This window comes from Streptomyces sp. NPDC001348 (assembly GCF_053597535.1).
Genome location: NZ_JBSFIK010000004.1, coordinates 55,976 through 273,449, shown reverse-complemented (window position 1 = coordinate 273,449; position 217,474 = coordinate 55,976). Strand labels below are relative to the sequence as shown.

General features: G+C 70.6%; 193 protein-coding genes, 9 tRNA genes, 1 other RNA gene and 3 pseudogenes (1 of these 206 only partly in view). 110 read left to right on the top strand and 96 right to left on the bottom strand.

Annotation, left to right across the window (positions count from 1 at the left end; translation table 11 throughout):
• The 5 genes and pseudogenes from ACWC21_RS06430 to ffs all read right to left on the bottom strand — a co-directional run.
• Positions 1 to 300: pseudogene (locus tag ACWC21_RS06430) on the bottom strand (N,N-dimethylformamidase beta subunit family domain-containing protein); the annotation flags it as partial.
• Positions 301 to 593: 293 nt separating this feature from the next.
• Complete coding sequence (locus ACWC21_RS06425; RefSeq protein ID WP_450878714.1) at positions 594 to 2,360, bottom strand: hypothetical protein; 1,767 nt, start codon at positions 2,358 to 2,360, stop codon at positions 594 to 596.
• A 275-nt stretch (positions 2,361 to 2,635) separates the two neighbouring features.
• Entirely contained in the window at positions 2,636 to 3,898 is a 1,263-nt protein-coding gene (purD, locus tag ACWC21_RS06420) for a phosphoribosylamine--glycine ligase (protein WP_450878713.1), read from the bottom strand.
• 87 nt (positions 3,899 to 3,985) lie between these two features.
• Positions 3,986 to 6,274 (bottom strand): DNA polymerase III subunit gamma and tau, encoded by a 2,289-nt coding sequence (locus ACWC21_RS06415; protein WP_450878711.1) that lies wholly within the window; start codon positions 6,272 to 6,274, stop codon positions 3,986 to 3,988.
• A gap of 72 nt (positions 6,275 to 6,346) precedes the next feature.
• An RNA gene (gene ffs, locus ACWC21_RS06410) (signal recognition particle sRNA small type) lies at positions 6,347 to 6,441 on the bottom strand.
• 73 nt (positions 6,442 to 6,514) lie between these two features.
• Between ffs and ACWC21_RS06405 the strand changes: the two genes are divergently transcribed.
• The 5 genes from ACWC21_RS06405 (at position 6,515) to ACWC21_RS06385 (ending at position 17,368) form a co-directional block, all read left to right on the top strand.
• Positions 6,515 to 6,602 (top strand) — tRNA-Ser (locus ACWC21_RS06405).
• A 326-nt stretch (positions 6,603 to 6,928) separates the two neighbouring features.
• Positions 6,929 to 11,086, top strand: a complete 4,158-nt coding sequence (locus ACWC21_RS06400; protein ID WP_450878709.1) for a trypsin-like peptidase domain-containing protein — start codon at positions 6,929 to 6,931, stop codon at positions 11,084 to 11,086.
• A 102-nt stretch (positions 11,087 to 11,188) separates the two neighbouring features.
• Positions 11,189 to 11,410, top strand: a complete 222-nt coding sequence (locus ACWC21_RS06395) for a hypothetical protein (protein WP_450878707.1) — start codon at positions 11,189 to 11,191, stop codon at positions 11,408 to 11,410.
• Positions 11,411 to 12,102: 692 nt separating this feature from the next.
• Entirely contained in the window at positions 12,103 to 14,565 is a 2,463-nt protein-coding gene (locus ACWC21_RS06390; protein ID WP_450878705.1) for a SpoIIE family protein phosphatase, read from the top strand.
• 115 nt (positions 14,566 to 14,680) lie between these two features.
• The gene (locus ACWC21_RS06385) at positions 14,681 to 17,368 is read left to right on the top strand and encodes a SpoIIE family protein phosphatase (RefSeq protein ID WP_450878827.1); all 2,688 of its coding nucleotides are present in this window, start codon (positions 14,681 to 14,683) and stop codon (positions 17,366 to 17,368) included.
• A 25-nt stretch (positions 17,369 to 17,393) separates the two neighbouring features.
• Here the strand turns inward: ACWC21_RS06385 and ACWC21_RS06380 are convergent, their stop codons facing one another.
• The gene (locus ACWC21_RS06380; protein ID WP_450878825.1) at positions 17,394 to 19,220 is read right to left on the bottom strand and encodes a copper resistance CopC/CopD family protein; all 1,827 of its coding nucleotides are present in this window, start codon (positions 19,218 to 19,220) and stop codon (positions 17,394 to 17,396) included.
• 149 nt (positions 19,221 to 19,369) lie between these two features.
• On the bottom strand, positions 19,370 to 19,885 hold the full coding sequence (locus ACWC21_RS06375) for a cupin domain-containing protein (protein WP_450878703.1): 516 nt from the start codon (positions 19,883 to 19,885) through the stop codon (positions 19,370 to 19,372).
• 98 nt (positions 19,886 to 19,983) lie between these two features.
• Here ACWC21_RS06375 and ACWC21_RS06370 point away from each other — a divergent pair.
• From ACWC21_RS06370 to ACWC21_RS06360, 3 genes and pseudogenes are all read left to right on the top strand, one after another.
• Positions 19,984 to 20,610 (top strand): annotated as a pseudogene (locus ACWC21_RS06370) (HhH-GPD-type base excision DNA repair protein); the annotation flags it as partial.
• A gap of 257 nt (positions 20,611 to 20,867) precedes the next feature.
• The gene (locus tag ACWC21_RS06365) at positions 20,868 to 21,164 is read left to right on the top strand and encodes a type II toxin-antitoxin system VapB family antitoxin (protein WP_003999914.1); all 297 of its coding nucleotides are present in this window, start codon (positions 20,868 to 20,870) and stop codon (positions 21,162 to 21,164) included.
• A gap of 124 nt (positions 21,165 to 21,288) precedes the next feature.
• The gene (locus ACWC21_RS06360) at positions 21,289 to 21,900 is read left to right on the top strand and encodes a LytR C-terminal domain-containing protein (protein ID WP_450878823.1); all 612 of its coding nucleotides are present in this window, start codon (positions 21,289 to 21,291) and stop codon (positions 21,898 to 21,900) included.
• Between the two features lie 4 nt (positions 21,901 to 21,904).
• Here the strand turns inward: ACWC21_RS06360 and upp are convergent, their stop codons facing one another.
• Positions 21,905 to 22,540, bottom strand: a complete 636-nt coding sequence (upp, locus tag ACWC21_RS06355) for a uracil phosphoribosyltransferase (protein WP_450878701.1) — start codon at positions 22,538 to 22,540, stop codon at positions 21,905 to 21,907.
• A gap of 124 nt (positions 22,541 to 22,664) precedes the next feature.
• Here upp and ACWC21_RS06350 point away from each other — a divergent pair, with 124 nt between their 5' ends.
• From ACWC21_RS06350 to ACWC21_RS06310, 9 genes are all read left to right on the top strand, one after another.
• Positions 22,665 to 22,856 (top strand): hypothetical protein, encoded by a 192-nt coding sequence (locus ACWC21_RS06350; RefSeq protein ID WP_450878821.1) that lies wholly within the window; start codon positions 22,665 to 22,667, stop codon positions 22,854 to 22,856.
• 301 nt (positions 22,857 to 23,157) lie between these two features.
• Entirely contained in the window at positions 23,158 to 23,685 is a 528-nt protein-coding gene (locus tag ACWC21_RS06345) for a tRNA adenosine deaminase-associated protein (protein WP_450878819.1), read from the top strand.
• Between the two features lie 41 nt (positions 23,686 to 23,726).
• Positions 23,727 to 24,158 carry a tRNA adenosine(34) deaminase TadA gene (gene tadA, locus ACWC21_RS06340; protein WP_450878699.1) on the top strand — a complete coding sequence of 144 codons (432 nt, stop codon included), beginning with the start codon at positions 23,727 to 23,729 and terminating at the stop codon, positions 24,156 to 24,158.
• A 67-nt stretch (positions 24,159 to 24,225) separates the two neighbouring features.
• A tRNA-Ser gene (locus ACWC21_RS06335) sits at positions 24,226 to 24,310 on the top strand.
• Between the two features lie 104 nt (positions 24,311 to 24,414).
• The gene (locus tag ACWC21_RS06330) at positions 24,415 to 24,594 is read left to right on the top strand and encodes a hypothetical protein (protein WP_388802864.1); all 180 of its coding nucleotides are present in this window, start codon (positions 24,415 to 24,417) and stop codon (positions 24,592 to 24,594) included.
• Between the two features lie 207 nt (positions 24,595 to 24,801).
• Positions 24,802 to 25,095, top strand: a complete 294-nt coding sequence (locus tag ACWC21_RS06325; protein ID WP_450878697.1) for a Dabb family protein — start codon at positions 24,802 to 24,804, stop codon at positions 25,093 to 25,095.
• A gap of 193 nt (positions 25,096 to 25,288) precedes the next feature.
• Positions 25,289 to 26,110 carry an RNA polymerase sigma factor SigF gene (locus ACWC21_RS06320; protein ID WP_450878818.1) on the top strand — a complete coding sequence of 274 codons (822 nt, stop codon included), beginning with the start codon at positions 25,289 to 25,291 and terminating at the stop codon, positions 26,108 to 26,110.
• Positions 26,111 to 26,456: 346 nt separating this feature from the next.
• Positions 26,457 to 27,383: an RNA polymerase sigma factor SigF gene (locus ACWC21_RS06315; protein WP_450878695.1), complete on the top strand. Its 927-nt coding sequence runs from the start codon at positions 26,457 to 26,459 to the stop codon at positions 27,381 to 27,383.
• Between the two features lie 206 nt (positions 27,384 to 27,589).
• A complete protein-coding gene (locus tag ACWC21_RS06310; protein ID WP_450878693.1) occupies positions 27,590 to 28,345 on the top strand; it encodes a hypothetical protein in 756 nt (251 codons plus the stop codon).
• 10 nt (positions 28,346 to 28,355) lie between these two features.
• On the opposite strand, the gene ACWC21_RS06305 is transcribed toward ACWC21_RS06310, so the two are convergent.
• Positions 28,356 to 28,553 carry a hypothetical protein gene (locus ACWC21_RS06305; RefSeq protein WP_450878691.1) on the bottom strand — a complete coding sequence of 66 codons (198 nt, stop codon included), beginning with the start codon at positions 28,551 to 28,553 and terminating at the stop codon, positions 28,356 to 28,358.
• Between the two features lie 205 nt (positions 28,554 to 28,758).
• Between ACWC21_RS06305 and ACWC21_RS06300 the strand changes: the two genes are divergently transcribed.
• From ACWC21_RS06300 to ACWC21_RS06290, 3 genes are all read left to right on the top strand, one after another.
• Positions 28,759 to 29,250: a MarR family winged helix-turn-helix transcriptional regulator gene (locus ACWC21_RS06300; RefSeq protein WP_450878689.1), complete on the top strand. Its 492-nt coding sequence runs from the start codon at positions 28,759 to 28,761 to the stop codon at positions 29,248 to 29,250.
• 20 nt (positions 29,251 to 29,270) lie between these two features.
• Entirely contained in the window at positions 29,271 to 31,826 is a 2,556-nt protein-coding gene (locus ACWC21_RS06295; RefSeq protein ID WP_450878687.1) for an MFS transporter, read from the top strand.
• A 95-nt stretch (positions 31,827 to 31,921) separates the two neighbouring features.
• Positions 31,922 to 32,743, top strand: coding sequence for a YceI family protein (locus ACWC21_RS06290; RefSeq protein ID WP_450878685.1), 822 nt, complete (start codon positions 31,922 to 31,924; stop codon positions 32,741 to 32,743).
• Positions 32,744 to 32,768: 25 nt separating this feature from the next.
• Here ACWC21_RS06290 and ACWC21_RS06285 read toward each other — a convergent pair whose 3' ends face one another.
• Both ACWC21_RS06285 and ACWC21_RS06280 read right to left on the bottom strand, forming a co-directional pair.
• A complete protein-coding gene (locus ACWC21_RS06285) occupies positions 32,769 to 33,467 on the bottom strand; it encodes a GAF and ANTAR domain-containing protein (protein ID WP_450878683.1) in 699 nt (232 codons plus the stop codon).
• 85 nt (positions 33,468 to 33,552) lie between these two features.
• A complete protein-coding gene (locus tag ACWC21_RS06280) occupies positions 33,553 to 34,272 on the bottom strand; it encodes an ANTAR domain-containing protein (RefSeq protein ID WP_450878681.1) in 720 nt (239 codons plus the stop codon).
• A 233-nt stretch (positions 34,273 to 34,505) separates the two neighbouring features.
• On the opposite strand from ACWC21_RS06280, the gene ACWC21_RS06275 reads away from it, so the two are divergent.
• On the top strand, positions 34,506 to 34,859 hold the full coding sequence (locus ACWC21_RS06275) for an STAS domain-containing protein (protein WP_450878679.1): 354 nt from the start codon (positions 34,506 to 34,508) through the stop codon (positions 34,857 to 34,859).
• A 40-nt stretch (positions 34,860 to 34,899) separates the two neighbouring features.
• A complete protein-coding gene (locus ACWC21_RS06270; protein ID WP_450878677.1) occupies positions 34,900 to 35,370 on the top strand; it encodes a PPOX class F420-dependent oxidoreductase in 471 nt (156 codons plus the stop codon).
• 13 nt (positions 35,371 to 35,383) lie between these two features.
• On the opposite strand, the gene ACWC21_RS06265 is transcribed toward ACWC21_RS06270, so the two are convergent.
• The 8 genes from ACWC21_RS06265 to ACWC21_RS06230 all read right to left on the bottom strand — a co-directional run bounded on the left by ACWC21_RS06265 (position 35,384) and on the right by ACWC21_RS06230 (position 45,161).
• Positions 35,384 to 36,142, bottom strand: coding sequence for a TetR/AcrR family transcriptional regulator C-terminal domain-containing protein (locus ACWC21_RS06265; protein WP_450878675.1), 759 nt, complete (start codon positions 36,140 to 36,142; stop codon positions 35,384 to 35,386).
• A gap of 155 nt (positions 36,143 to 36,297) precedes the next feature.
• The gene (locus tag ACWC21_RS06260; protein ID WP_450878673.1) at positions 36,298 to 38,550 is read right to left on the bottom strand and encodes an ArnT family glycosyltransferase; all 2,253 of its coding nucleotides are present in this window, start codon (positions 38,548 to 38,550) and stop codon (positions 36,298 to 36,300) included.
• The gene (locus tag ACWC21_RS06255; protein WP_450878671.1) at positions 38,547 to 40,094 is read right to left on the bottom strand and encodes a glycosyltransferase; all 1,548 of its coding nucleotides are present in this window, start codon (positions 40,092 to 40,094) and stop codon (positions 38,547 to 38,549) included. Before ACWC21_RS06255 ends, ACWC21_RS06260 begins: the two co-directional genes overlap by 4 nt.
• 14 nt (positions 40,095 to 40,108) lie before the next feature.
• Positions 40,109 to 41,761, bottom strand: a complete 1,653-nt coding sequence (locus tag ACWC21_RS06250) for an ATP-binding protein (protein ID WP_450878670.1) — start codon at positions 41,759 to 41,761, stop codon at positions 40,109 to 40,111.
• The gene (locus tag ACWC21_RS06245) at positions 41,758 to 42,498 is read right to left on the bottom strand and encodes a response regulator transcription factor (protein WP_450878668.1); all 741 of its coding nucleotides are present in this window, start codon (positions 42,496 to 42,498) and stop codon (positions 41,758 to 41,760) included. The genes ACWC21_RS06250 and ACWC21_RS06245 overlap by 4 nt, the downstream gene beginning before the upstream one ends.
• Positions 42,499 to 42,728: 230 nt before the next feature.
• Positions 42,729 to 43,601, bottom strand: coding sequence for a DUF2797 domain-containing protein (locus ACWC21_RS06240; protein WP_450878666.1), 873 nt, complete (start codon positions 43,599 to 43,601; stop codon positions 42,729 to 42,731).
• Positions 43,602 to 43,730: 129 nt separating this feature from the next.
• A complete protein-coding gene (locus ACWC21_RS06235; RefSeq protein ID WP_450878664.1) occupies positions 43,731 to 44,705 on the bottom strand; it encodes a BRO-N domain-containing protein in 975 nt (324 codons plus the stop codon).
• A gap of 66 nt (positions 44,706 to 44,771) precedes the next feature.
• Positions 44,772 to 45,161, bottom strand: coding sequence for an HGxxPAAW family protein (locus tag ACWC21_RS06230; protein WP_450878662.1), 390 nt, complete (start codon positions 45,159 to 45,161; stop codon positions 44,772 to 44,774).
• A 133-nt stretch (positions 45,162 to 45,294) separates the two neighbouring features.
• On the opposite strand from ACWC21_RS06230, the gene ACWC21_RS06225 reads away from it, so the two are divergent.
• On the top strand, positions 45,295 to 45,789 hold the full coding sequence (locus tag ACWC21_RS06225; RefSeq protein WP_450878660.1) for a MarR family winged helix-turn-helix transcriptional regulator: 495 nt from the start codon (positions 45,295 to 45,297) through the stop codon (positions 45,787 to 45,789).
• Between the two features lie 9 nt (positions 45,790 to 45,798).
• Here the strand turns inward: ACWC21_RS06225 and ACWC21_RS06220 are convergent, their stop codons facing one another.
• From ACWC21_RS06220 to ACWC21_RS06210, 3 genes are all read right to left on the bottom strand, one after another.
• Positions 45,799 to 46,329 carry a hypothetical protein gene (locus ACWC21_RS06220; protein ID WP_450878658.1) on the bottom strand — a complete coding sequence of 177 codons (531 nt, stop codon included), beginning with the start codon at positions 46,327 to 46,329 and terminating at the stop codon, positions 45,799 to 45,801.
• A 165-nt stretch (positions 46,330 to 46,494) separates the two neighbouring features.
• The gene (locus ACWC21_RS06215; protein ID WP_450878656.1) at positions 46,495 to 47,226 is read right to left on the bottom strand and encodes a PA14 domain-containing protein; all 732 of its coding nucleotides are present in this window, start codon (positions 47,224 to 47,226) and stop codon (positions 46,495 to 46,497) included.
• A gap of 76 nt (positions 47,227 to 47,302) precedes the next feature.
• Positions 47,303 to 47,797 (bottom strand): hypothetical protein, encoded by a 495-nt coding sequence (locus ACWC21_RS06210; RefSeq protein WP_450878654.1) that lies wholly within the window; start codon positions 47,795 to 47,797, stop codon positions 47,303 to 47,305.
• 177 nt (positions 47,798 to 47,974) lie between these two features.
• Between ACWC21_RS06210 and ACWC21_RS06205 the strand changes: the two genes are divergently transcribed.
• From ACWC21_RS06205 to ACWC21_RS06195, 3 genes are all read left to right on the top strand, one after another.
• On the top strand, positions 47,975 to 49,189 hold the full coding sequence (locus tag ACWC21_RS06205) for a histidine kinase (RefSeq protein WP_450878652.1): 1,215 nt from the start codon (positions 47,975 to 47,977) through the stop codon (positions 49,187 to 49,189).
• A 50-nt stretch (positions 49,190 to 49,239) separates the two neighbouring features.
• Positions 49,240 to 49,878, top strand: a complete 639-nt coding sequence (locus ACWC21_RS06200; RefSeq protein WP_450878816.1) for a response regulator transcription factor — start codon at positions 49,240 to 49,242, stop codon at positions 49,876 to 49,878.
• A 97-nt stretch (positions 49,879 to 49,975) separates the two neighbouring features.
• Positions 49,976 to 50,209 (top strand): hypothetical protein, encoded by a 234-nt coding sequence (locus ACWC21_RS06195; RefSeq protein ID WP_450878650.1) that lies wholly within the window; start codon positions 49,976 to 49,978, stop codon positions 50,207 to 50,209.
• Between the two features lie 122 nt (positions 50,210 to 50,331).
• Here ACWC21_RS06195 and ACWC21_RS06190 read toward each other — a convergent pair.
• Positions 50,332 to 50,404: transfer RNA gene (locus tag ACWC21_RS06190), tRNA-Arg, on the bottom strand.
• A gap of 173 nt (positions 50,405 to 50,577) precedes the next feature.
• Positions 50,578 to 50,668: transfer RNA gene (locus ACWC21_RS06185), tRNA-Ser, on the bottom strand.
• Positions 50,669 to 50,849: 181 nt separating this feature from the next.
• On the opposite strand from ACWC21_RS06185, the gene ACWC21_RS06180 reads away from it, so the two are divergent.
• Together ACWC21_RS06180 and ACWC21_RS06175 are read left to right on the top strand one after the other, a co-directional pair.
• Positions 50,850 to 51,389, top strand: a complete 540-nt coding sequence (locus tag ACWC21_RS06180) for an SSI family serine proteinase inhibitor (RefSeq protein ID WP_450878648.1) — start codon at positions 50,850 to 50,852, stop codon at positions 51,387 to 51,389.
• 266 nt (positions 51,390 to 51,655) lie between these two features.
• Positions 51,656 to 56,206 (top strand): PAS domain-containing protein, encoded by a 4,551-nt coding sequence (locus ACWC21_RS06175; protein WP_450878646.1) that lies wholly within the window; start codon positions 51,656 to 51,658, stop codon positions 56,204 to 56,206.
• A 52-nt stretch (positions 56,207 to 56,258) separates the two neighbouring features.
• Here the strand turns inward: ACWC21_RS06175 and ACWC21_RS06170 are convergent, their stop codons facing one another.
• The gene (locus ACWC21_RS06170; RefSeq protein WP_450878644.1) at positions 56,259 to 56,837 is read right to left on the bottom strand and encodes a TetR family transcriptional regulator; all 579 of its coding nucleotides are present in this window, start codon (positions 56,835 to 56,837) and stop codon (positions 56,259 to 56,261) included.
• A 126-nt stretch (positions 56,838 to 56,963) separates the two neighbouring features.
• Between ACWC21_RS06170 and ACWC21_RS06165 the strand changes: the two genes are divergently transcribed.
• Positions 56,964 to 58,169: an MFS transporter gene (locus tag ACWC21_RS06165; protein ID WP_450878642.1), complete on the top strand. Its 1,206-nt coding sequence runs from the start codon at positions 56,964 to 56,966 to the stop codon at positions 58,167 to 58,169.
• A gap of 126 nt (positions 58,170 to 58,295) precedes the next feature.
• On the opposite strand, the gene ACWC21_RS06160 is transcribed toward ACWC21_RS06165, so the two are convergent.
• The 6 genes from ACWC21_RS06160 to ACWC21_RS06135 form a co-directional block, all read right to left on the bottom strand.
• The gene (locus ACWC21_RS06160) at positions 58,296 to 59,972 is read right to left on the bottom strand and encodes a long-chain fatty acid--CoA ligase (protein WP_450878814.1); all 1,677 of its coding nucleotides are present in this window, start codon (positions 59,970 to 59,972) and stop codon (positions 58,296 to 58,298) included.
• Between the two features lie 218 nt (positions 59,973 to 60,190).
• Positions 60,191 to 60,748: a SigE family RNA polymerase sigma factor gene (locus ACWC21_RS06155; RefSeq protein WP_450878640.1), complete on the bottom strand. Its 558-nt coding sequence runs from the start codon at positions 60,746 to 60,748 to the stop codon at positions 60,191 to 60,193.
• Between the two features lie 147 nt (positions 60,749 to 60,895).
• Positions 60,896 to 62,062 carry a lipid-transfer protein gene (locus ACWC21_RS06150; RefSeq protein WP_450878638.1) on the bottom strand — a complete coding sequence of 389 codons (1,167 nt, stop codon included), beginning with the start codon at positions 62,060 to 62,062 and terminating at the stop codon, positions 60,896 to 60,898.
• Positions 62,059 to 62,535 (bottom strand): MaoC family dehydratase, encoded by a 477-nt coding sequence (locus ACWC21_RS06145; RefSeq protein ID WP_450878636.1) that lies wholly within the window; start codon positions 62,533 to 62,535, stop codon positions 62,059 to 62,061. Before ACWC21_RS06145 ends, ACWC21_RS06150 begins: the two co-directional genes overlap by 4 nt.
• 120 nt (positions 62,536 to 62,655) lie before the next feature.
• On the bottom strand, positions 62,656 to 63,618 hold the full coding sequence (locus ACWC21_RS06140; protein ID WP_450878634.1) for a bifunctional MaoC family dehydratase N-terminal/OB-fold nucleic acid binding domain-containing protein: 963 nt from the start codon (positions 63,616 to 63,618) through the stop codon (positions 62,656 to 62,658).
• Positions 63,615 to 63,836, bottom strand: a complete 222-nt coding sequence (locus tag ACWC21_RS06135; protein WP_450878632.1) for a hypothetical protein — start codon at positions 63,834 to 63,836, stop codon at positions 63,615 to 63,617. The genes ACWC21_RS06140 and ACWC21_RS06135 overlap by 4 nt, the downstream gene beginning before the upstream one ends.
• Before the next feature lie 651 nt (positions 63,837 to 64,487).
• Here ACWC21_RS06135 and ACWC21_RS06130 point away from each other — a divergent pair.
• The gene (locus ACWC21_RS06130) at positions 64,488 to 65,354 is read left to right on the top strand and encodes a bifunctional DNA primase/polymerase (protein WP_450878630.1); all 867 of its coding nucleotides are present in this window, start codon (positions 64,488 to 64,490) and stop codon (positions 65,352 to 65,354) included.
• Between the two features lie 72 nt (positions 65,355 to 65,426).
• Here the strand turns inward: ACWC21_RS06130 and ACWC21_RS06125 are convergent, their stop codons facing one another.
• Together ACWC21_RS06125 and arsM are read right to left on the bottom strand one after the other, a co-directional pair.
• The gene (locus tag ACWC21_RS06125; RefSeq protein WP_450878628.1) at positions 65,427 to 66,299 is read right to left on the bottom strand and encodes a ribosome-inactivating family protein; all 873 of its coding nucleotides are present in this window, start codon (positions 66,297 to 66,299) and stop codon (positions 65,427 to 65,429) included.
• A 229-nt stretch (positions 66,300 to 66,528) separates the two neighbouring features.
• A complete protein-coding gene (gene arsM / locus ACWC21_RS06120; protein WP_450878626.1) occupies positions 66,529 to 67,425 on the bottom strand; it encodes an arsenite methyltransferase in 897 nt (298 codons plus the stop codon).
• Between the two features lie 104 nt (positions 67,426 to 67,529).
• Between arsM and ACWC21_RS06115 the strand changes: the two genes are divergently transcribed.
• Genes ACWC21_RS06115 through ACWC21_RS06105 form a run of 3 tightly spaced genes read left to right on the top strand, consistent with a single transcriptional unit; the run spans position 67,530 to position 69,085 of the window.
• Positions 67,530 to 67,901 carry an ArsR/SmtB family transcription factor gene (locus ACWC21_RS06115; protein WP_450878624.1) on the top strand — a complete coding sequence of 124 codons (372 nt, stop codon included), beginning with the start codon at positions 67,530 to 67,532 and terminating at the stop codon, positions 67,899 to 67,901.
• Positions 67,898 to 68,632 (top strand): aquaporin, encoded by a 735-nt coding sequence (locus ACWC21_RS06110; protein WP_450878622.1) that lies wholly within the window; start codon positions 67,898 to 67,900, stop codon positions 68,630 to 68,632. Before ACWC21_RS06115 ends, ACWC21_RS06110 begins: the two co-directional genes overlap by 4 nt.
• 30 nt (positions 68,633 to 68,662) lie before the next feature.
• A complete protein-coding gene (locus ACWC21_RS06105; protein ID WP_450878621.1) occupies positions 68,663 to 69,085 on the top strand; it encodes an arsenate reductase ArsC in 423 nt (140 codons plus the stop codon).
• 128 nt (positions 69,086 to 69,213) lie between these two features.
• Here the strand turns inward: ACWC21_RS06105 and ACWC21_RS06100 are convergent, their stop codons facing one another.
• From ACWC21_RS06100 to ACWC21_RS06090, 3 genes are all read right to left on the bottom strand, one after another.
• Complete coding sequence (locus tag ACWC21_RS06100) at positions 69,214 to 69,978, bottom strand: hypothetical protein (protein ID WP_450878619.1); 765 nt, start codon at positions 69,976 to 69,978, stop codon at positions 69,214 to 69,216.
• 308 nt (positions 69,979 to 70,286) lie between these two features.
• Positions 70,287 to 70,373, bottom strand: a tRNA-Ser gene (locus ACWC21_RS06095).
• Between the two features lie 63 nt (positions 70,374 to 70,436).
• On the bottom strand, positions 70,437 to 71,960 hold the full coding sequence (locus ACWC21_RS06090; protein WP_450878617.1) for a S1C family serine protease: 1,524 nt from the start codon (positions 71,958 to 71,960) through the stop codon (positions 70,437 to 70,439).
• A 270-nt stretch (positions 71,961 to 72,230) separates the two neighbouring features.
• Here ACWC21_RS06090 and ACWC21_RS06085 point away from each other — a divergent pair, with 270 nt between their 5' ends.
• The 3 genes from ACWC21_RS06085 to ACWC21_RS06075 all read left to right on the top strand — a co-directional run bounded on the left by ACWC21_RS06085 (position 72,231) and on the right by ACWC21_RS06075 (position 74,907).
• Complete coding sequence (locus ACWC21_RS06085) at positions 72,231 to 73,064, top strand: glycerophosphodiester phosphodiesterase (protein WP_450878615.1); 834 nt, start codon at positions 72,231 to 72,233, stop codon at positions 73,062 to 73,064.
• 110 nt (positions 73,065 to 73,174) lie between these two features.
• The gene (locus ACWC21_RS06080; protein WP_450878613.1) at positions 73,175 to 73,816 is read left to right on the top strand and encodes an ATP-binding protein; all 642 of its coding nucleotides are present in this window, start codon (positions 73,175 to 73,177) and stop codon (positions 73,814 to 73,816) included.
• A gap of 125 nt (positions 73,817 to 73,941) precedes the next feature.
• Positions 73,942 to 74,907: a DUF5926 family protein gene (locus tag ACWC21_RS06075; protein WP_450878612.1), complete on the top strand. Its 966-nt coding sequence runs from the start codon at positions 73,942 to 73,944 to the stop codon at positions 74,905 to 74,907.
• 244 nt (positions 74,908 to 75,151) lie between these two features.
• On the opposite strand, the gene ACWC21_RS06070 is transcribed toward ACWC21_RS06075, so the two are convergent.
• Positions 75,152 to 75,712: a hypothetical protein gene (locus tag ACWC21_RS06070; RefSeq protein WP_450878610.1), complete on the bottom strand. Its 561-nt coding sequence runs from the start codon at positions 75,710 to 75,712 to the stop codon at positions 75,152 to 75,154.
• 56 nt (positions 75,713 to 75,768) lie between these two features.
• A complete protein-coding gene (locus ACWC21_RS06065) occupies positions 75,769 to 76,434 on the bottom strand; it encodes a bifunctional DNA primase/polymerase (RefSeq protein ID WP_450878608.1) in 666 nt (221 codons plus the stop codon).
• Positions 76,435 to 77,043: 609 nt separating this feature from the next.
• Here ACWC21_RS06065 and ACWC21_RS06060 point away from each other — a divergent pair.
• Together ACWC21_RS06060 and ACWC21_RS06055 are read left to right on the top strand one after the other, a co-directional pair.
• Positions 77,044 to 78,480: a PP2C family protein-serine/threonine phosphatase gene (locus tag ACWC21_RS06060; RefSeq protein ID WP_450878606.1), complete on the top strand. Its 1,437-nt coding sequence runs from the start codon at positions 77,044 to 77,046 to the stop codon at positions 78,478 to 78,480.
• A gap of 104 nt (positions 78,481 to 78,584) precedes the next feature.
• Positions 78,585 to 80,072: an aminopeptidase P family protein gene (locus ACWC21_RS06055; protein ID WP_450878604.1), complete on the top strand. Its 1,488-nt coding sequence runs from the start codon at positions 78,585 to 78,587 to the stop codon at positions 80,070 to 80,072.
• 113 nt (positions 80,073 to 80,185) lie between these two features.
• Here ACWC21_RS06055 and ACWC21_RS06050 read toward each other — a convergent pair whose 3' ends face one another.
• The gene (locus tag ACWC21_RS06050) at positions 80,186 to 80,749 is read right to left on the bottom strand and encodes a GNAT family N-acetyltransferase (RefSeq protein WP_450878602.1); all 564 of its coding nucleotides are present in this window, start codon (positions 80,747 to 80,749) and stop codon (positions 80,186 to 80,188) included.
• A gap of 73 nt (positions 80,750 to 80,822) precedes the next feature.
• Positions 80,823 to 81,269, bottom strand: coding sequence for an ATP-binding protein (locus ACWC21_RS06045; protein ID WP_450878600.1), 447 nt, complete (start codon positions 81,267 to 81,269; stop codon positions 80,823 to 80,825).
• 200 nt (positions 81,270 to 81,469) lie between these two features.
• Here ACWC21_RS06045 and ACWC21_RS06040 point away from each other — a divergent pair, with 200 nt between their 5' ends.
• The 9 genes from ACWC21_RS06040 to ACWC21_RS06000 all read left to right on the top strand — a co-directional run bounded on the left by ACWC21_RS06040 (position 81,470) and on the right by ACWC21_RS06000 (position 91,361).
• Positions 81,470 to 82,339: a hypothetical protein gene (locus ACWC21_RS06040; RefSeq protein WP_450878598.1), complete on the top strand. Its 870-nt coding sequence runs from the start codon at positions 81,470 to 81,472 to the stop codon at positions 82,337 to 82,339.
• A 131-nt stretch (positions 82,340 to 82,470) separates the two neighbouring features.
• Entirely contained in the window at positions 82,471 to 83,211 is a 741-nt protein-coding gene (locus ACWC21_RS06035; protein ID WP_450878813.1) for a YcnI family copper-binding membrane protein, read from the top strand.
• Between the two features lie 93 nt (positions 83,212 to 83,304).
• Positions 83,305 to 83,955, top strand: coding sequence for an SCO family protein (locus ACWC21_RS06030; RefSeq protein ID WP_450878596.1), 651 nt, complete (start codon positions 83,305 to 83,307; stop codon positions 83,953 to 83,955).
• Positions 83,952 to 84,404 carry a copper chaperone PCu(A)C gene (locus tag ACWC21_RS06025; protein ID WP_450878594.1) on the top strand — a complete coding sequence of 151 codons (453 nt, stop codon included), beginning with the start codon at positions 83,952 to 83,954 and terminating at the stop codon, positions 84,402 to 84,404. The genes ACWC21_RS06030 and ACWC21_RS06025 overlap by 4 nt, the downstream gene beginning before the upstream one ends.
• Positions 84,405 to 84,417: 13 nt before the next feature.
• The gene (locus ACWC21_RS06020) at positions 84,418 to 86,430 is read left to right on the top strand and encodes a copper resistance protein CopC (protein WP_450878592.1); all 2,013 of its coding nucleotides are present in this window, start codon (positions 84,418 to 84,420) and stop codon (positions 86,428 to 86,430) included.
• An 8-nt stretch (positions 86,431 to 86,438) separates the two neighbouring features.
• A complete protein-coding gene (gene efeB / locus ACWC21_RS06015; protein ID WP_450878590.1) occupies positions 86,439 to 87,737 on the top strand; it encodes an iron uptake transporter deferrochelatase/peroxidase subunit in 1,299 nt (432 codons plus the stop codon).
• Between the two features lie 79 nt (positions 87,738 to 87,816).
• Positions 87,817 to 88,749, top strand: coding sequence for a prephenate dehydratase (pheA, locus tag ACWC21_RS06010; RefSeq protein ID WP_450878588.1), 933 nt, complete (start codon positions 87,817 to 87,819; stop codon positions 88,747 to 88,749).
• Positions 88,750 to 89,268: 519 nt separating this feature from the next.
• The gene (gene serS / locus ACWC21_RS06005; protein WP_450878586.1) at positions 89,269 to 90,546 is read left to right on the top strand and encodes a serine--tRNA ligase; all 1,278 of its coding nucleotides are present in this window, start codon (positions 89,269 to 89,271) and stop codon (positions 90,544 to 90,546) included.
• Complete coding sequence (locus ACWC21_RS06000) at positions 90,543 to 91,361, top strand: HAD family hydrolase (protein WP_450878584.1); 819 nt, start codon at positions 90,543 to 90,545, stop codon at positions 91,359 to 91,361. Before serS ends, ACWC21_RS06000 begins: the two co-directional genes overlap by 4 nt.
• Positions 91,362 to 91,399: 38 nt before the next feature.
• Here the strand turns inward: ACWC21_RS06000 and ACWC21_RS05995 are convergent.
• The 6 genes from ACWC21_RS05995 to ACWC21_RS05970 form a co-directional block, all read right to left on the bottom strand.
• Positions 91,400 to 91,505 (bottom strand) — tRNA-OTHER (locus tag ACWC21_RS05995).
• A 267-nt stretch (positions 91,506 to 91,772) separates the two neighbouring features.
• Positions 91,773 to 91,991 (bottom strand): SGM_3592 family protein, encoded by a 219-nt coding sequence (locus ACWC21_RS05990; RefSeq protein WP_450878582.1) that lies wholly within the window; start codon positions 91,989 to 91,991, stop codon positions 91,773 to 91,775.
• 80 nt (positions 91,992 to 92,071) lie between these two features.
• A complete protein-coding gene (locus ACWC21_RS05985) occupies positions 92,072 to 92,791 on the bottom strand; it encodes an ABC transporter permease subunit (protein ID WP_450878581.1) in 720 nt (239 codons plus the stop codon).
• A 10-nt stretch (positions 92,792 to 92,801) separates the two neighbouring features.
• Positions 92,802 to 93,713 (bottom strand): ABC transporter ATP-binding protein, encoded by a 912-nt coding sequence (locus tag ACWC21_RS05980; RefSeq protein WP_450878579.1) that lies wholly within the window; start codon positions 93,711 to 93,713, stop codon positions 92,802 to 92,804.
• Positions 93,713 to 94,618 carry an ABC transporter permease gene (locus ACWC21_RS05975; RefSeq protein WP_450878577.1) on the bottom strand — a complete coding sequence of 302 codons (906 nt, stop codon included), beginning with the start codon at positions 94,616 to 94,618 and terminating at the stop codon, positions 93,713 to 93,715. The genes ACWC21_RS05980 and ACWC21_RS05975 overlap by 1 nt, the downstream gene beginning before the upstream one ends.
• Positions 94,608 to 95,573, bottom strand: a complete 966-nt coding sequence (locus ACWC21_RS05970; RefSeq protein WP_450878811.1) for an ABC transporter ATP-binding protein — start codon at positions 95,571 to 95,573, stop codon at positions 94,608 to 94,610. The genes ACWC21_RS05975 and ACWC21_RS05970 overlap by 11 nt, the downstream gene beginning before the upstream one ends.
• Positions 95,574 to 95,788: 215 nt before the next feature.
• Here ACWC21_RS05970 and ACWC21_RS05965 point away from each other — a divergent pair, with 215 nt between their 5' ends.
• The 4 genes from ACWC21_RS05965 to ACWC21_RS05950 all read left to right on the top strand — a co-directional run bounded on the left by ACWC21_RS05965 (position 95,789) and on the right by ACWC21_RS05950 (position 100,176).
• Positions 95,789 to 97,552, top strand: coding sequence for an SDR family oxidoreductase (locus ACWC21_RS05965; RefSeq protein WP_450878575.1), 1,764 nt, complete (start codon positions 95,789 to 95,791; stop codon positions 97,550 to 97,552).
• 141 nt (positions 97,553 to 97,693) lie between these two features.
• Complete coding sequence (locus ACWC21_RS05960) at positions 97,694 to 98,248, top strand: RNA 2'-phosphotransferase (protein WP_450878573.1); 555 nt, start codon at positions 97,694 to 97,696, stop codon at positions 98,246 to 98,248.
• A gap of 59 nt (positions 98,249 to 98,307) precedes the next feature.
• Positions 98,308 to 99,219, top strand: coding sequence for an LLM class flavin-dependent oxidoreductase (locus tag ACWC21_RS05955; protein WP_450878571.1), 912 nt, complete (start codon positions 98,308 to 98,310; stop codon positions 99,217 to 99,219).
• 69 nt (positions 99,220 to 99,288) lie between these two features.
• A complete protein-coding gene (locus ACWC21_RS05950) occupies positions 99,289 to 100,176 on the top strand; it encodes an HAD-IIB family hydrolase (protein WP_450878569.1) in 888 nt (295 codons plus the stop codon).
• A gap of 18 nt (positions 100,177 to 100,194) precedes the next feature.
• Here the strand turns inward: ACWC21_RS05950 and cydD are convergent, their stop codons facing one another.
• The 4 genes from cydD to hisC form a co-directional block, all read right to left on the bottom strand.
• Positions 100,195 to 103,776 (bottom strand): thiol reductant ABC exporter subunit CydD, encoded by a 3,582-nt coding sequence (gene cydD / locus ACWC21_RS05945; RefSeq protein WP_450878567.1) that lies wholly within the window; start codon positions 103,774 to 103,776, stop codon positions 100,195 to 100,197.
• Between the two features lie 12 nt (positions 103,777 to 103,788).
• Complete coding sequence (gene cydB / locus ACWC21_RS05940; RefSeq protein WP_450878565.1) at positions 103,789 to 104,793, bottom strand: cytochrome d ubiquinol oxidase subunit II; 1,005 nt, start codon at positions 104,791 to 104,793, stop codon at positions 103,789 to 103,791.
• A 26-nt stretch (positions 104,794 to 104,819) separates the two neighbouring features.
• On the bottom strand, positions 104,820 to 106,328 hold the full coding sequence (locus ACWC21_RS05935) for a cytochrome ubiquinol oxidase subunit I (protein WP_450878563.1): 1,509 nt from the start codon (positions 106,326 to 106,328) through the stop codon (positions 104,820 to 104,822).
• Positions 106,329 to 106,525: 197 nt separating this feature from the next.
• The gene (gene hisC / locus ACWC21_RS05930) at positions 106,526 to 107,605 is read right to left on the bottom strand and encodes a histidinol-phosphate transaminase (RefSeq protein ID WP_450878561.1); all 1,080 of its coding nucleotides are present in this window, start codon (positions 107,603 to 107,605) and stop codon (positions 106,526 to 106,528) included.
• Positions 107,606 to 108,055: 450 nt separating this feature from the next.
• Between hisC and ACWC21_RS05925 the strand changes: the two genes are divergently transcribed.
• The 3 genes from ACWC21_RS05925 to ACWC21_RS05915 all read left to right on the top strand — a co-directional run bounded on the left by ACWC21_RS05925 (position 108,056) and on the right by ACWC21_RS05915 (position 111,567).
• Positions 108,056 to 109,168 (top strand): LacI family DNA-binding transcriptional regulator, encoded by a 1,113-nt coding sequence (locus ACWC21_RS05925; protein ID WP_450878559.1) that lies wholly within the window; start codon positions 108,056 to 108,058, stop codon positions 109,166 to 109,168.
• 276 nt (positions 109,169 to 109,444) lie between these two features.
• Positions 109,445 to 110,518: a metallophosphoesterase family protein gene (locus ACWC21_RS05920; protein WP_450878557.1), complete on the top strand. Its 1,074-nt coding sequence runs from the start codon at positions 109,445 to 109,447 to the stop codon at positions 110,516 to 110,518.
• 182 nt (positions 110,519 to 110,700) lie between these two features.
• Positions 110,701 to 111,567, top strand: a complete 867-nt coding sequence (locus tag ACWC21_RS05915; protein WP_450878555.1) for a hypothetical protein — start codon at positions 110,701 to 110,703, stop codon at positions 111,565 to 111,567.
• Between the two features lie 51 nt (positions 111,568 to 111,618).
• Here ACWC21_RS05915 and ACWC21_RS05910 read toward each other — a convergent pair whose 3' ends face one another.
• The 4 genes from ACWC21_RS05910 to thiC all read right to left on the bottom strand — a co-directional run bounded on the left by ACWC21_RS05910 (position 111,619) and on the right by thiC (position 115,368).
• Positions 111,619 to 111,747 (bottom strand): hypothetical protein, encoded by a 129-nt coding sequence (locus ACWC21_RS05910; protein ID WP_450878553.1) that lies wholly within the window; start codon positions 111,745 to 111,747, stop codon positions 111,619 to 111,621.
• Positions 111,744 to 112,775, bottom strand: a complete 1,032-nt coding sequence (locus tag ACWC21_RS05905) for a hypothetical protein (RefSeq protein WP_450878551.1) — start codon at positions 112,773 to 112,775, stop codon at positions 111,744 to 111,746. The genes ACWC21_RS05910 and ACWC21_RS05905 overlap by 4 nt, the downstream gene beginning before the upstream one ends.
• A gap of 217 nt (positions 112,776 to 112,992) precedes the next feature.
• Positions 112,993 to 113,430 (bottom strand): GNAT family N-acetyltransferase, encoded by a 438-nt coding sequence (locus ACWC21_RS05900; protein WP_450878549.1) that lies wholly within the window; start codon positions 113,428 to 113,430, stop codon positions 112,993 to 112,995.
• Between the two features lie 135 nt (positions 113,431 to 113,565).
• Complete coding sequence (gene thiC, locus ACWC21_RS05895) at positions 113,566 to 115,368, bottom strand: phosphomethylpyrimidine synthase ThiC (RefSeq protein ID WP_450878547.1); 1,803 nt, start codon at positions 115,366 to 115,368, stop codon at positions 113,566 to 113,568.
• A 253-nt stretch (positions 115,369 to 115,621) separates the two neighbouring features.
• Here thiC and ACWC21_RS05890 point away from each other — a divergent pair, with 253 nt between their 5' ends.
• Complete coding sequence (locus ACWC21_RS05890) at positions 115,622 to 116,989, top strand: YibE/F family protein (RefSeq protein ID WP_450878545.1); 1,368 nt, start codon at positions 115,622 to 115,624, stop codon at positions 116,987 to 116,989.
• Between the two features lie 88 nt (positions 116,990 to 117,077).
• On the opposite strand, the gene ACWC21_RS05885 is transcribed toward ACWC21_RS05890, so the two are convergent.
• The 4 genes from ACWC21_RS05885 to ACWC21_RS05870 form a co-directional block, all read right to left on the bottom strand.
• Positions 117,078 to 117,515, bottom strand: a complete 438-nt coding sequence (locus ACWC21_RS05885; RefSeq protein WP_388792461.1) for an SsgA family sporulation/cell division regulator — start codon at positions 117,513 to 117,515, stop codon at positions 117,078 to 117,080.
• Positions 117,516 to 117,614: 99 nt separating this feature from the next.
• The gene (locus ACWC21_RS05880; RefSeq protein ID WP_450878543.1) at positions 117,615 to 118,457 is read right to left on the bottom strand and encodes an IclR family transcriptional regulator; all 843 of its coding nucleotides are present in this window, start codon (positions 118,455 to 118,457) and stop codon (positions 117,615 to 117,617) included.
• A 197-nt stretch (positions 118,458 to 118,654) separates the two neighbouring features.
• Positions 118,655 to 118,867, bottom strand: a complete 213-nt coding sequence (locus ACWC21_RS05875) for a DUF5326 family protein (protein ID WP_450878541.1) — start codon at positions 118,865 to 118,867, stop codon at positions 118,655 to 118,657.
• Positions 118,868 to 118,999: 132 nt separating this feature from the next.
• Positions 119,000 to 119,317, bottom strand: a complete 318-nt coding sequence (locus ACWC21_RS05870; RefSeq protein WP_450878539.1) for a cupin domain-containing protein — start codon at positions 119,315 to 119,317, stop codon at positions 119,000 to 119,002.
• 59 nt (positions 119,318 to 119,376) lie between these two features.
• Here ACWC21_RS05870 and ACWC21_RS05865 point away from each other — a divergent pair, with 59 nt between their 5' ends.
• From ACWC21_RS05865 to ACWC21_RS05845, 5 genes are all read left to right on the top strand, one after another.
• A complete protein-coding gene (locus ACWC21_RS05865) occupies positions 119,377 to 119,754 on the top strand; it encodes a phage holin family protein (protein WP_388792469.1) in 378 nt (125 codons plus the stop codon).
• 7 nt (positions 119,755 to 119,761) lie between these two features.
• Positions 119,762 to 120,253: a low molecular weight protein-tyrosine-phosphatase gene (locus ACWC21_RS05860; RefSeq protein ID WP_450878536.1), complete on the top strand. Its 492-nt coding sequence runs from the start codon at positions 119,762 to 119,764 to the stop codon at positions 120,251 to 120,253.
• Positions 120,250 to 121,446 carry a cystathionine gamma-lyase gene (locus ACWC21_RS05855; RefSeq protein ID WP_450878534.1) on the top strand — a complete coding sequence of 399 codons (1,197 nt, stop codon included), beginning with the start codon at positions 120,250 to 120,252 and terminating at the stop codon, positions 121,444 to 121,446. The genes ACWC21_RS05860 and ACWC21_RS05855 overlap by 4 nt, the downstream gene beginning before the upstream one ends.
• Before the next feature lie 226 nt (positions 121,447 to 121,672).
• Positions 121,673 to 122,578, top strand: coding sequence for a LysR family transcriptional regulator (locus tag ACWC21_RS05850; protein ID WP_450878532.1), 906 nt, complete (start codon positions 121,673 to 121,675; stop codon positions 122,576 to 122,578).
• A gap of 87 nt (positions 122,579 to 122,665) precedes the next feature.
• Positions 122,666 to 123,148 carry an NUDIX domain-containing protein gene (locus tag ACWC21_RS05845; protein ID WP_450878530.1) on the top strand — a complete coding sequence of 161 codons (483 nt, stop codon included), beginning with the start codon at positions 122,666 to 122,668 and terminating at the stop codon, positions 123,146 to 123,148.
• 4 nt (positions 123,149 to 123,152) lie between these two features.
• Here the strand turns inward: ACWC21_RS05845 and ACWC21_RS05840 are convergent, their stop codons facing one another.
• On the bottom strand, positions 123,153 to 124,460 hold the full coding sequence (locus tag ACWC21_RS05840; protein ID WP_450878528.1) for a globin domain-containing protein: 1,308 nt from the start codon (positions 124,458 to 124,460) through the stop codon (positions 123,153 to 123,155).
• 495 nt (positions 124,461 to 124,955) lie between these two features.
• On the opposite strand from ACWC21_RS05840, the gene ACWC21_RS05835 reads away from it, so the two are divergent.
• Positions 124,956 to 125,822 carry a GNAT family N-acetyltransferase gene (locus tag ACWC21_RS05835; protein WP_450878526.1) on the top strand — a complete coding sequence of 289 codons (867 nt, stop codon included), beginning with the start codon at positions 124,956 to 124,958 and terminating at the stop codon, positions 125,820 to 125,822.
• A gap of 71 nt (positions 125,823 to 125,893) precedes the next feature.
• Positions 125,894 to 126,349: a GNAT family N-acetyltransferase gene (locus ACWC21_RS05830; RefSeq protein ID WP_450878524.1), complete on the top strand. Its 456-nt coding sequence runs from the start codon at positions 125,894 to 125,896 to the stop codon at positions 126,347 to 126,349.
• A 51-nt stretch (positions 126,350 to 126,400) separates the two neighbouring features.
• On the opposite strand, the gene ACWC21_RS05825 is transcribed toward ACWC21_RS05830, so the two are convergent.
• Positions 126,401 to 127,786 carry a serine hydrolase domain-containing protein gene (locus ACWC21_RS05825; protein ID WP_450878522.1) on the bottom strand — a complete coding sequence of 462 codons (1,386 nt, stop codon included), beginning with the start codon at positions 127,784 to 127,786 and terminating at the stop codon, positions 126,401 to 126,403.
• Positions 127,787 to 127,845: 59 nt separating this feature from the next.
• Entirely contained in the window at positions 127,846 to 129,321 is a 1,476-nt protein-coding gene (dnaB, locus tag ACWC21_RS05820; RefSeq protein ID WP_450878520.1) for a replicative DNA helicase, read from the bottom strand.
• 460 nt (positions 129,322 to 129,781) lie between these two features.
• Between dnaB and ACWC21_RS05815 the strand changes: the two genes are divergently transcribed.
• Positions 129,782 to 131,119, top strand: a complete 1,338-nt coding sequence (locus ACWC21_RS05815) for an MATE family efflux transporter (RefSeq protein ID WP_450878518.1) — start codon at positions 129,782 to 129,784, stop codon at positions 131,117 to 131,119.
• 135 nt (positions 131,120 to 131,254) lie between these two features.
• Here the strand turns inward: ACWC21_RS05815 and rplI are convergent, their stop codons facing one another.
• The 4 genes from rplI to rpsF all read right to left on the bottom strand — a co-directional run bounded on the left by rplI (position 131,255) and on the right by rpsF (position 132,964).
• Positions 131,255 to 131,701, bottom strand: a complete 447-nt coding sequence (rplI, locus tag ACWC21_RS05810; RefSeq protein WP_388792490.1) for a 50S ribosomal protein L9 — start codon at positions 131,699 to 131,701, stop codon at positions 131,255 to 131,257.
• Positions 131,702 to 131,719: 18 nt separating this feature from the next.
• Entirely contained in the window at positions 131,720 to 131,956 is a 237-nt protein-coding gene (rpsR, locus tag ACWC21_RS05805; RefSeq protein ID WP_003949403.1) for a 30S ribosomal protein S18, read from the bottom strand.
• A gap of 57 nt (positions 131,957 to 132,013) precedes the next feature.
• Positions 132,014 to 132,598, bottom strand: a complete 585-nt coding sequence (locus tag ACWC21_RS05800) for a single-stranded DNA-binding protein (protein WP_450878516.1) — start codon at positions 132,596 to 132,598, stop codon at positions 132,014 to 132,016.
• A gap of 75 nt (positions 132,599 to 132,673) precedes the next feature.
• Entirely contained in the window at positions 132,674 to 132,964 is a 291-nt protein-coding gene (gene rpsF / locus ACWC21_RS05795; RefSeq protein WP_006604399.1) for a 30S ribosomal protein S6, read from the bottom strand.
• A 288-nt stretch (positions 132,965 to 133,252) separates the two neighbouring features.
• Here rpsF and ACWC21_RS05790 point away from each other — a divergent pair, with 288 nt between their 5' ends.
• The 3 genes from ACWC21_RS05790 (at position 133,253) to ACWC21_RS05780 (ending at position 135,986) form a co-directional block, all read left to right on the top strand.
• Positions 133,253 to 133,570 carry a hypothetical protein gene (locus ACWC21_RS05790; RefSeq protein WP_450878514.1) on the top strand — a complete coding sequence of 106 codons (318 nt, stop codon included), beginning with the start codon at positions 133,253 to 133,255 and terminating at the stop codon, positions 133,568 to 133,570.
• Positions 133,571 to 133,749: 179 nt separating this feature from the next.
• Positions 133,750 to 134,871: a peptidoglycan bridge formation glycyltransferase FemX gene (femX, locus tag ACWC21_RS05785; RefSeq protein WP_450878512.1), complete on the top strand. Its 1,122-nt coding sequence runs from the start codon at positions 133,750 to 133,752 to the stop codon at positions 134,869 to 134,871.
• Positions 134,872 to 134,954: 83 nt separating this feature from the next.
• A complete protein-coding gene (locus tag ACWC21_RS05780) occupies positions 134,955 to 135,986 on the top strand; it encodes an alanine racemase (protein WP_388792498.1) in 1,032 nt (343 codons plus the stop codon).
• Between the two features lie 99 nt (positions 135,987 to 136,085).
• On the opposite strand, the gene ACWC21_RS05775 is transcribed toward ACWC21_RS05780, so the two are convergent.
• Positions 136,086 to 137,627, bottom strand: coding sequence for a glycosyltransferase family 87 protein (locus ACWC21_RS05775; protein ID WP_450878510.1), 1,542 nt, complete (start codon positions 137,625 to 137,627; stop codon positions 136,086 to 136,088).
• Positions 137,628 to 137,943: 316 nt separating this feature from the next.
• A complete protein-coding gene (locus tag ACWC21_RS05770; RefSeq protein WP_450878508.1) occupies positions 137,944 to 140,580 on the bottom strand; it encodes a transglycosylase domain-containing protein in 2,637 nt (878 codons plus the stop codon).
• A 374-nt stretch (positions 140,581 to 140,954) separates the two neighbouring features.
• On the opposite strand from ACWC21_RS05770, the gene ACWC21_RS05765 reads away from it, so the two are divergent.
• The 4 genes from ACWC21_RS05765 to ACWC21_RS05750 all read left to right on the top strand — a co-directional run bounded on the left by ACWC21_RS05765 (position 140,955) and on the right by ACWC21_RS05750 (position 144,718).
• Positions 140,955 to 141,638 (top strand): helix-turn-helix transcriptional regulator, encoded by a 684-nt coding sequence (locus ACWC21_RS05765; RefSeq protein ID WP_450878506.1) that lies wholly within the window; start codon positions 140,955 to 140,957, stop codon positions 141,636 to 141,638.
• Positions 141,639 to 141,681: 43 nt separating this feature from the next.
• Positions 141,682 to 142,764, top strand: coding sequence for an inositol-3-phosphate synthase (locus ACWC21_RS05760; protein WP_450878504.1), 1,083 nt, complete (start codon positions 141,682 to 141,684; stop codon positions 142,762 to 142,764).
• Between the two features lie 94 nt (positions 142,765 to 142,858).
• Complete coding sequence (locus ACWC21_RS05755) at positions 142,859 to 144,121, top strand: MFS transporter (RefSeq protein WP_450878503.1); 1,263 nt, start codon at positions 142,859 to 142,861, stop codon at positions 144,119 to 144,121.
• Between the two features lie 114 nt (positions 144,122 to 144,235).
• Complete coding sequence (locus ACWC21_RS05750) at positions 144,236 to 144,718, top strand: LppU/SCO3897 family protein (RefSeq protein ID WP_450878501.1); 483 nt, start codon at positions 144,236 to 144,238, stop codon at positions 144,716 to 144,718.
• Positions 144,719 to 144,826: 108 nt separating this feature from the next.
• Here ACWC21_RS05750 and ACWC21_RS05745 read toward each other — a convergent pair whose 3' ends face one another.
• Positions 144,827 to 146,293, bottom strand: a complete 1,467-nt coding sequence (locus ACWC21_RS05745) for a CCA tRNA nucleotidyltransferase (RefSeq protein ID WP_450878499.1) — start codon at positions 146,291 to 146,293, stop codon at positions 144,827 to 144,829.
• A 268-nt stretch (positions 146,294 to 146,561) separates the two neighbouring features.
• Here ACWC21_RS05745 and ACWC21_RS05740 point away from each other — a divergent pair, with 268 nt between their 5' ends.
• From ACWC21_RS05740 to trxA, 7 genes are all read left to right on the top strand, one after another.
• Positions 146,562 to 148,925: a DUF6049 family protein gene (locus tag ACWC21_RS05740; protein ID WP_450878497.1), complete on the top strand. Its 2,364-nt coding sequence runs from the start codon at positions 146,562 to 146,564 to the stop codon at positions 148,923 to 148,925.
• Positions 148,926 to 148,971: 46 nt separating this feature from the next.
• Positions 148,972 to 151,320 carry a murein biosynthesis integral membrane protein MurJ gene (gene murJ / locus ACWC21_RS05735; RefSeq protein ID WP_450878495.1) on the top strand — a complete coding sequence of 783 codons (2,349 nt, stop codon included), beginning with the start codon at positions 148,972 to 148,974 and terminating at the stop codon, positions 151,318 to 151,320.
• A 118-nt stretch (positions 151,321 to 151,438) separates the two neighbouring features.
• Positions 151,439 to 153,163, top strand: a complete 1,725-nt coding sequence (locus tag ACWC21_RS05730; protein ID WP_450878493.1) for a protein kinase family protein — start codon at positions 151,439 to 151,441, stop codon at positions 153,161 to 153,163.
• A 26-nt stretch (positions 153,164 to 153,189) separates the two neighbouring features.
• Positions 153,190 to 153,879, top strand: a complete 690-nt coding sequence (gene sigM, locus ACWC21_RS05725; RefSeq protein WP_450878491.1) for an RNA polymerase sigma factor SigM — start codon at positions 153,190 to 153,192, stop codon at positions 153,877 to 153,879.
• Entirely contained in the window at positions 153,876 to 154,709 is an 834-nt protein-coding gene (locus tag ACWC21_RS05720) for an anti-sigma factor family protein (RefSeq protein ID WP_450878489.1), read from the top strand. Before sigM ends, ACWC21_RS05720 begins: the two co-directional genes overlap by 4 nt.
• 169 nt (positions 154,710 to 154,878) lie before the next feature.
• Positions 154,879 to 155,847, top strand: coding sequence for a thioredoxin-disulfide reductase (gene trxB / locus ACWC21_RS05715; protein ID WP_450878487.1), 969 nt, complete (start codon positions 154,879 to 154,881; stop codon positions 155,845 to 155,847).
• A 37-nt stretch (positions 155,848 to 155,884) separates the two neighbouring features.
• On the top strand, positions 155,885 to 156,214 hold the full coding sequence (gene trxA / locus ACWC21_RS05710) for a thioredoxin (protein ID WP_450878485.1): 330 nt from the start codon (positions 155,885 to 155,887) through the stop codon (positions 156,212 to 156,214).
• 52 nt (positions 156,215 to 156,266) lie between these two features.
• On the opposite strand, the gene ACWC21_RS05705 is transcribed toward trxA, so the two are convergent.
• The 9 genes from ACWC21_RS05705 to rpmH form a co-directional block, all read right to left on the bottom strand.
• Positions 156,267 to 156,884 carry a GNAT family N-acetyltransferase gene (locus ACWC21_RS05705; protein WP_450878483.1) on the bottom strand — a complete coding sequence of 206 codons (618 nt, stop codon included), beginning with the start codon at positions 156,882 to 156,884 and terminating at the stop codon, positions 156,267 to 156,269.
• A gap of 327 nt (positions 156,885 to 157,211) precedes the next feature.
• Positions 157,212 to 158,312: a ParB/RepB/Spo0J family partition protein gene (locus ACWC21_RS05700; RefSeq protein ID WP_450878481.1), complete on the bottom strand. Its 1,101-nt coding sequence runs from the start codon at positions 158,310 to 158,312 to the stop codon at positions 157,212 to 157,214.
• Positions 158,309 to 159,382 carry a ParA family protein gene (locus tag ACWC21_RS05695; protein ID WP_450878809.1) on the bottom strand — a complete coding sequence of 358 codons (1,074 nt, stop codon included), beginning with the start codon at positions 159,380 to 159,382 and terminating at the stop codon, positions 158,309 to 158,311. The genes ACWC21_RS05700 and ACWC21_RS05695 overlap by 4 nt, the downstream gene beginning before the upstream one ends.
• 249 nt (positions 159,383 to 159,631) lie before the next feature.
• Positions 159,632 to 160,348 (bottom strand): 16S rRNA (guanine(527)-N(7))-methyltransferase RsmG, encoded by a 717-nt coding sequence (gene rsmG / locus ACWC21_RS05690; protein ID WP_450878479.1) that lies wholly within the window; start codon positions 160,346 to 160,348, stop codon positions 159,632 to 159,634.
• A 118-nt stretch (positions 160,349 to 160,466) separates the two neighbouring features.
• Entirely contained in the window at positions 160,467 to 160,979 is a 513-nt protein-coding gene (locus tag ACWC21_RS05685; protein ID WP_388792535.1) for a Jag family protein, read from the bottom strand.
• A 15-nt stretch (positions 160,980 to 160,994) separates the two neighbouring features.
• The gene (gene yidC / locus ACWC21_RS05680; RefSeq protein ID WP_450878476.1) at positions 160,995 to 162,305 is read right to left on the bottom strand and encodes a membrane protein insertase YidC; all 1,311 of its coding nucleotides are present in this window, start codon (positions 162,303 to 162,305) and stop codon (positions 160,995 to 160,997) included.
• Between the two features lie 3 nt (positions 162,306 to 162,308).
• Positions 162,309 to 162,674, bottom strand: a complete 366-nt coding sequence (gene yidD, locus ACWC21_RS05675) for a membrane protein insertion efficiency factor YidD (protein ID WP_450878474.1) — start codon at positions 162,672 to 162,674, stop codon at positions 162,309 to 162,311.
• Entirely contained in the window at positions 162,671 to 163,042 is a 372-nt protein-coding gene (gene rnpA, locus ACWC21_RS05670; protein WP_388792541.1) for a ribonuclease P protein component, read from the bottom strand. The genes yidD and rnpA overlap by 4 nt, the downstream gene beginning before the upstream one ends.
• A gap of 21 nt (positions 163,043 to 163,063) precedes the next feature.
• Entirely contained in the window at positions 163,064 to 163,201 is a 138-nt protein-coding gene (gene rpmH / locus ACWC21_RS05665; protein ID WP_003956500.1) for a 50S ribosomal protein L34, read from the bottom strand.
• Positions 163,202 to 163,576: 375 nt separating this feature from the next.
• Between rpmH and dnaA the strand changes: the two genes are divergently transcribed.
• The 9 genes from dnaA (at position 163,577) to ACWC21_RS05620 (ending at position 176,515) form a co-directional block, all read left to right on the top strand.
• Positions 163,577 to 165,511 carry a chromosomal replication initiator protein DnaA gene (dnaA, locus tag ACWC21_RS05660; RefSeq protein ID WP_450878472.1) on the top strand — a complete coding sequence of 645 codons (1,935 nt, stop codon included), beginning with the start codon at positions 163,577 to 163,579 and terminating at the stop codon, positions 165,509 to 165,511.
• 841 nt (positions 165,512 to 166,352) lie between these two features.
• Complete coding sequence (gene dnaN, locus ACWC21_RS05655) at positions 166,353 to 167,483, top strand: DNA polymerase III subunit beta (RefSeq protein ID WP_450878470.1); 1,131 nt, start codon at positions 166,353 to 166,355, stop codon at positions 167,481 to 167,483.
• Positions 167,484 to 167,739: 256 nt separating this feature from the next.
• Positions 167,740 to 168,618 carry a phosphogluconate dehydrogenase (NAD(+)-dependent, decarboxylating) gene (gene gnd / locus ACWC21_RS05650; protein WP_450878468.1) on the top strand — a complete coding sequence of 293 codons (879 nt, stop codon included), beginning with the start codon at positions 167,740 to 167,742 and terminating at the stop codon, positions 168,616 to 168,618.
• Positions 168,619 to 168,718: 100 nt separating this feature from the next.
• A complete protein-coding gene (gene recF / locus ACWC21_RS05645; RefSeq protein WP_450878466.1) occupies positions 168,719 to 169,840 on the top strand; it encodes a DNA replication/repair protein RecF in 1,122 nt (373 codons plus the stop codon).
• A complete protein-coding gene (locus tag ACWC21_RS05640; protein WP_450878464.1) occupies positions 169,837 to 170,418 on the top strand; it encodes a DUF721 domain-containing protein in 582 nt (193 codons plus the stop codon). The genes recF and ACWC21_RS05640 overlap by 4 nt, the downstream gene beginning before the upstream one ends.
• Positions 170,419 to 170,848: 430 nt before the next feature.
• Entirely contained in the window at positions 170,849 to 172,909 is a 2,061-nt protein-coding gene (gene gyrB / locus ACWC21_RS05635; protein ID WP_450878462.1) for a DNA topoisomerase (ATP-hydrolyzing) subunit B, read from the top strand.
• Between the two features lie 42 nt (positions 172,910 to 172,951).
• On the top strand, positions 172,952 to 175,546 hold the full coding sequence (gyrA, locus tag ACWC21_RS05630) for a DNA gyrase subunit A (RefSeq protein WP_450878460.1): 2,595 nt from the start codon (positions 172,952 to 172,954) through the stop codon (positions 175,544 to 175,546).
• Between the two features lie 18 nt (positions 175,547 to 175,564).
• On the top strand, positions 175,565 to 176,314 hold the full coding sequence (locus ACWC21_RS05625) for a DUF3566 domain-containing protein (protein WP_450878458.1): 750 nt from the start codon (positions 175,565 to 175,567) through the stop codon (positions 176,312 to 176,314).
• Positions 176,315 to 176,438: 124 nt separating this feature from the next.
• A tRNA-Ile gene (locus tag ACWC21_RS05620) sits at positions 176,439 to 176,515 on the top strand.
• Between the two features lie 342 nt (positions 176,516 to 176,857).
• Here the strand turns inward: ACWC21_RS05620 and ACWC21_RS05615 are convergent.
• Positions 176,858 to 177,178, bottom strand: coding sequence for a DUF6344 domain-containing protein (locus ACWC21_RS05615; protein WP_450878456.1), 321 nt, complete (start codon positions 177,176 to 177,178; stop codon positions 176,858 to 176,860).
• 252 nt (positions 177,179 to 177,430) lie between these two features.
• On the opposite strand from ACWC21_RS05615, the gene ACWC21_RS05610 reads away from it, so the two are divergent.
• Together ACWC21_RS05610 and ACWC21_RS05605 are read left to right on the top strand one after the other, a co-directional pair.
• On the top strand, positions 177,431 to 177,559 hold the full coding sequence (locus tag ACWC21_RS05610; RefSeq protein ID WP_003999697.1) for a DLW-39 family protein: 129 nt from the start codon (positions 177,431 to 177,433) through the stop codon (positions 177,557 to 177,559).
• A gap of 103 nt (positions 177,560 to 177,662) precedes the next feature.
• The gene (locus tag ACWC21_RS05605) at positions 177,663 to 179,015 is read left to right on the top strand and encodes a hypothetical protein (protein WP_450878454.1); all 1,353 of its coding nucleotides are present in this window, start codon (positions 177,663 to 177,665) and stop codon (positions 179,013 to 179,015) included.
• Here the strand turns inward: ACWC21_RS05605 and ACWC21_RS05600 are convergent.
• Complete coding sequence (locus ACWC21_RS05600; protein ID WP_450878452.1) at positions 178,979 to 180,385, bottom strand: serine/threonine-protein kinase; 1,407 nt, start codon at positions 180,383 to 180,385, stop codon at positions 178,979 to 178,981. The two genes, ACWC21_RS05605 and ACWC21_RS05600, sit on opposite strands and share 37 nt — an antisense overlap.
• A 113-nt stretch (positions 180,386 to 180,498) precedes the next feature.
• On the bottom strand, positions 180,499 to 181,047 hold the full coding sequence (locus ACWC21_RS05595) for a helix-turn-helix domain-containing protein (protein ID WP_450878450.1): 549 nt from the start codon (positions 181,045 to 181,047) through the stop codon (positions 180,499 to 180,501).
• A 178-nt stretch (positions 181,048 to 181,225) separates the two neighbouring features.
• Here ACWC21_RS05595 and ACWC21_RS05590 point away from each other — a divergent pair.
• Positions 181,226 to 181,298 (top strand) — tRNA-Ala (locus tag ACWC21_RS05590).
• A 355-nt stretch (positions 181,299 to 181,653) separates the two neighbouring features.
• Here the strand turns inward: ACWC21_RS05590 and ACWC21_RS05585 are convergent.
• Positions 181,654 to 182,367, bottom strand: coding sequence for a DUF5324 family protein (locus tag ACWC21_RS05585; protein WP_450878448.1), 714 nt, complete (start codon positions 182,365 to 182,367; stop codon positions 181,654 to 181,656).
• Between the two features lie 315 nt (positions 182,368 to 182,682).
• On the opposite strand from ACWC21_RS05585, the gene ACWC21_RS05580 reads away from it, so the two are divergent.
• Both ACWC21_RS05580 and ACWC21_RS05575 read left to right on the top strand, forming a co-directional pair.
• The gene (locus ACWC21_RS05580; RefSeq protein ID WP_450878446.1) at positions 182,683 to 183,216 is read left to right on the top strand and encodes a peptidylprolyl isomerase; all 534 of its coding nucleotides are present in this window, start codon (positions 182,683 to 182,685) and stop codon (positions 183,214 to 183,216) included.
• A gap of 85 nt (positions 183,217 to 183,301) precedes the next feature.
• Positions 183,302 to 184,189, top strand: a complete 888-nt coding sequence (locus ACWC21_RS05575) for a rhomboid family intramembrane serine protease (protein ID WP_450878444.1) — start codon at positions 183,302 to 183,304, stop codon at positions 184,187 to 184,189.
• A gap of 261 nt (positions 184,190 to 184,450) precedes the next feature.
• On the opposite strand, the gene crgA is transcribed toward ACWC21_RS05575, so the two are convergent.
• Positions 184,451 to 184,705, bottom strand: coding sequence for a cell division protein CrgA (gene crgA / locus ACWC21_RS05570; protein ID WP_450878442.1), 255 nt, complete (start codon positions 184,703 to 184,705; stop codon positions 184,451 to 184,453).
• A gap of 142 nt (positions 184,706 to 184,847) precedes the next feature.
• Here crgA and ACWC21_RS05565 point away from each other — a divergent pair, with 142 nt between their 5' ends.
• The 6 genes and pseudogenes from ACWC21_RS05565 to ACWC21_RS05540 all read left to right on the top strand — a co-directional run bounded on the left by ACWC21_RS05565 (position 184,848) and on the right by ACWC21_RS05540 (position 189,100).
• Positions 184,848 to 185,711 carry a DUF881 domain-containing protein gene (locus tag ACWC21_RS05565; RefSeq protein ID WP_450878440.1) on the top strand — a complete coding sequence of 288 codons (864 nt, stop codon included), beginning with the start codon at positions 184,848 to 184,850 and terminating at the stop codon, positions 185,709 to 185,711.
• A 22-nt stretch (positions 185,712 to 185,733) separates the two neighbouring features.
• Positions 185,734 to 186,441 (top strand): class E sortase, encoded by a 708-nt coding sequence (locus tag ACWC21_RS05560; RefSeq protein ID WP_450878438.1) that lies wholly within the window; start codon positions 185,734 to 185,736, stop codon positions 186,439 to 186,441.
• Between the two features lie 4 nt (positions 186,442 to 186,445).
• A pseudogene (locus tag ACWC21_RS05555) lies at positions 186,446 to 186,656 on the top strand (hypothetical protein).
• Positions 186,653 to 187,291, top strand: coding sequence for an aminodeoxychorismate/anthranilate synthase component II (locus ACWC21_RS05550; RefSeq protein ID WP_450878436.1), 639 nt, complete (start codon positions 186,653 to 186,655; stop codon positions 187,289 to 187,291). Before ACWC21_RS05555 ends, ACWC21_RS05550 begins: the two are co-directional and overlap by 4 nt.
• Positions 187,288 to 188,328, top strand: a complete 1,041-nt coding sequence (locus ACWC21_RS05545) for a class E sortase (protein ID WP_450878434.1) — start codon at positions 187,288 to 187,290, stop codon at positions 188,326 to 188,328. Before ACWC21_RS05550 ends, ACWC21_RS05545 begins: the two co-directional genes overlap by 4 nt.
• Before the next feature lie 13 nt (positions 188,329 to 188,341).
• Positions 188,342 to 189,100 carry a class E sortase gene (locus ACWC21_RS05540; protein ID WP_450878432.1) on the top strand — a complete coding sequence of 253 codons (759 nt, stop codon included), beginning with the start codon at positions 188,342 to 188,344 and terminating at the stop codon, positions 189,098 to 189,100.
• Positions 189,101 to 189,167: 67 nt separating this feature from the next.
• Here ACWC21_RS05540 and pknB read toward each other — a convergent pair whose 3' ends face one another.
• The 6 genes from pknB to ACWC21_RS05510 form a co-directional block, all read right to left on the bottom strand.
• A complete protein-coding gene (gene pknB / locus ACWC21_RS05535; RefSeq protein WP_450878430.1) occupies positions 189,168 to 191,168 on the bottom strand; it encodes a Stk1 family PASTA domain-containing Ser/Thr kinase in 2,001 nt (666 codons plus the stop codon).
• Positions 191,169 to 191,339: 171 nt separating this feature from the next.
• Positions 191,340 to 192,815: a peptidoglycan D,D-transpeptidase FtsI family protein gene (locus ACWC21_RS05530; RefSeq protein WP_450878428.1), complete on the bottom strand. Its 1,476-nt coding sequence runs from the start codon at positions 192,813 to 192,815 to the stop codon at positions 191,340 to 191,342.
• Positions 192,812 to 194,248, bottom strand: coding sequence for an FtsW/RodA/SpoVE family cell cycle protein (locus tag ACWC21_RS05525; RefSeq protein ID WP_450878426.1), 1,437 nt, complete (start codon positions 194,246 to 194,248; stop codon positions 192,812 to 192,814). Before ACWC21_RS05525 ends, ACWC21_RS05530 begins: the two co-directional genes overlap by 4 nt.
• Positions 194,249 to 194,275: 27 nt before the next feature.
• The gene (locus ACWC21_RS05520; RefSeq protein WP_450878424.1) at positions 194,276 to 195,820 is read right to left on the bottom strand and encodes a Stp1/IreP family PP2C-type Ser/Thr phosphatase; all 1,545 of its coding nucleotides are present in this window, start codon (positions 195,818 to 195,820) and stop codon (positions 194,276 to 194,278) included.
• A gap of 140 nt (positions 195,821 to 195,960) precedes the next feature.
• Complete coding sequence (locus ACWC21_RS05515; RefSeq protein ID WP_388792592.1) at positions 195,961 to 196,479, bottom strand: FHA domain-containing protein FhaB/FipA; 519 nt, start codon at positions 196,477 to 196,479, stop codon at positions 195,961 to 195,963.
• Positions 196,480 to 196,489: 10 nt separating this feature from the next.
• On the bottom strand, positions 196,490 to 197,341 hold the full coding sequence (locus ACWC21_RS05510) for an FhaA domain-containing protein (protein ID WP_450878422.1): 852 nt from the start codon (positions 197,339 to 197,341) through the stop codon (positions 196,490 to 196,492).
• A 435-nt stretch (positions 197,342 to 197,776) separates the two neighbouring features.
• Here ACWC21_RS05510 and ACWC21_RS05505 point away from each other — a divergent pair.
• The 4 genes from ACWC21_RS05505 (at position 197,777) to ACWC21_RS05490 (ending at position 201,092) form a co-directional block, all read left to right on the top strand.
• Positions 197,777 to 197,860 (top strand) — tRNA-Leu (locus ACWC21_RS05505).
• Between the two features lie 432 nt (positions 197,861 to 198,292).
• Positions 198,293 to 199,741: a DUF2252 domain-containing protein gene (locus ACWC21_RS05500; protein WP_450878420.1), complete on the top strand. Its 1,449-nt coding sequence runs from the start codon at positions 198,293 to 198,295 to the stop codon at positions 199,739 to 199,741.
• A gap of 150 nt (positions 199,742 to 199,891) precedes the next feature.
• A complete protein-coding gene (locus ACWC21_RS05495; RefSeq protein WP_450878419.1) occupies positions 199,892 to 200,704 on the top strand; it encodes a hypothetical protein in 813 nt (270 codons plus the stop codon).
• A gap of 58 nt (positions 200,705 to 200,762) precedes the next feature.
• Complete coding sequence (locus ACWC21_RS05490) at positions 200,763 to 201,092, top strand: rhodanese-like domain-containing protein (RefSeq protein WP_450878807.1); 330 nt, start codon at positions 200,763 to 200,765, stop codon at positions 201,090 to 201,092.
• A 24-nt stretch (positions 201,093 to 201,116) separates the two neighbouring features.
• Here the strand turns inward: ACWC21_RS05490 and ACWC21_RS05485 are convergent, their stop codons facing one another.
• The 6 genes from ACWC21_RS05485 to paaA form a co-directional block, all read right to left on the bottom strand.
• Entirely contained in the window at positions 201,117 to 202,250 is a 1,134-nt protein-coding gene (locus tag ACWC21_RS05485) for an acyl-CoA dehydrogenase family protein (protein ID WP_450878417.1), read from the bottom strand.
• 135 nt (positions 202,251 to 202,385) lie between these two features.
• Positions 202,386 to 203,450: a 2Fe-2S iron-sulfur cluster-binding protein gene (locus ACWC21_RS05480; protein WP_450878415.1), complete on the bottom strand. Its 1,065-nt coding sequence runs from the start codon at positions 203,448 to 203,450 to the stop codon at positions 202,386 to 202,388.
• Positions 203,450 to 203,989 (bottom strand): 1,2-phenylacetyl-CoA epoxidase subunit PaaD, encoded by a 540-nt coding sequence (gene paaD, locus ACWC21_RS05475; protein WP_450878413.1) that lies wholly within the window; start codon positions 203,987 to 203,989, stop codon positions 203,450 to 203,452. Before paaD ends, ACWC21_RS05480 begins: the two co-directional genes overlap by 1 nt.
• Positions 203,986 to 204,687, bottom strand: coding sequence for a 1,2-phenylacetyl-CoA epoxidase subunit PaaC (paaC, locus tag ACWC21_RS05470; protein WP_450878805.1), 702 nt, complete (start codon positions 204,685 to 204,687; stop codon positions 203,986 to 203,988). Before paaC ends, paaD begins: the two co-directional genes overlap by 4 nt.
• 17 nt (positions 204,688 to 204,704) lie before the next feature.
• A complete protein-coding gene (gene paaB, locus ACWC21_RS05465; RefSeq protein ID WP_389144353.1) occupies positions 204,705 to 204,992 on the bottom strand; it encodes a 1,2-phenylacetyl-CoA epoxidase subunit PaaB in 288 nt (95 codons plus the stop codon).
• The gene (paaA, locus tag ACWC21_RS05460; RefSeq protein ID WP_450878411.1) at positions 204,989 to 206,005 is read right to left on the bottom strand and encodes a 1,2-phenylacetyl-CoA epoxidase subunit PaaA; all 1,017 of its coding nucleotides are present in this window, start codon (positions 206,003 to 206,005) and stop codon (positions 204,989 to 204,991) included. The genes paaB and paaA overlap by 4 nt, the downstream gene beginning before the upstream one ends.
• Positions 206,006 to 206,354: 349 nt before the next feature.
• Here paaA and ACWC21_RS05455 point away from each other — a divergent pair, with 349 nt between their 5' ends.
• Genes ACWC21_RS05455 through ACWC21_RS05445 form a run of 3 tightly spaced genes read left to right on the top strand, consistent with a single transcriptional unit; the run spans position 206,355 to position 209,181 of the window.
• On the top strand, positions 206,355 to 207,230 hold the full coding sequence (locus ACWC21_RS05455) for a DUF5819 family protein (protein ID WP_450878409.1): 876 nt from the start codon (positions 206,355 to 206,357) through the stop codon (positions 207,228 to 207,230).
• Entirely contained in the window at positions 207,227 to 208,435 is a 1,209-nt protein-coding gene (locus ACWC21_RS05450) for an HTTM domain-containing protein (RefSeq protein ID WP_450878407.1), read from the top strand. The genes ACWC21_RS05455 and ACWC21_RS05450 overlap by 4 nt, the downstream gene beginning before the upstream one ends.
• The gene (locus tag ACWC21_RS05445; RefSeq protein WP_450878405.1) at positions 208,432 to 209,181 is read left to right on the top strand and encodes a TrmH family RNA methyltransferase; all 750 of its coding nucleotides are present in this window, start codon (positions 208,432 to 208,434) and stop codon (positions 209,179 to 209,181) included. The genes ACWC21_RS05450 and ACWC21_RS05445 overlap by 4 nt, the downstream gene beginning before the upstream one ends.
• Positions 209,182 to 209,199: 18 nt before the next feature.
• Here ACWC21_RS05445 and paaN read toward each other — a convergent pair whose 3' ends face one another.
• On the bottom strand, positions 209,200 to 210,906 hold the full coding sequence (gene paaN, locus ACWC21_RS05440) for a phenylacetic acid degradation protein PaaN (RefSeq protein WP_450878403.1): 1,707 nt from the start codon (positions 210,904 to 210,906) through the stop codon (positions 209,200 to 209,202).
• Positions 210,907 to 211,075: 169 nt separating this feature from the next.
• Here paaN and ACWC21_RS05435 point away from each other — a divergent pair, with 169 nt between their 5' ends.
• On the top strand, positions 211,076 to 212,587 hold the full coding sequence (locus tag ACWC21_RS05435; RefSeq protein WP_450878401.1) for a 3-hydroxyacyl-CoA dehydrogenase: 1,512 nt from the start codon (positions 211,076 to 211,078) through the stop codon (positions 212,585 to 212,587).
• A complete protein-coding gene (locus ACWC21_RS05430) occupies positions 212,587 to 213,177 on the top strand; it encodes a TetR/AcrR family transcriptional regulator (RefSeq protein WP_450878399.1) in 591 nt (196 codons plus the stop codon). The genes ACWC21_RS05435 and ACWC21_RS05430 overlap by 1 nt, the downstream gene beginning before the upstream one ends.
• 17 nt (positions 213,178 to 213,194) lie before the next feature.
• Here the strand turns inward: ACWC21_RS05430 and ACWC21_RS05425 are convergent, their stop codons facing one another.
• Positions 213,195 to 213,695, bottom strand: a complete 501-nt coding sequence (locus ACWC21_RS05425; protein WP_450878397.1) for an Lrp/AsnC family transcriptional regulator — start codon at positions 213,693 to 213,695, stop codon at positions 213,195 to 213,197.
• A 171-nt stretch (positions 213,696 to 213,866) separates the two neighbouring features.
• Between ACWC21_RS05425 and pdhA the strand changes: the two genes are divergently transcribed.
• The 4 genes from pdhA to ACWC21_RS05405 all read left to right on the top strand — a co-directional run.
• Complete coding sequence (gene pdhA, locus ACWC21_RS05420) at positions 213,867 to 215,003, top strand: pyruvate dehydrogenase (acetyl-transferring) E1 component subunit alpha (RefSeq protein ID WP_450878395.1); 1,137 nt, start codon at positions 213,867 to 213,869, stop codon at positions 215,001 to 215,003.
• Entirely contained in the window at positions 215,000 to 216,004 is a 1,005-nt protein-coding gene (locus ACWC21_RS05415) for an alpha-ketoacid dehydrogenase subunit beta (RefSeq protein WP_450878393.1), read from the top strand. The genes pdhA and ACWC21_RS05415 overlap by 4 nt, the downstream gene beginning before the upstream one ends.
• Complete coding sequence (locus tag ACWC21_RS05410; RefSeq protein WP_450878391.1) at positions 216,004 to 217,302, top strand: dihydrolipoamide acetyltransferase family protein; 1,299 nt, start codon at positions 216,004 to 216,006, stop codon at positions 217,300 to 217,302. Before ACWC21_RS05415 ends, ACWC21_RS05410 begins: the two co-directional genes overlap by 1 nt.
• 67 nt (positions 217,303 to 217,369) lie before the next feature.
• Positions 217,370 to 217,474: the start of an NTP transferase domain-containing protein gene (locus tag ACWC21_RS05405; protein ID WP_450878389.1), read on the top strand. It continues 798 nt past the right edge of the window; only the first 105 of its 903 coding nucleotides appear in the window; its start codon is at positions 217,370 to 217,372; the stop codon falls past the right edge of the window.

Sequence of the window (217,474 nt, the reverse complement as noted above, 5' to 3'; positions counted from 1 at the left end):
CTCGCCGGGCGCGACCGCGCCGGCGGAGGTGAAGCCCTTGATCTGGCGGTGCACGTCGTCGGCGGAGCGAGGACCGCCGCCGGAGGCCCGGGGGGCCGGGACCCGTGCGGTGCCCCGGCCGGCGCGGGTCGTCGGCGGGTGCTGCCGGGTGGTGTCCACGTACCAGGGGACGACGTGCCCGGTGTCGTCGAAGTACATCTCGCTGCCGCGCAGCCAGGGGACCGGGCCCTGCCCGAAGGGGTCCGTGACGGCGTGCGCGAGTGCTCCCGACTCCCAGCGGCGGATGTGGTCCGAGGCCATGGCCGCTCCCCTCCCTCGTGCCCCCGTGGTCTCGTCTGTGCGACTTGTGGTCTCGTCTGTTCGACCTGGCCCGTGCGTCGTGGTCCGTGCGTCGTGGTCCGTGCGTCGTGGGCCGTGCGAACTGGTGTGCGTGGCTTGCCGATTGGTCTGTGTGTCTGTCGTATGTCGTACGCCCTTGCCATGTGCGCGTTCGGTCCCAGCACAGCACATTCGACACGCGTATGGTCACTATTCGTTGCGAATTGACCTGAACTGGAAGAGCCGATTCCGGTACGTCCGGTCCAGTCGGCTCGTCAGACCAGCCGTACCGGCTTCTCCGGGCGTATCCCCGACTCCACCAGCCAGGCGCGCAGCGGCAGCGGGTCTCCCTCCTCGATCAGGCTGAGCACCCGGGCGGAGAGGTCGGCGGCCCGCTCGCCGTGGACGAGCAACGAGGGTCCGTCGAGCCAGTCCAGCCCCGGGCTCGCCCCCGCCGTGTCGATCGCGGCGCAGCACACCATCGCCGTGACGTGCTCGGCGAGCAGGTCGCGGGCGGTGCGCGGGGGCTGGAGCGGGAACAGGGGCAGCGCACCGTCGTCCCACAGGGCGGTGTCCGGCCCCTGGCCTGCGCCCGCACCGGACGTCGGCGCCGGGTCCGGCCCGGCGGCCTCCTCACGGGCCACCTCGGCGCTGAGCCGGGCGGCGAGCGAGGCGCTGCGTTCGTTCAGCGGCTCGCCGTCCGCGGCCGCGCAGCGCGGGTCGTCGGCCCGCCGGCAGCCCTCCGGATCGGTGACGGGGGGCGGCGGGAACGACAGGTGGTCCAGCACCCGGGACAGCGTCGGGGCGGGGGAGGCGGTGGCGGCGGGGGTGGAGCGGACCCCCAGGGCGTCCAGGACCCGGTGGAGGCGGGCCGCGTCGGTGCGCCAGGTGCGGTCGACCACCTCCTCCGGATAGTCCTGCCAGTCCACCGGCGCCCAGTCCGGGCCCGACTCGGCGGGGCCGCCGTGGAAGAGACGGGCGGCGAGCAGCGAGGCTGCCTCGTCCACCAGGCCGGGCTCCTCGAGCAGGTCGCACGCGGGGCGCTCGCCCAGCCGGGAGGCGAAGCCCTCGGCCAGCCGGTCCCGCCGGGACAGCTCGGTGAGCGCCGCGACGACACCCGCGTCCAGCCGTGAGGGCCAGCGGCCCATCCGCCAGGCGGGCAGCGCCACCCGGGTCAGCAGCCGGTCCCAGCCCGCGTACGCCAGCCCCACCTGCTCCTGGGCGACGATCCGCAGCCCGTAGTCCACAGCCTGTGCACGCTCGGCGGCGGCTGCCGCGACCGCGCGCTCCATCAGGACCGCGTGCTCCCGGCAGCCGCGCAGCAGCAGCCGGGCCACCCAGCCGAGCCCCGCGCACACTCCCCGGGCCGGCGGGCAGCGACCGGGCGCCGACGCCACCGCCACCGCCGCGTCCAGCCCCCGTACGAACCGGCGGGCGGCCGCTATGTCGGGATGCGCCGAGGGTCCCGTACCGGCGACGACCGGGGCGAGGACCGCCCGCAGTTCACCGACCCGCATCCACCACAGGAACGGAGAGCCGATCACGAGGACGGGAGCCACCGCCGTACGCCGGTGGTGGCGCCGTCCCGGTCCGGCTATCTCGTCGCCGGACTCGGGCGGGGGCGGGCCGTGGGCCGGATGGGTGCGGTCCTCCAGCCAGCTGTCGCAGTCCGGCGTGATCGCTATCGCGGACGGCGCGGGCACGTCGAGGCGGTCGGCGAGGTCGCGGACCATGCGGTACAGGTCCGGCGCGGACTGCTCGGGAATGGACACCGTGGGGCTCACCGCGGGCCGGGCGCGGACGACCACCGTGGCCATGCCCGCGGCGACGAGCAGCACCACCAGGGCCAGCGCGCCCACGACCCAGCGGGTGACGTCCCAGCCATGGCCCACCAGATGGCCGCTGGAGCCTCCCGCCAGCAGGATCACGGCGGCCGCCGCGGGCAGCACGGCGACGGCGAGCCCCCGGCCGCGCACCCGCAGCACGGCGAGGGCCCGGGACCGCGCGGCCTGCGCGCCTGCCTCCATACCCAAACCGGTCACGACCGGACCTCACCCCCTCCGTGCTGTCCTGGCGTTGTCCTGGCGTTGCTCACTCCCCCACTGTGGCACCCCCCGGTGACATCGCAATGCCGGTGGGCCAAGTGCCGGAACACTTGCGCCGCACCCTAGTTGGGGCCTGGGCCCCCGTCAGCCGGATAGGGCATCGGTCACTCGATGGAATGGCTTTGGTCAGAGGTGGATGACGCACAGCAATGACCTGGCCCCGGATTCGCATCCGGGGCCAGGTCATCGTGAAGGGCTCTTGACCGGCGGCTTTACGCCCCGGCCGCCTCCGCCGCGGCGTTCGCCGCGATGTCCGAACGGTGCTGGGAGCCGTCGAGGCGAATACGGGCCACGGCGGTGTAGGCCCGGCCCCGCGCCTCGGCCAGGTCCTTGCCCGCGGCCGTCACCGACAGCACGCGTCCGCCCGCGCTGAGGACGGCGTCCCCGTCGCGCCTGGTGCCGGCGTGCAGGACGTAGGCGTGCGGGGCATCCAGGGCCGTCACCTCGTCGAGGCCGGTGATCGGGTCGCCGGTGCGCGGGGTGCCGGGGTAGTTGTGCGAGGCGACGACCACGGTGACCGCCGCCTCCTCGCTCCAGCGCAGGGGAGCCAGGTCGGAAAGGGTGCCGTTCGCGGCGGCGAGCAGCACGCCGGCCAGCGGGGTCTTCAGACGGGCCAGGACGACCTGTGTCTCGGGGTCGCCGAATCGGGCGTTGAACTCGATGACCCGCACGCCCCGGCCGGTGATCGCGAGACCGGCGTAGAGAAGGCCGGAAAACGGCGTACCCCGGCGGCGCATCTCGTCGACGGTCGGCTGGAGGACGGTCTCCAGCACCTCGTCCACCAGCTTCGGGTCGGCCCAGGGCAGCGGCGAGTACGCACCCATGCCGCCGGTGTTCGGGCCCTCGTCGCCGTCCAGCGCCCGCTTGAAGTCCTGGGCGGGCTGGAGCGGGACGACGGTCTCGCCGTCGGTGATCGCGAAGAGCGAGACCTCCGGGCCGTCGAGGAACTCCTCGATGACCACCTGTTCGCAGCCGGCGGCGTGGGCCTTGGCGGCCTCCAGGTCGGAGGTGACCACGACCCCCTTGCCGGCGGCCAGCCCGTCGTCCTTGACGACGTACGGGGCACCGAAGGCGTCGAGCGCCTCGGCGATCTCGTCGGCGGTCGTGCACACGTACGAGCGGGCGGTCGGCACACCGGCCGCCGCCATCACTTCCTTGGCGAACGCCTTGGACCCCTCGAGCTGCGCGGCCTCCCGCGAGGGGCCGAAGACCGGGATGCCCGCCTCGCGGACGGCATCGGCGACACCGGCGACCAGCGGGGCCTCCGGGCCGATCACCACGAGACCGGCGCCCAGCTCGGTGGCCAGCGCGGACACCGCGGCGCCGTCGAGCGGGTCGACCCGGTGCAGCTCGGCGACCTCGGCGATGCCGGCGTTGCCTGGGGCGCAGTGCAGCGCGGTGACGTCGGGGTCGAGGGACAGGGAGCGGCACAGGGCGTGTTCGCGGGCGCCGCTGCCGATGACGAGGACCTTCACGGGGGTCAGCCTAGCTGGCGTTCCCCATGAGAGCCGGGGGGTGGGGAGGTTGTACGTTCCTACGAACCCCCGGCCGAACCCCCGGGGTCACTCGTTGGAGAACTCCTCCACCACCGTGGCCCCCAGCTCCCGCACGATGAGCTCGTGTCCGGACAGGGCGGACTCGTCGAGGTCGGGGTCGTCGTCCTCGGGGATGTCGTCCTCCGGGGAGACGGGGGACGGCTCGGATGCGGGCGTCGGCCGGGGGGCGGGCGCCGGAGAGGCCGCCGGGGCCGAGGGCCGGCCCTGCGGGGCGGCCTGGCTCGGCTGCGGGGCGGGCGGGCGCTGCGGGTTCGCGGCGCCGGAGCCGCCGTAGCCGCCGCCTCCGCCGTACCCGGAGGGGCCGGAGGAACCGAAGCCCCCGGGTCCGCCCGCGGGCGAGGGTGCGGAACCGCCGGCTCCGCCGGAGGGGTCGACGAGGGCCTCGATCTTCCACTGCACGTTGAACTGCTCGGCCAGCGCCTGCCGCAGCACGTCCTCGCTGCCGCTGCTCGCGAAGTTGTCGCGGGCACCGGCGTTGACGAAGCCGAGCTGCAGGGTGGTGCCGTCGAAGCCCACGACCTGGGCGTTCTGGCTGAGCAGGATCCAGGTGAAACGGCGGCGGTTCTTGACGGCCTCCAGGATGTTCGGCCAGAGCATGCGCGGGTCGAGGCCGTCGGCGGGGGCGGAGGCCGAGGACGCGGGGGCGGCCTGAGCGGGCGCCGGGGCCCGGGCGGGGGTGGGCGCCGGGGCGGGGGTGGGTGCCGGCGCACCTGCCGCCGCCGGCTGTCCGCCGCCCGCCGGGGTGGCCGTGGGCCAGCCGCCGGGCCGTCGGCCGCCGCCCGCCGGAGCCGCGGTGGGCCAGGCGCCGGGCGCCGGAGGGCCGGCCGGTGCGGGCGGCGGGGTGTGCTCGCCGGGCGGGGGTCCCGCCGGAGCCTGCTGGGACGACGGCGCGGGCGTGGGCGGCGGCGCGAGTGCGGGCGAGGGGGACGGTGAGGGCGCGGGCGACGACGGGGGCGAAGCCGGGGGCGCGGACGAGGGGGCCCCGGCGGCACCGGAGCCTGCCTGCCCCCGCACGGCCGCCCGGGCCGCCGCGGCACCGCCACCCGGCGGCACCTGCGTCCCGCCGCCGCCCGCGTGGGCGTCGGGCGCGGGCACGTACCCCGCGGCAGGCGCACCGGCGGGCGCGGCGGAGAAGTTCACCCCGCGCTCCAGCCGGTCCAGCCGGGCCATGACGGAGCGTTCGTCGCCGTACGCGGCGGGCAGCAGCACGCGCGCGCAGATCAGCTCGAGCTGCAGGCGGGGCGAGTTGGCGCCGCGCATCTCGGTCAGCCCCTCGTTGACGAGGTCGGCGGCACGGCTGAGCTCGGCGGCGCCGAACGTGCCGGCCTGGGCCTGCATGCGCTCGAGGACGTCGGCGGGGGCGTCGATGAGTCCCTTGTCGAGGGCGTCCGGAACGGCGGCGAGGATCACCAGGTCCCGCAGCCGCTCCAGCAGGTCGGCGACGAACCGCCGGGGATCGTTGCCCCCCTCGATGACCCGGTCGACGACCTCGAAGGCGGCGGCCCCGTCCCCGGTGGCGAAGGCCTCGACGACGGAGTCGAGCAGGGACCCGTCGGTGTACCCGAGCAGCGAGGTGGCCATGGCGTACGTCACGCCGTCCTCGCCCGCGCCGGCGAGCAGCTGGTCCATGACGGACATGGAGTCACGCACGGATCCCGCGCCGGCCCGTACGACGAGCGGCAGCACACCCTCCTCGACGGGGATGTCCTCCCTCCGGCACACGTCCGCGAGGTAGTCCCGGAGGGTCCCCGGCGGCACGAGCCGGAACGGGTAGTGATGGGTCCGCGACCGGATCGTCCCGATGACCTTCTCGGGCTCGGTGGTGGCGAAGATGAACTTCAGGTGCTCCGGAGGCTCCTCGACGACCTTCAGCAGCGCGTTGAACCCGGCCGACGTGACCATGTGGGCCTCGTCGATGATGTAGATCTTGTACCGGCTGCTCGCGGGCCCGAAGAAGGCCTTCTCCCGCAGCTCACGAGCGTCGTCGACACCACCGTGCGAAGCGGCGTCGATCTCGATGACGTCGATGGAACCCGGCCCGTTGCGCGCCAGGTCCTGACAGGACTGGCACTCCCCGCACGGCGTCGGCGTCGGCCCCTTCTCGCAGTTCAGGCACCGGGCCAGGATCCGGGCGCTGGTCGTCTTGCCACACCCGCGCGGCCCGCTGAACAGGTACGCGTGATTGACCCGGTTGTTCCGCAGCGCCTGCTGCAGCGGGTCCGTGACATGCTCCTGCCCGATGACCTCGGCAAAGGACTCCGGGCGGTAGCGGCGGTACAGAGCGAGAGACGACACGCTTACGAGGTTATAGGCGTCCACTGACAACGGTCCCCGCCCGAGCGATCCGCGGCCCACCCCCACCACAACGCAGACGCCCCCCACGCACCCGCCAGAGCCAACCTACCCTTGCTGCCTTCCGGCCCTGGGGGAGTTCAGTCAGATAGCGCCGCGTGAGGGGCTGCGCACAGAGTACCCGATCCCGGCCTGCGCGAACGAGTTCGCGAGCACTCCCCTCGGTCATGTAATGTTTCCGGCGGAGGATTCGCCTAGAGGCCTAGGGCGCACGCTTGGAAAGCGTGTTGGGGGCAACCCCTCACGAGTTCGAATCTCGTATCCTCCGCCAGTGCCTCACCGGGCACGATGTCGAAGGGCCCCACCGTTCGCGGTGGGGCCCTTCGACGTTGTCCGTCTCGGTCGACGGGGAGAAGAGCGGCCGAGCCCCACAAGGTGCGCGGGAGCGCGGTACGAGGGACCGGACCGCACAGTGGTTCGGGCCCTTCGGTTTCTGCAGCCGGGGAGCAGTAGGCTTTTCGCCCACGCGAGCGAGGGGGGCGGGGTGGCGACGCGGATTTCGTCGTATGCGCTGGGCTACGGGGCAGTGGTTGCCCTCACCTGGGATGTGGTCACCAAGGGCCCGCGGTCTGCGACGGCTGTCATCGCCCCCACCCGATGAGCACGGCTTCGCGGGGGGCCAGACCGGAGCGCGATACGTGGGTGGCGGCGCTCTACGGCACGGAACAGGACATGCGGCCGCTCGGCTCCGGTGTCCTGATCGACCAGCGGCGCGTGCTCACCTGCGCGCACGTGGTGCAGACGGTCTGGAACAGGACCGGGGCCCTCTGGGTCGCTCTCCCCAAGGCGGAGGAGGTCGTCGACCGTCGCGTCCAGGTCGCCGCCGTCACCCTGCCGTCCGGCGGTGCCCATGAGGTCAGGGACGTGGCGGTGCTGCACTTGGCCGAGGAGTTGCCCGCAGGCCTGGCGGCGAGGCTGCGGCGAGCGGCTCCCGGTGATCTGGTCGATACGCGGTGGTGGTCGTTCGGCTTCCCCGACGGAGTGCTCGGCAACTCCGCGAGCGGGGTGGTGGGAGAGGCGCTCGGTCACGGCTGGATGCGACTCGACGCGCACGAGTCCCGCTATCCGGTCAAGGGCGGCTTCAGCGGAGCGGCGGTGTGGTCGTCGGCGTACCAGGCGGTCGTCGGTGTGGTGGGACAGGCGCACAGCGGCACGGGGGACGCACTGGCCCTCAGCGTGCGGGAGATCTCCCGGCTGCTGCCGGACGAAGGGCTGCGCGAACTGACGGAATGGTCACTCGAAGCCGTTGACGAGACGTCCCTGACCTCGTGGGGGTGGTCCCTGGACAGCGATCCGGAGGCCGGGAGGCACTGGCGACCGCGGGCTCGGGGCGTGAGCACCGACGCGGAACAGGGCTTCCGTTTCCGGGGCCGGACCGCCGCGCTGCGCGAGATCAGCGAATGGATCACCGCTGCCCAGCCCCAGCGCCGGGTACTGGTGATCACGGGCGCGCCGGGCTCGGGGAAGTCCGCGGTGCTGGGCCGGATCATCACGACCGCGGATCCGGAGGTCGCCGCGTCGTTGCCGCCCGGTGACACCGCCGTGCGCGCCCCGCTGGGATCCGTCGCCTGCGCGGTGCACGCCAAGGGCAAGACGGCCCTGGAGGTGGCGCAGGAGATCGCTCGCGCCGCTTCCGCGCCTTTGCCCGTCCAGGTCGTCGATCTGCCGCGGTCCCTGCGCGACACGCTGCGGGACCGGTCCGACCGTCACTTCACGCTGGTCATCGACGCCCTCGACGAAGCGGCTTCGCCCGTCGACGCACGGGCCATCATCAGCCACATCGTGGTGCCGCTGGCGGAGACCTGCGCGGCCGTGGGAGCACGCCTGGTGGTCGGGGCCCGGCGCCGGGACGACGCCGGCGACCTGCTGGGCAGACTCGGGCAGTCGGCACTGGTCCTCGATCTCGACGCGCCGGAGCTCTCCGACCGCTCGGACCTGATCGCGTACGCACTGGCCACCCTGCAGCTGCAGGGCGACGAGCGCTCCGGAAACCCGTACGCGGACACCGCGCCGGCCCTCCCGGTCGCCGAACGCATCGCAGAGCTCGCCGACGGCAACTTCCTGGTGGCCGGGCTGGTCGCCCGGGCCCACGGAATGCACGATCCGCGGGCCGTCGATCCGGACACCGTGTCGTTCCCGGTGACGGTGGAGACCTCACTGCGCGAGTATCTGCGGCATCTGCCCGATGTCGGCGGGCTGCCCGCCGAGAGGCTGCTCGTTCCGCTGGCTCACGCCGAGAGTCCCGGCCTCCCCGCGGCTCTGTGGCGTACGGCTCTCACCGCCCTGTTCGGTACAGCCCCTTCGGAGGGTGAGCTGCTGGCGTTCGCGCGTTCCTCCGCGGCGAACTTCCTCATCGAGACCAGCGGTGGCGAACCGTCCGACATCACCTTCCGCCTCTTCCACCAGGCCCTGAACGACACGTTGCGCGCCGCCCGTGCCGATCTCGCGCTTCTCGCCTCCGACGAACGGGCCGTCACACTCGCCTTCGTCGAGGAAGGGGTGAGGCACGGATGGGCGCAGGCGCACCCCTACCTCCTGCGCTCCCTGCCCACGCACGCGGCACGGGGAGGCGTCATCGACCGGCTGCTGCGGGAGGACCACTACCTGCTCCACGCCGACCTGCGCCGGCTCATCCCGCAGGCGCGTTCCGCGACCACGGAGGAAGGGCGACGGCGTGCGGAGTTGCTGCGCCGGACCCCGCGTGCCATCGCCGCCGCGGCACCCGAGCGGGCGGCCATGTTCAGCGTGACCGAGGTTCAGGAAGGCCTCGGAACGGCATTCCGGCACGGTGATGCCGCGGCGCCGTACCAGGCCCTTTGGTCCACCGTGCCGCCGTCGTTGGAGGTCGCCGTCTTCGAGGGGCACACCACACAGGTGGAGGCCCTCTGTTTTCTCCGCACCGCGGAGCGCGGCCTGCTCGCCAGCGCCGATGAGGACTGCATTCGGCTCTGGGACGTGGCGACGGGCGAAGCCGTCCGCACGCTGGCCGGGTATGCCGGCTGGGTCGGGGCGCTGTGCGGGCTGGTCGTGGACGGTCGCACGCTGCTGGCCGGGGCCGGAAGCGACGCCACGGTGCGCCTGTGGGACCCGGAGACCGGTGGCGTGGTCCGTGAGCTGGCAGGGCATGACGGACCGGTCGAGCGCTTGTGCACCGTCGACATCGAGGGCCGCACCTGTCTGGTCAGCGCCGGACGGGACCGCCGGTTGACGGTCTGGGACCCAGGGACCGGCGAGGCCCTGCGGACCTTGCGCACCCGGACCCGTCGCATCGGCGGCGCGTGCGCCTTCGAGTGGGACGGGCGCCCGCTGCTGGCCGTCGGCGTCGGGCGCTCGGAAGGCTACGACCAACTGCGCCTCTGGGACCCCGCGACCGGTGACACCGTCCGGACGTTCTCCGCGCGCAGCCGCAGCCTCGTCAGTCGCCACCTGATCGCCGTGCCCGGCCCGGACGGACCGCTGCTGGCCACGGACCACGGAGAAGACGTCCTGCTCCTCGACCCGCGCGACGGAAAGCCCGTACGAGTGCTCGCCGGTGCGGAAGGCGAGATGTTGTTCACCCTTTCCACGGTGCGGAGCCCGCACGGTCCACTCGTGGCAGCCGGCTACGGCCAGGACGAGGACGGCAGCATCGTGGTCTGGGACCCGGTCACGGGTGTGCGAACCCACTACCTGGAAGGGCACGACGGCTGGGTCGGCGATGTGTGCGAGGTGGTGTCGGAAGGCGAGTGGCTTCTGGCCAGCACCGGCCAGGACCGCACCGTGCGGCTCTGGGACCTCGACCGGCGGTCGGTTCCGGAGCCCGACGACAGCGTGGGCCGATGGGTCGGTTCACTGTGCGCGTTCAGTGTCGGCGGCCGGACGGTCGTCGCCGACAACGGGCTGAGCGGCACCGTGCGGATCCACGACGTGGCGACAGGCGAACTCGTCGAACGGATGGACACCCCGCATGCCCGGGTCTGGGACCTCTGCACTCTGCGGGTGGACGACCGCACCTGTCTGGCCATCGCCTGCGGCACCCACGAGGAGGGCGTGGTCCAGGTCTGGGATCCCGTGTCACGTGCCGTGCTGCGGACCTGGACCGGGGGCGGGGCCACCAGGATGTCCCCGGTCGACCTGGGCGGCCGGGAATGCCTCGTGGTGTCCTGCTGGGAGGAGAAGAGCGACCGGCTCCTCGTGTGGGACCCGTCGTCCGGAGGGACGTTCCGGTGCGGCGACACCGGTGGGAGACGACGCACGGACGACCTCTGCGGTCTGCGTGTCGGCGGTCGCACCGCGCTCGCGGTGCTCCGCGGTGACTGGATGGACCATTCGAGCACGGTCACCGTGTGGGACCTCGCCGCGTCGGAAGTGATCGCTTCCTGGGAGATCCCGGACGCCGACATGGGACGCCTGTGCCCGCTGGTGACCGACAGCGGCACCCTCCTGGCGGTCAAGCGGCAGGCGAGCGACAGCGAGGACGACAGCTGGGGGAACGGTTCCGTGTGGGTCCTCGACCCCGCCACGGGGCGCAGGGTGCTCGCGCGCGAACTCCACAACGGATGGGTCAACACGGTCGGCCACGTGGAGTTCGGTGCTCGCAGGCTGCTGGCGAGCGCCGGCCAGACGGCACGGTGCGTGGGACTGTGGACGGCCGACGGCCTGCGGCCGGTGATGAGCATCCCCGTGCGTCGCGAGGTCTTCTCCGTCGCCGAGGCCGACGGTCATCTCGTCGTCGGCCTCGATCGGGGCCTCATGGCGATCAGACTCACCGCTTGATCAAGCACCTGGAGGACGGAGCGCGGCGGTCGATTTACTTTGCCGTCCGGATCTGTGCCGACGGCCACAGCGAACGGGACGCCCGTAGGCTCATACTGAACCATGACAAAGCCCGCTGGACCGAAGCGTCATCTGCCCACCAGCCCCTTCAAGGCCCCGGTCGTACCGGCTCCCAAGCACTTCGCCATGGGCGACCAGGTCACCCATGACGTGTACGGCCTCGGCCGCGTGGTCGGCGTCGAGGAGGGAATCGCGGCGCTCGTGGACTTCGGCTCGACGCAGATGCGGATCCTGAGCCCGTACGCCAAGATGACCAAGCTGTAGACGCTGTGTCCGGTCACGGCACACCAGGCCCCTTCGGGGACCTGTACCGAAAGAGGAACCTCTCATCGATCTGACCTCACTGTTCTCCGCCCCGGACGGGCAACCCCGCCGCTCCGCCGCGGCATCGCCGCCTCCGGCGACGAACCCCTTCCAGGCCCCTGACTTCGGGGAGGACGAGACCTTGCCGCTCGAGGGCGCACAGGAAGCCGCCCCGGGCACGCGTGCGGCGCGGCCCCAGGGCACTTAGGGCCTGTCCTGGCTGCTCCTGAGGAGTACGGCCGTCCCGGCACCTCGGCAGCACCCCTCGGCCACCCGGCACGAACGCGTCGCGCCCCGGAGAGGTCTCCGGGGCGCTGTTCCGCGGCAGCCGCTCGCTTATGCCGCGGCGATGCCCTCCCTGCCTGATGCGGCGAAGGGGGCAGTCCACAGTGCGCCACCACCACATGATCGGCGGGCGTGGGACCAGGGTGGCCCAGAGGGGGGACCGGCAGGTGGATTTGGTTCACCCTTCAAGGTCTCGTAAGAACTCCATGACCACCGGAAGAACTCCATGACCACCGGACGAGCCGCACGGGACGCCCGCCGGGCCCGCGGTCTCCTGCCCGACGTCCGCCGGCGAGCGGTGGGGCAGTGCGCCGGATTGGGTACCCGGGTGTCCGCACAACGGCAGGAGCATCCCATCCGGAGGCACAGTGGAGGTCCGCGCAGCCGAGGACCCGGCGGTCGTCGTCGACGCCGGCGGGGCGGTTCTGGCGTGGAGCGCCGCGGCCGAGCGGCTGCTCGGATACGAGGCCGCCGAGATCGTGGGCCGGCCCGCCGGGGAGCTGCTCGCCGACGAGCTGCCCGGTCCGGCGCGGCGCCATGTGGCCGACGGGCAGCCGTGGGCCGGTGACGTGGCGCTGCGCCGCCGGGACGGAGACCGTGTCGTGGTGCGGCTGCGGGGGACGCCGCTGGTCGACGCGGGCCATGGCCGGCCCTGGCTCGTGACCGGTACCGCCCCGGCGGACCCCGCCGCACCGCCGGAGCCGGAGGGCGCGGAGCTGTGGGACCTGACGTTGTCGCAGCTCCCCGTGCCGGTGGCCGTCTATGACCGGGAGGCCCGGCTGGTGGCCGCCAACGAGGTCATGACCCGGCTGATGGGCAGGTCCATGGCGGACATGCGGGGCCTGACGCTGTGGGAGATCGAGCCCAGACCGCCGTTCGACGAGTACGACCGCCTCCAGCGAGAGGTCCTGCGCACCGGGAGGACGGTCTTCCACGAGGGGCGCGGCCAGTCCCCCGGTGACACCCGGGAGCGTGCCTGGTCGATGTTCCTCTCGCCGTTGAAGGACGAGACCGGCGCTGTCCGAGGGCTGTCCGCGGCGGTCTTCGACACCACGGAGCAGTACTGGGCCCGCCGCCGTCTGGCGGTCCTCAACGACGCGAGCCTGCGCATCGGCAGCACCCTGGACGTGACCCGGACCGCCGAGGAACTGGCCGACGTGGCCGTGGCCGGCTTCGCGGACTTCGTCACCGTGGACCTGCTGGAGTCCGTCGCGCTGGGCGACGAGCCGGAACCGGTGCTGCCGGGCGAGCCGGTCACCGTGCGCCGCACCGCGCAGCGGTCGGTCCTGAAGGGCTGCCCGGAGTCGGTGGTGCCCACGGGCGGGGCGTTCCTCTACCCGGTCGGGACGCCGCCGGCGCAGACGCTGGCCGGCGGCCGGGGCACCCGCCGGCGCATGGAGGATCCGGGGATGCGGGAGTGGATCAGCTCCTCCCGGGCACGCGCCGAGACCGTGTCCAAGCACATGATCCACTCGGTGATGCTGGTGCCGCTCAGAGCCCGGGGGGTGACCCTCGGCCTGGTGCACTTCCTGCGGCACCGCACGCCGGATTCCTTCAGCGCGGACGACCTGCTGCTCGCGGAGGAGATCGTCGCGAGAGCCGCCGTGAGCGTGGACAACGCCCGCCGCTACACCCGTGAACGCCGCACCGCGCTGGCGCTGCAGCGCAGCCTGCTGCCCGAGCGGCCTCCGGGTCTGGCGGCGATGGAGGTGGCCTACCGCTATCTGCCGGCCGGGGCCGGCGCGGACGTCGGCGGGGACTGGTTCGACGTGATCCCGCTGTCCGGCGCCCGGGTCGCCCTGGTGGTGGGCGACGTGGTGGGTCACGGCATCCACGCGTCGGCCACGATGGGCCGCCTGCGGACGGCCGTACGGACCCTCGCGGACGTCGACCTCGCCCCGGACGAGCTGCTCACCCAGCTGGACGACCTCGTCATCCGGCTCGACCGCGAGGAGGGCCCCGAGGTACGCGGACGGACCGAGGACGCCTCGGGCGAGGTCGGCGCCACCTGCGTGTACGCCGTGTACGACCCGGTGTCCCGGCGCTGCACCATGGCCCGCGCCGGTCATCCGCCGCCCGCCCTGGTCACCCCCCAGGGCGGCGTACGGTTCCTGGACCTCCCCGCCGGGCCGCCGCTCGGCCTCGGCGGCCTGCCCTTCGAATCCGTCGAACTCGAACTGGAGGAGGGCAGCCTGCTCGCCCTCTACACGGACGGCCTGGTCGAGGCCGCCGACCGTGACATCGAGGTCGGGCTCGCCCTGCTCCGTCAGGCGCTCGGCGGTCCGGACGGTCCGCTGGAGGAGACCTGCGACCAGGTGCTGCGCACCGTGCTGGCCGACCGCTCCGCCGACGACATCGTGCTGATGCTGGCCCGGACGTCCGCGCTCGACAACGCGAAGGTGCGCACCTGGCAGCTGCCGCAGGATCCGGCGGCCGTGGCCGGGGCCCGCAAGGTGGCGGGCGCGCAACTGGCCGCCTGGGGGCTGACGGACACGGCGTTCGCGACCGAACTGATCGTGAGCGAGCTGGTGACGAACGCGGTCCGGTACGGCGAACCCCCGATCGTGCTGCGCCTCATCCGCGACGCGGCGCTCATCTGCGAGGTGTCCGACGGCAGCAGTACCGCGCCGCATCTGCGCCGGGCCCGTGTCTTCGACGAGGGCGGGCGGGGACTGCTGCTCGTCGCCCAGATCTCCGAACGCTGGGGCAGCCGCCAGACCGCGACCGGCAAGACCATCTGGGCCGAACAGCCACTGCCCGCCGATTCGTCCCCCGATTCGTCCCCCGGCTCGTCCGGCCCGCCCGGTACGGCTCGCTCCCCGGTGTTATGAAGGGTGCATGAGGGTGTTTTCCGGGCGATCCCGGAACCCGACGGCGCGGGTGGACGCCGGACGCTCGGGTGAGCGCCGCGTTTCCCTGCTGAACCCGCGCAGTACGGCCGGGCAGATGTTCCTGCTGCAGGTCGTGATCGTGGTGCTGCTGGTGCTGGCCGCGGTGGTGGCCGTGGTGCTGCAGGCGGCACGGGACGCGGTGCAGCAGGGGCGGCGGGAGTCGGTCGTCGCCGCCGAGTCGTTCGCCAACGCGCCCGGGACGGCGCGGGCGCTGCGCGGCCCGGATCCGTCCGCGGTGCTGCAGCCGCGGGCCGAGCAGGCGCGGAAGCGGGCGGGCGTGGACTTCGTGGTCGTCACGGACACCCGGGGCATCCGGTACACGTACCCCTATCCGTCGGAGATCGGGAAGAAGTTCGTCGGTGACATCGGCTCCGCGCTGCGGGGCCGTACCGTCGTGGAGCAGGCCGGGGGGCCGCCGCTGCCGGCCGGCAAGGGGACGGCCGTGCAGGCGGTGGTGCCGCTCACCGACGCGCGGGGCACGGTCGTCGGCGCGGTCTCCGCCGGGATCACGGTCAGGAACGTGGCCCGGCTGTGGATACCCCAGGTGCCGATCGCCTTCGGCACCGGCGCGGTCGCGCTGCTGCTGGCGGGCATGGGGACGACGCTCGCGTCCCGGCGGCTGCTGCGGCAGACGCGCGGGCTGACCCCCGCGGAGCTCGCGGGGATGTACGAGCACCATGACGCGGTGCTGCACGCGGTACGGGAAGGCGTGCTGATCAGCGACGCCGAAGGGCGTCTGGTGCTGGCCAACGACGAGGCGGCGCGGCTGCTCGGGCTCGGGGCGGACGCAAAGGGACGCCGGGTGGACGAGCTGGGACTGCCGGAGCGGCTCACGCGCCTGTCGGCGTCGCCGGAGTCGGTCACCGACCAGGTGTGTCTCGTGGGGGACCGGTTGCTGGCGGTGAACAAGCGGCCCACGTTCCCGCGGGGCGGCCGCGGCGGCAGCGTGCTGACCCTGCGGGACACCACGGAGCTGGCGGCGGTGTCCGGGCGGGCCGAGGTCGCGCGGGAACGGCTGCGGCTGCTGTACGAGGCGGGGACGGAGATCGGGACCACGCTGGACGTGGAGCGTACGGCCAGGGAGCTGGCCGAGGTGGCGGTGCCGAGGTTCGCCGACCTCGTCACGGTGGACCTGCTGGACGCGGTGCTGCGCGGATGGGAGCCGACGGCGGAGGGCTGGCGGCATCTGCGGCGGGTGGCGATCGGCGGCGATCAGCGGCTGGTGCCGGTGTATCCGCTGGGCGAGGTGATCACCTTCTCGACCGCGACCCCGCAGATGCGGACCCTGCAGAAGGGCCGGGGCGTGCTGGAGACGGACCTGCGGGAGGCGCGCGGCTGGCAGGAGCAGGACCCGGACCGCGCCCGGAAGGCGCTCCAGGGGGGCTTGCGTTCCCTGCTGACCGTGCCGCTGCGGGCGAGGGGCGTGCCGTTGGGCGTGGCGAACTTCTACCGGACCGAGGACTCCCCGGTGTTCGGGCCGGACGACCTGTCCTTCGCGGAGGAGCTGGCCACCCGGGCGGCGGTGGCCATCGACAACGCCCGCAGGTTCGCCCGGGAGCACGCGATGGCGGTGACGCTGCAACGCAGCCTGCTGCCCCGCGGGCAGCCGGAGCAGGAGGCGCTGGACGTGGCCTGGCGGTATCTGCCCGCCGAGGCGGGGGTGGGCGGGGACTGGTTCGACGTCATTCCGCTGCCGGGTGCGCGGGTGGCCCTGGTGATGGGCGACGTCGTCGGGCGCGGGCTGCGCGCGGCGGCGACGATGGGCCGGCTGCGTACGGCGGTGCACAACTTCGCCGCGCTGGACCTGCCGGTGGACGAGGTCCTCGGGAACCTGGACGAGCTGGTCGTCCGCATGGACGACGAGGAGGGCGACGGCGCGGACGGCCACGAGGGCGAGGGGGTGTCGGGGGCGACCTGCCTGTACGCCGTCTACGACCCGGTGGCGGGGGTGTGCACGGTGGCCCGGGCGGGTCACCCCGACCCGGTGGTGGTGCGCCCGGACGGCACGGTCGACTGCCCCGGGGTGCCGGCGTCGGCGCCGCTCGGCCTGTGCGGCCACCCCTTCGAGACCGCCGAGCTGCGGCTGCCGGAGGGCTCCCAGCTGGTGCTGTACACCAACGGGCTGGTGGAGGACCGTACCCGGGACATCGACGTCGGACTGGAGAGGCTGCGCGTGACGCTGGGCGGGGCCGGTGGGCGCGCTCCGGAGGAGACCTGCCGGGCGGTGATCGACGCGCTGAAGCCGGCGCACCGCGACGACGACATCGCGCTGCTGGCGGCACGCACCCGGCTGTTCCCGCCCTCGCGTGTGGCCGAGTGGGACGTGCCGCCGGACCCGGCGGTGGTGCACTCGGTGCGGGCGCGCTGCAGCCGGCAGCTGCGGGAGTGGGGGCTGGAGGAGGTCGCGTTCACCGCGGAGCTGATCCTCAGTGAGCTGGTCACGAACGCGATCCGGTACGGCTCCGCGCCCATCGGGGTGCGGCTGCTGTGCGGCCGGTCCCTGATCTGCGAGGTGTCGGACGGCAGCAGCACCTCGCCGCGCCTGCGGCGGGCGGCGGCCACGGACGAGGGCGGGCGGGGGCTGTTCCTCGTGGCCCGGCTGGCGCAGCGGTGGGGGACGCGGTACACCGCGCGCGGCAAGGTCATCTGGACGGAGCAGACCGTCCACGACGGCGCGTCCGCCGCCCTGGCCCACACACCGGCCGACGTTCTCCTCGAACAGTTCGGCGATCCCGGCATGTGAGCCGGCGTCCCCTTCCGTGGGTCGGCTACCGCGTGATCCGTACGGTCCTGGACGCGCTCACCTGGTCCACCTCCGACACCCGCACTGTGGCCTTCATCGTCCAGGTGCCCGGGATGGGGAGGTTGAGGGAGTCGCTGCCCCAGTAGCCGCCCCGGTTGGTGACCTTGGCGTCGATCGGGCCGATCTTCTGGGCGGGGAGGGTGAAGGAGAGACGCAGTTCGGGGACGGTGGAGAGGCCGCCGTCGGGGCCGTAGACCACGGCCTCGACGGAGCGCCGGCCCACCCGCCCGGAGTCCAGGGTGACCTGGACGTTGCCGCGGGCGCCGGGCTTGCCGAGGTCGAAGGGGATCATCGTGACGGACGCGGTCGGCAGGCCGCTCGTCGCCGCCGTACCGTCCGCCGCCGCCTCGGCCTCCGCCCGGGCGGGCAGGGTGCCCGTGAGGACCGTGGTGACCCCCAGCACGACGACGGCGACGGCCACTTCGGCCAGGGCCGAGCGGCGCAGGGCCCGGTGGACGCCGAGCGGCGAGGGCGAGGACGCCTGGGGGGATTTCCGGTCCGGCTCCTGGACGGGCTCCGGGGTGGACTCCCGGCCCGATTCCTGTGTCTCCGCCTCGGGCGGCGCGGACGGTCCTCCGACCGGCTCCGGCACCCGTTCCCGCACGTTCTCGCTCACCTCGACCGCCGCCAGCCGTGCCGTCCACTGCCGGGAGAAGTTCGCCATCAGCAACAGCACCAGCACCGCGGCGAGTTTGACGACCAGGAGGCGGCCGTACGTGGTGTCGCCGAGCGCCCGCAAGGAGCCGAGGCCCCGCCAGGACTGGTAGACCCCGGTGACGGCCAGGACGGTCACCGAGGCGAAGGCGAGGCGGGAGAAGCGGGTCACCGTGGCGGGCGGCACGGTGACCGACCCGGGCCCGGCCGCCCCGCGCAGGGTGGTGAGCAGTGCGGTCAGCCCGCCGAGCCACGCCGCCATCGCCAGCAGGTGCAGGACCGACGAGGTGATGGCCACCGGTACCTGGATGCCCGCCGAGGCGTGTTCGGCGGCCGCCCAGGTCAGGGCGAGCCCGACGGCGAGCACGGCGCCGGCCGCGAGGACGGGCCGGCCGGGCGGGGTGGTCCTGCGGCGCAGGAGCAGCAGGAGGGCGCCGGTGACGAGCAGCAGGGCGAGGCGGGTCAGCAGGAGCAGGCCCGGGCGGCCGGTCGCGGTGCGGGTCAGCGCGGACAGGTCGAAGGCGGCCGCCGGTGCGGCGCCCTCCTCGTACGGGGCGCGCAGCACGAAGAGCACGACGGTGGCCGCGACCAGCGCCCACCAGCCGCCTGCGACCGCCTTGCGCAGCGGGGTGAGGTCGGGCGGGCGGCAGACCGCGGCGAACGTCAGGGTGCCGATCAGCAGCGCCGCCGCCAGGTACGCCACGTAGCGCCCGATGTTCCAGAGGCTGCCGGTGGCGGGGTCCTCCGTCTGGCCCGTGTCCAGCGGCGCGGTCGTCGCGGAGCGCTTGCCGATGGAGAAGGTGAAGGCGCCGGAGACCGGGTGGCTGTCGGCCGAGACCACCCGCCAGGCGACGGTGAAGGTGCCCTTGCCGAGCCCCCGGGGCAGCGTGATCCGGGCGGCGTCGGACCGGCCCGGGACGTGCTGGGCCGCGCCCGTGGAGACCCGGTGGTTGGACGGGTCGTACACCCGGAAGGAGTCGTCGAGCAGGCTCACGGACTCGGTGAAGGTCAGGGTGACCTGTCGGGGCGCGGACTTGAGGACGGAGCCGTCGGCGGGGTCGGTGCTGCGGACCGCGGCGTGCGCCGAGGCGGGGCCGGCTCCGCCGAAGAGGAGGACCAGCATGGTGCCGAGCAGCACCAGTCCTCGAAGTCGCCTTCCGTCCTGCCTGCCACCGCCGCGTGCGTCTGGCACTCGTACTTCGCCCACGTCACCGCTCCGTCTCCGGACTCGCGTACCTCCCGGTATGTACGCGGCGGAGGGCGGCCGTGCTCACCGCCCCGCGGAGTTCATGGACGGCAGAGTTCCGCGATCCGGGCGGCCTCGGCGGGATGACGCGCCGCCAGGTCCGCGGCGGCGCCGTGTTCGTAGCCCTCGAAAGTGAACCCGGGGGCCATCGTGCAGCCGAAGAAGGTCCAGGCGCCGCCCGCCGCCACCCGCGCGCCCATCCAGGTGCCCGCGGGCACGGTGAGCTGCGGCTGCTGTCCGGCGAGGACGTCCGGACCCAGCACGGGGTGGGCGGACGTCCCGTCGGGGGCGAGGAGCAGCAGGTGGAGCGGGTCACCGAGGTAGAAGTGCCAGATCTCGTCGGTGGGCAGGCGGTGCAGGGCCGAGTAGTCGTCCGCGGTGAGCAGGGCGACGATCGCCGTGCCCTCCGGGCGGCCGTCGGCTCTCCCGGGACCCGCCCAGGTCTGCCGGAACAGCCCGCCCTCGCGGGGGATCGGCTCCAGACCGTAGTGGGCGACCAGGAACTCGGCCGTGACCGGGCCGTCGGGCCTCTCGGGCCCGTCGTGCGTCACCGTCATCCCGGCAGGCTACCCCCCGGGGCGGGCGGGCCGGATGCGAGACCGTACGCGACGGGCGGAGAAGCGCGTGGGCCCGGCCCGGGGGATGATCGGGGTCATTGGACGTCACCCTGCACCTCGCCCAGGACCCCGAGGCCGACGAGCTCCTCGGGCGGTCCCCGCTCGCCGCGCTGATCGGCATGCTGTTGGACCAGCAGGTCCCGATGGAGTGGGCGTTCAAGGGACCCTCGACCATCGCCCGGCGGATGGGCGCCGAGGACCTGGACGCGCACGACATCGCGGCCCGGGACCCGGAGTCCTTCGCCGCCCTGCTGTCGGAGAAGCCGGCCGTGCACCGCTACCCCGGGTCCATGGCCGTGGGGGTCCCCCCGCTCGAGCGAAGCCGAGAGTGGGGGAGGATCCAGCAGCTGTGCCAGTACCTCGTCGAGCACTACGACGGCGACGCCGAGCTCGTCTGGAAGGGCGTCGGCGACGGACGGGAACTGCTCCGGCGGCTCCAGGACCTGCCCGGGTTCGGCAGACAGAAGGCCCAGATCTTCCTCGCCCTGCTCGGCAAACAGCTCGGCGTGCGGCCCACGGGCTGGCGCGAGGCCGCCGGCGCCTACGGCGAGCCGAAGTCCTTCCGCTCCGTCGCCGACATCACCGGCCCGGTGTCACTGGCCAAGGTGCGCGCGCACAAACAGGAGATGAAGGCGGCGAAGGCCGCCGGCAAGCAGCCGGGACGGCGGGCCCCCGACACCCCCCACCACCCGTCACCCGGCCCCTCGGCCATGCCCCGCGGCCCCCGTCCGCTGCCGGCCACCGCCCCGGAGGCCCCGGCAGGCCCTCGCCGACCGGCGGCCTCGGACGTCCCGTCCACAGCCTGTGCACAACGATTCGCGGCCCGCCCACGACGGGTATGACCCGTATACGGTGTCTTTTCCAATGCCGCGCTGTGTCGCCTGGGCTGCGCCCGGAACGTCAGGACCGGTAGGCTTTCCGTGTGATCTTCAAGCGCATCGGAAACGGCCGGCCGTACCCCGACCACGGCCGGGAAAGCACCCGGCAGTGGGCGGACGTCGCGCCGCGCCCGGTCCGCCTCGATCAGCTCGTGACGACCAAGGGCCAGCTCGACCTGGAGACCCTCCTCGCCGAGGACTCGACCTTCTACGGCGATCTCTTCGCACACGTCGTGAAGTGGCAGGGCGACCTGTACCTGGAGGACGGCCTGCACCGCGCGGTCCGCGCGGCGCTCCAGCAGCGTCAGGTCCTGCACGCGCGCGTGCTCGAGCTCGACTGAATCAGCCGGCGTACCGCGAATTGCCCCTTTCGGGTTCTGGTGACCGGCGCCGAATGATCATCTAGTAGGAATCGTCGCCCGGGCGCACTACGCTGCGCTCATGAGCATGCTGACTCCCCCCGGCATGGGCGGCCAGTACCGGATCACGGGGGGCAAGTACCCGCGGATGCGTCCTCCCCGCAGACGCGGCAGGCTCGCCTTCATGGCCGTGGCCGGCGTCGCCGCACTGGGAGTCGCCGGCTGGGGCACGATGCAGCTCATCGACGTGTTCACCGGCGGCGGGAGGTCCGAGACGGTCGGCTCCAAGAAGGACTGCACGACCAAGGCGAGCCCCGCCGCGCGCCCCAAGGCGCTGCCCGCGCCCGGGAAGATCACCGTCAACGTCTACAACGCCACGGACCGCACCGGCCTCGCCAAGGCCACCGCGGACCAGCTGAAGAAGCGCGGGTTCCGCATCGGTGACGTGGGCAACGCGACCAAGCAGTACGACAAGAAGGTGAAGGGCACCGGAGTGCTCCTCGGCCCCGCGTCGGCCCTGAACACCTCGCTGCCCGTCGTCGCCGCGCAGCTCACCGGCACCGAGCAGCACGCCGACGCCGCCCGCAAGGGCGACGCCGTCGACCTGATCATCGGCGACGGGTTCAAGAACCTCAGCAAGCAGGCGGACGCCGACAAGGCCGTCGCCGAGCTGTCCGCGCCCGCGCCGGCGTCCACCGTGAAGAAGAAGGACTGCTGACGGCCTACTCGGCCGCCCCGTACAGCCGGTCGCCCGCGTCACCGAGGCCCGGGACGATGTAGCCGTGCTCGTTGAGGCGCTCGTCGACGGCCGCCGTGACGACGGTCACCGGGGTCCCCGCCAGCTCGCGCTCCATCACCTCGACGCCCTCCGGCGCGGCGAGCAGCACCACGGCCGTCACGTCGTCGGCGCCGCGCCTGATCAGCTCCTGGATCGCCGCGACCAGCGTGCCGCCGGTGGCCAGCATCGGGTCCAGGACGTACACCTGGCGGCCGGAGAGGTCCTCCGGCATCCGGGTGGCGTAGGTGGACGCCTGGAGCGTCTCCTCGTTGCGGATCATGCCCAGGAAGCCGACCTCGGCGGTCGGCAGCAGCCGCATCATGCCGTCCAGCATGCCGAGACCGGCCCGCAGGATGGGCACGACGAGCGGGCGCGGACGGGCCAGTTTGACGCCGGTGGTCACGGCGACCGGGGTCTCGATGTCGACCGCTTCGGTGCGCACGTCCCGCGTGGCCTCGTAGGCGAGCAGGGTGACCAGTTCGTCGGCCAGCCGGCGGAAGGTCGGGGAGTCGGTGCGCCGGTCGCGCAGGGTGGTGAGCTTGTGGGCGACCAGGGGGTGGTCGACGACGTGGAGACGCATGCCCATAACAGTAACCGCGCCGCCCCACCGCTCGCTCTGGCATCAAACCACCCGTCCGGGGGAAAGTGGAGGGACGGACTGGGGTGGTGTGACTGTGCCTGACCTGCCAGAGAACCGATCCGACATACCCGAGGACGCCTCCGTGGACGACACGCACACGGCGCGGCCGGAGACGGACGCCGAGCGCCGGCGCCGCCGGGCGCGGTTCCTGCGCGAGCTCGCCGAGGCCCGGGAGCTGCGCGACCGGGTCCAGCCCCGCCGGGCGAAGGTGGCCAGACTCCGCCACGCCATGCGCATGCGAACGTTCCGCTGGTAGGAAGATCCGCCTTTCCCGGGGTGTTCCCGGTAATGCCGTGCGTGGACCGCGGGAAAAGCCGCGTACGATCCGCAGGTGGCGGCAACGAGTGCGCTGGTGACTCCGTCATGGACGCGCGGGTGCCCGTATGCGTCCATGCGATCAAAACTGCCGGACACAGGGAGCGGAAGACGTCCCCTGAACGCCTTGTTTCTGCCACGATTCCGAGTGGGTGGGGCTCGGAGCCAGAGCTCTCTCCGCCCAAGAACCTCCGCCGGGGGGACCCCCAACCGGCACGCCTATGACCAGTGGGAGAGTCACGGTGTACTTCGCCGCACTGCTCGCGCGCACCGAAGACGGGTGGGAAGCGAGCGACACAGAGCTCGACGATGTGGAAACCCTGGCGGATCTGGCCGACCTGGCCAGGGAAGCCAACCCCGACGACGACACGGTGCTCGTGCTGATCGAGCAGGAGGACGCCTGGTTCGGCGTCGTCCGCGTGGACGGCGAGGACGACCCTCGTATCTACGTCTCGGATGCCGCCGCCGCCGCACGCAGTGCGTACGGCGAACTGCTGCTCACCGACGAGCTGCTCGGCCGGGAGCCCGGCTCCGACGGCCCCGACCTGGACGCGCTGGACCTCGACGGCACCGAGGACGGCGAGTCCGACGACGATGACGAGGACGGCTCCTCCGCCGACTCGGTGCCGCACAGCCCGGTGGGCGACAGCGAGATCCTCGACGACCTGGGCATCGGCGAGAAGGAGCTGCGCGCCCTGGACGCGGACGACGCGCTCGGGACCATCGCCGAGGCCCTGGGCGCCTCGGAGGTGCTGGAGACCGTCCGCTGACCGCCCCGCACGACCCGGTTCGCGACCGCTGGCGGGCCGCCATGCGGCTCGCCCTGGACGAGGCTCGGACGGCCGTCCGGGGCGGGGACGTTCCCGTCGGCGCCGTCGTGCTGTCCAGGGACGGTACGACGGTGCTCGCGGCCGGGCACAACGAGCGCGAGGCCACCGGCGACCCGACGGCCCACGCCGAGGTGCTCGCGCTGCGGCGGGCCGCGGCGAGACTCGGGGAATGGCGGCTGGCCGGCTGCACGCTCGTGGTCACGCTGGAGCCCTGCACCATGTGCGCGGGCGCGCTGGTGCAGGCCCGCGTGGAGCGGGTGGTGTACGGCGCCCGCGACGAGAAGGCGGGCGCGGCCGGTTCGCTCTGGGACCTGGTCCGCGACCGGCGGCTCAACCACCGCCCCGAGGTCGTCGAGGGCGTACTGGCCGAGGACTGCGCCCGGCTCCTCACCGACTTCTTCCGCGAGCGCTGAAGCCCGGCGGTTCGGGGCCCCGGAAAGGATTTCGGAGCACGGCCCACCTTGCTGTAAGGTCTCCCTCGGTAGCGTGTCCGAGCGGCCGAAGGAGCTCGCCTCGAAAGCGAGTGTGGCGCAAGTCACCGAGGGTTCAAATCCCTCCGCTACCGCTGTGAAAGGGCCCCGTCCGCTGGACGGGGCCCTTTGTGCGATTATCAACAGCGCTCGGCGCGGTCAGCAGCGCACGGCACAGTCAGCGACAGGGGAGGCCGCGGTGGCGGTGAACGCCAAGAAGATCACCGTGTACGTGCTCGTGGTCTTCGCTCTGTACGTGATCATCACAGACCCGGCGAAGGCCGCCGACTACGTCCAGATAGGCTTCCAGGGCATATCGGACGCCGCGAAGGCCATCGGGGACTTCATGACCTGGGTCGCCGACGGAGCGAAGAACTAGCCGGCTGGGGCCTGTTCGGCGGATCATGCCGCAGACGCGGGGCTTGGCACGCCCTCCGCCGCCTTGCGGCCGGACGCTCCCCCACGCTCGAACCGAGCTCACGCGGGGGCGCCCCCATTCGCCCCGTTCACCAGCGCCGATGAGGCATCACCCGTTTCCTGTGACCTGATCCGCCGGACAGGCCCTAGCCGGAAAGAGCCGAAACCCATGATCCGCCACCTGGTCCTGTTCAAGCTCGACGAGGGCGTCGGCCGCGACGATCCGCGGGTCGCCGCGGGCGAGGCGGCCTTCCGCGCCCTGGACGGCAGGATCCCCGAGATCCGCCACTGGGAGCTGGGCTGGAACACCAGCGACCGGCCCATCGCCTACGACTTCGCCATCAACTCCGCCTTCGATGACGCGGAGGCGCTGCGCCGCTACGTGGAGCACCCGGAGCACCAGGCCGGCGTCGGCCTGTGGCGGGAGTTCGCCACTTGGGTGATCGCCGACTACGAGTTCTGAGCCCGCGACCTCCGTCTCTTCAGCCCTCCGCCGCAACGGCGGGGGGCTGCGCTGCTTCTCGCCGCACTCCTTCTTGCGGGTGGTTTTTGCCCCAAGTTGTCCTCAACACGGGGTTATGCGGTGCTTGCACACAGTGCACATGTCTTGTGATGCTATGACCGCCTTTTGACGGAGGACCGATGAAGAGGTGGCGTTGACCGTGTCGGCCAGTACTGCGCCGCCCCAGGAGGAGGCACCCGCTCCGGAGAAGCGCCGCGGCGCCGACACCCGCGCGCTCACCCAGGTGCTCTTCGCCCAGCTCAAGGAGCTGACGCCGGGGAGCCCGGAGCACACCCGGATCCGCGGGGCGCTGATCGAGGCGAACCTGCCCCTCGTGCGGTACGCGGCCGCCCGCTTCCGCTCCCGCAACGAGCCCATGGAGGACGTCGTCCAGGTCGGCACCATCGGCCTGATCAACGCCATCGACCGCTTCGACCCGGACCGGGGCGTGCAGTTCCCGACCTTCGCGATGCCGACGGTGGTCGGCGAGATCAAGCGGTACTTCCGGGACAACGTCCGCACCGTCCACGTACCGCGCCGGCTGCACGAGCTGTGGGTGCAGGTCAACAGCGCCACCGAGGACCTGACCACCGCCCTGGGCCGCACCCCCACCACCGCCGAGATCGCCGAGCGGCTGCGCATCAGCGAGGAGGAGGTGCTGTCCTGCATCGAGGCCGGCCGCTCCTACCACGCCACCTCGCTGGAGGCCGCACAGGAGGGCGACGGACTGCCGGGACTGCTCGACCGGATCGGTTACGAGGACCCGGCCCTGGACGGGGTCGAGCACCGCGACCTCGTACGCCATCTACTGGTCCAACTCCCCGAAAGAGAACAGCGAATTCTGCTGCTGCGCTACTACAGCAATCTCACCCAGTCACAGATCAGCGCGGAACTCGGCGTCTCCCAGATGCACGTGTCCCGCCTCCTCGCACGCAGCTTCCAGCGACTGCGTTCCGCAAACCGGATCGAGGCATAGGCAACCTGGGAATACGCACGAGGGGCGCAGGGGGCGCACCGGAGTGCGCACGGGATCACGCGGGGTATCACGGATAAGACTCGCAAGCAGGATCGAGTCATAACCGGCGCGAGCGAATCACTCAGCGGGGAACTTCCCGACAGTTGTGCCTCGAAATACCGTCAGACCCCTTCTTTCCAGGGCCGATTCGCTTCCTGTGTGTCGACATGTCACTACAGCGTGTTGCCGACATGTGACATTCTGCGGGAAGCGCGTTTGCCGTGGCTTCGGCTCCGGTATTCAGGTGAGGGCTGCGTTCCTTCGTCCGAGCGCAGCCGCGACCGTCCCGCGACCCAAAGGGGGTGGCATGTCCGCAGAACAGGGCAGCTCGAAGGTGCTCACGCCCACCATGAGCGAGGCAGCACCCAAGGAACTCGATGCGCTCGACGTGATCGACGACGTCACGCCCCTCGAGTCCGCGCAGGCCCCGGCCATCCCGGCCGCCGACACCCCGGCCCTGCCGGCCTCGGCGGACATCGACACCCGCACGCTGTCCCGCTCCCTGTTCCTGCGGCTCGCCGCGCTCGACGAGAACAGCCCCGAGCGCGCCTACGTCCGGGACACGCTGATCGAGCTCAACCTCCCCCTCGTCCGGTACGCGGCGGCCCGCTTCCGCAGCCGCAACGAACCGATGGAGGACATCGTCCAGGTTGGCACCATCGGCCTGATCAAGGCGATCGACCGCTTCGACTGCGAGCGGGGCGTGGAGTTCCCGACCTTCGCGATGCCCACGGTCGTGGGCGAGATCAAGCGGTTCTTCCGCGACACCTCCTGGTCGGTCCGCGTCCCGCGCCGCCTCCAGGAGCTGCGGCTGGCCCTCACCAAGGCCAGCGACGAGCTCTCCCAGAAGCTGGACCGCTCCCCGACGGTGACCGAACTCGCCGCCGTCCTGGGCGTCTCCGAGGAAGACGTGGTGGACGGCCTGGCGGTCGGCAACGCCTACACGGCGTCCTCGCTGGACTCCCCCGCCCCCGAGGACGACGGCGGCGAGGGCTCCCTGGCCGACCGGCTCGGCTACGAGGACACCGCCCTGGAGGGCGTGGAGTACCGGGAGTCCCTGAAGCCGCTGCTGGCCAAGCTCCCGCCCCGGGAGCGGCGGATCATCATGCTGCGCTTCTTCGCCAACATGACCCAGTCCCAGATCGGCGAGGAGGTCGGCATCTCCCAGATGCACGTCTCCCGGCTGCTGACCCGGACCCTGGCACAGCTGCGGGACGGCCTGATCTCGGACTGACCGCCCCCCTTCCCGTCTGACGGATCGTCAGCCAGTATGGCGTGATGCTTCGAGTGACGGGAGCGACGGGTCCGACAGGGCCCACGGGTCCGACAGGGCCCACGGGTCCGACAGGGCCCACGGGTCCGACAGGGCCGACAGGGCCGACAGGATCGACAGGGCCGACAGGATCGACTCATGGCCGCCGGTGCGCCGTCGTCACGGCAGTGTCGGCGGCCGTCGTCTGTCTCGGCGCGGCCCTGACCGCATGCGGAAGCGGCGGTGGCGAGGGTTACGCCGCGGTCGGTCCGGTGGGCGGCACGCCGGGCGCGCTGCCCACCGCGGCCCTCACGGACGCGGTGACACTGGTGCCGCTCGACAGCCCTGCGAAAGGCGGTGGCAGGACCCCCGGCCGGGACGGCGGCGCTCCTTCGGCGAGCGACGCCCCCTCGGCGGGCGGCGGCGCTCCTTCGGCGAGCGACGCCCCCTCGGCGGGCGGCGCCGCACCGGGGCGCCACACCGAACGGTCCGGCTCCGGCGGGAGTCCCGGCCCCGCTTCACCCGGTACGGAGGGAGTCCCCGGGGCCGGTCGGAGTACGGCCCCGAAGCCGTCCGTTCCCCCGTCGGGACCACCCCCTTCGGCGCCGAAGCCGCCGCCCTCCACGCCCGCTCCCGGCCCCGCCGCCCTGAACTGGAGCGAGCCCACCCGCGAGCCCACGGACAAGCGCTGGTGCGAGGACGTGACCGTGGACTTCCACAACTCGGGCGGCCAGGCCGTGCGTTCGGGCACGGTGAGCTTCGGGACGCACATCGTCGACGCGCTCGGCACCGACTGGGCGACCGTGGGGTCGGCCGGGGACCTGCCGGCGCCGATCGCCGCCGGGGCACGGAAGGAGCACACCTGGACGGTGTGCGTCGACGCCTGGAGGGTGCCTCTCGGCATGCACGTCGAGACGCGCGACGTGCACGTGGAATGGAAGTAGCCGACAGCGGCTACGCGAGCGCGAGCCAGGCCACCGCCGCCACGACGACGATCGCCGCGACGACGCCGACGATCAGACCGACGCGGGGACCGGACGAGGTGGCCGCCTGCTGCTGCCGCCCCTGAGGGGCCTCGTCGACGAACGCGCGGAACATCTGGGTGCTGCCGGCGGGGTCGTAGTTGCCCTGGGGGCCCTGGGTGTTAGCCATGGCCCGAGACATTAGCGAATCGCGGGGGACGGCCCAAGTGGGGGGCCGGGTACGGGGCCATGCACTCGGCCGCCCCACCCACCTGCGTGTTTACGGACGCCATACTTGCCTTTGCCAATTTTTTGTCTCGCCGACCCCGATTATGTTTGCCTGCGGCAACCAACCAGTTCTATGGTTGCCACAAGCAACGAATACGGGAGGTGTGATGGCGCAGCAGACGCAGTTCGAAGAGCTGGCGCGTCAGCTCAGCGCCTTCGGCGCCGTGAAACGGGACCTGGGACGGATCCTGCCGCCCGACTGCCCGGCCGGTTCCGCCGGCGTGCTGACGCTGCTCGGCCGGCACGGGGACATGCGCATGAGCAAGCTCGCCGAGCTGCTGGCCGTGGACATGTCGGTGACCAGCCGGCACGTGACGCATGTCGCCGAGCGGGGCTGGATCGAGCGGGCACCCGACCCGGCGGACAAGCGCTCGCGCATCCTGCGCCTCACCCCGGCGGGCGAGGACAAGGTCTGCGAGCTGTCCCGGCGCAGCAGCGAGCTGCTGGCCGAGCGGCTGAGCGACTGGACCGACGAGGAGGTGGGCCAGCTGATCCGCCTCATGACCCGGCTCAGGGCGAGCTTCGGCGACTGCCGGACCCCCCACAGACCACCGGCCGCCACACCCGTACTCGAGACGACCACCCGTACACCCGCATAAGACGTAGGAAAAGGAAGCCCATGGCAACGACCACACCAGCCGGTGTGCGGGCTCACGCCAAGCACGGGGGAGGCGCAGGCGCCGACGCCCCGATGACGCACCGGCAGATCATGGAGGCGATCTCCGGGCTGCTGCTCGGTATGTTCGTGGCGATCCTGTCGTCCACGATCGTCACCAACGCCCTGCCGCACATCATCAGCGACCTCGGCGGCGGCCAGTCCGCCTACACCTGGGTCGTCACCGCCGCCCTGCTGTCGATGACCGCGGCCACTCCCCTGTGGGGCAAGCTCGCCGACCTGTACAGCAAGAAGGCGCTCGTCCAGATAGCCCTGGTCATCTACGTGCTGGGCTCGGCGGCCGCCGGCCTGTCGCAGAACCCCGGCATGCTGATCGCCTGCCGTGTCGTGCAGGGCATCGGCGTCGGCGGTCTGTCCGCCCTGGCCCAGATCGTCATGGCGGCGATGATCTCCCCGCGTGAGCGCGGCCGTTACTCCGGCTACCTGGGTGCCACCTTCGCCATCGCCACCGTGGGCGGCCCGCTGCTCGGCGGTGTCATCACCGACACCTCGTGGCTGGGCTGGCGCTGGTGCTTCTACGTCGGCGTGCCCTTCGCCGTCATCGCGCTGATCGTGCTGCAGAAGACCCTGCACCTGCCCGTGGTGAAGCGGGACGTGAAGGTCGACTGGGGCGGGGCGTTCTTCATCTCCGCCGCCGTCTCCCTGCTGCTGGTCTGGGTCACCTTCGCCGGTGACAAGTACGACTGGGTGTCGTGGCAGACGTACGCGATGGTCGGCGGCTCGATCGTCCTCGGCGCGCTGTTCGTGCTCGTCGAGTCCAAGGCGAGCGAGCCCATCATCCCGCTGCGCCTGTTCAGGAACAGCACCATCACGCTGGCGTCGCTCGCCTCGCTGTTCGTCGGTGTCGCGATGTTCACCGGCACGGTGTTCTTCAGCCAGTACTTCCAGCTCGCCCGCGACAAGTCCCCGACGATGTCCGGCGTCATGACCATCCCGATGATCGGCGGTCTGTTCGTCTCCTCGACCGTCTCGGGTCAGTTCATCACCCGCACCGGCCGCTGGAAGGCCTGGCTGGTCAGCGGTGGCGTCCTGGTGACGGCCGGCCTGTGCCTGCTGGGCGGCATCCGCTACGACACCGACTACCGGAAGATGGCCATCTTCATGGCGCTGCTGGGTCTCGGCATCGGCATGATGATGCAGAACCTGGTGCTCGCCACGCAGAACCAGGTGGCCCCGTCCGACCTCGGCTCGGCCAGCTCCACGGTCACCTTCTTCCGCTCCCTCGGCGGTGCGGTCGGCGTCTCCGCCCTCGGCGCGGTGATGTCGCACCGGATCACGCACTACGTCCAGGACGGCATCTCCGCCCTGAGCCCCAAGTACCAGGCCGCACTGGCCGGTTCGGGCTCCACGGACAGCATCCCGGACATGGACAGGCTGCCCGCGCCGCTGCGCACGCTCCTGGAGAGCGCCTACGGCCACGGCATCGCCGACGTCTTCTACATCGCGGGTGGCCTCGCGGCCATCGCCTTCCTGATCACCCTGTTCATCAAGGAGGTCCCGCTGCGGACGAAGGGCGCGCTGGCGCAGGCCGCCGAGACCGAGGCCGCGCCGGTCGACCCCGCCGCCGCCCCGGCCGTCGCCGAGGCCCAGGCCCCGGCCGCCGAGGTGTCCGAGCCCGCCGGAGAGGAGCGGGTGCCCAGCTGGGCCGCCGCGACCGCCGGCACCGAGACCGGCCCCGAGGGCACGCGGCGCCTCGCGGCCGTCGCCACGGTGGCCGCGCCCGAGCAGTCCGCGTCCGGCGGCACCCCCCTGCACGGCTTCGTCCGCGGCGCCGAGAGCGCCCCGGTCCCGCAGGCCGCGGTCACCCTGATCTCGCTCTCCGGCCGCCAGCTGGGCCGCTCGGTCGCGCAGGCCGACGGCTCCTACACGCTGAGCGCCCCTGGTGCGGGCTCCTACGTCCTGATCGCCTCCGCCGACGGCTACCAGCCGCAGGCGTCCACCGTGCTGGTGGGCGAGGAGCCGGTGTCGTACGACATCCTGCTCAGCGGTACCAGCGGGCTGAGCGGTGTGGTCCGGGCGGCCGGGAGCGCGCTGCCGGTCAAGGACGCCATGGTGATCGTCACCGATGTGCGCGGCGATCTGCTGGCCACCGGCAACACCGGTGAGCAGGGCGACTTCGCCTTCACCGAACTGGTGCCGGGCGTGGTGACCGTCGCGGTCAACGCCGCCGGTTTCCGGCCGCGTGCCCTGCCCGTCGAGATCGGCGCCACCGGCGTCACCCGGCTCGAGGTCGACCTGGACGCCGGCGCCCAGCTCCAGGGCGTCGTACGGGCCCCGCACGGTCCGCTGGCCGACGCCCGCGTGACCCTGGTGGACGCGGCGGGCAACGTGGTCGGCACGGCCACCACCGGGGCGGACGGGGCGTACGCCTTCGCCGACCTGGACAGCGGCGAGTACACCGTCATCGCGACGGGCTACCCGCCGGCCGCCACGGCGCTGACGCTGTCCGGCACCGGAGTCGACGACCACGACATCGAACTCGCCCACCCCGGCGAGTAGTCCACGGCCGGCCCGGGGCAGCCCGCGCTGCCCCGGGCCGGCTTCCATGTGCGCGATTTATAGCGCTATTCAGAGCTTTTCAGGGAGTTGACGGGATGGGACTGACCGCGAGGATCCGTACCCGCGACGGTTGGGCCGTGTCGCACGCGGTCGTCACGGTGACCGACATGACGGGCACCCAGGTACTGCGCGCCGAGGCGGACGCCGAGGGCGCGGTGCGGGACACCACCGAACTGGCGCCGGGAGCGTACACGGTGATCGTCACGGCCGTCGGGTACGCGCCCGCAGCCGCCAGCGCGCTCGTCACCGCCAGTGGGCGGGCCGAGGTCGGGACGGTGACGCTGGCCCGGCAGGGCGGCACCGAACTGCCCCCGCCCGGACCGTGGACCATCGACCCGGCGCACTCCTCGGTGGCCGCCGTCGCCCAGCACCTGGGGATCTCCAGCGTGCACGGCCGGTTCAGGGACTTCTCGGGCTCGATCGAGATCGCCCCCGACGACGTCACCAAGTCCCGCGTCCAGGCGGTCATCAGGGCCGCCTCCGTCGACACGGGCAACGACACCCGTGACACCCACCTGCGCTCGGCCGACTTCCTGGACGTCGAGCGGCACCCCGAGATCACGTATCACTCGACGGGACTGAAGGCCACCGGCTCCGACCGCTGGACCGTGCACGGCGAGCTGGCGATGCACGGTGTCGTCCGCCCCGTCGACCTCGACCTGGCCTACCTCGGCACCGGCGCCGACCCGTGGGGCGGCACCCGCGCGGCCTTCCGGGCGACGGCCCAGCTGCACCGCGAGGACTTCGCGATGAACTACAACCAGGTCCTGCAGGCCGGCATCGCGGCCATCGGCACGACGCTGAAGGTGGAGCTGGACATCCAGGCCGTACAGGGCGAGTCGCTGCCGCTCGGCTGAGCCGCCACCGCTCGGCCGGGGAGCGCTACGCCGAGGGCGGCGGGGTGCCGCCGACCCGGGTCACCAGATCGGTGCACAGGTCGCGGAGCTTGACGTTGCGGTCCTGGGAGGCGCGGCGCAGCCGCTCCAGGGCGATCCGGGCGTCGACCCGTTCGCGGGCCATCAGGATGCCGATCGCCTGGTCGATGACGCTGCGGGAGAGCAGGGCCACGCGCACGTCGGCGGTGGACTGCTGCTCACGCTCGATGTGCAGGGCGACGTTCACCGTGTCCGCGGCCCGCTGCGCGAAGTTCCTGGCCTGCTCGAGGCCGGACTCCAGCGCGCCCGGCCCGGCGGCGTAGAAGTTGAGGGCCGCGCCCGTCTCCCCCTCGACGTCCAGCGGCAGCGCCAGCACACTGCGGACACCGACGGAGAGCGCGTACGCCCGGTACGCCGGCCAGCGGGTCTCCCGGGCCAGGTCCGGCGCGTACTGCTCCTGCCCGGTGCCGGCGGCGTCGACGCACGGGCCCGAGCCGTTCTCGTACTGCCGCTGGTCCAGTCCGCCGGGCATGCCGCCGCTGCCCGCCAGGGTGAGCAGCCGGTCGGCGCGGCGCACGGTGACGCTGCACGCCACCACGCCGGGCACCTCGTGCACGGCACGGTCGGCCAGATCGCGCAGCAGCGTGTCGAGACCGCCGCTGCGCGCCATCGCCCGGTCCAGCGTGTCGGGGGTCTCAGGTCTCATGGCCTATCGGATATCCCGTCATCGCCCGCCGAAGCAGAGTGTGGGCCCCTTCACGCCTCCCCGTGCCGGGCCGGGCCCGTCCCCCTCAGGCCCCTTCCTTGTTGCCCACGATGCGACGGGCCAGGTCACGCAGCTTGACGTTCTCCCGCTGGGAGGTGCGGACCAGGCTGTCGAAGGCCTCCGCCGCGTCGATGTCCAGGCGTTCCATCAGGATGCCGGTGGCCTGCCCGATCAGGTCCCGGGTGCGCATCGCCTCGGTGAGCTGCTCGCGGACGGTCACCGACTGCAGGGCCAGGCTGACGTGGGCGGTGAACAGCCGGCCCACCCGGGTGCTGGCCTCGTCGAAGGCGCGCGGCTTGCGGGAGTAGGCGGTCAGCACGGTGAGCCGGCGTCGGTCGGCACGCAGCCGCAGGGAGAGGACCGAACGCAGCCCCAGGTCCGACAGCAGGCCACCGCCGCCGTCGGTCCCGATGTCCTCTATCCGCGCCACCGGCGCGTGCCACAACTGCTCCCAGTGCGGTGCGCCTTCGGTGCCGCCCGGTGACTCGGCGGTCCGTACCACCTCGTCGGTCCAGGCGATCGTACGGCGCAGGTCGCCGCGCTCGATCTCGGAGATCCCGGCGTGCTCGGCTCCGGGCAGCAGGTCGACCGCCAGATTGACCGCTGTGCGCAGGGTGCCGTCCGGGGTGGTGGTCTCGTGCAGTTGCCGAGCCGCCACGGTGAGCGCCTCGGCCAGCTCGAAGCCAACCGGCAAACCGGGCACATCGGAAAAGTCAGACGCAGTCACCACGAACCTCTTCGGCATGCAAGGCCTCACGGCCATGCGCAGGAGAGCTCCGCAGCACATTCCCGACTGCGAGCACAGGACGAACAGCACTCTAGCTGCTCTGTTGCCGGAAGGTGACCTTCGCCCGACGACCCGTCGGCGCGCTTCCGTGACCGCACGACGCGTGGTGGAATGGGCCGCGGGTCAGGAAGCGGCCTCGTTCCGTTCCGTCAGGAATCCGGACGACGACCGTCTGCCCTCAGGTGAGTGCCGTGACCTTCCTCCCGACTCCCCGCGACCCGAGTGGCCTGCCCGGCCGCACCCTGCTCACGCTCCCCCCGGAAATCGACTTCTGCAACGCCGACGACCTGCTCGCCCACGTGCTGTCCGTCTCCCGCGCCCGCGCCGGCCGGCTGCACGTGCTCGTGCTGGACCTCACGGACACCGGCTTCCTCGACTCCCAGGGCGCCCGCCTGATCCACGAAGTACGCCGCCTTCTGCCCCCGCACACCCAGGTACGCGTGGTGGCCCACCCGGGAGAGCTGCCCGGCCGCGTCCTGGAGCTGACCGGCGTACGCCGCGACGTCCCGGTGTACGACGACCTGACGGAGGCCCTGACGGCGTAGTGGACTCGGGATCCGGGCGGCGGCGGCCTACGCTGGCCGTATGGCACCGAACATCGCGACCAACACCGCCGTGTCCCTCGACGAGTTGCTGGACTTCGTACGCCCACGCCACCACGCGATCCTGCTGACCCGGCGGACCGACGGCGGACCCCAGGGGTCGCCGCTGACCTGCGGGGTCGACGACTCGGGCCGGATCGTCGTCTCCACCTACCCCGAACGAGCCAAGACCCGCAACGCCAAGCGGGACCCGCGGGTCAGCCTGATCGTCCTGAGCGACGACTGGAACGGCCCCTGGGTCCAGATCGACGGCACCGCCGAGGTCATCGACACCCCCGACTCCGTCGAGCCCCTGGTCGAGTACTACCGCAACATCGCCGGCGAGCACCCGGACTGGGACGAGTACCGGCAGGCCATGGTCAAGCAGGGCAAGTCCATCATCCGCATCACCCCCGAACGCTGGGGCCCCGTCGCCACCGGCGGCTTCCCGGCACGACTGGTGAGCGGGGAGTAGCCGCGGGGCCCGGTCAGCCGTGTTCCACCATCGCCTCGATGCCTGCCACCAGCAGGTCCAGGGCGAAGGTGAAGTCCCGCTCCAGCATCTCCTTGACCGTGTCGCCGCCGCGGGCCGCCATGATCTCCTCGGACTCGGCCAGGAACACGGCGGCCTCGCCCGGCGTCCCGGTCACCGCGCTCATGGCCTGCTGGAAGTAGTCGTCGGGGCTCAGTCCGGTGTCCGCGGCCCGCTCGGAGAAATGCCCCTCGACGGTGCCGTAGCCGTACACGAACTGGAACACGGCCGAGATCGCACCGGTCACCCCGTGCGCGGGCAGCCCCGCCCGGCGCATGACCCGCTGCAGCACTCGCGAGAAGGCCAGCGAGTTCGGCCCGATGTTCAGGAACCGGCCCACCAGCGGCGACAGCCAGGGATGCCGCACCAGCAGCCCCCGGTACTCCCTGGCCAGCGCCCGCACCTGGTCCCGCCAGTCCTCGTCCGCGGCCTCCGGGTCGGGCAGCCGCAGCTCGCCGAGGGCCGCGTCCAGCGCCAGCTCGAGCAGGTCGTCCTTGGTGTCGACGTACCAGTACAGGGACATCGCGGTGACGTTCAGCCCGGCGGCCAGCCGCCGCATGGAGAGTTTCGCCAGTCCCTCCGCGTCCAGCAGCCGCACGGTGGCCTCGGTGATCCGGTCACGGTCCAGCCCTGAGGGCTGCCCTCGTCCGCCCCGGCGCGGTTTGCCCTCCAGCCAGACACTGGACCGCGCAGACCGCTCGCCAGCCTTCGCCATCGGCGCACCTTCCTCGACCTGTGGGGCCACTCTCCACGATGCCAGAGCCGTACCCCGTCCGCGGCCGCGTGCCCCGGTCGACACGAGGGAGGCGGTGGCCCCTCGGCCACCGCCTCCCCCCGCGAACCTCCGCGAACCGGCCTCCGCGACAGCCGTCAGCTACCGGTCTTCCGCGTGAGGTCGTAGAAGGTGGCCGAACCGACCGTCACCTTCTTGAAGTTGCTCTGGACCCACGAGGTGATCTGCGACGACGTGCCGCTGTTGCCGCCACCGCCCATGCCGCCGCCCGAGATGAAGTAGTGGATCCTGCCGTCCTCCACGTACTTCTTGAACTGGGCGAGCGTCGGCGACGGGTCGGTGCCGTTGAAGCCGCCGATCGCCATCACCGGGTCACCGGTGGCCAACTGGTAGCTCGCGGCGTTCTGGGAGCCGATGGACGCGGCGACCCAGGTGTACCTGCCGGCGTCCGCCGCGAGCAGCTTCCTGGCCTCGGAGCCGACGCCGGCCCCGTTCAGCAGACCGCCGACGCCACCGGCGCCGCCCATACGGCCGCCCTCACCCATCCGGCCGGCGCCGGGGAAGCCCCCGCCGTTCTGCTGGTTCTGGGTGGTGCCCCCGCCGTTCTGCTGGTTCCGGCCCGGCATACCGCCGCCGGGGAACCCGCCCGTGCCGTTGCCCTGCGGGCCCTGGCCCTGGGTGTTGCCGTTGCCGTTCCGCTGTCCCTGCGGGCCCTGGCCCGGCATGCCGCCGCCGGGACCGCCACGGCCGCCGCCCATCATGCTCGCGCCGGCCGGACCCGCCGTGACGATGGAACCGGTGTGGCCCTCCCGCAGCGTGCTGAGGGTGTACGCGGTCGGACCGGCCAGCGCCGCCACCAGGCCGACCGCCGCCGCACCGAGCGCCAGTCGGCGGGTCACCCGGCCGGCGAAGACCAGGCCGAGCGCGGCGGCCAGACCGCCGACCAGCACCAGCCACTTCAGCCAGGGCAGGTAGTCGGAGGTGCGGTTGAGCAGGACGTACCCCCAGGCCGCGGCCGCCACTACGGAGGCGGCGAGGGTGATCGACGCCCACGTCTCCTGCCGCTTCTCCCAGAGCAGCCCGGCGCCCATGCCGATCACGGCCGCGAGGTAGGGGGCGAGGGCCACCGTGTAGTACTGGTGGAAGATGCCCGCCATGTAGCTGAAGACCACCATGGTGATCAGCAGCGAACCGCCCCACACCAGGAACGAGGCGCGGGTGACGGAGGTCCGCCCCAGCCTCCGGGTGGCCACCAGGCCCGCGACGAGCAGCACCAGCGCGGCCGGCAGCAGCCAGGAGATCTGGCCGCCGACCTCGGAGTTGAACATCCGGTTCCAGCCGGTCTCGCCCCACATGCCGGTACCGCCGCGCGCGCCACCACCGCCACCGCCCACGCTGCCGGTCTCGTCGCCGCTCAGCCGGCCGAGGCCGTTGTAGCCGAAGGTCAGCTCCAGGAAGGAGTTGTTCTGCGAACCGCCGACGTACGGACGGGACGAGGCGGGCCACAGCTCGACGATCGCGACCCACCAGCCGCCCGAGACGACCAGCGCGGCCGTCGCCGCGGCCAGCTGCCCGAACCGCTTCCTCAGCGACACCGGCGCGCACACCGCGTACACGATCGCCAGCGGCGGCAGGATCAGGAAGGCCTGCAGGGTCTTGGCGAGGAACGCGAAGCCGATCGCCACCCCCGCCCAGACCAGCCACCTCGTACGGCCGTCCTCCACGGCCCGCACCACCAGGTAGCAGGCGAGGGCCATGAGCAGCGCCAGCATCGCGTCCGGGTTGTTGAACCGGAACATCAGCGCCGCGACGGGGGTGAGCGCGAGCACCGCACCCGCGATCAGACCGGCCGCGGGACTGAACCGGCGGCGCACCGCCGCGTACACCACGGCGACCGTGGCGACGCCCATGACGACCTCGGGCACCAGGATCGCCCACGAATCGAGGCCGAAGATCCGCACCGACAGCGCCATCGGCCACAGTGAGGCCGGGGGCTTGTCGACGGTGATGGCGTTGCCCGCGTCCAGCGAACCGAAGAAGAACGCCTTCCACGACTTGCTGCCCGCCTGCACGGCCGCCGAGTAGAAGGAGTTGGCGTAGCCGGAGGCGCTCAGGTTGTACAGGTACAGCAGGAAGGTGGCGGCCAGCAGGCCGAGGAAGGCCGGGCGCACCCAGCGCGGGTCCTCGGGCCGGCCCCGCCACAGTCTGCGGACGAAGGGCTGCTCGGGCTCACCCGCACCGGGCGCCGGGGCCGCGGACGGCCGCTGTGCCTGGGGCCGGCCCGGGGAGGCGGCCGGGGAAGCGGCCGGGGAAGCGGCGGCCTCGGCCGGACCCCAGCCGGAGGGACCTGTGCCCCCCGGGTGGGTGGGGTGGTCGGTGTCGGTGCTCATCGGGCGTCCCTCGGGTCGGTGTCGTGGGGACGGGCCGGCTGCAGCCGCATCGTCGCGTCCCTCCAGGAGCGGTCCGCGGCTTCACCGGCGCGGAACCGGGTCGTGTCGTACGTCGCGTCGTACTTCGTGTCATGAGTCGTGTCGTACGACGTGCCATGAGTCGTGTCGTACGTGGCCCGGGGCTCGCGGACCGCCGGACGCTGCGGCAGCGGGGCGTACGGACCCTGCTGCCGCGGAACCACCGTGCTGCGGCTCGCCGAGGACGGGTGGTGCCCGGTCACGGCCGTCGAGGCCGGGGCGGTCTCACCGCGGTCGGGGAACACCCACGCACGGAACAGCAGGAAGCGCAGCACCGTCGCCGCGAGGTTGGCGGCGATCAGCACCGCCAGTTCGGTGGAGTGCGCGGGGTCGGAGGTGGCCGCGTTCAGCGCGGCGAGCGAACCGCTGGTCAGGGCGAGGCCGATACCGAAGACCACCAGGCCCTGTGCCTGGTGCCGGACGGCCCCGCCCGGGCCGCGCACCCCGAAGGTGAGCCGCCGGTTGGCCGCCGTGTTCGCCACGGCCGAGACCAGCAGGGCCAGCGCGTTCGCGACCTGAGAGCCGGAGAACTGCCGGAAGACGCTGTACAGCGCCAGGTAGAACAGGGTGGACAGACCGCCGACGACACAGAATCCGACCAGCTGGCGGGCCAGCCCGTTCGGTACGTCCTTGATCTCCCGGTCGCGCGGGTCGTCGCCGAACGGCCGGGTGAGCCGGTCCAGCGGCAGCGAACCGGTGGTCAGGGCCCTGCCGATCCGCCACACGCCCTTGAGGTCGTCGGTCGCCGTCCGCACGATGTGCACCGTCGAGTCGGGGTCGTCGACCCAGTCGACCGGCACCTCGTGGATCCGCAGGCCCGCGCGCTCGGCGAGCACCAGCATCTCGGTGTCGAAGAACCAGCCGGTGTCCTCGACCAGCGGCAGCAGCACCTGGGCGACGTCACGCCGGATCGCCTTGAAGCCGCACTGCGCGTCCGAGAAGCGGGCCTGCAGCGAGCCGCGCAGGATGAGGTTGTAGACGCGGCTGATGAACTCCCGCTTGGGACCCCGGACCACCCGCGAGGAGCGGGCCAGCCGGGACCCGATCGCCAGGTCGGAGTGGCCCGAGATCAACGGCGCCACCAGCGGCAGCAGCGCGTTCAGGTCGGTGGACAGGTCGACGTCCATGTAGGCGAGGACCGGGGCGTCCGATGCGGACCACACGGTCCGCAGGGCACGGCCCCGGCCCTTCTGCTCCAGGCGGAAGTTGGTGACTTCCGGGACCTCCGCCTCCAGCCGCGCCGCCACCTGGGCGGTGGTGTCCGTGGACGCGTTGTCCGCGATCGTGATGCGGAACGCGTACGGGAAGGTGCGCGTGAGGTGCTCGTGCAGTCCGAGCACACAGGGCCGGAGGTCCTTCTCCTCGTTGTAGACGGGGATCACTACGTCCAGGACAGGCGTACCGGCGTCGCCGGCCGGGAGGTGCTCCCGCGCCGGCAGGGTGCCGGGAGAAGAGTCGGTTCGCATGGCGAAGACTCTGGTCAAGTGCCCTGTCGCACCCATGTGGTGGTGCTGTGGTGTGCCTGTGAGTGCGACTGCCGGTTCGTCTCGGGGGCCGGCCGCGGAGCGGCGGGACCGAGCGCGGGCAGGTGCATGGTGAACACCGTCCGCCCCGGCACGCTGTCCACGGTCACCGCGCCACCGTGCGCGGTGGCGACCGCCTCCACGATGGCGAGGCCCAGGCCGGTCGAACCGGTCGCCCTCGACCGCGCGGAGTCGCCGCGCGCGAACCGCTCGAAGACGTGCGGCAGCAGATCCGGCGGGATGCCCTGGCCGTTGTCCTCGACGTCCACGCACATCCAGGGACCGCGCCGCTGCACGCGCGCGGTGATGGTCGTCCCGGGCGGGGTGTGCTTGCGGGCGTTGCCCAGCAGGTTGACCAGCACCTGCTGGATCCGCGCCGCGTCCGCCGACACCAGGGCGGGTTCGTCGGGCAGGTCGAGCCGCCAGTTGTGGTCCATGCCGGCCGCCCGGGAGTCGCTGATCGTGTCCACGACCAGCGGGACGAGGTCGGTCTGCTCGAACTGCAGCGGGCGTCCGGCATCGAGCCGTGCGAGGAGCAGCAGGTCCTCGACGAGCAGGGTCATCCGCCCGGCCTCGGACTCGATACGCCCGAGGGCGTGCCGGGTGTCGGGCCCGACCTGCTCGCGTCCGCGCCGCGTCAGCTCGGCGTACCCGCGGATGGAGGCGAGCGGCGTCCGCAGCTCGTGACTGGCGTCGGCCACGAACTGCCGTACCCGCATCTCGCTCTGCTGGCGGGCGTGCAGCGCACCGTGCACATGGTTCAGCATCCGGTTGAGCGCCGCGCCGACCTGCCCGACCTCGGTGTGCGGATCCGTCTCCGACTCCGGGACCCGCTCGCTGAGGTTCACCTCGCCGGTGTGCAGGGGGAGTTCGGAGACCCGGGTGGCGGTGGCGGCGACCTTGCGGAGGGGGCGGGTGGCCACGCCGACGAGGACGTAACCGGCGATGACGGCGGCACCGAGGCCGGCGGCGGTGACGCTGACCTCCACGAGGATGAGGGTGTTGATGTTGGCGTCGACCTCGGCGGTGGGGAGGGCGACGTAGTACGCCTCCTTCTGGTCCTCGCTCGTCACGTACTTGACGCGGTACTCGCCGATGCCCGGGATGTTCACCGAGTGCTCGCGCTGGTCCTTCGCCACCGATGCCAGGGCCGCCTTCTGCGCGGTGTCGAGGCCGTCGGCGCTCATTCCCAGGAAGACGTCGTTGTCGTCGCTCCGCTGCCGGGAGACGGCGGCACTGGCGATCTTGCCCTTCTCCACATAGGCGGCGATGGTCCTGGGCGGATTCGGCGGCTGCGTGACGAACCTCGCGGCCTTGGCACTCGCCGGGGCATTGGCGCGCGACTCCGCAGGAGGCTTCTGTCCCCCTGCTGCGTCGCCGGGGGGCCGCTTGCCGCCCATGCGGCCGCCCACCGCGTGCATGCCGACCTCGTCCACCTTGCCGTCCAGTTGCTCGTACAGGTGGGACTTCAGCGCAAGGGTCGTCACGGTGCCGATCACCGCACAGACCACGGCGATCAGCACCACGGACGCGACGACGAGCCGCGACCGAAGGGTGCGCGGCTTTCCCGCACGTCGCTTCTGCGCACGCGGCCGTCGTCGCCCGCTCATGACGCGGCAGGCTTGATCAGATAACCGGCCCCACGCCGGGTGTGGATCATCGGCTCACGGCCCGCGTCGATCTTGCGCCGGAGATACGAGATGTAGAGCTCGACGACGTTGGCCTGACCGCCGAAGTCGTACGACCACACGCGGTCCAGGATCTGCGCCTTGCTGAGCACACGCCGCGGATTGCGCATGAGGAAGCGCAGGAGTTCGAACTCGGTGGCGGTGAGGTGGATGGAATCCCCCGCCCGCGACACCTCGTGGCTGTCCTCGTCCAGGGTCAGGTCACCGACCACCAGCACCGAGTCGGACCGCCGGTCGGCCGCGCCGGAGCGCCGGATGAGCCCGCGCAGCCTGGCCACGACCTCCTCCAGGCTGAACGGCTTGGTGACGTAGTCGTCGCCGCCGGCGGTGAGACCGGCGATACGGTCCTCGACCGCGTCCTTGGCGGTGAGGAACAGCACCGGCACGTCGGGCAGTTCCCGTCGCAGCCGCCCGAGGACGGTGAGCCCGTCCATGTCGGGCAGCATCATGTCCAGGACGACGGCGTCGGGCCGGAACTCGCGGGCCGCCTGGACGGCCCCCTGCCCGTCCCCCGCACTCCTGATCTGCCAGCCCTCGTAACGAAGAGCCATGCTCAGCAGTTCGGTGATCGACAGTTCGTCGTCCACCACAAGCACTCGGACGGGGCTCCCGTCCGGCCTCAGCAGTTCGGTGCGCCCCTGGGGCGAGGTCGTGGTCATGGTGGAAACCATGTCGGGAGCCTCTGAGAGGACGCTTTCCGTTATCTGTGATTTCCCTGAGAAACCCACAGGGATCTCTCAGGCAAGCGCCAACTGGCGGGTCTTTGCCAGCGGTTACGGCCCATTTGGCCCGCAGGCACCTGGGCACGTGCTCTGCGTCGCCTGTGCACACGCTGTACGGGAGCTGTCGGACACCTGCGTGCCCCAGAGTGCGTCGCCGCCCGGCGCCGTCAGAACAGGCCGTCCTGCACGCTGCTCGTACCGCTGACCCGCCGTGTGGGCACGGTCAGTTCACCGGTATCCGCCCGGACCAGCTCCCACCCGGTAACCAGCCTCGTATCGAGTACGACGACGCCGCCCCCGCCCGCCAGGTGCAGGTCCGGCCCGGCCGCCGCGACGAGCTCGCCGTGCACCGCACCACCCGGCACCAGCTCGGTCACCTCCCCGACGGCGGGTGGCAGCCCGGCCAGCCCGAACACCGCCCAGTGATCGACGGGTCGGTACGGCGCACGGGTCAGCGAGTCAGGCCAGCCGCCCAGCGCCACGGCCCGCGCGTGCAGCCCCCCGATCTCGGCCGCCCGCTCCTCCGCGGACCCGGGCAACGCGGAACGCACCGCCCGCTTCTCGGCGTACGGAATCCGGTCCGGTACGCCGAGCGCGGCGCGCAGCAACTCCTCGGTGCGCCGCGCCGCCATCAGCGGGCCGGTGCCCAGCCAGCTGAAGCAGACGGCGCCCTGCTCGAGCAGCCGTGCCGAGCCGCGCTCCACGGCGGTGATGCCGACCTTGACCATGCCGGGCCCGAACCACGCCAGATATACGCGGTAGGGCCGGGGATCGTCGGCGATCGTGTCCGCCGCCACCGAGTGCGCCCGATCCAGACGGGCGCACTCCTCGCACCGCGCGCCCCTGCTCCGCCCCGGCACCACCGCCCGCACCGGACAGGAATGCCCCCGCGCTCCCACACACGTCCTCGCTCCCCCTTCCGCGACCCCGAAGGCCACCCGCTTCCCCCACGGCAGCGCACTGCTCCGGCCGCCGTCCCAAACCAGCACCGGACCGTCCGCCGACCACCGCAGCCCCGAGCACTTCCATGCCTGTGCCATCACTCATCAGAGTAGGACGCCCCACTGACAACGCCCCGCGACGACCGCGAGGCGCTACGGTAGGCAGAGGCCCGAAGCCGCAACCTCGTTTTGCGACTTCGGGCCTGCTGCGTCGACCGCCATGGACCGCTAGGGCAGGACGTACACCGGTGCCCCGTCCGGCGAGCATCCCGTCTGCCGGATACACCCGCGCTTGATCAGCATGCGCACACAGTCACGCACCCGCTCCAGCGTCAGCCCCGTGCGCGCGGCGACGTCCTCCAGCTGGCACCGGGCCGGCCCCCGCACGAGCATCGGCGCCAGGTACGCCGCCACCGCGTGCACGTCCTCCGTCACGACCAGGTTCTTCGCCCGCCACCTGGCCAGCAGCGCCTGGGGCGTGAGTGAGGGGGCCTGTGTCGCGGGCGCGACCGACGACGGGAACCGGTGGGCGAGAAGGTCGAGCGTGTCCGCGATGCGGTGAAGCGCCTCTGCCACGGTCCGCTCGGTGGACCGGGACCGTTCCTCCATCCCGGCCAGATGCTCGTTGATCCGGCACAGCTCCTCGTTCCGCTTCCCCTGCGCCACCGCCAGCGCCTCGTCCGCCCGGATGTTCCTCTCCTCCAGCCGGACGATGGCGTCGGCCACCTGCTCGGGCATGAGGTACGCCGTGCCGCCGCCGGGAGCGGGTTGTACGGGAGCGGGGTCGAGGCTGTAGGTACCGTCGCGCTGGACGGTGGCGATGACCTCGGAGACCCACGCCTTGAACGGCAGGGACTCCCGTTTGGTGCATGCGTTGACCAACCTGATCAGTCCTTGGAGATTGACCAGATTCATGTCTCGCCGCCACTCTCGACCTGCGGGAACGCTGAGACCGTGCTTCTGGAGCACACTCTCGGCACTTCCGAAGTTGACCGTGTCGGCGATGTTCCGCAGAGCCGAGCCCACGTGTGCGTACCCCAGGTGCTTGCACAGGTCGACGGCGGGAAACCAATGTGTCCCGTCCGGCAGGGTCAGCCTGCGTACCCGTGCTCCAGTCGCCGCGTAGACGAAATCACTGATCTCGATCGCGTCGGACGTCGGTCCCGACGACTGCGCCGCCGGCATGTCGTTCTGCTCGTACATCGAGCATCACCTCCACACCGGAAGCTAGGAGCGCATACAGCCAACTCCCGTTCGTACGAGGTACATTCACTCGAAAGATGACAGAGGTACCGATTCCGCCAACTCGCCCCCCGCCCCGCCCAAGCCGACCGGCACCGCGGCCGCCGCACGCCGCGCGCGCCCCCGCCCCGCCAGCCGGCACCCCACGCACCCGGTGTGCCCCTCCCGCGCCAGCGGATCGCGCACCCGCATCCCCCACTGTTCCCGGGGCCGTACCCCAGGCGGCTTGCCCCAGCCGGAGAGGTGCAGTCCCCAGGTGGCGAGGACGCCGAGGACGACGACGGCGAGCCCGCCGCCCACGAAGGCGATCGATCCCGTACACACCCCCAGCCCCACGACCCCGGTCCCGACGACCGCGATGCCGAAGCCGGTCCAGCCGGCGATCGTGTGTCCCTCGTCGTACAGATGCGTGCTCATGTACCCGCCTCCCTCTCCCAGGGCATGCGTAGGCAGCAGAATCAAGCCGACGCGGGAGACAGTACGGTTCAGTTCCCTCACGTCGTAAGAAACTTAGCAGCTAAATCCCTCACGAACTAAGGGAATTCGAAGGATGCACGGCACGCCCCGCACGCCCGCCACCCCCGCCCAGGCGCTGGCCGCGATGGACGACCTCATCGCGGCGCACCTGATCGGACAGCAGGAACTGGCCCGGCGACTGGGCCTGAACGTCACGGACCTGACCTGTTTCGGCTTCGTCCTCGAGGCCGGCGACGACCTCCTCACGGCCGGTGACCTGGCGGCCCGCGCCCACGTCACCACCGGAGCGGTCACCGGGATCCTCAACCGCCTGCAACGCGCCGGATACGTCACCCGGCGCCCCGACCCCACCGACCGCCGCCGGGTCCGCGTGGCCGCCCTCCCCAAGGCGGTCGAGCGGGTCACCGCCGTGTACGCGGGGCACTACGCCCGCCTGAACGCCCTCTTCGCCGACTACTCGCCCGACGAACTCGCCGTCGTCACCGACTGGTTCACCCGCGCCACCGCACTCGCCCACGAGTACCTCGAGAAGCTGAACAAGGGCGAGTCCGGCGGCGGGGAGTGCTGAGCGGCCCCGTCAGCCGGCCTGCCTGGTCACGGCACGGATCTCGCTGGACGGCGAGTAGTTCCCGGCCGCGTCATAGGTACGGGCCCGGTACTCGTAGGTGCGCCCGTCGGCGGGCAGCGCGTCGCAGACGGTGACGAAGGCCGGGTCGCGGCGCGGGTCGTAGCCCTGGTGCGCCACGACGGACCAGGTGCCCGTACCCGCCTCGCGGCGCTCGATCTCGAAGCCGGTGAAGTCGCGGATCGGGGCCGGCGTGTAGTCGTTGGCGGTCGCCCGGATGCCGCCCTCGCAGGAGCCGACGAGGAGCTCCGGGGCTGCGGTGGGGGCTGTGCCGTCGGGAATCTCGAGCCAGAGCTCGTTGGTGGCGTAGGCGTCGAGGCCGCCCGGGTTGTAGGTGGTGGTGCCGTTGTCGTTGGTGACGAGGACGCGGTAGTGGCGCCACTCGCCGTCGGCCACGACCGGAGCGGTGGTCCAGGTGTTGCCCTTGGTGGTGCCGAGCGGCACCCACTTCCAGTCGCCGTCCACGTTGTCGTTGCTCAGCACCGTGTAATGGTCGAACTGCGGCTCGGTGTTGAGGGTCCACTTGAGGCCGACCTTGTGAGTCGCCTTGTCGTAGGCGCCGGTCAGGCCGGTGACGACCGGCAGGGGCCGGACGATGGTGTCCTTGCTGCCCGACGAGGTGTTGCCCGCCTTGTCCTTGGCGCGGACCTAGTAGTAGGGCGTGCGGTCGTCCGGATTCACCAGCGGGTCCGTGTAGCCGCGGGCGGTGGTCGTGGTGACCTTCGTCCAGGTGCCGCAGCCGACGGGCCGCCGGTAGAGGGAGTAACTCGCGAGATCCATCTCCTTGTTGGCGGACCAGGAGACGGTGGTCCTGCGGGTCTTGGTGTCGTAGGCGGTCTTGACGCCGGTCGGGGCGAGTGGCGCCGTCGGGTCGTCCTTGGCCGAGGTCAGTGGCGAGTAGGTGAACTTGGCCTTCGCGGCACCGGACCAGTTGACGTAGTCGACGCGGACGGTGTGCTTCCCGGAGGGGATGCCGAAACCGATGCTCGTGCAGCGGGCGGTGTCCCCCGTGCCCGTCCACATGTCGATCTGGCGGACGCCGTCCAGATAGGCACGGACACCGTCGGTGGCGGAGACGGCGAACGTGAACGGCCCGCCGGAACCGAAGTTCCGGGTCACCGACCAGCGGACACCGAAGTTGTTCGACGGCACACCGGAGGCCGGGCTGCCCGCCCAGTTCTGGTCGATGGCGCTGTCGCAGTCGGTCTTCACCGGGGAGCCGGAGAACGAGGTGTTCTTGTAGAACGTCCGCTGGTAGACGTTCGCCGAGCAGGTGACGTCGGCGGCTGCCGCCCGCGGGGCGCCGGACAGGAGGCTGCCGAGGACGACGGCGGACACGACACCACCGGCCTGAGCGGCGAGGAGTCTCTTGTGGTGCACGGAAACCTTTCGCGCTGTGCGGTCCGGGAATACAGCGGGGAGACCCGTGCGCCGGGAGGAAGGTTGTAGTGGCCGGTCACCGCAAGTGCTCCGACCATGAGGTGGGCGACGACCCGGGCGTCAAGGACTGCGGACCACTCCGCGGCGGGCGGACGGCGAGTACCGCGCACAGGGCCGCGAGGGGGAGTTCCGCGGCCACGGCCATGGCGACGGCGACGGCCAGTTCCGGCCCGGCCGCGGAGGTGGCGAGGTCGATGCAGGCGTCGGCGAGGAGGAGCACCGCCGCGGCGGCTGCGGGCGCCCGGTGACGGGCGTCGGCGCGTAACAGACGGCTGCCCGCGGTGAGCAGCGCGGCGGCCTCCAGGGCGTCGAGGGCGACCCAGGCGGCGGCCTCGGCGGGCGGCAGGGTGCCGGCGAGGTAGCCGAGCCAGGGCAGCAGGGCGAGGCCCGCGCCCATGAGGATGCGTCCCTGCCGGCGGCGGGCGCGGCTGAGGTGAGCGAAGCCGTGGGCAGTGCCGGTCGTGGGGCGGCTGCCCGTGTGAAGGGCGGAGCCGAAGGCGATGAGGGGCACTTCAGGGGTCTCTTCCCGGTGTCGTGAACCCGGCCGTCGGGCTCGTGATCAACCCTCCGATGTCCGTCGTCCGGAGTCAGTAACACCGCTGTCCGTCTTGGGGTGGCACCAGCTACACCCCCACTACGGACGGCAGGTTCATGGCAACCCTGCGCAACCAGCGCCTACGGTGGGGCCATGGAGATCCCTCCCCGGCTGCGGCGAGCGCTCACCCGCCTGACCCGCGACACCGCCTTCCTCGCCGTGGGGGCACCGCTGCACCTCCTCACGGGGTTCCTGCTGCTCATGGCCTACGGCCTCGGGTGGGAGATCGTCTGGGGGCAGGACAGCAGCGCGCCGCCGGTCCTGGCTCTCACGCTGGTCCTGACGGCGGTGTGCGTGCCGGCGCTGACCGCGGCCCAATGCCGGCGCTTCCGGCGGCTGCTTGGGATCGACATCCCCCGCCCGGGGTGGCGGCGGCTGTGGCGTCAATTCGGCTACCACTCCCTGGCCGGGACGCTGTTCGGCACGCTGGAGACGCTGGTGGTGGGGCTGCTGGCGGCCGGAGTGACCGCGGCACTGGCCCCGGTGTGGGTCTACGCGCTCCCCTGGCGGTGGCGGACCGAGCACCTCGGCTACGCCACGGAGGCGGCCTACATCTCCGTGGCCGGTCTGCTCGCGCTGGCCACCGTCCCGGGCCTGGCCGCCGCCCTCGTACGCCTGGAGAGCCATGCGGTGCCCGGCCTGCTCGGCCGCAGCAGGGAGGAGGACCTGGCGCGGCGGGTCGAGGACCTCACCGAGAGCCGGGCGGGCGCGGTGGACGCCGCGGACGCGGAACGACGGCGGATCGAACGGGACCTGCACGACGGCGCGCAGCAGCGGCTGGTGTCGCTGGCGCTGAATCTGGGCCTGGCCAAGGCCACGCTCGTGGATCTGCCGCCGGAGGCGCGGGAGGTGATCGACACGGCGCACCGGGAGGCGAAGGAGGCGATCGAGGAGCTGAGCAGCCTGGTCCGCGGGCTGCACCCCGCCGTCCTGGACGAACTCGGTCTGGACGCGGCCCTGTCCGGCCTCGCGGCCCGCGCGCCGCTGCCCGTACGGCTGAGGGTGGACCTGCCGCGACGACTGGTGCCGGCGGTGGAGGCGGTCGCCTACTTCGTGGTCTCCGAGGCACTGACGAATGTCGCCAAGCACGCACGGGAGGCGACCCGGGCGGACGTGACGGTCACCCTGCTGGGCGGGATACTGCGGGTCGTGATCGCAGACGACGGTCCGGGCGGGGCCGACCCCTTGAAGGGCAGCGGCCTCACGGGGCTCGCCCAGCGCGTGCGGTCGGTGGACGGAACATTCCGGATGACCAGTCCCGTGGGGGGACCGACCATGATGAGCGTGGAGCTGCCGTGCCAGAGCTGAGGAACGCCGTCCCCGGCAGGGGAGACGAGGCGCCCGCCGCGCGGCGTGCCGTGATCGCCGAGGATTCCGTGCTGTTGCGGATGGGACTGGTCAAGGTCGTGGAGATGGCCGGCTTCGAGGTGGCCGCCGAGGTGGGCGACGCACAGGGGCTGCTGGCCGCCGTCGAGGAGCACCGGCCCGACCTGGCGGTGGTGGACGTCCGGATGCCGCCCGGCTTCACGGACGAGGGGGTACGTGCCGCGCTGTCGATCCGTCGCAGCCGGCCGTCGACCGCCCTGCTGCTGCTCTCCCAGTACGTCGAGGAGCGCTACGCGGCCGACCTGCTCGCCGCCAACACCAGCGGGGTGGGCTATCTGCTCAAGCAACGGGTCGCGGACGTCGAGGAGTTCATCGAGGCGCTGCGGCGGGTGGCGGACGGCGGTACCGCGCTCGATCCGCAGGTCGTCGCCCAGCTCCTGGTACGACGGCAGAGCGACCCGCTGGAACGGCTGACGGCCCGCGAACGCGAGGTGCTCACCCTCATGGCCGAGGGCCGCTCCAACGCGGGCATCGCCGCCCAGCTCGTGGTCGGCGAGAGCGCGGTCGCCAAGCACATCAACAGCATTCTCGCCAAACTCGATCTCCCCAGGACGGACGCCGACCACCGCCGGGTACTGGCCGTACTGCAGTTCCTGGGAGCGGATGCCTAGCGCTCCCGCCGGTGCAAGGGATTCGGACGGCCGGCTGTGAGCGGACCCGCGGTGGCCCGTAGTCTCGTTCTCTCCGCAGGGGAGCAAGGACGGGGGCATGTCCGCGATGGCGAAGCCGGTACGTGCGGCGGTGGGGGAGATCTGGCTCAAGTGCCAGGTCTGCGGGAGTGACGTGTTCCGGGAGCGGGGCGTCCTGCTCAACAGCGCCGGGATGGAGTTCATGAAGCTGGCCTGGGCCGACGAGAAAGCCACGGGCCTGATCTGCTGGCGGTGCGGCTATGTGCACCTCTTCGCCAACAAGGACATCAAGCTCTACCGGGCGGACAAGTAACGAACCGTCCCGTCGCCGTCAGGCGCTGCCGCCGCGCCGGGCGCTGCCATTGCCGTACTTCGCCGCCGCACGCCCCTGAAAACGCAAGGGGCCCCGGATCTCTCCGGGGCCCCTCATCCGTGTGCACTCGGCAGGATTCGAACCTGCAACCTTCTGATCCGTAGTCAGATGCTCTATCCGTTAAGCTACGAGTGCTTGTTTTGTTTTCTTCTCCGCTCCCGGCTTCCTGCCCGCTCGCGGCGACAGGAAGAACATTACATGACTGCCGCCGTCATGTGAAATCCGTTCCCCGCACCCCTTGTGACCTGCGAAAACGCCAAAACACCGAAGCCCCGGTCCGTGTGGACCGGGGCTTCGGTGATCAGGTGCGGAGGCGGAGGGATTTGAACCCTCGATGGGCTGTAAGGCCCAAACCGCATTAGCAGTGCGGCGCCATAGACCGGACTAGGCGACGCCTCCAGCACAACCCCACGCGAGCGCGTGAGTGGTGCGTGCAGATGATGACACAGTCGAGCGTCATGTCACCAACCGGCTCCCACGGTACTAGGCAGGCGGGCCGCAGGGCAAAGCCGTTCGTGTCGGCGCGGCGGTCGCCCGGTCGGCGGCGCAACGTCCTGGCGGGAGCGGCGTTGGGCAGGGCATGTTGCCGGTCATCCCCCGAGTGGGCACGGCGGGTGCGGCCGGGCGGGCGTCCGTGGCCGCCGTCGCCGTCACCGCCGCTGCCGTCGCCCTTTTCCCGCCGGTCGCCGCGCCCGCCCTCGCCTCCGCGTCCGGGTCCGCCGCCGTGTCGATGCCCCCGCCCGTGCGTCCCGAGGACCGGGCCGCCGCCGACGGGGACCGGGGCGACGCCGACGGGGATCACCTCACCGTGACCGTCCTGAACGCGGGTGGCGGCCGTGACGGGAGGTACGAGCTGTTCTGCCATCCGGGGGCCGGCAGCCATCCGGACGTCGGCGGTGCCTGCCGGACGCTGGACCGGAACACGCGGTGGGGCCGGGACGTCTTCGCGCCGGTCGCGCCGGGCAGCGTCTGCGCCATGCGGTACGGGGGGCCGGCGACCGCCCACGTCACGGGGACCTGGGCCGGGCGGCCCGTCGACGCCGCGTACGACCGGAGCAACGGGTGCGAGGTGGAGCGGTGGGACCGGCTCGTGCCCCTGCTGCCCGACCTGCGCGGGTAGCGCCCCGGCCTCGCACAGGCGTTTCATGGCGGAATCCCCGGTCCCGTAAATGTCCTGCGAAGGTCTCGCCGCCCGAAAACCCGAGGCAGGACGGAGTCCGGGGCAGGCGGTCACACGTTCCCCCCACTTCGTCGTGCGACCTCCCTCTCATCCGGCGTCGCGAGCGCAACCGGTGCCCTTAGACTCCCTCGCGTGACACGCGGCGGGCCGGTTGGCAAGATGGCCCGAGCGGTCGGCAAGGTGCGGTAACAGGGAGGAAGCGTTTCGTGAGCAGCAGGCCATCCCGAGGCGCTGCTCGCCTCGCAGCCATACTCGACGCTCTTCCCGACGCGTTGGTGCTGGTCAACGCCAATGGGACCGTCGTCAACGCCAACACCATCGCGCTGGAGGCCTTCGAGACCCCGGGGACGGCTCTGGTGGGGCGCGGGCTGCTCGATCTGCTGCCCGACTTCGACTCCAGGCTCATCCCGGGCTCCATGCGGCGGCCCGACCACATGGACCCGCGCGGGCGGACCAAGCCGACGCGGATGGTCGCCCGGCGCACCGACGGCACCGAGTTCCCGGTCGAGGTCACCAGCGCGAACCTGGAGAACGGGCAGCAGGCCTACGACGGTTACGGCTACACCGGCGACGAGCTGCTGATGCTCGTCGTGCGGGACCTGTCGGGGACCGTCGACACCGAGGCCGAGCTGGCCCGCTCGCAGCGGCAGACCGAGATGATCCTCCGGGCCGCCTCCGAGGGCGTCGTGGGGACGGACACCGACGGGCGGATCGTCCTCGTCAATCCGGCCGCCGCGCAGATACTGGGCTACCGGGCCAGCGAACTCGGCGGCAAGGAGCTGCACACCCTCGTGCTGCACTCCCGTGCCGACGGCGCCCCCTTCCCGTACGACGAGTCGCCGCTCGCCGACACCCTGCGCTCCGGGCGCAAGCACCGGGTGCGCGGGCAGGTGCTGTGGTCCAAGGCGGGGGACAAGGTGGCGGTCGACCTGACCACCGCGCCCGTACGCGACGGCGACCAGCTGGTCGGCGCCGTGATGACCTTCAACGACCGGCGGCAGTACGACGCGCTCGCCGAGGAGAAGGCCGCCCTGGAGAAGGCGCACGCCGACGAGCTGGAGAAGCTCTCCGAGGAGCACGCCTCCGACCTGACCGCGCTGCGCCAGCAGCACGTCACCGAGCTCGAGGAGCTGCGCGAGCGGCACGCCGAGGAGCTGGCGGCCGGCGAGGACCGGTACGCCGCGCTCGGGGAGCGGGAGAAGGACCGTTACGAGGCGCTGGCCGGGCGGCACGAGCAGCTGCTCACCCTGCTCGGACGTTCGCTGCGCGGGCCGCTGGACGAGTTGCGCCGGGAGCTGGCGGCGCTCGCCGCGGACGACGCCGGGCAGCTGTGGCCCGAGGCCAACCAGGTGCTCCACCATCTGTCGGCGGGTTACTCCCGTATCACCCAGTTGATCGACAACGTCCTCGGCTACCAGCGGCTCGACACGGGCGCGGAGGACGTCGTACGCACGAAGGTGATGCTGGACTCGGTGGTCGCCGCCGGTGTCGACGGGGCCGTCGAGCTGATCGGGCCGGGGCGGGTGCAGTTCGCCGTGCACGCGCCGCCGATCGAGGCGGAGGTCGACCCGCAGCGGCTCGCGACCGCGCTGGCGCATCTCGTCGCGGACGTCGCCGGCGTCGACGCGACCGGCAACTCGCCCGTCTCGGCGGGCGGTTACATGGACAACACGGTCGTCGTGGCGGCCGCGCAGCGCGGTGAGGTCGTACGCATCGAGGTGCGCGGGCCGTACTCCGGGGGAGACCCGGTGCACGAGCCGATCGTCCGCGGGATCGTGCGGGCGCACGGTGGTGTGCTTCAGACGCACGACGTGCCGGGGATGAGCGGCAGCGCGTACGTGCTCGAGGTGCCGATCGGAGGCGGGGCGGGGGCCGTCCCGGCACTGGACCAGGCGCATGTCCCCGGTGCCCAGCTGGCGCTGGCGGGCGGTTCCGCCGACCACGACGAGGTCGCCGTCGAGGCCCCCGTCGAGTCCGGCTCCGGCGACGGGCAGCCCGGCTCCGGCGGTCGGCGACGGGCCCGGCGGGGCTCCACGGACGCCTTCCTGGAGATCGAGGTTCCGGGCGAGTCCGGCGGTGACGGTGCCCAGGCGCCCGCGCCGACCGGGCGGCGCCGCAGGCGTGCCGTCGAGGCAGCGGCGCAGCCGGCGCCCGAGGGCGCGGACGTCACCGGCGGCACCGGGCGGCGGCGGGGACGGCCCGCCGAGGACGCCGGTGCCGGTACCGGTGGCGACCAGGGGGTCGCCGAGGGTGCCGTCATGACGGCGGCCGAACACGCCGCGGGGACCGCCGCCTCCGGTACGGGACTCGGCGGGACCGTGCCGCCGCAGGGCGTTCCCTCGCCCGGCGGGCGGCAGCTCCCGCGTGACGCCGGGGAGCGGCAGGCCCTGCCGCCCGCCCTGCCCGCGGCAGGCACCGGTGCCGAGACCGCGCAGCCGACCGGGCGTCGGCGGCGTGCGCTGGCCGCCGCGGCGGAGCGCGCCGCCGCGCAGGAGGCGGGCACCCGTACGGTCTTCGCCCTGCCGCCCGCGGAAGCGGACCGCCCGGCCGAGGGGCAGGCACAGGCCGTGGGGCCGGTGCAGGCGCAGGTCCCGGGGCAGGCACAGGCCGTGGGACCGGTACAGGCGCAGGTACAGGCCGTGGGGCCGGTGCAGGCGCAGGTCCCGGGGCAGGCGCAGGCCGTGGGGCAGCCCCAGGTTCCGTCGCAGGTGCCGGGCGTGGACGTGCCGGGGCCGGTCGCGAACGGTGCGGCTGCCGTGCCGGGTGGCCCGGCTGCCGTACCGGCCGGTGCGCCGGTCGACGAAGGCCGGCACGACGCCGTCGCCCACGACCAGTCGGAGGACCACACCCCGCCCCAACCGCATCCCACCAGCGCGCCGACCGGCCGCCGGCGGCGCGTCGTGGCCCCGCCGCAGCAGCCGGCGGAGACCGCGGGGCCCGCGGCGCAGATCCCGGCCCAGGCCGTGCCCGTTCAGCAGGCGCAGCCCGGTGTCGCCGTGCCCGCGCAGGGCGGCGTCGGCCAGAGCGTGCAGGCGGCGCCCGCGCCGGGGAGTTCGGTCCAGATGGCTCCCGGCCGGCCGGTCGCGGTCCCGGCGGCCCTGAGCCAGACGGTCCCCGCACAGGGCACCCCCGGTCAGCTCCCGGCCGCGGCACAGCCCGCTCCGGTCCAGACACCGGCGGCCCAGCCGGTTCCGCCGCAGACCGCCCCGGGGCCGGCGCCGCAGTCCGTGCCCGCCGCCGCGTCGGTTCCGGTGCAGAACGCGGGGCAGTTGCCCGCCGCCCAGCCGCTGCCCGCGGAGGCGACTCCCGGGCAGGCCGCCGCCGGCCAGGTTCCCGCCGGCCAGGTTCCGCCGGCTCCGGCCGCGCCTGTCCCCGCGCAGGCACCCGCCGTCCCGGCACCCGCGCCCGCGGGCGTCGCCGGACCGGCGAACGGAACGCCCGCAGCGGCCCCGAACGCAGCGGCCCCGAACGCAGTAGCCCCGAACGCCGCGGCCACCCCGGCGTCCGGCACGCCCCTCCCCCCGGAGCACGCCGCCGTGCAGTCCCGCCCGGCCCAGCCGTTGCCCGAGCAGACGGCCGGGGTGCCGGCCGACGTGACCTCGACGCAGGGGCAGGGCTTCAGCGTGCGGACGCTGGGGCAGGGCGTGCCGTTCAGCAGGCAGGCCGCCCAGGTGCAGCAGCCGACGGCGACGCCGGCCCCGCACCAGCCGGGCGGTTCCGGACGGCGCCGCAAGCTGGGCACGCCGCCCGACCCGGCCGCGCGCCCGGAGCAGCGTCCCGAGCAGGGAGCCCGCCCGCATCCGCCCGCCGAGCAGCCGCCGGCCCAGCCGCAGGCGCAGCCGGTCGCGCCGCCCGTCCCCCAGCCGTCCCTGGCCGGACAGTCGAGGCTCGCCCCGGCCACCGAGGGCGCCGGACGGTCGTACGCGATAGGCGCCCCGGACGAGAACGCCGCCGAGGGGCCCGAGCCGCTGGACGGCCCGGGCGGGGCGGTCGAGGTCGCGGACACCCCGCGTCCGCAGCCGATGGACGACGAGCTGCCGCCGGAGCCGCTGGACAATCCACGCCGGCTGCTGGTGTGGCCCGCGCCGGACGTCACCACGCAGCAGGCGCTCAGTGACCGCGGCTACCGCCCGGTGATCGTGCACTCGCGCGAGGAGGTCGACGCGCAGATCGCGGCCTTCCCCGCCGCGCTGTTCGTCGATCCGCTGACCGGGCCGATCACCCGTACCGCTCTGCAGTCGCTGCGGCAGGCGGCGGTCGCGGCGGAGGTGCCGGTGCTGGTCACGGCCGGGCTCGGGCAGGCGACCCGGGAGGCCGCGTACGGTGCCGATCCCGCCGTCCTGCTGAAGGCGCTCGCGCCGCGGGACAGCGAGCAGCACCCGCCGCGGGTGCTGCTGATCGAGGAGCACGCGGAGATCGCGCTGGCCCTGACGGCGACGCTGGAACGGCGCGGGATGCAGGTCGCGCGGGCCGCGAGCGACACGGACGCGGTGACGCTGGCCGGTCAGCTCAGGCCGAACCTGGTCGTGATGGACCTGATGCAGGTGCACCGGCGCCGGGCCGGAATCGTGGACTGGCTGCGCACGAACGGCCAGCTCAACCGCACCCCGCTGGTCGTCTACACCGCCGCGGTCGACCAGGCCGACCTGCCGCGGCTGGCCTCGGGGGAGACGGTGCTGTTCCTGGCGGAGCGGTCCACCAGTGGCGAGGTACAGAGCCGGATCGTGGACCTGCTGGCCCGCATCGGCGTCAACTAGGGCCTGTCCCAGGTGCATCGATCACAAGTGTCGTCGACGCCGGCCCGGGTGCTCAGCGGGCCGTGAGTCTGCGGGCCGCCTCCTTGACGGAGGCCCGCAGGCGTTCGCGGTCGCCGGCCCCGTCGCCCGCCAGGATGCGGCGCATCTGCGGGACGACGACGCTCCAGTTGGCCAGTGCGGTCAGCAGGACCAGCAGGTCGCCGGCCGGAATGGCGTCGGTGATGACGCCCCGCGCCTGGCCGTCCTCGAGCGCGGCGACCTTGCGGGCGTAGTGGTCCTGGCGTGCGGCCTCGTCGGGCAGCTCGGCGGTGCCGTACTCGATGCCCTCCCAGAGGAGCAGGCGCAGCAGCTCGGGGTGGGCGGCGTGGTAGTCGAGGAGACGGTCGATCCAGCCCTCGATGTCGTCCGCGTCGATGGGCACCGCGGCGGCGAGGTCGACCATGCAGGTGCCGAGGACCTGGGTGAACAGCTCCGCCTTGTTGCCGAAGTAGGCGTAGATCAGCTGCTTGTTGGCCTTGGCCGCGGAGGCGATGCGGTCGATGCGGGCCCCGGCGATGCCGTGCCGGGCGAACTCGGCGACCGCCGCCTGGAAGATCCGGGCCCTGGTGGCCTCGGGGTCCCTTGTTCCCATGCCGCAAGGGTAGCGACTGTGTAACCAACTATTTGGTTGACGGGGAACAGCCTGCGGGGGAACGCTGTTGACGCTTCCAACCAACCAGTTAGTTATGAGAGTCGGCTCTAAAGGAGTACTCCGGTCATGCCGTCAGCGACCACCCCCCGAGAGGCACACGAGATCCGGGTCCCCGCCCGCGAGCAGGCCGTCTCCGGACGGCTCCTTCTCGTTCTCATCGCCGTCTGCACCGCCGTCACGGCCGCCAACATCTACCTCGCGGCTCCGCTGCTCCCCCTGATCGCCCACGACTTCGGCACGGTTCCCACGGCCGTGACCTGGATCGCCTCGGTCGCGCAACTCGGCTACGCGGCCGGTCTGCTCTTCTTCGCCCCGCTGGGCGACCGCGTCGACCGGCGTTCGCTGGTTGCCGTCCTGTCGGTGGCCACGACGGCCGCGCTGTGGGTCGGGGCGGCGGCGTCCGGCACCACCCCGCTCGCCGTGGCCGTGTTCGTGGCCTCCGCCGCGACCGTGGTCCCGCAACTGCTGGTCCCGCTGGTCGCCGAACGCGCCCCCGCCCACCACCGGGCCCGTCATGTCGCCGCCGTCATCGCGGGCCTGTTCACCGGCATCGTCGCGGCCCGGGTCGTCGGGGGTCTCGCCGGGCAGTCCTTCGGCTGGCGGTGGGTCTTCGCCGGCGCGGGCGCGCTGACCCTCGTGCTGGGACTCGCCACCGCCCTGGCCCTGCCACGGGAGAGCCGCCGCCGTACCGGCCCGCTGTTCGCCGGCCTGAGCGCCCTGCCCGGACTGGTGCGCCGCTCGCCCGACCTGTGGCGGGCGTGCGTCAGGCAGGCCGGGATGTTCGGCGCCTGGAGCGCCCTGTGGACATCACTCGCCCTGCTGCTGACCGGCCCGGCGTACGGCCTGTCCACCGCGACCGCCGGTCTGTTCGGCCTCTTCGGCCTGACGGCCAGTGCGGTGGCCCCGCTCGCGGGCGGGCTGGTCGACCGCTTCGGCGCCGCGAAGGTCGTACGGTCGGCGTACGCCCTCGCCGCCGTCTCCGTCCCGCTGTTCTGGCTCGGCGGCCAGGCGCTCGCCGCGCTGTTCGTGGCCGCGATCGCCGTCCACGCGGCCCTGGTCGCCTCCCATGTCGCCAACCAGACCCTCGCCCTGACCACGACCTCCGCACCCGCGACCGCCAACACCGCCTATGTCGTGGCCGGTTTCACCGGCGGCGCGCTCGCCTCCGTCCTCGCGGGCGTCGCCTTCGGCCAGTGGGGATGGAACGGCGTCAGCGCGGTGGCCGGCCTGTGGCTGGTGCTCGGGTGGTCCACGACGGCCGTACGACGGTGAGGGCGGCGCCCGGTCCCGGCCCGAGCGAGCCGCCCGGGCCCGCGCCCCGGCGGGCCGCCCAGGGTCCGCGCCAGGCACCAGGACACCGGGCCGGGGGCCTTCGCCCCCGCCCGGCGCGGGCGCGGTTCAGAGCCGGGTGACGTCCAGCTCGCCCTCCGCGTACTTCCTGCGCAGCACCTTCTTGTCGAACTTGCCCACGCTCGTCTTCGGCACCGACTCGATGACCGTCCAGCGCTCCGGGAGCTGCCACTTGGCGATGTGGGCCTCCTCGGCGAGGAAGACGCGCAGGGCCTCGAAGCCGGTGGTGGCGCCCTCCCGCAGCACGACGGTGGCCAGCGGGCGCTCGCCCCACTTGTCGTCGGGGACCGCGACCACGGCGGCCTCGGCGACGTCCGGGTGGGACATCAGGGCGTTCTCCAGCTCGACGGAGGAGATCCACTCGCCGCCGGACTTGATGACGTCCTTGGCGCGGTCGGTGAGGGTGAGGAAGCCGTCGGGGGAGATGGTGCCCACGTCTCCCGTCTTCAGCCAGCCGTCCTCGCTGAACTTGTCGGCGGGGCGCAGGGCTTCGGCGTCCGGGCCGTTGTAGTAGGCGCCGGCGATCCAGGGACCGCGCACCTCCAGCTCACCGGCGGACTCGCCGTCCCAGGGCAGCCGCTCACCGCCGGGGCCGGTGAGGCGGGCCTCGACGCCGGCCGGGAAACGGCCCTGGGTGAGCCGGTAGGCGAACTCCTCCGCCGTACCCATGGCGTGGGCCGGCGGGCGGGCGACCGTGCCCAGGGGGGAGGTCTCCGTCATGCCCCAGGCGTGGCAGACCCGCATGCCGAGGTTGTCGAAGGCCTCCATGAGGGAGGGCGGGCAGGCGGAACCGCCGATGGTGACCTGGGTGAGGGTGGAGACGTCGCGGGGGCGGGCGGTGAGCTCGGCGAGCAGGCCCTGCCAGATGGTGGGGACGGCGGCGGCGTGCGTCGGCCGCTCGTGCTCGATCATCTCGGCGAGCGGGGCGGGCTGCAGGAAGCGGTCCGGCATCAGCAGGTTGACGCCGGTCATGAAGGTGGCGTGGGGCAGGCCCCAGGCGTTGACGTGGAACTGGGGGACCACGACCAGAGAGGTGTCCTGGTCGGTCAGGCCCATCGACTGGGTCATGTTGACCTGCATGGAGTGCAGGTAGATCGAACGGTGGCTGTACACCACGCCCTTGGGGTCTCCGGTGGTGCCGGAGGTGTAGCACATGGCGGCGGCCTGGCGTTCGTCCAGCTCCGGCCAGTCGTACGTGGCCGGCTTCCCGGCGATCAGCTCCTCGTACTCGTGCACCGGCACCGCGGCGTCCGCCAGCAGGGTACGGTCGCCGGGCCCCGTGACCACGATGTGCTCGACGGTCTTGAGGTGCGGCAGCAGGGGGGCGAGCAGCGGCAGCAGGGAGCCGTTGGCGATCACCACCCGGTCGGCGGCGTGGTTGACGATCCAGGCCAGCTGCTCGGCGGGCAGGCGCAGGTTGAGCGTGTGCAGCACGGCACCCATGGAGGGGATGGCGAAGTACGCCTCGGTGTGCTCCGCGTTGTTCCACATCAGGGTCGCGACCCGGTCGTCGTCCCGGACGCCGAGGTCCTCGCGCAGGGCGTGCGCCAGCCGGGCGGCGCGGGCACCGATCTCGGCGTAGCTGCGGCGGTGCGGCTCGCCCTCGCCCGTCCACGTGGTCACCTGCGACGTGCCGTGGATCGTCGACCCGTGGGTCAGGATCCTCGAGATCAGCAGCGGTACGTCCTGCATCGTGCTCAGCACGGCGTCCTCCCAAGGCGACATCGCCTGCGCGGCGGTAGGGGCTGCGCTGATTCTGCTCACATACCGCGCGGTATGTCACTAGGAGGCCGAAAACTTTCGAGCCCAGGGGGGACGGACGGGGGGCGGGAATCCCGGGCCGGGCGGAAACCCCGAGGACACGCACGACGGTCCCGAGGACACGCACGACGGCCCCGGGGACCGTCCGGCGCGGTTCCGGGGCCCCTCCGGAGGACCATCCCCTAGCGGACGAGCCCGAGCTCCGGGTCCTCGCGCAGTTTGCCCAGCGCCCGGGACACGGCCGACTTCACCGTGCCGACGGACACCCCGAGCACCTCGGCCGTCTGGGCCTCGCTCAGGTCCTCGTAGTACCTGAGGACCACCATCGCCCGCTGCCGGGTGGGCAGCTTCCCTATCGCCCGCCACATCGCGTCGTGCAGCGCCTGCCGCTCGGCCGGGTCGTCCCCGCCGGGCACCGGCTCCGGCTCCGGCAGCTCCTCGCACACGAACTCGTCCACCTTGCGCTTGCGCCACTGCGAGGTGCGCGTGTTCAGCAGCGCCCGGCGGACGTAGCCGTCCAGTGCGCGCTGGTCCTCGATCCGCTCCCACGCCACGTACGTCTTGGTGAGCGCGGTCTGCAGCAGGTCCTCGGCGTCGCTCGGGTTCGCGGTGAGCGACCGGGCGGTGCGCAGCAGCACCGGCTGGCGAGCCCTGACGTACGACGCGAACGACGGGTAGGGCCGGGTCTGCCTCGCTGGTGCAGCGACGGCCGACGCGCTGGTGCAGACGGGTGTGGTCATGGCTCCACGCTATGAGCGGTCCCGTTGCCGCGGATCGGCCCCAGGTCCATAAGCGGGGTCCGCCTCAGGTTGTAGGGGTGGTGCCCGCCCCACCTCCTGAGGGTGGACGGGTGGTTCCCTCGTACTACGGGTTCACCCGTCCGGGGTTCAGTCGTCCGCCGCCAGGACCAGTCCCGACGTCGGCACCCCCGTCCCCGCGGTCACCAGGACCCGGGCCGCCCCCGGTATCCGGTTGACCGCCGTACCCCGCAGCTGGCGCACCCCCTCCGCCACCCCGTTCATCCCGTGCAGATACGCCTCCCCCAGCTGGCCCCCGTGGGTGTTCAGCGGCAGCTCCCGCCCGGCCACGAAGTCCGCCGCCTCCCCTCTCCCGCAGAACCCGAACTCCTCCAGCTGCATCAGCACGAAGGGCGTGAAGTGGTCGTACAGGATCCCCACGTCGATGTCCGCCGGAGCGAGCCCCGAGGTCCGCCACAGCTGCCGGGCCACCACACCCATCTCCGGCAGCCCGGTGAGGTCGTCCCGGTAGAAGCTGGTCATCTGCTCCTGCGCCCGGCCCGCGCCCTGGGCGGCCGCCGCGATCACGGCGGGCGGCCGCCGCAGGTCGCGGGCCCGCTCCACGGACGTCACCACCAGCGCCTGCCCGCCGTCCGTCTCCTGGCAGCAGTCCAGCAGCCGCAACGGCTCCGCGATCCAGCGCGAGGCGGCATGGTCGGCGAGCGTGATCGGGCGGCCGTGGAAGTACGCCGCCGGGTTGGTCGCCGCCCACCGGCGGTCGACGACGGCGACCTGCCCGAAGGCCTCGGTCGTCAGCCCGTAGGCGTGCAGATAGCGCTGGGCCGCCATCGCCACCCAGGAGGCCGGGGTGAGCAGCCCGAACGGCAGCATCCAGCCGAGCGCCGCACCCTCCGCCGACGGCTCCCGGTGCTGCACCCCCGAGCCGAAGCGGCGGCCCGAGCGCTCGTTGAAGGCCCGGTAGCAGACCACGACCTCGGCCACACCGGTGGCGACGGCGAGCGCCGCCTGCTGGACGGTCGCGCAGGCCGCCCCGCCGCCGTAGTGGACGCGGGAGAAGAAGGACAGCTCGCCCATGCCGCAGGCCTGGGCCACGGTGATCTCCGGGCTGGTGTCCATCGTGAACGTCACCATCCCGTCCACGTCGCCCGGCGTCAGCCCCGCGTCGTCCAGCGCGGCCCGCACCGCCTCCACCGCCAGCCTGAGCTCGCTGCGCCCCGAGTCCTTGGAGAACTCCGTCGCCCCGATCCCGACGATCGCCGCCCGCCCGCCGAGGCCGTCCCGCGCACGCGCGCTCACGCCGTACGCTCCTGCGCTCCGGCGGCCGTACGCTCCGGCGCTCCGGCGCTTGTGTGTTCCGGCGGCCCGCCGATCACACGCTCCGCCGGCACCGTGACCGTGACCGTGCCGGTGACATGGCGTCCCCTGCCGTTCTCGCCGACGACCCCGACCGTGACCATGGCGCCGTCGACCTCCTCGACCGTGCCGGACAGCACCATCGTGTCTCCGGGGTGGTTGGGCGCCCCGAGCCGGATGGCCACCTTGCGGAGCACGGCCGTGGGGCCGAAGTGGTCCGTGATGTACCTGCCGACCAGGCCGTTGGTCGTCAGGATGTTCATGAAGACGTCCGGGGATCCCCTGCGCCGCGCCAGCTCGGGATCGTGGTGGACGTCCTGGTAGTCCCGCGACGCGATCGCGCCCGCCACGATCAGCGTCCTGGTGATCGGGATCTCCAGTGGCGGCAGCTTCACGCCGGGCCTCACCTCCGTCATGCCCCGCTCCCCACTCGCGATCGGCTCCCCCGGTTCCTGTCATGTGCGGCCGGGTCTCCGAAGATCCGCGCAGCCGGTTCCCGGGCCGCGGACCGCGTCCCCGTGGGCGTGAAGTCCATGTCAGGCCTCGCTCTCGCCGGCCCGGAACACCGGCAGGACCAGCGCTCCGCCGTCGTCCTCGTACCGCCGGAACTCGACCCGGACCGGGAGCCCGATGCGCACCTTGTCGTGCGGCACCCCGACCACACCGGCCACCATCCGCACACCCTCCGCCAGCTCGATCAGGCCGACCGCGTACGGACCCGCCGCGTCAGCGCCATGATCGGGTTCCGTGAACGCGGGGAAAGGGGGGTGGTGCATCACGACGTGGGAATAGACCGTGCCCCGACCGCTCGCCTCGACCGTGTCCCAGTCCAGGCAGCCGCAGGCGTTGCAGCCCGGCAGCCAGGGGTGGCGCAGGGTGCCGCACCCGGTGCAGCGCTGGATGAGCAGCCGGTGTTCGGCGACGCCCTCCCAGAAGCCGGCGTTGTCGCGGTTCACCACCGGACGGGGGCGGCGGACCCCCGGTTTCCCGGTTTTCCGCCGGGTGGGCGCGTACTTGAGGATGCGGAAGCGGTGCGTGCCCACGAGATCACCGGCCACGCGCACGTTCGTACGGGTCGTGACGAAGTACCCGGTGCCCAGCTTCGTCGTCTTCCGCGCCGACACCGACTCGATCACCGTGTCGAAGGTGACCTCGTCCCCCGGCCGCAGGGGCCTGAGGTACTCCTGCTCGCAGTCGGTGGCGACCACCGACGTACAGCCCGCCCGGTCGAGCAGGCCGAGCAGCTCGTCGTACGCGTCGGTACGTCCCTCGTGACCCGAGAGCCCGCCCATGGTCCACGCCTGGAGCATGGTGGGCGGGGCGACGGCGTCCGGTCCGGTGTACGCCGGGTTGGTGTCGCCCATCGCCTCGCACCAGTGCCTGATCATCGGCGCGTTGACCGGGTCCTTGCCCACCGTGGCCACGGCGGCCGCGCGTCCCTCGTACGTCCGGAGCCGCTGCTCCAGCCCGGCGCCCGGCTCCCCGGCCGGCGCGCTCACCGCAGCCCCCTGGTCGTCCCGGGCCGCATGGTCGCGACGCTCTCCCGCCGCACCTCGCTCACCCCGCCCCCGAACGTGCCGGTCCACGCCGACCTGTTCAGCCGTCCTGGCTCGCCGGGGCCCGAGTCGCCGGGCGGCCCCTGGGGCAGCAAGGCGCGGGAGCAGGCGCGGAGTTCGGCGCACAGCCGCTGCCGGCGCTCGGTGGGGGCGAGGTGCACGGCGGGCCTCCCGACCTCGGACGAGCCTCGTGACGACGGCTTCTGACTGTCCGTCAGATAGGGTCGGCTGTCAAGGTCGTCGGGACGAGGACAGACGTCTGCGCGGCGGCACCGAGGTACCGCCGCGCAGATGTGTCAGTGATCCATCGAGCGCCCACCACGGGGGACTTCAGCCCCGTGTCGACACCCCGGGCTCACTCCAGCCGGGCGAAACGGACGGCCGCGTTCTCCTTGCTCCCCGTCGGCGGGCAGTGGAGGCGGAGCCCCGGCCCCGGACGGTGCCGCTCTGGCGCCGGGCGCCGGAGCCGTCCGCCTTCCGTTGCGTGGCGGACGAGTTGGACACGGGCGGTGCGGATGATCGCCATGCGACTCCTCCAGAACGAGTGCGTGAACTGCGCTGCGCGATGCTCGAACCAGAGTTGCCCACGGAATCCCCTCGAACCACCTCGGAAGACGCTGTTCCCACGCAAGCGTGACGACAGGCCGATAAACCCCTTTCGCCGCCCTCAGTCGACCACAACAACCGGCGACGAAGACCCGGCAACGTCCCGAGCCGGGCGCCGCAGAGGACGAATCGTTCCGGCGGCTTTCCGCGCCCGGGCCGCACCCGGCCCTCTTCCCTTTTTCGAACATACGTACGAACATGGAAGCATGGCCACCACCGACCGGCAGGCCACGACGCTGGCCCTCGCACACGCCCTGTCAGCCGCCGAACGCGGCCTGGCCGTCATCCCCCTGTCCCGGACGAAACTCCCGGCCCTGCGCTCCCCCCACCGCGACGATCCCGCCACCCCCGCCTGCCACGGCGAGTGCGGTCGCTTCGGCCACGGCGTGTACGACGCCTCCACCGATCCGGCACGCATCCGCGAACTGTTCACGGCCGCCCCCTGGGCCACCGGCTACGGCATCGCCTGCGGCCTGCCCCCGCACCACCTGATCGGCGTCGACCTCGACACCAAGTCCGGCACGGACTCCTCGGCGGCCCTGCGCGAACTGGCCCTGCGCCACCTGTTCACGATCCCCGAGACGGTCGTCGTCCTCACCCCCAGCGGCGGCCGCCACCTCTGGCTGACCGGCCCGCCCGACGTGGTCGTCCCCAACTCCGCCGGGCGCCTGGCCCCCGGCATCGACATCCGCGGTGCCGGCGGCTACCTCGTCGGCCCCGGCTCCCGCACCGACCACGGCCACTACTCCGCCGCCCCGGGCACCGCCCACCTCACGCCCGCCGCCTGCCCGCCCGCCCTGCTCCGCCTGCTGCTCCCACCGCCGCGGGCACCACACCCCACCGCGCCGGCCGGCGGGCAGCACGGCCAGGGCCTGGTCCAGTTCGTCCTCGCCGCCCACGAGGGCCAGCGCAACACCCGCCTGTTCTGGGCCGCCTGCCGCGCCTACGAGAACGGCATCGGCCCCGCCCTCGTCACCCCCCTGGTCGACGCGGCCCTCCACACCGGCCTGTCCGAACGCGAGGCCCGCGCGACGATCGCCTCAGCGGCCCGGATGACCGGCCACCACCCTTGAAATCCACGGGCGCCCCCGGCCGAAGCCGGCTCCCCGGGCCGCGAGCCGGGGGCCGCGAGCCCGGGGCCGGTGTCATGACTGGCCGTGCATGATGCCCCCGTTGGCCTCGACGAAGCCGACGTAGTACAGCAGTGCCGCGATGGTGGTGACGGTGTGGCCCATGATGTAGATGCTCTGGCCGGACGGGTTGGCACGCGCGTTACGGATGAACCTGCTGATGGCCCCCCACTGGTTCTCCACGTTCGCGGCGAGGATGTTCCCGCGTTGCCCGTCGACGTAGTTCAGCGGCCGGTTGCGGTTGGGATCCTGGATGTTGCCCCGGACGACGTCGAAGACCACACCGAAGCGCGCGGCCTCCGAGAAGATCTGGGTCGCCATGAGCACCGCGCGTCCCGTCGCCTCGTTGTACGCGGCTGCGCGGCCAAGGGTGCGCATGGCGTTGTAGATGTTCTCGGGGTTGGGGGCGAGGGATCCCCGGTCGTTGCCGCCCGGGAGGTCGTTGTAGTTGCCGCTGGCGATCCGGCGGTTCGCGGGCACCGTCACGCCCAGCGCGGTCTGGAACTCGTCGATCCGATCCTGGAACGCCCAGTGGGTGTTGGTTTGCGGGGCGTAGAAGCCGGCGACGTAGAGGTCGTTCGCCCAGAGGTAGACGGAGGCGAGGTGGGTGTTGTTGGTGTCGAGGACCCGCACCTGAATCAGGCGGCCCCGTTCGGTGGTGGTCTCCGTGACGTTGTTGACGCCGGTCACCTCACCGTAGGTGTACCGGTGGATGGCGTCGATCAGGTTCCAGTAGTTCTGGTGGTGGGTGTTTCCACCGGCGGTGATGTTCGAGATGTGCCAGTCGATCACCTGGTAGTTGGTCGCGGACGCGGTGCCGCTCAGTGTCGTCACCAGGCCCATCGAGACGGCCAGGGTCAGCAGGGCGGAACAGATTCGTTTCAGCACGGTCTTCCCGTTATCTCCCGATCGAGGGTGGTCAGTCCTGTCACGGCCTGAGGCTAGGAGCCGTTGCGCCCGCGGAGTTGCCCTGCCGCGCATCGCCACCTGCCCGAGAACGCACAAGCGTCGCCGTCCTCCAGCGCTGTTACGCCGAGGTTCTGGACGGCGAGCAGACGAGGACGAACCCACCTCGCCGCTTCCCGCCTGGGCCGGAGCGGGCTACTGCCGGAGCGGGCTACTGCCGGCTCTGGCAGCCGCAGCCGCTCGCCGCCTTCGCCTCAGCGACGGTGGTCGATGGATCGGCGGCCTGCTCACCGGGCGTACAACAGGCGGTCACACCGCAGCAGGCGGCGGTCGCGAAGGAGCCGTTCGACTCCGGCACGCCGGCGGGCTTGACGGCGCGGACGATCGCGGAGTGCATGCCGTCGGCGACCGTGTGGGTGGGAGTGATCTCGACGTCGGTGAAGCCGGCCGCCTCCAGTCCTTGGCGGTATTCGGCGAAGGACAGGGCACCGGCGATGCAGCCCACGTAGTCGCCGCGCTCGGCTCGCTGCCCGGGTGTGAGGATGTCGTCAGCGACGACGTCGGAGACGCCGATGCGGCCGCCGGGCTTCAGGACGCGGAAGGTCTCGGCGAACACGGCGGGCTTGTCGACGGACAGGTTGATCACACAGTTCGAGATCACCACGTCGATGGTGTTCGCGGGCAGCGGGACGGACTCGATGGTGCCCTTCAGGAACTCGACGTTCGTCGCACCGGCCTTCTCGGCGTTGGCCAGGGCAAGGGCCAGCATCTCGTCGGTCATGTCCACCCCGTACGCCTTGCCGGCGGGGCCGACGCGTCGGGCCGAGAGCAGGACGTCGATGCCGCCGCCGGAGCCCAGGTCGAGGACGCGTTCGCCCTCTCGCAGTTCGGCGACGGCGGTCGGGTTGCCGCAGCCGAGTGACGCGGCCACCGCCTCGGCGGGCAGGGCGTCGCGCTCGTCGGCGGCGTACAGCGTCGAACCGAAGTTCTCGTCGACCTCGACCGGCTGCGGCCCGCAACAGGCTGCGCCACCCTCGGTCACCTTCACGGCCGCCGCGGCGTAGCGCTCGCGGACGGTTTCGCGCAGTGCGATGGACTGCTCGCTCATGGCTCACTCCCAGCTGACGGGGCATGGCGGTGCCCGGAACGGCCTGTATTGACGTTCGTTGATGCAACCTTGCGCCTTGAATCGAAAAACGTCAACATAGACGCATGTCGAAACAAGAGCTCGAGGTGATCGGGCAGGACGCCGCCTGCTGCGCGGGACTGTCCGCACCGCTGGAGGAGGACCAGGCGGCCGAGCTGGCGAAGGTGTTCAAGGCCCTGGGCGACCCGGTCCGGCTCCGGCTGATGTCGATGCTCGCCTCGCGTGGTGAGGGCGGCGAGGTCTGCGTGTGCGAGTTGACGCCGGCTTTCGAGCTGTCCCAGCCGACGATCTCCCACCACCTCAAGCTGCTCCGGCAGGCCGGGCTCATCGACTGCGAGCGGCGCGGGACCTGGGTGTACTACTGGGTACTGCCCGGCGTCCTGGACCGGCTCGCCGCGTTCCTGACCGCACCGCGGACCGCCGGAGCCACCGCGTGACCGCGCCCCTGGGCCGACGGCTCGCCGCTGAAGCCATCGGAACCGGCCTGTTGGTGGCGGTGGTGGTCGGCTCCGGCATCCAGGCCACCGAGCTCTCGCACGACGTGGGCGTGCAACTGCTCGCCAACTCCGTCGCCACCGTCTTCGGCCTGGGCGTGCTCATCGCCGTGCTCGGGCCGGTCTCCGGCGCGCACTTCAACCCGGCCGTCACGCTGGTCGCCTGGTTCACCGGCCGCCGCAAGGCCGACGGCCTCACTCTGCGGGACGTGGCCGCGTACGTGCCGGCGCAGATCGCCGGGGCCATCGGCGGGGCGATCCTCGCCGACGCGATGTTCGCCGAACCGCTGGTCGACTGGTCCACGCACGACCGGTCCGCCTCTCATCTGTGGCTCGGCGAGGTGGTCGCCACGGCCGGGCTGATCCTGCTGGTCCTCGGACTCGAACGCGTCGGCAGTGCCTCACTCGCACCGGTGGCCGTGGCCTCGTACATCGGGTCCGCCTACTGGTTCACCTCCTCCACCTCCTTCGCGAACCCGGCAGTGACCGTCGGCCGGGCCTTCACCGACACCTTCGCCGGAATCGCACCTGCCTCCGTCGCCCCGTTCATCGCCGCCCAGCTGGCCGGAGCCGTGCTCGGGCTGGGCGCCGTCATGGCGGTGTACGGCCGTTCCGCTCCCGCCGGGGACAAGGTCGTCGTACCGCACGGCGAACCAGAACTCGCCTCGTCCTGATCCGCTCCGCCCTCCCGAAAGACGCCCGCCATGAGCAACCCCGCCCCGCGCGCCTCGGTCCTGTTCGTCTGCGTCCACAACGCCGGCCGCTCCCAGATGGGCGCCGCCTTCCTCACCCACCTGGGCGGGGACCATGTCGAGGTCCGCTCGGCCGGCTCCGCCCCCGCCGACACGGTCAACCCCGCCGTGGTCGAGGCCATGGCGGAGATCGGCATCGACATCTCCACCGCGGTCCCCAAGGTCCTCACCACCGAGGCGGTGCGGTCTTCGGACGTGGTGATCACCATGGGCTGCGGGGACGCCTGCCCGGTCTTCCCCGGCAAGCGGTACCTGGACTGGCAGCTGGACGATCCCGCCGGGCAGGGCGTCGACGCGGTTCGGCCCATCCGGGACGAGATCGAGCAGCGCGTGCGAGGCCTGCTCGCCGAACTCGGTGTCCCGACGGCGGCATGACCGAACACGGTGCGCCTTCCAGAGCAGTCTCACCGGCTGAAGTCGCCCGTCGGGCTGGTCACGGCAGCGCTCGAACGAACAGATCGAACGGGCCCTTGACACTGCTGACTAGAGGAACCGAAGCGCCGTCAACAGGTATCGTCTCCGGTCCTTTGCACAGGGATCTTGGCAATCGGGTCCACACCAGCGATCGGAGCGTTCAGGCTCGGACGCCATTCCTCATCCTTGGTCGGCCTCCTGAGATTCTTGATGATGCTGCCTGCACTGTCAGGCAGGAGATACACATAGATCCAGAAGTTCTTACCCGCGTCGGAGTCCGCACCGACACCAAAGGGACTTACCTGCCACTCACCGGCACCCACTTGATCTGCCCCCCGAAGGTTGAACAGACCCCTCGTGTCGGCTTCTCCGCCCTTGTCGTTGAGGTTGGCGACCCAGATCTGAAAGCCCTCCGGGATCTTGCCGGTACCTACGACCGGCGTACACGTGCCGATACGCCCATGCTGCTGAGGCTTTTCCACCTTCAGGTCCCGAGCCGGGTTCTCCTGCTCTGCTCCAGCCGTCAACTGTTTCGCCCCGACCGTCGCGTCAGCTTTTTCGGGCTGCTTCCCGAGGGGGAAGGCGCCTGGCCAAGCAAGGTTGGAGGCCCAGTACGTAACGATCACTACGAGTGCCAACGTCATGGTCAGTACGGCCCGCCGCGTGGCGGCACCACTACCGGCCAGCAGGAAGCGATGTACCAGATAGAGACTGGTGCATCCGAAGATGCACGCTGCCGCTGGCAGGAGAGGTGCAGGTAACTTGTCGGCAGCACTGGCCACAACGCCGGCCACCGACAGGACGTTTGCCGTGATGCTGGAGATGACCAGCGCCCGCTCTGTTCCCGGTGTCATGGCAAGGTTGTAGCCAGTCGCACGGCTTGGTGATCCCTTGTTACGCGAATTGTGCTCTGCTGTGACAAGTCCGGAACTGATCCACTGGCCAGGCTGTACGGCATTTAAGGGATGCTCACTGCCACTCGGCACATCGCGGAGGCAGAGACGACACCCCGCCTATTGCGGTTGACCGTGGTCCACGCTTGGTCCACGCGCGGTGATCCACAGCGCGACAGAGCCGGATCAAGGTGAGACAGGGTGCATGCAGAAGGGGTGCCGCTCCGGAGAGGGGCACCCCTTCTGACCTGCAACATCTACGACCTGCGCGGAGGCGGTGGGATTTGAACCCACGGTGACATCGCTGCCACGACGGTTTTCAAGACCGTTCCCTTCGGCCGCTCGGGCACGCCTCCCCGCGCCGCGCGAGATCGGCGGCGCGGGGACAAGAGTAACGGGTGGGCACGCGCGCGTGGGTGTCAGTTGTCGCCCACGCGGGAGCCGAGGGTCAGATCGGCCGTGTGCTCCTTGCCGTCCCGCTTGTAGGTGATCGTGACCTTGTCGCCGGGCTTGTGGGTCCAGATCTCGCCGATGAGGGTCGGGCCGGAGTCGATCACCGTGTCGTCGAGCTTGGTGATGACGTCGCCCGGCTTGAGGCCGGCCTTGTCCGCGGGGCCGCCCGATTCGACCGCTGCGGCGCCGCCCGTGCCCTGATCGGTGATCTTCGCGCCGCCCGAGCTGTCCTCCAGGGAGACGGACGCGCCGATCTTGGCGTAGACCGGCTTGCCGTTCTTGATCAGCTGCTGGGCGACGTACTTGGCCTGGTTGATCGGGATGGCGAAGCCGAGGCCGATCGAGCCGGACTGGCCGGAACCGCCCAGACCGCCGCCGCTGCTGCTGGACTGGATCGCGGAGTTGATGCCGATCACCGCGCCGGAGGCGTCCAGAAGGGGGCCGCCGGAGTTGCCGGGGTTGATGGAGGCGTCCGTCTGCAGGGCGTTCATGTAGGACGCCTTGCTGGTGGAGCTGCCGTCGCTGGAGGCCACCGGGCGGTTCTTGGCGCTGATGATGCCCGTCGTGACCGTGTTGGACAGGCCGAAGGGGGCGCCGATCGCGATCGTCTCGTCGCCGACGGCCACCTTGTCGGAGTCGCCGAGGGCCAGCGGGTTGAGGCCGGAGGGGGCGTCCTTGAGCTTGATGACCGCCACGTCGTAGCCCTGGGCGTGGCCCACGACCTCCGCGTCGTACTTCTTGCCGTTCGGGAAGGTGGCGGTGAGCTTGCCGCCGTCCACCGCGTCGGCCACGACATGGTTGTTGGTGACGATGTGGCCCTGCTTGTCGAAGACGAAGCCGGTACCCGTGCCGCCCTCGCCGCTGGTGCTCTCCGCCTCGATGGTGACCGTGCTGGGCAGCGCCCTCGCGGCGACGTTCGCGACCGTGCCCGGGGCACGCTTGACCTGGGAGGCGCTGCTGGAGGCGGAGACGGTGGTGGAGCCGCTGTCGTCGTTGTTCTTGGCCAGGGTGTAGCCGAGGCCGCCGCCCAGGCCGCCCGCGACCAGCGCGGCCACCAGGACGGCGGCGACCAGGCCACCGCGTCCGCGGCCGGACTTCGGGGCGGGCTGCTGGTACGAGGAGCCCCAGCCGGAGCCGCCGCCTTCCCCTCCGTAGCCTTCACCGCCGTAGCCGGCCCCGCCGTAACCCGCGCCCGTGCCGCCGTCGGCGTAGGAGGGCGTCGCGGGGGGCGGGGGCGGCCAGGAGCCGGCGGGCGGCGTGGAGCCGGGCGCCGGGCCGGAGGCGTACGGTCCCTGCGCGGCGCCGTGGGGCGGCTGCGCGGGGCTCTGCTCGGGGGTGCCGGCGGCACCCTGGGGCATGGGCGGCAGCGGAGTCGTCGGCGCGCCCCCGGCGGGCGCGGCCGTCGGCTGGGGAGCACCGGGAGCCGCCGCCGGCACTGGAGGTGCGGACGGGGCAGGGGGTACCGCGGTGCCCTCGTTCTCGGTGCTCACAGCTTCTCTCCTCGATCCACGGCTGTTTTTCTCGGTCGCACTCGGTCACGCTCGTTCACGCTCGTCGTCGACCCGGCGCGCTGGCAGCTGTGCATGTGCTTTCCGTATGCCTCAGCTTTTCCCACGGGCCGTCAGAGCACCATAAGCGGTGACTGTGGGTCCACGGCTATTCCTTATATCCGACATTAGGAGCAGAACGGCCGCATCCCCGGAACATCTCAGGGGGTTCTCAGATACGTGCGTACCCCTCAGCGGTGGCACCATGACGCGGTGACCCACGCACGACAGCACCACATCCAGGTCGTCGCCCACCGGGGAGCCTCCGAGGACGCCCCCGAGCACACCCTCGCCGCCTACCGGAAGGCGATCGAGGACGGCGCGGACGCCCTCGAATGCGACGTCCGGCTGACCGCGGACGGCCACCTGGTGTGCGTCCACGACCGGCGCGTCAACCGTACGTCCAACGGCCGCGGTGCGGTGTCGGCCCTGGAGCTCGCCGACCTGGCCGCCCTGGACTTCGGCTCGCGGAAGACCCGTGACAGCTGGCGCGGCCGCGACGAGGAACCCGACTGGGAGCACCGCCCCGAGGACCGCGAGGAGACCTCCGTACTGACCCTGGAGCGGCTGCTGGAGCTGGTCGCGGACGCCGGACGGCGGGTGGAGCTGGCCATCGAGACCAAGCACCCCACCCGCTGGGCGGGGCAGGTCGAGGAGCGGCTGCTGCTGCTCCTGAAGCGGTTCGGCCTGGACGCCCCGGTCTCGGCGGCCGCGTCACCGGTGCGGATCATGAGTTTCTCGGCGCGTTCGCTGCACCGGGTGCGGGCGGCCTCGCCGATGCTGCCGACGGTGTACCTGATGCAGTTCGTCTCGCCGCGGCTGCGCGACGGGCGGCTGCCCGCGGGCGTCCGGATCGCGGGTCCCTCCATCCGGATCGTGCGCAACCACCCTGCGTACATCGAGCGGCTGAAGGCGGCCGGGTACCAGGTGCACGTGTGGACGGTGAACGACCCCGAGGACGTCGACCTCTGCGTCGAGCTGGGCGTCGACGCCATCATCACCAACCGCCCGCTCGCGGTGCTGCACCGGCTCGGTCGAAGGTCTTGACCAATGTCACACGGGTGAAGCATCCTCCCTTCTCGGCCACACCGAACAAATCCAGCCACACCCTTACAGGGAGTGCTCCGGCGCGTTCGATCCGTATTCGATCGTGACGAATGCGTCACCGGAAGAGGATTGGCCGGTTTCCGGTACAGGCCAATGGGGCATCCACACCGTGGCGTGGGGCGAAGGAGGTCTCGGGGGTGGCGTTGGTGGTGGCACAGGAGGTGCCCACGTCGTCGAGCATGGCCGTACCCCATGGCCCTGCGGGCGTGGGGAAGGCCAGGCACCGGATGCGCGCACAGCTGCGCAGTGGTGGGGTGTCGGAATCGGTCATCGATGATGCCGTGCTGATTCTTTCCGAACTTTTGAGCAACGCCTGCAAGCACGGCCGTCCGCTCGGTGACGCCGCCGTCGGTGACGGTGACGTACGGGCGGCGTGGCAGGTGGATCCACGCGGCCGGCTGATCGTGGAGGTCACGGACGGCGGCGGCCCGACCCGCCCGGCTCCGTCGACCCCGTCGGTGACCGCGCACGGCGGCCGCGGGCTGAACATCATCACCGCCCTGGCCGACGACTGGGGCGTACGCGACGACGCCCGGGGCGAGGTCACCGTCTGGGTGGTGGTCCACGAGGACGCGCACACCCCGGACCCCGGGCATCGCCGCGACGACTTCGCCTCAAGGGTGACGGCCCCTCCGGTCTCGGCGCTCGCCACCGAACTGGGCTTCCGGGACGCCTTCACCGACCTGGACTGAACCGCCCGCGGCCGTCCCACCCGGCTGCTTCGTGTCCGCGTCGTCCACAGGTTCCCGTCGGCGGCAGCGGCAGCGGCTAGGCTCGCGGCAGTACGAGACCGAGCCGTAACCGGGAGACACGCACGATGGCCAAGAAGCGACCCCAGACGAAGGCCAAGCGGCCGCAGCTCACGGACGGACAGATCCCGGTCGTCGGCGCCCGCGAGCCCTGCCCGTGCGGCAGCGGCCGCCGCTACAAGGCCTGCCACGGCCGGGCCGCTTCGCACGCCGCGACCGAACTGGTGCAGCGGCCCTTCGAGGGGCTGCCGGGCGAGTGCGACTGGGTGGCGCTGCGCGAGCTGGTGCCCGCCGCCACGGTCGGACTGACGCTGAAGGGCGGCCTGCCCGAGGACGTCCCGTCCGTCACGCTCGCCACGGTGCTGCCGATGGCCTGGCCTGCGCTGCGCCGTGACGACGGCTCGGTCCTGCTCGGTCTGCAGAACGACACGGCGTCCGGCGACATCAGCCGCGACCTCGCCGACACCCTCGGGCGCGCGCTCACCGCCGAACCGGGAACCCCGGTGCAGGGCCGGCGTGCCCCGGCCGACGGTCCGCGGCTGCAGGACCTGATCGATCCCGAAGGCGCGTTCGAGCCAGTGGTGCACAGCGGGTTCGAGTTCTGGGTGCCGGACTCGGAGAACGCCACGCCCGAGGTGACCGCCTCGCTGGAGCGGGCCAACGCCGCCGCCATCCCCACCGTGAAGCTGACCGGTGTGGACGCCGCGTACTGGTGCGAGACGCCGGAGAAGAACCATCTGCGCTGGGTCATGCCGCACCCGGAGGAGCAGCTTCTGGACGCTCTTGCCCGGCTGCACGCGGCGGGCCGCTCGAGCCTCGGGGAGGGCACCCGGCTGGTCGGTTCCTTCCGTGCTCACGGGCTCACCGTGCCGGTCTGGGACCTGCCGAGCGGGGTCACCGCGGAGGACGTGGAGAAGCCGGCCGCCGAGTTCGCCGAGCGCCTCGCCGCCGCCCTGGCCTCGGACGCGCCGCTCACCGTGGACGAGCGCCGGGCGCGCGGCGGACTCACCAACCGGCAGGTCACGCTCAGCTGACGCACGGGCGACGCGCGGGCTGCGGCCGATCGGCCGGACAGCCGCGGTCAGGTCGTCCGGACAGGTGACTCCTGTCACAACTCCCGGACGCGACAAGCAAATCCGTGTCCGAATAGCCGAGATCGAATTTGCGAACCGGCGATCTCTTGTTACCGTTCCAGTAGCCCGGTTGCTGGTGCATCCCCCGTCGCCAGCAACCGGGTCTTTCCATGTCCGCGTCCGGTGTACGGAACGCTTCGGTCCGTCAACTTCCCTTGGAAGCATCGGAGTTGCTCCCTGAGCGGAGCAGCAGCGGCCCGTCGCCGTCCCGTGCGGCGAACTCCGTGACCGCCGTGTAGGCGTCCGGTCCGCCGCGGCTGCGTTCCCTGGGTGTCTCGCAGGTACCGGGCTCGTCGTCGGCGCCCACGGCGCAGCGCATCTGCACCGTGCGCCCGCCCGGTCCCATGAAGCTCAGGACCGCGCCGAGCGCCCGACCGGTGGCGTTGCGGTAGTAGGTGCGCGCCCAGGTCTCCGGGCCCTGCGTCAGGACGCAGGTCTGGGCCTCGACCCCGTCGGGCGAGGTGAGTTCGGGACCGCAGCGGGCGGCGGTGGCCAGGCCCAGGCCGAGCAGCCGGGGCGAGCCGGAGGGGGCGGGCACGGCGGAGTGGTCCTTGGCGTCGGCGTGCGGAGCCGTGCCCCCACCGCGCGCGGGCGTACGTACGGCCGCGCGCCCCGCGTCGCCCACCTGCCCCGCGGACGCCACGGTCAGCGGCAGCGCGACCGCGCACACCACGACGCCCGCGAGGGCGAGCAGACGAACGTTCATGAACAGGAAAGATAAGACCAAAGGCACGCCACGGGCCCCGTGCGCGCCCGACACCCCTACAACTCGGGTGCGCTCACACCCGTACGAGTGAGGGCGTCGACCACGGCGTCCACCACGGCCTCCACGTCGGGCACCCACGGCGAGGCCGAGCCGGGCAACGGAGCACGTTCCCAGTGGATGTCGCCCTGGCCGGTCCCGGAGGGGGGCAGCGCGAGGTAACCGCCCTCGCCGTGGAAGCGGAGGGAGCCGGGGACGAAGTCCTTGGCGTACAGCAGTTCCCCCAACTGCTCCATGGAGTAGGGCTTCACCAGCAGCGACCAGCGGGTGGGCGCGGCGATCACCGGGCCCAGCCGCATGCCGGACCGGTCGAGGGCGTCGAGGGCGCGGGCCGCGGCGGCGGCCGGCAGGCTGACCGCACAGGGCGCCTTGCCCCCGGTGGCGAGGATGATGGGGGCGCTCGGCCGGTTGGTCCACCACCAGCGCACCATGCGCTCGTCGGTGGTGGCCGCGAGCAGTCCCGGGTCGAAGGGATGCGCGCCGGGCACCGTGCACTCCTGATCGGGGCAGGTGCAGCGAGGCCGTCCCTGTGGGTCCGGGGCCACGCCCGGGAGTACGGGCCACTGCCATTCCGTCGCGAAGGTCAGGGCCGCGCTGATCAGCTCGGGCCTCCCGTCGTCCCGCCCGGACAGGAGCCTGCGTCGCCTTCCGAGGATCTCGCGCATGAGCGCTCGTTCCTTTCCGTTGCACCGCTGGCAACACCGTGGATCACATCATGTGTCGATCACTTCACTGTGCGTACCTGTTGGCGCATCACACCCCTGCTGCGGCAAGGGGAACCCCAGGGGGTCGAGCGTTGGCCGCGTCCGCGTCCATACTGCGTCCATCAAAAGAGCACGGCCGCTGTGCGGGGGTGGCGAAGACTGGCGTTTTGCCGTCGCACGTATTTCTCTTCGCCTCCGCCACGGGAGGATGGGGCACGGTCGTCGGTGGTTAAGACGCCCGGGTGCGTCACCAGGTTCCGGACAGGTCTCCAACCACCCCTGGCCTTCTCCGAGTACGTACCCATCACGACCGCTGTGACGCTCCGTGGAGCAAGCCCAGTCGACCGCAATGAACCGTTACCTGAGGCAGTTTTAAGCCAACTTTGTCGTTATGCAAGATGTTGAGCAGGTACCCGCAAGAAGCCTTCGGACACCAGGAATCCCGGCAGGACAATGCTGGACATCCCCTCACGAGTGCGTGTACATGTGGAGCCACTGCTGGCAGCGCAGAAAGACATGGGGGTTCGCGATGCTTTTGAGCAATACGCACCGGTCTGAAGGCCGGACACCATGAGCGCCCCCCACCCTCCGAAAGTGGCCGGAATCGATTCAACGATTGCCACTCCCGCCCACACTGCCGCCCCAGCACCGACCGCCCCCGAGGCCCCGCCAGTCACCGCCGCCCCGGCCGCGAACTGCCCGCCCCCGCCGAACTCCCCCGCCCCCGGCGCCCTCCTCCAGGACCGGCTGGCCGGCTGGGTGTCGGACCTCACCACCCTGCACGAACTCACCGAACGCCTGGCCCGCAGGGACACCCTGGACACGGCGCTGACCGAACTGCTGCGCTCCGGCGCCGCCCTGGTGGGCGCCCGGCGCGGTCTCCTCGTCCTCGAACCCGGCGACGGCCTGGGCCCCCGCAAGACCATCGGCCTCGGGCTGGGCCGGGCCGACCTCGGCCACATCGAGACCGTGCCGCGCGTCGCCCAGCCCCACGGCGAACTCCTCGACACCACCGCCGGACCGCCCGGCGGCCGGGGCGAGAGCATCCGCCCCGACCTGTTCGCCGAGGACGGCCTCGATCCCCGGCACCGTGAGGTGGCCGCCCGCCTGGGCTACGCCGCCAGCTACGCCCTCCCCCTCACCACCCGGGCCGCCGGCCGCCTCGGCGCCGCCGTGTGGCTCTACGACGAGCCCGCCGAACCGGAGGAGCGCCGCCGCCACCTGGCCGGCCTGTACGTCCGCCACGCCACCGAGCACCTGGCCCGGCTGCTGGAACTGGAGCGCACGCGCGCGTGCATGGCGACGATCGCCGAGGAACTGCTCCCCTCCCGGCTGCCGCGGGTGCCCGGTGTGCAACTCGCCGCCCGGCACCGCACCGGTCCGCGCGGCGGCGGCGACTGGTACGACGCGCTGCCGCTGCCCGACGCCGCGCTCGGTCTCGCGGTCGGCTCGGTGACCGGCTCCGGGCCCAGCGCGGTCGCCGCCATGGGACGGCTGCGGGCCAGCCTGCGGGCGTACGCGGTGATGGAGGGGGAGGACCCCGTCGCCGTCCTGTCCGACCTCGAACTGCTGCTGCGCCTGACCGAGCCGGCCCGCTCGGCCACCGCCCTGTTCGCCTACTGCGAGCCCGCGCTGCGCAGGGTCACCCTGGCCGGCGCCGGACACAGCCCGCCCCTGCTGATCGGCGAGCGGCGCACCGAGTTCGCGGAGACCTCCGTGTCCGCGCCGCTGGGGATGCTCGCCTGCTGGGAGGCGCCGAGCGCGGAGATCCAGGCGGAGGCCGGGGACACCGTCCTGCTCTACACGGACGGGCTGCTGCACCGCACCGGCGATCCCATGGACCGCGCCTTCGCCCGGCTGCACTCGGCGGCCGCGAGCGCTCCCCGGGCACTGCGCCACGACCCCGGCGCCCTCGCCGACCACGTGCTGCGCACGGTCCTGCCGGACGGACTGGACGCCGCGGACAGCGAGGAGGACGTGGTGCTGCTGGCGGCCCGGTTCGACTGACCGGTCAGTCGGAAGACCGGTCCATGCGGTCATGAGCGTTCGCCTCTGTGGCCCTGTCCGGTACGACCGTACGATGGACGTCATCCAGCGCAGTGTCGAGGAGGATGACCGTGGCCGACGAGCTCACCCCGGCCGAGTCCATTGCTGCCACCGCAGCGGACCCGGAGGAGACGGAAGAGCCGATCAAGCAGCGCAAGAACGGCCTGTACCCGGGCTTGTCCGACGAACTCGCCGAGAACATGAAGTCCGGCTGGGCCGACACGGAGCTGCGCGACCTGAAGCCGATCGAGCAGGCCGGGCACACCGCGCGCCGCCGCGCCGCGCTGTCCGCCCGCTTCCCGGGCGAGCGCCTGGTGATCCCGGCGGGCAATCTGAAGACCCGCTCGAACGACACGGAGTACGCCTTCCGGTCGTCGGTCGAGTACACGTACCTCACCGGCAACCAGACCGAGGACGGCGTCCTGGTGCTGGAGCCGACGACGGACGGTCACAAGGAGACGATCTACCTCCTGCCGCGCTCCGACCGGGAGAACGGTGAGTTCTGGCTGTCCGGCCACGGCGAGCTGTGGGTCGGCCGCCGCCACTCGCTCACCGAGTCCGAGGCCCTGTACGGCATCCCGGCCGCCGACGTGCGCGAGCTGCCCCAGAAGCTGAAGGAGGCCACCGGCCCGGTCCGCGTGGTCCGCGGCCACGACGCGGCCGTCGAGGCGGCCCTGACCGACAAGGTCACCGCCGAACGCGACGAGGAGCTGCGCGTCTTCCTCTCCGAGGCGCGGCTGGTCAAGGACGAGTTCGAGATCGGCGAGCTGCAGAAGGCCGTCGACTCCACCGTGCGCGGCTTCGAGGACGTGGTGAAGGTCCTCGACAAGGCCGAGGCGACGAGCGAGCGCTACATCGAGGGCACGTTCTTCCTCCGCGCGCGGGTGGAGGGCAACGACATCGGCTACGGCACCATCGCCGCCGCCGGCCCGCACGCCTGCACGCTGCACTGGGTGCGCAACGACGGCCCGGTCCGCTCCGGCGACCTGCTCCTGCTGGACGCCGGCGTGGAGACGCACACGCTGTACACCGCCGACGTCACCCGCACGCTGCCGGTCAACGGCCGCTACAGCGAGATCCAGAAGAAAATCTACGACGCCGTGTACGACGCCCAGGAGGCCGGCATCGCGGCCGTCGCGCCGGGCGGCAAGTACCGGGACTTCCACGACGCCGCCCAGCGGGTGCTCGCCGAGCGGCTCGTCGAGTGGGGCCTGGTCGAGGGCCCGGTGGAGCGCGTCCTGGAGCTCGGCCTGCAGCGCCGCTGGACGCTGCACGGCACCGGTCACATGCTCGGCATGGACGTCCACGACTGTGCCGCCGCCCGCGTGGAGACCTACGTGGACGGCACGCTGGAGCCCGGCATGGTGCTCACCGTCGAGCCCGGCCTGTACTTCCAGGCCGACGACCTGACCGTGCCGGAGGAGTACCGGGGCATCGGGGTCCGGATCGAGGACGACATCCTCGTCACCGAGGACGGCAACCGGAACCTGTCGGCGGCCCTGCCGCGCCGCTCCGACGAGGTCGAGGCGTGGATGGCGTCGCTGAAGGGCTGAGCCGGATCGCTGAGCCGAAGCGCTGAGCCGAACCGCTGAGCCGAACCGCTGATACGAGACCGACGGCCGGGCACCGGGAGCGGTGCCCGGCCGTATCCATGCCCTCGCCGCGTTCACGGCCCCGGATCGTCGTCGTGCAGGATCCGCTGGAACAGCCGGTGGTCGCGCCAGGTGCCGTCGATGTGCAGATAGCGCGGGGCCGTACCGATGTGCTCGAAGCCGCACTTGGCCAGCACCCGCTGGGAGCGGGCGTTGTCCAGGACCGTGGTGGCCTCGATCCGGTGCAGCCCCACCCTCTCGCGGGCCGCCCGGCACACCGCCTCGACGGCGGCCGCCGCCAGCCCCTGCCCCTGGCGGTCGGCGGCGATCCAGTAACCGAGATGGGCGCTGCGGAACGGACCGAGGACGATCCCGGACAGCGTGATCGTCCCCGCGATGCGCCCGTCGGCGGCTTCCAGCACCCACGGGACGGCCCGCTTCTCGGCGAGCTGCCGCAACCGGTCGTCGAGCACGGCCTGCTGACCGGCGGCGGTGAAGAAGCCCTCCGGGCGGCGGGGCTCCCACGGAGCGAGGTGCTCCCGGTTCTCCAGGTACGCCGCAGCGAGCGCCCGCGCGTCCCCTCTCGCCGCGAGCCGCAGCCCCACGTCGTCCGTCAACTGCTCGGAGAGGATGTCCATGCACTCACCCTAGCCGGGCAACGCGCTGAGGAAACCGTGGAGTTGACCGGCGGCGAAGCCGGGAACAGCACACCTAGACGGTTATGAGCGGCGCGTCGTCGCGCCACTTGAGCATCTTGTCGAAACTGACCACCGTCCCGGCGCGGCCCGGCTCGGGCCCGATGTGCACATGGTCGGCGAGTGCCCGGATGAGACAGAGGCCGCGTCCGTGCTCGGCGTCCACGCGCGGCGGCCGGGTGCCGGTGCCGCGGGCGAGTCCCGGGCCGGAGTCGGTCACCTCGATACGGCACTTCTCACCGTCGAGGTAGGCCGTCACCCGGTACGCCTCCGAGGAGGCGTCGAGCGCCCCGCCCCCACCGTGTTCGACGGCGTTCGCACAGGCCTCGCTGAGGGCGACGGACAGGTCGTAGGAGATGTCGGGGTCCACGCCCGCGGTTTCCATGGTGCCCATGAGAAGGCGTCGGGCGAGCGGCACGCTCGCGGCGTCGCGCCGCAGATGGAGTGACCACCAGATGCTCATGCTCCAGCCTCCTGGCCGCGGCTCGACATACCGATACGTATTGCCGCCCGTGCCCGTGTGTAAGCACACCGTCGGCGTGACACCGCCCATACGGTGGATGCGGACGCAGACGAATCGGTGTATGAGGGGCACCCCGACAGGGCCCGTCAGCCGGACCTGCCGCACGGGCCAGGGGGGAGCAGTGCGATGATGAGCGCGCCATGACTGCCCCCCACCCCGGCACGACACGCTCCGGAGCGGAACTCCGGATTCTGCGGGCCACGGTTTTCGCCGCGGTCTGTGTCGCGCTGGCCGCCGCGGGGCACGCCCTGGCCGCCTGCGCCACCGTCCCGCTGTGGACGCTGGGCGCGGGATTCCTCGGCTCCCTGCTGCTGGTGGCCCCCCTCACCGGGCGGGACCGCTCGCTGCCGGGGATCGCGGCACTGCTCGCCTTCGGGCAGACCGCGCTGCACACCCTGTTCGGGCTGGCCGAGCGTGCGACGCCCTCCGGCGGGATGTCCGCGGCGTCCATGGGCGCGATGTCCACGTCCTCGGTGTCCCAGATGAGCGACCAGGCCCTGGTGGCCCGCGCCGCGCGGCTGCTCTGCGGGTCGGGCGCGGCCGGCCTCAGCCCCGCCCACGCCTACAAGATCCTCGCCGACGCGCATCTGGCCGGCGCGGCAACCGGGCGGCCCGGCACGGACATGGGCACCATGCGGTACGCGGCGGACGCGACCGGCTCCACCGCCTCCCTTCTCCCGTCCCTGCTGCCGTCGCTGCCGATGCTCCTCGGCCACCTGCTCGCGGCCGTGGCCGTCGGCTGGCTGCTGCGCCGCGGTGACCTGGCGGTGCTGCGGCTGCTGGACCTCTCGGTGCACGGGGTCGCCGAGGGGACGCTCGTACGTTCCCTGCGCGGGGCGCTCGCACTGGCGTGCGCCCTGTGCGCCGGTCTCCCCGGCGCTCCCGGCCCCCGCGCGCGTGTCCGTCGTACCGCTCCGCACGACTCACCCGCCCCGCACACCACCGCACTCCAGCACACGGTGATCCGGCGCGGCCCGCCGCCCGCCGCCGCACTCGAACTCGCCGCCTGACGCGACACAGAGCCACTCCCCACGGGATCCGTGCGGAGAGGGACCGCCGTCGCTTCACGCGCGCGTCCCTCTTCGCCACCGGAACCATCCCGGATCTCACTCAGAGTGGAGTGCTCTCTGCCATGAAGGCCATCAAGGCTTCCCGTCTCGCCGCCGCCGCTGCCGTCGCCGGCTCCATCGTGCTCGCCCTGTCCGCGCCCGCCTTCGCGCACGTCAGCGTGCAGCCGGAGACCACGCCCGCCAAGGGCGGCTACGCGGTCGTCGACTTCAAGGTGCCCAACGAGCGCGACAACGCCTCGACCACGAAGCTCGAGGTCAACCTCCCCACCGACCACCCGCTGGCGTCGGTGATGCCGCAGCCGATCGACGGCTGGACGGTGAAGGTCACCAAGGCCAAGCCGGCCAAGCCGATGGAGATGCACGGCAAGAAGATCGCCGAGGCGGTCACCAAGGTCACCTGGACCGCCGACGGCAAGGGCATCGAGCCCGGCTACTTCCAGAAGTTCCCCCTGTCCATCGGAGCCCTGCCGGACGACACCGACGAACTGGTCTTCAAGGCGATCCAGACGTACTCCGACAAGGAAGTCGTCCGCTGGATCGAGGCCCAGCAGGACGGCCAGGAGGAACCCGAGAACCCGGCCCCGGTGCTCGAACTGTCGGCCGCCTCCGACGGCGAGCACTCCCACGGCTCCTCCAACGCCGAGGACGCCTCCGACAAGACGGACGGCAGGACCGAGACCGCGGCCGCCTCCGGCGACTCCTCCTCCGGCGGCAGTGACACCACCGCGCGCGTGCTCGGCACCGTCGGCATCGCACTCGGCGTGGCAGGCGTGGCGTACGGCGTGCTCGCCGGACGCCGACGGTCCGCCTGACCCCATCCCATCCGCACCGCGCACAGGGGGCCGTGCCACTCTTGCGTACGGCCCCGGTGCGCGCCGGAGCTCTCACATCCGGGACACATCTCTATGCGCAACAAGACGTTCGCGGCGGCCGCACTGCTCGCCGCCGCCACCCTGACCCTCTCCGCCTGCGGCAGCGACGACGGCCAGTCGCCCGTCACCGTGGTCTCCGAGGAGTCCGGCTCCGACAAGGCCGGCACCGTCCTCGACCAGCCCTTCGAGAAGCCGGACCTCGTCCTCACCGACACCCACGGCAAGAAGTACGACCTCCGCGAGGAGACCAAGGGCAAGCCGACGCTCATCTACTTCGGCTACACCCACTGCCCCGACGTCTGCCCGCTGACCATGAACAACATCGCGGTCGCCAAGAAGGCACTGCCCAAGGCCGAGCAGGCGAAGCTGCGCGTGGTCTTCGTGACCACCGACCCCGCCCGCGACACCCCCGCCGAACTCGGCAAGTGGCTCAAGGGCATCGACCCCCAGTTCATAGGTCTGACCGGCGACTTCTCCACCATCCAGGCCGGGGCCCGCTCGCTGGGCATCTCCATCGAGCCGACGAAGAAGGAAAAGAACGGCAAGGTCGTCTCGGTCCACGGCACCCAGGTCATCGCCTTCTCCCCGAAGACCGACGGCGGGTACGTCGTCTACGGCGAGGACACCACGGTCGACGACTACACCAAGGACCTCCCCAAGATCGTCAAGGGGGCGAAGCCGTGAGGCGCCACGCCCTGCCCGCCGCTGCGATGGCCGGTGCCATGGCCCTCGCCGGCTGCGGCGGGTCCGGCGACACCAAGGCGGACATATCGGTCCGCTCGTCCTACATGCCGCAGCCCGTCTCCGCCGACATGGCGGCCGGCTTCCTGACGATCGTCAACGACGGCGGCACCAAGGACGAGCTGACCAAGGTCACCAGTGACGTGGCCGGTGACGTCACCATGCACGACACCGTCGGCGGCGCGATGGAGGAGGTCACCTCCTTCCCCGTGCCCGCCCACGGCCGGCTCGTCTTCAGGAGCGGCGGCAACCACCTGATGTTCGAAAAGCTGAAGCAGAGGCCGAAAACGGGCCAGACGATCACCCTGAAACTCACCTTTGCCAAGTCCGGGCCGCTCACCGTCGAGATGCCGGTGAAGTCCGCCACGTACAACCCGTCGACCGGACACTGAGGGAGGGACCACCTTGACGCGGACCATCACCCCCCGCCTGCGCACCCTGGTGCTGCTGTTCCTGGCCGTCACCGGCGCGCTGCTGGCCGGGGCGGGGTCTGCCTCCGCGCACGCCGCGCTGACCGGCAGCGACCCCGCCCAGGGGGTGGTGGTCAAGAAGGCGCCCGAACAGGTGTCGCTCACCTTCTCCGAGCAGGTGGCGATGAACGACGACTCGCTGCACGTCCTCGACCCCAAGGGCAAGAAGGTCGACGTCGGCAAGCCGTCCAACATCAGCGGAACGACGTACGCGGTACAGCTCAAGAGCGGCCTGAAGGACGGCACCTACACCGTCACCTACCAGGTCGTCTCGGCCGACAGCCATCCCGTCTCCGGCGCCTACACCTTCTCCGTGGGCAGTCCGTCCCAGACCACCGTCTCCGTCTCCGGACGGACCGCGAACGACAGCGCCGTGGGCTGGCTGTACGGGTTCGGCCGCTACATGTCGTACGCCGGTTACATCGTGCTCGTGGGCGGCGCCGCCTTCGTGCTCGCCTGCTGGCAGCGCGGCTCCGGGGTACGGGCCGTGCAGCGGCTCGTCGTCGGCGGCTGGCTCACGCTCACCGCGGCCACCCTCTGGCTGCTGCTCCTGCGCGGTTCCTACACCGGCTCCGGGAAGATCGGTGCCGTCTTCGACCTGGACCTGCTCGGCCAGGTGCTGCAGACCAAGACCGGCGCGGCACTCGTCTCCCGGCTGCTGCTGCTCGCCGCGGCGGCGCTGTTCATCGCCGTCCTCTTCGGCGCCTATGACAAGCGGGAGGACGAGGAGAAGCGGGACCTGACCTTCGGCCTCGCGATCGGCGGCACCGTGGTGGCCGCCGGACTCGCGGCGAGCTGGGCGATGGCCGAGCACGCCTCGACCGGGCTCCAGCCCGGCATCGCCATGCCGGTCGACGTGGTGCACCTGCTGGCCGTCGCCACCTGGCTGGGCGGTCTCACGGCCCTCCTGGTCTCCCTCTACCGGGCACCCGCCGAGACGCCGGTGGAGACCGCGGCCGTCCACCGCTTCTCCCGCCTCGCCATGGGATCCGTCGTCGTGCTCGTGGCGACCGGCGTCTACCAGTCCTGGCGCCAGCTCGGCTCCTGGTCGGCGTTCACCGACACCCGCTACGGACAACTGCTGCTGGTCAAGATCGGGCTCGTGGCACTGCTGGTCGGCATCGCGGTGATCTCCCGCCGGTGGACGGCACGGCTCGCCGGCACGGCGCCCGCGCCGGCGGAGGCGGAGGAGTCCGAGACCGCCGCAGCGGAGGCGGAGGCCGCGACGGATGCCGAGCTGAAGACCGAGGCGGCGGCCAAGGTGAGTGCCGAGGTGCAAGCCGCGGTGAAGGCTGAGACGGAGGCGAAGGTACAGGCCGAGGCAAAGGTGAAGGAGCACGTGACCACCCCCGCCTCCGCCTCGGACACCCAGCGCGCCACCCAGCTGGCCCGGCAGCGCGCCGCCCAGGACTCCGCCCGGCAGAAGCGGATGCGCGACGCCGACCCGAACCGCTTCGGCCTGCGCCGCTCGGTCCTCGCCGAGGCAGGCGTCGCCGTCGTCCTGCTCGCCGTCACCACCGTGCTGACCCAGACCGAACCGGGCCGCACCGAGCAGGAGGCCAAGGCGGCCACCTCCTCGTCCTCCACCACGTCGTCGTCCTCCTCCGGGGCACTCACCCTCGACATGTCGTTCGACACCGGCGGCCAGGACGGCAAGGGCGTCGTACGGCTCGACCTCGACCCGGCGCGCGTCGGCGGCAACGAGATGCACGTCTACGTCCAGCGGCCCAACGGCCGCGCCTTCGACATCCCCGAGGTGAAGGTCGCCTTCACCCTCGAGGCCAGGAAGATCGGGCCGCTGCCCGTGACCCCCGACCACGTCGCCACCGGACACTGGGCCGCGACCGGGGTGCAGATCCCCATGGCCGGCGAATGGAAGGTCGCCGTGACCGTGCGCACCTCCGACATCGACCAGGTGACCGTCTACAAGAACGCGCAGATCGGCTGAACCGCACCATGGCTGACCAGTCCATCCCGAAGGCCCGTCCTTCCGACACCGCCGTGGAGGAGGCCGTCCCCGCCGACAGCTCCTCGCGGGACGGCCTCTCCCGCAGGAAGCTGCTGGGCACCGCCGGCGCCACCGGCCTCGTGCTGGGTGCGGCCGGCGGGGCCGGCGGGTACGCCGCCGCACCCGCCGGAGCCACACCGCTGACCTCGGTCGGCACCGGCCGGGTGATGTTCCACGGGAAACATCAGCCCGGCATCACCGACGGGCTCCAGGCTCGCGGGCACCTCGTCGCCTTCGACCTGGCGGGGGGCGCGGGCCGCAAGGAGGCGGCCGCACTGCTGCGCCGCTGGTCGGTGACGGCCGAGCGGCTGATGGCCGGAGAGCCGGCCGCACACGACGACACCGACGTGGCCCGGGACGCCGGCCCGTCGTCACTGACGATCACCTTCGGGTTCGGGCACACCTTCTTCGGCAGGACCGGCCTGGAGGAGCAGCGCCCGGTCTCCCTCGACCCGCTGCCCGACTTCTCCTCCGACCACCTGGACAAAGCGCGCAGCAACGGCGACCTGTGGGTCCAGATCGGCGCCGACGACGCCCTCGTCGCCTTCCACGCCCTGCGCGCGATCCAGAAGGACGCCGGCAGCGCGGCCCGCGTCCGCTGGCAGATGAACGGCTTCAACCGCACCCCGGGCGCCACCGCCCACCCCATGACGGCCCGCAATCTCATGGGCCAGCTCGACGGCACCCGCAATCCGAAGCCGGCCGACGCCGACTTCGACGAACGGATCTTCGTGCCTGCCTCCGGATCGAACGACCCCGCCTGGATGGCGGGCGGCTCCTACGCCGTCGTACGCCGGATCCGCATGCTCCTCGACGACTGGGAGAAGCTGTCGACAGCGGCCCAGGAGGCGGTCATCGGGCGCCGCAAGTCCAATGGAGCGCCGCTGTCGGGCGGCGACGAGACGACCGCGATGGACCTGGAGAAGGCGGACGCCAAGGGCGACTACGTCGTCCCGCTCAATGCCCACGCCCGTATCACCCGGCCCGACCAGAACGGGGGCGCCGCCATGCTCCGGAGGCCGTTCTCCTACCACGACGGCATCGACGTCGACGGAACTCCCGACGCCGGCCTGCTGTTCGTCTGCTGGCAGGCGGACCCGCTGCGCGGCTTCGTACCGGTGCAGCGCAAACTCGACCGGGGCGACGCACTGTCCCAGTACATCCGGCACGAGGCCAGCGGGCTGTTCGCGGTGCCGGGCGGCGCCGCGAAGGGGGAGTACGTGGGGCAACGCCTGCTGGAGGGGTGAGGTCACGCCGGTTCACCCTCGGCGGGGGCAGTACCGAAACGGCTGCGCCGGCTTTCCGTGCGGCCATTAGGGTGAGGGCATGCCAGCGAGCTATGCGTATCTCGGCCCCGAGGGCACCTTCACCGAAGTCGCCCTGCGTACCCTCCCGGAGGCGGCCACCCGGGAGCTGATCCCGTACGTGTCGGTGCAGTCCGCACTGGACGCCGTGCGCGGCGGAGAGGCCGAAGCCGCGTTCGTGCCGATCGAGAACTCCGTCGAGGGCGGCATCACCACCACCCTGGACGAGCTGGTCGCGGGCTCACCCCTGATGATCTACCGCGAGGTGCTGCTCTCCATCACCTTCGCGCTGCTGGTCCGTCCGGGCACGAAACTGTCCGACATCAAGACCGTCACCGCTCACCCGGCCGCCCAGCCGCAGGTCCGCAACTGGCTCAAGGCCAACCTCCCGGAGGCCCTCTGGGAGTCCGCCGCCTCCAACGCGGACGGCGCCCGGCTGGTCCAGGAGGGCCGGTACGACGCCGCCTTCGCCGGCGAGTTCGCCGCCGCCCGGTACGGGCTGACGGCCCTGGAGACCGGGATCCACGACGCGGAGAACGCGCAGACACGGTTCGTCCTGGTGGGGCGTCCTGCCCGGCCCGCGGCCCCGACCGGCGCGGACAAGACGTCGGTGGTTCTCTGGCAGCGCGACGACCACCCTGGAGGCCTGCGCGACCTGCTCGGCGAGTTCGCGACCCGGGGTATCAACCTCATGCTGCTGCAGTCCCGCCCGACCGGCGCCGGCATCGGAAACTACTGCTTCTGCATCGACGCCGAGGGCCACATCTCCGACCGGCGGGTGGCCGAGGCGCTGATGGGGCTGAAGCGGATCTGTCTGCAGGTCCGCTTCCTCGGCTCGTACCCGCGTGCGGACATCACCCCGGACGGAGCCAGGCCCACGCTGCCCGGAACGTCGGACGAGGAGTTCGTGTCCGCGGCGGACTGGGTCGCGCGCTGCCAGGACGGGCGGTTCTAGAGTTATCCACAGGAGTTATCCACAGGTCAGCTTCTCGACCTGGGGACAAGTCGACACGGAAGCGCCACTTGGTCGACAAATCGCCTCGCCGACCACACCCCGAGGCGGCATCGAACATCTCGCCCTTCGTCCACCCGTTTCCTTTGGTTCATCTTTTGGGGCGACCCTTTTCCACCCGAAAGTGGGTGTCGAGTCGGTTTGAACCGGGAATTCTTCACTCCGATCACCACTTCTGGAGTGATCAATTCCGACATCCACAGGTGTTCCGCACAGCCTGTGGATAACTTTTCCGCGCGTGTGGATTCCTGTGGACAACAGAGGGCCCAAGTCCCCTCCGCCGCAAGGAAGTCGAGTCAACGGCGCACCCTTCACATGCTCCGTCCCAGGGAATGAGACAGGGTTTATTGACACGCTGGGCATTTGCCCCATAACGGCATGTAAGCCATGGTTGCGTACAGTTCGCCGCAGTTCGGGAAACCAGGTCGTGAGCCAGAACGTCTCACCGGTAGCCTTGACCGCGTGATTGACCTTCGCCTGCTCCGTGAGGACCCCGACCGTGTGCGCGCGTCCCAGCGCGCCCGTGGAGAGGACGTCGCACTCGTCGACTCCCTCCTGTCCGCCGACGAACGGCGCAGGTCGTCCGGCGTCCGCTTCGACGAGCTGCGCGCCGAGCAGAAACAGCTCGGCAAGCTCATCCCCAAGGCCACCGCCGACGAGAAGGCCGAGCTGCTCAAGCGCGCCGAACAGCTGAAGGCGGACGTCAAGGCCGCCGACGCCGAGCGCGACGCGGCCGACGCCGAGACCCAGCAGCTCCTCCAGCAGCTGGGCAACCTCGTCCACCCCGACGTGCCCGTGGGCGGCGAGGAGGACTTCGCCACGCTGGAGACGCTCGGCACGATCCGCGACTTCGCGGCCGAGGGCTTCGAGCCCAAGGACCACCTGGAGCTGGGCCAGCTCCTCGGCGCCATCGACGTCGAACGCGGCGCGAAGGTCTCCGGCTCGCGCTTCTACTTCCTGACCGGCGTCGGCGCCCTGCTGGAGCTCGCGCTGGTGAACGCGGCGATCGCCCAGGCCACGGCCGCGGGCTTCACCCCGATGCTGACCCCGGCGCTGGTCCGTCCGCAGTCCATGGCGGGCACCGGCTTCCTCGGCCAGGCGGCCCAGGACGTCTACCACCTCGACAAGGACGATCTGTACCTGGTCGGCACGTCCGAGGTCCCGCTGGCCGCGTACCACATGGACGAGATCATCGACGCGGACCGGCTGCCGCTGCGCTACGCCGGCTTTTCGCCGTGCTTCCGCCGTGAGGCCGGATCGCACGGCAAGGACACCAAGGGCATCTTCCGCGTCCACCAGTTCGACAAGGTCGAGATGTTCTCCTACGTCACTCCCGAGGACTCGCAGGCAGAGCACCAGCGTCTGCTGGAGTGGGAGAAGCAGTGGCTGACCTCGCTCGAGCTGCCCTTCCGCGTCATCGACGTCGCCACCGGTGACCTCGGCGCCTCGGCCTCCCGCAAGTTCGACTGCGAGGCGTGGATCCCGACCCAGGGCAAGTACCGCGAGCTGACCTCGACCTCGGACTGCACCGAGTTCCAGTCCCGCCGCCTGTCGATCCGCGTCCGCGAGGGCAAGCAGGTGCGCCCGCTGGCGACGCTCAACGGCACGCTGTGCGCCGTACCGCGCACCATCGTGGCGATCCTCGAGAACCACCAGCAGGCCGACGGCTCCGTCCGGGTTCCCGAGGTGCTGCGCCCGTACCTGGGCGGCCGGGAGGTCCTGGAGCCGGTGGCCAAGTGAGCGAGGTGTCGCCCTCCGGGGGATTCCCCTACCGGCTCATCGCCACCGATCTCGACGGAACGCTTCTGCGCTCCGACGAGTCGGTCTCACAGCGCACTCGTGACGCGCTCGCCGCGGCCACGGCGGCGGGCGCCGCGCACATCGTCGTAACGGGCCGGGGGGTCCCCTGGACCCGGCACATCCTCGACGACCTCGGCTACGACGGCCTCGCCGTCTGCGGCCAGGGGACGCAGGTCTACCACGCCGGTGAGCACCGCCTGCTCACGTCCGTCACCCTGGACCGGCAGCTGGCGGGTGTGGCCCTGGCCAAGATAGAGGCCGAGGTGGGCCCGCTGTACCTGGCGGCGAGCCGCGACGGACTGGACGGCGACGTGCTGGTGGGGCCGGGCTACGCGCTCACCGGCACGCTGCCCTCGGTCCCGTTCACGGACGCGTCGGACCTGTGGACCGCCCCGCTGAGCAAGATCTACATCCAGCATCCCGAGCTGTCCGACGACGAGCTGGCCGAGGCGGCCCAGCGGGCCGCGGGCGGCTTCGTCACCGTCGCCATGGCGGGCGCGGGCATCGTGGAACTGCTGCCGCTGGGACTGTCCAAGGCCACGGGCCTGTCCCTGGCGGCCCGCCGCCTGGGCGTGAAGGGCGCCGAAACCCTCGCGTTCGGCGACATGCCCAACGACATTCCGATGTTCGCCTGGTCCGCCCGGGGCGTGGCCATGGCCAACGCCCATGAGGAACTGAAGGCGGTCGCGGACGAGCTGACGTCCTCCAACGAGGAGGACGGCATCGCGGTGGTGCTGGAGCGGTTGCTGGGCTGAGCGGGGCCGGGTTGGTCTTTTGCTGGTTCCGGTCTCTGCGGAGGATGCACGGATCGAACGTGCGCGGGCTTTTCAGGCCCGACCTTGACCTGCTTCTGGTTGAACACAGCGCAAGCCAGTGCCTTACCACTCGGCCAATCCTCCGGGTGGGCGGTCCACGCGAGAGCGACATCGCGTGCTCGAAGCGACCGCCCCGGGCAGCACCCCGTGCGGGGCGGGCTCCACGGTGGGGCAACTACACCGGAGCCTGCCGCGGGCTGCCCTGTCGGGAGCCGGACGTACTGTCGTGCATGGACATCGCCCGGCTCCTCTCCCGGAATGTGGCGCCGGGACACTCCCGGCGGATGGGGCACAACCACTCTGCCCGTCCGCCGAGTCGGGCGCCACTGAATTAACCGGCGGCTCGAGCCGCTACCGGCGCCGCCACCTGCGCCGCCGCGCCTTGCTGAAGAACCACCCCGCCGGCGGCTCGTCCGACCGCCAGGGCTGCGGCTCCGGCGACTCGGCACGCCAGCGGGCGGCGAGCATCCGGGCACGGGCGGACGGCTCGGAGGTCTCGGCGGCGCCTATGAACTCCTCGTCCAGGACGACGCCGTCCCAGACGTCGCCCTGCGGTGTCTCCTCTGCCATCCCCGGCCTCCTAGCCGTACATCCGCTTTCACCCAGTCTGCGGGGACGGAGGTGAAGCCCCCGTCAAGACGACCCGGGACCTACTCCTCGCCCGCCAGCGTCAGGGACCGCAGCTTCTGTCCCGCGTACCAGGTGGCGAGCACGGTGACCGCCACCAGCAGCACGGTCCCCGTGGTCAGTGACACGTCCGAGGTGACCAGGTCCCCGCCGGCGACCTTGTGGGCCACGGCCAGCGCCCACTGCTGGACGCTCAGCGTGCGCGCGCCGGGCACCAGGGAGCCGAACAGGGCCTCCCAGACGAGGGCGTAGACCAGTCCGAACACCACCGCGTGCCGGGACACCGTGCCGAGCAGCAGGAAGAGCGCCGCGTAGGCGATCGAGGCGACCAGCGCGGCAACCGTGTAGGCGACGGCGACCTGCTGGCCGTTGCCGTTCAGGATCAGCCCCGCGATCATGGTCGGTACGGCGGAGAACACCATGGTCACCGCGATCGCCACGATCAGCTTGGTGAAGATGATCGTCGGCCGCTTCAGCGGCTTGGACAGCAGGTACACCACCGAACCGTCGTCGATCTCCGGTCCGATGGCGCCCGTGCCCGCGATGACGCCGATGATGGGCACCATGGTGGCCAGCGCGAAGCCGCCGAGGACGTCGGAGGCCGTCTGGTCGTCGGCTCCGGTCAGGGCGCGTACGGCCGCGGAGATCACGATCAGCAGCAGGGGCAGCGCGCCCAGGATGAGGGCCCGGCGACTGCCGAGCAGGGCCCGGTAGGTGAGCCGGGCGACTGTGGGGTCGTACATCATGGGCCTCCTACGCCGCGACCAGGTACGAGAAGACGGACTCGAGGGACTCGTCGGACGGCGAGACCGTGAGCAGCCGGATGCCGTGGTCCCTGGCGACCTTCGGCAGCAGGGTGGTGAAGCGGCCGAAGTCGACGGCCTGGATGCGCAGTGCGCCCTCGGTGAGGTCGACCTCGATGCCGGAGGTCGACGGATCGGCGATCAGCGCGGCCGCCAGCGTGCGGTCGTCGCTGGAGCGCACCAGGTAGCGGTGCGGGCGGTCCGTCATCAGACGGCGGATCTTGCGGAAGTCGCCACTGGCGGCGTGCCGTCCGGCGACCACGACCTCGATGTGCCAGGCGAGTTGCTCGACCTCTTCGAGGATGTGGGAGGAGAACAGGACCGTGCGGCCCTCGTCGCCCATCCGCCGCAGCAGGTCCATCAGCTGCATGCGCTGGCGCGGGTCCATGCCGTTGAAGGGTTCGTCCAGCAGGAGCAGGGACGGGTCGTGGACGAGCGCGGACGCCATCTTCACGCGCTGCCGCATGCCCTTGGAGTAGGTGGAGATCTTCCGGTCCTGGGCGTACTCCATCTCGACCGTGGCGAGGGCGCGCTGGGCGGCCTTGTCCCCCAGTCCGTGCAGCTCGGCGTTGGCGACCACGAACTCGCGTCCGGTGAGGAAGTCGTACATCGCCTCCCGCTCGGGCACGATGCCGATGTGCTTGTAGATCTCCTCGTTGCGCCACACCGGCTGCCCGTCGAGGGTGACGGTGCCGGTGGAGGGGGCGAGGAAGCCGCCCATCATGTTGATCAAGGTGGACTTGCCGGCGCCGTTGGGGCCGAGCAGGCCGGTGACGCCGGGGCCGATGGTCATGGTGATGTCGTTGACGGCGACCACGTTGCCGAACCAGCGGGATACGTGGTCGATGGACAGCGTGGTCATCAGAGGCCCACCTTCTTGTAGCGGCGCATGAGGAGGCCGTAGGCGGCGGCGATCAGGCCGAGGACGACGAGGACGTACACGGCGCCCTGCCCGTTGGACGGGCCGACGCCCCCGGGGAAGGCCGAGGTGCCGCCGAGGAAGGCGGACTGCACGCCGTCGATCAGGGTGACCGGCGAGAACAGGCCGATCCACGGGACCGCACTGCTGCTGCCCTGGGAGTCGGCGATGGCCTGGAGGGTGGAGACCGCGCCGTAGGAGATGGTCATCACGGCGATCACGGCGGCGATACCGAAGCCGCGGCGCGGGGTGACGGCGGCGATGACCAGGCCGATGCCGGCGAAGAGCAGCGAGAGCAGGGCCACGGCGACCAGTCCCTGGGCGAATTCCTTGGTCTGGTGGGCGAAGCCCATCTTGGCGAGCAGTGAGCCCACGTACATCACCAGCAGCGGGGCGCCGGTGAGGACGAACATCGCCGAGGCGAGCGCCGCGAACTTGGCCTGTACGTAGTCGGCGGTCTCGATGGGCCGCGAGAAGTACAGCGGTACGGTCTTGAAGCGCAGGTCGCGCGAGACGGACTGGGGTGCCTGCGAGGCGACGTACAGGCTGATCACGGCCTGCATGACGATCGCGTAGCGGGTGTAGGACAGGGGCAGTTCGTGCGCCTTGGTGGCGACGGCCACGGCGACCATGATGGCCGCGGGCACGCACATCACCGCGAACAGCAGCATCGGCAGCACCTTGGTCTTCGCCGACCGGCCGAGGCCGTAGGCGCCGCGCAGGGACTGCGAGTACAGGGAGCGGCGGGCGTAGGCGCGGCCCAGGCGGGGGCCGTCGTAGCTGCGGTAGCCGATGTTGTGGATACGGGTCTGGTCGCCCGGCGTCGCCGGGGGGTGCTCAACCGCCATGGCCGACGGCCTCCTTCCGCTGCTCGTCGCTGCTGGTGAACACCTCGGAGATGTGGTGCCGCCGCTGTTCCATGCGCACCAGGCCGAGTCCGAGGTCGGCGACGACGTCGCGCACGAGGTCGTACGTCTCCTCGCCGGAGGCGGTCAGCAGCAGGATGTGTCCGGCGCCGGGCAGTCCGGCGCCCTCGGCGTGGGTTTCCAGCCCGCGCGCGTGCAGCGCCTCGCGGACGGCGCGGGTGCCGTCGGGGTGGTCGTCGGTGTCGGTGACCTCGATCGCGAGGGTGGTCGTGGTCTGGGTGAAGTCGGTGGTGGAGCTGGAGCGCAGGAGTTTGCCGCCGTCGACGACGACGACGTGGTCGCAGGTGCGCTCCAGTTCTCCCAGGAGGTGGGAGGTGACCAGGACCGAGATGCCGAAGTCGGTGTGGATGCGGCGGATCAGGCCGAGCATCTCGTCGCGGCCGACCGGGTCGAGTCCGTTGGTCGGCTCGTCGAGGAAGACCAGCTGCGGGTCGTGCACCAGGGCCTGGGCGAGCTTCACACGCTGCTTCATGCCGGTGGAGTAGCCGCCGATGGGGCGGTAGCGCTCCTCGTACAGGCCGACGTGGCGCAGGGTGTCGGCGGTGCGCTCGCGGGCGGCGGCCGGGGGCAGGCCGGACATGCGGGCCATGTGCACGACGAACTCGGTGGCCGAGACGTCGGGCGGCAGGCAGTCGTGCTCCGGCATGTAGCCGACCCGCTCGCGGATGGTGGCGCCCTTGGTGGCGACATCGAGGCCGAGCACCTCGGCGCGGCCCTCGGTGGCGGGGGACAGACCCAGCAGGATCTTGATCAACGTTGACTTGCCGGCTCCGTTGGCACCGACGAGTCCCGTCACACCGGGTCCGACGTCCACGGAGAGCCGGTCAAGCGCGGTCACCCGGGGGAACCGCTTGCTCAGGCTTTCGGTCGCGATCACAGTCACGCCTTAGAAGGTAGTGACGCGGGCCACTCGGGGCGTCAGACCGCAGAGCCGTCTTTGCATCAGACTCCAGTCGTACGGGCGCCTAGGGGTAACCCTGAGGTCGCACCACCGGCCCCGCCTGTTGACGCTCGGTCTAACAGCTGGAACAGTCGCGTGCACCGGGCCGCGGGCACGCGGTCCGGCCGGGGCCGACGGCGGGCGGAGGCGAAGTGACGACGCTGGAGGGTGCGCGGGAGCGCCGGGTGCGCACGGGCGGGGTCGAACTGTGCGTGGCGGAACTCGGTGATCCCGACCTGCCGACGGTGGTGCTGGTGCACGGCTACCCGGACAGCAAGGAGGTCTGGTCGGAGGTGGCCGCCCGTCTCGCCGGCCGTCGCCGCTTCCATGTGGTGCTGTACGACGTCCGGGGCCATGGCCGCTCGACGGCGCCCCGGCCGCTGCGCGGCGGCTTCACCCTGGAGAAGCTCACGGACGACTTCCTCGCGGTCGTGGACGCGGTCAGTCCGGACCGGCCGGTGCACCTGGTGGGGCACGACTGGGGCTCGGTGCAGTCCTGGGAATTCGTCACCGTCAAGCGCACCGAGGGCCGTATCGCCTCCTTCACCTCGATGTCCGGGCCGTCCCTGGACCACTTCGGACACTGGATCAACGCGCGCGTGAAGCGCCCGACGCCCCGCCGTGCGGTCCAGGTCCTCGGCCAGGGCGCCAGGTCCTGGTACGTGTACCTGCTGCACGCCCCGGCCCTGCCCGAACTGGCCTGGCGCAGCCCGCTGGCCAAGCACTGGCCGAGGATCCTGCGGCGGGTGGAGAAGCTGCCCGGCGACGACTACCCCACCGCGTCGCTGCCCACGGACGCGGCGCACGGTGCCTGGCTGTACCGGGACAACGTACGGTTCCGGCTGCGCAGGCCGCGCCCGGACGCATACGCGCACGCACCCGTGCAGCTCATCACGCCCCTGGAGGACGTGTTCCTGTCGGAGCGGCTGTACGACGACCTGGAGCGGTGGGTTCCGCGGCTGACCCGCCGTACGCTCCCCGCCGGGCACTGGATCCCGCGTACCCGGCCCGACCAGCTGGCGGCCTGGATCGAGGAGTTCGTCACGGGCGTCGAGGACGGTCGGCCCCAGGCCCGGCCCACCGGCCCGCACAGCGACCGCTTCGCCAGCCGGCTGGTCCTGGTGACCGGCGCGGGCGGCGGCATCGGGCGGGCCACCGCCTGCGCGTTCGCGGAGGCGGGCGCGCGCGTGGTGGCCGTCGACCGGGACGCGGAGGCCGCCGCCCGCACCGCGGAGCTGTGCCGTCGGCTGGGTGCCCCGGGCGCCTGGGCGGAACGGGTGGACGTCTCCGACGAGCAGGCCATGGAGGGGCTGGCCGAGAAGGTCGCCGCCGAGCACGGGGTGGTCGACGTGCTGGTCAACAACGCGGGCATCGGCCTGTCCGGCTCGTTCTTCGCCACGACACCGGACGACTGGCGCAAGGTCCTGGACGTCAACCTGTGGGGGGTCATCCACGGTTGCCGCCTCTTCGGCGCGCGGATGGCCGAGCGCGGGCAGGGCGGCCATATCGTCAACATCGCCTCGGCGGCCGCGTACCAGCCGTCCAGGGCGCTGCCCGCCTACAGCACCTCCAAGGCGGCGGTGCTCATGCTGAGCGAGTGTCTGCGGGCCGAGCTGGCCGGACAGGGGATCGGTGTGACGGCGGTCTGCCCCGGCTTCGTCAACACGGGCATCACGTCGACGGCTGTCTTCGCGGGCGTGGACGCCGGGGAGCAGAGGAGGCGCCGCGAGAGGGCGGCCCGGCTGTACGGCCTGCGCAACTACCCACCGGAGAAGGTCGCCGGCGCCGTTCTGGACGCGGTCGCCCGCGACAAGGCCCTGGTCCCGGTGACCCCGGAGGCCCGCGGCATGCACCTGCTGTCCCGGTTCCTGCCCGGGGCGCTGCGGGCGCTGGCCCGGGTGGAGCCGCGGTGGTGATCTCGGCGAACTGCGCCTGCAGAGCGGCTAGTTGTCCACAGGATCGCCAACTTTCCTGTGGATAACCCGACTTGGCTGTGGATCAAACCTCGGCGGCAAAAGAATGTGCGTGATTCCCGTCTCTCCGTCCATGCTGAGGGAATGGACGAAAGACGCACCGTGAAGGTGTCGAAGTACCTCTCGAAGCATCTGCGTCACCAGCCCGGGAGGATCGGTCTGGCACTCGACGAGGGCGGATGGGCCGGGATCGACGCGCTGATCGCCGCGGCCGCCGCGCACGGGTTCCACTTCACCCGCGAGGAACTCGACCACGTGGTGGCCGTCAACGACAAGCAGCGGTTCGCCGTCGAGGGCACCAGGATCCGCGCCAGTCAGGGACACAGTGTCGACGTGGACCTCGGCCTGCCCCCGGCCACCCCGCCGGCGTACCTCTACCACGGGACCGTGGCCCGCAACCTGGACGCGATCCGGGCCGAGGGGCTGCGGCCGATGAACCGGCACGACGTCCACCTGTCGGCCGACCGCGAGACGGCCGAGCGGGTCGGCGCCCGGCGCGGCCGGCCCGTCGTCCTCCCGGTGGACGCGGCCGGCATGCACCGCGACGGGCACGTGTTCCACGTGAGCGCCAACGGGGTGTGGCTCACCAGGACCGTGCCTGCCCGCTACCTGCGTTTCGCGGCGCCGCACGGTGACTGAGCGACCACCCACGATGACCGTTTCGTCCGTTGTCGGGGCCGCGGCTTAGTCTCGGGGGCATGAGTCTGCGTCTGAGCACCGTGATCCTTCCGTACCGCCGCTGGAACGAGGGTGGCCGTTCGGCCTGGGTACGGGCCGAGCAGCTGGGCTTCCACACGGGTTACACCTACGACCACCTGTCCTGGCGCAGCTTCCGCGACGGCCCCTGGTTCGGTGCGATACCGACGCTGACCGCCGCCACGTCCGTCACCTCCCGGCTCCGCCTGGGCACGCTGGTCACCTCTCCGAACTTCCGGCACCCGGTGACACTGGCCAAGGAGCTGATCTCACTCGACGACATCTCCGGCGGCCGGGTCACCCTGGGCATCGGCGCGGGCGGCACCGGCTTCGACGCCACCGCTCTGGGCCTGGAGCCCTGGGCGCCGCGCGAACGGGCCGACCGGTTCGCCGAGTTCGTTCCCCTGCTCGACCGGCTGCTGACCGAGGACGGCCCGGAGGGGGTGTCGTACCAGGGCGAGCACTACTCGGCGCACGAGGCCCGCAACATACCCGGCTGTGTGCAGCGCCCCCGGCTGCCCTTCGCGGTGGCCGCGACCGGCCCCCGCGGCCTGCGGCTCGCCGCGCGGTACGGACAGGCGTGGGTGACGACCGGTGACCCCAAGCTGTACGAGAACGGCACTCCGGAGCAGTCGGTCGAGGCTCTGCGCGGGCAGGTCGCCCGGCTGACCGACGCCTGCGCCACGATCGGCCGGGACGTGACCGGGCTCGACAAGGTCATGCTCACCGGCTTCACCCCGGACCGCGGCCGCCCGCTGCAGTCCCTGGACGCCTTCGTGGACTTCGCGGGCCGCCACCGGGAGCTGGGCTTCACCGAGATCGTGCTCCACTGGCCCATCCCCGACTCGGACTTCGCCGCCGACGAGAAGGTGTTCGAGCAGATCGCCATGGAGGCTCCGGCGCAGCTGCGCTGAGCCGGCCGAGCGCGGTACGTGAGCCCCCGTGACTCATCCGTGCGAAGTCCCGCACGGCCGTGCTGGCATATGCGCGACAATGGCCGGGTGACCTCAGCGACTCGACAGCCCGAGACCCCGGCCCGCACCGTCCCGCCACGGCTGATCGCCACCGACCTCGACGGCACCCTGCTGCGCGACGACAAGTCGGTCTCGCCCCGCACCGTCGCCGCGCTGGCCGCCGCCGAAGAGGCGGGCATCGAGGTCTTCTTCGTCACCGGCCGCCCCGCCCGCTGGATGGACGTCGTCAGCGACCACGTCCACGGCCACGGCCTGGCGATCTGCGGCAACGGGGCCGCCGTGGTCGACCTGCACGGCGGCCCAGGCGCCCACCGGTTCGTGAAGGTGCGCGAGCTCGCCAGGCCCAACGCGCTCGACGCCGTACGGCTGCTGCGCGACGCGGCCCCCGGCACGGTGTACGCCGTCGAGCAGACGTACGGCTTCCACCAGGAGCCGGACTATCCGAAGCTGCACATGGAGATACCGGACGACCTCGCGCCCGCGGAGGACCTGCTGGCCCCGGACGGAGCCGCCCCCGACGAGCCGGTCCTGAAGATCCTCGCCTACCACGCGACGCTGAACCCGGACGCCTTCCTCACCGCTGCCCGCCTCGCCATCGGCGACCGGGCCACCGTCACCCGCTCCAGCCCCAGTGCCCTGCTGGAGATCAGCGGTCCCGGCGTCTCCAAGGCCAGCACCCTCGCCCTGTGCTGTGCCGAGCGCGGAATCTCGCACGAGGAGGTCGTCGCCTTCGGCGACATGCCCAACGACGTGGAGATGCTGACCTGGGCCGGTCAGTCCTACGCCATGGGCAACGCCCACCCGGACGTGGTGGCGGCCGCCTCGGGACAGACGGTCGCCAACAACGACGACGGCGTCGCGGTCGTCATCGAGCGCATGCTGGCGGAAAGGCTGTAGCGACCGGCGGCGGCCACGTCAGCGGGCGCCGGCCAGAGACTCCACCGCCGCCTCCCGTTCCACCATGACGCGCAGCGGCCCCTCCACGGCGGCCAGTTCCGCGTACGGCCCGCGCTGCACCACCCGGCCGTCGTCCAGCACGATCACCTCGTCCACCGCCTCCAGGCCGGCCAGCCGATGGGTGATGAGCAGTGTCGTACGGCCCTCGGTGGCGGCCAGCAGATCCGCGGTGAGCGCGTCGGCCGTAGGCAGGTCCAGGTGCTCCGCGGGCTCGTCGAGGACCAGCACCGGGAAGTCGGCCAGCAACGCGCGGGCCAGCGCCAGCCGCTGCCGTTGTCCACCGGACAGCCGCGCCCCGTGCTCACCGACCAGTGTGTCCAGCCCGTGCGGCAGTCCGTCCGCCCAGTCCAGCAGCCGCGCCCGTCCGAGCGCGTCCCGCAGTTCCTCCTCGGTGGCGTCCTTCTTCGCCAGCAGCAGGTTCTCGCGCACGGAACTGTCGAACAGGTGGGCGTCCTGCGCACAGAGCCCGATCAGCCGCCGCACGTCGTCGCCGTCGAGCGCGCGGGCGTCGACACCGGCCAGCGTGCAGGAGCCCGCCCGCGGGTCGAGGAACCGCAGCAGCACCTGGGCGAGGCTCGTCTTCCCGGACCCGGACGGTCCGACGACGGCCACCCGCCGCCCCTGGTCGAGGGTCAGGTCCAGCCCGGCGAACGCGTCCCGGTCCGCTCCCGGGTGACGGGCCGCAAGCCCCTCGAGGACGACGGGGAACGGTGACGCGGGCGCATGCCGGGGCCGCCCGGGTTCCCGTACGGGCTCGGGGGCGTCCAGGACCTCGTACACACGCTCCGCGCTCCGGCGCACCCGCTGCCGGTACCGCACGGCGAGCGGCATGCCCAGTACCGCCTCGAAGGCGGCCAGCGGAGTGAGGACGACCACGGCCATCGCCACACCGCTCAACCGGCCCCCGGCGACCGCCTGGGCGCCCAGCAGGGCGGTGGCGGTGACGGTCAGACCGGTGCACAGCGCGGTGAGCCCGTCGCCGAGCGCGGTGGCGGTGGCGGCCCGCCGGGCGATCCGGGTGAGCGTGCCGTCCGCCCGCCGCGCCTCGTCCGCCCGGGCGGGCAGGGCGCCCGCGACCGCCAGCTCGGCGGTGCCGGTCAGCAGGTCGGTCACCCGGATGGCGAGCAGTCCCCGGGCGGGCGCCAGCCGTCGCTCGGCACGCCGGGCCACGGCACCGGTCAGCAGCGGCACCCCGGCCCCGGCGGCCAGCAGTCCCGCCGCGAGGGCGGCCCCGGCCGCGGGCAGCAGCCACGCGGTGAAGCCGACGCAGGCGGCGGAGACGGCCACCGCGGTACCGGCGGGCAGCAGCCAGCGCAGCCAGTAGTCCTGGAGCGCGTCCACATCGGCGACCAGCCGGGTCAGCAGGTCGCCCCGGCGGGTCCGCCGCAACCCCGCGGGGGCCAGCCGCTCCAGCCGCCGGTACACGGCGACCCGGGTGTCGGCCAGCATCCGCAGCACCGCGTCGTGCGACACCAGCCGCTCCGCGTACCGGAACACCGCCCGTCCGATGCCGAAGGCCCGCGTCGCCGTGACGGCCACCATCAGATACAGCACGGGCGGCTGCTGCGAGGCCCGGGAGATGAGCCAGCCCGAGGTCGCCATCAGCCCGACGGCACTGCCCAGTGCCAGGCAGCCGAGCAGCAGCGCCAGCGCGAGCCGTGCGCGACGGGGACCGGCGAGGGCACGGACACGGGCCAGGACGCCGACGGGGGAGGCCACCCGGCCCCTCCCGGCCCGGGCGACGACCGGACCGGCGACCGACGCGTCCTCGACGACCGGTGCCCCGTTCGCCCCCGCGCCGGCCTCCTGTGCCCCGGTGCCCGCAGCGGTCGCCTCTCGCGCCCCGACGCCCACAGCGGTCAGCTCCGGCGCCCCGGGCGGCACGGCGTCCGGCGACTCGGGCTCAGCCAGCCGCACCACCCGGTCCGCCACCCCCAGCAACGCCGGCCGGTGCACCACCAGCAGCACGGTCCGGCCCTCTGCCAGCCGTCGCACCGCCGCCGCCACCTCGGCCTCGGTCGCCCCGTCCAGGGCGGCCGTCGGCTCGTCCAGCAGCAGCACCGGCCGGTCGGCGAGGAAGGCCCGGGCCAGCGCCAGCCGCTGGCGCTGGCCGGCGGACAGTCCGGCCCCGTCCTCGCCCAGCATCGTCGCGGCGCCCTCGGGCAACGCGTCCACGAACTCCAGCGCACCCGCGTCCCGCAGCGCACGCCGTACCGACTCGTCGTCCGCCTCGGGCCGTGCCAGCCGCACGTTCTCCGCGATCGTCCCGGCGTACAGGTGGGGCCGTTGCGGCACCCATGCGATCCGCGACCGCCACTGCACGGGATCGAGATCGGCCAGATCGACTCCCCCGATCCGTACCCGGCCCGCGTCCGGCCGCACGAACCCCAGCAGCACGTTCAGCAGCGTCGACTTGCCCGCACCGCTCGGCCCCACCAGGGCCACGCTCTCCCCTGGGCCGACCGTGAAGGACACGTTCGTCACGGCGTCCCCGGACCGCCCGGGATAGCGGACGGTCACCCCCTCGAAGGCCATCTCGGGGGCCGTGGCGTCGTCCGGGACCGCACGGGTTCCGGACACCGGAACCGGCGTCTGAAGGACGGCGAAGACGTCCTCGGCCGCCGCGAGCCCCTCCGCCGCCGCGTGGTACTGCGCCCCGACCTGGCGCAACGGCAGATAGGCCTCGGGGGCCAGCACCAGGACGAGCAGACCGGTGTACAGGTCCATGTCGCCGTGGACCAGCCGCATGCCGATGGTCACGGCGACCAGCGCGACGGAGAGCGTGGCGAGCAGTTCCAGCGCGAAGGAGGAGATGAAGGCGATCCGCAGGGTCCGCATGGTCGCCTGCCGGTACTCACCGGTGATGCGCCGGATGGACTCCGCCTGCGCCTTGGCCCGCCCGAACACCTTCAGTGTGGGCAGCCCGGCCACGACGTCCAGGAAGTGCCCCGACAGCCGGGACAGCAGTCGCCACTGCCGGTCCATACGGGACTGGGTGGCCCAGCCGATCAGCACCATGAAGAGCGGGATCAGCGGCAGCGTGCCGATGATGATCGCCGCCGACACCCAGTCCTCGGTGACGATCCGCGCCAGCACCGCCGCCGGGACGGCCACCGCGAGCCCCAACTGCGGCAGATAGCGGGAGAAGTAGTCGTCCAGAGCGTCGACACCGCGCGTCGCCAGCGTCACCAGTGAGCCGGTCCGCTGTTCGCTCAGCCACCCGGGACCGAGCGCCGACGCCTGCTCGAGGAGCCGCCCGCGCAACTCCGACTTCACCGCCGCGCCGGCCCGGTGCGCGGCCAGTTCGGTGAGCCAGGAGACCAGCGCGCGGCCTACCGCCACGGCCGCCAGCAGAAGCAGGGGAGTACGCAGTTCACCGGCCGACCGGCCGTGCTGGAAGGCGCCCACGACCACCTCGGCGATGAGCATGGCCTGGGCGATGACCAGTCCCGCCCCGACGGCGCCCAGGCCGACGACGGCCACCAGGAAGCGCCGGGTCGCTCGGGCATACCGCAGAAGACGCGGATCGATTGGTTTCACGTGAAACACACCTCAGTGCACTGCTTCAGCGATGTGCTGCGTCCCGATCCGCTTCCGGAACACCCAGTACGTCCACCCCTGGTACAGCAGCACGATCGGTGTGGCGATCGCCGCGCACCAGGTCATGATCTTCAGGGTGTAGGGGCTGGACGAGGCATTGGTGACGGTGAGGCTCCAGTCCGCGTTGAGCGTGGACGGCATGACGTTCGGGAAGAGCGACAGGAAGAGCATCGCCACCGCCGCCACGATGGTGATCCCGGACAGGGCGAACGACCAGCCCTCCCGTCCCTTCTGGTTGGCCACGAGCGCCGCGGCCAGCGCCGCCACGGCGACGACCAGGGCGACCAGGCTCTTTCCGTCACCCCTGTCGATCTGCGTCCAGAGGAGGAAGACCAGCGCCAGTACGGCCGTCACCGAACCGACTCGCAGCGCCATGTTCCGCGCCCGGACCCGGATGTCCCCGACGGTCTTGAGCGCCGTGAACACCGCCCCGTGGAAGGTGAAGAGGGTCAGGGTCACCAGTCCGCCGAGCAGCGCGTAAGGGTTCAGCAGGTCCAGCAGGTTCCCGGCGTACTCGAAGTGCTGGTCGATCTTCACGCCCCGCACGATGTTGCCGAAGGCCACGCCCCACAGGAAGGCCGGGATCAGCGAGGTCCAGAAGATCGCCGTCTCCCAGTTGCGCTGCCAGTTCTCCTCGGGCCGCTTCGCGCGGTACTCGAAGGCGACACCCCGGACGATCAGGCAGACCAGGATGACCAGCAGCGGCAGGTAGAAGCCGGAGAACAGGGTGGCGTACCACTCGGGGAAGGCGGCGAAGGTCGCGCCGCCCGCCGTGAGCAGCCACACCTCGTTTCCGTCCCAGACAGGACCGATGGTGTTGATCAGCACCCGCCGCTCGGGCCGGTCACGGGCGAGCAGCCTGGTGAGGATGCCGACCCCGAAATCGAAGCCCTCGAGGAAGAAGTAACCGGTCCACAGGACGGCGATGAGCACGAACCAGACGTCGTGAAGTTCCATGACTTGCAGCTCCCTTGACCCGATGCCTAGTAGGAGAAGGCCATCGGCTTGTCGGCGTCACGGGTGTCGCCGCCGATCTTCGTGGGCGGGTTGAGGTCGGCCTCGGTGAGCTCGGGCGGGCCGGCCTTCACGTACTTCACGAGCAGCCGGACCTCGACGACAGCGAGGATGGCGTACAGGGCGGCGAAGACGATCATCGAGGTGAGGACCTCGCCCTGGGAGACACCGGGGGAGACCGCCCGGCGGGTCTGCAGGACCCCGTAGACGGCCCAGGGCTGGCGGCCCGTCTCGGTGAAGATCCAGCCCCAGGAGTTGGCGATCAGCGGGAAGGCCAGCGTCCAGATCGCGATGCGCCAGTACCAGGTGGTGAGCTTGGGGCCGAGCGCCTTGCCCGGGAGCAGGACGAGATGCGGCACCTCGTCGTCACCCACCCGCAGGTGCTGCGGCAGCAGGAACTTCTTGCGGGTCAGCCACAGCCCGGCCGCCCCGATGGCGAAGGACGCCATGCCGAAGCCGATCATCCAGCGGAAGCCCCAGAAGGCGACGGGGATGTTGGGCCGATAGTCACCGGGGCCGAACTTCTGCTGCTCGGCCTTGTTGACGTCGTTGATGCCGGGCACGTACGAGGTGAAGTCGTCGTTGGCGAGGAAGGACAGCAGGCCGGGTATCTCGATGGCGACGGTGTTGTGGCCCTTGTCGACATCGCCGTAGGCGAAGATCGAGAACGGTGCCGGCTTCTGGCCGTCCCAGAGCGCCTCCGCGGCCGCCATCTTCATCGGCTGCTGCTTGAACATCACCTTGCCGAGGACGTCGCCGCTGACCGCGGTGAGCAGGCCGGCGATGACGACGGTGACCAGGCCGAGCCGCAGGGAGGTCTTCATCTCCCGGATGTGCTTCTTGCGGGACAGGTGGAAGGCGGCGATGCCGACCATGAAGGCGCCGCCGGTCAGGAAGGCCGCGGAGAGGGTGTGGAAGGCCTGGCTGAGCGCGGTGTTCTGGGTCAGCACCGCCCAGAAGTCGGTGAGTTCCGCGCGTCCCTTCGCCTTGTTGATCCGGTAGCCGACGGGGTGCTGCATCCATGAGTTGGCCGCGAGGATGAAGTACGCCGAGAGGATCGTGCCGATCGAGACCATCCAGATGCAGGCCAGGTGGATCTTCTTGGGCAGTTTGTCCCAGCCGAAGATCCACAGGCCTATGAAGGTGGACTCGAAGAAGAACGCGATCAGGGCCTCGAAGGCGAGCGGGGCCCCGAATATGTCGCCGACGAAGCGCGAGTAGTCCGACCAGTTCATGCCGAACTGGAACTCCTGCACGATGCCGGTGACGACTCCCATCGCGATGTTGATCAGGAACAGCTTGCCCCAGAACTTCGTCGCCCTGAGGTACTTCTCCTTCTCCGTACGCACCCATGCGGTCTGCAGCCCGGCCGTGAGGGCGGCCAGGGAGATGGTCAGGGGGACGAACAGGAAGTGGTAGACGGTGGTGATGCCGAACTGCCAGCGCGCCAGCGTCTCCGGCGCCAAAGCCAGGTCCACGTCGCCGGCCTCCTTACTCCACGGGCTTGAGAACGCGAGCTTGTGAATGCGTTCACATTCACAAGTATTATGCCGCATACGCGTCCGGCACCGCAGAGGCGGGGGTCCCTCGTCCGGGCCGACCGGCCCCATCAGGCAGGATCCGGTCGGCCCCTTGCCCGCGAGGAAGACGCCCCTCGCGGGCGGCGAACCCGCGGTCAGTACTCCTTGCGGAACTCTTCCGCCGCCTTCAGGAAGATGTCGTTCGCCTCGGTCTCCCCGACGGTCACCCGCACGCCCTCGCCGGGGAACGGCCGGATCACGACGCCGTGCTGCTCACAGGCCTCCGCGAACGGGACCGTACGCTCCCCCAGCCGCAGCCACACGAAGTTGGCCTGGGTCTCGGGCACGGTCCAGCCCTGGGCGCGCAGCGTGTCGACCACGCGTGTGCGCTCGCACACCAGCGAGCCGACCCGGCCCAGCAGCTCGTCCTCGGCACGCAGCGAGGCGATCGCCGCCTCCTGCGCGAGCTGGCTCACACCGAAGGGGACCGCCGTCTTGCGCAGGGCCGCCGCCACCGGCTCGTGGGCGATCGCGAAACCGACGCGCAGCCCGGCCAGGCCGTACGCCTTGGAGAAGGTCCGCAGGACACAGACGTTCGGCCGCTTCCGGTAGAACTCGACGCCGTCGGGCACCTCCGGGTCCCGCACGAACTCCCGGTACGCCTCGTCGAGCACCACCAGCACGTCCCGGGGCACCCGGTCGAGGAAGCGTTCCAGCTCGGCCCGCCGGACGACCGTGCCCGTGGGGTTGTTGGGGTTGCAGACGAAAACCAGACGGGTCCGGTCGGTGATCGCGTCCGCCATCGCGTCCAGGTCGTGCACGTCGCCCGGGGTGAGCGGCACCTGCACCGACCGCGCTCCGCTGATCTGCGTGATGATCGGGTACGCCTCGAAGGACCGCCAGGCGTAGACGACCTCGTCGCCCGGTCCGCTGGTGGCCTGGACCAGCTGCTGGGCCACGCCGACGGAACCGGTACCGGTGGCCAGGTGGGAGTGCGGCACGCCGAAGCGGTCCGACAGCTCGTCCATCAGGCCGCCGCACGCCATGTCCGGGTAGCGGTTGAAGGAGCAGGCCGCCGCCGTCACGGTCTCCATCACCCCGGGCAGCGGCGGGTAGGGGTTCTCGTTGGAGGACAGCTTGTAGGCGACCGGTCCGCCGGCCGCGGCAGGCTTGCCCGGCTTGTAGGTGGGGATACCCTCCAGCTCGGCGCGCAGCTTGGGGCTCGTCTCGCTCACCGCAGTCCTCCTCGCATCCACCGGCGGGCCGTCAGCGCCGCCGGCTTCCAATACTGCACACCTTATGAGGATTCGACGCCTCTGCGTACAGCTGAGCGAAGACCTGATACGGGCTGGTGACCGATGCCATCGACCCCGACGAACACCACGGGCATCAGGGGCATCACCACACGAAGGGGTACGTACCAGGGGGCGCGCTGTACATATATCTATGCGCCGGCAACTCACGCCCTGACGCGCGTCACCCATGAAGGTGAGTTGAGACCTCTTCGAAACATCGGACATTTGGCAGGCCTTTGCCCGCCGACAAGTCACGTCCTGCCCTTATAACGTTCAACTACCTTTTTTTCTAAGGAACTTGACCCGTTTTGGCCATGCAGAAACGTGCCTGTCAAGGAGTGCATATGCGTCCGCACTACCCCACCGCCTGAGCCCTACTATCGGCTCGCCATGACAGCAGCAGGGAAGCACCAGGTGAGCCGCGCGGAAACCTCACGGCGAGGCAGTCGGTCGGGCCGGGCGGGCATCAGAGACGTTGCCGCCGCCGCCGGAGTCTCCATCACGACCGTCTCCGACGCCCTCAACGGCAAGGGCCGGCTCCCGGACGCCACCCGGCGCCACGTCCGCGAGGTCGCCGACCGGCTGGGGTACCGCCCCTCGGCCGCCGCCCGCACACTCCGCACCGGCAAATCCGGTCTGATCGGCCTCACCGTGACGACCTACGGGGATGAACCTTTCACCTTCACCGAGTTCGCGTACTTCGCCGAGATGGCCCGCGCCGCCACCTCGGCCGCGCTCGCCCGCGGCTACGCCCTGGTGATCCTGCCCGCCACCTCCCGCCACGACGTGTGGTCCAACGTCGCCCTGGACGGCACGGTCGTCATCGACCCCTCCGACCAGGACCCCGTGGTCAGCGAGCTGGTCAGACAAGGCCTCCCGGTCGTCTCGGACGGCCGCCCGGCCGGGTCCCTGCCGGTCACCGCCTGGGTCGACAACGACCACGAGGCCGCGGTCCTCGACATCCTCGACCATCTCGCCGCCGCCGGCGCCCGCCGGATCGGTCTGCTCACCGGGACGACCACGGACACCTACACCCACCTGTCGACCACCGCCTACCTGCACTGGTGCGAGCGGGTCGGCCAGGACCCGGTGTACGAGGCGTACCCGGCCCACGACCCCTGTGCGGGCGCCGTCGCCGCCGACCGGCTGCTCGCCCGGCCCGACCGGCCGGACGCCGTCTACGGTCTGTTCGACCCCAACGGCACCGACTTACTGGCCGCCGCCCGCCGCTACGGCCTGCGCGTCCCGGACGACCTGCTGCTGGTCTGCTGCAGCGAATCGGCCGTGTACGCCAACACCGAGCCGCCCGTCACGACGCTCTCCCTCAAGCCCCGCCGCATCGGCACGGCGGTGGTCCAGCTGCTCATCGACGCCATCGAGGGTGTGGAGTCGGACCACCCGGTGGAGCAGGTGATACCCACGGAGCTGATCGTGCGCACGTCCTCCCAGCGCCGGCCGCCCCGCACGACCGTCAGCCCACCGCGTACCCCGGAGAGAAGCTGACGGACGACCCGGCAACGCGTGGGAGGAGAGTGCCCGCGGACACGTCCACGAGGCCCGAGGGGGACGGCAGACGGTCGGCACCGGAATCGGCAGGCGGCCTAACCCCTGCCCAAACGGGGCGAAAGCCGCGGTGAACTGGCGTCTTGCTCCGATTCACCACCCCTGGGTCATCACATGGCGCGATCCGCATTCCTATGATGGGCCCACGACACCGCGGGCCGCTGCGACCAGGCAGTCCGATGCGGTGCAGATGCGGCGCGATGGTGGAGGGGTCTGATGACTCAGGGGGCCGGTCAGGGACCCGAGGTGGAGCGCACGGCGACGTTGCGCGACTTCCGGGTGCCCGCGTACGTCCACGAGACCGGTCCGTACGCCCAGAGCCCTCACCCCGGCGACACCGTCCCGGCCGCCGAGGCGGCGTATCCCGACGGGTACACCCCCACCGAGCGCGACCTGCCCGTCATCAACCGTGGCGACACCCTCCAGGTCACCACGCAACCGGCACCCGCGCCGGCCGCACAGCCCACCACCGGGCCCGGCCCGCTGTACGTCGTCGGCGACGTGCACGGCTATCTCGACGAGCTGCTCGCCGCTCTCCGGGAGCAGGGGCTGATCGACGCCGCCGGCCAATGGTGCGCGGGCACCGCGCGGCTGTGGTTCCTCGGCGACTTCACCGACCGCGGCCCCGACGGCATCGGCGTCATCGACCTGGTGATGCGGCTGTCCGCCGAGGCCGCGGCGGCAGGCGGCTACTGCAAGGCGCTCATGGGCAACCACGAGCTGCTGCTGCTCGGCGCCAAGCGGTTCGGCGACACCCCCGTCAACTCCGGTGCCGGCACCGCCACCTTCCAGGCGGCCTGGCTGCTCAACGGCGGCCAGAAGACGGACATGGACCGCCTCCAGGACCACCATCTGCAGTGGATGGCCCGCCTGGACGCCGTCGAGGAGGTCGACGGCTATCTGCTCGTGCACTCCGACACCACCGCCTATCTCGACTACGGCGACTCCATCGAAGCGGTCAACGACACCGTCCGCGAGACCCTCACGCGCAACGACGCGGACGAAGTCTGGGACCTCTTCCGCAAGTTCACCAAGCGCTTCTCCTTCCGCGAGGGCGGCGCCGAAGCAGTGCGTTCCCTTCTGGATACGTACGGCGGCACCCGCATCGTTCACGGCCACAGCCCCATCCCCTACCTCCTGGGGGAGGTCGGATCCGAGGAGGAGGACGAGGACACCGGCCCCGTGGTCGAGGGTCCCCATGTCTACGCCGACGGACTGGCCATCGCGATGGACGGTGGAGTGACCATGGCCGGAAAGCTGCTGGTCCAGCAACTTCCCCTGCATTTCTGAGCATTCCACGGGCAGGCGTCCCACCGGCGGCGTAAGCGCAGGCAGACACCCAATTTCCGGCAACCCCCTGTCACCGCGCGCCGTCGCGGCTCTACCATCGGCTTATCCGTAGCAGGCTCCCCTCCGTTTCTGCCCGACGGCTCGTCGACGTGCGAGCCCCAAGCCCTACGGAGCATCGGGGGATGCAGATGAACAGCGTTCCGCAGCACCTGCTGAACGAGGACCGCCAGGAATACGAGCGGATCCTCGATGAGGCGCTGCGCTCCGCACCACACCGCCCGGAACTGGCCGCCGTCGGTCAGCGGCTCAACCCGGAACAACTTCGCACCATGGCGCTCAACGCCTCCGCACTCATCACGGCGGCCGCGGCGACCGAGTACCAGCACTACGTGAAGGTCCGCGAGGATCTGCGACGGCCGGCCCCGGCCGCCGCGGCCTCCGTCACCGTGCCCGAATCCGCGGAGCCGGGCACGGACTCGATGACACTCGCAGCCTCCCTCGGCGAGGTCGCGGAGACCAACGGCGCGGGCGCCGTCGCCGTCGTCGCGGTCCTCACGCCCGTCCTCGCCGGCACGGCCGCGGCGATCTTCCTGCTGGTCGGCTACATCCTGAGGATGCTCGACCCGGCACCGGCCTTCGCCCAGACGATGATCACCACTGGCTGGGTGTTCGGCGCCATGGCGGCCGCCGCGATTCTGGTCGCCGCCGTCGGGCTGCTCCTCACCGCCCTGCGCAACAGCCCCTCCCTCGAGAGCGGACCCCACACGGAGGCGACCGAGGCCGTGGACCGCGCCAGGGAGGTCTGGCGCGAGGCTCTGCTGGAGCGCGGCATCGTGCCCTTCCTGCAGGAGGCGCTCGCCGACCCCGGCACAGCCGCGCTGCACCGTATGACCCCGCCCGCGCCGACCGGACGCATGCCCCGGCTCGGTTATGACCGCCCGGGGTTCAGCAGCCCCGAGGACGGCAGCGCCCCGGGCTCGCGCCCGAGTTTCACCAGCCCGGACTACACGAGCCCGGACTTCGGCGGCCCGGAGCACCAGCCGGAATGACCCCCGGCTTGCGCCCCGCCGGGGCGCAAGCCGGACCTGCGGCCCCTCGGCTCAGTACGCGGCAGACAGATGGACCAGGCTGCCCGCCGCCGTGAACTCCCTCGACTTCTGCGCCATACCCTCCGCGATCGGGGACTGACCGGCCCAGTGTTCGCGACGGATGTCCTGCGAGATCTTCATGCTGAACAGGTTCGAGCAGGAGTCATGCGCGGTCGCGCGTTGTGCTCGGGCAATTCGATGAGCGCGATGCTCTCGGCCTGAGCAACTGCCAGGCGAGATCCGTCGGGGTGCAATGCCGCAACCGGGGTCGGGACATGAGTGACGCCGTAGGCCCCGTCTCGCCTCGATACTTCGAGCTCGGGCCATTCCGCCAGTACTGAAGCGGTCGCGATGTCGATCAGTCTGGGGTGCCCGTGCAAGGAGACGACTCGGCTGCCCTCTGCGATCAGGGTGCCGATCTCGAAATCGGCGCGGTTTCGGTGCAGCCACCGACGCTGGGAAAGGGACCACACACCGAGATGATGAGGCCCCAGAGTCGGCACCTCCTCGTCATCGAGGACGTAGTCACCGGTCGCCACCGCCAGGCGGTCATTATCGAGCCAGCACGCTGACGCAACTTCGGCATCCAGTCCCGGCTCCATGGGCATCACCCCTGGCCCGTCCAGGACGGTCGGGTCTGTCAGCGCACTGTCCAGGTCAAACACTTCCACGATCCCGTACGGATGCCACACCCATCCGGCCACCAGAAGGTGCCTGGCATCCGGGCTCACCGACAGCCGGGAGTGGAACACATCCCTGGCTTGACGTGTGCCTGCGGTGAGCTGTTGTCCCGATCGGACGTCCTCGACCTGGAGGACGGCGTACTCGTCCGGGCAGTGAACCAGGATCTCCCGACCGTCCCGCAGCGCTCCCAGCGCCAGGGGATAGTCGAAGTCCTCGGCGTGGTGAGCGCTGCGCGAGAGCTCCCGGACAACGCGTGTTCCTTCCAGCAGCAGGGCCGTCGTCCCGCGCTCGGCGTAGACAACGCTGTAACGGCCGGAGGGAGAGGTAACGCTTCTGTCGCACCCGGGACCGTGGCCGGTGGAGATCCGACGCTCCACACCGGCGGAATTCCAGGCTCGCCCTCCCACTAGATCGACAAGATCGTCGTCCTGCCAGACAAGTGACTGGGCCGGCGCCGACACCGTCCACAACACCACGGGATCCATCGCCCGCCCCCTGACCGCCGAACACTGATGACGCTGCTCCCGAGGCATTGCGTCCCGCGGAGCAGCGCCACTTCTGGAGCATCCCATCAGCGACCTCCTCCGCCGACGCCCCCTCAGCCGCCGCACCACCGAACCACTCTGTGATGTTTTGATGAATCTTCATGCTCAAGCGGTTGATGCGGCATAGCGCACTACAGCATGCGTATGCAGTGGTGCGCTACCGGCCGGCCTGGAAGCGGTAGACCGTCGACTCGCGGGCCTGGAAGCCGAGACGCTCGTAGAGCCGGTTCGCGGCCTCACGATCAGGCCGGGAGGTGAGATCGACTGTTCGTGCACCCGCTTCCTCCGCGATCCGCAAGGCCTCCTCGGTGAGCAGGCTTGCCACCCCTTGTCCTCGGGCGACACCGTCGACGACCACGTCTTCGATGCGAGCGCGCAGCCCGGACGGCAGGGGCAGCATCACAAGGGTCAGTGTGCCCACGATCGCATCGGAGGCCCGAGCGACGAGCAACGTGTTCGCGTCGGACGTCACCAACCGATCGACCGCTTCACAGTCGAGAGGCTCGGCCGTCGATGACAGCTGTGGCAGCAGCCGGCCGAAGGCGTCGACGAGTTCCTGACTCGTCTCCCTGGCGATCTCTACACGGACGTCCATGCCGGGAGCCTATCGATGCTCCAGGGCGGACCCGGCTCGCACGCGGCTGCCACCCTGCTCTCGTGAGAAGGCGCGGTGGTCCGCCCTCCGGCCCGGGTTGTGGACCACAGAGCACGGACCACCGGCGGGTGAGCCTCAGTCCGCGATCGGCAGATACACGCGGTTCCCGCTCGCCGCGAACTCCTTCGACTTCTGGAGCATCCCCTCGGCGACCTCCTCCGCCGACGCTCCCTCAGTCGCCGCACCACCGAACCGCTCTGTGATGCTTTGACTGATCTTCATGCTGCAGAACTTCGGCCCGCACATGGAGCAGAAGTGGGCCGTCTTGGCGGGCTCGGCCGGGAGTGTCTCGTCGTGGAACTCCCGTGCCGTGTCAGGGTCCAGGGCGAGGTTGAACTGGTCCTCCCACCGGAACTCGAAGCGGGCGTCGGACAGCGCGTCGTCCCACTGCTGCGCGTCCGGATGGCCCTTGGCGAGGTCGGCCGCATGGGCAGCGATCTTGTAGGTGATGACGCCGGTCTTGACGTCGTCACGGTTGGGCAGGCCCAGGTGCTCCTTGGGCGTCACGTAGCAGAGCATCGCCGTGCCCCACCAGGCGATCATCGCGGCACCGATGCCGGAGGTGATGTGGTCGTACGCCGGCGCGACGTCCGTGGTCAGCGGGCCGAGCGTATAGAACGGAGCTTCATCGCAGATCTCCTGCTGAAGGTCGATGTTCTCCTTGATCTTGTGCATCGGGACGTGACCCGGGCCCTCGATCATGGTCTGTACGTGGAAACGCTTGGCAACCCGGTTGAGTTCCCCGAGGGTTCGCAGTTCCGCGAACTGCGCCTCGTCGTTGGCGTCCGCGATCGATCCGGGCCGGAGGCCGTCGCCCAGCGAGTACGTGACGTCGTAGGCGGCGAGGATCTCGCAGAGCTCCTCGAAGTTCTCGTACAGGAACGACTCCTTGTGATGCGCCAGGCACCACGCCGCCATGATCGAGCCGCCGCGCGAGACGATGCCGGTCTTGCGGTTCGCGGTCAGCGGCACGTATGCCAGACGCACGCCCGCGTGGACGGTCATGTAGTCCACACCCTGCTCCGCCTGCTCGATGACCGTGTCCTTGTAGATCTCCCAGGTCAGCTCCTCGGCCCGGCCGTCGACCTTCTCCAGCGCCTGGTAGAGCGGCACCGTGCCGATCGGAACGGGGGAGTTGCGCAGGACCCACTCGCGCGTGGTGTGGATGTTGCGGCCGGTGGACAGGTCCATGACCGTGTCGGCGCCCCAACGGGTCGCCCAGGTCATCTTCTCGACCTCTTCCTCGATGGAGGAAGTCACCGCCGAATTGCCGATGTTGGCGTTGACCTTCACCAGGAACCGCTTGCCGATGATCATCGGCTCGATCTCCGGGTGGTTGACGTTGGCGGGCAGCACGGCGCGGCCCGCCGCGATCTCCTCCCGGACAACCTCTGGGGAAACGTTCTCCCTGAGGGCCACGAACTCCATCTCGGGTGTGATCTCGCCGCGACGGGCATAGGCGAGCTGAGTGACCGCTTCGCCGCTGCGGCCCCTGCGCGGCTGACGGGGCCGTCCGGGGAAGACCGCGTCGAGGTTGCGCAGGCCGCCCCGTGGCGAGGTGTGCTTGATCCCGTCGTCCTCGGGACGGGCCGGACGGCCCGCGTACTCCTCGGTGTCGCCACGAGCGATGATCCAGTTCTCCCGCAGCGGCGGCAGGCCCCTGCGGACGTCGGTTTCGACGAGGGGATCGGTGTACGGGCCGGAGGTGTCGTACAACGTGACCGACTGCCCGTTGGTGAGGTGCACCTGACGGACCGGCACGCGCAGGTCGGGGCGTGATCCCTCGACATACCCCTTGTGCCAGCCGATGGACTTCCCGGCCTCCTGGCCGTCGGAGAGCTGCGTGGAGGCAGGCGTGCGTACGTCCTTGTTGGTCATGAGACCTACTCCCTACGCCGGCATTACCCGGTAACAGGTTCGGCGGTCGACGCAGCGGTTTCCGTCGGTCGGTGTTTCTTGTGAGACATCACTCGACTAAGTGACGTTCCACGTGAAACAACGCGAAGACGGAGGTCAGCGCCCTCTCAGCCCGGTGCTCCGAGCTCCCGCGTGTGCAAAGGTGCCTCCACGCTAGCGTCATTTGTGGCGCGGTGAACAGTGCGCCTTGTGCCCTTCTTGCAATGATCGGACGGTGACCACGACACACGAGCCTCAGCGTCCGCCGGATTACCCGCACGGGGCCGGTGAGGGGCACGGGCACTCACACGGTCACAGCCATGGACCGGCCGCTCCCGTCTCGAAGCACCTGCGCAAGGTCATCGCCGCCGTCCTGATCCCCTTCACCCTGGCGGTAGCGGTCGGGCTCGTGGTTCTGTGGCCAGGGGGTGCCCCGCCCCACAAGCGGACCGGGGTCGGCTTCGACCGGCAGACCCAGCAGGCCACGGTCACCAGGGTCATCGAGGTCAGCTGCAAGTCGGTGAACGCGTCCGGCGGCACCGCGGCCGCGGACACCTCGACCACCGGAGGCGGTTCGGCGCAGCAGGGGGCGAGCGGCACCTGCAAGAAGGCGACGGTTCGGGTCGACACCGGCAAGGACAAGGGCCGCACGTTCACCGAGATCGTGCAGCCGGACCAGCCGCGGCAGTTGCACGAGGGCGAGAAGGTCGTGACCGCTTACGAGCCCTCGGCACCGAAGGACCTTCAGTACTCGGTCACCGACATCAACCGGCGCATGCCCATGGCGCTGCTGGCCGGGATCTTCGCACTCGCCGTCGTGGTCGTCGGGCGGATGCGCGGCCTCACGGCGCTGGTCGCGCTGGCCATCAGCTTCTTGGTCCTCAACCTGTTCATCGTGCCCGCGGTTCTGCAGGGGTCGGATCCGCTGACCGTGGCGGTGGTCGGCTCCAGCGCCATCATGCTGATCGCGCTGTACATGTGCCACGGCCTGTCGGCCCGCACGTCCGTGGCAGTGCTCGGCACGTTGATCTCGCTGTCGCTGATCGGCGTTCTCGGCAAGCTCTTCATCGGCTGGGCCGCGCTGACCGGCAACACCGATGACAGCACCGGCCTCATCCACGGCCTTTACCCGTCGATCGACATGAGCGGTCTGCTCCTCGCCGGTGTCATCATCGGCTCGCTCGGTGTGCTGGACGACGTGACGGTGACGCAGACCTCGGCCGTGTGGGAGCTGCACGAGGCGAATCCGTCGATGGGCTGGCGTGGGCTGTACCGCGCGGGCATACGGATCGGCCGCGATCACATCGCGTCCGTGGTCAACACGCTCGTGCTGGCCTACGCGGGTGCTGCGTTGCCGCTGCTGCTGCTGTTCTCCATCGCGCAGAGCAGCGTGGGCACGGTCGCCAACAGTGAGCTGGTGGCGGAGGAGATCGTGCGCACGCTGGTGGGCTCCATCGGCCTCGTGGCTTCCGTGCCGGTCACCACCGCCCTCGCGGCGCTGGTGGTGGCGGCGGACCGCCCGGCTCAGGGGACTGCGGCCGGCGCCGCGGCCCCCTCGGCTCCGGTGCGCGGCGGCCGGGGCCGACGACGTCGGAAGCGGTGAGCTCGAGTGGAATGCCTGGCGCGGAGAAGCGTTACTGCTTCGTCGCGACAGGGTGCACCGGAGGATCTGGCGCCTCGGCCGTAGCACTTCAGCCGGCGCTCTGCTCCTCGGCGAGGATGCGGTCCAGGGCCTCGTCGAGGTGGGCGTCGAAGTCGGCGAGCGCTCCCTCCTGGCCCAGCGGAACCAGTTTGTCCGTACGGTCCAGGAAGGCCACCAGTGGGGGTGTGGAGGAGCGGAACAGGGCCTGGTCGGCGCCGACCTGAAGCCGGATCAGGACCTCGCCCAGTGCTTCGGAGCCGGCGGGCGCGATACGCACATCGCCGTCGCCGCAGGGCCGGCCCACTCCGTCGATCAGCAGCTCACGCCCGAAGGCCCAGGTCACCGGGGCGTCACCGGGGAGGTGGAAGGTCAGCCGCACGGCATAGGGGTCACAAGTCTCGTACCGCAGTTCTACCGGGATGCGGAAGGAGAGCTCCTCGGACACGAGAAAGCTCATCATGACTTCTGCCTGTACGGACTCGCGCATCGCCCATCCCGTCATAGGACACCGACTGGCCGGTAATGACCCCTTTGACCCTGGTGAAATCTTGCTTAATGTGCACGGTAGATCACAAGGAGTGAGTTTTCAGATACTGATAGAGATCGCGATCGAGCCCAGATGCCGCCCGACCTCCCTCTGGAGCTGCTGGGCGGCGGGCAGCAGCCGGTCCGCCTGGTGGGACGGCAGTGAGATGGCCATCGTGGCCGCGGTGGTGCCGACGGTGATCGGGAGCGCGGCGCAGACCGTGCCCAGCACGTATTCCTGCCTCTCGGTCACCGGTTCCATGCGCCGGATCCGCTCGAGGCGCCGCAGCAGGGTGTGGTCGTCGCGGACCGTGTACGGCGTGAGGGACTGCACGGGGTAACGGTCCAGGTGGTCCCGGCGGGCGTCCTCGCTCAGCTGGGAGAGCAGACACTGGCCGATGGCGTGCGCGTGCCCGGTCTCCCGGAAGTCGGCCCACTCCTCGACCGCCGGGTTGCCAGGGGTGTCGGAGACGCACATGACCTCGACGTCCCCCTCGCGGTACATGGCGTAGTACACCGGGACACCGATGGCATCCCGGCAGTGCGCGAGCGCGTCGGCGACCGTGCTGCGACGTTTCTGCTTCGCTCCGCTGCTGCTCAGCCGTTCGGCCGCTTCACCAAGGAAGAACAGTCCTTTGTCACGGCGCAGATAGCCCTCGTGCACCAGGGTGCGCAGCAGGTGGTACGCCGTGGGCAGGGCAAGCCCGGTCTCGCGGGCCAGTTGCTTGGCGGGGGCGCCGTACTCGTGCTCGGCGACGGCCTCCAGCAGTCGCATCGCGCGCTGCACGGATCCGATGAGGGTCCCGGAGTGCCGGCGCTGCTCGGGGATCGCCGTGGCGGGACGCGGCTGGGGCGGGCCGGACGGTGCGTGAGGTTCAGCGGGTGCGGTGTCGACCGTGGCCAAGGGGTCACTCCCGAAGCGCGAGGGGCAGCCCGTGCAGGAGGAACACGGGGTGGGGGTACGCCGTCCCCGGGGCTGCGCCCCGCGGCGAATTCCGGACTCTAACCGCCCGCCACCGCCCGCGGACCGCCCGCCCGGAAAACTTCCCTCGCCCGAGGGAACCGGCGATTCCTGTTACCGTCACCGGCTCCCCTGGCGGCTCACCAGTCGCTGCGCGACGAGGAGCCCGCCATGAACTTCCGCACGATGTAGATCAGACCGCCGACCAGGGCGACGAAGACCAGCGCCTTGAAGAGCAGGCTGATCACGAACCCGACCACGCTGGCTATCACGCCCCCGAACACGACCAGGGCGATGACCGGCACCGCGACCCACTTCACCCACCACGGCAGGCCCGCGAACATCTCTCCCATTGCCCTTGTCCCTTGCTCTCGAAGTGCTCTTGAGGTCCTGCCATCGATGCTAGGTCCGCCAAGGGGCCGACGGGGGCCTCGCACCCCTTGTCCTCCCCTGACCGTTCCCCTAGGGAATCCTCGGGGACGGCTTCACGCCTCGGGTGGAGAGAACACGACCAGGACCCTGAGGTCCTCGCTGATGTGGTGGAACTTGTGGGCGACCCCGGCCGGCACGTACACCACGCTGCCGCGCGCCACCTGAGTGGTCTCCAGGCCGACCGTGATGGAGGCACGGCCGCTGACGACGAAGTACACCTCGTCCTGGTTGTGCGGCTTCTGCCGGTCGTGATCGCCCGCGTCGAGCGCGTACAGCCCGACCGACATGTTCCGTTCCCGCAGGAACTGGAGGTAGGCGCCCTCGTTCGCGGCGCGCTCCGCCTCCAGTTCGTCCAGCCGGAATGCCTTCATCGTTGTTGTCGCCCTCGCCCCACTGCTCGCAGCCGTTCCCGTCTGCCACGATCAGACACATGAAGAATTTCGTAGTCAAGACGATCGCCAACGCGGGCGCCCTGGCGGTCGCCGTGTGGCTGCTCGACAAGATCACCCTGACCGGTGACAGCACCGGCAAGAAGGCCGGCACACTGATCGCCGTAGCGCTGGTGTTCGGCGTGGTGAACTGGCTGGTCAAGCCGATCCTGACGGTCCTGACCTTCCCCCTGTTCATCCTCACCCTCGGCCTGTTCACCCTGGTGGTCAACGCGCTGATGCTGCTGCTGACCTCCTGGGTGTGTGACAAGCTCGACCTGAGCTTCCATGTCGAGGGCTTCTGGACCGCCGTGCTCGGCGGCCTGATCATCTCGATAGTCTCCTGGGCGCTGCACGTCGTACTGCCGGACGAGGACTGAGCCCGTCATGACCTACCGCGTCTGCTTCGTCTGCACCGGCAACATCTGCCGGTCCCCGATGGCCGAGTCCGTCTTCCGCGCGCGCGTGGCGGAGGCCGGGCTGGAGGACCTCGTAGCGGTCGACAGCGCCGGCACCGGCGGCTGGCACGAGGGCGACGGCGCCGACCCGCGCACCGTCTCGGTCCTGCAGGAACACGGCTACGACAGCGAGCACACCGCCCGCCAGTTCCAGACGTCCTGGTTCTCGCGCCTCGACCTCGTCATAGCCCTGGACACCGGCCATCTCAAGGCCCTGCGCCGCCTCGCGCCGACGGAGGAGGACGCACGGAAGGTACGGCTGCTGCGCTCCTACGACCCGGATCCGGGCGACGCCCTCGACGTACCGGACCCGTACTACGGAGGCATGGGCGGCTTCGAGGAGTGTCTTGAGATGGTGGAGGCGGCGAGCACCGGTCTGCTCGCCGCGGTACGCAACGACCTGGAGGGGCGGGCGGCATGAGCGAGTCGGCTGCGGACGACAGCGCAAGGAGGGCGGAGAACGGCACCGCGGACGCCGAGCACCGTCTCCCCAGCACCGGCGAGGGCACCCGCGTGGTACGTGCCGGTCTCCCCGAGCCGGTCAAGCACGAGCCGACCCTGCCCGGTCCCGTGTTCGCAGCCCACTACCACCTGCCGGGCGACCCCACCGGCCCCTACACCTACGGCCGCGACGAGAACCCCACGTGGACCCTGCTGGAGCGTGCCATCGGCGAGCTGGAGGCACCGGGGCGGGACGACGTGGAGACGCTGGTCTTCTCCTCCGGCATGGCCGCCATCTCCTCCGTGCTCTTCTCCCAGTTGCGCGCGGGGGAGGCGGTCGTGCTGCCCAGTGACGGCTACCAGGCGCTGCCGTTGGTCCGCGCCCAGCTGGAGGCGTACGGCATCGAGGTGCGCACCGCGCCCACCGGCGGTGACGCCCAGCTCGAGGCCCTCGACGGGGCGGCGCTGCTGTGGATCGAGTCACCGTCCAACCCCGGCCTCGACGTCTGTGACATCCGGCGCCTGGTGGACGCGGCACACGCGCGTGGCGCCCTGGTCGCCGTCGACAACACCCTCGCGACACCGCTGGGGCAGCGGCCGCTCGGACTGGGCGCCGACTTCTCCGTGGCCAGCGGCACCAAGCAGCTCACCGGCCACGGTGACCTGCTGCTCGGATACGTCACCGGCCCCGGCGGAGACGCCATGAGCGCGGTACGTCGCTGGCGCAAGATCGTCGGTGCGGTCGCCGGCCCCATGGAGGCCTGGCTCGCGCACCGTTCCCTGGCCACGCTCCAGCTGCGCGTGGACCGGCAGAACGCGACAGCCCTGAGCCTCGCCGAAGCCCTGCGGGAGCGGCCGGAGGTGACCGGCCTGCGGTACCCGGGGCTGCCCGACGACCCCGCACACAAGATCGCCACGCAGCAGATGCGCCGCTACGGGTGCGTGGTCTCCTTCACGCTGCCCACGCGCGCGCGTGCCGATCGTTTCCTCGGCGCCCTGCGCTTCGTGGACTCCGCCACGAGCTTCGGCGGTCTTCGCTCCACGGCGGAACGGCGCGGCCGGTGGGGCGGGGACGCGGTACCGGAGGGCTTCGTGCGGCTGTCCGTCGGCGCGGAGGACCCCCAGGACCTGGTGGCGGACGTGCTCCGCGCCCTGGACGAGTCGGCCGGCTGACCGCAGCGCGGGGCCCGAGAGGATCCGGCCGGGACGGACGGTCCGAACCTCCCCCCTCGTGGCTCGGACCGTCCCGGTTCCGCGCTAAGAACCGCCCGATCCAGGCTAGTTGACTCTCCGTCAGTGTCCAATCACGCTAGCGACAGAGACCTATCGACTTATTTATAGTTGGTCCTTGTCCGGGGGGACGGGAGAAAGGCAGGGAAGGGGAGGGGGAGCGCTTTCCATGGATCTGGCCTTGCTGCGCACCTTCGTGACCGTGCACCGGGCCGGTTCCTTCACCCGCGCCGCCGCACTCCTCGGCCTCTCCCAGCCGGCCGTCACCTCCCAGATCCGCACCCTGGAAAGACAGCTGGGACGGCCGCTGTTCCTGCGGCAGGCCCGCGGGGTGACCCCCACCACCATCGGTGACGAGCTGGCCCACAAGGCGGCTCCGCATCTCGACGCCCTGGTGGAGATAGCCGAGACCGGGCTGGACGACGAGTCCTCGTCACGCACCCTGCATCTCGCCGGCCCACCCGAGTTCACCGCCGAACGCGCGCTTCCCGCCCTCACCGGGCTGGCCCGGGGCGACGGCCAGGGTTTCGAGCTGCGCGCCTCCTTCGGGAACGCCGAGGCGATTCTGGAAGGACTCGCCGCCGGACATCATGATCTGGCCATCAGCACCGCCCGCCCGCGCGGGGCCCTGCTCACGGCGACTCCGCTGTGCGACGAGGAGCACGTCCTGATCGCCTCCCCGCGGTGGGCCGAGCTGATCAGCTCGGGAAAGCCGCGCCGCAAAGGTGCGGCCGCCCTGGAGAACCTGCCCGTCGTCGAGGTCCACGAGTCACTGCCCTTCGTCTCCCGGTACTGGGCCTCCGTCTTCGACTCCCACCCTTCGGCGGCGGGCACCGTCATCGTTCCCGACCTGCGCGCCGTCCTTGCCTGTGCGGTTGCGGGGGCGGGTCTGGCGGTACTGCCCCGTTATCTGTGCGCCGACGCCATCCGGCACGGTGACGTCATCGAGCTGCACGAGCCCGCCGTGCCGCCGCTGCGGACGTACTTCCTGGTGGTGCGTACCGGCACCCTGGCGATGCCGCACATCGCCCGGGCATACGAATGGCTTCAGCGGGCGGCCGTCGCCTGGGGCTGACCAGCGTCGCGTCAAGGTAACGGCATGCGCTCGCCCTGTGGCGCTTTGCGATGTTTCACGTGGAACCAACCGGGCCACATTTCTCCCATGACCGTCCGACCCGTGGTCAAGCGCACCGCCCGCGCCGTTCTCCTGGACGGTGACGACCTGATCCTGATCAAACGCACGAAGCCCGGTGTCGATCCCTACTGGGTTACTCCAGGTGGCGGGGTCGAACCGGGCGACACGACCGTCGTCCACGCCTTGCACCGCGAGGTGTACGAGGAGCTCGGCGCCAAGATCGCCGATGTGGTGCCCTGCTTCGTGGACACCGTGGAGCACATCGGTGAGGACGGCGGCGCAACCGGCGTGAAAGTGCAGCACTTCTTCGTCTGCCGGCTGGAGTCCATGGACCCCTCTCTTCGCCATGGCCCCGAGGTGGAGGAGCCGGCCGGCGAGTACGAGATCGTCCGCGTGCCCTTCACCCGCGTCGGCATCGCCTCCGTGCACCTGGTTCCGCTGTCCCTGCGGCACTATCTCGACGGCAATATCGAGGGCGTACGTGCCATGCACGCACCGGACCTGGGGTGACGGCTCAGGTACCGGCGCCCACGAGCTCCTCGACCGAGTCGTGGCGTATCCGGCCTGCCGGCATGCCCGTGCCCTTGAGCGCGTCGACACCGCTGCGGATCATCGCGGGCGGCCCCGACACATAGGCCTCGTACTCGTTCCACGGACCGTGCTCGCGCACCGCCTCCGGAAGCTGGAGACGAGCGGACTGGTCGACGACCGCGCGGACGGAGAGCCAGGTGTGGTTCTGCTCCAATCGGAGCATGGTGTCGATGTCGTACAGGTCGCGGTCGCTTCGGGCGCCGTAGAACACTTCGACCCGGCGGCGTACACCGTGCTCGGCGACATCCTCGACCAGCGCCTTGATGGGCGCTATGCCCGTGCCGCCGCCGAGACAGACCAGGCCTCTGTCAGTGCTGTGGTCGACGGTCATCGAGCCGGTCGACGGCCCGAGCCGGACGACGTCGCCGGGTCGGGCGCGGTGCACCAGGGCGGTGGAGACCCAGCCCGCGGGGACGGCTTTGACATGGAACGTCAGCAGCCCGTCGGAGCGCGGGGCAGAGGCAAACGAGTAGTGCCGCCAGATACGGGGCCACCAGGGTGTCTCCACGCTCGTGTACTGACCGGCGAGGAAGGGATACGGCTGGTCCGGGCGGAGTGTGAGGACCGCGACGTCCGGAGTCCTGAGGTGGTGTGCGACGACCTCGGCATGCCACCAGGGCGGCGCGCGCAGTTCGTCAGCCGCCGCCGCGTCGATCATGACCTGGGAGATGGTCGTGTACGCCCGCACCCAGGCCGCCTCTGTCTCTCCGTCCCAGACGGCGGAGGCGTACCTGCTCAGCGCGCCGATGAGACACTCACCGAGAGCGGGGTAGTGCTCGGGCCGGGTGCCGTACTTGCGGTGGCCGCGGCCGAGGTTCTGCAGGTAGTCGACGAGGACGGGAGTGTCGTCGAAGTGCTCGACGGCCGTGAGCAGCGCCTTGAACAGCCGGTCCCGCTGGGCGTCCATTGTCGGCGGGAACAGTGATCGCAGCTCGGGGTGGCGCACGAAGAGCAGCGCATAGAAGTACGAGGTGGCCTTGTCGGCCACGGGGGTGACCTCGGCCATGGTGCGGCGGATGAGGAGGGCGTCCGGGGAGGCCTGCTGGGCGACGGGCATGGAGCGCTGGGCGGAGGCGCCCGGTCCGCGGAGCGAGGCCGGGGACGAGGCCGGAGTGGTTTCCGGGGCGGGGGCCGGGGAGGTGCGCGGGGTGAACCAGCCGTCCCCGCCGGATGTGCCGTTGTCCGCCGACTTGGTGGTCGGAGCGTCCATGGTGTGCCTCGCCTCGAACATCTTTCGGTCGGTCTACGCACTTCCGGAATCGGAAGGTGCCTGCTTTCCCTCACGGTCGGATGCAGCATCCCCTGAGTGGCCCCCATGGCCGCATACCCAGAAATGCGGCTTAATGCGCCGCACTCGGACGCTAATCGGAGTCGACCCTACCGGCCCCGGCCCTCCGCGAACTCCCCCACGAATCCACCAGTGCCGAACCGGTTATTCCCCAATTACCTGAGGGAGTCCGCCAATTGCCCGCCCGCACCCCACGGAAGCGGGCCGGCCAGGACGTATTCCAGTCCACGGGTGCACAGGTACGTGCAGCAAAGGCCAATCGGACGACTTCCCCGCGCATCAGCGACCTGCCGTACGCTCACCGTTCGCCGATGTTTCACGTGAAACACCCGGACCCTGTCCATGAGCTGTGCGGATGACTACGACATGGCCAAAAGCATCCGCGTGTGACCCGAAACGGGTGGACGCCAGGGGCCATGGTCGGACAGCCTGACCTGCGTGCCGACTCCATCCCTCGACGCTCTGCCCATCCGTCGTCTGACGCTGCGTGATCTCACCGCCTGCGCCGACTTGTCCGAAGACCGGGGGTGGCCGCGGGAGGAGCACAAGTGGGGCTTCCTCCTCATCGCCGGACGAGGCTATGGCATCGACGATCCCGGCGGTGGTCTGATCGCCGCGTGCGTCGTCACTCAGTACGGTCCGCAGGATCGCCCTGATCTCGGAGCCATCGGCATGGTGCTGGTAGCCGAGCGGTACGCCCGCCGGGGCATCGGACGCCGTCTGATGCGCCATGTCATCGCGGCGACCGGGACGACGCCGCTCGCCCTGCACGCGACGCCTTACGGCCGCCCGCTGTACGAGGAGCTCGGTTTCAAGGTCATCGGACAGGCGGAGATGGTCATGGGACCCTTCACGCCACGTGGGCCGGAAAACGGGGTCGCGACGCGAGCGGCCACCGCCGAGGACCTGGCCGCCATCATCCGGCTCGACGAGGAGGTCTTCGGGGCAGACCGCACGCACATCATCACGCGACTGCCCGCCTTCACCGACCAACTGCGTATCGCAGAGGAGAACGGCCGGGTCACCGGGTACGCGGGAGCCTGGCCCAACATGGACACCCAGGTCATCGGACCGCTGATCGCCCGCGACACCGAGACGGCGCAGGCCCTCTTCGCCTCGCTCGCCGCCCGCACCGACCGCCCGCTGCGTACCGACATCGACGTGCGGCACGCTGCGCTGCTGGCCTGGGTGAAGGAGCGCGGCCTGGAGACCGTGGCCTGCAACTCCGTCATGGTGTACGGCATCACGGAGCTACCCGGTGACTGGACCCGCCGGTTCGCCCCCCTCACAGTGGCGGCGAGCTGAGCTGGCGCTGCACGGAGAAGAGCGGCCACCGCTGCACCGGGAACTCGAAGGTGCCCGCATAGGGTGCACCCATGGAAGATCATCTCGAGATACGGGCCGCCGTCGCCGACGACATTCCGGTCATCGTCGGCATGCTCGCCGACGACCCGCTCGGCGCAGAACGAGAGTCACCGGACGACCTGAGCCCGTACGTCACCGCTCTCAAGCGGATCGACGCAGACCCGAACCAAATTCTGGTCGTCGCGGAACGAGAGGGCCGAGTCGTCGGCACGCTCCAGCTCACGATCATTCCGGGGTTGTCGAGGCGTGGGGCCACCAGGTCGATCATCGAGGGAGTCCGCATTCACGCGGAAGAACGCGGCAGCGGTCTGGGCACACGGCTCATCGAATGGGCGATCGACGAATCCAGGCGTCTGGATTGCCGGCTGGTGCAGCTGACTTCCGACAACACACGGAGCGACGCCCACCGCTTCTACGAGCGGCTCGGCTTCACGGCCTCACACGTGGGCTTCAAACTCCAGCTGTGAGCGCGTCCCGGTGGCTTGTTTCACATGAAACGAGCCACCGGTCACCGGTGGCTAGCGAATCCCCCGCCAGCCCTCGGGGTCCACACCGCCGGGCACGGCAGCCGTCTCGTCGTACGGCTGACGGGTGAACACGAACGATCCGAGGTCCAGATGCCCGAGGGCTCCGTCCGGCCGCCGCACGGGCCGCAGAAGCTCTCCGGCGTAGTAGCCCTCCAACCCCGTCCAGGTGCCGTCACCGTTGGCCCGGAAACGCGAGCCGCGGCCGTTCCCGGACAGCGGCCCCAAGGAGACGAGCCCGTCGGCTGTCACCCGCAGTGCGAAGGCATGTGTACCCCAGTACCACTGCCCCGCCAGCTCCAGCACCGAGTGGTCGACCTCCGGCAGCGGTCGCCAGGGCTCGGGAATCCGTGGTTCGGCCTCGGCGACGATGCGTACGAGGTCGGCCCCCACCACGGACAGCAGCGGGCCGGAGGTGCAGTTGGCCAGCACCACCGCCGCGACATCGTCCGCCACACCGATGGTGAGGTTCGCCAGGAAGCCCGGCAACGAGCCGGAGTGCCCCACGAGCAACCTGCCGTCATGATGCTGAATCTGCAGGCCGAGTCCGTAGGTCGCACCGTCCATCACGTCCGCCGTCTCAGCCGGCGCCGCGGGCGTCCGCATCTCCCGCACCGACTCCGCGCTCAGCACACGGTCGTCCCCCTTGGCCAGAAAGGCCGCGAAGCGCGCCAAGTCGCCGGTGGTCGACCACAGTTGACCGGCAGGTGCCATACGGCCAAGATCCTCCACCGGCTCCGGCAGCAGCGCGTCGGCCCACGGATGCACCGCCCAGCCGCCCGCGTGGGGCGCCTGGGGCCGGGCGCTCGTACGGTGCAGGCCCAGGGGTACGAGCACCTCGCGCTCAAGTACCTCCTCCCAGAGGGCTTGGCGCAACTCCTCCACCAGCGCACCCAGCAAGGTGTAGCCGGGGTTCGAGTAGTGGAACCGGCGGCCGACCGGATGCACCAGCGGCTGCTCGCCCAGTACGTCACTTACTTCGGGGCGCAGCGATCCGGGAGTGCGCTCCCACCACGGTGCGGGCGACTCGGCCGCCAGCCCACCCGTGTGCGAGAGCAGTCCGGCGATGGTGGCCTCCCCGGCGCCGGTGCCGGGCAGATGCTTCTCCAGCCGGTCTCCTAGGTCGAGCAGGCCCTCGTCGCGCAGCCGCAGCACCAGGACGGCGGTGAACGTCTTGGTGATCGACCCGATCCGGTACTGGACGTTCTCGTCGGGCCCATGACCGTCCACGCAGGTCCGCGCACCGTGCCATACCGTCCGTCCGCCCCGCACCACTGCCGCGACCAGCGACGGTGCGCGGCCTTCGGTCTGGGCTACGGCGATCCGGTGCGACAGGGCACGCCGGGTGGCGGGCAGCAGCTCTTCGTGAGATGTCGTCATGGTGCCAGTCCATCTCGCCGGACCTACGGCCGTCGAGTCGGTTTGGCCGGGCCCGTGGATCAGGTCTGCGCCATGTCCACGAACCGCGAGTAGTGTCCCTGGAACGCGACAGTGATCGTGGCCGTCGGACCGTTTCGGTGCTTGGCGACGATCAGGTCGGCCTCGCCCGCGCGGGGCGACTCCTTCTCGTAGGCGTCCTCGCGGTGCAGCAGGATGACCATGTCGGCGTCCTGCTCGATGGACCCGGACTCACGCAGGTCGGAGACCATCGGCTTTTTGTCGGTGCGCTGCTCGGGGCCACGGTTGAGCTGGGACAGCGCGATGACCGGAATCTCCAGTTCCTTGGCCAGCAGCTTCAGGTTACGGGACATGTCCGAGACCTCCTGCTGACGGCTCTCGGCCCGCTTGGAACCGCCGGACTGCATCAGCTGGAGGTAGTCGATGACGACCAGACGGATGTCGTTGCGCTGCTTCAGACGACGGCACTTGGCGCGGATCTCCATCATCGACAGGTTCGGGGAGTCGTCGATGAAGAGCGGTGCGGCCGACACGTCCGGCATGCGGCGGGCCAGCCGCGTCCAGTCCTCGTCGGTCATCGTGCCCGAGCGCATGTGGTGCAGGGCGACCCGTGCCTCGGCGGACAGCAGGCGCATCGCGATCTCGTTGCGCCCCATCTCGAGCGAGAAGATGACGCTCGGCAGGTTGTTCTTGATGGAGGCGGCGCGCGCGAAGTCCAGGGCCAGCGTCGACTTACCCATGGCGGGACGCGCCGCGATGACGATCATCTGCCCGGGGTGCAGACCGTTCGTGAGCGAGTCGAAATCGGTGAACCCGGTGGGCACGCCCGTCATCTCGCCGCTGCGCGAGCCGATCGCCTCGATCTCGTCGAGAGCGCCCTCCATGATGTCGCCGAGCGGCAGGTAGTCCTCGCTGGTGCGCTGCTCGGTGACGGCATAGATCTCGGCCTGGGCCCGGTTGACGATCTCGTCGACGTCGTCGTCGGCCGCATATCCCATCTGTGTGATGCGCGTGCCGGCTTCGACCAGACGGCGCAGCACCGCGCGCTCGTGCACGATCTCCGCGTAGTACTCGGCGTTCGCCGCCGTCGGTACGGTCTGGACCAGGGTGTGCAGATACGCCGCTCCGCCGATCTTGTTGATCTCACCGCGTTTGGTGAGCTCGGCGGCGATGGTGATGGGGTCGGCGGGCTCCCCCTTGGCATAGACGTCGAGGATCGCCTGGTAGATCGTCTCGTGCGCGGGCTTGTAGAAGTCGTGTCCTTTGAGGACCTCGACGACGTCGGCGATGGCGTCCTTGGAGAGCAGCATGCCGCCGAGCACGGACTGCTCGGCATCGAGGTCCTGCGGCGGCACCCGCTCGAAGGAAGAACCGCCACCGTCCCAGGGACCGCCGTCGCCGCCCCGGTCGTGCTGCTCGTCACGGCCGCGGCCACCGCTGCTGCGGCGGGAGGCGGGCAGGCGATCGCTGGGACCGCTGTCGGCCCACGGATCGTCCAAGGGCTCGGAAATGCTCACCGAGCCACCTCCTCCCGTCCGCCCGGGGCGGACCTCGCCGTGCCCTCATTTCTACGGCACGACACTGACAACTGAGAGACCCAACTCCGGTTCCGTCGTGTCGGTTTTGCGAGGTTTCCGGGTCCGACGGAAGGAGCGGGCGCCGGACAACGGTAGGCCCGTCGGCACCGTCAGCCAATCTGGTTATCCACAGGCCATGTGGACGACGGGCCCGATGCTGTGGAGAACTCACCGAAACCTGTGCACGACCCGGTGGACAGCGCTGTGAACAAGCCCTCGCTTCCGCCACTCAAACCCATCTGACCTGCGGTTTCACCGTCCACGGGCTGTGCAGAAGAAAAACTTTCCCAGTCGGGCCAAGATCGCCCCCGATGGTGTGCACAAGCGCGCGACCTGCAACCTAACGTAATAGACGCGAGGTAATTGCACCTATTACCTGTGGACGATTAGATTGGTGCTCATGACACAGGCTTCCGTGGTCTCCAAGGTCGACCGGCGGCGGCACGACCGCGAGATCATCACGCTGGCCGTCCCCGCCTTCGGCGCACTCGTCGCCGAGCCCTTGTTCGTCATGGCCGACAGCGCGATCGTCGGGCATCTCGGCACAGCCCAGCTCGCCGGCCTAGGAGTGGCCTCGGCCCTCCTCACGACAGCCGTGAGTGTCTTCGTGTTCCTCGCCTACGCCACCACGGCGGCCGTCGCCCGACGCGTGGGCGCGGGTGACCTCCAGGCGGCCATCCGCCAGGGCATGGACGGGATCTGGCTCGCACTCATGCTGGGTGCGGTCGTCATCGCCCTCACCGTGCCCCTGGCACCCGCACTGGTCCACCTCTTCGGCGCCTCGCCCACAGCTGCCCCGTATGCGACAAGCTATCTACGGATCTCCGCACTGGGCATCCCGGCCATGCTGACCGTGCTCGCCGCCACCGGTGTTCTGCGGGGACTGCAGGACACCAGGACACCTCTGTACGTCGCCGTAGCGGGATTCGTCGCCAACGCTGCTCTCAACGCCGGGCTCGTCTACGGCGCCGGGCTCGGTATCGCCGGTTCCGCGTGGGGCACCGTGATCGCCCAGTGCGGGATGGCATTGGTGTATCTCGGCGTCGTCGTCCGAGGGGCCCGTCGCCATGGGGCGTCCCTGCGTCCCGACGCCTCCGGCATCCGTGCCTCGGCCCAGGCAGGTGTCCCCCTGTTGGTCCGGACACTGTCGCTGCGAGCGGTCCTCATGATCGCCACAGCAGTCGCGGCCCGCCTCGGTGACGCCGACATCGCGGCCCACCAGATCATCCTTTCCCTGTGGAGTCTGCTGGCCTTCGCCCTCGATGCCATCGCGATCGCCGGACAGGCCATCATCGGACGCTATCTGGGGGCGGACGACGCCCGGGGTGCCCGGGAGGCCTGCCGTCGGATGGTGCAGTGGGGCGTGGCGGTCGGGGTGCTTCTCGGACTGCTGGTGATCGTGACGCGACCTCTCTTCCTGCCACTGTTCACCAGCGACACCGTCGTGAAGGACGCCGCCCTGCCGGCACTGCTCATGGTGGCCGTCTCCCAGCCGGTCTGCGGCGTTGTCTTCGTACTCGACGGCGTCCTCATGGGCGCCGGAGACGGGCGGTATCTGGCCGGGGCCATGCTGGTGACGCTTGCGGTCTTCGCCCCGGTGGCGCTGCTGATCCCCGTCTTCGGCGGCGGGCTCACCGCGGTCTGGGCGGCCATGACACTGATGATGACCGTACGCATGCTGACCTTGTGGCTGCGCAGCCGCTCGGGCCGCTGGATCGTCACCGGCGCGACGCGCTGATGTTTCACGGGAAACCGGCGTTTCACGTGAAACACAGCGAAGAAGGGGCCGCACCCCAGCGGGTGCGGCCCCTTCTCTGAGCTATTGAAGCTCTCAGCTGTTCAAGCTCTCAGCTGTTCAAGCCGAACGCAGCGATCACGCGGCGATGACCTCGATGTTGACCTTGGCGGCAACCTCGGGGTGCAGACGCACGGACGTCTCGTGGGCGCCCAGGGTCTTGATCGGAGCGGACAGCTCGATGCGGCGCTTGTCGACCTCGGGGCCACCGGACGCCTTGATCGCGGACGCGATGTCGGCCGGGGTGACGGAACCGAAGAGACGACCGGCGTCGCCGGAGCGGACGGCCAGACGAACCTTGACACCCTCGAGCTGGGCCTTCACAGCGTTGGCCTGCTCGATGGTCTGGATCTCGTGGATCTTGCGAGCGCGACGGATCTGCTCGACGTCCTTCTCGCCACCCTTGGTCCAGCGGATCGCGAACTTCCGCGGGATCAGGTAGTTGCGAGCGTAACCGTCCTTGACGTCGACGACGTCGCCCGCGGCACCGAGGCCGGAGACCTCGTGGGTGAGGATGATCTTCATGTGTCGGTCACCCTTCCCTTATCGCGCGGTGGAGGTGTAGGGCAGCAGCGCCATCTCACGGCTGTTCTTCACGGCCGTGGCGACGTCACGCTGGTGCTGCGTGCAGTTGCCGGTCACGCGGCGGGCACGGATCTTGCCGCGGTCGGAAATGAACTTCCGCAGCATGTTCGTGTCCTTGTAGTCCACGTACGTGACCTTGTCCTTGCAGAAAGCGCAGACCTTCTTCTTCGGCTTGCGCACAGGCGGCTTCGCCATGGTGTTTCTCCTGTGTGATCAAGAAGTTTGGGTACGACCCGCCCTTGGCCCGAGGGCCTAGAAGGGGGGCTCGTCCGAGTAGCCGCCACCGCCGCCGGAGCCACCGCCCCAGCCACCGCCGCCACCCTGCTGGCCACCGGCGGGAGCGCCGGTCGCCCACGGGTCGTCGGCAGGAGCGCCGCCACCCTGCTGGCCGCCACCGGGGCCACCGCCCCAGCCGCCGCCACCCTGCTGGCCGCCACCGCCGCCGTAACCACCCTGGCCCTGGCCACCGCGGCCGGCGGTCTTGGTGACCTTGGCCGTGGCATTGCGCAGGCTGGCGCCGACTTCCTCGACGTCCAGCTCGTAGACCGTGCGCTTGACGCCCTCGCGGTCCTCGTAGGACCGCTGCTTCAGCCGGCCCTGCACGATGACGCGCATGCCTCGCTGAAGCGACTCGGCGACGTTCTCCGCCGCCTGACGCCAGACCGAGCAGGTCAGGAAGAGGCTCTCGCCGTCCTTCCACTCGTTGGTCTGACGATCGAAGGTGCGGGGGGTGGACGCGACACGGAACTTCGCGACCGCCGCACCGGACGGGGTGAAGCGCAGCTCGGGGTCGTCGACAAGATTGCCGACGACCGTGATGACGGTCTCGCCTGCCATGGGGGAACCTCTCGGCGGGTTTGCTGCTGGCTGCTTGGTGCTACTCGAATCCCGGGATCAGCTGAGCGGAAGAGCTCAGTGGGTCTCGGGACGAAGGACCTTGGTCCGGAGGACCGACTCGTTCAGGTTCATCTGGCGGTCGAGCTCCTTCACGACCGCAGGCTCGGCCTGCAGGTCGATGACCGAGTAGATGCCCTCAGGCTTCTTCTTGATCTCGTACGAGAGACGACGACGGCCCCAGGTGTCGACCTTCTCCACCTTGCCGTTGCCCTCGCGGACGACGGAGAGGAAGTTCTCGATCAGGGGGGAGACAGCGCGCTCCTCCAGATCGGGGTCGAGGATGACCATCACCTCGTAGTGACGCATGTGGAACCCACCTCCTTTGGACTCAGCGGCCACGGTCGTTCCGTGGCAGGAGGGTCGTGATGCGTACGCAACGGTATCGGCCACCACTGACAATCAGGGGCCGCTTCGGCAACTGCTGAATACGGCAGTCCCGACTACGGCATGGCAGGACTGGGCAGACACCGGTGCAGACGGTACAGAGTACCTGCACCCCGGCTTGCGGTTGAAATCCGCCCGGGGAGGCCGCCAATCTGTACACATCGGGTGTGGACGGCGCTACCGTGCGCCGCTTTACGCAGGAGGTGCCTCATGGCACAACAGGCATTGCGACCCAACACCGCCGGATCACTCTTCGCCACCGACGGCAAACCCCATCCCCTCCAGGACACCCTGATGGCGGTGACGCTGGTACTCGGCGTGACGGCCTTCATCACCTCGTTCTTCCCCGGCCTGCACCTGCTCAGCTCATGGGCCGGCCTGGTGGGGATCGTCGTCGGCGCGTGCGGTCAGTGGATCTCGGTGACCACCCGTGAGCGCTTCGGTCTGATCGTGGGTCTCGGTGCCTCCGGCGTCGGCTTCATGCTCGGCATGGCGAACGGCGGGCTGTTCGGCGGCCTCTTCAGCTGACCCTCCGGAACGCCCTTCGTCCGACATCATCGTGAACACCGCGGAACTCCCCGGCAGCCCAGGGCCGGGGCGAAGGTTCCGTACGCCCAGTCGGGGCGCTCGCAAGGCGCAGTAGGCTTCGGCGCTAGAGCCGGAGCCCCTGTACCCATGGGGACACACCAGCCCGAGGAGCGCCCCGAATGAGCCTGACCCTGAGGACCATCAGTCGAGAGCAGCATCTGGCCTACATCCAGAGCCTGCCGTCGGCGAGCCACATGCAGGTCCCGGCCTGGGCAGACGTAAAGGCGGAGTGGCGCTCCGAGAACCTGGGCTGGTTCGACCAGCGGACCGGCGAGCTGGTCGGCGCGGGCCTGGTCCTCTACCGTCAGCTGCCCAAGATCAAGCGCTACCTCGCGTACCTGCCCGAGGGGCCGGTCATCAACTGGTTCGCGCCGAATCTGGACGACTGGATCCAGCCGATGCTGGCCCACCTCAAGCAACAGGGCGCCTTCTCCGTGAAGATGGGGCCGCCGGTGATCATCCGGCGCTGGGAGGCCAACTCGATCAAGGCCGGTATCCAGAACCCGGACGTGAAGCGGCTGCGGGACATCGAGGCCGACTTCATCGAGCCCCGCGCCTTCGAGGTGGCCGACAAGCTGCGCCGCATGGGCTGGCAGCAGGGCGAGGACGGCGGCGCCGGCTTCGGCGACGTACAGCCCCGCTACGTCTACCAGGTGCCGCTCGCCAACCGCTCCCTGGAAGAGGTCCACAAGAACTTCAACCAGCTGTGGCGCCGCAACATCAAGAAGGCCGAGAAGGCCGGCGTCGAGGTCGTCCAGGGTGGCTACCAGGATCTCGCGGAATGGCAGCGGCTGTACGAGATCACGGCCGTGCGCGACCACTTCCGGCCCCGCCCGCTGTCGTACTTCCAGCGCATGTGGACGGCCCTCAACACCGAGGACCCCAACCGGATGCGGCTGTACTTCGCCCGGCACAACGGCGTGAACCTCTCCGCGGCGACGATGCTGATCGTCGGTGGGCACGTCTGGTACTCCTACGGCGCCTCCGACAACATCGGCCGCGAGGTGCGGCCCTCGAACGCGATGCAGTGGCGGATGCTGCGCGACGCCTACGCACTCGGCGCCACCGTCTACGACCTGCGCGGCATCTCCGACTCGCTCGACGAGACCGACCACCTCTTCGGCCTGATCCAGTTCAAGGTGGGCACCGGTGGACAGGCCGCGGAGTACCTCGGCGAGTGGGACTTCCCGCTCAACAAGCTGCTCCACAAGGCGCTCGACATCTACATGTCGCGCCGTTGAGCCGCGGCCGTTTGATTCCATAGCCCTCACACCGTCCACACCTCTGCCCCACCGCAGCCACGAGAAAGGTCCCAGGTCCGGCCATGGCGCTCACGCTCTACGTCGACACCGCGCGCTGGCGGGCGCACCACAAGCACGTGCAGGAGCAGTTCCCCGGGCTGGTCCCGGTCTGCAAGGGCAACGGCTACGGCTTCGGACACGAGCGCCTGGCGGAGGAGGCCACGCGGCTGGGCGCGGACGTCCTCGCCGTCGGCACCACGTACGAGGCCGCGCGCATAAAGGACTGGTTCGGCGGCGACCTCCTGGTGCTGACGCCGTACCGGCGCGGCGAGGAGCCGGTGCCGCTGCCCGACCGGGTCATCCGGTCGGTGTCGTCCATCGACGGCGTGTACGGGCTCGTGGGCGCCCGCGTGGTCATCGAGGTGATGTCCACGATGAAGCGGCACGGCATCAGCGAGCAGGACCTGCCGCAGCTGCACTCCGCCATAGAGAACGTCCGGCTGGAGGGCTTCGCGATCCACCTGCCGCTGGACCGCACCGACGGCTCGGACGCCGTCGAGGAGGTCATCGGCTGGATGGACCGGCTGCGCGCGGCCCGGCTGCCGCTGCACACGATGTTCGTCAGCCATCTCAAGGCCGAGGACCTCGCCCGGCTGCAGCAGCAGTTCCCGCAGACCCGTTTCCGCGCCCGGATCGGCACACGGCTGTGGCTGGGCGACCATGAGGCCACCGAGTACCGCGGCGCCGTCCTGGACGTCACACGCGTCGCCAAGGGGGACCGGTTCGGTTACCGCCAGCAGAAGGCGGCTTCGGACGGCTTCCTGGTGGTCGTGGCGGGCGGTACGTCGCACGGTGTGGGGCTGGAGGCCCCGAAGGCCCTGCACGGCGTCATGCCGCGCGCGAAGGGTGTCGCACGCGCCGGCCTCGCCACGGTGAACCGGAACCTCTCCCCGTTCGTCTGGGGCGGCAAGCAGCGCTGGTTCGCGGAGCCGCCGCACATGCAGGTGTCGATCCTGTTCGTGCCGACGGACGCGCCCGAGCCGAAGGTGGGCGAGGAGCTGGTGGCCCATCTGCGGCACACCACCACGCAGTTCGACCGGATCGTCGACCGCTGACCCTCTCTCAGGCAGCCGAAAGGCCGTACACGGGTCCTCCAGGGCCCCTTGTGTACGGCCTTTCGTGTAAGGCGTGCGCCTGGCTCGGGGCCTGTTCGCTCAGAGCGAACCAGCCCCGGGGGCGGCCGGTCCCTTGCTGCCCCACTCCACCTGGGGGCCGTAGGGCCCGTCGAGGTGAGCGGCGTGCCCCGGCATGTGGGCCGTCGGCCCGAGGACGAACACGTCCTCCGCGCCGTCGAGCACCCCGCCCGAGGGATCGTCGTCCCCGGAACGGCGCACCACGTCACGCTCCGGCATGAGGATGTCCCGCACGACGACGGCGCACAGGTACAGCGTGCCCAACAGGTGCAGGGCGATCGCCCACTGGTAGCCGTGGGTCGGCAGTCCCTTGTGGGCGTCCCCGCTGGTCGTGTACGCGAGGTACATCCAGATGCCCAGGAAGTACGCGACCTCGCACGCCTGCCAGACCAGGAAGTCCCGCCACTTCGGCCGGGCCAGCACGGCCAGCGGGACCAGCCACAGGACGTACTGCGGCGAGTACACCTTGTTGGTGACGATGAACGCCGCCACCATCAGGAAGGCGAGCTGCGCGAAGCGCGGCCGGCGCGGAGCCGTGAACGTGAGCACCGCGATCCCCACGAACGACAGCACCACCAGCAGCGTGGCGAAGAGGTTGACCGTGTCGATGGTGGGCGGGTCGGTGGAGTTCTGGGCCCAGATCAGCCAGAACGAACCGAAGTCGACGCCCCGGTCGTGGCTGAACGTGTAGAACTTCGACCAGCCGTCGAAGGCGAAGAGCATCACCGGCAGGTTCACGGCCAGCCACGCGACCACCGCGCCGCCCACGGCCGAGAAGAACTCCCGCCACTTTCCCGCGCGCCAGCACAGCACGAGCAGCGGCCCGAGGAGGAAGACGGGATAGAGCTTGGCGGCCGTGGCGAGTCCGAGCAGGACGCCGAAGGCCACCGTGCGGCCCCGGGACCACATCAGCATCGCCGCGGCCGTCAGGGCCACCGCCAGCAGGTCCCAGTTGATGGTGGCGGTCAGCGCGAAGGCGGGTGCCAGGGCGACCAGGAGGCCGTCCCAGGGACGCCGGGCGTGGGTACGGGTGACGCAGACGGCGATCACGGCGGCGCACACCATCAGCATCCCGGCATTGGCGAACCAGTACCACTGCTCCTGGTGCTGGATGCTGCCGCTGTGAGGTGTGAGCCAGGAGGCCACCTCCATGAACACGCCGGTCAGCACCGGGTACTCGAGATACTGCATGTCGCCCTGGAGCTTGTCGAAGTACGGCACCAGTCCGTCGGAGAAGCCCCGCCCCTGGTAGAGGTGCGGGATGTCCGAATAGCACGCGTGCGTGTACTGCGAACTCGCGCCGAAGAACCAGCCGCTGTCGTAGCAGGGGGCCTTCTGGACCAGACCGAGCGCGAACATGCCGATGGCCACCAGCGCCACGACCCGTACGGGCGTCCACCAGGACGTCCCGAGCAGGGCGCGCCGCCCGATGGGGCCGCCGATGAGCTCACTGCCGGCCGCGGCGACCTCGTCCTCCCTGGTCGGCCGGACCGGCTCCACCGGGGTGGGCCGGACCGGCTCGGGCTCGTATGCGCTCGCGGGCGCCGTTTCTGCACTGGGCATGGGGCACATCCTGCCGTAAGGACCTGAGTGCGGATCCCCCCATTGCACAGCCGGCCTCGCTTCCCCTCGCTGGGGACCAAGGGCCCACGTGGTGGTGGACCGCGGGATCGTCGACTTGCTCTGCTTGATCACTACAGGGCACGGCGAGCCGTGAAACCCCCATGAACGTCACGCAGCAAGATCAGTTCGCGACACCTTGCGTCCGACAGGTCGGGGCGGAGACGGAAAAGCGAACAGGGCCACCGGTCGGGAACCAGGGCCCTGTTCGCTTTCTCATGTCGGCGCCGCCATCACTGCGGCTGCGGCCGACTGCGGCTCAGCCGGTCGGTCCGGCGAAGAGGCCTCCGCCGTTGCCGTTGCCTCTCGTATTGCCTCCGTTGCCGGCGCTGTCCGTGGGCGTCGGTGAACCGGAGACCCCGCCGTCCGTGCCGCCGGTGTCGACGCCGCCCGTGTTGTCACAGTTGAAGCCGAACTGGCATGTGTCGGTCGGCGAGGGCGACTCCGGACTGGGCGTGTCGCTGGGCGTGGGGCTCGGGGACTCGCTCGGGCTCTCGCTCGGCTGCGTCAGCGTGGGTGACGGAGTCGGGGTGGGAGCGCCCGGCTCGTCCGCGACCTTGCCGATCTCCGTGGCGTCCGGGAAGCCTTGGTCGTTCTTGCCCTTGAGCGCGGCCCTCATGTACTCGGTCCACACGGAGGTCGGGATGTCACCACCGTGGATGGACGGGACACCTGCCGTGCCGTTCATCGAGAGCAGCCTGTGGTCCTTGGGGTTCTCCCGGAACATCGCGACCGACGTCGACAGCTGCTTGGTGTAGCCGACGAACCAGGCCGACTTGTTGCTGTCGGTGGTACCGGTCTTGCCGGCCGCCGTACGGCCCAGGGCCTTGGCGTTCTGACCCGTACCGTTCTGGATCACGTTCTCCAGCGTGTCCGTGACGTTGTTGGCCACGTTCGCGTCCATCGCCTGGGCGAGTTTCGTCGGCTTCGGCTTGTCGAAGCTGGGCTCGTCCTGGCCGTCGTGCTTGACGGAGACCACGGAGTACGGGTCCGCCTGCTTGCCGGAGGCGGCGAACGTGGCGTAGGCGTCGGCCATACGGATAGCGCTCGGAGTGGAGGTACCGATGGCGAAGGACGCGTTGAGGTTGGCGAAGCCGGTCCGGATGCCGGCCGCCTTGGCGACGTCCCGCACCTTCGACATGCCTACGTCCATGCCGAGCTGGACGTACGGCGTGTTGATGGACTGCTCCATGGCCTTGCGCAGAGTGATGTAGCCCCAGGCGTGATCGCTCTCGTTGCGCTGGAGGAAGGCCGAACCGTCCTTCTTGAGGACGGGAGTGCCGTCCTGGTTCATGATCTTGAGCTTGTCGTTGCCGTTGTACTTGCTCAGCGGTGACAGGCCCGTGGGCGTGGTCCTGTATGTGCCGTACTCCATCGCGGCGGCCAGGACGAACGGCTTCCATGTCGAGCCGACGGGGACACCGGACGTGTCCGCGTTGTTCGTGAAGTGGCCGTTCTCGTATCCCGGGCCGCCGTAGAGCGCGACGATGGCTCCGTCATTGGGCACCACCGACGCTGCGCCGAATTGAACGTATTTATCCTTCTCCCGCGTCTTCGGGTCGAGGCGATCCTTCTGTACCTTCTTCACGGCCGCACTCAGTTCGTTGACCTTGTCCTTGTCGAAGGTCGTGTAGATCTGGTAGCCGCCCTGGTCGAACTGCGCCTCCGTGATGTTGGAGTGCGCCAGCACGTACTTCTTCGCGGTGTCGGCCAGGTAGCTGATCTGGCCGGTCATACCCTTGTTGGCCTTGCGCCCCTGGGGCTTGGGGTAGTGGCTGATCGCCGTCTGGTACTCGGCGTCGGTGATGCGCTTGTCCTTGTGCATCTCGCCGAGGATCCAGCTCCAGCGTGCCTTGGAGCGCTTGAGGTTGGCCTGCGCACTCGCCGCCTTGTCGAGATCCGGATTACCGGCCGGGTCGTAGTACGTCGGGCCCTTGAGCAGCGCCGCGAGGAAGGCGCACTCGCTCGGGTTGAGCTTGTTGGCGTTCTTGCCGAAGTACGTCTGCGCCGCGGCCTGGATGCCGTAGGCACCGCGACCGTAGTACGAGGTGTTCAGGTAGCCCTGGAGGATCTGCGGCTTCTTGAGCTCCTTGCCCACCTTGATGGAGATGAACATCTCCTTGAACTTCCGGGAGATCGACTGCTCCTGGCTCAGGTAGGTGTTCTTGACGAACTGCTGGGTGATCGTCGAACCACCCTGCGTCTGGCCACCGCGCGCCATGTTGACCACGGCGCGCGCGATGCCCATGGGGTCGACGCCGGAGTCCTGGTAGAAGCTCTTGTTCTCGGCCGAGATCACGGCCCACTGCATGGCTTCGGGAATCTGGTCGATGGTGACGTTCTGCCGGTTCACACCGGTGCCCGAGGCCACCATCTGCTTGCCGTTGCCCCAGTAGTAGACGTTGTTCTGGGACTGGGCGGCTACGTTCTCGTTCGGGATCTGGACCATGGCGTAGCTGATGCCGACCAGGGCGACCAGGCTGCCGACGAAGCCGATGAACAGCCCCGAGACGAGTTTCCAGGAGGGCGTCCAGCGGCGCCAGCCCCACTTGCCCGCCCGGGGGTAGTCGATGAAGCGCCTTCTGGCGGGTTCGCTCGCCCGGCCTCTGCCGCGCCCGGGGCCGGTCGGCCCACCCGGGCCGCCGCGCCGGCCGCCCGGGCCGGTGTCGTCGGCGCCTCTGCGGCGGCCGCCGGTGTTTCTCTGGGCCGCGCGGCGGGCCTCGGCACGGCTGCCGTACTGATGGTCATCGCCTCCCGCGCCGTAGGCGTCGGAAGGAGACCCGGTGGCGCCACGCGGAGCCGCACGGCGGCCGGAGGACGAGCCGGACTGGCCGCGTCGGGCCGCGGCACGTCCGCCTCCCTGCGGCTGCGGCGGTTTGCGACGGTGCTCGCTCATCGAACGATTACTCCTCGGGCAGGCGCACCCATGCGCGCCTGGAAACGGCGGCTGGTTTCCGGTCCCCCCGAAGTACGGATGCGGTCGTTCCTGCATTCACCCGTACTGCACCGAGGACACGACGCCCCCCAGTCGTCACTTGGTTCCCGGTGGTGTGCATGCCGCACAGACTACGCATCGCCAAACCCCACCGAGCCCCGAGATTCACCGCAAACCGGGCAACTCATCTCCTACGAATCGGTGATGTGATCCCGTTCACCACCCCCCCTCTTGTCGCGTCCGGAAGGCCGTTCTATCGTCGAGATGTATCGAGTCGATACATCAGCGCGAGATAAGTAACCGGGTGCGCACTACGGGGGCGAGAGGAGGCGACGATGAGCCGACGGTCCGGGATCCTCGAGTTCGCCGTGCTCGGCCTGCTCCGCGAATCCCCGATGCACGGCTATGAGCTGCGCAAACGACTCAACACGTCCCTCGGGGTGTTCCGCGCGTTCAGCTACGGAACGCTGTATCCCTGCCTCAAGACACTGGTCGCGAACGGCTGGTTGATCGAGGAACCGGGGAGCACGACCGAGGACGCCCTCGCCGCTCCACTGACCGGACGCCGCGCCAAGATCGTCTATCGGTTGACGGCGGAAGGTAAGGAGCACTTCGAGGAGCTGCTCTCCCAGACCGGACCGGACGCCTACGAGGACGAGCACTTCGCGGCACGCTTCGCCTTCTTCGGACAGACGTCGCGTGATGTGCGCATGCGCGTTCTGGAGGGCCGTCGCAGTCGGCTGGAGGAGCGGCTGGAGAAGATGCGCGCCTCCCTGGCGCGCACCCGGGAGCGCCTCGACGACTACACACTCGAGCTCCAGCGCCACGGGATGGAGTCCGTGGAGCGCGAAGTGCGCTGGCTGAACGAGCTCATCGAGAGCGAGCGGGCCGGACGGGACCTGAAGGGTGCCACGTCCGGGGGGCCCGCTCAGCAGGACACGACATCTGGATCGCCGGGCGTCCTGCCCCGTCCCGGGGACACCCCTGGGACGGATACGCCCGACGACACCGCCACGTGAGTCCCACTCAGGGCCTCACTCGTACACACAGGGAGCAACCGGAATGGGTTCGGTTCGCGTAGCCATCGTCGGCGTCGGCAACTGCGCCGCGTCGCTGGTGCAGGGAGTCGAGTACTACAAGGACGCCGACCCGGCGTCCAAGGTCCCCGGCCTGATGCACGTGCAGTTCGGTGACTACCACGTGCGGGACATCGAGTTCGTCGCCGCCTTCGACGTCGACGCGAAGAAGGTCGGCCTCGACCTCGCGGACGCCATCGGCGCCTCCGAGAACAACACCATCAAGATCTGCGACGTACCCACCACCGGAGTCACCGTCCAGCGCGGCCACACCCTCGACGGCCTCGGCAAGTACTACCGCCAGACCATCGAGGAGTCCGACGCCGAGCCGGTCGACATCGCCCAGGTCCTGAGGGACAAGCAGGTCGACGTCCTGGTCTGCTACCTGCCGGTGGGCTCCGAGGACGCGGCGAAGTTCTACGCCCAGGCCGCCATCGACGCCAAGGTCGCCTTCGTCAACGCCCTGCCGGTCTTCATCGCCGGCACCAAGGAGTGGGCGGACAAGTTCACCGAGGCGGGCGTCCCGATCGTCGGCGACGACATCAAGTCGCAGGTCGGCGCCACCATCACGCACCGCGTCATGGCGAAGCTGTTCGAGGACCGGGGCGTCATCCTGGACCGTACGATGCAGCTGAACGTCGGCGGCAACATGGACTTCAAGAACATGCTCGAGCGTGACCGCCTTGAGTCCAAGAAGATCTCCAAGACGCAGGCCGTCACCTCCCAGATCCCCGACCGGGATCTCGGCGAGAAGAACGTCCACATCGGCCCCTCCGACTACGTCGCCTGGCTCGACGACCGCAAGTGGGCCTACGTCCGCCTCGAGGGCCGCGCGTTCGGCGACGTCCCGCTGAACCTGGAGTACAAGCTCGAGGTCTGGGACTCCCCGAACTCCGCCGGCGTCATCATCGACGCCCTGCGCGCCGCGAAGATCGCCAAGGACCGCGGCATCGGCGGCCCGATCCTGTCGGCCTCCTCGTACTTCATGAAGTCCCCGCCGGTGCAGTACTTCGACGACGAAGCCCGCGAGAACGTCGAGAAGTTCATCCGCGGCGACGTCGAGCGCTGACCGACCGGTCACACCGAAAAACGCTCCTGCCAGGGCTGAGAGGGTCCCCGGGTGTTACGCACCGGGGGCCCTCCCTCATGTGAGGCTGTGCCCCATGCCCGTCGTCCGTGACCTGCGCGTCCTGCTGCGCCTCCCCGACTTCCGGCGCCTGCTCGCCGTACGCCTGCTCTCCCAGGGTGCCGACGGCGTCTACCAGGTCGCGCTCGCCGCCTATGTCGTCTTCTCCCCGGAGAAGCAGACCTCGGCCGCCGCGATCGCCTCGGCGATGGCGGTGCTGCTGCTGCCGTACTCGCTGATCGGCCCCTTCGCCGGGGTCTTCCTGGACCGCTGGCGGCGCCGCCAGGTCCTCCTCTACGGCAACATGCTGCGCGCCCTGCTGGCGGCGGCCACCGCCCTGCTGATGTCCGACCACGTCCCGGACGCGCTGTTCTACGTTTCCGCGCTGTGCGTCACCGCCGTCAACCGCTTCGTCCTCTCGGGTCTCTCCGCCGCGCTGCCCCGCGTCGTCGACACCGATCGCCTGGTGATGGCCAACTCCGTCTCCCCGACCGCCGGAACGCTCGCCGCGACCGCGGGCGGCGGTCTCGCCCTCGCGGTACGACTGGTGGTGTCCGACTCCGACGCCGCGGTGGTCCTGCTGGGTGCCCTGCTGTACCTGTGCGCGGCTCTCATGTCGTTGACCATGGCTCGCGATCTGCTCGGTCCCGAGCGCCCGGTCGCGCCGCCACGGCTGCGCGCGGCCCTCGCCGGCACCGCACGCGATCTGGTGGCGGGAGTACGCCACCTCGCCGCCCCGGAGCGCCGTGCTGCGGCCTGGGCGCTGGTATCGATGACGCTGATGCGCTTCTGCTACGGCGCACTGCTCGTCATGCTGCTGATGCTGTGCCGGTACGCCCTCTCCCCGGCCCCCGAAGACGGTCTCCGGCTACTGGGGCTGGCGCTGGCGCTCTCCGGTGCGGGTTTCTTCTCGGCGGCCGTGGTGACCCCCTGGGCGGCCGGGAGGCTCGGCCCGGGACGCTGGATCGCCGTGTGCGCCGGATCCGCGGCGGTGCTGGAACCCGCACTGGGCCTCCCGTTCGCCACCCCGCCCCTGATGGCCGCCTCCTTCGTCCTGGGGCTGACCACCCAGGGCGCGAAGATCGCCACCGACACGGTCGTCCAGTCCTCCGTCGACGACGGTTTCCGCGGCCGGATCTTTTCCGTGTACGACGTGCTTTTCAACGTCGCCTTCGTGGGCGCCGCGGCCGTGGCGGCTCTGATGCTCCCACCGGACGGTCGCTCGACCGTTCTGGTGGTCCTTGTCGCAGGGCTCTACGGAGCGGTTGCGTTGGCTATGGTCCGCTTTGCCCATCGTTAAGTGTCACATCAAAGACACAGAACGCCTCTGAGTTACAGCGTTGTCAGCGGAAACCGCTAACTTACGGAGGTCTTATTTCGCGCCACGCGCATCCGTGTTCGAGGGGGACCCCGAGTGACTACTCCGCCGCCGCAGGGCCAGGCTCCGTACCCGCCGCAGCCCGGCTTCCCGCAGCAGGGCCAGGCTCCGTACCCGCCGCAGCCCGGCTTCCCGCAGCAGGCGACCGCCCCCTACGCTCCGGTGCCGCCGACTCCGAAGCGCAAGATGAGCTTCCGAACGATCAGGACCATCGTGGTGATCCTGCTCGCTGCCGGCGGAGCCCTCTACGGCTACATATCCAGCCAGGACGACGCCAACACGGCAAAGGTCGGCGACTGCATGCACCGCGGCAACAGCAGCGACACCAACCCGGACCTCGAGGTCGTCGACTGCGGCTCAGCGAAGGCGCAGTACGTGGTGCTCGCCAAGATCAAGGGTCTGTACGCCACGGACGTCATGGCGTCGAACAAGTGCAGGAGCGAAGCAAAAGACTTCAAGTACACGTACACCGAGAGCGGTGACGGCAAAGACTTCCTGCTCTGCCTGAAGGACAAGTAAGGCAGACACGAAGAGGGGCGGTGTTTCACGTGAAACACCGCCCCTCTTCATATCCTGAGCGCATCCAGGGGGCATGTTTCACGTGAAACATGCCCCTCCTTCACGACCTCAGCCCTCCTCGCTCCACCACTCCTTGAGTGCCGCCACGGCCGCGTCATGCTCCATCGGTCCGTGCTCCAGGCGAAGCTCCAGCATGTGCTGGTAGGCCTTGCCGATGACGGGACCGGGTCCCACCCCCAGGATCTCCATGATCTGGTTGCCGTCGAGGTCCGGGCGGATCGCGTCGAGCTCTTCCTGCTCCTGGAGCTGGGCGATGCGCTCCTCCAGGCCGTCGTATGCACGGGACAGCGCGGCTGCCTTGCGCTTGTTACGGGTGGTGCAGTCGGAACGGGTCAGCTTGTGGAGGCGGGTGAGGAGCGGGCCCGCGTCGCGGACATAGCGCCGTACGGCAGAGTCCGTCCACTCCCCGGTGCCGTAGCCATGGAAGCGCAGGTGGAGCTCGACCAGACGCGAGACGTCCTTCACCAGATCGTTGGAGTACTTCAGGGCCGTCATGCGCTTCTTGGTCATCTTCGCCCCGACCACCTCGTGGTGGTGGAACGAGACCCGGCCGTCCTTCTCGAAACGGCGCGTGCGCGGCTTGCCGATGTCGTGCAGCAAGGCGGCCAGGCGGAGGGTCAGGTCGGGGCCGTTCTCCTCCAGCGCGATCGCCTGCTCCAGAACGATCAGCGTGTGCTCGTAGACGTCCTTGTGCCGGTGATGCTCGTCGCTCTCCAGGCGCAGGGCGGGCAGCTCGGGGAGCACACGCTCCGCCAGACCGGTGTCGACCAGCAGCGCCAGTCCCTTGCGGGGATGCGCGGACAGGATCAGTTTGTTCAGCTCGTCCCGGATCCGCTCGGCCGAGACGATCTCGATACGCCCGGCCATCTCCTTCATCGCGGTGACGACCTCGTCGGCCACCTCGAAGTCGAGCTGGGCGGCGAACCGTGCGGCCCGCATCATCCGCAGCGGATCGTCCGAGAAGGACTCCTCGGGCGTCCCCGGAGTGCGCAGCGCCCCCGCCGCCAGGTCCTGCAGTCCGCCGTGGGGGTCGATGAACTCCTTCTCCGGCAGGGCGACGGCCATCGCGTTCACCGTGAAGTCACGCCTGACGAGGTCCTCCTCGATGGAGTCGCCGTACGACACCTCGGGCTTGCGCGAGGTGCGGTCGTACGCCTCCGAACGGTAGGTGGTCACCTCGATCTGGAAGCTTCGATCAACGTCTCCCACACGGGCGTCCTTCTGCGCCCCGACCGTGCCGAAGGCGATCCCGACCTCCCAGACCGCATCCGCCCAGGGACGCATGATCTTCAGTACGTCCTCGGGACGGGCGTCGGTGGTGAAGTCCAGATCGTTGCCGAGCCGGCCGAGGAGCGCGTCCCGGACCGAGCCGCCGACCAGCGCGAGTGAGAACCCTGCCTCCTGGAAACGGCGGGCAAGGTCGTCGGCGACGGGGGCCACCCGCAGCAGTTCGCTCACCGCGCGCTGCTGCGCCTGACTCAGGGCGTTCGGAGTGTCTTCGTTGGCGTTCGGCACAACAGAAGAGAGTACGTGGCCCGGGCACCGGGCAGCGCCTCCATTGAGCGCGGAGGGACAGGCACAGGAGCAGAGGGATGTGTTTGCTCACAAATCCAGCGTTAGGGGCGTACGCCGCTCCCCGTCGGATGCCGGAAATACGGGGCAGGACGGCGCCGTCTCCCGATCTTGCGGAGCAGACCGCGGCACTTCCCCTCACCGGGCATCGTTACCATGCGTGGACGCACATTCCGACGACCACTGACGACGACGAGGGACGGGCGAGCGCGTGGCCGAGGCGGCAGACTTCCAGGGGACGAGTCCCTCACCTGCCCGCCGCTGGCTGCGGCGCACCGGCGCACTGCTCGCCGGGGTGCCGCTGCTGGCCGGTCTGCTCCAGCTGCCCGCCGCCGCGCCCGCCCAGGCCGCCACGTCCGACACGGTGGACGTCTCCCTGGACTCCCTCAGTCCCAGCGCTCCCACCGACGGGGACACGGTGACCGTCTCCGGCACGGTGACCAACAACGGCAAGCAGGCAGTCGCCAACGCCCATGTGGGACTGCGCGTGGGCCCCCACCTGGACACCCGGTCGGCGATCGATGCCACTGCCCAGCGCTCGGACGATCTCCAGGCGTCCGTCGGCTCCGAGGTCGGCGGCAAGTACGTGGAAAAGTTCGCCCAGCTCACCCCGGGTGTCGCCGAGCACTTCAGTATCTCCGTGCCGGTCGACAAGCTCGACCTCGGCCAGGACGGCGTCTACGAGTTCGACGTCTCCCTCTCCGGCCGGACGTCCGCCCAGCCGTGGGATCAGGTTCTGGGCATCCAGCGCACCTTCCTGCCCTGGCAGCCTGCCGAGTCCGACACCAGGACGAAGACCACGTATCTGTGGCCGCTGATCTCCAGCGTCCATGTGATGGCGAAGACCGGCGCCGGCGAACGCCAGACTCCGGTCTTCCGCAACGACGACCTCGCCAAGGAGATCGCCCCCGGCGGCCGCCTCGCGCAGATGCTCGCGCTGGGCAAGGACCTCGACGTCACCTGGGTGATCGACCCGGATCTGCTGGCATCCGTCGACGCGATGGTCGGCAACTACAAGATCCAGGGCCCGGGCGACACCACCACGGCGGGAACCCACCAGGCGGTCGCCAAGCAGTGGCTCGCCGACCTGCAGGAAGCGGTCGCGGGCAAGGAGGTCGTCGCCCTGCCCTTCGCCGACCCGGACCTGGCCTCCCTCGCCCACAACGGCACGAGCGTCACCGGATCGCTGAGCCACCTCAAGGACGCCACAGACGTCGCCGCCACCACGGTGAAGACCGTGCTCCACGTCACCCCCGACACCGACTTCGCGTGGCCCGTGAACGGCGCCGTCGACCCCTCGATCATCAAGGTCGCCACCTCCGCCGGCGCGGACAAGGTGATCGCCCGCAGCGACAGCCTGCAGGAGACCGGCAGCCTGTCCTACACGCCCTCCGCGGCCCGTCCGATCGGCGGGGGCACCACAGCGGTGGTCGCGGACGCCCGGCTGTCCACGGCGTTCGAGGGCGATCTCACGAAGGCGGGCGCCACCACACTCGCGGTGCAACGCTTCCTGGCCCAGAGCCTGGAGCTCGGCCATCAGACGGACAAGCAACGCAGCATCGTCGTCGCCCCGCAGCGCATGCCCTCCATCGGCCAGGCCCAGGCCATGGCCCAGGCACTCACCGGTCTGCAGGACAGCAACTGGTCCGAGCCGCAGGGGCTCTCCGAGGCGGCCAAGGCCAAGCCCGACCCCGGAGCCACCACACGGATCCCGTCCACCTCCGCCTACCCCTCCTCGCTGCGCAAGCAGGAGTTGCCGCGGTGGGCCTTCGAGCAGATCGCACGGACCGAGGACAAGCTCGAGAACTTCAAGGTGATCCTCACCGACCAGTCCCGGGTGGTGACCCCCTTCGGGCGGGCCATGAACCGTGAGATGTCCGTGTCCTGGCGGGGCCAGAGCAGCAAGGCGGACGGTTTCCGGCAGGGCGTGGAGAACTACATCGACGACCTCGCCCAACAGGTGAAGCTGATCGACAAGTCGGAGACGAAGCTCTCCGGCCGCAGCGCCACCATCCCGGTGACGGTCCAGAACAACCTGGTGCAGGGCGTCGACCACCTCGTCCTGCGACTCACCTCCACCATGCCGACCCGCCTCAAGATCGGTGACAAGGCCTACATGGAGCAGCGGGTCAGCGTCTCCGGCGGACACAGCCAGTCCGTGAAGTTCACCACTTCCGCCAACGCCAACGGCCGGGTGACGGTGATCGCCCAGCTGTACACGCAGGACGGTCAGGAGTACGGCGCACCGGTCACGTTCGACGTGAAGGTCACCGAGGTCACGCCCACGGTGATGCTGGTCATCGGCGGCGGTGTCCTGCTGCTGGTCCTCGCCGGATTCCGTATGTACACCCAGCGCAAGCGTGCGGCCGCCCGGCAGGCCGAGGACGACGGCCCCGACGGGACGGGGGAGGAAGCCGACGGACCGGAGAACCCCGAAGGTCCCGAGGACCACCCCACGGAAGAGTCCGACGACCGCTCCAGGGCAGACGACCAGGGGCAGCCGAGTGACCCGACACCGGACACCGCACCGGAAAGCGCCGACCCGTCCGGGACGGGTGAGAGAGTGGACCGTTGAGCGATGTCGTGGCCGGTGGGCCCGGGGACGATGAGGTGGGGTAACCATGAATTCGCCGTACGACGGTGACCGCGGCCAGGCCGCGGCCGGCTCGGGCTACCCCGAGCCGCCCGAGCCCGGCCAGGTACCGCCGCAGCACGCGGCGGACATGTACCTCCAGGACGCCTACGACCAGGACCCCTACCGGGCACAGGACCTCTCCGCCCAGGACCCGGTCGCCGAGGCGCTCTACGACCGTGCCGCCCATCCCCCGCCACCACCGGGCACGTACCCGCAGCAGCAGCCGTACGCCCAGCCGGACCGGTCGCCGTACGCTCCCGACCCCCGCGTGTGGGCCCAGACGCCGGCACCGGAGCCGTCCGGGCCGACGCAGTACCTGCCGTACGGTGACGACCCCCGCACGACCCAGTTCGTGGGCGTCGACGACCTGGTCACCCACTCCGGCGAGGAGCAGCACCAGCCGGACGCCTTCGCGCACCTCTTCCGGGACCAGCAGCAGGGCGGCGGCCACGCGTCGACGGAGCCTCCGTCCGTGCCGGGTCCGTCCTCAGCGCCGGGCGGGCCCCAGGCGCCCGTGGGGCAGCACCCGGCGGCCTCGTACCCCTCCGCTCCTCCCTCCGGGCCCGGGAGCTACGGCGCCGACTCCACGATCGCTCTGGGCACCGCCGCTTCCGCCTCCGCAACTGCTCCGGCGGCCCCGGGCGGCCCCACGGGCCCCGCGGCCCCCGAGGCCGCCGCTCCCGTGGCTCCCGCCGGGAAGAAGGGCGGCAAGGCGGCAGGCCTGCTGAAGTCGAGCGCCGTCATGGCGGCCGGCACGATGGTCTCCCGGCTCACAGGATTCATTCGCTCCGCGCTGATCGCCGCAGCCCTGGGACTCGGCTTCCTCGCCGACTCCTTCCAGGTTGCCTACCAGCTGCCGACGATGATCTACATTCTCACCGTCGGCGGCGGTCTCAACTCCGTCTTCGTGCCCCAGCTCGTGCGCTCCATGAAGGAGGACGAGGACGGCGGCGAGGCCTTCGCCAACCGTCTGCTGACCCTCGTGATGGTGGCGCTGGCCACGCTGACCGGACTCGCCATGTTCGCGGCGCCGCTGCTGGTACGGATGCTGTCTCCCACCATCGCCGACAACCCGGCGGCCAACGAGGTCGCGGTCACCTTCACCCGGTACTTCCTGCCCTCGATCTTCTTCATGGGCATCCACGTGGTGATGGGTCAGATCCTCAACGCACGCGGAAAGTTCGGCGCGATGATGTGGACTCCGGTCCTGAACAACATCGTCATCATCGTGTCGCTCGGCATGTTCATCTGGGTCTACGGCACCGCCGCCAACTCCCACATGGACGTCACCAACATCCCTCCGGAGGGCCAGCGGCTGCTCGGCGTCGGTGTGCTGCTCGGCCTGGTCGTACAGGCGCTGGCGATGGTCCCCTACCTGCGCGAGACCGGCTTCCGGATCCGACTGCGGTTCGACTGGCGGGGCCACGGCCTGGGCAAGGCCGCGATGCTCGCCAAGTGGACGGTCCTGTTCGTTCTCGCCAACCAGGCGGGCGCCATGGTCGTGACCCAGCTGTCCACCGCCGCCGGCGACCACTCGGGCGTCAAGGGCACCGGTTTCGCCGCCTACGCCAACGCCCAGCTGATCTGGGGCCTGCCCCAGGCCATCATCACGGTCTCCCTCATGGCCGCCCTGCTGCCGCGTATCTCGCGCTCGGCCGCCGAGGACGACAGCGGCGCCGTCCGTGACGACATCTCCCAGGGACTGCGCACCACAGCGGTCGCCATCGTGCCCATCTCCTTCGGCTTCCTTGCACTCGGCATCCCCATGTGCACGCTGATCTTCGGTTCCGCGGGCACGAGCTCGGCCGTCAACATGGGATACATGCTGATGGCCTTCGGCCTCGGTCTGATTCCGTATTCCGTGCAGTACGTCGTCCTGCGTGCCTTCTACGCCTACGAGGACACCCGGACGCCCTTCTACAACACCGTCATTGTGGCCGCGGTCAACGCTGCTGTCTCAGTGATCTGTTACTTCGTGCTCCCCGCCCGCTGGGCCGTGGCCGGCATGGCCGCGGCGTACGGCCTCGCCTACGCCATCGGTGTAGGCGTCGCCTGGAAGCGACTGCGCAAGCGGCTCGGCGGCGACCTGGACGGCGCCCGGGTGCTGCGGACGTACGCCCGGCTGTGCATCGCCTCCGTACCCGCCGCGCTGCTCAGTGGTGCGGCCTGCTACGGAATCGGCCACACTCTCGGGCAGGGCGTTCTCGGTTCCTTCGCCGCGCTGCTGGCCGGCGGTGCCGTCCTGCTGGGCGTCTTCTTCGCCGCCGCCCGCCGCATGCGCATCGAGGAGCTCAACTCCCTCGTGGGCATGGTGCGCGGGCGTCTGGGGCGCTGAGGCAGGGTAAGCGCACAACCATCGTTCGCCGCCGCGTGTCGTGCATAGCGGCGGACTGTGGGCACAATTGGTTTCGGCGTCGGACAGGGTGCAACGGATGGGGAGGCAGGGAACGACGGTGGCGGAACGGAGCACGGCTGCCGTCGACGTGGCAGACAACAGCGGTGATGAGCCGCTGACCGCCAAGGCGGACCAGTCCACGGCCGACGGGGTGGCCCAGAACCCGGAGCGGGACACGGACAGCGACGAGGCGGAAGGGAGCAACGGGACGGACGGCCGCGAGAAGGCCTCACCTCCCGAACTGCACAGCGGTCACAAGCTGGCCAGACGCTATCGCCTCGAGGAGTGCGTCACCCGTCTGGACGGATTCAGCAGCTGGCGAGCGGTGGACGAGAAACTCCGCCGCGCCGTCGGCGTCCACGTACTGCCCGCGGAGCATGCACGAGCCCGCTCGGTGCTGGCCGCCGCCCGCTCCTCCGCGCTGCTCGGCGACCCCCGGTTCGTCCAGGTCCTGGACGCCGTCGACGAGAACGACCTCGTGTACGTCGTGCACGAGTGGCTGCCCGACGCCACCGAACTGTCCACGCTGCTGTCCGCCGGGCCACTGGAACCCCACGACGCCTACCAGCTGGTCAGCCAGGTCGCCTCCGCCATGGCCGCCGCCCACCGTGAGGGCCTCGCCCATCTGCGCCTCAACCCGAACGCCGTACTGCGCGCCTCCACCGGCCAGTGGCGCATCCGCGGCCTGGCCGTGAACGCGGCGCTGCGCGGCATCAGCTCCGACACCCCGCAACGCACCGACACCGAGGCGATCGGCGCCCTGCTGTACGCGGCACTCACCCAGCGCTGGCCGTACGAGAACGACGCCTACGGCCTGTCCGGCCTGCCCAAGGACATCGGGCTGATCCCGCCGGACCAGGTGCGGGCCGGCGTCCACCGGGGGCTGTCCGAGCTTGCCATGCGGGCGCTGGCCAACGACGGCGCCACGGCCTCCCGGCACGAGTCGCCGTGCACCACGCCGGAGGAGCTGGTGAAGGCGATCGGTGAGATGCCGCGTATCCGGCCGCCGGAGCCCGCCTTCACGGCACCGCCGGAGTACCAGCGCACCACGTACCAGCAGGGCACGTATGGCCGGTCCGCCACGCACCCGGGCATCACCCAGCCGCTCACGACCCCACCGCCCCCACTGCAGAGCCGCACCGGCAAGGCCCTGAAGTGGGCGGTCTCCGCTCTCCTCATCGCCGCCCTGGGCCTGGGCAGCTGGCAACTCGCGGACGCCCTGCTGAACCAGAGCGGCAAGTCCGACGACACGCCTTCGACGCAGACGACGGACGGAGGCGGTAAGAACAACAAGAAGGCCCGTCCGATCACCACGCTCAGGAAGATCCAGAACGCCCAGGAGTTCGTCGTCAAGGGCGACGCACAGCACCCCGGCGACGTCAAGAAGACGTACGACGGAAGCGCCTCGACGTACTGGAAGACCAGCACCTTCGTGCAAGGTCCCCCCCTCGCGCCGTACAAGCCGGGTGTGGGCATCGTGTACGACCTCGGCTCCTCGGGGAATCTCTCCGCCGCGACCATCGGACTCCGCTATGCGGGCAATCACACGACGGTCGATCTGTACGCCGCCGACTCACTGACACCGGCGTCGCTGGACTCGATGGACAAGATCGGTTCTGTCACGACGGCAGGGGACAGCGCCACGGTGAAGGTCTCCAAGTCGGTGAAGACGCAGTACGTCCTCGTGTGGATCACGGCCGTGCCCTACTCGGGCGCGGATCCTTCCGCCTACTCCGAGGCCGGCTTCAAGCAGGCGATCACCGAAGTGAAGTTCACGGGCTGACGTCTCACCGGAGGCGAGGGGGTCAGATGCCGGAGGGCACCGATTACGAGGCAGCGAGCGATCAGGAGCTCCTCGCCCGCCACGTCAAAGGTGACCTCGAAGCCTTCGGTGAGATCGTGCGGCGGCACCGCGACCGACTCTGGGCCGTGGCCCTCCGGACGCTGGGGGACCGTGAGGAGGCCGCTGACGCGGTTCAGGACGCCCTCGTGTCCGCCTACCGGGCCGCGCACACCTTCCGGGGCCAGTCGGCCGTCACCACCTGGCTGCATCGGATCACGGTGAACGCCTGCCTGGACCGTGCTCGCAAGGCGGCGTCCCGGAAGACCGCCCCCGTCGACGACACCGAGCGCCTGGAACAGCTGCTGGATCCGCACGAGGAGGCCTCCGCCCCGGCCGAGCGGAACGATCTGCACCGCCAGCTCCTGGAGGCGCTCGGTACTCTCCCCGCCGATCAGCGCGCCGCCCTCGTCCTCGTGGACATGCAGGGCTACCCCGTCGCGGAAGCCGCCCGTGTCCTGGACGTGCCGACGGGCACGGTGAAGAGCCGGTGTGCCCGGGGCAGAGCCAGACTCCTACCGCTGCTCTCCCATCTACGGCCCGGGAACCACAGCGACGGAAAAGAAGCGGACCCGGCACGGAACCGGACGCAGGGGACATCCGTCCCACCCGCAGCGGGGCCTCAGGACACAGTGAAGGGTGGAGGTGGGCGAGCGTGAGTTCCACGACAGACACGGCTGGGCACCCGGACGTCGCCGAAATCTCCGACCTCACTGAAGGTCTCCTGCCGGCCTCCCGGACCGAGGATCTACGTCGCCATCTGCAGGAGTGCGAGCTCTGCGCCGACGTCCATGCCTCGCTCGAAGAGATCAGGGGCCTCCTGGGCACCCTGCCGGGGCCGACCCACATGCCCGTCGACGTCGCCGACCGCATAGATGCCGCCCTCGCTGCCGAGGCACGGCAGACGGTCACGGACGTCGACGCTCACGTTTCACGTGAAACACCGATCGCTGCGGACCGTCCCGCCGGACACTCCCGCACAGCAACCGGTCCGGGCCGCCAGAGCCGCGGACGCGCCCGTCGACGCAGGTTCGTCGTACTGGGATCCGTTCTCACCGCTGCCGTCGTGGGCTCCGTCTCCCTCTTCCTGCACTCACACGGTGGATCGAACACCACCGCACAGGGTCACCGGACGACCTCCGTCGGCACCTTCTCCGGGCGCGACATCAAGAGCCAGGTGGACGGTCTCCTCTCCACGACCTCGACCAACTCGACGAAGAAGGACCCGCAGCACAGCGATGGTGCGAAGACCCTGATCCAGCCTTCCGTCCCCGTACCGCAGTGCATCCGAAAAGGCATCCAGGCCAACGGCGACATCCTCGGCACGAAGACCGGCACGTACGAAGGAAAGAACGCCTTCCTCGTCGTTCTCTCCAACCCCTCCCACAGCAGCCGGGTCACGGCTTATGTCATCGACGCTTCCTGTGTCAGCCGACAGCCCGCATCGGCGGGCAAGGTCCTGGTCAAGCAGTCGCTCGCACGCCACTGAGCAAAAGGCGCTTCGTCCCGGCCGAGCGCGGTTATCCGTACCGTGGGTGAACGCCGTGTGCCCGGACACACCGGGAATGCACGCCCCTTAGGATCCGTTGGGTGGGTGAGAGCTCCGAAAGGGACTCCCACCGGTCGACTGACGCAGACCAGAGACGAGGAATCAAGCCGTGAGCGACGTCCGTAACGTGATCATCATCGGCTCCGGGCCCGCCGGCTACACGGCGGCGCTCTACACCGCGCGAGCGTCGCTGAAGCCCCTGGTGTTCGAGGGAGCCGTCACCGCCGGCGGTGCACTGATGAACACCACCGAGGTGGAGAACTTCCCGGGCTTCCGCGACGGCATCATGGGACCCGACCTGATGGACAACATGCGCGCCCAGGCGGAGCGCTTCGGTGCCGAGCTGATCCCGGACGACGTCGTCTCGGTCGACCTGACCGGAGAGATCAAGACCGTCACGGACACCGCGGGCACGGTCCACCGGGCCAAGGCCGTCATCGTCACCACAGGCTCCCAGCACCGCAAGCTCGGTCTGCCGAACGAGGACGCGCTCTCCGGCCGGGGTGTCTCCTGGTGCGCCACCTGTGACGGGTTCTTCTTCAAGGACCAGGACATCGCCGTGATCGGTGGTGGTGACACCGCGATGGAGGAGGCCACCTTCCTCTCCCGCTTCGCCAAGTCCGTGACCATCGTCCACCGCCGGGACACCCTGCGGGCCTCCAAGGCCATGCAGGAGCGTGCCTTCGCCGACCCGAAGATCAAGTTCGTCTGGGACAGCGAGGTCGCCGAGATCCAGGGCGACCAGAAGCTCTCCGGCCTCAAGCTGCGCAACCTCAAGACCGGCGAACTCTCGGACCTGCCGGTGACCGGCCTGTTCATCGCGATCGGCCACGACCCGCGGACCGAGCTGTTCAAGGGCCAGCTGGACCTGGACGAGGAGGGCTACCTGAAGGTCGCCGCGCCCTCCACCCGGACCAACCTGACCGGTGTCTTCGGCGCCGGTGACGTGGTCGACCACACCTACCGACAGGCGATCACCGCGGCCGGCACGGGTTGTTCCGCCGCCCTGGACGCCGAGCGCTTCCTCTCCGCCCTCACGGACGAGGAGCCGGCCGAGCCCGAGAAGACCGCCGTCTGACCCCCTTCCACCCCACCGCACCAGTTAGGAGCCACTCGTGGCCGACCTGAAGAACGTGACCGACGACTCCTTCGAGCAGGACGTCCTCAAGAGCGACAAGCCCGTCCTCGTGGACTTCTGGGCCGCCTGGTGCGGTCCGTGCCGCCAGATCGCGCCCTCCCTCGAGGCGATCGCCGCCGAATACGGCGACAAGATCGAGATCGTCAAGCTCAACATCGACGAGAACCCGGGTACGGCTGCGAAGTACGGCGTCATGTCGATCCCGACCCTGAACGTGTACCAGCACGGCGAGGTCGCCAAGACCATCGTCGGCGCCAAGCCCAAGGCCGCGATCGTCCGCGACCTCGAGGACTTCATCGCCGGCTGACGTTTCACGTGAAACACGAATGGGCCAACCCCGTGGGGTTGGCCCATTCGTTTCAGAGGGGTCGCAGCGCCGGTTCCTTCTGTACGGCTCCCAGCAACCGGTCGATCGCCATCTCCACATCTTCCTTCCAGGAGAGCGTCGATCTCAGCTCCAGCCGCAATCGAGGATGGGCCGGGTGCTGCCGGACGGTCTTGAAGCCCACGGCCAGTAGATGGTCGGCCGGCAGCAGACACGCCGATTCCTTCCACCGGGCATCACCGAACGCTTCGATCGCTTTGAACCCCCGACGCAGAAGATCCTTGGCGACCGTCTGAACCATCACCCGGCCGAGGCCCTGTCCCTGATAGCCGGGCATGATGAACCCAGTAATCAACTGCACCGCGTCCGGGGAGACCGGGCTCGTGGGAAACGCCGTGGAACGCGGGACGTAGGCCGGGGGAGCGTAGAGCACGAAGCCGACAGGGATGTCGTCGACGTAGACGACCCGTCCGCAGGACCCCCAGTCCAACAGCACGGCGGAGATCCACGCCTCCTTCTCCAACGCGGCCGTGCCCGCCTTTATCGCTGCTTCACCGCTGACCGGGTCCAGTTCCCAGAAGACGCACGAGCGACAGCGCTTGGGAAGGTCCTGAAGGTTGTCCAGCGTGAGCGGTACGAGCCGACGCCCCATGAAGGCTGTTCCTCACTTCCTTCGCCCGCGGCCTCGCGAGCGGCTGTCAGTACACTCCGTTCCCTGAGCAGACCGCCGACGAACCCGCCGACCGCGCCGAGCCCCAGGCCCGTCCTCACCAGTCCGGACCGGCTCACCGATCGCATGGCCTCCGCCTCCCCCTCAGAGGTGCCGCCAGGTGAATGCGCCATACCTGATCGCATCGTATCCACGATGCGATTACCCCGATACCGGCTGAACGCAAAGAGCGGGTCGTGTCCCGGTACTTACCGGAACACGACCCGCTCCCTCGCCAGCCGGGCGCGACCCCCTGGTGCGGCCGCAGGCTCAGCCCTCCGAGTCCTCGGCATCCCCCTCCGAAAGACTCTTCTGGAGCTTCAGCTTCTCGCCCGGAGCAAGCGTGCTCAGAATCCGGTCGAGATCCTCCGGCGAGGCGAACTCGACGGTGATCTTGCCCTTCTGCTGACCCAGGTCCACCTTCACCCGGGTCTCGAAACGATCCGACAGACGCGTGGCGAGCTCGGTCAGAGCCGGGGAGAGCACGGAGCCGGCCCGCGGCCCCTTGGACCGCTGGGTCCGCTTCGGTCGTGAGCCCATCAGGGTCACGATCTCCTCAACGGACCGCACAGAGAGCCCCTCGGCCACGACCCGGTAGGCGAGGCGTTCCTGCTCCTCCGGGTCCTCGACGGACAGGAGCGCCCGCGCGTGCCCGGCGGAGAGCACACCGGCAGCCACTCGGTTCTGAACCTTCGGCGAGAGCCTCAACAGACGCAGCGTGTTGGAGACCTGCGGGCGGGAACGGCCGATCCGGTCCGCCAGCTGGTCGTGAGTGCAGTTGAAGTCCTTCAGCAGCTGATCGTAGGCCGCCGCCTCTTCGATCGGGTTCAGCTGAGCGCGGTGCAGGTTCTCCAGCAGCGCGTCCAGGAGGAGCTTCTCATCGTCCGTAGCCCGCACGATCGCCGGAATCGCCTCGAGCCCGGCCTCACGGCAGGCCCGCCAGCGCCGCTCACCCATGATGAGCTCGTACCGGTCAGAACCCAGCTGCCGCACGACGACGGGCTGGAGGAGGCCGACCTCCTTGATGGAGGTGACCAGTTCCTGCAGCGCGTCCTCGTCGAAGACCTCGCGTGGCTGGCGAGGGTTCGGCGAGATCGCGTCGAGAGGGATCTCCGCGAAGTGGGCCCCCACCGGAGCCCCGGGCGCCTCCGTGCCGCCGGACACCGACTGCTCCTCGGTCTCCTCAGCGACCGCCGGGAGCGTAGCGACCTTTGCGGCGGCCACTCCCCGGTCGGTCGTCAGCACCGGCATCGCTGCAGGGGACGTGGACGCCGTACCGCCCACCGCGGCCGAAGCCGGGTTCTTCTCCGTCGGGGCAGCAGGGATCAATGCGCCGAGACCACGGCCCAGCCCCCTCCGTCGCTCGCTCACTGGATACCCTCCACCATGCTCGGGTTGCTCTGTGCGCCGATGTGGGCACTGGTCGGGTCATAGCTGACACCGACGCCCTTCAGGGCGATTTCTCGTGCCGCCTCAAGATAGGAGAGGGCACCACTCGAGCCTGGATCGTACGTCAGCACCGTCTGCCCGTAGCTCGGCGCCTCGGAGATACGTACCGAGCGGGGAATGCTCGTCCGCAGCACCTCGTCACCGAAGTGCGTGCGCACCTCTTCCGCGACCTGGGACGCGAGCCGTGTCCGGCCGTCGTACATGGTGAGCAGGATCGTCGACACATGCAGCGCGGGGTTGAGGTGCCCCCTCACCAGGTCGACGTTGCGCAGCAGCTGCCCCAGCCCCTCCAGCGCGTAGTACTCGCACTGGATCGGGATCAGGACCTCCTGACCCGCCACCAGTGCATTGACCGTCAGCAGACCGAGCGACGGCGGGCAGTCGATGAGGATGTAGTCCAGCGGCTGCTCGTAGGCCCGGATCGCCCGGTCCAGCCGGCTCTCCCGTGCCACCAGGGACACCAGCTCGATCTCCGCACCGGCGAGATCGATCGTGGCGGGGGCGCAGAAAAGACCTTCCACATCGGGGACCGGCTGGACCACCTCTGCCAGGGGCTTGCTCTCGACCAACACGTCATAGATGGATGGGACTTCGGCGTGGTGGTCGATCCCCAGGGCGGTGGAAGCATTGCCCTGGGGATCGAGGTCGATCACCAGGACACGCCCACCGTGCAGAGCCAGCGAGGCGGCAAGATTGACGGTCGTCGTCGTCTTGCCGACACCGCCCTTCTGGTTGGCGACCACGATGACCCTGGTCTGTTCAGGCCGTGGCAGGCCTTCACCGGCACGACCCAGAGCCTCCACCGCCAGCTGGGCAGCGCGACCGATGGGAGTGTCGTCCATCGGAGGCGGTGTTTCACGTGAAACATCCGCCCCCATCGACTCGGTACGGGGACCGGGGACCGGATCGGTCATCGGTCCCGCGATGTTGGCGTCGGACCGCAAGGATTCACTCTCCTCGACTTCAGGCTCGCAATGAACAGAGCCTGCCATGCCTTCGGGGTCGTGAACCAGTGAGGCCTGGCGATCTGTGGAGAAATCCACCTCTGTGGACAACTCCGTTGCCTCTCCGAGTGAACCAAGAGGCTTCCGGTCACGCGGTTCGGCCGCGGCGCGGCCGCGACTGATGATGCCGTGCAGCAGTGAGCGACGTTTCACGTGAAACACGATGCACAGCCAGGCCGTCCGGACTGTCGCGACACTCCGTCATGAGCGGGTTTGGCAGCTTGTGTGGAGTACGCCTCACCGCCGCCTGCGCGTCCGTCCCGTACGGGCCGCCTTGGCCCGCTTGGCCGCGAAGCGCACACCGCCGGGACTTTCCCCCACCTCTACCCGCACCACGGTGGACAAGGGATCCACCACCCCCGCACCGACCTGGAGGATGGATGTCGACACCGCACCGAGCTTGCTCAGAGCCGTGGCCGCAGCCTTCAGCTCCTCCTCCGCGGTGTCCCCCTTGAGCGCCAGCATTTCGCCGTACGGCCGCAACAGCGGGATGCCCCAGGTGGCCAACCGGTCCAGCGGAGCGACCGCGCGGGCCGTCACCACATGCACCGGCGGCACCTTGCCCATGACCTCCTCGGCACGGCCACGCACAACGGTCACATGGTCCAGGCCCAGCAGCTCGACGACCTCGGTCAGGAAGTTCGTCCGCCGAAGCAGCGGCTCCAGCAAAGTGATCTTCAGGTCGCTTCTGACGAGCGCCAGCGGAATCCCCGGCAGGCCGGCACCCGAGCCGACGTCGCACACGGTCACACCCTCGGGGACCACCTCAGAGAGCACCGCGCAGTTGAGCAGATGCCGCTCCCAGAGGCGGGGCACTTCACGGGGGCCGATCAGCCCTCGCTGCACACCCGCCTCGGCGAGCAGCTCCGCGTAACGCACCGCATCGGCGAAGCGATCACCAAACACCTCCCGCGCCTGCTCGGGCACAGGGGGGAGCTCCGCTGCCTCCGTCACGGGGACCGTCCTTCCGTACCGCATCAGCGCACCCAGCGCCGATCACCAGAACTACCAGGCTGACAAAATTCGGCCCCGCCTGCGCAACAGACGGGGCCGAGGGAACGTACGAACCGAATCAGTTGGGCAGCACGACGACGAAGCGTTGCGGCTCCTCGCCCTCGGACTCGCTGCGCAGGCCCGCGGTCTTGACCGCGTCGTGCACGACCTTCCGCTCGAACGGGGTCATCGGCTTGAGCTTCACGGGCTCACCGCTGCTCTTGGCCTCCGCAGCGGCCTTGGCACCCAGCTCGGACAGCTCCGAGCGCTTCCTGGCCCGGTAGCCGGCGATGTCCAGCATCAGCCGGCTGCGGTCGCCGGTCTCCCGGTGCACAGCCAGCCGCGTCAGTTCCTGCAGCGCCTCCAGCACCTCGCCGTCCCGGCCGACCAGCTTTTGCAGGTCGCGGCTGCCCGTGTCGCTGATGATCGACACAGAGGCACGGTCGGCCTCGACATCCATGTCGATGTCGCCGTCGAGGTCGGCGATGTCCAGCAGACCCTCGAGGTAGTCCGCCGCGATCTCGCCTTCCTGCTCCAGGCGAGTGAGGGTGTCTGCACCCTCGGCAGCGGCGGAGGTGGTGCCTTCCGTCACGGGATGGGCTCCTTCTTACTTCTTGGACGGGGACTTGGGCCGCTGCGGGCCACCCTTGCGCTGCCCGGACTGGGCCCTGCTGCGGGTGCCGTTACCGGGCTTCTGAGCGGCCTTGCTGGCGGCGGCAGGCTTGGCGTCCTGCCTGGCGTCCGACTGGACGTCCTCGGGCTCGTCGGACTTCTCGAGCGACATGGACGACGTGGGCTCGCCGGCCTGCTTCGGCCCGCCGGACTGGCGCTGGGCCTTGGACTGGCGCTTGGGCTGCTGTCGCTTCGCAGCGGTGGCGGTGGCGGTCGCGGTGGTCGCACCGTCCTCGGTCTGCGCGACGGCCTGGCCCTCGCTCTTCACCACGGACCCGTCGGCCTGGGCCGCGAGACCGGCCTTGCTCAGGCCGTTGATGAACTTGCGCTCGAACTCGTTGCGGTCACGGCCCTTGGCGACGATCGCCTTGACGATCGCCTTCTCGCTGCGCCGGCTGATCTTGCCGTGGTGCGTGACGTGCTTGGTCAGACGCTCCAGGTAGGCGGCCTGAGCCTTGGAACCCGGGGTCGGGTTGTTGTGGATGACGTACATCTGCTGGCCCATGGTCCACACGTTGGTGGTCAGCCAGTAGACGAGGACGCCGACCGGGAAGTTGATACCGAAGACGGCGAACATCACGGGGAAGACGTACATCAGCATCTTCTGCTGCTGCATGAACGGCGTCTTCACCGTCGTGTCGACGTTCTTCGTCATCAGCTGGCGCTGCGTGTAGAACTGCGACGCCGACATGAGGATGATCATGACAGCGGTGACGACCCGCACATCGGTGACCGTGGCGCCCAGAGCCTGGACGGTGGCGGAGCCATCCTTGAACTTCGCGGCCAGCGGAGCTCCGAAGATGTGCGCCTTACGGGCACTGGCCAGCAGCGACTCGTTGATGACGCCGATGGTCGTGCCCGACGCGATCCCGTTGAGCACGTGGTACAGGGCGAAGAAGAACGGGGACTGCGCCAGGATGGGAAGGCACGAGGAGAGCGGGTTGGTACCCGACTCCTTGTACAGCTTCATCATCTCTTCGGACTGGCGCTGCTTGTCGTTCTTGTAGCGCTCCTGGATCTTCTTCATCTCGGGCTGGAGCGTCTGCATCGCCCGGGTCGCCTTGATCTGCTTCACGAAGAGCGGGATCAGGCAGATACGGATCAGGATCACCAAGGAGACGATGGACAAGCCCCAGGCCCACCCGGTGTCAGGGCCGAAAATGGCGCCGTACACCGTGTGGAACTGGACGATGACCCACGAAACGGGTGTCGTGATGAAGCTGAAGAGGCTGGCAATCGTGTCCACTAATCATGCTCCTTGGGCATGGGACGAGGTCTCTGCGGCCGGGCTCGAAGGAGGTTCCGGAGGAACAGTTCCTTCGAGGGCCGGTTCGGCGGCGGAGGGCCCGCCCCTGCGTGCCCGCCAGGCGTCACGCAGCATTTCGTGCCACCGCGGGCGCTTGCGCGGCGGAACATGGTCCACCCCGCCCAGCGACCACGGATTGCACCGCAGGATGCGCCAGGCGGTGAGTGCCGTGCCCTTGATCGCACCGTGCCGGTCGATGGCCGTGTAGCCGTAGTGGGAGCACGACGGGTAGTACTTGCACACCGGCCCGAGCAGTGGGCTGATCGTCCACTGGTACAGCTTGATCAGAGCCAGCAGCGGGTACTTCATCGCGCGCCCCCTCCCAGCAGCCGCTGAAGGGCGGCGTCCAGGTCTCGGGCCAGCTGTGCGTGGTCTGCGTCGCCCGCTCCGGGCAGCGCTCGTACGACTACCAGGCTACCGGGGGGAAACAGGGCGACTCGGTCACGCATCAGATGGCGAAGCCTGCGCTTCACTGAGTTCCTGACGACCGCTCCACCCACAGCCTTGCTCACGACGAAACCCGCACGCGTCGGGGGAGCGCTCTCCCCAGGCGCGTGCGGGTCCGTGGCACCGCTACGAAGGTGGACGACGAGGAGCGGGCGGCCGGCCCGGCGACCCCGTCGTACCGCGGTCGCGAAGTCCTCGCGCCGCCTCAGCCGGTTCTCGGTGGGCAGCACGACGTCATGACCTGATCGGAATCAGGCGGACAGACGGGCGCGACCCTTGCTACGGCGGGACGCGAGAATCGCGCGGCCGGCACGGGTGCGCATACGCAGCCGGAAGCCGTGGGTCTTCGCGCGACGACGGTTGTTCGGCTGGAAGGTGCGCTTGCTCACTCGGGGGCTCCAGAAATCAATCGGTAGTGGCGGGGTGCCGCCCTGGCTGTCACCGTGCGCCCACGAGTAGCTCGCGTCACGCCCGAGTGCACCGCTTCCCGATCACCTTCAGCGATCTGTGCCCATCGGAGGCAGGCGGCAGCAGCCATCGACAACTCGACCTGGTTACGGTACGCGGGGCTGAGCCATCCGGTCAAACCGGGGGTCACGCAGAGACACTGTCCACAGGCTGGGGACAACAACTTGAACCGTACCCGTCGCCCTGACTACCGTGACTGGACTCCGATTCGTTCCTTTGTCCCCCGCCCCGCCGATTGACATCCCGACCCGTCCCGCGCACCACACGTTCGTGGGACCTGTGAGAGAGCGTGCCCTGTGGCTGACGTACCTGCCGATCTTGCCGCAGTGTGGCCACGAGTACTCGAGCAACTCCTCGGAGAAGGTCGCGGCCAGGGGGTGGAGACCAAGGACGAGCACTGGATCAGGCGCTGCCAGCCGCTCGCGCTGGTCGCGGACACCGCTCTGCTGGCCGTACCGAACGAATTCGCGAAGGGCGTACTGGAGGGCCGGCTCGCCCCGATCGTCAGCGAGACCCTGAGCCGCGAGTGCGGCCGCCCGATCCGGATCGCGATCACCGTCGACGACTCCGCGGGCGAGCCCCCGGCCCCGCCCGCGCCCCCCGCCCAGTCGCAGCCACAGCCGCGCTACGAGGAGCCCGAGCTCCCCACCGGACAGTACGAGGGCTACGGCCGCCACCGGGCCGACGACCAGCTGCCCATGGCCCGGCCGGCCTACCCGTCCGAGTACCAGCGGCCCGAGCCCGGCGCCTGGCCACGTCCGTCCCACGACGAATACGGCTGGCAGCAGCAGCGCCTCGGCTTTCCCGAGCGCGACCCGTACGCGTCGCCGTCCCAGGATTCGTACGGGGAGTCACGACGTGACGCGTACGGCGAGCCGCACCGTGACGCGTACGGCGAGCCGCATCGTGACGCGTACGGCACCCCGCCGCAGGACTACCGACCGCAGGCGATGGACCGCCCGTCCTACGAGCCGCCGTACGACAAGCCGCGCTCCGACTACGAGCAGGCACGCCCGGACTACGACAAGCCGCGCTCCGACTACGACCAGCGCGACCCCGCCCGCCGTGAGCCGCCCGAGCCGCCGGCCGGCGCCGGCCATGTGCACCGCGGCGGCCCCGTGGGCCCGAACCTGCCCACGACCGGCGCCCCCGGCCCTCTGGCCGCGCAGCCCGCACCGGCGACCGGCCCCGGCGAGCCGACCGCGCGGCTGAACCCGAAGTACCTCTTCGACACCTTCGTCATCGGCGCCTCCAACCGCTTCGCGCACGCGGCCGCGGTGGCCGTCGCCGAGGCGCCGGCGAAGGCGTACAACCCCCTCTTCATCTACGGGGAGTCCGGGCTCGGCAAGACACACCTGCTGCACGCGATCGGGCACTACGCCCGCAGCCTCTACCCGGGCACACGCGTGCGGTACGTGAGCTCCGAGGAGTTCACCAACGAGTTCATCAACTCCATCCGCGACGGCAAGGGCGACAGCTTCCGCAAGCGCTACCGAGAGATGGACATCCTGCTCGTCGACGACATCCAGTTCCTGGCGGACAAGGAGTCGACGCAGGAGGAGTTCTTCCACACCTTCAACACGCTCCACAACGCCAACAAGCAGATCGTGCTGTCCAGCGACCGGCCGCCCAAGCAGCTGGTCACGCTGGAGGACCGGCTGCGGAACCGTTTCGAGTGGGGCCTGATCACCGACGTCCAGCCGCCCGAGCTGGAGACGCGCATCGCCATCCTGCGCAAGAAGGCGGTGCAGGAGCAGCTGAACGCCCCGCCGGAGGTGCTGGAGTTCATCGCCTCCCGGATCTCCCGCAACATCCGGGAGCTGGAGGGCGCGCTGATCCGGGTGACCGCGTTCGCCTCGCTCAACCGGCAGCCGGTGGACCTGGGCCTGACCGAGATCGTCCTGAAGGACCTGATCCCCGGCGGCGAGGACTCGGCCCCTGAGATCACCGCGACGGCGATCATGGCGGCGACCGCCGACTACTTCGGGCTGACGGTGGAGGACCTGTGCGGGACCTCGCGCGGCCGCGCGCTCGTCACCGCCCGCCAGATCGCCATGTACCTCTGCCGCGAGCTCACCGACCTGTCGCTGCCGAAGATCGGCGCTCAGTTCGGCGGCCGGGACCACACGACGGTCATGCACGCCGACCGCAAGATCCGCGCGCTGATGGCCGAGCGCCGCTCCATCTACAACCAGGTGACGGAGCTGACCAACCGCATCAAGAACGGCTGACACAGCCCCACGACGGCACCGAGGGCGCCCCCGGGACAGTTCCCGGGGGCGCCCTTCGTCATGGCGCGGCCACCCGCTGTTCGAATACCGGCCGCGTTACGGCCTCTCTCCACAGATTGGGCCACTTTCTTGCGTCCACATCCTGGGGACCGCGGAGTTGTCCCGAAACCGTCCACAGGCTGTGCGGTTGAAAGGGCATCAGCCCAGCTCATGCCCCTGTGGATCCGTGGACGAACGATCTCCACAGACTGTGGACGAAGCGAGGATCCACAGGCTGTGCATGAAGTTGTCCACCGACAACCCACAGACTGGGGGCCGTTGTCCCCAGTGATCGGCAGCTTCTCCACATCGCTGTCCACTGTTCGGCAACGCGACGCCCCCGATCACCTCCTCGAGTGAAAGCCGTCACACCAAGGTGCCGGATTGGGGTGTGGGAAACGTGGGTAAATCTGGGGACGCAGCTGGGGAGAACCGGCCTCGGGCTGTGGGTGCTGTGTGCAGAACTTTCTGTTCTCCACAGAACGCCTCGGTTGTCCACCGGCGTCACCCACAGGACCAGTGGACAAAATCTTGCCTCTGAGCTGGGAAAACGTGGTTATCCACGGTATCCACAGGCCCTACTACTACTCCCGACTAGAGAGAGCGGGAAATCCGTTTCGAAGCGGGGCCTGTGCACAACCCGCCGTCTCGAGCCCGGCTGCCCCTCGGAGCGACTTGACCCCGACAGGCACCTACTGTCAGTGCGGTGCGTCAGACTGGTCCCCGGTGTCCTTCCCGTCGCAGTGGGCTGTGACACCGAGTCGGAGGACTCAGAGGCAACAGCAGCAGGAGGCGGCTTACGGTGAAGATCCGGGTGGAACGCGACGTACTCGCGGAGGCAGTGGCCTGGGCGGCACGCAGCCTCCCGGCCCGTCCGCCGGCGCCTGTCCTCGCCGGCCTGCTGCTGAGGGCGGAGGAGGGCCAGCTGAGCCTGTCCAGCTTCGACTACGAGGTCTCGGCGCGGGTGTCCGTCGAGGCGGAGGTCGAGGAAGAGGGCACGGTCCTCGTCTCGGGCCGTCTGCTCGCCGACATCTCCCGCGCCCTGCCCAACCGCCCGGTGGAGATCTCCACAGACGGTGTACGGGCGACCGTGGTCTGCGGCTCCTCGCGGTTCACCCTCCACACCCTGCCTGTGGAGGAGTACCCGGCGCTGCCCCAGATGCCGAACGCGACCGGCACCGTCCCCGGCGAGGTCTTCGCCTCCGCGGTGCAGCAGGTCGCCATCGCCGCCGGCCGTGACGACACGCTGCCCGTGCTCACCGGTGTGCGCATCGAGATCGAGGGCGACACGGTGACGCTGGCCTCCACCGACCGCTACCGCTTCGCGGTCCGGGAGTTCCTGTGGAAGCCGGAGATCCCGGACGTCTCCGCGGTCGCGCTGGTCCCCGCCAAGACGCTCCAGGACACCGCCAAGGCGCTGACCAGCGGCGACAACGTGATCCTGGCGCTGTCCGGCTCGGGCGCCGGCGAGGGCCTGATCGGTTTCGAGGGCGCCGGCCGCCGTACGACGACCCGCCTGCTGGAGGGCGACCTCCCGAAGTACCGCACACTGTTCCCGACCGAGTTCAACTCCGTCGCCGTGATCGAGACCGCCCCGTTCGTGGAGGCCGTCAAGCGTGTGGCCCTGGTCGCCGAGCGGAACACCCCGGTGCGGCTCAGCTTCGAGCAGGGCGTGCTCATCCTGGAGGCGGGCTCCAGCGACGACGCACAGGCTGTGGAAAGGGTCGACGCCCAGCTCGAGGGTGACGACATCTCCATCGCGTTCAACCCGACCTTCCTGCTGGACGGTCTGAGCGCGATCGACTCCCCGGTGGCCCAGCTGTCGTTCACGACGTCCACCAAGCCCGCCCTGCTCAGCGGCAAGCCGGCGGTGGACGCCGAGGCGGACGAGGCCTACAAGTACCTGATCATGCCGGTGCGGCTGAGCGGCTGAGTCTGCGGCCGGCCGTGAGTGTCCGACGGCTGGGGGTGTGGGGGTTATCCCCCACAAGACCGCAGTATGCCGGTGCGGCTGAGCGGCTGAGCCTGCGGTCGCTTCGGCGGCTGGTCGCCGGCTCCGGCAAAGCCGCAGGTGAGGGCATACGAATGAGCGCGTATGCCCACAGCTGTGCGGGAGAGTCCGGGTTTAGGCTCGGACACGGGTACGACAGTGCCTCTCACGCCACACAGCGACCTAAGGAACACAACTGATGGAGCTCGGTCTCGTCGGCCTCGGCAAGATGGGCGGCAACATGCGCGAGCGTATCCGCCGCGCGGGTCACACCGTCGTCGGATACGACCGCAACGCTGACCTCGCGGATGTCCACAGCCTGGAAGAGCTTGTGGGTAAGCTCTCGGGCCCGCGCGTGGTCTGGGTGATGGTCCCCGCCGGTGCGCCCACCCAGTCGACGATCGACCGGCTCGCCGAGCTGCTGGAGCCCGGCGACGTGGTCGTGGACGGCGGCAACTCCCGCTGGACGGACGACGAGAGGCACGCCGAGGAGCTGGCCGCCAAGGGCATAGGTTTCGTCGACTGCGGCGTCTCCGGCGGCGTCTGGGGCCTGGAGAACGGCTACGCGCTGATGTACGGCGGCGACGCCGAGAACGTCGCCAAGGTGCAGCCGGTCTTCGACGCGCTCAAGCCGGAGGGCGAATCCGGGGCGGTGCACGCGGGCCGGGTCGGTGCGGGCCACTTCGCGAAGATGGTCCACAACGGCATCGAGTACGCCATGATGCAGGCCTACGCCGAGGGCTGGGAGCTGCTGGAGAAGGTCCACTCCGTGGAGAACGTCCGTGAGGTCTTCCGCTCCTGGCAGGAGGGCACGGTCATCCGTTCCTGGCTGCTCGACCTGGCGGTGAACGCCCTCGACGAGGACGAGCACCTGGCCGGGCTGCGGGGCTACGCCCAGGACTCGGGCGAGGGTCGCTGGACCGTGGAAGCCGCCATCGACAACGCGGTGCCGCTGCCGGCGATCACCGCGTCGCTGTTCGCGCGGTTCTCCTCCCGTCAGGAGGACTCGCCGCAGATGAGGATGGTCGCCGCGCTGCGCAACCAGTTCGGCGGCCACGCGGTCGAGAAGAAGCCGTAGCGCGGACTCGACGACGGCGGAAGAGCCGGGCGAAGACGCAAGAACTTGTCCACAGGGTCGCACGGCGATCCACAACCCTGGGGGAGGTCGGCGAACGACCATGCACGTCACGCACCTGTCGCTGGCCGACTTCCGCTCGTACGCCCGGGCCGAGGTCCCGCTCGACCCGGGTGTCACGGCCTTCGTCGGCCCGAACGGGCAGGGCAAGACGAACCTCGTGGAGGCGATCGGTTACCTGGCCACGCTCGGCAGCCACCGTGTCGCCTCCGACGCGCCCCTGGTGCGGATGGGCGCCGATCGCGCGGTGGTCCGCGCACAGGTCCGGCAGGGCGAGCGGCAGCAGCTGGTCGAGCTGGAGCTGAACCCCGGCCGGGCCAACCGGGCCCGCATCAACCGGTCCTCGCAGGTCAGGCCGCGGGACGTGCTGGGGATCGTACGGACCGTGCTGTTCGCGCCCGAGGACCTCGCCCTGGTCAAGGGCGATCCCGGGGAGCGGCGCCGCTTCCTGGACGAGATGGTCACCGCGCGTTCCCCGCGCATGGCGGGGGTGCGCTCCGACTACGAGCGGGTGCTCAAGCAGCGCAACACGCTGTTGAAGTCGGCGGCGCTGGCCCGCCGGCACGGTGGCCGCTCGATGGATCTGTCCACGTTGGATGTGTGGGACCAGCATCTGGCGCGGGCAGGTGCCGAGTTGCTGGCCCAGCGGCTGGATCTGATCGCCGCGGTCCGGCCGCTGGCCGACAAGGCGTACGAGCAGCTGGCTCCGGGCGGTGGCCCGGTCGCGCTGGAGTACAAGCCGTCGGCGCCCGGTGAGGCGCACAGCCGTGAGGATCTGTACGCGCAGCTGATGGCGGCTCTGGCGGACGCCCGCAAGCAGGAGATCGAGCGGGGGGTGACCCTCGTGGGCCCGCACCGGGACGATCTGGTTCTCAAACTCGGCCAGCTGCCTGCCAAGGGATACGCCTCGCACGGCGAGTCCTGGTCCTTCGCGCTGGCGTTGCGTCTGGCGTCGTACGACCTGCTGCGCGCGGAGGGCAATGAGCCGGTGCTGGTCCTCGACGACGTCTTCGCCGAGTTGGACGCCCGGCGGCGCGAGCGGCTGGCCGAGCTGGTCGCGCCCGGTGAGCAGGTGCTGGTGACGGCCGCGGTCGACGACGACGTACCGCATGTGCTGGAGGGCGTCCGGTACGCCGTGTCCGGGGGGACGGTGGAGCGGGTATGAGCACCGAGGGGCCCGGCTCCGAGAAGGGGCCGCAGCAGGGTGCGCAGCAGGTCCCTGAGAGGGCCCGCGAGAAGGGTCGCGAGCCTTCGGGTGTCGATCTCGCGCGCGTGGCGCTGCGCGCGGCGAAGGAGCAGGCACGCGCGCGTGGTGACGTGGCGCAGCAGAAGAAGCAGGCGCGGCGCGGGGGTCTGCGTTCCGGGGCGCGCGCGGACGGCCGTGATCCGATGGCGCTGGGCGCGGCGATCAACCGGCTGATCACCGAGCGGGGCTGGGAGACTCCGGCGGCGGTGGGCGGTGTGATGGGCCGCTGGCCGCAGATCGTCGGCGAGGACGTGGCCAAGCACTGTGTTCCGGAGAAGTACGACGAGGACGAGCGGGTTCTGGTCGTGCGCTGTGACTCCACGGCCTGGGCGACGAATCTGCGTCTGCTGGGGCCGACGCTGGTGGCCCGTCTCAATGAGGATCTCGGTCATGGCGCGGTCCGGTTGATCAAGGTGTTCGGGCCCGGCGGACCCGCCCGTCGCCATGGGCCGCTGCGTGCCCCGGGCAGTACGGGGCCCGGTGACACCTACGGGTGACGGAACTCACATAAGAAGATCGCAGGGGCCGGCCGCGGGTGCGTTCCGGCCGTTCGGCACGGGGTCGGCCGCTCTGTGCACGCTCTTGCGAATCCCGGGCTGGCCGGGGGGTAGCGAAGGGTTGACGTCCCAAAGCGCTGAGTGCCGCTGTGAGCCTCTTGGAGCCCCCTTCCGTATATCGGGACCCGAGCGAGACCGGTTGAGGGCGGCACATGCGGACTCAGGTACCGGCAAACCCCCATCACTGTCGGCGCTACCGGTAGACTGGAAGCCAATCCCGCCCCAAACGTGGGGACCGCTCGGGAAAAGCTGAGCAACGCTGATCAGGGCTTGACCAACGCAACATGCCGCAGCCGCTCCGAACCCTCCCCCGGAGGGGGCGTTTCCAGGAGCCCGGCTCGTGCTGTGCCAGTGCCAGAAAGGGCGCTTCGTGGCCGATTCCGGCAACCCCAACGAGAACATCCCGTCCACCGACACGGGCGCGAACGGCCCGGCGACCTCCTCGAACGGGGAGGTCACGGCTTCGTACGACGCCAGTGCCATCACCGTCCTCGAGGGTCTGGACGCGGTCCGCAAGCGACCCGGTATGTACATCGGCTCGACCGGGGAGCGTGGTCTGCACCACCTCGTGTACGAGGTGGTCGACAACTCCGTCGACGAGGCGCTGGCCGGCCACGCGGACACCATCGACGTGACGATCCTGGCCGACGGCGGTGTGCGTGTCGTCGACAACGGCCGTGGCATCCCGGTGGGCATCGTGCCCTCCGAGGGAAAGCCGGCCGTTGAGGTCGTGCTGACCGTGCTGCACGCGGGCGGCAAGTTCGGCGGCGGCGGTTACGCGGTCTCCGGCGGTCTGCACGGTGTCGGCGTGTCCGTCGTGAACGCCTTGTCGTCGAAGGTGTCCGTCGAGGTCCGGACGGACGGTCACCGCTGGACGCAGGACTACAAGCTGGGTGTCCCCACGGCCCCGCTCGCCAAGCACGAGGCGATCGAGGCGACGGGCACCTCCGTGACCTTCTGGGCCGACCCGGACATCTTCGAGACCACCGAGTACTCCTTCGAGACGCTGTCGCGGCGCTTCCAGGAGATGGCGTTCCTCAACAAGGGCTTGACGATCAAGCTCACCGACGAGCGCGAGTCGGCGAAGGCCGTGACCGGTGCGGACGAGGCGGGCGCCGACGAGAAGGACGAGGTCAAGACCGTCACGTACCACTACGAGGGCGGCATCGTCGACTTCGTGAAGTACCTCAACTCCCGCAAGGGCGACCTGGTGCACCCCACGGTCATCGACCTGGAGGCCGAGGACAAGGACAAGAGCCTGTCCCTCGAGGTCGCGATGCAGTGGAACAGCGGCTACAGCGAGGGCGTGTACTCGTTCGCCAACATCATCCACACCCATGAGGGCGGTACGCACGAGGAGGGTTTCCGTGCGGCGCTGACCTCGCTGATCAACAAGTACGCGCGGGACAAGAAGCTGCTGCGCGACAAGGACGACAACCTCACGGGTGACGACATCCGCGAGGGTCTGACGGCGATCATCTCGGTCAAGCTGAGCGAGCCGCAGTTCGAGGGCCAGACCAAGACCAAGCTGGGCAACACGGAGGCGAAGACCTTCGTGCAGCGGGCGGTGTACGAGCACCTCAACGACTGGCTGGACCGCAACCCGGTCGAGGCCGCCGACATCATCCGCAAGGGCATCCAGGCGGCCACCGCGCGCGTGGCGGCCCGCAAGGCCCGCGACCTGACCCGGCGCAAGGGCCTGCTGGAGTCGGCCTCGCTGCCGGGCAAGCTCTCCGACTGCCAGTCGAACGACCCGACCAAGTGCGAGATCTTCATCGTCGAGGGTGACTCCGCCGGCGGCTCGGCCAAGTCGGGCCGGAACCCGCAGTACCAGGCGATCCTCCCGATCCGCGGCAAGATCCTCAACGTCGAGAAGGCCAGGATCGACAAGATCCTGCAGAACCAGGAGATCCAGGCGCTGATCTCGGCCTTCGGCACGGGTGTGCACGAGGACTTCGACATCGAGAAGCTCCGCTACCACAAGATCATCCTGATGGCGGACGCCGACGTCGACGGTCAGCACATCAGCACCCTGCTGCTGACCTTCCTGTTCCGCTTCATGCGGCCCCTGGTCGAGGCCGGGCACGTGTACCTCTCCCGCCCGCCGCTCTACAAGATCAAGTGGGGCCGGGACGACACCGAGTACGCGTACTCCGACCGCGAGCGCGACGCGCTGATCGAGATGGGCCGGCAGCGCGGCAAGCGCGTCCGCGAGGACTCGATCCAGCGCTTCAAGGGTCTCGGTGAGATGAACGCCGAGGAACTGCGCGTGACCACGATGGACCAGGAGCACCGGGTCCTCGGCCAGGTCACCCTCGACGACGCAGCCCAGGCCGACGACCTGTTCTCGGTCCTGATGGGCGAGGACGTGGAAGCCCGCCGCCAGTTCATCCAGCGCAACGCCAAGGACGTCCGCTTCCTCGACATCTGAGTCGGTCTCAGCTGACCGCACAGGGAAGGATCTTCACCAGCAATGGCCGACGAGAACACTCCCGTCACTCCTGAAGAGGGCGGCGAAGTCGCGATGCGTGTCGAGCCCGTCGGGCTCGAGACGGAGATGCAGCGCTCGTACCTGGACTACGCGATGTCCGTCATCGTGTCCCGTGCGCTGCCCGACGTCCGCGACGGTCTCAAGCCCGTCCACCGCCGCGTCCTGTACGCCATGTACGACGGCGGGTACCGCCCCGAGCGCGGCTTCTACAAGTGCGCCCGTGTCGTCGGCGACGTCATGGGCAACTACCACCCCCACGGCGACTCCTCGATCTACGACGCCCTGGTCCGCCTCGCCCAGCCGTGGTCGATGCGGATGCCGCTGGTGGACTCCAACGGCAACTTCGGCTCCCCGGGCAACGACCCGGCGGCGGCGATGCGCTACACCGAGTGCAAGATGGCGCCGCTGTCGATGGAGATGGTCCGGGACATCGACGAGGAGACCGTCGACTTCACGGACAACTACGACGGCCGCTCCCAGGAGCCGACCGTCCTGCCGGCCCGCTTCCCGAACCTGCTGATCAACGGTTCGGCCGGCATCGCGGTCGGCATGGCGACCAACATCCCGCCGCACAACCTGCGCGAGGTCGCGGCCGGCGCCCAGTGGTACCTGGAGAACCCGGAGGCCTCGCACGAGGAGCTGCTCGACGCGCTCATGGAGCGCATCAAGGGCCCGGACTTCCCGACGGGCGCGCTCGTCGTCGGCCGCAAGGGCATCGAGGAGGCCTACCGCACGGGCCGCGGCTCGATCACCATGCGCGCGGTGGTCGAGGTCGAGGAGATCCAGAACCGGCAGTGCCTGGTGGTCACGGAGCTGCCGTACCAGACCAACCCCGACAACCTCGCGCAGAAGATCGCCGACCTGGTGAAGGACGGCAAGGTCGGCGGGATCGCGGACGTCCGCGACGAGACGTCGTCGCGCACCGGCCAGCGCCTGGTCATCGTGCTCAAGCGGGACGCGGTCGCCAAGGTCGTCCTGAACAACCTCTACAAGCACACGGACCTGCAGTCGAACTTCGGCGCCAACATGCTGGCGCTGGTCGACGGCGTTCCGCGGACGCTGTCGCTGGACGCGTTCATCCGCCACTGGGTGACGCACCAGATCGAGGTCGTCGTCCGCCGTACGCGCTTCCGGCTGCGCAAGGCCGAGGAGCGGGCGCACATCCTGCGGGGCCTGCTGAAGGCCCTGGACGCCATCGACGAGGTCATCGCGCTGATCCGGCGCAGTGAGACCGTCGAGGTCGCGCGCGGCGGCCTGATGGAGCTCCTGGAGATCGACGAGATCCAGGCCAACGCCATCCTCGAGATGCAGCTGCGCCGACTGGCCGCCCTTGAGCGCCAGAAGATCGTCCAGGAGCACGACGAACTCCAGGCGAAGATCAACGAGTACAACCAGATCCTCGCCTCCCCGGTCCGTCAGCGCGGCATCGTCAGCGAGGAGCTGGCCGCGATCGTCGAGAAGTACGGCGACGACCGCAAGACCATGCTGGTGCCCTACGACGGCGACATGTCCATCGAGGACCTGATCGCCGAGGAGGACATCGTCGTCACCGTCTCGCGCGGCGGCTACGTCAAGCGGACGAAGACGGACGACTACCGGGCGCAGAAGCGCGGTGGCAAGGGCGTGCGCGGCACGAAGCTGAAGGAAGACGACATCGTCGACCACTTCTTCGTCTCGACCACGCACCACTGGCTGCTGTTCTTCACCAACAAGGGCCGGGTGTACCGGGCGAAGGCGTACGAGCTGCCCGACGCCGGCCGGGACGCGCGTGGTCAGCACGTCGCCAACCTGCTCGCCTTCCAGCCGGACGAGGCGATCGCCGAGATCCTCGCGATCCGGGACTACGAGGCGGCTCCGTACCTGGTGCTGGCCACCAAGGCCGGCCTGGTCAAGAAGACGCCTCTGAAGGATTACGATTCGCCCCGCTCCGGCGGTGTCATCGCGATCAATCTGCGGGAGCGCGAGGACGGTTCCGACGACGAACTGATCGGAGCCGAGCTGGTTTCGGCCGACGACGATCTGCTGCTGATCAGCAAGAAGGCGCAGTCGATCAGGTTCACCGCCTCGGACGAAACCCTGCGCCCGATGGGCCGCGCCACCTCGGGTGTCAAGGGTATGAGTTTCCGCGAGGGCGACGAGCTTCTCTCGATGAATGTTGTTCGACCCGGTACGTTCGTGTTCACTGCCACGGACGGCGGGTACGCGAAGCGGACCCGCGTCGACGAGTACCGCGTCCAGGGTCGCGGCGGCCTCGGTATCAAGGCCGCCAAGATCGTGGAGGACCGCGGTTCGCTCGTGGGCGCGCTGGTGGTCGAGGAGAACGACGAGATCCTCGCCATCACCCTCTCCGGCGGTGTGATTCGTACGCGAGTCAACGAGGTCAGGGAGACGGGCCGTGACACCATGGGCGTCCAACTGATCAACCTGGGCAAGCGCGATGCCGTCGTCGGTATCGCTCGTAACGCCGAGGCGGGACGCGAGGCGGAGGAGGTCGACGGCGACGTGGCCGTCGACGAGACCGTCGAGGGTTCCGCGACCACCGGCACGGACGAGGGTGAGGCGCCCTCGGACGAGTAGCACGAGGAGTGAGTCATCGTGAGCGGAGCCACGGGCGCCGGGTCGGCCGGTACCTCCACGGGTACGGAAACGGACGGCGGCGGCCGTGGCTCCGCCGCGAGCGCCGCGCAGTCGGATCCGCAGACCACCAATCTGAAAGCGGTCAAGCCGTCCGCGAAGGACCCGTCCTCGCCCGACTCCCATGGACCCCAGGGGGGAACCGTGTCGGACACCAGAGGCCGTGAGGCCCAGCAGGCGCCCGAGGCGGCCTCGCCGCTGCCCGGGGAACGGGGGCCGCAGCAGCCCTCCGGCCCCTACCACCCGCCGCAGGCCTACCCGGCACAGGGCACGGGAGCGGCCGTACGCCGTCCGCGTACCGGTGCCGGTGCCGGTGCGGGTGCGGCGCGCACGGCGCCCCGCACCCGCAAGGCGCGGCTGCGGGTGGCCAAGGCCGACCCCTGGTCGGTGATGAAGGTCAGCTTCCTGCTCTCCATCGCGATCGGTATCTGCACGGTCGTCGCGTCCGCGGTGCTGTGGATGGTCCTGGACGCGATGGGCGTCTTCTCGACGGTCGGCGGCCAGATCTCGGAGGCCACCGGCTCCACCGAGTCCAGCGGCTTCGACCTGCAGGCCTTCCTCTCGCTGCCGCACGTCCTGACGTTCGCCACGATCATCGCGGTCATCGACGTGGTCCTGGCCACCGCCCTCGCCACGCTCGGCGCCTTCATCTACAACCTTTCGGCGGGCTTCGTCGGTGGCATCGAGCTGACCCTCGCCGAGGACGAGTGATCTCCCCCTGCCATCCGCTGCCCCACCTCGGCTGACGGTCCCCCGACAACCGATTTTGGGACTGCCCCGGTCGTGCGCTAATCTTCAGGAGTCAGCGCGCGGGACACACACCGCACAGCGCGGCGGGGCTATAGCTCAGTTGGTTAGAGCGCATCCCTGATAAGGATGAGGCCACAGGTTCAAATCCTGTTAGCCCCACCAGCGAGAAAACCCCCAGCCGGTAACGGCTGGGGGTTTTTGGCGTCCACGGAGGTGTCAAGGCCTCTTGCCCGCGGCCGCCGCGGCGGTCCCGGCCGGGTGGCAGACGAGAGGGGCCTTCCCTCATCAGCCCTGGTGGCATCGCCCTCGGTGCGGTGCGGTGCGGTGCGGTGCGGGCCGGCTCGGTGTGCCCGGCCGGACGCCGGTGCCCGGGGCATCCGTACGGTCCGGGGCACATACGACGAGACCCCCGACCGGTTCCGCCGGTCGGGGGTCTCTCTGTGCGGGTGCTGTACGCAAGCTCGCCGTCGTGTCGATGTCGCCGGGGTACTGCCCGGGCGGGCGTCAGGTCTGCAGCGGGGCCGTGTGCTCGGAAGGGGCGGACGCTTCGTGGTCGGCGAGGGGTCGGCGGCGGCAGCCGGGGGACTTGCCGTGTGCTTCGGCCTGGATGCGTTGCTTCATCGTGGGGGGCAGGGACGCGGCGTACAACCGGGACCAGGGGGTCAGCACCTGGGCCGCCACCTGGACGGCGGGGCTGCTGCACGGCTCCTCGGTCCGCGGTGCGGCCGCGGCGGTGGTCGCCGTGACGAATCCGAGCGCCGTGCACAGCGCGAGGAAGGCGGTCACGATGACGGTCCACAGCTTCATGACCTTGTTCCTGGCCATGGTCCCCTCACTTTCGGGTCGGGCGATTTGCGTACTTTGCTCATCATGTGTATGAGGGCCGCGAAGTGGTGGACCGACGCCCGTGGCGCGGCGATGTTCAGATGAACACCACTCGGATGGGTGTAAGAGAAAGAAATTGTTCTCATTTGGACCGAAGTTGGGGGTCCCGATGTAGGTCACCGATCGATATCGGTCGGTGTGTATAGTCGGGCGCCAGAGGTCCCCTACGTCAACGAAAGACGAGGTCGCGCGGTGAAGAAGCTTCTCCTGGTCGCACTGGCCGCCATCGGCGGGCTCCTCGTGTACCGCCAGATCCAGGCGGATCGCGCCGAGCAGGATCTGTGGACGGAGGCGACTGACTCCGTGCCCACGGGTTCGTGAGTACCGGAAACACCGAGAACTGAGCAGGCCCCGACCGCCCTCGCGGTCGGGGTTTCGTGTTGCAGGATGGGTGGCGGTCCGGTACAGGCGCGAGGGGGCGGGCATGGGGACGGGACGGTGGCCTACGGGGTGGTGGCGAACGGCGGTACGTTTCGCCGTCACCACGGCCCTGATCGGCGCGGTGACCGGCCTGCCGGGCGCCGCGGCCGCCGACGGCGCCGCGACCGGGGCACCGGGCGGCTACGCGTTCGCCCCGGGTGCCCGGTCCGTGAAGGGCACGGCGCGGACCACGGACGCCGAACGGCTCGAGCCCGGCCGGACCTACCGCAGCTCCCTGGCGAGGAAGACCACGCTCTACTACCGCCTCGAACTCACCGCCCCGGACACCGCCTACGTCCCCGTCACCGCCGTGCCCCCGCCCGACGCCACGGTCGCGGCCACCGACGGCATCACCGTCTCGGTGCAGAACTCCGCCGGCGCCTCCTGCTCGACCGACTCCGCCCGCTTCGGCGCCGGCCTCAGCCCGCACCCCGTGACCGCGCTGGGCATGCGCGAGGCCGGCAGGACCCAGTGCCAGGGGGCGGGCACGTACTACGTGGTCGTCGAACGCGTCGACGCGACCGCTTCCGGGGCCGGCGGCACGCCCTCCGCCGAGGCGTGGAGCCTCGAGCTCGCCCCGGTCACCGAGCCGCCCCGGGCCGGGGCCGGCGGCACCGCGGCGCCCCAGGACTGGGACTCCGCCTCCCCGGCGCCCCTCACCGGCACCCGCCGGGAGCGCACCGGCGGCGCGGGCTTCGCCGGTGCGCGGGCCCTCGGACAAGGCGTATGGGGCACTCGCATCCGGCCGGGACAGACCGTGTTCTACAAGGTCCCCGTCGACTGGGGCCAGCAGCTGTACGCCACCGCCGAACTGGGCAACACCCCCGGCGGGCAGGGCTATGTGACCGGCGCCCTCGGTCTGGCGCTGTACAACCCCGTACGCGGTGCCGTCGCCGACGCGGCAGACGGCTACACCGGCCGTCAGACGGCGGCCGTGCTCGACCCGCTGCCGCCCGTCGAGTACGCCAACCGGTACGCGGTGAGCAGCCGGGTCGGCGCCATGCGCTTCGCCGGGGCGTACTACCTCGCCGTCCACCTCAACGGGCAGGTCGCCGACACCTTCGGTGACGGGCCGTACGAACTGACACTGCGCGTGCGTATCGAGGGCACACCGCACGCCGGACCCGGCTATGCCGGGCGGTCCGAACCCGCGAAGCTCTTCGAGGTCACCGCCGGGGACCGGGAGGCCGCGATCACGGGCGAGGCCCCCGGGGGCGGCACCGCGATGAAGGCCCTCGCCGCCGCCGGCATCGGCACCGGGACCGTGCTGCTGCTGGGCCTCGGTCTGTGGACCCTGACCGCCCGGCGCACGGCCGCGGCTCAGACGCGTGCCAGCGCCCAGAACCCGACCGCGTAGCAGGCCAGTGCCAGCAGCAGGACCGGGACGACGACCCTCCGCGTGGGCCCGGGCCGGCGCCGGCGCTGTGCGGCATGGGCGGCACGCGTGGTCCGGGGGACCTGGGCGGTATACGGAGCGGTGGGGGTGGGCGGGTGCACCGGGGCGTACGGGGGTGCCGACACGGCATACGAAGGCGAGGGGGCCGAGGGGGCCGAGGGGGCGTACGGGGACGCGTGCGCGGGGTTGTGGTTCTGTGTCGGGGGCGTAGGTGTGGGGGTGGGGGCGGGGCCGGGCGTGGGCTCCGGTGCCGGCATCGGCGCGGACGTCCGCGCCGGCAGAGGCTGAGGGGGCGGCAGGCGGAAGCTGCCGGTGTCCGAGACGGAGTGGCCCACGGGATCCGCGCCCGTGCTCTCAGCCTCGTGCGCCGCGTACGCGCCTTCGTGCGCCGCGTACGCGCCCTCATCCGCTCCGTACGTGTCTTCGCCCGCCCCCGGCCCGGATCGGGCCCCCGACGGCCCCTGCGGACCGAAGCCCGGGGGCAGCGGGCCGAGTTGGTCGAATATCTCGATCAGTTCGTCGTCGGGGCCGGGTTCCGGCAGGAGTTCCGCGGCGGCGGCGAGGGCCTTGCGCGCCCCCGTGGCGGTGCGGAAGCGGGCTTGCGGGTCCGGTTGCAGCAGGGCGGCCACGACCTGCCACAGCGGCTCGGGAACGCCCTTGGGAGCGGCGGGCGTGCCGTGTTCCACGAAGTACTGGATGAGCGCCTTCGCGTCGGGCTTGGCGCCCTCGAACAGGTACAGGGCGACCAGGCCGACGGCGAAAAGGTCGGCGGGGAAGTCCGGTTCGGCGCCCAGCATCTGCTCCGGCGCGAGGTAACCGGGCGTCCCCACCACGAGATTGGTCTCCGTCAGCCGCGGCTCGCCCAGCCGCATCGCGATGCCGAAGTCGGACAGGCGGAGCCGGGGACGGCCGGTGCCGGTGGCCTCCAGAAGGATGTTGGCTGGCTTGACGTCCCGGTGGATCACCCCTTCGGCGTGCACCGCGGCGAGGCCGGCCAGGAGCTGGTCCAGGAGCGTGCAGACGAACCGCGGCGGCAGGGGACCGTAGTCCCCGACCAGGTGGACCAGCGAGCCGCCGGCGACCAGGTCCATGGTGAACAGGACCTTGTCGTCGTCCGCGGCCCAGCTCGCCGGAGCGAGCACATGAGGGTGGTCGATCCGCAGGGCCTGCTCCCGTACGAAGCGCAGGAGGGAGTGGGCGTCGCGCTGCTGCAGCACCTTGGCGGCCACGTAACGGCGACGGCGTTGGTCCCAGGCACGCCAGACAGCGCCCACTCCGCCGCGTCCGATCGGGTCGACGAGTTCGTACCGCCCGGCGAAGACCTCACCCATGACTGTCCGTCACTCCTCCCCCTGCGGCCCCCGTGCGGTTCCCCCGTCACCTGCTTCCCCCGTGACTTGCTTCCCCCGTGATGAGAGCTACGACCCCTCCCCGGGCCGTGGAATCAGCTCTGGTGGGACTGGTAGTGCGTGACCGCGTCGGAGGTGCGGCCGGCGCCGTACACCCGCAGGAACTCCGCGAGTTCCGGATGGCTCGGGGCGAGGCTGTCGGCGGCTTCGATGATGTCGCCGGCCGCGGCCACCGAGCGCAGCAGCGACTGGATCTCGCGGACCACCCGCTTCACCGTGGGCGCGCCCGAACTGCTCGTCGTCTGCGTGGTGTTGCTGAGCACCGATCCCCCCTGGGACTTCTTGATCTCGTCCATCCGCTCGGTCGCCTCCGCGGCGCTGACACTGCCGTCGGCGACCTGCCCCGCCAGGTCCTGCAGCAGCTGCACCCGCTGGACGACCGCCGGATTGCCGATCTTCGCGCGCTGACCGCTCATCAGCTGCGACAGCATCGGCGCGGACAGTCCGAGGACCGCCGCGAGACGAGCCTGGTTGAGACCAAGATCGTCGATGAGCTTACGGAAGAGCGCCCCCAACGGCTCCCCGTACCAGTTCCGCTGCAGCTCCCGCGCTCTCGCGGTGGCTTCCTGCTGTGCGGCGTCCATTGCGTCTCCCCATCGCTTCCCCTGAACGTGGGTTCGCTGTAGCGAACCACGAGGGGCATCTTACGGAGCGTGGTCGTCCACGGGGACCCCAACTTTTTTGCGAGATCCCGGGGGTGACCCGGTACTCTGGTCTGCGGCGCCTTCCGGTGCATGATTCTTCCGGGGGATGCCTGCGTTCGGGGCCTTAGCTCAGTTGGTAGAGCGCTGTCTTTGCATGGCAGATGTCAGGGGTTCGACTCCCCTAGGCTCCACTTCACAAAAGCCCCTCCGACCTGCGGTTGAGCAGATCGGAGGGGCTTTCGCGTGCGTGGGGGCGGCACGGTGGGCCGGTGTACGGCCGGGCACGCGGCCATGAGCCGCGCGGGCACCGGGCCGGCCCTCGTCGTGCCTCGCCGTGCCTTTGCGGGCAGGATCCGCGGCCGGTGCGGCTCACCAAGGTTCACCGCGGTCCATCGCCGTTCATCGCCGTCCATCGAGGTTCATCGAGGTTCATTGAACGACGAGATGCACTGTTTGCGGTGGTTTGCAATTGTTTGCGAAAAAAGTGGGGCGGGAGACGCCAGGTGTCTCCCGCCCCACTGCTTCCGCCGGCTTCGGCGGTCGACGTCAGCCGCGCTCGTCGCGGTCCGCCGCGTCCTCCTCGGCGGCCTTGGCCTGGACCTCGGGGTCGAGCGGGGCCTCACCGCTGCCGTCGACCGACGACAGCCTGCCCGACTCGGGCACCTCCGTGGCGGCGGGCGGCTCCACCAGCCAGTCGGGGTTGGCCTGCTTGTCCCACCACTTCCAGGCGGCGAAGGCGCCGCCGGTCACGGCGCCCACCACGGCCAGCGCCTTGGCGAGGCGCCCTGCCCTGGCCCGCCGCCGGTGCTTGCGGGCCAGCTTCTGGATCTCCTTCGGCGTCACCTGACCGCGCAGCGCGGCCAGCGCGGCAGCACCCCGCGCGGCGGCCTCGTCACGCACCGGAGCGGCCGCCGCCACCGCCTGCTCGATCCTCGGCCGTGAGTAGTCGGCGGCCTGCCGAGCGGCCTTGCGGGTGCGGGCGGCGGCCTGGTGGGCCGCCTGGTCGACCTTCGGTGGCACATGGGACATGGCCTGCGTACGGGCCAGCTCCAGCCGGGGTGCGAGACGGGCGTCGTACTGGGCGCGGGCCTGCTCGGCGGCCTGGTTCACCTTGGGCGCGAGCCGTACACGTGCCTCCTGCGCATACTGCGCGGCACGCTCCTTGGCCGTGTCGGCGTAGGGCGCCACCACTTCCGCGGCGTGCAGCACGCTGTCCTTCGCCGAGCCGGTCGCGGCGCGCACGCTGTCGATGCGGGTCACGGGTTCCTCCTCCTCGGTGGCGTACGGTATTTCGACTTTCCACCCTTTTACGGATCATGCCTGTCAACGGGACATGCGGCATGCGAGGACGGGCAGACGGGTGCCGGCCCGAACCCCTCACGCCCCGTGCCCCACATACACAAAGGGTGAATACTGGGCGACAAGCGCCCGTCGTCGACAATGCCGACAATGCCACGGATCGTCGTCGCACGCGCCCGTGCCGGAACGATTCGCGCCCATACGACACCGTCGGACCACGCACGGCCCGGAGCGTGCAAGGATCAGGGGTCACAGGAAGACAACGGAAGGCAGATCGTGGCCGAGCAGCTTTACGCCACCCTGAAGACCAACCACGGCGACATCGAGGTCCGGCTCTTTCCGAACCACGCGCCGAAGACGGTCGCGAACTTCGTCGAGCTCGCCCGGGGCGAGCGGGAGTGGAAGCACCCGGCCACCGGCGTGACGAGCAAGGACAAGCTCTACGACGGCACGATCTTCCACCGGGTGATCAGCGGCTTCATGATCCAGGGCGGCGACCCGCTCGGCAGCGGCATCGGCGGCCCCGGATACGAGTTCGAGGACGAGTTCCACCCGGACCTGTCCTTCAACAAGCCCTACCTCCTCGCCATGGCCAACGCCGGACCCGGCACCAACGGCTCGCAGTTCTTCATCACCGTCTCACCGACGCCGCATCTGAACCGCAGGCACACCATCTTCGGCGAGGTCACCGACGCGGCCGGCCAGAAGGTCGTGGACGCCATCGCCGCGGTTCCCACCACCAAGCCCAACAACCGGCCGGTCAACGACGTCGTCATCGAGTCCGTCGTCATCGCACGACGCCAGGGCTGAGACAGGCCGGGGAACCAATCCTCCCGCTCGTCCGTAAGGATGAGCGGGGTGGCGCAGTGGCCACGAGACGACCGAGGTGACTCCCATGGACCAGGAGGCCGCAGGCAACACGCAGGCCGCCGCGAGCGTGCCCGTGTGCTACCGGCACCCGGACCGCGAGACCGGCATCCGCTGCACCCGCTGCGAACGCCCCATCTGTCCTGAGTGCATGGTCAGCGCCTCCGTGGGCTTCCAGTGCCCCGACTGCGTCCGCGGCGGCTCCGGCACGGGCCACCCGCCGTCCGCCTCCCGGCCGCGCACCCTCGCGGGAGGCACGGTCGCCGCCGACCCCCGGCTGGTCACCAAGATCCTCATCGGGATCAACATCGCCGTGTTCATCGCCGTCCACGTACGGTCCTCGCTCCTGGAGGACCTGGTACTCATCGGCGAGTGGCCGCCGAAGCCGTACACCCCCACGACGGGCGTCGCGGAGGGTGAGTGGTACCGCCTGGTGACCTCGATGTTCACCCACCAGGCCGTCTGGCACATCGGCTTCAACATGCTGAGCCTGTGGTGGATCGGCGGCCCCCTGGAAGCGGCGCTCGGCCGCGCCCGCTACCTCACGCTCTACCTCGTCTCGGGTCTGGCCGGCGGCGCCCTGACCTACCTGCTGGCCGACCCGCACCAGGCCTCCCTCGGCGCCTCCGGAGCCGTCTACGGCCTCTTCGGCGCGACCGTCGTGCTGGTGCGCCGGCTCAACTACGACATGCGGCCGGTCATCGCCCTGCTGGTGATCAACCTCATCTTCACCTTCGGGTTCAGCGGCATCGCCTGGCAGGCCCACATCGGAGGGCTCGTGGCAGGTCTCGCGTGCGGCTACGCCATGGTCCACGCCCCCCGCCGACGGCGGGCCCTGATCCAGTACGGCAGCTGCGCGCTGATCCTGGCCGCCGTGGTGCTGCTGACCCTGGTCAGGACGGCTCAGCTCAGCTGATACCGAACCGTTGTCCACAGTCTGTGGTGGATCTGGTGCACAGGGTGCGTACACAGCTGCGCCCCCTGCCGCTCAGGTGAGTTTTCCCAGGTCAGGCAGGGGGCGGGAGTGTGGTCGTCGGGTAGTCGGGCAGTCATACCGGCGTCAACGTCCGACGGGTTATCCACAGATCGTCGTTTTCTATCCCCAGCGTGTGGACAGGGCCTGTGGATAACTCAGCGGATAACCCTGGGCAGAGCTGCGTTCACCGGGAAGCAGCCGCTACTTCCACTGCGTGGAGACGCCGAACCCCGCGGCGATGAAGCCGAAGCCGACCACGATGTTCCAGTTGTCCAGGCTGTCGATCGGCAGGGACCCGTCCGTCACGTAGAAGACGACGATCCAGGCCAGGCCGATGAGGAACATCGCCAGCATGACGGGCGCGACCCAGGCCCGGTTGGTCAGCTTGATGGCCGTGGCCTGCTTCGACGGCGGCGGCGTGTAGTCGGCCTTCTTGCGGATACGTGACTTCGGCACGAGGGTCTCTCCTGTCGATGCGCTGCGTGGCCGCGCAGGTGGCTGGGTCGGGCTCCGGGGCAGCGTACAAGGGCACACTGAGCGCTCCCCCGGGCGTCCGTTAGCGTAGTGCTTCCGCGGCGCCGAAGGAGATAAGGGTACGTTGAGCAATTCTGCCGACTCCCCCGGGACGGGATCAACGGCTTCCACCCCTGGCCGCCCGGACCCCACCGACCACACCGACCACACTGCTCCCTCTTCCTCCCCCTCCGACCCCTCTGTCCCCTCCGTGGGAGGTTCGCGTTTCCGGCCGGTGCGGGTCCTGACGGCGGCGGTCTTCGCCCTAGCCGGGCTGATCTTCTTCACCAGCTTCGACACGGCCAAGGGCACGGACATCCGTACGGACTCCTCCTTGCTGAAGCTGTCGGACCTCATCCAGGAGCGGAGTCACAAGAACAAGGGGCTGGACGAGTCCAACGCGTCCCTGCGGGACGACGTGGAGTCGCTGGCAGAGCGGGACGACGGCAGCACCAGGGCGCAGGACGAGAAGCTCTCCGGGCTGGAGAAGAACGCGGGGACGGAGAAGCTCAGGGGCAAGGCGATCACGGTGACGCTCAACGACGCCCCACCGAACGCCACCGCCAAGCTCCCCGGCTATCCCGAGCCGCAGCCCGACTACCTGGTCATCCACCAGCAGGACCTGCAGGCCGTGGTGAACGCCCTGTGGCAGGGCGGAGCCAGGGGCATCAAGGTCATGGACCAGCGGCTGATCTCCACCAGCGCGGTGCGCTGCGTGGGCAACACCTTGATCCTTCAGGGCCGGGTCTACTCGCCGCCGTACAAGATCACGGCGGTCGGTGATCCGACGAGGATGGAGCAGGCGCTGTCGGACTCCCAGGCGATCCAGACGTACATGGTGTACGTGAACGTCTACGGCCTCGGCTGGAAAGTCACCGAGGACGGGACGGTGACTCTGCCGGGTTACTCGGGCACAGTGGACCTGCACTACGCGAAGCCCGTGAAGTAGGTGTCCCCTCCAGGAGCCGCCGGTGCGCGTGATCGTCAGGACCGTCAGCGAGCTCTGCATCACCGTCGGAACCCTGATCGTGCTGTTCGTGGTCTACGTGCTGTTCTGGACCGGCGTGAAGGCCGACAGGGTGATGAACGACCAGATCGACCAGCTGCAGCGGCAGTGGTCACAGGAGGCCGTGCGTTCCAAGGCCCCCGCGTCGTCCTCCGGCTCCGACGTTTCCACGTCCCGTTCTCCCGGGAAGCCCGCGGCCTACAGGTACGGCCGGCCTTTCGCGATCATGTACATCCCCCGGCTCGGTTTCACGTGGAACAAGCCCGTGCTCGAGGGCACCGGCACGGACGTGCTGAAGAAGGGGCTCGCCCACTACGCGCGCACCGCTCGGCTGGGACAGGAGGGCAACTTCGCCGTCGCGGGCCATCGGCGTACGTACGGCGACCCGTTCAAGGACTTTCCCGAGCTGCGGCCCGGGGACGCGGTCGTGCTGACGGACGGAACCACCTGGTTCACGTATCGGATCGACAAAGGGCCTTACAAAACGGTTCCGAGTGATGTTGAAGTGATCGACCCTGTGCCACGTAAGTCGGGGTACACGCGCCCGGGCCGGTACCTGACGCTGACCACGTGCGATCCGGAATGGGGGCACAGTCACCGGCTGATCGTCTGGGCGCACCTGGACTCCACACAGCCTGTGGAGGCAGGCAGACCCAAGGCTCTGCGCCGTTAGTCTGGTGAGGTACGGCGTGAGTCTGGTGCCGTGGGTGGAACGGAAGGGACGGCATGTACGGCTGGATCTGGCGGCATCTGCCGGGAAACGCGTGGGTGAAGGCGCTGATCTCACTGTTGCTGGCGCTGGCCGTGGTCTACGTGCTCTTCCAGTACGTCTTCCCCTGGGCCGAGCCGCTGCTGCCCTTCAACGATGTGACGGTGGACAACCAGTGAGTGCGCGGATTCTCGTCGTCGACAACTACGACAGCTTCGTCTTCAACCTGGTGCAGTACCTGTACCAGCTCGGCGCCGAGTGCGAGGTGCTGCGCAACGACGAGGTGTCGACGGCGCATGCACAGGACGGCTTCGACGGGGTACTGCTGTCGCCGGGCCCGGGGACTCCGGAGGAGGCGGGGGTGTGCGTCGACATGGTCCGGCACTGCGCCTCGACGGGTGTCCCGGTGTTCGGCGTCTGCCTGGGCATGCAGTCGATGCAGGTGGCGTACGGCGGTGTGGTGGACCGCGCGCCGGAGCTGCTGCACGGCAAGACCTCGCTGGTGGAGCACGAGGGGCGGGGTGTCTTCGCGGGACTGCCGTCCCCGTTCACGGCGACCCGCTACCACTCCCTGGCGGCCGAGCCGGCGACGGTGCCGGCCGAGCTCCAGGTGACAGCCCGTACGCACGACGGCATCATCATGGGGCTGCGCCACCGTGAACTGCCCGTAGAAGGCGTGCAGTTCCATCCCGAGTCGGTGCTCACCGAGCACGGTCACCGGATGCTGGCCAACTGGCTGGCGGAGTGCGGTGACCAGGGGGCCGTGGCCAGGTCGGCGGGGCTCGCCCCGGTGGTGGGCAGGGCCACGGCGTGACCGCGTTGCGCCCGGAGCGCGAGACCGATACCTCGTACGGGGATCAGTCGTACGAGGCTTCTGGTGCGCGTGGGGACTGGTACGGGCAGGGGGCGCACGAGGAACCGTATCTGCCTCCCGTCGACGAGGAGACGGTGGCGCTGCGGATACCGGATCCGCCGCCTCAGCGGGCTTCTGCGGCCTCTTCGGCCACGTCTGCCACAGGAACCCGGTCCGGTGGCCGGGCGGCCCGCAGAAAGGCCGCCAGGCGTCGTGGCGGGCGCCATGGCGCTGCCCGGGAGGCCGTGGAGGAGCCGCCGGAGGATCCCCGGGGCGGGGCGCCGTTGTCCCGCGTCGAGGCCCGGCGTGCGGCCAGGGCCCGCAAGGCGAGTCCCGCGGTCGTCGCGAGCAGGGTGATCGGCGAGGTGTTCATCACCACCGGTGTGGTGATGCTGCTGTTCGTCACCTACCAGTTGTGGTGGACGAACGTGCGGGCGCATGCCCAGGCCGGGAGGGAGGCGAACACCCTCCAGCAGGACTGGGCGAGCGGCAAGCGTGCCCCGGGAACGTTCGAGCCGGGGCAGGGCTTCGCCATCCTGCACATCCCCAAGCTGGACGTGGTGGCGCCGATCGCGGAGGGCGTCAGCAACAAGAGCGTGCTCGACAAGGGCATGGTCGGCCACTACGGCGAGGGCGCGCTGAAGACGGCGATGCCGAGCGCGAAGACGGGCAACTTCGGCCTGGCCGCGCACCGCAACACGCACGGTGAGCCCTTCCGGTACATCAACCGGCTGCAGAAGGGCGACGCCGTGGTGGTGGAGACGCAGGACACCTACTACGTCTACAAGATGACCTCGATGCTTCCCGTGACAGCTCCTTCGAACACGAGTGTGCTGGATCCCGTTCCGAAGGGCTCGGGTTTCACCGGGCCGGGCCGCTACATAACCCTGACCACGTGCACGCCGGAGTTCACCAGCAAGTACCGGCTGATCGTCTGGGGCAAGATGGTCGAGGAACGGCCGCGCAGCAAGGGCAAGCCGGATGCGCTCGTCGAGTAAGGGCAGATGAACAGTGGCAGCGACCGCCGACGACACCGAAGCACACAAGGATGCGCCCGAGGCGCCCACTCCCCGTCGCCGGCGAACGGGCCGGATCGCGACGGCGGTCAGCTTCTTCGGTGAACTCCTCATCACGGCGGGCCTGGTGCTCGGCCTCTTCGTCGTCTACTCCCTGTGGTGGACGAACGTGGTCGCCGACCGCACGGCGCACAAGCGGGCCGACAAGGTCCGCGACGACTGGGCCCACGGCTCGTCGAAAGGCGGCGGGCCCGGGGCGCTGGACACCAAGGACGGCATCGGTTTCCTGCACGTCCCGTCGATGAGGAACGGCGAGGTCCTGGTGGAGAAGGGCACGTCGACGAACGTGCTGAACGACGGTGTGGCCGGCTACTACACGGACCCGGTCAAGGCCACGCTCCCGACCTCCGGCAAGAAGGGCAACTTCGCCCTCGCGGCCCACCGTGACGGCCACGGCGCCAAGTTCCACAACATCGACAAGGTGAAGGTGGGCGACCCGATCGTCTTCGAGACGAAGGACGACTGGTACGTCTACAAGGTCTTCGACATCCTCCCGGAGACCTCGAAGTACAACGTCAAGGTCCTGACCTCGGTCCCGAAGGAGTCGGGCGTCAAGAAGCCCGGCCACTACATCACCCTGACGACCTGCACGCCGGTGTTCACCTCCCGGTACCGGTACGTGGTGTGGGGGGAACTGGTCCGCGTGGCCAAGGTGGACGGCAAGCGGACACCGCCGAAGGAACTGCGGGGCTAGCCTCGCTGAAGCCGAGAGGGCCCCGGCACCCATGTCACCAGGGTGCCGGGGCCCTCTCGTCGTGCGGTCAGCCGGTCACACCGCCGAAGATGTTGTTGCCACCGTTGCCGCCGCCGCCGTTGTTGCCGCCGCCGCCACCGAAGCTGACGGTCTGCAGGGTGATCGGCGTGCCGCCCGGGTTGTCCTCCGGGGTGTTCGCCGGCGGGTCCTGGTTGACGACGATCGCGTTGTCGCTCTGGTCACTGCCGTTGGCGAACTGGATGTTGGTGAAGCCGGCCTTCTGCAGGGTCTCCTTGGCCTGCTTCACGGTCTGTCCTTGCACGCTCGGCACCTGCACCTGCTGCTTGGCCTTGCCGACCTGGATCTGCACCGTGGAGCCCTTGCTCAGCTGGGTACCTGCCTGCGGGTCGGTAGCGATGACCTTGCCGACCTTGGACTGGTCGTCGGTATCCACGTCGGTGCAGTTCCCGACGAGGTTGTTGGAGGTCATCAGGGCCTTGGCCTCGTCGCAGGACTTGCCGGTGGCGTCGGGGACGGTCGCCTTCTCCTCGGCCTTGGCGACCGTGAGGGTGATCGTCGTGCCCTTCTGCCGCGACGTGCCTCCGGGCGGGTTCTGGTCGGTGACGATGCCCGGCGTCCTGGAGGACACCTCGACCTTCTTGTCAACCACGAAGCCCTTGGCCTCGAGCTGGCTCTTGGCCTCGTCGAACTGGGCGCCGAGGACATCCGGCACCTGGATCTTCGGCGTGCCCGTGGACACGGTCAGGGTGACGGTGTCGCCCTTCTTCACGTCCGTGCCCTCGGTGGGATTCTGGGAGCAGACCGTCTTCGCCGGCTTGCCACAGGCCTTCTTGGTGATCGAGAGCTTCAGGCCGACGTTGTCGGCCATGCTCGACGCCTCGGACTGTGTGTGGTCCACGAAGTTCGGCGCCTTGAAGGGCTCGTTCGACGAGTCCTTGCCAGGGAACGCGTACTTCCCGATCAGGATCGCGCCCACCAGCACCAGGATGCCCGCCACGACGAGCAGGATGGTGGAGGTGTTGTTCTTCTTCGGCTGGCGGCGCCGGTCCGGGCGGTCGTCGTAGCCGAAGCCGCCGTCGTCCGGGTTCATCGGCGGCAGCATGGTCGTGGCGCCGGCGCCAGCGTCGGAGCGCAGGGCCGTGGTCGGCTGGTCGTCGGGGTAGCCGCCGTAGCCGACCGAGCCCAGTGCGGCCGTGGCCGCGACCGGCTGGCCGTCGAGGCAGGCCTCGATGTCGGCGCGCATCTCGTCGGCGGACTGGTAGCGGTAGTCGGGGTCCTTGACCAGGGCCTTGAGGACGATGGCGTCCATCTCGGGCGTGATCTCGGGGTCGAAGACGCTCGGCGGCTGGGGTTCCTCGCGGACGTGCTGGTAGGCGACGGCCACGGGGGAGTCGCCGACGAAGGGCGGGCGGACCGTCAACAGCTCGTAGAGGAGACACCCGGTCGAATAGAGGTCCGAGCGGGCGTCGACCTGCTCGCCCTTGGCCTGTTCGGGCGACAGGTACTGGGCGGTGCCGATGACCGCCGCCGTCTGCGTCATGGTCATGCCGGAGTCGCCCATGGCGCGGGCGATGCCGAAGTCCATGACCTTGACCTGGCCGTTCCGCGTGAGCATGACGTTCGCCGGCTTGATGTCACGGTGGACGATGCCGCTGCGGTGGGCGTACTCCAGGCCCTGGAGGATGCCGATGGTCATCTCCATGGACCGCTCCGGCAGCAGCTTGCGGCCGCTGTGAAGAAGCTCACGGAGCGTGGAGCCGTCGACGTACTCCATCACGATGTACGGGATCGAGACCCCGTCGATGTAGTCCTCGCCCGTGTCGTAGACCGCGACGATCGCGGGATGGTTGAGCGAGGCGGCCGACTGGGCCTCCCGGCGGAACCGGGCCTGGAAAGACGGGTCGCGCGCGAGGTCCGCGCGCAGCGTCTTCACCGCCACGGTGCGGCCGAGGCGCGTGTCATGCGCGAGGTAGACCTCGGCCATGCCACCACGGCCGAGCACCTGGCCCAGCTCGTACCGGCCGCCGAGGCGACGCGGCTCTTCCATAGTTCCCTACCAGCCCTCTCCGTCGGTCCCGGCCGTCACGTGTGTGTGCGGCCGGAGGCTGTCGTCCGGGCCTACCGTACCCGGCTCGCTCTGTGTGACCTGGCCAAGCCCGTCACCCGATACAGGACCGGTATCGCAACGTGCACCGATGTGAGGGGGACGTGAGCGGGGTCACTTCTTGGACTTGATGACCGCCTCCATGACGCTCTTCGCGATCGGTGCCGCGAGGCCGCCGCCGGAGATGTCCTCCCGGTTGGCCTGGTCGTCCTCGATCACCGTGGCCACGGCGACCGGCGAGCTGCCGTCGGGGAGCTTGGCGTAGGAGATGAACCAGGCGTACGGGTTCGCGCTGTTCTCGACGCCGTGCTGGGCGGTACCGGTCTTGCCGCCCACGGTGACACCGCTGATCTGCGCCCTCTGGCCGGTGCCGTCCTTGACGACCGTCTCCATCATGGACTGCAGGATCTGCGCGTTGTTCGCCGTCAGCGGCCGGCTCAGCTCCTGCGGTTCGGTCTTGGCGACCGGGTCGAGGTTGGAGGACTGCAGTTCGTCGACCATGTACGGCTTCATCAGCTTGCCGTCGTTGGCGACGGCGGAGGCGACCATGGCCATCTGCAGCGGGGTCGCGGCGGTGTTGAACTGGCCGATCGAGGACAGCGCGGTCTGCGACCTGTCCATCTTGTCGGAGAACACCGAGGCGTTGGAGCGGACCGGGGTGAACTGCTCGGCGTCGAAGCCGAACTTCTTCGCCTCCGCCAGCATCTTGTCGTTGCCGAGGTCGGCGCCGATCTTGCCGAAGACGGAGTTGCAGGACACCTTCAGCGCGACGCGCAGGGTGGCGTTCTTGCAGGGGATGTTGCCCTCGTTCTTCAGCGGGGTCGTGGTGCCCGGCATGATGTACGGCAGGGGCGAGTCGGTGTTCTCGTCGGCCGACTTGTACAGCCCGTTCTCCAGCGCGGCCGCCGCGGTGACCACCTTGAAGGTGGAGCCAGGCGGGTAGGTCTCGCGCAGCGCCCGGTTCTGCGTCGGGTCGTTGGGGTTGTTCTTCTTCAGGAGGCCCTTCCAGGCCTTGGCGTCGGAGTCGCTGGCGCCCGCGAAGGACGAGGGGTCGTACGACGGGTAGGAGGCCAGCGCCAGGATCTTGCCGGTCGACGGTTCGAGCGCGACCACGGCGCCCTTGCCGCCCTGTGCCTTGAGCCCGTTGTACGCGGCCTTCTGCGCGGCGGCGTTGAGCGTGGTGACGACGTTGCCGCCCTGCTGCTGCTTGCCCGTGATCATGTCGAGGGTCTTGCGGAAGAAGAGCCGGTCGTCGTCGCCGGTGAGGATGCCGTCGTCGATGGACTCCAGCTGGGTGGCGCCGAAGGCCTGGGAGGCGAACCCGGTGACCGGCGCCCACATGGGGCCGTTCTTGTAGGTGCGCTTGTACTTCAGGTCGTTGTTCTTCGTCTCCGTGGACCCGGTGATGGGGTCGCCGTCGACGATGATGTCGCCGCGCGGGGTGGCGTAGCGGGCGATGGTGACGCGGCGGTTGTCGGTGTCGTTCTTGAGACTGTCGGCCTTGACGTACTGCAGCCAGTTGTCCCGGATGAGGAGGGTGAGGACGAGGAGGCCGCAGAAGATCGCGATCCGGCGCAGGGGTTTGTTCATGACGGGCGGACCACCTGGGTCATCTCGGCGTCGGGGTTGCTGGCGGGGGCGGGCGCCGGTCGTCTGGCGGTGTCGCTGATGCGGATGAGGATGCCGATGAGCGCCCAGTTGGCGATGACGGAGGAGCCGCCGTACGCCAGGAACGGCATCGTCATACCGGTCAGCGGGATGAGGCCCATCACGCCGCCGGCCACCACGAAGACCTGCAGCGCGAAGGCGCCGGACAGGCCGACGGCGAGCAGCTTGCCGAAGGGGTCGCGGGCGGCGAGTGCGGTGCGCACGCCGCGCTCCACGATCAGGCCGTAGAGCAGCAGGATCGCCATGATGCCGGCGAGGCCCATCTCCTCGCCGAAGGTGGCGAGGATGAAGTCGGAGTTGGCGGCGAAACGGATGAGCTCGGAGTGGCCCTGGCCGAGACCGCTGCCGAGGGTGCCGCCGGAGCCGAACGCCCACAGGGCCTGCTGGAGCTGTTCGGAGTGGCCGAGCACCCCCTTCCGGCTGAGCAGGTACTCGTGCATCGGGTTCATCCACGCCTGGACACGCGACTTCACGTGCGGCTCGATGCTTGCCACGCCCACGGCGCCGGCCGCGGACATCAGCAGACCGAAGACGATCCAGCTGGTCCGTTCGGTGGCGACGTACAGCATGATCACGAACATGCCGAAGAACAGCAGCGAGGTGCCGAGGTCGGTCTCGAAGACCAGGATGAGGATCGAGATGAACCAGACGACCAGGATCGGGCCGAGGTCGCGGCCGCGGGGCAGGTAGAGGCCCATGAAGCGACGGCTGGCCAGTGCGAGCGCGTCGCGCTTCACCATCAGGTAGCCGGCGAAGAAGACCGCCAGGACGATCTTCGCGAACTCACCGGGCTGGATGGAGAAGCTGCCTACGTGAATCCAGATCTTCGCGCCGTAGAGGTTGGTGCCCAGCCCCGGGACGAGCGGCAGGAGCAGCAGCAGCAGCGCGGCGACCATGGAGATGTACGTGTACCGCTGCAGTACCCGATGGTCCTTGAGGAAGACGAGAACGGCGACGAACAGCGCGATTCCCAGCGAGGTGTACAGCAGCTGCTTGGGCGCCGCACTACCGGCCTGGCCGATCGACTGCAGCAGCTTGGACTGGTCCAGGCGCCAGATGATGACCAGGCCGAGTCCGTTGAGCAGGGTGGCCACCGGCAGCATGAGCGGGTCGGCGTACGGGGCGAACTTTCTCACCACGAGGTGGGCGACGCCGGCCAGCAGACCGAGGCCGAGGCCGTAGCTCAGCAGGCCCGCGGGTACCTGGTCGTTGATGGCCAGGCCCACGTTGGCGTAGGCGAACACCGGGATGGCGACGGCGAAGACCAGAAGCGCCAGTTCGGTGTTGCGGCGGCTCGGGGCGCCGATCGCGCCGATCGTGGACGTGTGGTGCGTCGACTGGTTGGTAGTGCTCATCGTGTGACGGGGCCTCTCACGGCTTGCCTACTGCTTACCGCACAGCGAGACGACCTTCTGCTCATCCTCCGAGAGGCTGGGGCCGGGGCTGGGGGTCGCGGACGGGGTCGTGGACGGAGACTTCGAATGCGAAGGGGACGGCGTGCCCGACGGGTTCGGTGTCGGCGAGGCCTTGGACGTGAAGGAGGTGGTGGTGGTTCCCTTGGTGCCCGAAGTCTTGTCCTGGCCGGTCTTGGAGTTGCTCTTGTTCGCGGCCGTCTGGCGCTCGGCCTCCTTCTTGCACGCGGAGGCCTGTACGGACAGTTCGCCGATCTTCACCTGGGCGTCCTGCAGGCCGCCCTCCGCGATCGTGTTCTTGACCTGCTTCTGCTGGTAGGGCGGCAGGTACTTGAGTTCGATCTCGGGGTGGTCCTTCTCCACCTTCGACAGCGACACCCAGGCCAGGTCCTGGCTGATGCCCCGGTACAGCGCCACGTGCTCGCCCTTGGTGCCGACGTAGTACTGCGTCTGGGTCCAGCGGTAGCCGCCGTAGAGGCCCCCGCCGATGACGGCGAGGGCGAGGGTGCCGTACAGGGACCGCTTGAGCCACCTGCGGCCCTTGCGGGGCTTGGTGAAGTCGTCGTCGGTGTAGTCGCCGAAGCTGCCGCCCGGGACGTAGCCGGTGGGGTCGCCGCTGCCGGGCGGGCCGAACTCGCCGCCGCCCTGGCCGTGGCCCTGGCGGCCGAGGCCGGAGGCGCGGCCGGCCGGGGTCTGCATGATGCCGTTGTCGTGCAGGTGGTTCTGGTTCTCGGCGACGGCGCCGACCACGACGGGGGTGTCGGACAGCTGTGCGGCGAGGGTGTCGCCGGTGTCCAGGTCCAGGACGTCGGCGATGATGACGGTGATGTTGTCGGGGCCGCCGCCGCGCAGGGCGAGCTGGATCAGCTCCTGCACGGTCTCCTGCGGGCCCTGGTAGCTGGCGAGGGTCTCCTCCATCGTCTGGTGGGAGACGACGCCGGAGAGGCCGTCGGAGCAGATCAGGTAGCGGTCGCCGGCCCGGACCTCGCGGATGGACAGGTCGGGTTCGACGTGGTCGCCGCTGCCGAGCGCCCGCATGAGCAGGGAACGCTGCGGGTGGGTGGTGGCCTCTTCCTCGGTGATCCGGCCCTCGTCGACGAGCCGCTGGACCCAGGTGTGGTCCTGGGTGATCTGCGTGAGGACGCCGTCGCGCAGCAGGTAGGCGCGGGAGTCGCCGACGTGGACGAGGCCGAGCCGCTGACCGGTCCACAACAAAGCGGTCAGGGTGGTGCCCATGCCCTCGAGCTGCGGGTCCTCCTCGACCATGGAGCGCAGCTGGTCGTTGGCGCGCTGCACGGCGGCACCGAGCGAGGTGAGGATGTCGGAGCCGGGCACGTCGTCGTCGAGCGTGACCAGGGTGGAGATGACCTCGGAGGAGGCGACCTCACCGGCGGCCTGGCCGCCCATGCCGTCGGCGATGGCGAGCAGGCGCGGACCGGCGTAACCGGAGTCCTCGTTGCCCTCGCGGATCATGCCTCTGTGCGATCCGGCGGCGAAGCGCAGTGACAGACTCATGCGCACCTCGCCTGTCGGCTCCGGGTACAGCCGGTCGTGTCGAGCCACACTGCCCACCCTCCGGTCGGGAGCGCGCCGGGGGCCGTGGTGCGGTCCGCCGCTGCGTGCTCGCTCCGCTCGCGCCTATCCATGATGTAGCACTACTTCCGCAGCTCGATGACGGTCTTGCCGATGCGGATCGGCGCGCCCAGCGGGATGGGCGTGGGGGTCGTCAGCCGGGACCGGTCCAGATACGTGCCGTTGGTGGAGCCGAGGTCCTCGACGATCCACTGGCCGTCGCGGTCCGGGTAGATCCTGGCATGGCGGCTGGAGGCGTAGTCGTCGTCCAGCACGATCGTGGAGTCGTGGGCGCGGCCCAGGGTGACGGTCTGGCCCTGGAGCGCGACGGTGGTGCCGGTCAGGGTCCCCTCGGTGACGACCAGCTTGGAGGGGGCGTTGCGGCGCTGGCGGCCGCCGCCCTGCTGGCCGCGCTGCTGCGGGGGCGCGGCCTGCTGCCGGGCCGCGGCCTGCTGCGGGCGCGCGGCCTCCCGGCGCGATCCGCGCTGGGTGACGCGCGTACCGAACAGGTCGCTGCGGATGACCTGCACGGCCACGATCACGAACAGCCACAGTACGGCCAGGAAACCCAGCCGCATGACCGTGAGGGTCAGCTCTGACATTGCCCCCGCTTCACCCTTCGGCTTGCCGGTAAATGATGGTGGTACTGCCCACGACGATCCGCGAGCCGTCGCGGAGCGTAGCGCGGGTGGTGTGCTGCCCGTCCACCACGATGCCGTTGGTGGAGCCGAGATCCTGGATCGTCGAGGGCGTTCCGGTCCGGATCTCGCAGTGCCGGCGGGAGACGCCGGGGTCGTCGATCCGCACGTCGGCTTCGGTGCTGCGGCCCAGCACGAGCGTCGGGCGGGAGATCTGGTGGCGGGTGCCGTTGATCTCGATCCAGTAGCGGGTGCGCCCGCCGCTCATCGGGGCGGCCGCGGGCCGCTGGGTGGCGGGCTGCGGGTAGCCGTATCCGCCGGGGCGGGCGCCGGGGGGCGGCGCGGCCGGCATGGGCGGGGCGGCGGCGGGCGGCGGGTAGCCGTATCCGCCGGGGGCGGGTCGTCCGGTGGGCGGGGCCGAGGCCGGGGCCGCGGGGGCCTGCTGGCTGCTGGAGGAGGCGAGAGTGCGGCTGCGCACCCGGTACAGACCGGTGTCGAGGTCGTCGGCCTTCTCCAGGTTGACCTTGATCGGTCCCATGAAGGTGTAGCGCTGCTGCTTGGCGTAGTCGCGGACCATGCCGGCGAGCTCGTCGCCGAGCTGGCCCGAGTAGGGGCTGAGGCGCTCGTGGTCGGGCGCGCTCAGTTCCACGATGAAGTCGTTGGGTACGACGGTCCGGTCGCGGTTCCAGATGGTGGCGTTGTTGTCGCACTCCCGCTGGAGCGCACCGGCGATCTCCACGGGCTGGACCTCGGACTTGAACACCTTGGCGAAGGTGCCGTTGACCAGACCTTCGAGGCGCTGCTCGAACTTCTTCAGGACTCCCATGGGGCACCTCCTCCGTCGCTGTCGTCCTGTCTTGCCGTGCTGTTCGGGTGCTGCTTGCCGTGCTGCGTTACCTGGTACTGCTTACTGATCGTATCCACGCGCCCGGCAAAGAGCCGGTTCCCCGGGCGCCTCCCTCTCGAACTCCTCTTGTCAAGGATCGTAGAGGTGTGTGAAGACCAGTGTCCCGCACCCGGCTGTGGACCCGGCCTCCCTCCTGGGAGATGGCCGGGACCGGTACGAGGTTGATACGTGAACAGGTACTCCTTGATACGTGACCGGCGGCCGGAGGCGCGGCCGGGGGCGCGGGCGTGGGCGGCGTCACCCGCAGGCCGGGGGGACGGAAGGGATGTGAATCCGCCCCGTACGACGTGCTAATGTTCTGGGTGTCGGAAGGGGAACGGCCCGCAGGGGCCGGAGCCGGAGGACACACCCAATGCGCGGGTGGCGGAATAGGCAGACGCGCTGGATTCAGGTTCCAGTGCCCGCAAGGGCGTGGGGGTTCAACTCCCCCCTCGCGCACAATGGCTACGGGCCCATCGTGATCATCACGATGGGCCCGTAGCCGTTTGTGGGACCGGCGTGCGATGTGATGAGTCTCTCAGGTCGTTCGGGGTCGCAGAGTACGTGCGGCCGGTACGGCGGAAGCCGTCACCGTGAGCGGCGCGCAGGCGGCCGGGGTGGTGCCGTGGGGGCCCGGGGCAGGCGCGGCACCTGCGCGCGGGTCGCGCCGGTCGGCCGCGGGAGGGTCAGGTCGTGCCGCCGGTCCGAGAACCGTCGGCACCCACGCACACGCGCGCGGGTGAGGGTGAGGGGTCCGTGCCGCCTGTGCGGTCCGACCGGCGGTTTCCACAGGCGTGCAGTCGTCCACAGGGTCCGACGCGTCACCACCACCGGCTGTACGGTCTGCAGGCGTTGATGTTCGTGCGAGTGGGTTCGGGGGAGGCGGTCGCGATGACCGAGACCGGTGCTGCGGTGACGGGAACGGAAGGCGGAGTGGGGGCGGACACCGGAGAGGTGCGCCGGCTGCCCCGGGTGCGCGGATTCGCCGCATGGCCGCCGCAGGGTTCGCCGAAGCGGGAGGGCAAGGCGCTGCGGGCAAGCGTGCCGCGCGGTGCGCACAGCGCCCTGGAGCTCGACGGATCCCGCCCGGACGCGGTGAGCGCCGTGGAGGAGTCGAGCCGCGGCCGGCTCCCCGAGCTCACGCCGATCCGGGTCGGCAGGATGGCCGCGACGCCGTTCGCCTTCCTGCGCGGCTCGGCCGGGCTCATGGCGTACGACCTGGCCCGCACCCCCACGACCCGCATAGGCACCCAGATATGCGGTGACGCGCACGCGGCCAACTTCGGTCTGTACGGCGACGCGCGCGGCGGCCTGGTCATCGATCTCAACGACTTCGACGAGACGGTGCACGGCCCCTGGGAGTGGGACCTCAAGCGGCTCGCCGCCTCACTGGTGCTGGCGGGCCGGGAGGCGGGCGCCGACGAGGACGTGTGCCGTCAGGCGGCGCACGGCGCGGTGGGCGCCTACCGGCGCACCATGCGGCTGCTCGCCAAGCTGCCGGTGCTGGACGCCTGGAACGCCATCGCCGACGAGGAACTCGTCTCGCACACCGACGCGCACGATCTGCTCGGCACGCTGGAGCGGGTCTCGGAGAAGGCGCGGGCCAACACCAGCGGGCGGTTCGCGGCCAAGTCGACCGAAGGCGTCGAGGGCGGCGGGCGCCGCTTCGTCGACGCGCCGCCGGTGCTGCGCCGCATACCGGACGCGGAGGCGGCGGCGGTGGCGGCGTCCCTGGAGGACTACGTCACGACCCTCTCCGAGGACCGGCTTCCGCTGCTGTCCCGACACGCGGTGCACGACGTGGCGTTCCGGGTCGTCGGCACGGGCAGCGTGGGCACCCGGTCCTACGTCGTGCTGCTCCTGGACCACCGCGGCGAACCACTGGTCCTGCAGGTGAAGGAGGCCCGCCCCTCCGCGCTGGTCCCGCACCTGGCGTCGGCCGGTTTCGCGGCGCCGTCCGCCGGTCACGAGGGCCGCCGGGTGGTGCTGGGCCAGAAGCGCATGCAGGTGGTCAGCGACATCCTGCTGGGCTGGACCACGGTCGACGGCCGGCCGTTCCAGGTACGGCAGTTCCGCAACCGCAAGGGCAGCGTCGATCCCGCCGCGCTCGCCGCCGACCAGGTCGACGACTACGGCCGTATGACCGGCGCACTGCTGGCCCGCGCCCACTCCCACAGCGTCGACCCCCGGCTGATCGCCGGCTACTGCGGCAAGAACGAGGAACTGGACGAGGCGATGGCCGCGTTCGCCGTCGCGTACGCCGACCGCACGGAGGCGGACCACGCGGACCTGGTCGCGGCGGTGCGGTCGGGGCGGATCGCGGCGGAGCTGGGCGTGTGAGGCACCGAGGCACGGCAGGCCGAGCGGCGGGGAGGGCGCGGTCCGGTTCGCCACCGTCCCGGGGGTGCGCCGCGTTCGGCGCGCCGGCGGCTTCCGGGGGGAGCTGAGCGCCGGGCCCGGGCGCGGCCCCCGGTGGCCTACGCTGGTCGGGTGACGACCCCGGAAGCTGAGCAGTCCCAGCCGCCCCGGCCCGAGGAGCGGCTGGAGAGGGCCGTGCGGGCCGCCGAGCAGGCCCTGATCGAGTTCGAGATCGCGGTGGAGACCTTCCGCGTCGAGGTCGAGAACTTCTCCCGGCTGCACGAGCAGCGGCTCGGCCCGGTGTACACCCGGCTCGAGGAGCTCGAGGCGCAGATCGCCGAGGTCAGGGCCGCCCGCACCGGTGACCCCGAGGACCTCCGGCGGGCCGAGGAGGCGCGGGCCCGGGTGATGCCCATCCCCGGTGTCGAGGAACTGCTGCACGGCTGGATGGACGGCAACGGTCTGTTCCCGGAGGCCGCGGCGATGCTCACCGAGCAGGAGGTACGGCCCCCGCAGCGGGTCCGCCCCAGCGAGGAGGCCCGCAAGCTCTACCGGGAGCTCGCCCGCAAGGCCCACCCGGACCTGGCGCAGGAGGAACCCGAGCGGGCGCGGCGCGAGGAGTTCATCACCCGCGTCAACGCCGCCTACGCCCGCGGCGACGAGGCGCTGCTGCGGGAGCTGGCCGAGGAGTGGGCCGCGGGACCCGCCCTCGCCGAGCGGCTCCCGAGCCGCGCGGAGGAGCTGTACGCCCGCCTGGAGTGGCTGGCGCAGCGCAAGGAGCTGCTCGCCATGGTGGCCCGTGAACTGGAGGACAGCGCGATCGCCTCCATGCTCCGCCTGGCCCCCGACGACCCCGACGCCCTCCTGGAGGAGATCGCCGAGAAGCTCCGCAGGGACGTGGCGGAGCGGGAGGCGGAGCTGGCGGCACTGCTGGCGCAGGGGTAGTCCGGCCAGTCCGCCCGCCTCTTCGGGTAGCGTCTGGGACATGGTTTTCGGAGCTGATGTGCCGACGGTCGGGGTCACGGACCTGAAGGACGGCGACTTCCTGCTGGACGTTCGCGAGGACGACGAGTGGCAGGCGGGTCACGCCGAGGGGGCGCTGCACATTCCCATCAGCGAGTTCGTGGCGCGGTACGGGGAGCTGACCGAGGCGGCCCCGCAGGACGGCCGGGTGAACGTGATCTGCCGCTCGGGCGGGCGTTCGGCCCAGGTCACGATGTACCTGATCCAGCAGGGCATCGACGCGGTGAACGTGGACGGCGGAATGCAGGTCTGGGCGGCCGCGGGCCGTCCCGTCGTCACGGACCAGGGACAGCCGGGGCACGTTCTGTAGCCCCGGCGCCCGGGGGGCGGGCGGTCAGCCCAGAGGATGGGCCGCGAGCAGGTCCCCCAGCGTCTCCTCGTACGCGGCCGCCGGGCCGAGCGACAGCTCCAGATGCTTGGCCCAGGCGTGGTACCGGTGCAGGGGGTAGTCGGTGTCGGCGCCGAATCCGCCGTGCAGGTGCTGCGCGGTCTGCACGACCCGTCGTACGCCCTCCGCCGCCCAGATCTTCGCCACGGCGACGTCCCCCGCGGCGGGCAGCGCTCCTGGTGCCCCGGAGGCGATGCGCCAGGCGGCCTGCCACAGGGTGGCCTCCATGGCCCGCAGGTCGACGTACCGGTCGGCGGCCTGCACGGCGACCGCCTGGAAGGTCGCGATCGGGTGACCGAACTGTTCCCGCTTGCCGGTGTAGTCGCTGGTCATCCTCAGCACCCGTTCGCCCAGTCCCAGCGCCAGCGCGCAGGTCCCCGTGGCCAGCAGCGCACGCAGCCACTCCCAGGCGCCGTCGGTGTCGATGACGTCCCCGGCCGCGATCCGCGCGGACTGCAGACGCAGCTCGCCCAGCCGCTCCCCGCTGGTGGAGACCTGCTCGGCGAGCACGACGCCGTCGTGGCCGAGCGGGACCAGCGCGAGGACGGTCCGGCCGGCACCGGTGTGCGCGGGCACGACGACGAGGTCGGCGCCGTACGCCCACGGCACCGCCGTCTGTATCCCGTCCAGCACCCAGTCGGCGCCGTCCCGCCGTGCGGTCACGGCGAGTTCGGCCGGGTCATGACCGGTGCGGCCGTGCGCGGCGACGGTGAGTACGAGCTCGCCCCGCCCGGCGGGCGGCAGCAGCCGGGCCCGCAACTCCTCGCCGCCGTAGGCCTGTATGGCAGCCGCGGCGGCGCTGCTCTCCAGCAGGGGTACCCGGGCCAGCACCTTCGCGGACTCCCGCAGCACCAGGCACAGCGCGATGGCGTCCAGACCCGCGCCGCCGTACCCGGGGTCGAGCAGCAGGCTCAGCAGGTCGGCGTCGGCGAGCCTGGACCACAGCGCCCGGTCGAAGTCCTCGGCGACGGCGCCCGCGGTGAGTGCCGGGCTCGGCACCTCGTCCGGCGCGACGCCGGCGAACACGCCGCCGGCCGCCTCGGCCGCCGCCAGCTGCTCCTCGGTGAAGGTGAAGTCCACGGTCCTGTCCTCCTGGCGGATCCGCCCGTCCGGCGGTGCTGACCTGACGGTCCGTCAAGATAGAACAGGTTCTAGAAGAAGGGAACGGTTCGAAGGCGAACGGTGAGTGGGAAACGGCGAGTGGGAAACGGCGCTTCAGCGGTCGAAGTCCAGCTCGACCTTCTCCGTCACCGGGTGCGACTGACAGGCCAGCACATACCCGGCTTCCGTCTCCTCCGTCTCCAGCGCGAAGTTGCGGTCCATGCGCACCTCGCCCGACACCAGGAAGGCCCGGCACGTGCCGCACACCCCGCCCTTGCAGGCGTAGGGCGCGTCGGGGCGGTTGCGCAGCACCGTCTCCAGGAGGGACTCGCCGTCCTGGACCGGCCAGGTGCCGCCGCGTCCGTCGAGCCGGGCGGTCACGGTGCTGTGCGCGGGGGCCGCGGTGACCGTCGCCGGTGCCGCACCGGCGTCCACGTGGAAGATCTCCTCGTGGATCCGCCCCCGCTCCACCCCGAGCTCCCGCAGTGCCCGCCCCGCGCCCTCCACCAGCCCGTAGGGCCCGCACAGGAACCAGCCCGCCACCTCGCCCACCGGCAGCAGTGCCGGCAGCAGCTCCGTCAGCCGTTCCCGGTCCAGCCGTCCGGACGGCAGCCCCGCCCGCTGCTCCTCCCGGGACAGCACGGTCACCAGCTGCAGCCGCTCGGGATACCGGTCCTTCAGATCGGCGACCTCCTCCAGGAACATGGTGGAGGCGGCCGTTCGGTCGCTGCGTATCAGGCAGAACCGGGCGCGGGGCTCGCGTGCCAGCAGCGTGGAGACGATCGAAAGCACCGGGGTGATGCCGCTGCCGCCCACCACCGCCGCGTACAGACCGGGAGCGGGCTCCAGGGTGAACCGCCCGGCCGGGGTCATCACCTCCAGTTCGTCCCCGACGTTCACCTCCTTCAGCGCGTACGTCGAGAACGCCCCGCCCTCGACCAGCCGCACCCCGATCCGCAGGGTGCGCGGCCCCTCGCCGCCGGGCTCGGGAGCCGGCGAGCAGATCGAGTACGTCCGCCGGGTCTCGACCCCGTCGACCCGGCGCCGCAGCGCGAGATGCTGGCCCGGCGTGTACCGGTACTCCTCGCGCAGTTCCGGCGGGACGGTGAAGGTGAGGGCCACCGAGTCGTCGGTGAGCCGGTCGGCCGCGGCCACCGGGAGCGGGTGGAAACGGGCCATCACAGCTCCTTGAAGTGGTCGAACGGTTCCCGGCAGGCCAGACAGCGCCGCAGCGCCTTGCAGGCCGTGGAGGAGAACCGGCTCAGCAGCTCGGTGTCGGCGGATCCGCAGTGCGGGCAGCGCACCGGCTCGGGCTCCTCGGCCGCAGCCTGCTCGCCGGCGCGGGTCGGTCCGAGGGCCACGGCGACCGGCCCGTCGGCCCGGCGCACACGTGGCGGAGCTATCCCGAACTCCCGCAGTTTGCGCCGCCCTTCGTCGGTGATGTCGTCGGTCGACCAGGCGGGCGTGAGGACCGTCCGGACGCTGACCTCGCGCATACCGTGTGCGCGCAGTGCCTGCTCTATGTCCAGGGACATCGCCTCGATCGCCGGGCAGCCGGTGTAGGTCGGCGTCAGTTCGACGTCCACGGCGTCCGTGCCGCGCAGGCGCACCGCACGCACCACGCCCAGTTCCCGAAGGGTGAGCACGGGCAGCTCGGGGTCGGGGACCGAGCCCGCGACGCGGAGCAGCTCGGTCTCGAGGGGAGTCGCCGCCGTCACCACGACGCCCCCGGATGGCTGCGGTGCAGGTGCTGCATCTCGGCGAGCATCCGCCCGAACGGCTCGGTGTGCAGGCCCTGCCGACCCGCGCCGGCCGACCACGCCCCGGACCGCGGCCCCTCGGGCACCGTCAGGGTGGCCCGGCGCAGCACGTCCCCGACGGACTCCAGCCAGGCCCTCTCCAGTCCCGTCCAGTCCACGTCAAGGCCCTCCACCGGCTGGAACATCTCACCGGTGAACCGCCACAGCGCCTCGCACGCCCGCCGCATCCGCTCGTGTCCGGTCGCGGTGCCGTCACCGAGCCGCAGGGTCCACTGCTCGGCATGGTCGCGGTGGTAGGCGACCTCCTTGACGGCCTTCGCCGCGAGCGGGGCGAACGGGCCGTCCCCCGAGGCCAGTTCGGCATGAAGCAGGTGCTGGTAGGTGGAGAAGTACAGCTGGCGGGCGATGGTGTGCGCGAAGTCGCCGTTCGGCTGCTCCACGAGCTGGAGGTTGGTGAAGGCGCGCTCCTCACGCAGAAAGGCCAGTTCGTCCTCGTCCCCGGCCATCGACAGCAGGACGCGGGCCTGCCCCAGCAGGTCCAGGGCGATGTTGGCGAGGGCGACCTCCTCTTCCAGGACGGGCGCGTGTCCCGCCCACTCGCCCAGGCGGTGCGAGAGCACCAGGGTGTCGTCGCCGAGGGCGAGGGCGGCCGTCATGGGCACGGCGGTCGTCGTCACAGGTGCTTCACCCCCTCCGGGATCTCGTAGAACGTCGGGTGCCGGTACGGCTTGTCGGCGGCGGGTTCGAAGAACGGGTCCTTCTCGTCGGGGGAGGACGCCGTGATCGCGGAGGCGGGGACCACCCAGATCGAGACGCCCTCACCGCGCCGGGTGTACAGGTCGCGTGCGTTGCGCAGCGCCAGCTCGGCGTCCGGTGCGTGCAGGCTGCCGGCGTGGGTGTGGGAAAGGCCGCGGCGGGAGCGCACGAAGACCTCCCACAGGGGCCAGTCGGTAGGGGTCATGCTCGGCTCGCTCCTGTCCCACCGGTCTTCTCGCCGGCGTGCTTGGCCGCGTACGCCGCGGCCGCCTCCCGCACCCAGGCGCCCTCGTCGTGTGCCCGGCGGCGCTGGGTGATCCGCTGTTCGTTGCACGGGCCGTTGCCCTTGAGGACCTCCTGGAACTCCGTCCAGTCGATCGCGCCGAAGTCGTGGTGCCCGCGCTCCTCGTTCCACCTCAGGTCCGGGTCGGGCAGGGTGAGGCCCAGCGACTCCGCCTGCGGGACGCAGATGTCGACGAAGCGCTGGCGCAGCTCGTCGTTGGAGTGGCGCTTGATCTTCCACGCCATCGACTGCGCGGAGTGCCGCGAGGCGTCGTCGGGCGGCCCGAACATCATCAGGGACGGCCACCACCAGCGGTTCACCGCGTCCTGCGCCATCGCGTGCTGCTCCGGAGTGCCACGGCTGAGGGCGAGCAGCAGCTCGTATCCCTGGCGCTGGTGGAAGGACTCCTCCTTGCAGATGCGCACCATCGCGCGTGCGTACGGGCCGTAGGAGCAGCGGCACAGGGGCACCTGGTTGGTGATGGCGGCGCCGTCCACCAGCCAGCCGATCGCGCCGACGTCGGCCCAGGTCAGGGTGGGGTAGTTGAAGATCGAGGAGTACTTCTGGCGGCCGCTGTGCAGCTTGTCGAGGAGTTCCTCCCGGCCGGTGCCGAGGGTCTCGGCCGCGCTGTACAGGTACAGGCCGTGGCCCGCCTCGTCCTGGACCTTGGCCATGAGGATGGCCTTGCGGCGCAGTGAGGGTGCACGCGTGATCCAGTTGGCCTCCGGCTGCATGCCGATGATCTCGGAGTGGGCGTGCTGGGCGATCTGCCTGACCAGCGTCGCGCGGTAGGCGTCGGGCATCCAGTCGCGGGGCTCGATGCGCTCGTCCGCTGCCACGGCGGCCTCGAAGGCGCGCTCGTACGCCGCCGTGCCGGCGGTGTCCTGGGCGTGCTGCGCCCCGCCGGCTGTGCGCTGGGCGGCTGCTGTCGCCATGCGGTCCCCCTGACCTCGGGCTCTGCTGGGACTCTGTCCCGACCGATCGTTCGGTCCGTGCGATTCAATGGTGCGGTGAGCCGCCGCGAGGTGTCAACCGCTGTGGAAAACCGGACCGGCAGCCTGTGGACAACCTCCCGTCACCTTGCCCGCCACCCTCTCCTCCACCGTGCGGTACCGCATCGGCTGTGCTTCGGGGCTGCGCCGGACGGGTGAGGCTGAGTACCGTTCCGTGCGGGCGCCGAGGAGATGCGCGGGGCCCATGGGCCGATCCGGCCCGCCCGCGGCGGTGGCCTGTCCGTGTCGGGGCGGCCGGGCAACTTCAGCGGTGATCTGGAAACGGGGCGGAATGGACGCGCACGACGAGGACTCGAAGGCCCCGCCGGGGCCGGACGGGTCGGACGGGACGCGTCCCCTGCCCGTGCCGGACACGACGGACCGGCCGGCCGAGGACACCTCCGGCCGCCCCGGCCCCGCCGAGGACACCTCCGGCCGCCCCGGCCCCGCCGAGGACACCTCCGGCCGCCCCGGCTCCGCCGAGGACCGCACCGGCCGCCCCGGCCCCGTTCCGGGCACCCCCCGTACCGGTGTCGCCGCGCTCTCCCCCCGCTACCAGATCGGTGCGGCCCTGGCGCTCGCGGCCGTCGCGGTGACCGCCTGCGTGCATCTCGGGATGGTGTTCCTGCATGTCGCACCGGCGAACACGGTGACGAAGCAGCACGGCAGGGCGATAGACGAGTGGATCTACCCGGAGTTCGAGCAGAACTGGAAGCTGTTCGCCCCGAACCCGCTGCAGCAGAACATAGCGGTGGAGGTCCGCGCCGACCTGCGGGCGGCCGACGGAACCGTGACGACCACGGGCTGGTACGACCTGTCCGCCCAGGACGGTGAGGCCATAGACGGCAGTCTCCTGCCCAGCCACACGGAACAGAACGAACTGCGCCGGGCCTGGGACTTCTTCCTCGCCACGCACGGCTCCGACAACCGCCCGGTGGGCCTGCGCGGCTCCCTCTCCGAGGAGTACCTGCGCCGGATCGTGGTCAGGCGCCTGTACACCGAGGGCGGCGCCGGCAAGGGCGTCGTCCGGCGCGTGCAGGTCCGCTCCCGCACGACCGACGTTCCGCCGCCCTCGTGGAGCCGTGAACAGGTCTCCGACAAGCCCTTCTACCGCCTGCTGCCCTGGTGGACGGTGACGCGGGACGAGACCGCCGGGGGTGTGCGGTGAACCGTCTCGTGCTCTCGGTCTCCCGCGGGATCGCCCAGGTCACCGAGTCGCCCCTCGGCCCCTACCAGTCGGCCGTGATCCGCATCGGCTTCGCCGGGACCTGGCTGTTGTTCCTGCTGCGCGAGTTCCCCCACCGCGAGCAGCTCTATGGCCCGGACGGTCCCTGGAGCTGGGCCATGGCCCACAGGCTGACCTCCGACAACGGAGCCTTCACCGCCCTGATGTGGACCGACGGGCGGGCCTGGTTCGAGGTGTTCTACGTCCTCGCCGTCGTCGCGAGCGCCCTGCTCCTGCTGGGCTGGCGCACCCGTACGGCGTCCGTGCTGTTCATGGTCGGCGTGCTCTCGCTGCAGAACCGCAGCGTCTTCGTGGGCGACGGCGGCGACAACGTCCTGCACCTGATGTCGATCTACCTGGTGTTCACCCGCTGCGGCCGGGTGTGGTCCCTGGACGCCGGGCGGGAGGAGCGTGCGGCGGCCGCGCACGCGCGCGGGGAGCGGGTCGCCGACCGGACGGGCCCCCTCCTGTGGGGAGTGCTCGGTCTCGCGCTGGCCGGGGTGACCGTGGCCGGCCGCCTGGACAGCGGTCTGCTCGTCCCCGTGCTGCTGTGGTCGATGTGGCTGGCGCAGGGCCTGTGGTGGGTGGTGGGGCGTCGGGCGCGCTCGCAGGAGCCCCGGATCCTGCTGGACGTGATCGCGAACATCGTGCACAACGGCGCCCTGTTCGTGATCATGGCGGAGGCGTGCCTGATCTACGCCACGGCAGGCTGGTACAAGATCCAGGGTTCGCGCTGGCAGGACGGCACCGCCGTCTACTACCCGCTGCACCTGGACTACTTCTCGCCCTGGCCGGCCCTCGCCGACCTGCTGTCGGCCAACGGCACCCTGGTCATGCTGGTGACCTACGGGACGGTCGTGGTGCAGGTCGCCTTCCCGTTCACGCTGTTCAACCGGCGGGTGAAGAACGTCCTGCTGGCCGCGATGATGACCGAGCACGCCGTGATCGCGGTCGTCCTCGGGCTGCCCTTCTTCTCGCTCGCGATGATCGCCGCGGACTCGGTGTTCCTGCCGACGTCGTTCCTTCGCGGACTCGGCGGCTGGGCGGCGCACGCGCGTGGGCGGCTGACCAGGCGCGGCGGCCCCGGCCTGCCTGCGCCGCGCTCCCCGGAGGGCCACGAGTCCGCCCACGTAGGCTTCGGGGCATGACCGATCCCCTGACCCGCTGGCGCGAACGCGCCGCCGGCTGTGTGCTGCTCGACGGCTTCCACGCCCTCAAGCACGCGGTGCGCTTCGCGGCCGAGGTACCGGTGGCGGTCACCACGGACCGGCCGGCGGCGCTCGCCCTCGCCGGCGAACTGGCCCCGGACGTCCGTGACACGCTGGACGCGCTCCTGGCGGAGGTGCCGGAGGCGGTGTACGCGTCCCTGGTGCCGAGGCCGCACCCCACCGCCGTGGCAGCCCTGGCCGTACGGCCGTCCCGCGCGGCCAACCTGGAGAAACTGGCACACGCCACGCGCCGCGCACCCGTCGTCGTCCTCGACGATCCGCGCAACCTGGGCAACGCGGGCGCCGTGATCCGGCTGGCCGCCGGCTTCGGGGCGACCGGGGTCGTCACCACGGGCACGCTCGACCCCTGGCACCCCACGGTGGTGCGGGGCGGGGCGGGGCTGCACTTCGCGACCGCCGTGGAACGGCTGGCCGTGGCCGAGCTCCCGCCCGGGCCGCTGTTCGCCCTCGACCCGGAGGGCGAGGACATCCGGGGCCTGAAGCTGCCGGACGACGCGGTGCTCGCCTTCGGCTCGGAGCGCAGCGGCCTGTCCGCCGAGCTGCGCGCCCGCACCGACCATCTGGTGTCCCTGCCGATGCGCCCCCAGGTCTCCAGCTACAACCTCGCGACCAGTGTGGCCATGACGCTGTACCACTGGAGCGCCACCGGGGGCGCACCCGTCTGAGCGTTCCGGCAGGCGGCCCTACGCCTCCCGGCGGACCTCCACCACCCGGAAGCGGTTCGCGACGAAGGCGCCGTCGCACAGGGCCGCGTTGGCCGACGGGTTGCCGCCCGACCCGTGGAAGTCGGAGAAGGCGGCCGTCTGGTTGACGTACACCCCGCCGGTGAGGTTGACGGACAGCTGGGCGGCCTCCTCCAGGCAGACCTCCTCGATCGCGCGCTCCACCTCCTGGTCGGTGGTGTACGCGCCGACCGTCATCGCGCCCTTCTCGCGGACCGTGCGCCGCAGCAGCTCCACCGCGTCCGTCGCCGAGTCGACGGCGACGGCGAAGGAGACGGGGCCGAAGCACTCGCTCATGAAGGCGGCCTCGTCGTCAGCCCCCTCCCAATATTTCCGCGCGCCGTCCAGCTTGACGATCACCGGGGTGCGCACGACCGCCCCGGGGAATTCGGGGTTGGTCACCTCGCGGGAGGCGAGAGCGACCTCGCCGAGGCCCGCCGCGGCCTCCAGACGGGCCTTGACGTCCGGGTTGACGATCGCCCCGAGCAGGGCGTTCGCGCGCGCGTCGTCCCCGAGCAGGCCGTCGACCGCGAGGGCGAGGTCGGCGACCACCTCGTCGTAGGACTTGGGACCCTGGTCGGTGCGGATGCCGTCGCGCGGGACCAGCAGGTTCTGCGGGGTGGTGCACATCTGGCCGCTGTACAGGGACAGCGAGAACGCCAGGTTGGAGAGCATGCCCTGGTAGTCGTCCGTCGACTCCACGATCACCGTGTTGACGCCGGCCTTCTCGGTGTAGACCTGCGCCTGGCGGGCGTTGGCCTCCAGCCAGTCGCCGAACTCCGTGGAGCCCGTGTAGTCGATGATCCGGATCTCGGGGCGGGTGGCCAGCGTTCTGGCGATGCCCTCGCCGGGGCGTTCGGCGGCCAGGGCGACCAGGTTCGGGTCGAAGCCGGTCTCGGCGAGCACCTGGCGGGCCACCTGCACGGTCAGGGCGAGCGGCAGCACCGCGCGCGGGTGGGGCTTGACCAGGACCGCGTTGCCGGTGGCCAGGGAGGCGAACAGGCCCGGGTAGCCGTTCCAGGTCGGGAAGGTGTTGCAGCCGACGAGCAGTGCGATGCCGCGGGGGACGGGCGTGAAGTGCTTGGTGAGCACCAGCGGGTCGCGCTTGCCCTGCGGCTTGGTCCACTCCGCGGAGTCGGGGGTGCGCACCTGCTCCGCGTACGCGTACGCCACCGCCTCCAGGCCGCGGTCCTGGGCGTGCGGGCCGCCGGCCTGGAACGCCATCATGAACGCCTGGCCGGAGGTGTGCATGACCGCGTGCGCGAACTCGTGCGTCCGGTCGCTGATCCGCTTCAGGATCTCCAGGCAGACCACGGCCCTGGTCTCCGCGCCCGCGTCCCGCCACGCGCCCTGCCCGGCGCGCATCGCGGGCAGCAGGATGTCGGCGTCCGCGTGCGGGTAGGTGACGTCCAGCTCGATGCCGTAGGGGGAGACCTCGCCGCCCACCCAGTCGTCCGTGCCGGGCTGGCCGAGGTCGACGCGGCCGCCCAGGAGGGCGTCGAAGGCGGCCTTGCCCGCCGCCGCGTCCAGGCTGCCGTTCTCGCCGTACGCCTTCGGGTGCTCGGGGTGGGGGGACCAGTACGCGCGTGTGCGGATCGCCTTCAGCGCCTGGTCGAGAGTGGGCCGGTGCTTGGCGATCAGCTCGTGCGCGTTCAGTTCGGCGGCCATGCGGGACCAACTCCTCGTCTCAAGAGCTCTTCGTCGAGCTCATGACCTGGGCAGAAACAGCAGAACCATGGGCAGGAAAGGCCGGACAGAGTTAGAGTAACCGAACGATCGGTCGGGACAAGGGGGTCCGCCGCATCTGTGGAAAACCATGTGCGGGAGGATCGCGCCCATGACAGCACTCGACCTCAGCAGCCCCGTGGCCGTGGTCGGCACCGGCACCATGGGCCAGGGCATAGCCCAGGTCGCACTGGTGGCGGGCCAACCCGTCCGGCTGTACGACGCCGTCCCCGGGCGCGCCCAGGAGGCGGCCGCCGCGATCGGCGCACGTCTGGACCGGCTCGTGGCGAAGGGCCGGCTCACCGGCGCCGAACGGGACGCCGCCCGCGACCGGCTCCGGCCGGCCGGGAGCCTCGCCGAGCTCGCCGACTGCGCCCTGGTCGTCGAAGCCGTCCTGGAGCGGCTGGACGTCAAACAGGAGCTCTTCCGCGAGCTCGAGGACATCGTCGCCGAGGACTGCCTGCTCGCCACCAACACCTCCTCCCTGTCGGTGACGGCCATCGGCGGCGCGCTGCGGGGCGCCGGACGTTTCGTCGGCCTGCACTTCTTCAACCCCGCGCCGCTGATGCCGCTGGTGGAGGTCGTCTCCGGGTTCGCCACCGACGTCACCTCGGCCACGCGCGCGTACGAGACCGCCCGCGCCTGGGGCAAGACCCCGGTCGCCTGTGCCGACACCCCGGGCTTCATCGTCAACCGCATCGCCCGCCCGTTCTACGCGGAGGCGTTCGCCGTCCTGGAGGCCCAGGCCGCCGACCCGGCGACCATCGACGCCGTCCTGCGTGAGTGCGGCGGCTTCCGGATGGGTGCCTTCGAGCTGACGGACCTCATCGGACAGGACGTCAACGAGTCCGTCACGCACTCCGTGTGGCAGTCCTTCTTCCAGGACGTGCGTTTCACGCCCTCGCTCGCCCAGCGGCGCCTGGTCGAGTCCGGGCGCCTGGGCCGCAAGACCGGACACGGCTGGTACGACTACGCCGACGGCGCCGAGCGCCCCGAGCCGCACACCGCCGACAAGGAACAGGCACCCTCCTACGTCATCGCCGAGGGCCGCCTGGGCCCGGCGGCCGAACTGCTCACGCTGATCCGCGAGGCGGGCATCCGGGTCCGCGAGGAGGACGAGGACAACGGCACCCGCCTGATCCTGCCCAGCGGCGGGCAGCTGGTGCTCGCCGACGGGCAGACCTCCGTCGAGTTCGGCGACGTCGTCTACTTCGACCTCGCCCTCGACTACCGCCGTGCCACCCGCGTCGCCCTGTCCGCCGCCCAGGACACCCCGCCGCAGACCGTGCGGGAGGCCACCGGCCTCTTCCAGGCGCTCGGCAAGGACGTCAGCATCGTCGGGGACGTCCCCGGCATGATCGTCGCCCGTACGGTCGCCCGGATCGTCGACCTCGCCCACGACGCCGTCGCCAAGGGCGTGGCCACCGAGGAGGACATCGACACGGCGATGCGCCTGGGCGTCAACTACCCTCTCGGCCCCTTCGAGTGGAGCCGCAGGCTCGGCCGCGACTGGGCCTACGACCTGCTGGACGAGCTGCACGTGTGCGACCCCTGCGGACGCTACGCACCGTCCCTCGCGCTCTACCGGCACTCGCACGCCACCGAGAAGCGGGAGGGCGCGTGATGACCACCGCCAGACGTGACCCCTACACCCCCGAGACCCTTCTCTCGGTCGCCGTGCGGGTCTTCAACGAGCGCGGTTACGACGGCACCTCCATGGAGCACCTGTCCAAGGCGGCCGGCATCTCCAAGTCGTCGATCTACCACCACGTGACCGGCAAGGAGGAACTGCTGCGCCGGGCCGTCAGCCGGGCGCTGGACGGCCTCTTCGCGATCCTCGACGAGGAGCCCGCGCGCGTGGGGCGGTCCGCGGACCGCCTGGAGCACGTCGTCCGGCGCATGGTCGAGGTGCTGCTGGCCGAGCTGCCCTACGTGACGCTGCTGCTGCGTGTGCGGGGGAACACCGCCACCGAACGCTGGGCGCTGGAGCGGCGGCGCGACTTCGACCACCGGGTGGCCGAGCTGCTGAAGGCGGCGGCGAGCGACGGGGACGTGCGCGGCGACGTGGAGGTGCGCCTGGCGACCCGGCTGGTCTTCGGGATGATCAACTCGATCGTGGAGTGGTACCGCCCCGACGGGCGCGGGACGGGCGCGCGCGAGGTGTCCGACGCGGTGGTGCGGCTGGTCTTCTCGGGGCTGCGCAGCGAACGCTGACGCCCGGCTCCGCCGGGTCAGCCCTCCGGCTCCAGGTCCTCTTCCTCGAACACCAGCAGGGTGCGGGTGCTGAGCACCTCCGGGAGGGCCTGGAGCCGGGTGAGCACCAGCTCGCGCAGGGCCCTGTTGTCGGGGGTGTGCACCAGGAGCAGCACGTCGAAGTCGCCGCCCACCAGTGCGATGTGCGAGGCGCCCGGCAGCTGTCTGAGCTGCTCGCGCACGGTGCGCCAGGTGTTCTGCACGATCTTCAGGGTGATGTACGCCGACGTGCCGTGCCCCGCCCGCTCGTGGTCGACGCGGGCACCGAAACCACGGATCACTCCGTCCTCGATGAGGCGGTTGATGCGCGCGTACGCGTTGGCGCGGGAGACGTGGACGCGCTCGGCGACCGACCGTATCGACGCGCGGCCGTCCGCCTGGAGCATCCGCAGGATGTCCTGGTCGACGGCGTCCAGCGGACGCGGCGGCGGCAGGACGGCATCGGACTCCGGGCCCGCGGCCATTTGTTCAGATGCCATGTCCCCCCACCTTCCTGCCGTGGACGCCCTGCGTTCATTGCAGGCTGTGGAGAACCGTTTGTCCACAGCCTCCGGGGCCCTGTAGCCAAAATGTGCCGACGACCGAACAATCGGTAGGTGAGGCGGGTCACAGCCGACGCGTCTCCTGAGCTCGCACGAGGAGGTGCCGTCATGACGGTCATGGAGCAGCGAGGCGCGTACCGGCCATCGCCGCCGCCCGCCTGGCAGCCCCGTACGGACCCCGCGCCGCTGCTGCCCGACGCCGAGCCCTACCGCGTCCTCGGCACCGAGGCCGCCGCCCAGGCCGACCCGGAGCTGCTGCGTCTGCTCCACGCCCACCTGGTGCGCGGCCGGCGGTACAACACGCAGGCCACCGCGCTCACCAAGCAGGGCCGTCTCGCCGTCTACCCCTCCAGCACCGGGCAGGAGGCCTGCGAGGTCGCCGCCGCACTCGCCCTGCGGGAACACGACTGGCTCTTCCCCAGCTACCGCGACACGCTGGCCGCCGTGGTCCGCGGCGTCGACCCCGTCGAGGCCCTCACCCTGCTGCGCGGCGACCGGCACACCGGCTACGACCCCTACGAGCACCGTGTCGCCCCGCTGTGCACCCCGCTGGCCACCCAGCTCCCGCACGCCGTCGGCCTCGCCCACGCCGCCCGCCTCAAGGGTGACGACGTGGTGGCGCTCGCCCTGGTCGGCGACGGCGGCACCAGCGAGGGCGACTTCCACGAGGCGCTGAACTTCGCCGCCGTCTGGCAGGCCCCGGTCGTCTTCCTGGTCCAGAACAACGGCTTCGCCATCTCGGTACCGCTCGCCAAGCAGACCGCGGCGCCCTCCCTGGCCCACAAGGCCGTCGGTTACGGCATGCCGGGCCGCCTGGTCGACGGCAACGACGCGGCCGCCGTGCACGAGGTCCTCAGCGACGCCGTGCGGCACGCCCGCGCGGGCGGCGGTCCCACGCTCGTGGAGGCCGTGACGTACCGCATCGACGCCCACACCAACGCCGACGACGCCACCCGCTACCGCGGTGACGCCGAGGTGGCGGCCTGGCGCGAGCACGACCCGGTCCACCTGCTCGAACGCGAGCTCACCGCCCGTGGCCTGATCGACGAGGACGACATCCGGGCGGTACGCGAGGACGCCGAGGCGATGGCCGCCGACCTGCGCGAACGCATGAACCGGGATCCGGAACTCGACCCCATGGACCTCTTCGCCCACGTGTACGCCGAGCCCACTCCGCAACTGCGGGAGCAGCGCGACCTGCTGCGGGCCGAGCTGGAGGCCGAGCAGGAAGGCGGTCACCGATGACCACCGTCGCCGTCAAACCCGCCACCATGGCGCAGGCCCTCACGCGCGCGCTGCGCGACGCGATGGCCGCCGATCCCGCCGTGCACGTCATGGGCGAGGACGTCGGCACCCTCGGCGGAGTCTTCCGGGTCACCGACGGGCTCGCCAAGGAGTTCGGCGAGGACCGCTGCACGGACACCCCGCTGGCCGAGGCGGGCATCCTCGGCACCGCCGTCGGCATGGCCATGTACGGGCTGCGTCCGGTCGTGGAGATGCAGTTCGACGCGTTCGCGTACCCCGCGTTCGAGCAGATGGTCAGCCATGTCTCGCGGATGCGCAACCGTACCCGCGGACGGATGCCCCTGCCGATCACCGTTCGCGTCCCCTACGGCGGCGGCATCGGCGGAGTCGAGCACCACAGTGACTCCTCCGAGGCGTACTACATGGCGACTCCGGGGCTCCATGTCGTCACGCCCGCCACCGTCGCCGACGCCTACGGGCTGCTGCGCGCGTCCATCGCCTCGGACGACCCGGTGCTCTTCCTCGAACCCAAGCGGCTGTACTGGTCGAAGGACTCCTGGAACCCGGAGGACCCGCAGACCGTCGAGCCGCTGGGCCGCGCGGTGGTGCGGCGGGCCGGCCGCAGCGCCACGCTCATCACCTACGGGCCGTCCGTGCCGGTCTGCCTGGACGCCGCCGAGGCGGCCCGGGCCGAGGGCTGGGACCTCGAAGTAGTCGACCTGCGTTCCCTGGTGCCGTTCGACGACGAGACGGTCACCGCGTCGGTACGGCGTACCGGGCGCGCGGTCGTCGTCCACGAGTCGGGCGGGTTCGGCGGGCCGGGCGGCGAGATCGCGGCCCGCGTCACGGAACGCTGCTTCCACCATCTGGAGGCGCCGGTGCTGCGCGTGGCCGGCTTCGACATCCCCTACCCGCCGCCGATGCTGGAGCGGCACCACCTGCCCGGCGTCGACCGGATCCTGGACGCCGTGGCGCGTCTGCAGTGGGAGGCCGAGAGCTGATGGCACACGTGCTCGAGTTCAAGCTTCCCGACCTCGGGGAGGGGCTGACCGAGGCCGAGATCGTCCGCTGGCTGGTCCAGGTCGGTGACGTCGTCGCGGTCGACCAGCCCGTCGTCGAGGTCGAGACGGCCAAGGCCATGGTCGAGGTCCCCTGCCCGTACGGAGGCGTGGTCACCGCCCGCTTCGGGGAGGAGGGCACGGAACTGCCCGTCGGGGCGCCACTGCTGACGGTGGCGGTGGGACCACCGGCCGCCGACGGCACCGTGGACGGTGCCGTCGGCGGGAACACCGGCGGCTCGGGCAACGTCCTGGTCGGCTACGGCACCTCGGAGGCACCGGCACGGCGCCGGAGGGTCCGGCCGGCCGCCGGCGGAAGGGCCCAGGAGCCCGCTCCGGCACCGCCCGCGCCCGTCGAGGGACCGGTCCCCGTGATCTCCCCGCTGGTGCGCCGGCTGGCCCGCGACAACGGCCTCGACCTGCGCAAGCTGCCCGGGTCCGGGCCCGACGGGCTGATCCTGCGTGCCGATGTCGAGAACGCCCTGCGGACCAAGGCCGCGCCCGCCGCCCCCGTGGCGGAGGAACCGCCGGCCCGGGTCTCCTCCGTTCGCGACGGCGTCCGCACCCCTCTCAAGGGGGTTCGGGGCGCCGTCGCCGACAAGCTCTCCCGCAGCCGCCGGGAGATCCCGGACGCCACCTGCTGGGTCGACGCGGACGCGACCGAACTCATGCGGGCGCGAGCCGCGATGAACACGGGCGCGGGACCGAAGATCTCCCTCCTCGCGCTGCTCGCCCGGATCTGCACCGCGGCCCTCGCCCGGTTCCCCGAGCTGAACTCCTACGTCGACACCGACGCCCGCGAGCTCGTCCGGCTGGAGCAGGTGCACATCGGGTTCGCCGCGCAGACCGATCGTGGGCTGGTGGTGCCCGTTGTCCGGGACGCCCACGCGCGCGACGCCGAGTCCCTCAGCGCCGAGTTCGCCCGGCTGACCGAGGCGGCCCGGGCCGGGACGCTGACACCCGGTGAACTCACCGGCGGGACCTTCACGCTGAACAACTACGGGGTGTTCGGCGTCGACGGCTCCACGCCGATCATCAACCATCCCGAGGCGGCCATGCTGGGCGTCGGCCGCATCGTGCCCAAACCCTGGGTGCACGAGGGCGAGCTGGCGGTGCGCCAGGTCGTCCAGCTCTCGCTCACCTTCGACCACCGGGTGTGCGACGGCGGCACGGCCGGCGGCTTCCTGAGGTACGTGGCGGACTGCGTGGAACAGCCCGCGGTGCTGCTGCGCACCCTGTGACGGACGGGAGCTCACGAAGAAAGGCCGCGGGCCCCGTGAGCCGGGACGCACAGGACATACTCGGGGGGTGACCGACAACGCCCCTGCCGCCGGAAGCGCCGGAAGCCCCGGGCCGTACGACGCCGTCGTGCTGGCCGGTGGGGCCGCCCGGCGGCTCGGCGGGGCCGACAAA

Coding starts and splice junctions, on each gene's coding strand:
- ACWC21_RS06055 (WP_450878604.1), top strand. CDS start 78,585: ATGACCGTGGCCGACGAGCTCACCCCGGCCGAGTCCATTGCTGCCACC.
- ACWC21_RS05915 (WP_450878555.1), top strand. CDS start 110,701: ATGCAGATGAACAGCGTTCCGCAGCACCTGCTGAACGAGGACCGCCAG.
- ACWC21_RS05520 (WP_450878424.1), bottom strand. CDS start 195,820: ATGAGTCTGTCACTGCGCTTCGCCGCCGGATCGCACAGAGGCATGATC.
- cydB (WP_450878565.1), bottom strand. CDS start 104,793: ATGGAACTTCACGACGTCTGGTTCGTGCTCATCGCCGTCCTGTGGACC.
- ACWC21_RS06065 (WP_450878608.1), bottom strand. CDS start 76,434: ATGCGCGAGATCCTCGGAAGGCGACGCAGGCTCCTGTCCGGGCGGGAC.
- ACWC21_RS05455 (WP_450878409.1), top strand. CDS start 206,355: ATGGACGCGCACGACGAGGACTCGAAGGCCCCGCCGGGGCCGGACGGG.
- ACWC21_RS05910 (WP_450878553.1), bottom strand. CDS start 111,747: ATGAAGATCTCGCAGGACATCCGTCGCGAACACTGGGCCGGTCAGTCC.
- ACWC21_RS06285 (WP_450878683.1), bottom strand. CDS start 33,467: ATGAGACCTGAGACCCCCGACACGCTGGACCGGGCGATGGCGCGCAGC.
- ACWC21_RS06160 (WP_450878814.1), bottom strand. CDS start 59,972: ATGTCGCCTTGGGAGGACGCCGTGCTGAGCACGATGCAGGACGTACCG.
- ACWC21_RS05830 (WP_450878524.1), top strand. CDS start 125,894: ATGGAAGATCATCTCGAGATACGGGCCGCCGTCGCCGACGACATTCCG.
- ACWC21_RS05840 (WP_450878528.1), bottom strand. CDS start 124,460: ATGTTCGAGGCGAGGCACACCATGGACGCTCCGACCACCAAGTCGGCG.
- ACWC21_RS06155 (WP_450878640.1), bottom strand. CDS start 60,748: ATGACCACACCCGTCTGCACCAGCGCGTCGGCCGTCGCTGCACCAGCG.
- ACWC21_RS06115 (WP_450878624.1), top strand. CDS start 67,530: ATGTCGAAACAAGAGCTCGAGGTGATCGGGCAGGACGCCGCCTGCTGC.
- pdhA (WP_450878395.1), top strand. CDS start 213,867: ATGACGGTCATGGAGCAGCGAGGCGCGTACCGGCCATCGCCGCCGCCC.
- ACWC21_RS06180 (WP_450878648.1), top strand. CDS start 50,850: ATGTTGCCGGTCATCCCCCGAGTGGGCACGGCGGGTGCGGCCGGGCGG.
- ACWC21_RS05885 (WP_388792461.1), bottom strand. CDS start 117,515: ATGCGCGAGTCCGTACAGGCAGAAGTCATGATGAGCTTTCTCGTGTCC.
- ACWC21_RS05530 (WP_450878428.1), bottom strand. CDS start 192,815: ATGAACAAACCCCTGCGCCGGATCGCGATCTTCTGCGGCCTCCTCGTC.
- ACWC21_RS06400 (WP_450878709.1), top strand. CDS start 6,929: ATGAGCACGGCTTCGCGGGGGGCCAGACCGGAGCGCGATACGTGGGTG.
- ACWC21_RS05960 (WP_450878573.1), top strand. CDS start 97,694: ATGGACGAAAGACGCACCGTGAAGGTGTCGAAGTACCTCTCGAAGCAT.
- ACWC21_RS06170 (WP_450878644.1), bottom strand. CDS start 56,837: ATGGGAACAAGGGACCCCGAGGCCACCAGGGCCCGGATCTTCCAGGCG.
- ACWC21_RS05800 (WP_450878516.1), bottom strand. CDS start 132,598: ATGGCAGGCGAGACCGTCATCACGGTCGTCGGCAATCTTGTCGACGAC.
- pknB (WP_450878430.1), bottom strand. CDS start 191,168: ATGGAAGAGCCGCGTCGCCTCGGCGGCCGGTACGAGCTGGGCCAGGTG.
- ACWC21_RS06250 (WP_450878670.1), bottom strand. CDS start 41,761: ATGAGCGGGCGACGACGGCCGCGTGCGCAGAAGCGACGTGCGGGAAAG.
- femX (WP_450878512.1), top strand. CDS start 133,750: ATGAGCCTGACCCTGAGGACCATCAGTCGAGAGCAGCATCTGGCCTAC.
- upp (WP_450878701.1), bottom strand. CDS start 22,540: ATGCGTCTCCACGTCGTCGACCACCCCCTGGTCGCCCACAAGCTCACC.
- ACWC21_RS06230 (WP_450878662.1), bottom strand. CDS start 45,161: ATGAGCACGCATCTGTACGACGAGGGACACACGATCGCCGGCTGGACC.
- paaB (WP_389144353.1), bottom strand. CDS start 204,992: ATGACCCCTACCGACTGGCCCCTGTGGGAGGTCTTCGTGCGCTCCCGC.
- ACWC21_RS06100 (WP_450878619.1), bottom strand. CDS start 69,978: ATGACACCGGGAACAGAGCGGGCGCTGGTCATCTCCAGCATCACGGCA.
- recF (WP_450878466.1), top strand. CDS start 168,719: ATGCACGTCACGCACCTGTCGCTGGCCGACTTCCGCTCGTACGCCCGG.
- ACWC21_RS05990 (WP_450878582.1), bottom strand. CDS start 91,991: ATGGCAGAGGAGACACCGCAGGGCGACGTCTGGGACGGCGTCGTCCTG.
- efeB (WP_450878590.1), top strand. CDS start 86,439: ATGGCTGACCAGTCCATCCCGAAGGCCCGTCCTTCCGACACCGCCGTG.
- ACWC21_RS05705 (WP_450878483.1), bottom strand. CDS start 156,884: ATGGGGCGTCGGCTCGTACCGCTCACGCTGGACAACCTTCAGGACCTT.
- ACWC21_RS05980 (WP_450878579.1), bottom strand. CDS start 93,713: ATGACCACGCTGTCCATCGACCACGTATCCCGCTGGTTCGGCAACGTG.
- pheA (WP_450878588.1), top strand. CDS start 87,817: ATGCCAGCGAGCTATGCGTATCTCGGCCCCGAGGGCACCTTCACCGAA.
- ACWC21_RS06375 (WP_450878703.1), bottom strand. CDS start 19,885: ATGACGGTGACGCACGACGGGCCCGAGAGGCCCGACGGCCCGGTCACG.
- ACWC21_RS06385 (WP_450878827.1), top strand. CDS start 14,681: ATGTTCCTGCTGCAGGTCGTGATCGTGGTGCTGCTGGTGCTGGCCGCG.
- ACWC21_RS05845 (WP_450878530.1), top strand. CDS start 122,666: ATGACCGTCCGACCCGTGGTCAAGCGCACCGCCCGCGCCGTTCTCCTG.
- ACWC21_RS05480 (WP_450878415.1), bottom strand. CDS start 203,450: ATGGCCCGTTTCCACCCGCTCCCGGTGGCCGCGGCCGACCGGCTCACC.
- ACWC21_RS06255 (WP_450878671.1), bottom strand. CDS start 40,094: ATGCGAACCGACTCTTCTCCCGGCACCCTGCCGGCGCGGGAGCACCTC.
- ACWC21_RS05770 (WP_450878508.1), bottom strand. CDS start 140,580: ATGAGCGAGCACCGTCGCAAACCGCCGCAGCCGCAGGGAGGCGGACGT.
- ACWC21_RS05615 (WP_450878456.1), bottom strand. CDS start 177,178: ATGGCCAGGAACAAGGTCATGAAGCTGTGGACCGTCATCGTGACCGCC.
- ACWC21_RS05775 (WP_450878510.1), bottom strand. CDS start 137,627: ATGCCCAGTGCAGAAACGGCGCCCGCGAGCGCATACGAGCCCGAGCCG.
- ACWC21_RS06030 (WP_450878596.1), top strand. CDS start 83,305: ATGCGCAACAAGACGTTCGCGGCGGCCGCACTGCTCGCCGCCGCCACC.
- ACWC21_RS06295 (WP_450878687.1), top strand. CDS start 29,271: ATGGCAACGACCACACCAGCCGGTGTGCGGGCTCACGCCAAGCACGGG.
- ACWC21_RS05640 (WP_450878464.1), top strand. CDS start 169,837: ATGAGCACCGAGGGGCCCGGCTCCGAGAAGGGGCCGCAGCAGGGTGCG.
- ACWC21_RS05865 (WP_388792469.1), top strand. CDS start 119,377: ATGAAGAATTTCGTAGTCAAGACGATCGCCAACGCGGGCGCCCTGGCG.
- ACWC21_RS05500 (WP_450878420.1), top strand. CDS start 198,293: ATGACCGAGACCGGTGCTGCGGTGACGGGAACGGAAGGCGGAGTGGGG.
- ACWC21_RS05755 (WP_450878503.1), top strand. CDS start 142,859: ATGCCCGTCGTCCGTGACCTGCGCGTCCTGCTGCGCCTCCCCGACTTC.
- rpsF (WP_006604399.1), bottom strand. CDS start 132,964: ATGCGTCACTACGAGGTGATGGTCATCCTCGACCCCGATCTGGAGGAG.
- ACWC21_RS06265 (WP_450878675.1), bottom strand. CDS start 36,142: ATGGCGAAGGCTGGCGAGCGGTCTGCGCGGTCCAGTGTCTGGCTGGAG.
- ACWC21_RS06145 (WP_450878636.1), bottom strand. CDS start 62,535: ATGACGGAGGTGAGGCCCGGCGTGAAGCTGCCGCCACTGGAGATCCCG.
- ACWC21_RS06325 (WP_450878697.1), top strand. CDS start 24,802: ATGATCCGCCACCTGGTCCTGTTCAAGCTCGACGAGGGCGTCGGCCGC.
- ACWC21_RS06235 (WP_450878664.1), bottom strand. CDS start 44,705: ATGTACGAGCAGAACGACATGCCGGCGGCGCAGTCGTCGGGACCGACG.
- ACWC21_RS05875 (WP_450878541.1), bottom strand. CDS start 118,867: ATGGGAGAGATGTTCGCGGGCCTGCCGTGGTGGGTGAAGTGGGTCGCG.
- ACWC21_RS06130 (WP_450878630.1), top strand. CDS start 64,488: ATGGCCACCACCGACCGGCAGGCCACGACGCTGGCCCTCGCACACGCC.
- ACWC21_RS05415 (WP_450878393.1), top strand. CDS start 215,000: ATGACCACCGTCGCCGTCAAACCCGCCACCATGGCGCAGGCCCTCACG.
- ACWC21_RS05600 (WP_450878452.1), bottom strand. CDS start 180,385: ATGGGTGAGGTCTTCGCCGGGCGGTACGAACTCGTCGACCCGATCGGA.
- ACWC21_RS06045 (WP_450878600.1), bottom strand. CDS start 81,269: ATGAGCATCTGGTGGTCACTCCATCTGCGGCGCGACGCCGCGAGCGTG.
- ACWC21_RS05950 (WP_450878569.1), top strand. CDS start 99,289: ATGCGCGACAATGGCCGGGTGACCTCAGCGACTCGACAGCCCGAGACC.
- ACWC21_RS05975 (WP_450878577.1), bottom strand. CDS start 94,618: ATGGCGGTTGAGCACCCCCCGGCGACGCCGGGCGACCAGACCCGTATC.
- ACWC21_RS05445 (WP_450878405.1), top strand. CDS start 208,432: ATGACCGATCCCCTGACCCGCTGGCGCGAACGCGCCGCCGGCTGTGTG.
- paaC (WP_450878805.1), bottom strand. CDS start 204,687: ATGACGGCCGCCCTCGCCCTCGGCGACGACACCCTGGTGCTCTCGCAC.
- ACWC21_RS06070 (WP_450878610.1), bottom strand. CDS start 75,712: ATGAACGTTCGTCTGCTCGCCCTCGCGGGCGTCGTGGTGTGCGCGGTC.
- ACWC21_RS05870 (WP_450878539.1), bottom strand. CDS start 119,317: ATGAAGGCATTCCGGCTGGACGAACTGGAGGCGGAGCGCGCCGCGAAC.
- gyrA (WP_450878460.1), top strand. CDS start 172,952: ATGGCCGACGAGAACACTCCCGTCACTCCTGAAGAGGGCGGCGAAGTC.
- ACWC21_RS06240 (WP_450878666.1), bottom strand. CDS start 43,601: ATGGCACAGGCATGGAAGTGCTCGGGGCTGCGGTGGTCGGCGGACGGT.
- ACWC21_RS05860 (WP_450878536.1), top strand. CDS start 119,762: ATGACCTACCGCGTCTGCTTCGTCTGCACCGGCAACATCTGCCGGTCC.
- ACWC21_RS05790 (WP_450878514.1), top strand. CDS start 133,253: ATGGCACAACAGGCATTGCGACCCAACACCGCCGGATCACTCTTCGCC.
- ACWC21_RS06290 (WP_450878685.1), top strand. CDS start 31,922: ATGGGACTGACCGCGAGGATCCGTACCCGCGACGGTTGGGCCGTGTCG.
- ACWC21_RS05695 (WP_450878809.1), bottom strand. CDS start 159,382: ATGGCAGGCTCTGTTCATTGCGAGCCTGAAGTCGAGGAGAGTGAATCC.
- ACWC21_RS05925 (WP_450878559.1), top strand. CDS start 108,056: ATGACAGCAGCAGGGAAGCACCAGGTGAGCCGCGCGGAAACCTCACGG.
- ACWC21_RS06280 (WP_450878681.1), bottom strand. CDS start 34,272: ATGCCGAAGAGGTTCGTGGTGACTGCGTCTGACTTTTCCGATGTGCCC.
- ACWC21_RS05515 (WP_388792592.1), bottom strand. CDS start 196,479: ATGTCAGAGCTGACCCTCACGGTCATGCGGCTGGGTTTCCTGGCCGTA.
- rpsR (WP_003949403.1), bottom strand. CDS start 131,956: ATGGCGAAGCCGCCTGTGCGCAAGCCGAAGAAGAAGGTCTGCGCTTTC.
- tadA (WP_450878699.1), top strand. CDS start 23,727: ATGCGGCTCGCCCTGGACGAGGCTCGGACGGCCGTCCGGGGCGGGGAC.
- murJ (WP_450878495.1), top strand. CDS start 148,972: ATGAATTCGCCGTACGACGGTGACCGCGGCCAGGCCGCGGCCGGCTCG.
- ACWC21_RS06225 (WP_450878660.1), top strand. CDS start 45,295: ATGCACGGCACGCCCCGCACGCCCGCCACCCCCGCCCAGGCGCTGGCC.
- ACWC21_RS05855 (WP_450878534.1), top strand. CDS start 120,250: ATGAGCGAGTCGGCTGCGGACGACAGCGCAAGGAGGGCGGAGAACGGC.
- ACWC21_RS05815 (WP_450878518.1), top strand. CDS start 129,782: ATGACACAGGCTTCCGTGGTCTCCAAGGTCGACCGGCGGCGGCACGAC.
- ACWC21_RS06205 (WP_450878652.1), top strand. CDS start 47,975: ATGGAGATCCCTCCCCGGCTGCGGCGAGCGCTCACCCGCCTGACCCGC.
- ACWC21_RS06360 (WP_450878823.1), top strand. CDS start 21,289: ATGGGCGGCCAGTACCGGATCACGGGGGGCAAGTACCCGCGGATGCGT.
- ACWC21_RS05605 (WP_450878454.1), top strand. CDS start 177,663: ATGGGGACGGGACGGTGGCCTACGGGGTGGTGGCGAACGGCGGTACGT.
- ACWC21_RS06315 (WP_450878695.1), top strand. CDS start 26,457: ATGTCCGCAGAACAGGGCAGCTCGAAGGTGCTCACGCCCACCATGAGC.
- ACWC21_RS05760 (WP_450878504.1), top strand. CDS start 141,682: ATGGGTTCGGTTCGCGTAGCCATCGTCGGCGTCGGCAACTGCGCCGCG.
- ACWC21_RS05595 (WP_450878450.1), bottom strand. CDS start 181,047: ATGGACGCCGCACAGCAGGAAGCCACCGCGAGAGCGCGGGAGCTGCAG.
- ACWC21_RS05850 (WP_450878532.1), top strand. CDS start 121,673: ATGGATCTGGCCTTGCTGCGCACCTTCGTGACCGTGCACCGGGCCGGT.
- ACWC21_RS05510 (WP_450878422.1), bottom strand. CDS start 197,341: ATGGGAGTCCTGAAGAAGTTCGAGCAGCGCCTCGAAGGTCTGGTCAAC.
- ACWC21_RS05430 (WP_450878399.1), top strand. CDS start 212,587: ATGACCACCGCCAGACGTGACCCCTACACCCCCGAGACCCTTCTCTCG.
- paaA (WP_450878411.1), bottom strand. CDS start 206,005: ATGGCGACAGCAGCCGCCCAGCGCACAGCCGGCGGGGCGCAGCACGCC.
- ACWC21_RS05825 (WP_450878522.1), bottom strand. CDS start 127,786: ATGACGACATCTCACGAAGAGCTGCTGCCCGCCACCCGGCGTGCCCTG.
- ACWC21_RS05575 (WP_450878444.1), top strand. CDS start 183,302: ATGGACCAGGAGGCCGCAGGCAACACGCAGGCCGCCGCGAGCGTGCCC.
- gnd (WP_450878468.1), top strand. CDS start 167,740: ATGGAGCTCGGTCTCGTCGGCCTCGGCAAGATGGGCGGCAACATGCGC.
- paaN (WP_450878403.1), bottom strand. CDS start 210,906: ATGGCCGCCGAACTGAACGCGCACGAGCTGATCGCCAAGCACCGGCCC.
- sigM (WP_450878491.1), top strand. CDS start 153,190: ATGCCGGAGGGCACCGATTACGAGGCAGCGAGCGATCAGGAGCTCCTC.
- ACWC21_RS06080 (WP_450878613.1), top strand. CDS start 73,175: ATGCGTCACCGGAAGAGGATTGGCCGGTTTCCGGTACAGGCCAATGGG.
- ACWC21_RS05525 (WP_450878426.1), bottom strand. CDS start 194,248: ATGAGCACTACCAACCAGTCGACGCACCACACGTCCACGATCGGCGCG.
- ACWC21_RS05900 (WP_450878549.1), bottom strand. CDS start 113,430: ATGGACGTCCGTGTAGAGATCGCCAGGGAGACGAGTCAGGAACTCGTC.
- ACWC21_RS05955 (WP_450878571.1), top strand. CDS start 98,308: ATGAGTCTGCGTCTGAGCACCGTGATCCTTCCGTACCGCCGCTGGAAC.
- ACWC21_RS05780 (WP_388792498.1), top strand. CDS start 134,955: ATGGCGCTCACGCTCTACGTCGACACCGCGCGCTGGCGGGCGCACCAC.
- ACWC21_RS06270 (WP_450878677.1), top strand. CDS start 34,900: ATGGCACCGAACATCGCGACCAACACCGCCGTGTCCCTCGACGAGTTG.
- ACWC21_RS06060 (WP_450878606.1), top strand. CDS start 77,044: ATGAGCGCCCCCCACCCTCCGAAAGTGGCCGGAATCGATTCAACGATT.
- yidD (WP_450878474.1), bottom strand. CDS start 162,674: ATGAAGTACCCGCTGCTGGCTCTGATCAAGCTGTACCAGTGGACGATC.
- ACWC21_RS05985 (WP_450878581.1), bottom strand. CDS start 92,791: ATGTACGACCCCACAGTCGCCCGGCTCACCTACCGGGCCCTGCTCGGC.
- ACWC21_RS06165 (WP_450878642.1), top strand. CDS start 56,964: ATGCCGTCAGCGACCACCCCCCGAGAGGCACACGAGATCCGGGTCCCC.
- ACWC21_RS06260 (WP_450878673.1), bottom strand. CDS start 38,550: ATGAGCACCGACACCGACCACCCCACCCACCCGGGGGGCACAGGTCCC.
- ACWC21_RS06395 (WP_450878707.1), top strand. CDS start 11,189: ATGACAAAGCCCGCTGGACCGAAGCGTCATCTGCCCACCAGCCCCTTC.
- ACWC21_RS06040 (WP_450878598.1), top strand. CDS start 81,470: ATGACTGCCCCCCACCCCGGCACGACACGCTCCGGAGCGGAACTCCGG.
- ACWC21_RS06075 (WP_450878612.1), top strand. CDS start 73,942: ATGGCCAAGAAGCGACCCCAGACGAAGGCCAAGCGGCCGCAGCTCACG.
- ACWC21_RS05765 (WP_450878506.1), top strand. CDS start 140,955: ATGAGCCGACGGTCCGGGATCCTCGAGTTCGCCGTGCTCGGCCTGCTC.
- rplI (WP_388792490.1), bottom strand. CDS start 131,701: ATGAAGATCATCCTCACCCACGAGGTCTCCGGCCTCGGTGCCGCGGGC.
- ACWC21_RS06305 (WP_450878691.1), bottom strand. CDS start 28,553: ATGGCTAACACCCAGGGCCCCCAGGGCAACTACGACCCCGCCGGCAGC.
- ACWC21_RS06050 (WP_450878602.1), bottom strand. CDS start 80,749: ATGGACATCCTCTCCGAGCAGTTGACGGACGACGTGGGGCTGCGGCTC.
- thiC (WP_450878547.1), bottom strand. CDS start 115,368: ATGACCAACAAGGACGTACGCACGCCTGCCTCCACGCAGCTCTCCGAC.
- ACWC21_RS05435 (WP_450878401.1), top strand. CDS start 211,076: ATGACAGCACTCGACCTCAGCAGCCCCGTGGCCGTGGTCGGCACCGGC.
- ACWC21_RS06195 (WP_450878650.1), top strand. CDS start 49,976: ATGTCCGCGATGGCGAAGCCGGTACGTGCGGCGGTGGGGGAGATCTGG.
- ACWC21_RS05905 (WP_450878551.1), bottom strand. CDS start 112,775: ATGGATCCCGTGGTGTTGTGGACGGTGTCGGCGCCGGCCCAGTCACTT.
- ACWC21_RS05920 (WP_450878557.1), top strand. CDS start 109,445: ATGACTCAGGGGGCCGGTCAGGGACCCGAGGTGGAGCGCACGGCGACG.
- arsM (WP_450878626.1), bottom strand. CDS start 67,425: ATGAGCGAGCAGTCCATCGCACTGCGCGAAACCGTCCGCGAGCGCTAC.
- ACWC21_RS05410 (WP_450878391.1), top strand. CDS start 216,004: ATGGCACACGTGCTCGAGTTCAAGCTTCCCGACCTCGGGGAGGGGCTG.
- ACWC21_RS06105 (WP_450878621.1), top strand. CDS start 68,663: ATGAGCAACCCCGCCCCGCGCGCCTCGGTCCTGTTCGTCTGCGTCCAC.
- ACWC21_RS05425 (WP_450878397.1), bottom strand. CDS start 213,695: ATGGCATCTGAACAAATGGCCGCGGGCCCGGAGTCCGATGCCGTCCTG.
- ACWC21_RS06245 (WP_450878668.1), bottom strand. CDS start 42,498: ATGACCACGACCTCGCCCCAGGGGCGCACCGAACTGCTGAGGCCGGAC.
- ACWC21_RS06300 (WP_450878689.1), top strand. CDS start 28,759: ATGGCGCAGCAGACGCAGTTCGAAGAGCTGGCGCGTCAGCTCAGCGCC.